Source organism: Pseudomonas sp. HS-18, from assembly GCF_020401845.1.
GTDB lineage: Bacteria > Pseudomonadota > Gammaproteobacteria > Pseudomonadales > Pseudomonadaceae > Pseudomonas > Pseudomonas nitroreducens.
Genome location: NZ_CP084413.1, coordinates 1,585,440 through 1,813,438, shown reverse-complemented (window position 1 = coordinate 1,813,438; position 227,999 = coordinate 1,585,440). Strand labels below are relative to the sequence as shown.

Genomic DNA, 227,999 nt, shown 5'->3' with positions numbered 1-227,999 from the left:
CGCCCTTCGCCGCACCGCGAACCCGTCCGCCGACATGCGGATCGGAACTGGAACTGCTGGCCGCCGCCGCGTTGCAATCGGCCATATCCTGCTGCATCTGCTGGCTGCTCTGCCCTTTGAGCGGAACCACTGTCTGGGCCTGGGCAGGCAGCGCGGCGCAAAACGCCAGCAGGCATCCCAAGGTAAGCGCACGCATCGCGGAACCTCCCTAGAAGTTCATCCCTCAAATGGCAGGATAGCCGCTACCCACGGGGCATCCGCGCAACTCCGACCAAGCGCTCGCGGCTTTGCTGGCGGGGGCCTAATCCGGCAAACTAGCCGGTCTGAGCAATCGCTCGTTTTATCTCTGCCAGCCATAGGGCCTGTATGCCTCGTTACCCGTTCCGCCGCTTCGGTTTCGGTGCCCTGCGCCGCCTGCTTTACCTCTGGGTGCGCTCGGAAACCATCAACCAGTCGTCCTTCAGCCTGAAGATCGACCGCAGCAAACCGGTCCTGTACGTCCTGCAGCAGCCCTCGGTGAGCGACCTCGCCGTGGTGGATACCGAATGCCGCAAGGCCGGCCTGCCGCGCCCGGTCATGCCGGTGGCAGTGGGTGAATCCATCGAACCCGCCGCCTTCTTCTACCTGACCCCCGAGCCCGACTGGCTGGGTCGCCAGGACAAACGCGGCGCCCCGCCAGCGTTGGTGCGCATGCTCGGCGCCATCGGCCAGAACGGCATCGACGATGCGCAGATCGTCCCGGTCAGCGTGTTCTGGGGCCAATCGCCGGACAGCGAAAAGAGCGCCTGGAAGCTGCTGTTCGCCGACAACTGGGCCGTCACCGGCCGACTGCGCAAGCTGGCGCGCATCCTCATCCTCGGCCGCAAGACCCGCGTGCAGTTCTCAGCCCCCATCCATCTGCGCGAACTGGTGGAGCAGAACAAGGGCCACGAACGCACCCTGCGCATGGTCCAGCGCATCCTGCGCGTGCACTTCCGCAACCAGAAGACCGCAGTGATCGGCCCTGACCTCTCCCACCGCCGAAACCTGGTCAAGGGCCTGTTGCGTGCGCCGCTGGTGCGCCAGGCGATCCAGGAAGAATGCGAAACCCAGAAGATCTCCCAGGAAAAGGCTGAAGCCGCCGCCCTGCGTTATGCCAACGAGATCGCCGCCGATGTCTCCTACCCGGTGATCCGCTTCCTCGAAGTGACCCTGACCTGGTTCTGGAACAAGCTCTACGAGGGCGTGAAGGTCAACCACATCGAGCGCGTCCAGGAAGTCGCCCAGGGTCACGAGATCGTCTACGTGCCCTGCCATCGCAGCCACATCGACTACCTGCTGCTGTCCTACCTGCTGTTCCGCAACGGCCTGACCCCGCCGCACATCGCCGCCGGCATCAACCTCAACATGCCGGTGGTGGGCTCTATCCTGCGTCGCGGCGGGGCCTTCTTCATGCGCCGCAGCTTCAAGGGCAACCAGCTGTACACCGCGGTGTTCAACGAATACCTGCACACTCTGTTCAGCCGTGGGTTCTCCACCGAGTACTTCGTCGAAGGCGGCCGCTCCCGCACCGGGCGCATGCTGCATCCACGCACCGGCATGCTGGCGATCACCCTGCGCAGCTTCCTCCGCGACTCGCGCCGTCCCATCGTCTTCGTCCCCGTGTACATCGGCTACGAGCGCGTGCTCGAAGGCCGCACCTACCTGGGTGAACTGCGTGGCGCGGCGAAGAAGAAGGAGTCGATCTTCGACATCTTCAAGGTGATCGGCGCGCTCAAGCAGCGCTTCGGCCAGGTGTGGGTGAACTTCGGCGAACCGATCCACCTCGACGACTTCCTCGACCAGCAGCAACCTGATTGGCGCGAGCAGGAACTGGGTCCGGAATACCGCCCAGCCTGGCTCTCGGAGACCACCAACCACCTGGCCCGCGACGTCGCCCGCCATCTTAACGATGCTGCCGCGATCAACCCGGTAAACCTGGTGGCACTGGCACTGCTATCCACTACCCGGCTGGCACTGGACGAAACCGCCCTGGCACGGGTGATCGACCTCTACCTCGACCTGCTGCACAAGGTGCCCTACTCGCCCAGCGCCACACTGCCCGAGGGCGACGGGCAGCAGTTGATCGAGTATGTGAAGAGCATGAACCTGCTCAGCGAGCAGAAGGACGCCCTCGGCCGCATCTGCTACCTCGATGAACAAAACGCGGTACTGATGACCTACTACCGCAACAACGTCCTGCACATCTTTGCCCTGCCGGCGCTGATCGCCAGCTTCTTCCAGAACAGCGGCCGAATCAGTCGGGAACAGCTCCTGCGCTACACCCGCGCGCTGTACCCGTACCTGCAGGCCGAGCTGTTCATCCGCTGGAGCCTGGACGAGCTGGACGCGGTGGTCGACCAGTGGCTGCAGGCCATGGTCGCCAGCGAACTGCTCAAACAGGAGAACGACACCTTCATCCGCCCAGCCCCCAGCTCACGCCAGTATGTGCTGCTGACCCTGCTGGCCCGCGCCATCACCCAGACCCTGCAGCGCTTCTACATGTCCATATCGCTGGTGCTCAACGCCGGACAGAAGCAGCTCACCGCCGAGGAACTGGAAAACCTCTGCACCGTGATGGCCCAGCGCCTGTCGGTCCTCCATGGCCTCAATGCCCCGGAGTTCTTCGACAAGAGCCTGTTCCGTCACTTCATCCAGACCCTGCTGGACGAAGGCGTGCTGCGCAGGGACGAGAACGGCAAGCTGAGCTACCACGAACTGCTCGGCGAACTGGCCGAGGGAGCCGCCAAGCGCGTGCTGCCAGCGGAGATTCGCCTATCCATCCGCCAGGTCGCCCTGGAGCGCCCGCCCCAGGAAGAAACCGCTCCCGCCGGGCAGCCGCCCGCCAGCCAGAGCTGAGCCCTGCTGCCCTCTGACGGCGGCTTGACGCCCCTGCACCACGACCGATAGATTTCTGACGATTATCGGTCGCGGTCAGGGACGCTCAACGTGTTCAACAGGATTCTGATCGTCTGCGTCGGCAATATCTGCCGAAGCCCAATCGCCGAACACCTGCTGCGCGAATCCCTGCAGGGCACCGATATCGCCGTGGCCTCCGCCGGGCTCAGCGCACTGGTCGGCCACCCCATCGACAACACCGCCCTCGCCATCCTCCGCCGCCACGGTCACCACCCCCAACCTCACCGAGCCCGCCAGCTCAACGCCGAGATGATCCATGAGGCCAATCTCATCCTGGTCATGGAGCAATCGCAGATCGACAGCGTGATTCGCCTGGCACCTGAGGCCCGCGGCAAAACCTTCCTATTGGGCAAATGGCAGACCGATCAGGAGATCCCGGACCCTTACCGCAAAGGCCCGGAAGCCTTCGAACGCGCGTACTCGCTGATCGAATCGGCGGTCGCCCCGTGGATCGGTCGCGTGCGAGCTCGCCGGTAATTTGGCGACTTATTCGCCATCCGAAAAAAGCGTCAGAAATCCTTACATTGCACTGTTGAAAAAGGCTACGCTCTAGCCCAGCAAGACCATATCCAGCTGTTTGGTCTCCCAGTTACGACAAGTAATTTTCCAGGGGCCTACATCGCTTTATGAAGATCCTGCACATCACCGAGTCCTTCGGCGGCGGCGTCACCTCGGCCATCAACTCCTACATCCTCAACTCCCAGCAGCATGAGCACTACCTGCTCGCCTCGGTGCGCAAGGGCGATACCACCGGTGAGGAAAGTCAGGGCCTGTTCAAGCACATGGAACTGGTGCCGCGCCGGCTTTCCAGCCTGGCGCGGGTGAAGCCCTACATCGATCGCATACAGCCGGACGTCATCCACCTGCACAGCACCTACGCCGGCGCGCTGATCCGCGCCTTGCCGTTCATCCCGGCGCAGAAGATCGTCTACACCCCGCACGGTTTCGCCTTCCTGCGTGGCGATCATCCCTTGATGCTGAAGGCCTACCGCGCCATCGAGTCGCTGCTGGCACGGCGCACCGCAGTGATCGCCGGCTGCGGCATGGATGAACAACGCATTGCCGGGGAACTGATCGAACCGGGGCATACCCTGGGGCTGGTCAATGTTTGCGACGAACTGCCGGAGGTGCCGACAGTTCGCAGCCTCACCAGCAAGCCTGTGGTCGGCATGGTCGGGCGTATCAGCCGGCAGAAGGGCCATGAATACTTCCGCGCCATGGCCGAAAGCTGCCGGGAAATCGCCCACTTCAAATGGATTGGCGGAGGCGATGCTCGCGCCATGGCGGAACTGGAGCACGCCGGTATCGAAGTGACGGGATGGCGCCCACGCGCTGAAGTCATCGCACACATGCAGGGGCTGGACCTCTACTTCCACACTGCCGCGTGGGACGGATTTCCGATTTCAGTGCTGGAAGCAGCGAAACTCGACCTGCCCATCGCACTGCGGCGCATCGGTCCCTTTGTCGCCGAAGGACTATCCACCGCGCGGGATCTAGCAGAGGCAAAAAGGCAAGTCCTGGCCTTTGCCCAGGGCGACCCGCTCGTGCAGGCCGACCTGATCCGCAACAGCCACAGCATCCAGAGCTTGCACTGCGGCGAACAGTTGCAGTCTTCGCTGGAGAACCTCTACGCTCGCTTCACCCCACCAAGCCCAGTCCAGCGACTGGCCGCCAACTGACTCTCAGTCCTGCCCCGAAGGGCAGGCTCCCTCCATCAGCCCCCCCCAAAAAAACTCCGCTTCCCCTCCGCACGCGCAAATCATCTTTCAACTCCCCCACATTCCCATGCGCTCAGATAACCGCACTGGATCAATCGGCGAACTGGTGAGAGCGGCATTGCGCCACCAGAATCGTCTGCCACTACCCCCCTTTTGAAGGGATTCCCTTTAACCCTCCTCAGATAATTCCCAAACCCACAAAACGGTAGGAAACCGCATTGAATCACCTGTCCCCGAAGCTTAATTTTCGCGCCCCATAGGTAGCGATCTATAAACGTAGCGGTGGTCAGCGTGTTCAACAATGTACTGGTTATCTGCGCAGGCAACATCTGCCGCAGCCCAACAGGTGAGCATTTGCTGCGGCGCAACCTGGGCGGCACGGGCATCAGGGTCAGCTCCGCCGGTCTGACTGCCGTCGTCGGCCACCCTCTCGAGCGCCACGCCCTCGACACCCTGCAGCGCCACGGCCATCAACCACAGGAGCATCAGGCTCGCCAACTGACACCGCAGATCCTGCTGGCATCCGATCTGGTGCTCGTCATGGAGCACCGGCACCTGCAGGACGTCATCCGGCTATCACCGGTATCCCGTGGCAAGACCTTCCTGCTCGGTAAATGGCAGAGCGAGCGCGAAATTCCGGACCCGTACCGCCGCGGAACGGCAGCGTTCGAGCATGCCTACGCCTTGATCGAGGAAGGCGTAGATGCCTGGTCCCGACGCCTTCAACCTCAACGCTGAATCCATCAAGAAGCCCCTTATGCAATACCCTCAAGCGCCGGCCATTCAGCCGGCCGTCAGTGACGATGACGAAATCGACCTGCTGGCTCTGTTCGGCACGTTGCTCGACCACAAATGGATGATCGCAGGCATCACCGCTGGCTTCCTGCTGGCCGGTGCCGCCTATGCCGTGCTGGCCACGCCAATCTACCGAGCCTCCGCCACCATCCAGGTAGAGCAGAAAACACCCGGCATTCCGGGCCTGACGGAAATGAGCGATATGCTCGGCGGTCCTCAGTCACCCGCCGTGACGGAGATCCAGTTGCTGACCTCGCGCAATGTCATCGGCAAGGCCGTGGACACGCTGCACCTGGATATCGACGTCCAGCCGTCGGAGTTCCCGGTAATCGGCAGCTTCATGCAACGCCATTATCAGCCGACGCAGCCCGGCGAAGTGGCAGCCCCCGTTCTGGGCATGAGCCGTTTTGCCTGGGGAGGTGAATCGCTGGAGATATTCCAGCTGGAAGTCCCCGACGCCCTGCTGGAAGACAAGCTCACGCTGATTGCCGGGGAGAACGGCAGATTCCAACTGTTCGACGATGACGACAACCTGCTCGCAGACGGTGTAGTCGGGCAAGCCTATGACCAGCAAGGCATCAAGCTTCAGGTCCAGGGCCTGCGCGCCAATCCCGGCACGCGCTTTCGCGTCATCAAACACCGGCGGCTGAGCACCATCCTGGACTATCAGGACGCCCTGAAGGTCTCGGAGACCGGCAAGGAGTCCGGCATCATCGACCTGTCGCTGGACGACGACGACTCCGCGCGCGCATTGGCTGTTCTCGATGAAATCAGCCAGCAGTACGTCCGCCAGAACGTTCAACGTGCGTCGGCGGAAGCCGCGTCCAGCCTCGAGTTCCTCCGTGGCCAACTGCCTGAAGTGCGGCGTGATCTGGAAACGGCCGAAAATGCCCTGAGCAGCTACCAGACCAAGGCCAAGTCCGCCGATATCAGCCTGGAAACCAAAGCCCTGCTCGACCAGAGCGTCGCCTTGGACACCAGCATCTCCGAGCTGAAATTGCAGCAGGCGGAAATGGACCGCAAGTTCACCCGCCAGCACCCGGCGTACCAGGCCCTGGCCAAGCAGATCGGCGAACTTACCGCCAAGCAGAATGGCCTGTCCAAGCGCGTCGAAGGCCTGCCGGAAACCCAGCAGGACCTGCTGCGCCTGACTCGCGATGTCGAGGTCAGCACCACCATCTACACGCAACTGCTGAACAAGAGCCAGGAGCTCGACGTAGTGCGCGCAGGCGCGGTGGGCAATGTGCGTGTCATCGATAGCGCCGATGTCGACACCACCAAGCCGGTGAAACCGAAAAAGGCATTGATCGTTGCAATCGCCACCCTGCTCGGCCTGTTTACCGCCATCGCCCTGGTGCTGCTGCGCAAAGCCCTGAACCGCGGCATCGAAACGGTAGATGCCATCGAACAACTGGGCCTGCCGGTCTACGCCTCCGTTCCGTTCAGCGTGTTGCACAAATCCGCGGAAGACGAACGCCGTGGCGGCAAGAAAGACAGCCGTGCTGCCGCCCCCCTGCTCGCGACAAGCCATCCGACTGACCTGGCTATCGAGTCCCTGCGCAGCCTGCGCACCAGCTTGCACTTCGCCATGCTGGAGTCCGGCGACAACCGCCTGATGATCTCCGGCCCAAGCCCGGATGTTGGCAAGTCCTTCGTCAGCTCGAACCTGGCTGCCGTGATCGCCCAGACCGGACAGCGTGTACTGCTGATCGATGTCGACATGCGCAAGGGCTATTTACACAAGACACTGGGCGTAAGCGAGAAGTCCGGCCTTTCGGACCTGCTCATTCGCCGCTGCAGCTTCGAACAGGCAGTGCAGCAGACCAACGTGGAAAACCTCTACTTCATCTCGCGCGGTGCGATTCCCCCGAATCCCTCCGAACTGCTGATGCATTCGAACTTCACCAACCTGTTGGAAACCGCGAGCAACGCCTTCGACCTCATCATCCTGGACACTCCTCCCCTGCTCGCCGTTACCGACGCCGCCATCGTTGGACACCAGGCAGGCACCAGCATGATCGTCACTCGCTTCGGCAAGAACGCCCCACGCGAGATCGAACTGACCATTCGCCGCTTCGCGCAGAATGGAATCCAGCTCAAAGGAGCCATTCTCAACGGCGTGATGCGCCGCGCAGCGGACTACTACGGGAATGGCGCTTATAGCAACTATCAGTACGAGTACCTATCGGACAAGTCCTGACTGCCCATGAGCCATACCCCCGCCAGGGGAGAGAGACATGCAATCTAAAGCGGAAAAACGTTGGTACCTGGTGCAGTGCAAACCCAAGCAGGACTTTCGTGCACTCGAACATCTGCAACACCAGGGGTATGAGTGCCTGCTGCCCACCCACCAGATTGAACGGCTGAGGAATGGCCAATGGGTCCGCCAGGAGGAAGCACTTTTTCCTGGCTACCTCTTTATCGAACTGGACACATCGCGGGACAACTGGATGCCGATTCGCTCAACGCGTGGCGTCAATCAGATCGTTCGGTTCGGCCCCAACCCACTCCCAGTTTCAAGCAATATTATCGACCGGCTTCGATACCAGGAAATACCTAGAAAGCAAGAATTACAGCCCGGTGATAAAGTTTTTATAAAATGGTCCGTCAGCAACGGTATTGAAGCTATTTTCCTCGCCAAAGATGGAACGGAAAGAGTCTTACTCCTTCTTAAACTTTTACAGCGAGAATTTCAGATTAGCGTCCCGCTTAATAAAGTGGATAGAACTACTTAACAAATAACTCCGCAGAATTTCAACTCAAAATCCAACCCAATAGAGAATGGTTAGGGTTGTATTAACATCTCGGCATTGCGTCTCTGGAGTTCAACGCAAATTCCTGGGGCGGTAGCGTGCCTATTAATATATCGAGCCGCCTCGAAGACATCTCCGTTTACTTCAGGCTCGGATCTAATAAAATTCGAAACTCATGTAATATTTTTTAATCAGCACTCCCCTTGAGAAGACAAGTCTAGCTTCGGCTCACGTTCTACTCTACCAAGCAAGATCAATGTATCTTAATACGTTACGCAGGAAATTTTATGACTATCAAGACACTGTGTATATTTGGTACTCGTCCTGAAGCTATCAAAATGGCTCCGCTCGCCCTAGCACTAGCTGCAAGTAAAAGCTTCGAAGCTAAAGTTTGTGTAACCGGGCAACACCGAGAAATGCTAGATCAGGTGCTGGGGCTATTCGACATCGTCCCTGATTTTGACCTTAACATAATGAAACCTGGTCAGGATCTGAGCGATATAACTAATGCCGTCCTGCAGGGGCTAAAGCAGGTTTTCGCTTCATACAAGCCAGATATCGTTCTGGTTCATGGCGATACCGCAACAACCTTTGCCGCCAGCTTGGCAGCTTACTACCACCAGATTCCAGTTGCTCACGTCGAGGCAGGTTTGCGCACCGGCAACCTCTACTCACCTTGGCCGGAGGAAGCTAACCGTAAGCTGACCGGGGCGCTTGCCCAATTCCACTTTGCTCCAACCGAAACCTCACGGAATAATCTCCTGCGTGAAGGGATACCTCCCGACTCCATCATAGTGACTGGCAATACTGTGATAGACGCTCTCTTGGACGTAGTGGCCCGCCTCGATAGAGATCCATCACTCCAGGCTCAAGCGAGAAAACCATTTAAGCACCTTAGCTTGAACCGCAAAATCATTCTTGTTACGGGCCATCGTCGCGAAAGTTTCGGTGGCGGTTTCGAGCGCATCTGCCAAGCCCTCATGGAAGTCGCTCAGCAACACCATGATGTTGACATCATATATCCCGTCCACCTTAATCCGAATGTGAGAGAGCCCGTAAATCGTCTTCTAATCGGAATTCCGAACATTCACCTAATTGAGCCACTAGACTATCTCCCATTTGTCTACTTAATGAGTCAAGCGCATATCATCTTGACCGACTCCGGAGGAATTCAAGAAGAAGCACCTTCTCTAGGAAAGCCTGTCTTGGTTATGCGAGACACAACCGAGCGCCCCGAAGCAGTATCCGCTGGAACAGTAAAACTCGTGGGAACGAAAACTAACACTATTGTTCGCTCATTGAACTCCTTGCTAACAGACCAAAATGAATATAAATCAATGAGTTATGCGCACAACCCATACGGAGACGGGAAAACAGCAAGAAGAATAATAGATGAACTAATAAAATGGAATTCAAACAATAAAAATGCACTACATTAAAAAAATAGCAATACTAATATCTGTTCGCGGACTATCATTAATAGGTTTTTTCCTTTTGGCATTTGCCATGGACGGAAATAGCTTTAAAGAATACACGCTATACTTTTCAACATGGCAAATAATTTCACAAATCACAGGACTCCAACTAGGGTCAACCTTATTCAGATACGGGGCAACCCCTAACTTCCACAAAGAAGCCTTTTATATATCAAAAATCCTAGCACAAGCAACACCAATAGTTTTTGTAATTTTCTTATTATCCGCAGTAGGAAACACCCCCCCGATAGTTACATGCATAGGAATGAGTTTAATTTATGCACTTTTCTCTTGCACAGTTGAATTTGCAAGAGCCAGCACTAGTGAAAACAAAATTTTTGCACTTCAAAGCATAATAGGGCTATCGTATCTAAGTATATTTATAATATCGCAAACACTAAACAACAAAATAAAATTCAACACAGTCATTATAGTAGAAGGCGCGGCTCACTTTATAGTAACAATACTAATATTTTGGAAAATTAAAAATAACCAACCTGAAACTCCCCGCACTTCAGAAAAGAATATATTTAAGAAACTTATACCATTATGGAAAACAACCTCACTCCCACTAATACCAAACAACATAATTTGGTACATATATTTTAATTCACCACAAATAATATCATATTTTATACAAAGCGAAATTTCGGAGCATAATAATCGCTCTATACTTTTTAGGCTAATAGTAGCCTCATCTACCCTATCCTCAATATTATCTATCGGCCTTCAAAAAGGTTTGGTAAATTTATATGAAGATAACATGACCGCATACGAGAAAAAAAAATATAGGGTATTAAAAATAGATCTCCCCCTAACCTTTATAACCCTACTGATATACACCCAATTGGTTAATAAAGTCTACTTATGGCTTAAAACCGAACCTACCGAACTATACATTTATGTCTCAAGTTATATAACAAGCATCTCAACACTAACAACAATCTTCCTAGCCATATACGTGACTTCAAACTTTATACTATCCGAAAAAAAAATGATCATAGCAACAAAATCCATGTTGCTTGGCCTTCCCGTGTATATTTTATTCTTATTAATTACATTAAAGCATCTGCCCGTGGAGTCATCAATTATATATGGACTCACAGCAAGTCTGTCAGTCACGCTATTCGCGAGATATTTTTATCTTCTAACCAGGCGGAATAAAATTGAAAAACGTCCTTAAAAAAATGCTCCCAAGGGCAATTTACAACTTCCTGCGAAATAGACCAAAACTCGTCTTATTAAACAGTCATTTATACCAAAAAATAAGTAAGATAAATAATACAAGCCTCCATGAGGATCCAGATGATCGCGGAGACACTTTAGGCATACTAAGAAAACAAGCTCACATTATAGACAAAGGCTTACAAACAAATAATCGTAAACCAGGGCACAGCGCTAGCCTCGCTATTGCCCTAGAGAAAAACTTAAACTCCACTAACAAGGTTCAATCATCAAGCGAAACCGCGATATGGGCGAAAGAAATACTTAACCTTCATACAAGACTTCAAAGTTCCGATCTGACCAGCGAAGAGTACAACAACTTTCCATATATATTTAACAATAAGATTCCATTCGAAAACCTCTTTTCGGCAATACAAGAAAGGCGAAGTATTCGTCATTTTAAAGACACAGTACCGGACATAAATACAATCAAAAAAGCATTGCTTGGTTGCATTTGGGCGCCATCAAGTTGCAACAGACAAACAATAGTAACTTACTTAGCAACAACCACCGCTTTAGCTAAGGAGTGCTCAACTTTAAACAAAGGCGCAACGTCAATATCGGGGAGTTATCTATTTATATCTGTCTGCTTTGACTCCAGATCTTACCATCTCCCACACGAATCACTTACAGGATACATCGATGCGAGCCTGGGGTTTCAGAACTCCCTACTTTTGTTTCACTCTTTAGGTCTAGGGGCATGCGTGCTGAATTGGTCTCATGCTAACAAAACGGAAGAAAGTTCTCTTCGGCGAGCGCTCAAAATACCAAGCCATTGTGAAATAGCATTCAATGTGATTGTTGGTCTTCCTGAACAAGGCGCACCAACGCCTGGAAAGAAATCTTTGGCCGAATATATAGTAGAGCGAAAATGAAATTTTTTATACTTAACCACTGCTCACATAATAAGGGCGATAATAGCGTTCTTTACTACCTAATAGGCTGTATAAAATCTGCCGACCCAACCTCCCAAATATCCATGTCTAGCAGCGATGGAAAAAAGCCATTCTGGTATGAAGAGGAAATGAGCACTACATATTGGCCCGGAGGAAAATTATTCCGCGCCGAAACAGATGGATTCATTAAATCAGCCATTAAAAAGGCAAACTCTCTGATGATGAGGCATATATTTTATAGGATATTTATACTACTCTACTCAAATAAATTCGATCATACAGGGAAGTTTTTTTCCAGAATCTTTGGGAAAGATTTTATATCTCAAATTGTAAATTGCGACAAAGTAATTTGCACAGGCGGGCATCATATATCAAACGTGCTGGAGAAGAACTGCATAAACTCTCAATTAATATCATTAGCGATTGCTCAGCTTTTTGGCAAGCATATCACTCTATGGTCACAATCAATTGGCCCATTTAATGGCGCCTCAACTCTTACATTGAAATCAATTTCAAGGATTTTTGATAATTGCGATGCGATTTTTGTACGTGATGAACTTAGTATTCGATGCGTAAAATCTATTTCAAAGTCAATCCCACAAATCGCACCCGATAGTGTATTTCTTGCTGCAAAAAAAACCTTAGATAGTCAAAACGGAAATGGGAAGAATATTATCTGTGCAATTTATACAGCCGGAATAACAAATGAAAAATATCTAGAAAAATATGTTACAGCATGGCGAAATATTTCGGAAAGACTTGTTGCCTCTGGGTATGGCGTGGTGTTTATTCCAATGCAATATAAAAACCTTAGTGGCGATGAACGTGAATTTCTCATGAAGATCGTAGAAGGCTTTCCAGAAGGAGTTAGCTACATCGACAACGATGTATCCCCGAAGGATACCATTAACATCTTCAATCAATCCGCAGCAATTATTGGTCATAAAACACACTCGGTTATATATGGTCTAGCGCTATCTAAACCTACAATTGCAATTGCTTATCATGAAAAAACCCGGCAATTCATGTTTGATTTTGGCTTAAAGGATTTTGTATTCGATGAAATTATCGGGCAGGAAACATCGATAGTCGAAGCGACTTTAGCATCAATAAAATCACCTCCAAGCAAAATTAATAGAGAACAAAGTATGAATGCAGCTCTGAGCCTTGATAAAAACATGAAAAATATTATCGCACATAGAAAAATAAGTTCTATCAACAAATGAAGATAACAATATTTAGGGGGCTCCCTTTATCCGCTGACTCTCGAACTACTCGATACGGTTCGATATTCGAAGATATTAGCTACTGCACTTGGGAAAAAAAAGAGAGAAGCGCAGAACCGCCAGGCTGCAAAGGGCTACACTGCTTCCCTCTCCCCAAAGATGGTGGATGGACTTTTGTAAAATACCCTCTATATCTGCTTTACCTTTTCATCTTCACCCTACGCAAGATAGACAAAGATGATTTATGTATTTGCATGGACTTAGATACTTATGTTCCGGTATTAGTGGCGAGCTTTATAAAAAGATGTAAGGTGGTTTTTGATGTAGTAGATCCAGCCTCTCAAGCTAGATTTAAAAAACTACCATTTGGGAGGATAATTGACAGATTTGAGTATTTTCTAGTCCGAAAAGCATTCCTTGCAATATTCCCAATTGAAAGCCGACTAACCTACTACAAGGATAGGCTCGGATTGAAAGAGGCAGTTGCCACACACCTAATTCTGGAAAACATCCCCAACTTCTCTTCTCCGCAAAAAACAAAAGTCAAAAGAATAGGCGCAGAGAAAACGACCTTAGGATATTTTGGAACTCTTGATAGTTCTAGAGGGCTAGAATTACTACTAAACTTTGCATCAGAAAACCCCGATAACATTGATCTTATAATCTCTGGAGATGGACCACTAGCGAGTTATATCAACGAAAAGTCTAGTCAATTATCTAATATTAAGTTTCTTGGGAAATTTTCATCTCATCAACTTCCAGAGCTTTACGCCAAAATTGATTACTCTTGGATGTACTATTGCCCGGAAATTTATTTACACAAATATGCGGCCCCAAACAAATTTTATGAACACCTATGTTTCTCCACCCCTGCAATTACAAACAGCATCATCCCTCAATCGGATTTTATAAATAAAAACAGAACAGGGATAGTGATAGATCGATTCATTGAAAAAAATTCAATAAAAAAAGAGTTTATCAATGAAATGAGAAATTTCAAACCAAGCCTTGAGTTAGAAAAAATATGGGATGAGAAATATAAAGAATATTATTCGGATCAAAGAAATATCTTCAATGAGACCTTATCAGAATTAGGATTTCACACTAAATAAACCATCATGTTTAATTTTCGAGTCGCTGTCCCTGTCCTATTCTCAACGGGGCTCTGCTTCATCATCAGCCGCGGAGCTATAGAAACCGTTGCGCCAAAATCGGTGGCATATTTTCTACAAGTATTAGCATGGGGAATATTTATTTCCTACTCATGCTGGAGATACTCCACGCCTATAAAGCCAAAACTAAAGAAAAATCTATTAATTTCATTCTCCCTAATATTGATATCAATCACCTCTTTCCTTTACACGACATTGATTGATGGCGACTGGGAGGAAGGGGCATATTTTTCAATAATAATTGCTTGGGTGTACTTCACAACTTTATGCGCAAGCTATAACTACAAAATATCATCGAGAAAATTCACCCACCGAATACACATTGCTCTATTAATACTTACAACGATCGCTACACTTCAACAAATTAATGTTATTTCAATATTCCCGGGGAGTTCTTGGCTTAATGAAGGAGTTCGCCCAGCCTCAATAACAGGAAGCTATCTTCATTATCCAATAATAGTAATTATGCTTTCCTTCATTTGCTTAGAAAATGCGAACAGGGAAAATTCAAAAAAACAACAATTACTTAGCATAGCCTATATAGTGATAGCTCTAGCATCTTATTCTAGATCTGCATTTTTAATGACAGTATTCGGATTGTCTTATTTCCTTTTTTTTTCACAAATCAAAAAAAGGAATTTTAAAAAAATACTCGCCCTGGTAGCCATAATTGCAATCCCTCTTATAACCATCCCCCTTTTAACTCCGGAGATATCAGAGAGACTGCAAAGTGCCTTCGATACAAAATCCAGCGGAAATGATCAGCGCACAGCAATTTGGTCTACAGCGATTCAAAAAATCGATTTAGATATACTCATAATCGGTGGAGGCAACTTCGGGAAAGTAACTAATGCAACCGCTAACATAACAGAAAAATCAAGTACTATCGTTGAGTCCTCTTTCTTACAACAAATATTCAACCTCGGCCTCCCTGGCGCGTTAATATTTTATTGTCTATTGCTATCATGTCATCAATCAATATCAAAAAGTCATCTATTCCTAAAATCAGCATCAGCGGCATTTATGCTTCAAAGCCTTGTCTACCAGAGTATCGAAGTCTTTCCTGCAATAGCACTTTTCACAGCCCTACCGCTCATATCGTCCTCTTTTAAATACCGTGAAAATGGCCCACCAACAGCCGTAGAGAGATATAATGAAATACAAAATAGCATGCATAGTTCCAACATATAATGGGCGCGTAGAGCTTGAGCGACTACTACGTTCTTTAAATATTCAAAAAGACATTTCTTTTGAAACAATAATTATCGATTCTAGCTCTACCGACGGAACATCTGAACTGGCAAAATCATTTAACTGTAAAGTTCTAAGCATCCCTAAGAAAGACTTCAATCACGGCGGAACGCGGCAATATGCGATTAATGAAAACCCCAACTACGATTTATATATATTACTAACTCAAGATGCCTACCTAGAGGATGAAAGCTCTCTCAAAAACATCACACTTCCATTCCAAGACAAGACAGTAGGAGCAGTATATGGCAGGCAGTTGCCACACGTAAACGCTAATAAGTTCGCAGCTCATGCAAGACTATTCAACTATGGTACAAAATCCCAACAAAAAGATATAAGTAATTCCATCATATACGGAATAAAAACACCATTTCTATCCAACTCATTCTCTGCATATCGCCGGGAAATGCTCGAAAGTACAGGCGGATTCCCAGAACACGTAATACTTTCAGAAGACATGTATGTTGGCGCAAAATCCATCTTATCCGACTGGAAGATATTTTATGCAAGCAATGCCGAATGCAGGCATTCTCACAACTACACAATCAGAGAGGAATTTCGACGATATTTTGACATCGGTGTCTTCCACGCTAGAGAGCCGTGGATAGTAGAAGCTTTCGGCGGAACTGGTGGGGAAGGGCTTCGCTTTGTGAAATCTGAAATAAAATATCTTGGCTTGTCAAATATACATCTATGGCCGTTGGCCGGACTACGAAATTTCCTAAAAATTCTGGCTTATAAACTTGGAAAAAGAGAATCACTTTTAAGCATCGGCATTAAATCTAAACTCAGCATGCACAAGGCCTACTGGAGAGAATAATTTACTTAATTAAGTCTGTGGAGTTTAAAATGAACAGAGTGGAAAGTGGAATTCTCCGCCCCCATCAAGCCACGATATCCGTCCTGCAGAAGTTGCTCGACCTCTGTGTCATCTGTGTCGGCATGGAGATTGTTCTCACGGCCAATACAGCACAATGGGATTACTCAGCCGTCATCGCCACGTTGTTTGCGCTCGTTATCTTCTATCTGCTGAGTGATTTCGGACAGCTCTACACCTCGTGGCGCGGCGAGCGCATCCGCGAGGAGCTGCGCAAGGTAGCGGGGATTTGGGCGGTCAGCTTTGCCGGCGTAGCTGTCGCAGATTATTTAATACCGGAAATTACCCTGCTCGACGGCTCTGGCCAGCTTCAATGGTTTTCCCTGGTAGCTGTCGGGCTTTGCAGTTATCGCATCTTGTTGCGCACAGCGCTGCATACGCTTCGCCGCCGCGGCTTCAATATCCGCTCTGTAGCCATTGTCGGGGCGGGCACCCTGGGCCAGCGCCTGGCAACCAATATAGCCAGCGCTCCCTGGATGGGACTGGAGCTCGTAGGGTTCTATGACGATATGCGCCATGAACCGGTCAGCTTGGGTAATGGCAAGGTAAGACTTCCCATCTCGGGCGATTTGAAGGATCTGGTCGAGCGTGCTCGCACTGGCGGCCTGGATCGCATCTATATCGCCCTGCCAATGCGCAGCGAGGCACGCATCAAATGGCTGGTGGAGCAATTGAGCGACACCACCGTTTCGGTCTGCATCGTTCCCGATGTATTCGTGTTTGATCTGCTCCACGCCAGTACCCAGAACATCGATGGCATCCCTACCATCAGCATCTTCGACAGCCCCATGGTGGGCGCCAGTGCGCTGGTAAAGCGTCTGGAAGACATCGTTCTTTCCTCTCTGATCCTCTGCCTGATCGCCCTGCCCATGCTGTTCATCTCCGTGGCTATAAAGTTAACCTCCCCCGGGCCTGTGTTCTTCCGCCAGAAGCGCTACGGCATCGACGGTCGGCCGATCGAGGTATGGAAGTTCCGCAGCATGCGCGTGATGGAGAACGGAGCAACTGTCACCCAGGCGACTCGCAATGACAGTCGCATCACGCCGCTGGGCGCGTTCCTGCGCCGTACATCGCTGGATGAGTTGCCGCAGTTCATCAACGTGTTCATGGGCGACATGTCGATCGTCGGCCCGCGTCCGCACGCCATCGCGCACAACGAGGAATACCGGGGCCAGATCAGCAGCTACATGCTGCGCCACAAGGTAAAGCCGGGCATCACCGGGTGGGCGCAAGTCAATGGCTGGCGTGGCGAGACCGATACCCTAGAGAAAATGCAGAAACGCGTCGAGTTCGACCTGGCCTACATCAATAACTGGTCCCTGTGGTGGGACCTGAAGATCGTCTTCCTGACTCTGTTCAAGGGCTTCGTGCACCAGAACGCGTACTGAGCGAACCACTCCTCCGTTAGCGAATTCCCTGTCGATAACTGTTCGTCTTTTCCTACATCCCCAAAGCCTCCCGATTGCTACCTTGCGCAGCCTCCTGGCCAGCCCCCTGTGCCATCAAGAACAGGCGCCCTGCGCCTTTTAATCACTACTCCTATGTAGCCTCCCCATGATCCGTCCGTTGTCGTTTGCGATCCTGTCCGCCCTCGCACTTCAGGGGTGCATGTTCTCCCCTGGCCAGAACCTGGATACAGGAAGGCTGATGCAGGAGGATTCGGCCGAGTCGAGCCGCGTCCAACTGGTGCAAATCACACCCAAGCTGCTCGCCGTCGAGGCCGCGACGCAGCAGCAGAGTTTAGTTCCCCAGGAACTGATCGGTTATCGTCCGGAGAGCTACCGTATTGGCCCCGGCGACTTGCTGTACATCACCGTGTGGGACCACCCGGAGCTGACGACTCCCGCCGGCCAACAGCAGCAACTGGACGCCAACGGTCGTCTGGTACGCCCCGACGGAACCCTGTTCTATCCCTACATCGGCCAGATCAAGGTCGGCGGCCGCACCATCGAGGCCGTACGCGGGACCATTACCAGCGCCCTGGCCGCCTACGTCGAGCAGCCACAGGTGGATATCGCCGTCATGCGTTACGGCAGCCAGCGCGTCGTGCTCAATGGCGCCTTCCTGAAGACGGGTCCGCAAGCCATCACCGCCACGCCCCTGTCGCTGATGGAGGCCATCGGCAGCGCCGAATTGGACACCACCAACGCGGATCTTTCCGGCCTCACGCTCAAGCGCGACAACCAGGTCTACCGCCTGGACCTGGATGCCCTGAACACTGCCCAGGATTCCGACCTGTACAGCCTGTACCTGAAGGATGGCGACCGCATCTACCTGCCCTACAACGATCGCAAGAAGGTCTACCTGATGGGCGAGGTCAACGCGCCGCGCGCGCTGACCTTCAAGACTCGCGAGATGAACCTGGCCGATGCGCTGGGCAGCGTAGGCGGCCTGAACCAGACCACCGCGAACGGCAAGGCGGTCTACGTCATACGTGGCGTGGAGAACCTGGAGACCGAGCGCGCCAAGGTCTTCCAGCTTGACGCCAACTCGCCCACAGCCTTCATCCTCGCCCAGCAGTTCCAGCTCAAGCCGCAGGACGTCGTCTATGTCGGCCCGGCCGGCGTGACCCGCTGGAACCGCCTCATCAGCCAATTGGTTCCGTCCGCCGGCATTCTCGGCACCAGCTCTTCCATCCAGCACAACCTGAACAACAACTGAGCCATCACCATGATCGCCATTCGCCTCGCGGGGCTGGCCGCGCTCAGCCTGTTGCTTTGCGCCTGCAACCCGCTGATGCGGGCGTCACTCGATACCCTGGGCAACAGTGTCAGATCCCCTGCGTCGCTGGAGCTGACCCGAGCCCAGGTCAACGCCCTGCCCTATTACCAGATCGAGGTCACCAGCGAATATGGCTCGGCAGTCATGGCGCTGGTGCGCGTTCAGGGCAACGTGCAGTACTGGCGAACGTCGTCGAATCAACTGTTGCTGTTGCAGGATGGGTTGGTCGTTCGCAGCCTTGGTTTCCCGAACGACCTCCTGGGCACACGGCTGCCAGCGGATTCGCCTTTCCGCAGCGGGCTGCAGCACATCGGCGAGGAGCAGGCCAGCCAACGCTGGGTCGACCTCAGCCCGGGCTACCAGATGGACATTCCACTCAGCGGCAGTCTTCGGCGGGGCGAGCTCGAAACCGTGCGCATCCTGGATCAGGATTACTCGCTGTTGCGCATCGATGAGCGCCTGAGCGCGCCCATCAAGGGTATGACCTCAACCAACAACTATTGGGTCGACCCCAGTGACGGCTTCGTCATGCAGAGCCGCCAGCACGTCACACCCAGCCTGACGGTCACCATCATCCAATTGCGGCCGTTGCGGGGGCAGCCATGAAGAAGGTCCGGCTTGCCTTGCTCGCAGCCAGCATCGCTGCGTGCGCAGTAACCCATGCCACTACCCGCATCGAAGTGCTCGGCGAACTTCCATCCCCAGGGCCACGTGAGATTCAGGAAGGCCTGCGCCTGGGCGAATTGCTGCAACACGAGCGGATCGATCCGCAAAGCTACTGGCTGGGTGCCTCCTGGCAGCGCCAGAGCCTGCAACAGCAGCAGCGCCGGCTGAAGGGCGGCATCCTGTTCGACCTGATCCAGGTGCAACGCCTCGCCTCGCTGCAGGAGAACACCAGCCTGGCGTCCACAGCCAAACGCCTCAGCGAGCGGGTGGCCGAGCTGCCCGTCACAGGCCGCCGGCTGTACCGGCTGGACCCGCTGGAAGTCGAATTGAATGCGGCGCACTCGCCGAGACTGCTGGGCGGCGACCGGCTGATTTTCCCCGCGCGGCCGAGTACCGTGCGTATCACCGGTGCGGTATCGATGGACTGCACGCTTCCGTTCGTGCCGCTGCAGCCAGCCTATCGCTATGCGCAGGACTGCCCGACCCTGGCCGACGCGGACCCGGATTATCTCTTCGTGATCCAGCCCGACGGCAAGGTCACGCCACTGGGTGTCGCCCTGTGGAACCGCGAGGATAACGCCGAGCCACCAGCCCCCGGCGCCGTATTGCTGGTGCCGCTGGACGCTTCGCAACTCAAGGACAACGCCCCTGATCTGAATCGCGAACTGGCCGACTTCCTCGCCACCCAACCCCTGCCAGCGGAGTCGCCGTGATGCGTCGCCACAGCCTTTACCTGCTGCTGGCCGGTGCCAGCCTGGCGGGTGCCGATCCGCGCTACACCCAGAACGATTTCGGCGGCGTAGGCCTGCTGCAGACCCCGACTGCGCGCATGGCGCCGGCAGGTGAGATCAGCGTCAACGCCAACCGCACCGATCCGTACTCGCGCTACAGCTTTTCGCTGCAACCCTTCGACTGGATGGAGGGGACCTTCCGCTATACCTCCATCAGCAACCGCAAGTACGGTCCTGATGATCTCAGCGGTGACCAGAGCTACAAGGACAAGGCCTTCGACGTCAAATTCCGATTGGTGCAGGAAGACCGCTGGACGCCGGAAATAGCCATGGGTGGCCGGGATATTGGCGGTACCGGGCTATTCTCCAGTGAATATCTGGTCGGCAACAAGCGCGTCGGCAACCTTGACTTCAGCCTGGGCGTTGCCTGGGGATACATCGGTAATCGAGGCGACTGGAGCAATCCGCTGGGCTGGGTCGATAACCGCTTCAACACTCGGCCGAGATCCGAAGGTACAGGCGAGTTCAGTTCCAACAGCTACTTCCGCGGCCGCCCCTCTCCGTTCGGCGGCATCAATTGGCAAACGCCGTGGCAGCCCCTGTCGATCAAGCTTGAGTACGACGGCAACGATTACCAGCATGAGCCACAGAACAACAACCAGAAGCAAAGCTCTCCCTTCAACATCGGCGTGGTGTACAAGGCCAGCGACGCGATAGATCTTCAGGCGGCCTTCGAGCGCGGCAATACCGCCATGTTCGGCATCACCGTGCACACCAACTTCGCTACGCGCCAGGCCCCCGCCAAGATTTCTGACCCTGCCCCCGAGCCACTGGCGGAGCCCAAAGGCCAGCCGCAAGGTACAACCGATTGGGCCGATGTCTCGCGCCGTCTCGACGAAAATGCCGGCTACAAGGTCGAACGTATCGCCCAGAAGGACCATGAGCTCGTGGTCTATGGCGAACAGACCCGCTACCTCTATCCGCCCGAAGCTGTCGGCCGCGCCTCGCGCATTCTCGACAACAGCGCGGATGACGATGTCCAGTGGTTCACCGTCATCGATACCCGTTACGGGCAACCCGTGGTCGAAACCAGTGTGCCGCGCAAGGTATTCCGCGATGTCGCAACGCAGGAACGCCCACTGGAAGACCTGCGCCGCACGACTGAACAGAACACGCCGCTGCCGCAACAGGAAGAAGTGGTCTATCAACAGCAGCCCGAGGCGTTCGGCTACAACATCGGCCTGGGCTACAACCAGAGCATCGGCGGGCCGGATAACTTCCTGCTTTACCAGTTCACCGCCGACCTCGACAGCGAATACCGCTTTACCCCGAGCCTGTGGGCGAACGGCCTGCTCAGCGCCAACCTGCTCAACAACTACGACAACTTCAAGTACGACGCCCCCAGCGGCCTGCCGCGGGTCCGTACGGACATCCGCCAGTACATGACCACCTCCGGCGTCGTGCTGCCGACTTTCCAGTTGAACAAGACCGCACGGCTCGACCAAGACCTCTACGGCATGGTCTACGGTGGTTACCTGGAGAGCATGTACGCCGGCATCGGCGGCGAGCTGCTGTATCGCCCCATGAACCAGGACTGGGCCGTAGGTGCCAATCTGGACCTGGTCCGCCAACGCGATTTTGATCAGCACTTCGGCTTGCGCGACTACCAGACTGCGACGGGCTTTGTCACGCTCTACTGGCAAACCGGCTTCGAAGACATCCTCGCCCAGGTCAGCGCTGGTCGTTACCTGGCTCGCGACTGGGGCAGCACGCTCGATCTCTCTCGGCAGTTCCGCAACGGCGTGCGTTTTGGCGCCTGGGTCACCCTCACCACGGCCAACAAGGAAGCCTACGGCGAAGGCAGTTTCGACAAGGGCATCTACGTATCGATTCCGTTCGACGAACTGATGAGCAGCTCCACCATGCGCCGGGCCAATCTTTCCTGGGACCCGCTGACTCGCGACGGTGGCGCCCGCCTCAACCACTACTACTCGCTCTACGACCTAACCGAAGGCCGCGACCCGGTGATGTTCCAGAACCTGTTCGGACGCATCGTGAAATAACTCGAAGCTCTCCCGGATCATGGCGCGGAAACCAAAGTCACCCACAATGGTCTGAGGCGCCCTGGATCCAAGGAGAGTTACCTTATGAAAATCCTACCCCTGCTACTGACGACCGGCCTGCTCGCCGCGTGCAGCTCCACTCCCTCCGGTGACAAGGCGTCGCTGGACGGCGAAGTTTTCTACCTGCAGCGCATTGCTCTACCGCCAACTGCCCAGGTCACCGTCAGTCTGCAGGACGTTTCTTTGGCCGACGCGCCCGTCACCGAGCTGGCCCGGCAGCAACTGGACTCCGGGCGGCAGGTGCCACTGGCGTTCCACCTCGACTACGAGCGCAACCAGGTCAAGCCGGGCCACAGCTACGCCGTCAGTGCGCGCATCGAGGACAACGGCCGCCTGCTGTTCATCACCACCGAGCGACACAGCGTCAAACTCGACGGTAGCGACCCGCAACCACTACGAGTCCGCGTTGACCCTGTGCGCTGATTCACCGCGCCGCCGGATTTTCCCCGGCGGCCTTCCTCCGTTAATCTCCCTCCTCCATTCTCCACCGCGGGGCCGCCCGGCCGCCGTGTTTCGCCCAAGGAAGTATCGATGCTGCGATTCCCCGTTCTGCTGGCCGGCGCCCTGCTGTCGTTCAATGCCTTCGCCCTGTCCCTTTCCGACCTCAGCCAAAGCGACGCCACCGGCGGCCTGAAGGATGCGCTGACCCAGGGTGCACAGGTGGCCGTGAAACAGCTCAGCCAACCCGGCGGCTTCAGCAACGACCCGGCCGTGCGCATCGAGCTGCCCGGCAAACTGGGCAAGGCCGCCAAGACCATGAAGCAGTTCGGCATGGGCGCCCAGGTTGACCAGCTCGAAGCGAGCATGAACAAGGCCGCTGAGGCCGCCATGCCGCAGGCCCAGGCGCTGCTGGTGGATGCGGTGAAGAAAATGAGCGTGACCGATGCCAAGGGCATTCTTCAGGGTGGCGAGCACTCGGCGACGGACTACCTGAACCGCAGCAGCCGCGAGCAACTGCGCGCCAAGTTCCTGCCGATCATCAAGCAGGCCACCGACCAGGTCGGCGTCGCCAAGCAGTACAACGCCTTCGCCAGCCAGGCCGCGGCCTTCGGCGTGGTGGACGCGAAGAGCGCGAACATCGAGAACTATGTGACCGAAGAAGCGCTGGATGGTCTGTTCAAGATGATTGCGCAGCAGGAAAAGAGCATCCGCCAGAACCCGGCTTCCGCCGCTACCGGCCTGGCGAAGAAGGTATTCGGGGTGCTTTGATCTCCCCCGAACGAGAAAGGAAAAAGCCCGGCATTCGCCGGGCTTTTTCATGGGCCAGAGCCTTGGGATCAGGCTTCCTTCTTCACCCTGAACCACGCCGCATAGAGCGCCGGCAGGAACAGCAGCGTCAGCGCCGTGGCGACGATCAGGCCGCCCATGATCGCCACCGCCATCGGCCCGAAGAACACGCTGCGCGACAGCGGGATCATTGCCAGTACGGCGGCCAGGGCGGTCAGCACGATGGGGCGGAACCGCCGTACCGTGGCTTCGATGATCGCGTGCCAGGTATCCATGCCATGGGCGCGATCCTGCTCGATCTGGTCCACGAGGATCACCGAGTTGCGCATGATCATCCCCGCCAGGGCGATGGTGCCGAGCATGGCGACGAAGCCGAAGGGCTTCTGGAACGCCAGCAGGAACAGGGTCACGCCGATCAGGCCCAGCGGCGCGGTGAGGAACACCATGATCATCCGCGAGAAGCTGCGCAGCTGGATCATCAGCAGGCTGAGGACCACCACGATGAATAGCGGTACGCCGGCGTTCACCGAGTTTTGGCCCTTGGCCGAATCTTCCACGGTACCGCCGACTTCCAGCAGGAAGCCGTCGGGCAGCTCGGCGCGGATCGGGTCCAGCGTCGGCGAGATCTGCTTCACCAGCGTTGCCGGCAGCGAGTCGTCGTAGATGTCGGCACGCACAGTCACAGTCGGTAGGCGGTTGCGCCGCCAGATGATGCCTTCCTCGAAGCCATATTCCAGGGTCGCGACCTGCGACAGTGCCACGCTGCGGCCGCTGCTGGTCTGCATCGACAGGCTGGGCAATTGCGAGAGGTCATGCCGGCCGCGCTCGTCGCCGCGCAGGAGGATCTCGATCAGCTCGTTGTCCTCGCGGTAGTAGCTGACGGTGGAGCCGGTCAGCGAGCTCTGCAGGAACTGCGAGATGTCCGAAGTACTCACGCCCAGGGCACGGGCGCGCTCCTGGTCGATGTCGAGGAAGATCGCCTTGCTCGGTTCTTCCCAGTCCAGGTGCACGTTCACCACATGGGGGTTCTCGCGCATCTTCTCGGCGACCTTGCGTGCCAACTCGCGGACTTCCGGGATGTGCTCGCCGGAGACGCGGAACTGCACCGGGTAGCCGACCGGCGGGCCGTTCTCCAGGCGGCTGATACGAGTACGCAGGGTCGGGAAGTCCTCGTTCATGTGCTTGATCAGCCACTGGCGGATTTCCTCGCGCGACTCCAGGCTCTTCGCCAGGACCACGAACTGCGCGAAGCTCGCCGCCGGCAGTTGCTGGTCCAGCGGCAGGTAGAAGCGCGGCGAGCCGGTGCCAACGTAAGCCACGTAATTGTCGATGCCCGGGTGCTCGGCGAGCATCTTCTCCAGGCGATTGACCTGCTCGGTGGTGGCGGTGAGCGAATCGCCCTCGGCCAGCTTGAGGTCCACCAGCAACTCCAGGCGCGCCGATGGCGGGAAGAACTGCTGCGGCACCAGGCGGAACAGCATGATCGAGCCGATGAAGGCCGCCACGGTCAGCAGGATCACCGTCTTGCGGTAGCGCACGCACCATTCCACCACGCGGCGGAAGCGCTGATAGAAGGCAGTGGAATACGGATCGTGGCCTTTGTCGGTGCCGCCGTGTTTTTCCGCGTGACGCTTGGCAAGGTCGGGCAGAAGTTTCTCGCCCAGGTAGGGCACGAAGACCACGGCGGCGATCCACGACACCAGCAACGCGATGGTCACCACCTGGAACAGCGAGCGAGTGTACTCGCCGGTGCCCGATTGCGCGGTGGCGATGGGCAGGAAACCGGCAGCGGTCACCAGCGTGCCGGTGAGCATCGGGAAGGCCGTACTGGTCCAGGCGTAACTCGCCGCCTTGAGCCGGTCGTAGCCCTGCTCCATCTTCACCGCCATCATTTCCACGGCGATGATCGCGTCGTCCACCAACAAGCCCAGCGCCAGCACCAGCGCGCCGAGGGAAATCTTGTGCAGGCCGATGCCGAAGTAGTACATGCAGGCGAAGGTCATCGCCAGCACCAGCGGGATCGACAGCGCCACTACCAGGCCAGTGCGCAGGCCGAGGGAGAAGAAGCTCACCAGCAGCACGATGATCAGCGCCTCGGCCAGCACACGGACGAACTCGCCGACGCCTTCGCGCACCGCTGCCGGCTGGTCGGACACCTTGCGCAGCTCCATGCCTGCCGGCAGCGTCTGCTGCAGGCGTTCGAATTCCGCGTCAAGCTTCTTGCCCAGCACCAGGATGTCGCCGCCGTCCTTCATGGCCACGGCGATACCAATGGCGTCCTCGCCCATGAAGCGCATGCGCGGCGCGGGCGGGTCGTTGAAACCGCGGTGCACCTCGGCCACATCGCCGATACGGAAGGTGCGATCACCGACACGGATCGGGAAGGAGCGGATGTCCTCCACCGAGTCGAAGCGACCGGACACGCGCAGTTGCACCCGGTCAGTGGCCGTCTCGAAGAAGCCGGTGGCAGTGACCGCGTTCTGTTCTTCCAGCGCCTTCTGCACCGCCGCCAACGGGAGGCCGAGGGTGGCGAGCTTGGTGTTGGACAGGTCGATCCAGATTTTCTCGTCCTGCAGGCCGACCAGTTCGACCTTGCCGACGTCCTTGATGCGCTGCAACTGCAGCTGCAGGCGGTCGGCGTAGTCCTTGAGCACCGCGTAGTCGAAGCCCTTGCCCGACAACGCGTAGATGTTGCCGAAGGTGGTGCCGAACTCGTCGTTGAAGAACGGCCCCTGGATGCCCTGCGGAAGGGTGTAGCGAATGTCGTTGACCTTCTTGCGGATCTGGTACCAGAGCTCGGGGATATCGCGGGAGTGGAAGTCCTCGCGGGCGACGAAGGTCACCTGGGATTCACCGGGCCGCGAGAAGGAAATGATGCGGTCGAAGTCGCCGGTCTCCATCAGCTTCTTCTCGATGCGCTCGGTGACCTGGCGCGAGACTTCCTCGGCGGTCGCGCCCGGCCAGTTGGTCTTCACCACCATGGCCTTGAAGGTGAATGGCGGGTCTTCGCTCTGCCCGAGCTTGGTGTAGGACAGCGCACCGACTATGCCCAGCAGCAGCATGAGGTACAGGACGATGGAGCGGTTCTGCAGCGCCCAGGCGGAAAGGTTGAATTGCATCGGGCGTTACTCCTTCGCCACCAGCTTGATCGATCGGTTCTCCCGGTCGACAGGCCGTACCTCCTGCCCTTCACGCAGCACCTGGACACCGGCTGCGACCACCCAGTCGCCATCCTTCAAGCCTTCGAGCACCGGCACGCGGTCTTCGGCGTAGGGACCGACGCGCACCGGGCGACGGTGCAAGGTGGAAGTCTTCGGATCGACCACCCAGACAAATGGCTGGCCTGCCTCCGAGGTCAGCGCGGCCAGTGGCACCGCCAGCGGCACGGCGCCCTCGGCATGGACGTAGACGCGGGCGCTCTGGCCCAGTTCGGCGGGCACTTTCGGATCGTCGAAGGCAACGCGCGCTGCAAAGGTGCGCGATTGCGGATCGGCCGCCGGCGACAGTTCACGAATCTTGCCGCTGAAGCGCTTGTCACGCTGCGACCAGAGCTCGACGCTCACCGCCTCACCAACGCGGAAGCGCTCGAAGGCATGTTCGGGGAAGCTGATCAGTACTTCGCGGTCGCCATCGGCGGCCAGGGTGAAGACGGTCTGCCCGGCGGCGACCACCTGCCCCACCTCTACACGGCGCGTGGCGATCACGCCGTCCTGGGGCGAGCGCAACACCGCGTAGCCAGCCTGGTTGCTGGCCACGTCGTATTCGGCGCGAATCTGCTTCACGCGCGCTTCGCCGGCGCGGTAGGTGTTCTCGATGTTGTCGAACTGCGACTGGCTGACCAGCTGGCGCTCCAGCAGGGTCTTGTAGCGGGTGTATTCGGAGCGGACGGTCTGCAGGTTGGCTTCGGCAGCCGCCACCTGGGCACGGGTGGCTTCGAGCTGCAGACGAACGTCTTCGGGATCGAGTTCCGCCAGCGGCTGGTCCTTCTTCACCCGTTCGCCGGTTTCCACCAGGCGCTTGCTGACTTTGCCACCGATGCGGAACGCCAACTCCGGCTCGTGGCGGGCATGGACTTCGCCGGGATAGGCTTCGGTGACGTCACGCGCCGGCAGCGGCTGCACCACGATGGCCGGACGCACGGCGGGCTTGGGAGGCTCGCCATTACCGCAGGCAGAAAGGGACAGAATGAAGGCAGCAGGCAGCGCGACAGACAGAGCATGGCGGAACATGATGTGTGACCCTTTCGCAAAACGCGGTTGGAATTCTTATACTCCCCGGTATAGTAAAAATACAGAACCCATCAGTCCAGTATTAGAAATGTAAAATCATGTCGCCATCGAACTCATCGAACGGACCGGGTCGCCCCAAGGATCCCGCCAAGCGCCAAGCCATTCTCGAGGCCGCCAAGGAGCTCTTCGTCCGCCATGGCTACGACGGCAGCAGCATGGAGGCCATCGCCGCCGAGGCCGGGGTGTCCAAGCTCACCGTGTACAGCCACTTCACGGACAAGGAGACGCTGTTCGTCGAAGCCGTGCAGGCCAAGTGTGCGGAGAACCTGCCAGAGCTGTTTGCTGAGCCATCGGCCGATGCGCCGCTGGAAAGCCTGCTGCTGAACCTGGCGCGCGGCTTCAATCAGTTGATCAACAGCCCGGAAGCCATTGCGCTGAGCCGGCTGATGATTGCCCAGGGCGGGCAGAACCCGCATCTGTCACAGCTGTTCTTCGACGCCGGCCCGCAACGCGTGCTGGACCAGATGGAGCGCCTGCTGGAGCAGGCTCGCCAGCAGGGAAAACTGGCGATGGACAGCCCGCGCCGGGCCGCCGAGCACTTCCTGATGCTGGTGCAGGGCTGCGTGCACTTCCGCCTGATGATCGGTTGCGTGGAGCCGCCGACCGAGGAGGAGTCCGAGGCTCACGCGCAGGAAGTGGTGGCGCTGTTCCTCAAGGCCTTCAGGCCCTGACTCGCGCCGGAGTGCCTAGAGAAGAAGCGAGCTTGCTCGCGAACAGGGCTTCCCCGCGAGTTCGGCGTTAGGCGGGTTTGCGAGCAAGCTCGCTCCTACAAAAGCAAAGCTGCGGCGAAATGTTCTGTAGGAGTTTCTCGAGACCTTGAGCAGGCCGTCAGCCCTTGAGGCTCTTCAGCGGATAGATGTCATAGCGGCTGGACTTGCCTTCCAGGCTGTAGCTGGGCTTCTGCCCCTCGATGATCGGCGCCTTGCGTGGGCGCTTGACCACCACCCGGTGGCTGGCCAGCTTCAGCGCCGCACCCAGCAGCACCGGCGCGTCCAGGTCATCTCCCACCAGTGGGCGGAACAGGCGCATTTCCTTCTTCACCAGCGCGCTCTTGTCGCGGTGCGGGAACATCGGGTCGAGGTAGATCACCTGCGGCGCCTCGCCTTCCCAGGCGGCCATGCGCTCGATGGCGTTGCCCTGCAGCAGGCGCATGCGCGCGACGATGGCGCCCACCTCGAAATCCCCGGCGGCACGGGCCAGGCCGTCTTCCAGCAGTGCGGCGATGATCGGTTGGCGTTCGGTCAGGTGCATCTCGCAGCCCAGGGTCGCCAGCACGAAGGCGTCCTTGCCCAGGCCGGCGGTGGCATCCAGCACATGGGGACGCACGCCCTGCTGGATACCCACGGCCTTGGCAATCATCTGCCCGGCGCCGCCGCCGAACTGGCGGCGGTGAGCCGTGGCGCCCTCGAGGAAGTCCACCCGCACCGGGCCGGGCGAGTCCGGCCCCAATTGCAGCAATTGCAGGCCGTCATCGCCCAGTTGCAGGGCGAAGTCCGCATCCCCCTCGCCCATCGGCAGCCCGAGCCGCTGCGCCCACTGCTCGGCGAACGCCTGCCAGGCAGGCGCCAGGGCCTGGACGACGATGCGCGGCGGAGTGAGGACTTCGGTCATGGCGGGGCGATCCTGGAAAAAACCGCGATTCTACCGCAGCGCGCAGCCAGCGGGCTCAACGGCAGATCTGCCAGCCGCCCAGGTCGAGGTGAAAATGGTCATGGTGGGCGCGGTTATAGTCCGGCCCCAGCACAGCGTCGAAGTTGCTGCAGGCGCCGTCGCGCACGGCACGCAGGAAGCGAACGGCATCGCCCTCCCCCGACCAGTCCCTGGCCACGACGATGCGCCGGCCGTCGGCGAGGCGGAAGGCAGCAATATCCAGCGCGTTGGCGCTCGCGTGCTGGCTGCGGCGGGCATCGGCACGCCCGTAGATGTTGCGGCAGGCAAAGCTGCCCAGGTGCTCCACGCCAACCACCGGCTGGCCGTAGACGGCCCTTGCAGCCGGTTGCAGCGAGTGCCGCTCGAACAGCGCGAAGCTCACCGCCAGCGGGCAACTGGCGAGGAAGCTGCTGCTCAGCTTTACCTCGGCGGCCTGCACGCGCCAGACGTTCTGCAACGGGCAACCGGCGACCGGCTCGCTGTCGGCCATCGGCTGCGCCTTGAGATCAGAACTCTGCAACGCCAGGCTGCACAGGTCGACGTCGTCACGCAGTCGCCAGAGCTTGTAGCGGGTCAACAGGTTGGGCTCATCGCGCACATCCAGCGGTGCCCAAGGATTCCAGCGAGCTGGCAGGCCCAGCCACTGCTGCGGCACCGATAACGCGAACCCCGCGCAGGCGAGGACGAAAGCGAGCAGCCACCAGCGCAAGCGTCAGCCCCGGAAGAGTCCGTTGATGCGGTCGAAGGGCATGGCGCCGTGCATCGGCTTGAGGTCGCCCTTGGCCAGCGCTTCGGCGCTACTGAAGAAGGCGCCGTAAGCCGCGCGTGCCAGGGTCGAACCGACGCTGACGCGCTTCACCCCCAACGCTGCCAGCTCCTCCAGGCCAACTTGCACGGCGGGCGAGCCCACCAGCACGTTGACCGGTCGCGGTGCCACGGCGCTGACCACGGCGGCGATTTCCTCGCGGGTCTTCAGGCCCGGCGCGTAGAGCACGTCGGCGCCGGCTTCGGCGAAGGCCACCAGGCGGCGGATGGTGTCATCCAGGTCGGCACGGCCATGCAGGAAGTTCTCCGCCCGCGCCGCCAGGGTGAACGTGAATGGCAGGGCTCGGGCCGCACGCACGGCGGCGGTAATGCGCTCGACCGCCAGTTCCAGCGGATAGATGGGTGTGTCCGGGCGGCCGCTGGCGTCTTCGATGGAGCCACCCACCAGCCCGCAGGCGGCAGCCAGGCGGATAGTCTCGGCGCAATCGTCAGGCGTATCGCCATAGCCATTCTCCAGATCGGCGGCAACCGGCAACGGCGTCGCCTCGATGATCTGCCGCGCATTGGCCAGGGCTTCGTCGCGACTGACCGCGCCTTCGGCGTCGCGGCGTCCCAGCGCGAAAGCCAGCCCGGCGCTGGTGGTCGCGAGGGCTTCGAACCCCAGGTGGGCAAGCATCTTCGCCGAGCCGGCATCCCAGGGGTTGGGCAGGACGAACAGGCCCTCGCGCTGGTGCAGCGCGCGGAAGGCTTCGCCGCGTTGTTGTTGATGGGTCATGGCTGTCTCCTGGCCGAACGGGAAGGAGCAGGTTAGCCCCCTCGCCCGCTCGCCGCCATGCACAGTTGGGGTGTCAGAGCAGGCCGAGCTGCTCCACGTCCGGCTTCGGCGCGAACAGCGCCGGCAAACCCGGAAGGCGCTCGCGCAGCAAGGCATGGAAGCGCTGCGCCTGTTCGGCGGCACGGTGGTTGTCCGGCGTGTGGAGGAAAACGTAGGGCGTCAGGCCCTGCTCGATCCACTCGGCTACCTTGCCGACCCAGGGCGCAAGGTGAACGAGATTGGCGTCCAGGTCCGGCCCACCGATGAAGCGCACCTGCGGGCTGTCGCTGAAGGCCGCCGGGCGCACCGGCACCTTGGGCTTCTTCGACTGTGCGTGCAGCACGGCAGGATCGTCAGACCGGCAGGCAAACAGCGCCCGCGAGTCCAGGCAGATACGTTCTACACCGCGATCCAGCAGCAGCCGGTTGAGCGCCCGCTCCTCCTCGCCCTTGGCAAAGAACGCCGGGTGCCGCACCTCGACGGCAAGGCGACGCTCGGCGAAGGCGTCGAGCCAGGCCGCCAGCTCGCCCAGCCGATCCGGTCCGAAACTGGCCGACACCTGCAGCCACAGCGGCGCGACGCGCTTACCCAGCGGCTTCAGCAGATCAAGGAAGTCCCGCGTGTTCTCCAACTGGCCGCGCAGGTCACCCTCGTGGCTGATATCGCGGGGCAGCTTGGCGCAGAAGCGGAACGTCTCCGGCATGGTCTGCGCCCAGCGCGCGAGGGTATCGGCGTTGGGGCGGGCATAGAAAGTGGTGTTGCCTTCCACGGCGTTGAACACCTGGGAGTAGAAGCCCAGGGTATCGGCGGGACGCAGGTCGGCGGGATAGAAGGTGCCGCGCCAGGCAGGCTCGTTCCAGGATGGACATCCGAGGAAATACGGCAGTGACATCGAATCAGGCGTAGAGGTCGAGACCGAGGACTTCCTGGCCTTCGTACTGGCCGGCCATGCTGGCGGTGCTGGTGTAGCTGGCCAGCGCCTGGGCAGCACGGGAGCTCAGCGGGCGCTGGTACTCGATGTCTCGCAGGGTCGCCGGCACGCCGTAGCTGCTGGCGCTGGAGGATTCGACGCGGCGGGTCTGCGGCTGCGAATCCAGCCCCTGGCTCGCCGAGGTCGGCGCGGGTTGGTCGCGGCGGGCTTCGACGTCACTCTGCACATCCCGATACGGCGTGACCGCAGTACCCGTCCGGGAACCGCGCTCAGGCGTCTGGGATATGGAAGTGAAACCGTCGATACGCATGTCAGAAACTCGGTGGGAATGCGCTCACTCTAGCGAGCGCTCCAGGCTGCGGTCAATTGGCACAGGTCAGGCTTTCTTGGGTGTCGCCACGTTGTCCCGCAGGTAGACGGGCTGCGCGTGCTCTGCGTCAACCGCCTCGCCCCGCGCCCAGGCGAATTCGGCCAGGGTCAGCAGGTCTTCGGCGTGCGGCAACAGGCTGGCATCGCGGGCGGCAACCTTCACCGCCAGGCGCTCCTCGAAGCCCCAGCCGGTTCCGGAGCCGAACCACGCGCCCTGGGCATCGCGCGGCAGCTCGACGCGCTCGGGCGGCAGCACCGCCTCGGCGCCGGCCAGACGCATCTCGCCCTGCTCCACCCGGTAGCAACCCCAGTACACCTCGTCCATGCGCGCATCGATGGCCGCGGCAACCTGGGCGGCGCCGTGCTCGCGGTGCGCACGCTGGGCCAATACCGCCAGGTCGGAGATCGGCAGCACCGGCTTCTGCAGGGCGAACGCCAGGCCCTGGACGACGCCGATGGCGATACGCACACCGGTGAAGGCGCCGGGGCCGCGGCCGAAGGCGATGGCGTCGACGGCGGACAGCGCGATGCCGGCCTCGCCGAGGATGTCCTGCACCATGGGCAACAGGCGCTGGGCGTGCAGGCGCGGGATCACCTCATGGCGCACGAACCGACGGCCGTCATGCAGCAGGGCGACGGAACAGGCTTCGGTCGAGGTATCCAGGGCCAGCAGCGTGGGCATGGTGCTTTCCATTAGTCGATAAAAAACGGGCGGGCATTATAAACGCCAAAGGCCCGCATGTGCGGGCCTTTGGCAGACGCGGGAGCGATCAGCTCAGAGCGGCGAGCACCTTGGTGGTGATCTGCTCTACCGAGCCGACACCCTCGACGCGGGTGTACTTCGGGGTGCCTTGGGCGGCGGCCAGCTTCTGGTAGAAATCGACCAGCGGCTTGGTCTGCGAGTGGTAGACCGACAGGCGGTGACGCACGGTGGCTTCCTTGTCGTCTTCGCGCTGGATCAGCTCTTCACCGGTCTCGTCGTCCTTGCCGGCAACCTTCGGCGGGTTGTGCTCGACGTGGTAGACGCGGCCGGAAGCGGCATGCACACGGCGGCCGGCGATGCGGCTGACGATTTCTTCGTCTTCAACGGCGATCTCGACGACGTTGTCGATGGTGACGCCCGCTTCCTTCATGGCCTCGGCCTGGGGAATGGTGCGAGGGAAGCCATCGAACAGGAAGCCGTTGGCGCAGTCGGGCTGGGCGATACGTTCCTTGACCAGGTTGATGATCAGGTCATCGGAGACCAGACCACCGGCGTCCATCACGCTCTTGGCCTGCAGGCCCAGTTCGGTGCCGGCCTTGACCGCTGCACGCAGCATGTCGCCGGTGGAGATCTGCGGAATGCCGAACTTCTCAGTGATGAAGCGAGCCTGGGTACCTTTGCCGGCACCGGGCGCCCCGAGCAGAATCACACGCATCGATATGCTCCTTAATACTTGTTAAGCGAAATCACGGATCCGCCTCTTGGGGCCAATCTCATCGTGCTGGAATGGCGCAGACATGCGCCGAAAGGTTGCTCACGATACACAGCGGTCCCCTGCCAGACAAGCCGGCCATGGGGACTGCGCGAGCCGGTCCCGGGCGCTTGATGGCACCCGGAACAGCCATCAAATTAATCTCATTTGCCGGCTCGGCAATCCACCTTTGGTGGGGGGTGATGTGCCCTCAACCGGTATTGCGCAGCCCCGCGGCGATCCCCGCGACCGTCACCAGCATGGCCTGCTCCAGACCGCCGCAGGCATCGCCGGCGCAGCGTCGCGAGCGGGCCAGCAGCTCGGCCTGGAGCAGGTGCAGCGGGTCCAGGTAGGTATTGCGCACACCAATGGATTCGCGCGTCTCGGCGGCGTGGGCGAGCAGTTGGGACTGCCCGGTCAGACCCAGCACCACGCGCACCGACTGCGACAATAGGTCGCGTAAATGCGCACCTAATGGTCGCAGTTCCGATTGCACCAGGCGCTCGTCGTAGAGTTCGGCAATTTCCCGGTCAGCCTTGGCCAGCACCATCTCCAGCATGTCGATGCGGGTGGTGAAGAACGGCCACTCCTTGCGCATACGGGACAACAGCGCGCCCTCGCCACGCTCGATGGCCTTGAACAGCGCGTCTTCCCAGCCCAGCCAGGCCGGCAGCATCAGGCGCGTCTGGGTCCAGGCGAAGATCCAGGGGATCGCCCGCAGGCTTTCCACCCCGCCCTCGCGGCGCTTGGCCGGGCGGCTGCCCAGCGGCAGGCGGCCCAGTTCCTGCTCCGGCGTGGCCTCGCGGAAGTAGTCGACGAACTGCGGGTTCTCCCGCACCACCGCGCGGTAGGCGAGCAGGCCGTCGGCGGCCAGGCGATCCATCTCCTCGCGCCAGGCCGGCTCGGGCACCGGCGGTGGCTGCAGGGTGGCTTCCAGCACCGCGGCCAGGTAAAGGTTGAGGTTCTGCTCGGCGATGTCCGGCAGGCCGAACTTGAAGCGGATCATCTCGCCCTGTTCGGTGGTGCGGAAACGCCCGGCCACGGAGCCCGGCGGCTGCGAAAGGATGGCCGCGTGGGCCGGACCGCCGCCACGACCGACCGTGCCACCACGGCCATGGAACAACAGCAGTTCGACGCCGTGGTTGCGGCAGATGTCCACCAGCGCCTCCTGCGCGCGGTACTGCGCCCAGGCGGCAGCCAGGGTGCCGGCGTCCTTGGCCGAGTCGGAATAGCCGATCATCACTTCCTGCGGCCCGGCCAGGCGGGTGCGGTAGCTGTCGAGGCTGAGCAGGCGGTCGATGCAGGGGCCGGCGTGGTCGAGGTCATCCAGCGTCTCGAACAGCGGCACCACGCGCATCGGCCGCTCCAGCCCGCACTCCTTGAGCAGCAATTGCACAGCAAGCACATCGGATGGATGACCGGCCATGGAGATGACGTAGGAGCCCAGCGACGCTGCCGGCGCCTGCGCCACCACGCGGCAGGTGGCGAGTACTTCGGCGGTCTCGGGGGAAGGTTGGTAGTTCGCCGGCAGCAGCGGGCGACGGCTGGCGAGCTCTTCCAGGAGGAATTCCTGGCGCACACCTTCGTCCCATTCGGCGTAGTTGCCCAAGCCCAGGTACTCGGTAATTTCGCTCATCGCCCTGGCGTGGCGCGTGGAATCCTGGCGCACGTCCAGCCGGGCCAGGAACAGGCCGAAGGTGGCGGCGCGGCGCAGGGTATCGAGCAAGGCGCCATCGGCGATCACGCCCATGTCGCAATCGTGCAGCGAGCGGTGACAGAGTTGCAGTGGTTCAAGCAGCTCGCGGTTGTCTTGCAGCACCTCGCTGCCGGGCTCTTCGCCGGTATGGATGGCCCGCTCGGCCCAGGCACGGGTGGCACGCAGGCGTTCGCGCAGCTGCTTGAGCAGCGCGCGGTAGGGCTCGGCAAGCTCGCCCACTTCGGCGCGCAGTTCTTCGCTGGCCTGCTGCATGGACAGATCGGCAGCCAGGCTGTCCACGTCGCGCAGGTAGAGATCGGCGGCCATCCAGCGCGCCAGCAGCAGGACCTCGCGGGTGATGGCGGCGGTGACATTGGGATTGCCGTCGCGGTCGCCGCCCATCCAGGAGGCGAAGCGAATCGGCGCGGACTCCAGCGGCAGCCGTTCGCCGAGGGTTTCCTGCAGGGTGCGATCGACGTGGCGCAGGAAGTCCGGCAGCGCGTGCCAGAGGGAATGCTCGATCACCGCGAAGCCCCATTTCGCCTCGTCCACCGGGGTCGGCCGGGTGCGGCGGATTTCGTCGGTGTGCCAGGCCTCGGCGATCAGCCGCTGGAGTTTTTCCTGCACCGCCTGGCGCTCTTCGGGCAACAGGTCGCTGTGGTCACCAGCGGCCAGTTGGCCAGCGATGGCGTCGTACTTCTGAATCAGCGTGCGGCGCGCCACTTCGGTGGGGTGCGCGGTGAGCACCAGCTCGATCTCCAGCTCCGCCACCTGCCGCGCCAGGCCTTCCGCCCCCAGGCCGGACTTTTTCAGACGGCCCAGCAGTTCGGCCAGGACGCGGTTCTCGAAAGGTTCCGGCTCCTTCGGCGTGCGGCGGCGAATGCGGTGGTACTGCTCGGCGATGTTGGCCAGGTTGAGAAACTGGTTGAAGGCGCGCGCCACCGGCAGCAGTTCGTCCTCGCCCAGGCCGTCGAGGGCGGCGGTGAGCTGCTTGGCGCCTTCGGCCGAGCCGCGCCGGGCGGACTTGGCGCCCGTGCGGATCAGCTCGATCTTGTCGAGGAAGCCCTGCCCGTACTGGGCGCGGATGGTCTGCCCGAGCAGTTCGCCAAGCAGGTGAACGTCCTCGCGCAGGCGCGCATCGATATCCGGCATCGCGGTCTCCTTGGAGTGAGAGCGCCCATTGGAAAGGGCCACGCTGAGAGTTTCACAGTGCCGCCAGGTGTGGCGGCTGACAAGCGCTCGACGAACGCCCGCAGTCATGCTCGGACAACGTCTAGGCTGAAAGTTATCCCCCATCGTCGGGAAAACCTGCGGCGGCCTCACGAGGACCGACCGCCACGTAACGACCCTAGAGGTGAACATGAAGATCCGCGAGCTGGTACGCCATTGGGAACAGAACGCCAGGGGGCGCATGACCCACCATCAGTACAGCATTCCGCTGGACGTCGAGACCGCCGCGCGTCTGGCCGCGCTGCACGACATGTACCCCAAGCGCAGCGTCGAGGAGTTGCTGGGAGAACTGGTCAACGCTGCGCTGGAGGAGCTGGAGGCGAGCCTCCCCTACGTGCAGGGGAACAAGGTGGTGGCCCACGACGAACAGGGCGACCCGATCTACGAAGACACAGGCCCGACGCCGCGCTTCCTGGCGCTGTCGCGCAAGTACCTGCATGAACTGACGGAGGCGGAGCACTCCTGAATCGGCATCTGCCGAGGCGCATGGTTTCAGGCTTCAGGAGCACTGCCCTGCTGCGGCTGCTTCGGTGCCTGGACGGCCCCTCACCCCAGCCCTCTCCCCCAGGGAGAGGGAGCAGATTGTGCCGGCTGACGCCATGGTTTCATCCTGCTCCATTCGGTCCCCTTTCCCTCCGGGAGAGGGTCAGGGTGAGGACCGCCCCCAGTGCAGAAGCATACTGGCGAAGCCGGCCCACCTGCCTTCCTGCACGGACCAATCAATGCCGGCCGTGGACGCCGGGCACGTGCAAATGCCCTGCCTCGGCGCACGCATCGGGAATCACCGAAGGCTCCGCCGGCTGCTCCAGCTCGCGCAGGATACCGCAATCCAGGCTGCTGCCCTCGCCCTGGCACTGCGCGCGCAGGTCGCGCAATTGCTGGCTGAGCGACTGCAGTTCGGCGATGCGCACCTCGACGTGGTGCAGGTGCTCGTCGATCAGCCGGTTGGCAGTACCGCAGTCGGACTCGGGGCGGTCGCGCAGGCCGAGGAGGATGCGGATCTCCTCCTGGGTCATGTCCAGCGAACGGCAATGGCGGATGAACGACAGCCGCTCGACGTGGCTGGCGTCGTACTGGCGGTAGTTGCCTTCGCTGCGCGACGGCGCGGGCAGCAGGCCTTCGCGCTCGTAATAGCGAATGGTTTCCACCGGGCAGCCGGTCAGTTTCGCCAGTTCACCGATCTTCATTTTCGACTCCTCGCCAGCAGGTGCTTGACTCTGTAGTTGCTACAGGGTGTGCAATCAGCAGCAACTCGTCAAACAGGAACGGACGACATGACTGCCAATCGCCAGGGCCCGATCATCCACGGCCCCGCCCCAATCCAGGATCAGCACCGCGAACAGGAAGCCGCCGGCTGCTGTGGCTGCGACAAAGGCGCGCTGCTGCGCGCGCCGGCCGCCGAACCTGCGCCGCATGATCACGGCCATGCCCACGATCACGATCACGATCACGATCATCAGCATGAGCACATCGACCCCGCGCAAGCGGCAAGCGCCGTGGCAGGGGCTGCGGCCGGCGAGCTGCGCTGGACCAGCCTGCGCATCGAGGCCATGGACTGTCCCACCGAGGAACGCCTGCTGCGCGACGCACTGGGCCGCGTGCCGACGGTGGAGGACCTCGACTTCAACCTGATGCAGCGCCTGCTGCGCGTGCAGCACCGTTTCGACAGCATCGAGCCGTTGCAGAAGCTGGTGGCGTCCCTGGGCATGCAGGCCGAGCCCGTGGCTGAAAACGCCCCCGCGCCCGCACAACCCACCCAGCAGAAACCCTGGTGGCCACTGGCGCTGGCCGGTGTCGCGGCGGCAGGTGCTGAGTTCTTCGAGTGGTTCGCCATCGGCCCGCAGTGGCTGGTGGCGGCGCTGGCCATTGCCGCCATCCTTGGCGCGGGCCTGCCGACCTACCGCAAGGGCTGGATCGCCCTGAAGAACCGCAATCTCAACATCAATGCCCTGATGAGCATCGCCGTGACCGGCGCCATGCTGATCGGCCAGTGGCCGGAAGCGGCCATGGTCGCCGTGCTGTTCGCCATCGCCGAACTGATCGAGGCCAAGTCGCTGGATCGCGCGCGCAACGCCATTCGCGGCCTGCTGCAGCTGGCGCCGGAACAGGCGACGGTACAGGTGGACGGGCAATGGCAGGAAGTCTCCGCCAAGTCCGTCGCTCTCGGCGCTCGGGTGCGGGTGCGCCCCGGCGAGCGCATCGCCCTGGACGGCGAGGTGCTCGACGGCCGCTCCAGCGTCAACCAGGCGCCCATCACCGGCGAGAGTCTGCCGGTGGAAAAACAGGCCGGCGACACCCTGTTCGCCGGCACCATCAACGGTGAAAGCGCGCTGGAATACCGTGTCACCCGCGTAGCCGACGACAGCACCCTGGCACGCATCATCCATGCGGTGGAAGAAGCCCAGGGCTCGCGTGCGCCGACCCAGCGCTTCGTCGACCAGTTCTCCCGCCTCTACACCCCGGCGGTGTTCCTCATCGCCATCGCCACTGCGCTGCTGCCGCCGCTGTTCTTCGGCGGCGCCTGGCTCGACTGGGTCTACCGCGCGTTGGTGCTGCTGGTGATCGCCTGCCCCTGCGCACTGGTCATCTCCACTCCGGTGACCATCGTCAGCGGCCTGTCGGCGGCGGCTCGCCTGGGTATCCTGATCAAGGGCGGCGTGTTCCTGGAAATGGGCCGTTCGTTGAGCTGGATCGCCCTCGACAAGACCGGCACCCTCACCGAAGGTCGCCCGCGCCAGACCGATTTCACCGCCCTGCGGGAGACCGACGCCGGCGACGTGCGCGCACTGGCCGCCAGCCTCGCTGCTCGCTCGGATCACCCGGTGTCGCACGCTGTGGCCCAGGCCGCCGAAGCGGACAACATCGCGCTGTACAGCGTCGGCGAGCTGACCGCCCTGCCCGGCCGCGGCGTGAAAGGCGAGATCGACGGTCGCACCTACCACCTGGGCAACCACCGCCTGGTGGAGGAGCTGGAGCTGTGCTCGAAGGAGCTGGAAGAGCGCCTCGACGCCCTCGAACAGCAAGGCAAGACGGTCATCGTGCTGCTCGATGCGCAAGGTCCGCTGGCGCTGTTCGCCGTGGCCGACGGCGTCAAGGAGACCAGCCGCGAAGCCGTCGCCCAGCTGCATGAACTGGGCGTGAGGACGCTGATGCTGACCGGCGATAACCCACACACCGCCGCCGCCATCGGCGCCCAGGTGGGCATCGACGAAGCACTGGGCAACCTGCTGCCCGAAGACAAATTGCGTGAGGTGAAGCAACGCCAGGAAGGTGGCAAGCGAGTGGGCATGGTCGGCGACGGCATCAACGACGCTCCCGCCCTGGCACGCGCCGACATCGGTTTCGCCATGGGCGCGGCGGGCACCGATACGGCCATCGAAACCGCCGGCGTCGCGCTGATGGATGACGACCTGCGCAAGCTGCCGTCCTTCATACGCCTGTCGCGCCAGACCCACCGCGTGCTGATCCAGAACATCACCCTCGCGCTGGGCATCAAAGCGGTGTTCCTTGCCCTCACCCTGGCCGGCGAAGGCACCCTGTGGATGGCGGTTTTCGCCGACATGGGCGCCAGCCTGCTGGTCGTGTTCAACGGCCTGCGATTACTGCGTCATCGCGGCTGATTCCAGTGGATCGTCGCCAATGCCCACCCATACGGCGGGCATTTTTTTTGAACCCCCTGACAAAACCCTTAGTCCCCTAATCAGATGCCCACGAAGCCGCAGACCCGCGCGGCAGGCATCCACCGGCACTCGAATCGCCGAGGGAACCCTTACCCAACGTCAGAGGATTCACCCAATGGAACTGAAATCTCAGAGCGCTCGAACCGTCCCGACCGCCTCGACCCGCGCTTCCCTGCGCCTCAGCCTGCTCGCCCTTGGCAGCGCCGCGCTGCTGGCTGGCTGCGCCGGCAACCCGCCCAGCGAACAGATGGCCGTCACCGAATCGGCGGTTAACGCCGCCGTCAGCTCAGGTGGACCCGAATTCGCCCCGGTCGAAACCAAGAATGCCCAGGACAAACTCGCCCAGGCGCGCATCGCCCTGAATGACAAGGAATACGACCAGGCCAAGCGCCTGGCGCAGCAGGCCGAATGGGACGCTCGCGTGGCCGAGCGCAAGTCGCAGGCCGTGAAGGCGCAGAACAACGTCAAGGACGCCCAGCAGGGCGTGATGGAGCTGCGTCAGGAAGGTCTGCAGCAGGCCCAGTGATCCCGCCCCTACGTCCGGTCATATAAGGAATTCCGACATGAACAAGCTCATCGTACTGCCCGCCGTCTCGACCCTCGCCCTGGCCCTCGCCGCGTGCTCCACACCGCCCAACGCCAACCTGGAGAAAGCCCGCAGCGACTTCCAGGCGCTGCAGGCCGAGCCCCAGGCCACCCAGCAGGCCGCGCTGGAAACCAAGGACGCCGGCGATTGGCTGGCCAAGACCGACAAAGCCTACCGCGACGGCGCCGACCAGAAGGACGTCGACCAGATGGCCTACCTGACCCAGCAGCGCATCGAGCTGGCCAACCAGACGGTGGCCCTGCGGGACGCCGAGGATCAGTTGAAGAACACCTCGGCCCAACGCGCCCAGGCCCGCCTGGATGCTCGTACCGCACAGCTGAACAAGCTCAAGGGCGAGTTGAACGCCAAGCAGACCTCGCGCGGAACCATGGTGTCCTTCGGCGATGTGTTGTTCGACCTCGACCGCGCCGAGCTGAAACCTGGCGCCATGGGCAATGTGCAGAACCTCGCCGGCTACCTGCAGCAGAATCCGGAACGCAAGGTCATCGTCGAGGGCTACACCGACAGCAGCGGCTCGTCCTCCTACAACCAGAGGCTCTCCGAGCGTCGCGCGGACGCCATTCGCCTGGCGCTGCTGAGCCAGGGTGTCACCCCCGATCGCGTCGTTTCTCGCGGTTACGGCAAGGAGTACCCGGTGTCGAGCAACGCCACTCCGGCCGGCCGTGCCATGAACCGTCGCGTCGAGGTGACCATTTCCAATGACGCCAACCCGGTGCAGCCGCGCTCGGCGGTAAGCGGCACTTATTGATCCTTCGGGAGACAGCGCTCTTGTAGGATGGCGTGGAGCGAAGCGATACCCTTCGAGCACTGCATCAACAGCATGCGAATCGCTCCGCTCCACCCGTCCTACGACCTGCGTTCCCTGTTGGAGCGGGCCAAGCCCGCGACCATGGGCATTTATTCAGGCCAGCAGGCGCCGGTAAAGCTCGGCCATCTCGGCCGAGAAAGGCACCAGCACCACTTCCTTCAGCGAACTTCCTTCACCGCGCGGACGACGCAGTTCGTCCACGGCGACCCGCGCCGCGGCTTCGGCGGGATAACCGTAGATACCGGTACTGATGGCGGGAAAGGCGATGCTGGCGAGGCCGTTGCCTTCGGCCAGTTGCAGGCTGTTGCAGTAGCACTGGGCAAGCACCTCGGGCTCGCCATGCTCACCGCCGCGCCAGACGGGCCCGACAGTGTGTATGACGTAGCGCGCCGGCAGGCGGAAGCCGGGAGTGATCTTCGCCTGGCCGGCCTTGCAGCCACCCAGCGGGCGGCAGGCGTGGACCAGATCCGGGCCCGCGGCCCGGTGGATTGCGCCGTCGACGCCACCTCCGCCCAGCAGCGAACTGTTGGCGGCGTTGACGATGACATCGACGTCGAGGCGGGTGATGTCGCCCTGCCAGATGCGGATCTCGGGATGGCTCATGACCTTCCTCCCTCAGTCCGCCGGGTCAGGGCCGACCGTCACTTGGTTTCTTGCGGAGTCTGCTCGCCCATGCAGCGCACGGCGCGCTTGCGGCCGTCGACCAGCACACCGGTCAGGCCCTTCTGGGTCATGTCGAACATCACCAGCACGCCGTCGATGCACTGCGCCTGCTGGTCGGCCGGATCGAGGGAAAGTTTGGTGTCTTGGCCGGGGATGCTCTTCAGCAGGGTGAACTGGGTCAGCTCCAGGGCGTCCTCGGGCTTGGCAAAGTGCAGGTAGCCGTAATACCAGAGCGTGCCGACCGAGACAAAGATGGTGGCGATGACAGTGAGGATGTAGGAGATCGGGTTGCGGTCGTTCATGGGGTGCCTTGTTGTTTCGGGTCCGCCTGCGATTCCTGTGGCTTCGCCGGAGAGGGAGAGTTCGGGACTTCGGCCAACCGGCGCAGGCCGGTGAAGTGCTGCGGATCGTCAAGGAAGCGCAGCATCACTTCGCGCCACACCGGCTCCCCGAAGGTTTCCACGTGATTGCCGCGTGTCAGCTGGAAGACCTTGGGCGGCGGCGCGGCCTTGTAGAGGGTCAGGCCGTTGTCCAGGGGCACAATGGTATCGTCGATGCTGTGGAAGAACAGCACGGGTGCGCCAGAAAGTCGCGGCATGGAGCGGATCGCGCTATCGCCGTCGGGCACCAGCCAGGACAGCGGCACCTGCAGCGGCCAGGTCAGCCAACTGGTGCTAAGGGTGTACTGCGCCACATCGCGGTAACTGGCCGGCACGCCATCGAGCACCACGGCATTCAACTTCTTCTGCCGCTCAGGGTGCATGCCCAGGTAATGCACCGCCATGGCGCCGCCCAGGCTCTGGCCCAGCAGGATCACCGGTTTGCCCTGCACCTCCGGTGCCTTGTCCAGCCAGGCGAAGGCGGCGTCGATGTCCTGGTAGATTGCCGGCAGGCTCGGCTCGCCCTCGGACTTGCCGTAACCGCGGTAATCCAGCATCAGCACCTGGTAGCCCTGCTCCGGCAGCCAGTACGCGCCGCCCAGGTGCCACGCCATGTTGCCGCCATTGCCGTGCAGGTGCAGCACGGTGCCCCTGACCGGCACGCCCGCTTTCGCCGGCAACCACCAGCCGGCGAGCCTAACGCCATCGGCAGTGGTGAACGTGACGTCGCGGAACTCCAGTTTGGCCCGCGCGGGCGTGATGGCGACGTCATCGCTGGGGTAGAACAGCAGCGAGCTGCAACCGCTGAGGGCTACCAGCACTGCCAGCGCGGCGGCCTTGAAGCATCGGATCATCGGCAAGTCATCCTTGGGAGCTTCCTTCAAATGGATCAGCAATGGCGCGCTATCAAAGCCCCTCTCCCCCGCCCTCTCCCTGAAGGGAGAGGGAGCTATCCGTGTCGGCTGACGCTATAGGGTGTCATCCTGCACCGAACGATCCCCTCTCCCTTCGGAGCGGGGTGCGTAGCCCGGGTTAGGGAGAGGGCGTGTCCAGCCGCACGCCATGCCGTCCAATCGTTAGAGGATATTGGCGTAGTCCGCCTCGATGCGGTCGAGGCTGAGGTGGTTGAGGAAGTTGGAGAAACACATCCACGCCGACAGTGCGTTGAGGTCGCGGAACTGCGGCGGCAGGTACTTGGGCGGCACCACCAGGCCTTCGTCCACCAGTTGGCGCAGGGTGCGCATGTCTTCCAGGGTGGCCTTGCCGCAGAACAGCAGCGGGATCTGCTCCAGCTTGCCCTTGCGCACGGCGAGCTGGATGTAGTTGTAGATCAGGATGAAGCCCTTGAGGTACGACAGGTCCTTGGTGAACGGCAGGCCCGACGGCGTCGAACCGCGGAACACCCGGCTGGCGTTCTGGTAGCTGCTTTCCGCGCTGTAGTTCTGCTCGCGGTAGAAGTTGAACACTTCCAGGAAGTCCGCCCCCTCCTCCGCCATGTGGATGGCGCGGGTGCGGTTGGTGAGCTTGCGCAGGCGGGTCGGGTAGGAGGCGAAGGCGATCACTTCCATCAGGATCGCCAGGCCTTCCTGGGTCACGGTGGACGACGGCGGGCCCTTGGCGAGGAAGGTGCAGATCGGCTGGTTGAGGCCATTGAGCGTGGTGCCGACGTGCACCAGGCCTTCGTGGACTTCCAGCGCGCGCACGTCGCGCTCGTTGAACATGGCGTCGGCACGCACCTTGATGTAATCGGCGCCGGCCGCCGCGTCAGCGACGATGCCGTCGGACTCGAAGACGCGGATGGTGTCTTCCTTGCCATCGAACACCTTGTTCAGGCGCTCCTGCAACATCCGCACCGCGTCACTGGCGGTAAGGGTCTTGGGTTCGTCCTTGAGGTCGCCTCGGTCGGCGATGTTGTTCAGGTAGTCCGAGAGCATCAAGCCGAGGTCGGCCAGGGTCGGGTCGCCGGCATGAAAAGCATCGGAGGCCGAGCCGTAGAGCTCCTGGGAAATCAGCCCGAAGTCCTGGGTGCCGCGTGCTTCGAGCATGCGGATGACCATGCGGTATTCCTTGCACATGCGCCGCATGATCTGCCCGACCGGATTGAACTGCCCCAGGTGGCGGGTAATGTCGCGCTCGATGTTCTGGAATTCCTGCTTCTTCGCGCTGCTGTCGAAGGACAGTGGGCGACTGTCGTAGTAGCTGCGGTCGACCTTGGGCGCATGCTTGCCGCGGCCCTTGAGGAAGTCGTCGCGGATGCTGTCATCCCACTTGATGGCATCGAGTACGCGGATCGGTGTCTGCGCCTCGACGATCCGGTCGGACAGGCTGCGGATGATCTGCTGGTACTCGTTGGGCGTGGACTTCTTGCGCCGTGGGGTCATTGCTTTTCTCCCGGGGTCACGCGCGAGAAGCGCAGCGCTTCGACGAACACGTCGGAATTGGCCGGATCATTCAGGTAGGCGATGACGTCGGCGAGCGGGCTGCTCACCAGCGCACCGGCACCCTGCTCGGTGTCGACCTTCTCGCCCTTGAGCGCGCCTTCCTTCATGTCCTGCAGGATATGCTCGACATCCAGGTTATAGATCACCAGTTCGTCCTTGTCGGTGATCTCGAAGCCGGCCAGGGCGAAATTGCCGCCCATGCTCTTCGGCAACCCGGCCGAGAGGTACCAGCGACTGCCGTGATGGGCGACGGTGAAGCCGAAGTCCTCGACACTGTCGGTGTTGTCCTTGCTGTCGACGTAGCTGAGCGCACGGTAGAGATTGGAGCCGGAGCGGGTGACCTCGAGGAACTGCTCCTCGCCGTACTCGTCCACACGCGACCACTGGCCCAGCAGGTGAGCCGGCGCGGGCTCGTTGGCCGGAATCGGGTCCTTGAACGTCACCAGACAGCCACTGAGCAGGCAGATGCTCAACAGCAGCAGTGCACGCCAGACTTTCATCACGCCCTCCTTAGGTCCGGATGCCTTTGCATGCGATGCGCCAAGGCGTCCAGAGTTCCGACACGAAAACCCCGCCGGATGGCGGGGTTGGAATGCAGCAGCCGGGGCTACAGGCCCATCACCAGATCGAGATAGCGGCTAAGGATGGCACGCATTTCCTCGGTCTGCAGGTGGTCGGCGCCGTCCAGCAGGCCCTGATACTCCATCTGCAGGATGATGGCCGTCAACACCCGGGCATCCTGCTCGGGCTGCTTTGAACCGAGCACTTCGAAGAAATGCACCACGCCCAGGGAAAGAATCCGCCGGTGGCGCTGCGCCAGATCGCTGAGGCTGGGGTTGAGCAGCGCCTCCTGGCGGAAGGCCTGTTCGGCCAGCAGGTGCTCGCGGCGTTCGTTGAGCTGGACCATGACGTACTGGATCGCCAGCTCGACGATATTCGCGGTCAGCTCGCGGCGCGCCTGTGGGTCGTCCTGGGCGAGGCCGGCGGCCATGGCCTGGAGGTCACCCTCGACGCTGCCCCAGAAGGTCGACAGGGCTTCGGCGCTACGCTCGACGAAGAGCGCGAAGGTATCGGTGATGAGGTCCTGGATGTCCTTGAAGTAGTAGGTGGTGGCGGACAGCGGCACGCCGGCCTCGGCGGCCACGGCACGGTGGCGTACGGCGCGGACGCCATCGCGCACGATGATCCGCAGGGCGGCGTCGAGGATCGCCTGGCGGCGCTGCTCGCTGCCCTGGCGGCTGGCCTTGCGGCCCTGGTATTTGACACTTTCGGCGATGGCGCTGGCGACTTGCGCGGCACTGTCTCGCGGGGACACTGGGGTCACGGGCATTACCTCCGACGGCGCGGCCTGATGGCGCATTGTTCGAGCTTTTCTGTGGGAAAACAATCGCCGCCATGCGGCTGCGACACCGGCGCACGAAGCAGGCCGCGAGGCAGAGCAGGCGGCAGGGAGTCAGGCCTGGGTGTATGACGTGCCACATAGCGCACGAGCCACGGGAGTGACATGCATTTCGTCGGACGATCCTACAAGAACCGCCCGACCTCGGAAACGCACGGAGGGCCCGTGTCGCCCGTCCGCCCGATCGACGCAAAAACGAAAAAGGCCGCCCAGTGGGCGGCCTTTTTTCGCTGACTCCTGTGCTTACGCCTGCGGGCGCATATGCGGGAACAGGATGACGTCGCGGATCGACGGCGAGTTGGTCAGCAGCATCACCAGGCGGTCGATACCGATGCCTTCGCCGGCGGTGGGCGGCATGCCGTATTCCAGCGCGTTGACGAAGTCGGCGTCGTAGTGCATCGCCTCGTCGTCACCGGCGTCCTTCTCCTTCACCTGCAGCATGAAGCGCTCGGCCTGGTCTTCGGCGTCGTTGAGCTCGGAGTAGGCGTTGGCGATCTCGCGGCCACCGATGAACAGCTCGAAGCGGTCGGTGACGCTCGGGTCGTTGTCGTTGCGGCGCGCCAGCGGGGAGACTTCGAACGGATACTGGGTGATGAAGTGCGGCTGCTCCAGCTTGTGCTCGACCAGCTCTTCGAAAATCATCACCTGCAGCTTGCCCAGGCCTTCGTGGCCGAGAACCTTGGCGCCGGCCTTCTTGGCGATGGCGCGGGCCTTCTCGAGGTCGTTCAGATCAGCCGCGGTGAGTTCCGGGTTGTACTTGAGGATGGCATCGAACACGGACAGGCGGGCGAACGGCTCGCCGAAGTGGAAGACCTTGTCGCCGTAGGGCACGTCGGTGCTGCCGAGCACGGCCTGGGCCAGCTCGCGGAACAGCTCCTCGGTCAGGTCCATGTTGTCTTCGTAGTCGGCGTAGGCCTGGTAGAACTCGAGCATGGTGAACTCGGGGTTGTGCCGGGTCGAAACGCCTTCGTTACGGAAGTTGCGGTTGATCTCGAAGACCTTCTCGAAGCCACCGACCACCAGGCGCTTGAGGTACAGCTCCGGGGCGATACGCAGGAACATGGCCATGTCCAGCGCGTTGTGGTGGGTTTCGAAGGGCTTGGCCGCCGCGCCGCCGGGGATGGTCTGCAGCATCGGGGTTTCCACTTCGAGGAAGCCGCGATCGGAAAGGAAGCGACGGATGTGGGCGATGACCTGCGAACGCACGCGGAAGGTGTGGCGGGTTTCTTCGTTGACGATCAGGTCGACGTAGCGCTGGCGGTAGCGCTGCTCGGTGTCGGTCAGGCCGTGGTGCTTGTCCGGCAGTGGGCGCAGGGACTTGGTCAGCAGGCGCACGCTGGTCATCTCGACGTACAGGTCGCCCTTGCCGGAACGGGCCAGGGTGCCTTCGGCGCCGATGATATCGCCCAGGTCCCAGGTCTTGATCTCGGCCAGGGTTTCTTCCGGCAGGGTCTTGCGGTTCACGTAGGCCTGCAGACGGCCGCTGCTGTCCTGCAGGACGATGAACGAACCACGGTTGAGCATGATGCGACCGGCGACCTTGACCGGGATGGCGGCTGCTTCCAGCTCTTCCTTGGTCTTGTCGGCGTACTGTTTCTGCAGGTCCGCGAAGTAGTCGGCGCGGCGGAAGTCGTTGGGGAAGGCAATGGCCTTGGCCTCACGCACGGCGGCAAGCTTTTCCTTGCGCTGGGCGATCAGCTTGTTTTCTTCCTGTTGCAGGTCGTGCTGGTCGAGTTGTTGGTCGCTCATGGTCGTCTATCTGCCTGGCGTCTTGATCAATATGGGGTTACTGGCAGGGCTCGCCGTATGGCGAGCCCTGCAGGGTGGTGCTGTTTACAGGCCTTGTTTCAGGCTGGCTTCCAGGTATTCGTTGAGGTCGCCGTCGAGCACCTTGTCGCAATCGCTGCGTTCCACGCCGGTACGCAGGTCCTTGATACGCGACTGGTCGAGCACGTAGGAACGGATCTGGTGGCCCCAGCCGATATCGGACTTGGTGTCTTCCAGCGCCTGCGAGGCGGCGGTGCGCTTCTGCATCTCCTGCTCGTACAACCGGGCCCGCAGCATCTTCATGGCGGTGTCCTTGTTGGCGTGCTGGGAGCGTTCGTTCTGGCACGCCACCACAGTGTTGGTCGGTACGTGGGTGATACGCACCGCGGAGTCGGTGGTGTTCACGTGCTGACCGCCCGCGCCGGAGGAGCGGTAGGTGTCGATGCGCAGGTCGGCCGGGTTGATCTCGATCTCGATGTTGTCGTCGATTTCCGGCGAGACGAACACTGCGGTGAACGAGGTGTGGCGACGGTTGCCGGAGTCGAACGGGCTCTTGCGCACCAGTCGGTGCACGCCGATCTCGGTGCGCAGCCAGCCGAAGGCGTACTCGCCCTTGATGTGCACAGTGGCGCCCTTGATGCCGGCGACTTCGCCCTCGGACAGCTCGACGATCTCGGCATCGAAGCCGTTCTTGTCGGCCCAGCGCAGGTACATGCGCAGCAGCATGTTGGCCCAGTCCTGGGCTTCGGTGCCGCCGGAGCCGGCCTGGATGTCCAGGTAGGCGTTGTTGGGGTCCATCTCGCCGCTGAACATGCGGCGGAACTCGAGCTTCTCGAGGATCTCGCGCAGGCGCTGGACTTCGGCCTCGACGTCGGCCACGGCGCCTTCGTCATCCTCTTCGACCGCCATGTCGAGCAGGTCGCGGGAGTCGGCCAGACCGCCGGTGAGCTCGTCGAGGGTCTCGACGATCTGCGCCAGCATGGCGCGCTCGCGGCCCAGGTTCTGGGCGTATTCGGGCTTGTTCCAGACCGCCGGGTCTTCCAGCTCGCGGTTGACTTCAATCAGACGATCATGTTTCAGATCGTAGTCAAAGATACCCCCGAATCGACTGGGTACGGTCGGTGAGGTCCTTGATGCTGTTGAGGATCGGTTGGATTTCCATGGCGGGCATCTCTCACGGGTAAAGGGCGTAGAAAAGCCGGCAAGTATACGTGATTTTTCGCCGCCTTTTCAGGCTTTGCGACAAAGCACGCCCACCGTTTTCGCGCCCTGCCCGCCCGTTCAGCCGGCGATGGCCACCTGGTTGCGCCCGCCGTGCTTGGCGTTGTAGAGCGCCTGGTCGGCCAGTTCGATGAGCTGGCGGCAGGCCTGCCCGGCCTGGGGGATCAGCGTCGCCACACCGATGCTGATGGTCAGCGACGAGCCCGGAGTGGGCAGTTCGTGGCGGATATTCAGATCCTGCACCAGGCGCCGCAGCTTCTCGGCGAGCAGGCGTGCGCCGCCGGGCGAGGTGTTGGGCAGGACCATGACGAACTCCTCGCCGCCGTAGCGCGCCGGCAGGTCCGAGGGGCGGCTGGCGCTGGCGCGGATCGCCCCGGCCACCTGGCGCAGCGCCTCGTCGCCCTGCACGTGGCCGAAGGTATCGTTGTAAGCCTTGAAGTGATCCACGTCGATCAACAGGATCGACAGCTGGGTCTGCTCGCGCAGGCCGCGGCGCCACTCCATTTCCAGGTATTCGTCGAAGTGCCGGCGGTTGGACAGCCCGGTCAGGCCGTCGGAGTTCATCAGCCGCTGCAACACCAGGTTGGTTTCCAGCAACTGCTGCTGGCTCTCGCGCAGGGCTCGGTAGGCCTCGTCGCGCTGCTGCAGGGCGAGGTAAGAACGCGAGTGGTAGCGCACGCGGGCGATCAGCTCAATGGCGTCGGGCAGCTTGACCAGGTAGTCGTTGGCGCCGGCGCTGAACGCCGCGCTCTTCACCGCCGGGTCTTCCTTGGTCGACAGCACGATGATCGGCAGGTCGCGGGTGGCCGGGTTGCCGCGGTACTCGCGTACCAGCGAGAGGCCATCGGCGCCGGGCATCACCAGGTCCTGGAGGATCACCGTGGGTTTGATCTGAATGGCCAGGGCAATGGCCTGGTGCGGATCGGAGCAGAAATGGAAGTCAATGCCAGGGTCGTCCGCCAGCGCGCGGCGCACGGCCTCGCCGATCATCGGCTGGTCATCGACCAGCAGCACCATCACAGCGGAATCGCCTGGGGTGTTCACGGGGTAGTCACTCGTCAAAGGGTTCATCTGATGGGGCTCCGTAGCCTGCACTCAGGCGCAGACTTCAGCGAGTCTTCGGGCGATGTCGCCCAGCGCGCGAATCTCCACGGCGGCGCCGATCGCCGCCGCAGCCTTGGGCATACCGTACACGGCGCTGCTGGCCTGGTCCTGGGCCAGCGTCAAAAAGCCGCGTTCGCGCATGCGTTTCAATCCCTCGGCGCCGTCCCGGCCCATGCCGGTGAGCAGCACGCCAACGGCGTCGCCAGGCCAGTACTCCACCACACTGTCGAAGAACACATCGATCGAGGGCCGATAGATGTGGCCACTGGGCTGGGCGGTGTAGGCCAGCTCGCCGCCCTTGACCAGGCGGATATGGTGATTGGTGCCGGCCAGCAGCACGCAGCCCGGCTGCGGCGGCTCGCCGTTGCGGGCCAGGCGCACCGGAATCGTCGATTGGGTCGAGAGCCACTCGGCCATGCCGGCGGCAAACACCTCGTCGACATGCTGAACGACCACAATGGCCGCCGGGAAATCCGCCGGCAGACGGGCGAACAGGTCGGCCAGCGCCGCCGGGCCGCCCGCCGAAGAGCCGATGGCGATCAGCTTGCGCGCCCCCGAACCCTTGCGCGCCGGCGCCGCGCTGGCGGTCGGGCGGCTGTCGAGCGGGGCGTTGAGCCAGGCCAGGTTCTGCAGTTTTCGCAGCAGCGGCCGAGCCGCCTCGGCAGGGTCTCCGGAGCCCATGGCCGGGGTGTTCACCGCGTCCACGGCGCCATTGCCCATGGCGTCGAACACGCGGCTCATGTTCTGCTCCAGGTCCACCGTGACGACGATGATCGCGCAAGGGCTCTGGGCCATGATCCGACGGGTCGCCTCGACGCCATCCATCACTGGCATCAGCAGGTCCATGAGGATCACGTCGGGCTTCTGCGCGGCGCACATCTCCAGCGCTTCGGCGCCGTTGGCGGCGACCCAGACGACGCGGTGCGCCGGCTCGAACGCGAGCGCGCGGCGCATCGCCTCCACCGCCAGGGGCATGTCGTTGACTATCCCTATCTTCATCCCTGCGCACTCCCGATCAGGTCGACCACCGCATCCAGCAGGGCCTCGTCGTGGAAGCTGGCCTTGGCCAGATAATAGTCGGCGCCGGCATCCAGGCCGCGTCGACGATCTTCTTCGCGGTCCTTGTAGGACACCACCATCACCGGCAGCGATTGCAGGCGGGTGTCGCGGCGGATCAGAGTCACCAGCTCGATACCGTCCATGCGCGGCATGTCGATGTCGGTGATGACCAGGTCGAAATGCTCCGAGCGCAGGGCGTTCCAGCCATCCATACCGTCCACCGCGACGGCGACGTCATACCCCCGCCCCAGCAACAGCTTACGCTCCAATTCACGCACGGTGAGCGAGTCGTCCACCACCAGCACGCGCTTGCGCGCCGGGCCGGCGAGGCGCCCGGTAGGGTCGATGCGTTCGAGCCGGCCGGTAGCCAGGAGCTTCTCCACCGAGCGCAGCATGTCCTCGACGTCGAGGATCAACACCGGCGTGCCGTCATCCAGCAGCGCACCGGCGGAAACGTCCTGCACCTTGCCCAGCCGCGCGTCCAGCGGCACCACCACCAGGGTGCGCTCGCCGATGAACTTCTCCACCGCCACGCCATAGGCACTTTCGCGGTCACGGATCACCACCACCGGAATCTCGTCCGGCGTCGCTTCGCCATCGGGGCGCTGCAACAGTTGGCTGGCGGACACCAGCCCGACATGCCGACCTTCATGCCAGAACTGCTGGCGGCCTTCGAGCTGGACGATCTCGTCCGGCGCCAACCGGCGCATGCGCTCGATGTGCGCCAGCGGGAAGGCATAGGCCTCGCCACCGATGGTGACGACCAGACTGCGCACCACGGACAGCGTCAGCGGCACTTCCAGGTGGAAGCGCGCGCCCTGCCCGCGCACCTGCTCCATGCGGATGCCGCCGCGCAGCTGGCGCACCATGTGCTGCACGGCGTCCAGGCCGACACCGCGGCCGGACACCTCGGTGACCTGCTCGCGCATGCTGAAGCCGGGCAGGAACAGGAAGCTCAGCAGCTCGTCCTCGGTGAGGCGCGCCACGGTTTCCTCGGTGGACAGCTGGCGGCGGACGATGGCGCTGCGCAGGCGGTCGAGGTCAACACCGCCGCCGTCATCCTGCAGCTCCAGGACCAGCATGCCGGCGTGATGGCGGGCCAGCAGCTGGATGACGCCCTGTTCCGGCTTGCCGGCGCGGGCGCGTACCTCGGCGGATTCGATACCGTGGTCGACGGCGTTGCGCAGCAGATGAGTGAGCGGCGCCTCGAGCTTTTCCAGCACATCGCGGTCGACCTGGGTCGTCGCGCCCTGCACGTCGAGGCGCACGGCCTTGCCCAACGAGCGGCCGAGATCGCGGACCATCCGCGCCTGCCCGGACAGCACGTCGGAGAAGGGACGCATGCGGCAGGACAATGCGGTGTCGTAGAGCGACTGCGCGCGCTGGCCGGCCTTGAAACTGAATTCGTCCAGCTCGGCGATCTGCTCGCTGAGCAGTTGCTGGCACTCGCCGACCAGGCGGCGCGCGTCGGCCAGATAAGCCTGCGCCTCGGCGTCGAGATTGGCCGTGCTGGCGGCGTCGCGGGCGCCATCCAGGACGCGGCTGGCACTGGCCTGGATGCGCTTGAGGCGCTGCAGGGAATCGAGCAGCGGCTTGAGGCGCTGGGACTCCACCAGCGACTTGCTGGAATAGTCGAGCAGTTGGTTGAGGCGCTCGGCGGTAACCCGCAGCACGCGTTCGCCGGCTTCATCGCTGTCGCTGGAGCGGCGACGGGGTGCCGGCTCGGCGGGCGCGGCAGGCGGCGTGGGCGATTCAGTAGCCGCCTCAATGGCGACGGGGGCCGGCTCGACCGGCATGGCAACGGGAGGCGCCGGCGGTGCCGGGGCCTTTCCGGAAAGCAGCGCCTGCAGGCGTTCGACCATGGCCGGCACGCCCTGCTGGGCCTGCTCCGCACGCTCGGGCTGGGCGTCGGCGATGTGCAGGAGGATATCGGTGCCGGCCAGCAGCGCGTCGATATGCCCGGAGGTCAGCCGCAGGCGGCCCTCCTGGGCGCCGACCAGGCAGTCCTCCATCACATGGGCGACCTGCACGCCGGCATCCAGCCCGACGATCCGCGCCGCGCCCTTGAGCGAGTGCGCCGCGCGCATGCAGGCTTCGAGCTGGTCGGCCTGGGTCGGGTTGCGCTCCAGCGCCATCAGGCCCTGCACCAGCACCTGCGTCTGAGCCTCCGCCTCCAGGCGGAACAGCTCCAGCATCGATGCGTCCTTCATCTGGTCCGGGGTCATGCGAGGCTCCGGGTGGCGGCATCGAGCAGGGCTTCCTGATCGAGCAGGCGGATGCTGCGGCTGCGCCACAGCATCACGCCGCGGGTAAAGCGATCGGTGGCCGCGTGGTTCTGGGACGAAGCTTCGACTATGGCGCCCTCGTCCAACTCATGGATGCCTTCCACCTCGTCCACCGGCGAGATGATCGGCCCGCCAGCGGCCGCCAGGATCAGCATGCGCGGCACGACGCGGGCGTCGTCACGAGTGGCCGTACGATTGTCGAGGCCGAGCAGCTCGCCCAGGGAAATGCACGCCACCAGGGTGCCGCGCACATTGGCCACGCCCAGCAGCGCTGGCGAGCGCTGGTGCGGCAGCGAGTGCACGACGCAGGACGGTGCCACCTCGGCCAGCGCGCGGGTTGGCAGGCCCAGCCATTCCTCGCCGAGTCGGAAGATCAGGTGCGGGCGGCCCTCTTCGATGGCCACTTCGGTGGGTTCGACAGGCGCCAGCTCCGCACCTTCGCTGCCCAGCGCGTAACGGTCCAGCAGGCTGATGGCGGCGGCGGCATGCACCGGGCAGTTGCGGCAATGGATGTGCTCGGCCAGCTTCGGGCAGCTCCGGTCGCCGCGCACGCCGATGCGGTTCCAGCAGTCGTCCACTGACGGCAGGTCGGATCCAAAGGTGGCGTAGCCGCGTTCAACCATTGCGCTTCACTCCTCGCGCGGCGCGCTCCTGCAGACGCCGGGCGCCGGCCGTGTCGCCCTGGGCCGCGAGCAGTGCGGCCAGGTGCTGCAGGCTTTCCTGATGATCGGGTTTCAGGTACAGGGCCTTGCGGTAGTAGGCCTGCGCCTCGTTACCCTGGCCCTGGGCATCGGCCAGCAGGCCGAGCCAGTAGAAGGCTTCGGCGTCCGGGCCATTCTCGGCCAGCCACGCCTCGCAACGCTGGCGCGCTTCGGCGGCCTGGCCGGCGTTGGCCAGCCGGGCGATCTCCACCAGCGCGTTACCGGCAGGCACAGTGACCGGCTGCTCGGGTTTGGCGGCCAGGCGCGGGCGCACCGGCGCGGGTTTGGGCGGAGCCGGACGTGGGATCGGCGCCGGCGCGGTCCAGTTCAGCGGCGCCACGCGGGGAGCCGGTTCGACGCTTTCCAGCGGGAAGGCGAAGGATTGCGGGACACCCAGCGGACGCAGCCCGATGCGCGACATCAGGCTGGCCTCGGCCGGGCCGATGAACAGCACGCCATCCGGCCGCGTCAGGCGACACAGCACTTCCACTACCTGCTCCTGGGTCGGCCGGTCGAAATAGATCAGCAGGTTGCGGCAGAACACATAGTCATAGGGCGCCTCGCCGGCCAGCAAGCCCTGCGCCAGCAGGTTACCGACGCGAAAGCGGACCTTGCGGCGCACCGCCTCGGCGAGTTGGTAATCGTTGCCATCGGCGCTGAAATGGCGGTCGCGGAATTCCAGGCTGGAACCGCGGAAGGAGTTGCGGCCATAACGCCCTTCTTCCGCCCGCTCCAGCACCGCGCGGCTGACATCCAACGCATCGACCTGGAAGGCGGACGGTGCCAGTCCTGCGTCCAGCAGTGCCATGACGATCGAGTACGGCTCCTCGCCAGTCGAGCACGGCAGGCTCAGCACACGCAGCGGGCGGCTGCCGGCCAGCTCCAGCACGCGCCGGGACGCGAGATCGGCGAGCGCGCCGAAAGATTCGGGATAACGGAAGAACCAGGTCTCCGGAACGATCACCGCCTCGATCAACGCCTGCACTTCCTCGGTGGAGCCCTGCAGAAGCATCCAGTAATGCTCGCCATTGCCACCGCTGACCTTGTTGCAGCGCTGGCGCACGGCGCGCTCGATCACGGCGTCGCCGACGGACTCGGCGTCCAGGCCGATTCGTTCCTTGAGCAACCGGGCGAAGCGCGGATCGGTGGTCATGCCGGCGCACTCCCGTCCAGCAGCAGGCGCGCGCGGGCTTCGTCGCTGAGCAACTGGTCGACGCTCACGCGCTGCAACAGGCCCTGCTCGTCTTCCAGAACGGGGCCAAGGTAGCGGGCGCTGCCGTTGTCCAGTTCATAGTCGCGGAAGCTCGCCGGGTCGCGGCGCAAGGTGTGGGTGGCCTGTTCGAGGATCAGCCCGAGCCGCTGTTCCTGCCCTTCCGCAACGGCGCGATAGCGCACCAGCACCAGACGCGTACTGGTGCGGCGTGGCGCGCTGTGGCCGAAGGCAAGCTGGCTCATGTCCAGCACCGGCAGCAGCTCGCCACGGTGCGGAAACAGCCCGGCAACCCAGGCTGGTGCTTCCGGCACACGCTTGAGCGCCGGCACCGGCAGCACTTCGATCACGTCATGGACATCCAGCGCATAGCGGTCCGCACCCAGGCGGAATTGCAGGTACAGCCTGCCCGCCGCGGCGGTGTCAGACCTTGAAGCGCGAGACGCCATTGCGCAGTCCGTTGGCCACGAGGTTCAGCTCATCGATGGCGAAGCTGGCCTGACGCAGGGATTCCACGGTCTGCCCGGTGGCCTCGCCCAGCTGCACCAGCGCCTGGTTGATCTGCTCGGCGCCGGTGGCCTGGGCCTGCATGCCTTCGTTGACCATCTGCACACGCGGTGCCAGGGCCTGCACCTGCTGGATGATCTGCGAGAGCTGCTCGCCGACCTGGCCGACTTCGGAAATGCCGCGACGCACCTCCTCGGAGAACTTGTCCATGCCCATTACGCCGGCAGAGACGGCGGACTGGATCTCGCGGACCATCTGCTCGATATCGTAAGTGGCCACGGCGGTCTGGTCGGCCAGCCGGCGCACTTCGGTAGCCACCACGGCGAAGCCGCGGCCGTACTCGCCGGCCTTCTCCGCCTCGATAGCGGCGTTGAGCGACAGCAGGTTGGTCTGGTCGGCCACCTTGACGATGGTGGTGACCACCTGGTTGATGTTGCCGGCGCGCTCGTTGAGGATCGCCAGCTTGGCGTTGACCAGTTCGGCGGCGCCCATCACGTGGTGCATGGTCTCTTCCATGCGCGCCAGGCCGAGCTGGCCGGAGCCGGCCAGGGTGGAAGTCTGCTCGGCAGCCGACGACACTTCGGTCATGGTGCGCACCAGGTCGCGCGAGGTGGCGGCGATTTCCCGCGAGGTAGCGCCGATCTCGGTGGTCGTGGCGGCGGTCTCGGTGGCGGTGGCCTGCTGCTGCTTGGAGGTGGCGGCGATCTCGGTGACCGAGGTGGTCACCTGGATGGCCGAGCGCTGCGCCTGCGAAACCAGGCCCTTGAGCTCCTCGGCCATGCCGTTGAAGCCGGTCTCTATCACCGCGAACTCGTCGTTGCGCTCCATCGCCAGGCGCGTGGTGAAGTCCCCGCTGCCCATCACCTGCAAACCTTTGACCACCTGGCTCACCGGTCCGGTGATGGCACGCATCAGCAACAGGCCGCACACCGCGGCGACGGCGATGGCCAGCAGCAGGGAGATCAGCATGATGGCCTTGGCGGTGGTCACCTCGGTGACGATGTTCGCGGAAGCGGCATCGGCGATCTCCTTGTTCAGCGAGATCAGTTGGTTGAGGGTCTTGCGGCCGTCTTCCCACATGGGCTCCAGGCGATCCAGCAGGAGCTTGCGCGCCGCTTCACGGTCAGTGCCGTAAAGCTGCAGTACCTGGCCCAGCAACGCGTCGTACTCGCTCGCCTGCTGCTTGAAGTGGGCGAGGATCTCATGGTCGCGCGGATCGTTGACGGTGCGTTCGTAGGAGGCAATGCGCTCGATCAGGGTGTCGTGATTGGCACGGAACTCCTGGCGACGAGCCTCGTCGAGGGCCTTGCCGTCGCTCAGGCCGACCAACACCTGGGTCAGCAGGATACTGTCAGTCCAGGCCGAGCGGACGGTTGTCAGGGCGTAAGTGCCAGGCATGGCGTCCTCACTGACCCGCTTGGTGCTGGCCTCGACGCGCAGCAGGCGGGTGTAGGAAATCACCACCATCAGCAGCATGATCGCGATGACGACGGCAAAGCTGGCCAGGATGCGTTGGCGTAAAGTCCAGTTCTTCACAGCGTTCCCCAGGAGATTTGTGGCGTACTGATGTAGGAAGGATTCGGGGAAACACGCCGCGAAAGTAAATTCCTACCAAATCATCAGCAAGATAGGACATATAGTATCCGCAGACACCGGAACCTTTTCTCTTTATTCCGAATTTTTAGCACGCTGGTTCTGCCACTCTCACTCTTCCTGTCCTTCGGCCAATCCAAGACTCATGCTCAGCCTTGCCCTGGCCGCCCACCTTGGCCTGTTCCTCTCAGCCTTCACCGCCGCCACCCTGCTGCCACTGCAATCCGAAGCCTTGCTCGTGGCTCTGCTGCTGGGCGGCCAGTACCCCGTGTGGTCGCTATTGCTGGCCGCGAGCCTGGGCAATGTGCTCGGCTCGCTGGTGAACTGGCTGCTGGGCCGGGGTCTGGAGCGCTGGCGCGGGCGCCGCTGGTTTCCGGTGAGCGATGCGGCGCTGGAGAAAGCCCAGCGCCATTACCGGCGCTTCGGCAACTGGTCGCTGCTGCTCAGCTGGGCGCCGGTGATCGGTGACCCGCTGACACTGGTCGCCGGTGTCATGCGCGAGCCCCTGTGGCGTTTCCTGCTTCTGGTCAGCGTCGCCAAGGTCGGGCGCTACGCCGTACTGGCCTGGCTCACGCTCGCCTGACTTGCCCTTGGTCAGAACGGCCAGGAATTTCCTCTGCGAGTCCTGTTTTGCCACTGCAGCGAAAAATTGGCGCCAAGTAATATCACCGCGCCATCACCGTGCATGGCAGAGCCTGCCGGCTCCACACAATGGATGAAGAAAAGGGAAATTCACGATGTTCAGAAGCATGAGTATTGGCCGCCGCGCGTCCCTGGGTTTCGCTGTCATGGGCCTGCTCCTGGTGTTTCTTGGGTTGTTCTCGCTGTACAAGCTGTCGACCCTGCGCGCCGCTTCCGAGGAAATCGACAGCAACTGGCTGCTGAGCATCAGCCAGATGAACCAGCTGTCGGGCGACATCGCCCGCATCCGCCTGGAATCCATGCGCCTGCTGGTCAACCACGACAGCACCGCGCGCCAGCACAGCCTGGAGCTGATCGCCGAAGCGCGGCAGGACAAGGACAAGGTGCTGGCCGACTACCGCCGGCTGATCCTCAGCAGCGAAGAGCAGCAGCGCACCGATGAACTTCGCCAGGCGCTGGACGGCTACCTGGGCTTTGTCGACCAGTTGCTGGAAAAGGTCCGCCAGAACGACGAGGAAGGCGCGCTGCACATCCTCAACGGCAACATCACCCAGCAGGGCGCCGAACTGAACAAGCGCCTCACCGCGCTGATCGACCTCAACCGCAACGGCGCCGCTGCTGCCGCCGACCGCGCCGTGGAGCAGTTCCAGAGCGGCCGAATGGTGGTCGGCGGCATTCTGCTGCTGAGTGTCGGCCTGACCCTGCTACTGGCCTGGCAACTCACCCGCAGTATCGTCGTACCGCTAAGCCAGGCGGTGCGCGTGGCCCAGACCATCGCCAGCGGCGACCTGAGCCAGCGCTTCGGCATCGAGGGCCGTGACGAGCCGGCACAGTTGCTCAAGGCCCTCGCGGAGATGCAGACCAGCCTGCGCGAGACCATCCGTGGCATCGGCAATTCGGCCAGCCAGCTGGCCTCGGCCGCCGAGGAAATGCACAGCGTCATGGACGACAGCAGCCGCGCGCTGCAGCAGCAGAGCGACCAGATCGAGATGGCCGCCACCGCGGTCAACCAGATGACCAGCGCCGTGGAGGAAGTCGCCAGCAACGCCGCCTCGACCTCCGCCGCCTCCCGCGAGGCCATCGACGCCGCGCGCAGCGGCAGCGAGCGGGTGGACGAAACCTCCAGCGCCATCGGCATCCTGGCTGGTGAAGTGGGCCAGGCTTCGCAGCAGGCCGAAGCCCTGGCAAACCAGGCGCAGGACATCGGCAAGGTGCTGGAAGTGATCCGCAGCGTCGCCGAGCAGACCAACCTGCTGGCGCTCAACGCCGCCATCGAAGCCGCCCGCGCCGGCGAGGCCGGGCGTGGTTTCGCGGTGGTCGCCGACGAGGTTCGCTCGCTGGCCCAGCGCACGCAGAGCTCGACCCGTGAGATCGAGGAGCTGGTGTCGGCCATCCAGAACGGCAGCGATCGCACCGTCACCGCGCTGCTCAGCAGTACCGCCCACGCCGAGCGCACCGTCAGCCGCACCGGCGAGGCAGGCGACTCGCTGCAGGTGATCCTGCAACGCATGTCGCTGATCAACGAACGCAACCTGGTGATCGCCAGCGCCACCGAGGAACAGGCCCAGGTCGCCCGCGAGGTGGACCGCAACCTGCTGACCATCCGCGACCTGGCGACCCAGACCTCGGCCGGTGCCACCCAGACCAGCGCGGCAAGCCAGGAACTGTCGCGGCTGGCCGTGGACCTGAACGGCATGGTGGCGCGCTTCGTGGTCTGACGGCCCATGGCCCTACTCCCGTTTCGCCGTCGAGCTGGCGAAACGGGACGAGATGACAGGGAATTTTTCCGGTAACTTCCTATCCAATGGCCATCATGGAACGCCACAGGGTGGATAGATGAAACTGTTGAAATTCTCGGCCGTGCTGGCCGCAGCCGCATTGTTGAGCGCCTGCGGGGGGAACGAGGCCAAGGTCTGCGGCTCGGACGACGTGAAGAACCAGCTGGTGAAGGTCTTCCTCTCCGGCGCGCTTTCCGCCCAGTCCGATGCGCTGAGCAAGGCCGAGCTGAAGGACGTGGCGATCATCGACAAGGACCCGGACAGCGGCGTACTGGAATGCGTCGGCACCCTGACCGTACCGGTGGTCGGCCAGGTCGCCTCGGGCACCCTGAAGTACCAGATCGCCCCGGCGGCCAAGTCCGAGCACGACTACCTGCTGCTGCTCGCCGATGGCCCGCTGGCCAATGCCTTCGCCAAGCGCATCGAGGGGATGATCCCGCAGCAGTGAGGTTATCCACAGGCAATGAAAAACCGGCCCAGATGGCCGGTTTTTCATTGGGCGGGCATTTTGTAGGAGCGATGGCCCCTGGGAACGCCATTGAAAATGGAGTCCGCTGCGCAGGACAACATCGGCTTGCGGCGTATCCTCCAGGGAACTTTCGGCTTAAAAACCTTCCAGATCGATCAGCTCGCCCTCGAAGCGCAGCCAGCCGCCCTCTTCATTCGCCTCGCCACCCTGGATCTCGCCGTAATAGGACAACCCGTTATCCAGCGTCACGCAGACGTGGGTCGGCTCTTCCGGGGCATCCAGCTGGCCCTTGAAACGCACCTCGATCACGCCTTCTTCGGGAGCGCTGAGGGTGATGGTGACGCGGGCGTTATCCACTGCTTCGGCTTCGCGGCCCCAGTGCTCGGCGCTGACGGTAACGGTGGCGATCTCTTGACTCATGCTCGAACTCCAATACGAATGGCCCGCTGCGCAGGCCAAGTCGGCATAGGGTAAGCGACACCGTGTCGCCGCGATACCTCCCCGCCATGAACAAGGCCCGCATCGCGCGGGCCTCGTTCACTTCAAGCGCCGGTCAATCGGCGTGGATGTCGTTGTCCTTGGTCTCGCGCAGGAACAGCAGCGAGCACACCAGGCTCATCGCCGTCACCAGCACCGGGTACCACAGGCCGTAGAAGATGTTGCCGGTATACACCACCAGGGCGAACGAGATGGTCGGCAGCAACCCGCCGAACCAGCCGTTACCGATGTGGTACGGCAGCGACAGCGAGGTGTAGCGGATGCGTGTCGGGAACAGCTCGACCATCAGCGCCGCCAGCGGGCCATAGCAGCAGGTGGCGATGAAGATCAGCGCGACGATGATGGCCACCACCATCGGCCGGTTCACCAGCGAGGAATCAGCCACGGTCGGGTAGCCGGCATCTTTCACCGCTGCGCCCAGCGCGGCGGCGTCGAAGCCCTCGATGCGCTTCTCGCCGACGGTCACCACCAACTCGCTACCAGCCGGCGCGGCCAGCGTGCTATAGGGCACGCCGCCTTTCACCAGCAGGGTCTTGGCCTTGTCGCAGGCGCTGTCGAACTTGGCCTTGCCCACCGGATCGAACTGGAAGGTGCAGGTGGCCGGGTCCGCCATCACGGTGACCGGCGCCTGGCGCGAGGCCGCGTCGATCTGCGGGTTGGCGTAGTGGGTCAGCGCTTTGAACAGCGGGAAGTACAGCACCGTGGCCAGCAGCAACCCGGTGATCAGCACCGGCTTGCGACCGACCTTGTCCGACAGCCAGCCCATGATCACGAACAGCGGCGCACCGATCACCAGCGCAACGATCAGCATCCCGTTGGATAGCGCCGGGTCGACCTTGAGCACCTGGGTGAGGAAGAACATCACGTAGAACTGCGCCGCGTAGAAGGTCACCGCCTGGCCGGCATTGATGCTGAACAGCGCGATCAGCACGATCTTCAGGTTGCTCCAGCGGGTGAACGATTCCTTGAGCGGCGACTTGCTCACCTTGCCCTCGGCCTTCATCTTCAGGAACGCCGGCGACTCGTGCATGGACAGGCGAATCCAGGTGGAGATGCCCAGCAGCACGATGGAAATCAGGAATGGCAGGCGCCAGCCCCAGGTTTCGAACTCCGGCCCGGTGAGCTGGCGGCAACCCCAGATCACCACCAGCGACAGCAGCAGCCCGCCGGTGGCGGTGCACTGGATCCAGCTGGTGTAGGCGCCGCGTTTGTGGTCCGGCGCGTGTTCGGCCACGTAGATCGCCGCGCCGCCGTACTCCCCGCCCAACGCCAAGCCCTGCAACAGGCGCAACACGATGAGGATGACCGGTGCCGCCACGCCGATGGTGGCGTAGGCCGGCAGCAGGCCGACGGCGAAGGTCGACAGGCCCATCAGCAGGATGGTGACAAGAAAGGTGTACTTGCGCCCGATCATGTCGCCCAGGCGGCCGAACACCAGCGCGCCGAAGGGACGGACGAGGAAGCCGGCGGCGAACGCCAGCAGGGCGAAGATGAAGGCAGTGGTATCGTTGACCCCGGCGAAGAAGTGCTTGGCAATGATCGCCGCCAGCGATCCGTAGAGGAAGAAGTCGTACCACTCGAACACCGTGCCGAGCGACGAGGCGAAGATCACCTTGCGCTCGTCGCGACGCGTGGTCGCGGGACGCTCATAGGAGCTGGGCTGTGCTACATCGGTCATTACGGGCTCTCCTGCCCCTTCTGGGGGCTCTTGTTTTTGTCAGCCTCGACTGCCGCGGCTTTCATACCGCGCGATACCGGTTGTCTTGCTACACGCCAAATAAAAAGCGGGCAGACGGGATCGCCGTCACGCCACCGGAGCTTCCTCCTGTGTGCGCCCACTGGAAGGGATGACCTCCGCGCCGCGCGCGGGTTCGCTCAAAATCATCTGCGCGGCCTTTTCCGCGATCACCAGCACCGGCGAACAGCTGTTGCCGGAGGTCAGGCTGGGCATGATCGAAGCGTCGGCGATGCGCAGGCCGGGAATGCCATGCACGCGCAACTGGCTGTCCACCACCGCCCCCCCGCCCTGCCCCATGCGGCAGGTACCGGCCGGGTGGAAGATGGTGGTGCCGATCTCGGCGGCGGCGCGGTGCAGGTCTTTCTCGGTCTGGTAATCCGGGCCGGGCTTGAACTCCACCGGGTTGAAACGCGCCAGCGCGGGTGCGGCGGCGATACGCCGGGTCAGGCGGATGGCATCGGCGGCTACGCGCAGGTCCTGTGGGTGGCTCAGGTAGTTGGGCTGGATCACCGGTTTGTCGCGCGGGTCGAGCGAACGCAGCGTGACCGAGCCACGGCTCAATGGGCGCAGGTCGCACACCGAAGCGGTGAACGCCGGGAAGCTGTGCAACGGCTCGCCGAAGCGCTCCAGCGACAGCGGCTGCACGTGGTATTCGAGGTTGGCCGAACGCTGGCCGGGGTCGGACTTGGCGAACGCGCCCAGTTGGCTCGGCGCCATGGACAGAGGCCCGCTGCGCTTGAACAGGTACTCCAGGCCCATGCCCATCTTGCCCCACAGCGTCGAGGCGATCTGGTTCAGCGAAGGTGCGCCGTTCATGCGGTAGATCAGGCGCAGCTGCAGGTGATCCTGCAGGTTGCCGCCGACGCCGGAGAGCTCATGGCGCACTCCGATTCCGTGCTTCTCCAGCAGATCGCGCGGACCGATGCCCGAGCGTTGCAGCAACACCGGCGTGTTGATCGCCCCGGCGCAGAGGATCACCTCGCGCCGGGCCCGCAGTTCACGCCGAGCCCCCTGCCAGTTCACTTCCAGGCCCACCGCGCGACCGTTTTCCAGCAGTACACGATGGGCTTCGACGTGGGTCAGCACGGTGAGATTGGCGCGGTTGGCAATGGGCCGCAGGAAAGCCTTCGACGCATTCCAGCGAACGCCGGAACGCTGGTTCACCTGGAAATAGCCGCAGCCTTCGTTGTCGCCGCCATTGAAGTCCTCCACCGAGCGCACGCCGGACTGCGCCGCCGCTTCGCGGAAGGCATCGAGGATCGCCCACGACAACCGCTGCTTCTCCACCCGCCATTCGCCGCCGGAGCCGTGCAAGTCGCTTGCGCCGGCGAAGTGGTCCTCCATCTTCATGAATAGCGGCAGCAGGTCGTTCCAACCCCAGCCAGGATTGCCCTCGGCCGCCCAGCCGTCGTAGTCCAGCGCCTGGCCGCGCATGTAGATCATGCCGTTGATCGAGGAGCAGCCGCCCAACGTGCGCCCGCGCGGGTACTTGATGGCGCGGCCGTTCAGGCCCGGCACCTTTTCGGTGTCGAAACACCAGTCGGTGCGCGGGTTGCCGATGCAATAGAGGTAACCGACGGGGATGTGGATCCAGGGATAGTTGTCCGGGCCGCCGGCTTCGAGCAGCAGCACGCGGTTGGCGGGGTCGGCGGACAGGCGGTTGGCCAGCAGGCAGCCGGCAGGGCCCGCGCCAACGATCAGGTAGTCATAAGCATCCAGTGCCTGCGGCATGGAAAGCACCTCGTCGTTTCTTGTTCTTTTGGGTATGACGACTGAGCCTAGTCGTTCGTTCGTGATAAAAGAACAGTCGTTTCGAGTCACCTGCTGTGCGTTTTCTAACAGTGCGCCTTCTGCCAACGAGAGCCGCCCATGTTCGACTGGAATGACCTGCGCTACTTCCTCGAGCTGCACCGCAGCGGCCGCCTGCTGACCACCGCCAAGCGCCTGGGCACCACCCACGCCACCGTGGCGCGGCATATCGAGAGCATCGAGCGTGACCTCGGCACCCAGCTGTTCGCCCAGCACACCGGCGGCTACCAGCTCACCCCGGCCGGCCAGGCGCTGCTCAAGCACGCCGAGGCCATGGAAAACACCGCCCTCCTCGCCCAGGAGGAAATGAGCCAGGCCATCTCGCCGCTGGGGCAGATCCGCATCGGCGTCACCGAAGGCCTGGGCACCATGTTCCTCGCCCCGCGCATGGGCGAACTGATGCAGAGGTATCCCGGGCTGGAGGTGGAACTGGTGTCGGTGCCACGCTTCGTCAGCATCACCAACCGCGAGGCGGACATCGCCATCACCCTGGAACGCCCCAGCGCCGACCTACTCATCAGCCGCCTGCTCACCCGCTACCGCCTGAGCCTGTTCGCCAGCCCCGCCTACCTGGAAAACGCCCCGCCCCTGCGCGACCGCGAGGACCTCAGCCAGCACCCGTGGATCGGCTACGTCGACGACCTGCTGTTCAGCCAGGAACTGCTGTTCCACCACAGCTTCTGCCGCCACCCGCAGGTGGTGTTCCGCAGCACCAGCGTGGTTGCCCAGCAACAAGCCGCCCAGGCGGGCATCGGCATCGCCATCCTCCCGCAGTACATGGGCCTGCACGACCCACGGCTGGTGCCGGTGCTGCCGGAGGAGTTCATCGAACGGGAATACTGGATGTGCACGCGGCGCGAGTTGCACCGGTCGGTGCGGCTGAGGCTGGTGTGGGATTTCCTGGTGGAGGTCTGCGGCCGCGAACAGGGCATTCTCGTCGAGGGGAAGAACGCAGCTCCCTAGCCACGCGGGCCGTTGCACATGCCGCACCGTCGCGCCAAGACTGCCGTGGCGCAGTGCGGCTATTCCGTAGGGGCAGGAGCGCCGCTCTTCACGCTTCCTCAACCACACCAGTCGCAATTCGGTGGACTGGCAGACGAAGACCATCGCATCAAGGGCATCAATGAAGGCCAGCGGTTCGTAAACGCCCGCGATTCCCCGTCCTGTCGTCCTGAGAAAGCCGTCCTACCCCCGAAGAGGACACTCTGTTCCTCAGCAAACCCTGATTCCAGAGCAGGCTCTGCCTGAAGCGTCTGATTTGGATGCCGCGCTATACAACACCATTGCTGAACACGGGCTGAACAAACATAACTTCCTTGTCCAGATAGCACATGCCAGTGCTGCCCATCCCTGACAGGAAGTACAGAGATGAATGCTCCAGCCTCGCAGGAAGTCCCGTCCTCGCCCCTCGACACGGGCCTTCAATGCCTGATTACGCTGTCGAGCTTCCACGGCATCGCCGCCAGCGCCGAGCAACTGCGCCACGAATTCGCCGAAGGCGCCCAAACCTTTGACCGCGACCGCCTATTACTCGCCGCCCGGAAACTTGGGCTGCTCGCCAAATCCGCACAGTCACAACCATTACGCCTGGCACAAACGCCACTGCCCGCCATTGCCGAAGCCGTCGACGGCAGCTTCTTCATCCTTGCCCGTGTCGATCAGGGCCAGGCGTTGATCCAAGTCCCCGGACAACGCCCCGAAGCGATACCGCTGGCCAATCTGAAGGAACGCTGGAACGGCCGGCTGATCCTGTTGCGGTCCCAGGCGTCCATTGGTGGTGAACTGGCACGTTTTGACTTCACCTGGTTCATTCCCGCCATCGTCCGCTACCGCAAATTGCTCAGCGAGGTATTGATTGCCTCCTTCTTCCTCCAGCTGTTTGCCCTGCTGACGCCATTGTTCTTTCAGGTAGTGATGGACAAGGTCCTGGTCCATCGGGGCCTGTCCACCCTCGATGTGCTATGTGTCGGGCTGCTGACCATCCTCATCTTCGAAAGCCTGCTCAGCGGCCTGCGCACCTACGTCTTTGCCCACACCGCCAGCCGCATCGATGTGGAGCTGGGCTCACGCCTGTACCGCCATCTGATCGCCCTGCCCATCGCCTATTTCCATGCACGACGGGTCGGCGACTCGGTAGCGCGGGTGCGCGAGCTGGAGAACATTCGCAGTTTCCTGACGGGTAATGCGATCACGCTGCTGCTGGATCTGCTGTTCTGCGTGGTGTTCATCGCGGTGATGCTGGTCTACAGCGGTTGGCTGACGCTGGTGGTGATCTTGTCATTGCCGGTCTACGTGCTGCTGTCGCTGCTTATCACCCCACCCTTGCGCGCTCGCCTGCAGGAGAGCTTCAACCGCGGCGCGGAGAACCAGGCCTTTCTGGTCGAATCCCTCAACGGCATCGACACCCTGAAATCCCTGGCAGTGGAGCCGCAGTCCACACGGCGTTGGGACAACCAACTGGCCGCTTACGTCGCCGCCAGTTTTCGCACACAGGTTCTCTCTACGCTGGCGAACGAGGGCGTCGGCCTTATCGGCAAGCTGGTGACCGTGATGACCCTTTGGCTCGGCGCGCGCCTGGTCATCGAGGGAGACTTGTCGGTCGGCCAGTTGATCGCCTTCAACATGCTTGCCGGCCGCGTGGCCCAGCCGATCATGCGCCTCGCTCAGCTATGGCCGAATTTCCAGCAGACCGGCGTTTCCATGCAGCGCCTGGGCGACATTCTCAATACCCGCAGCGAGGCCGGACTCGGCCAGCGCAGCTCGCTGCCGCCGTTGCGCGGTCGGATCGAGTTCGATAAGGTGTATTTCCGCTATCGCAGCGATGGCTCGGAAGTACTGCGCGGCATCAGCCTGGATATTCGCCCAGGCGAGGTAATCGGCATCGTCGGCCGCTCGGGCTCGGGCAAGAGCACTCTCACCCGTCTGTTGCAACGCCTTTACGTGCCCGATCGTGGGCGGGTACTGGTGGATGGCATGGACCTGGCGCTGGCCGAAATGTCTTCGCTGCGTCGGCAGATCGGCGTGGTGTTGCAGGAAAACCTGCTGTTCAACCGCAGCATCCGCGACAACATCGCCCTCACCGACCCAGGCGCGGCGCTGGAGCGGGTGATCGAGGTCGCCCACCTGGCCGGCGCCCACGAGTTCATCCTGGAACTGCCCGAAGGCTACGACACTATCGTCGGCGAACACGGCGCCTCACTTTCGGGCGGCCAGCGGCAACGCATCGCCATCGCCCGTGCGCTGCTGAATAACCCGCGCATCCTGATCTTCGACGAGGCCACCAGCGCGCTGGACTACGAGTCCGAGCGGATCATCCAGCAGAACATGCGCGCCATCTGCCAGGGCCGCAGCGTCATCATCATTGCCCACCGCCTGAGTGCGGTGCGTCGAGCCAACCGCATCGTGGTGCTGGAGCGCGGGCAGATCGTCGAGCAAGGCAGTCATGCCGAACTGTTGCTCCTTGAGCAGGGCCACTACGCGCGCCTGAACCAGTTGCAGCACGGTGACGACCAATGAGCGCCCATCGCGAGCTGCTGCAGCGCTATCGTCTGGCGTGGAACCACGCCTGGGGCCTGCGCCACAGCCTGGACACAACTCCGCGCTTGCCTCACGAAGCACAGTTTCTCCCCGCCGCCTTGGCCTTGCAGGAAACCCCCGTTCACCCGGCCCCTCGCTACCTGCAATGGCTGATCATGACGCTGGCGACACTGGCCGTTCTCTGGGCCGTCCTGGGCCAGGTGGATGTGGTCGCCACCGCCAACGGACGCATCGTCCCCAGTGGCCGCAGCAAGGTCATCCAGCCGCATGAAGTCGCCGTGGTGAAGGCCATTCACGTCACCGATGGCCAGGCCGTGAAGGCCGGCGATCTGCTGGTGGAGCTAGACCCGAGCCAGACCAGCGCCGATGTCGAGCGATTAGGCAGCGATCTGCTCGCCAGCCAGGTGGATGCAGTTCGCGCGCAGGCCATGCTCGATGCGATCACCAACCAACACCCCCCCACCAACGTCGCCGCCAAACTGCCACAAGCCAGCGTTGAGCAACAACAAGCCGCCAACCTCTGGCTGCAAGGTCAGTACCAGGAGTTGCGCAGCGGCCTGGCGCAGCAGGAAGCGGTGATTGCCCAGCGCAGCGCAGAAATCCAGGCCGCGAGACTGTCAGCCAGCAAACTGGAGCAGATGCTGCCCATCACCCGGCGCATTACTTCCGACTATGCGCGCCTGGCGGAGCAAGGGTTGGTGCCCAAGCACCACTACCTGAACAAGCAGCAGGAGCAGATGGAGCAGGAGCGTCAACTGACCGAGCAGCAAAGCCGCATACTCGAACTCACATCAGCGCGGCAAGCCGCGCAACAGCAACGGGAAACCACCCTGGCGCAAAACCGCCGCGCCATGCTCGACCTGTTGCACCAGTCCGAGCAGAAAGCCGCCGCCCTGCAACAGGAGCTGCACAAGGCCGAACGCCTGGACAGCCTCACCCGCCTCACCGCTCCGGTGGACGGCACCGTCCAGCAACTGGCGATCCATACCGCTGGTGGCGTGGTCACCGAAGCGCAACCGCTGATGGTGCTGGTGCCCCGCGACCAACCGATAGAAATCGAAGCCCAGCTGGAGAACAAGGACATTGGCTTTGTGCATCCGGGCCAGGACGTGGCCGTAAAGATCGAGGCCTTCAACTTCACCAAGTACGGCGTGCTCCACGGGAAAGTGCTGAGCCTCTCCGAGGACGCTATTGAGGACGAAAAGCGCGGGTTGCTCTATAGCCTGCACATCGAACTCAACCAGAACCATATCCGTGTGGGCAGCGAAGATTTGCCGCTGACACCGGGAATGGCAGTGCGTGCGGAAATTAAGACCGATCGACAACGGGTTATTGACTACTTCCTCAGTCCGTTGAAGCGATACATGGATGAGAGCTTGGAGGAAAGATGACATGCAAGTAAGCATCGTGAATTTAAAAGCGCACCCATGAAAACTCAGCACACCGACAAACACTTAACCAAACGGAAATGCAGACATGACCAATATGACACCCTATTCACAATCCGGGCAGGATGAAATCGACTTCATACTTAAAAAAGGCGAATCCGCTAGAAAATGGATACTACCCGCAAACAAAACTATAACTTGGTCAACACTTGCAAACCAAGACACAGGAGTACTCGGGTCAAATTTCGGATTCACAGACCCCGCTCAAAAATCACTAATCAGCTCAGTACTCCAAAGATATTCAGAAGTGACAAATGTCAACTTCCTCTATACCTCCCCTTCCTTCAGCCCCGTGGCCGACCTACTGATATATAACATGCGCACCGACGCTTATAATGGCGTAGCCGTCGTCAACCCAGGCGACCAATATGCAACTATCGGCTTACGTGTTGAACATCAAAACACCCCCCAAGGCTGGGCAGTTACAGCTCATGAGGTCGGACACATTTTAGGCCTGCAACACACACATGAAAAAATCAATAACGAATGGATCTACTCCTCCAACGCTTCAATGTACAACAAAATCGATACAGTCATGTCATACAATAGCGTAAGAAAATTTTACTATGAGTACCAAGCAGAACCAACCGATTTAGGTATTTATGACATCGCCGCAATTCAATATCTTTACGGAGCAAATACCTCATTCAACAGCGGCGACACGATCTACAAATACTCATATGTTCCATTCTATAGCACGATATGGGACGGCGGCGGTATAGACACAATCGATCTCAGTAACTTCACATCCGGATCAAATCTAAATCTAAACAATGGAACCCGCAGCGACATATTTTTCAGACCCACCAACGAGACATTTGCATCGCACGTTTTCATGGGTGCGCGCGCTTTAGGCATCGCCTATGGAGCCAACATAGAGAATGCTCGAGGCACGCAGGGAAATGACACCATACAAGGAAATGAATTAAACAACATAATATGGGGGGAGAATGGTGACGATGTAATCTACGGAAACGCGGGAAATGACATCCTATATGGCGGCGCGGGCAATGATATTCTGGATGGCGGCGCAGGTAATGACATTCTCGATGGGGGCACGGGTACCGATACGCTCAGAGGTGGAACGGGCGACGACCGATACATCATTGACAACGTAGGAGACGTTATCATAGAGAACCCCGGAGAGGGATATGACTCAATCGAAATATTCGGCGCCTCCATATCTCAATACGCCCTCCCCGACAACATAGAAGGCATAAACTGCACTCAAGCCAGCGGCAATATGGCGCTAACTGGGAATAATTTAGATAATATAATAATAGGGACAAATGGTGACAATTTAATTACAGGCGGAAGAGGAAATGACAAACTTCAAGGAAACGGGGGTAGCGACACCTATATATTCAACAAAGGAGATGGCTCCGACACAATCCTGGAGGCTCAAAGAAGCACAAACCCATTCGACATTGACATTCTAAAGTTTGGCCAAGGGATAAACTTTGACCAACTTTGGTTTAGCAAGGAAAATATCTCCGGCTCGTTAGTTGTAAAAATCATAGGAACAAGCGACAAAGTTTCCATTGATTTCTGGTACCCCAGCAGCAGTGGGACCCCTAATTGGTCAGAGTGCTATATAGAAAAGTTCCAGACCAGCAACGGCAAAACCTTAAATTACGACAAGGTCGACCAATTAGTTAATGCCATGGCGGCGTTTTCACCTCCTGCACTTGGTCAGACCACCCTCCCCCCCCAACTATCAGCAAGCACTTGCACCGGTTATAGCCGCTGCTTGGAGTTGACGTAGCTTCGGCGGTGCTCGCAAGAGCATCGCCATTTATATATCCATGGATCAAAAAATGCCAAAATTCAGCATAATACTTACCGTCTACAATGGAGAGCAATTTCTCAACATCAATACATGAAGAGATTTGCGAGCAGCGTGACGATCTTCTTCAGACCTGCCAACGTTTCTGGAGTGGAAAAACTGTGAAGATCAAAGTTTCATCTTTGGTGCCAACCTTGCGGCTCGCCTGTCATTTAATCTAACGCAACGACGCCGAGTCGAGCGCCTCACAGAAGTGCGGAAAGTGGCGCTCGACAAGTACGTCCGGCAGGATGAACTGTGGAAAGCTCTTCGATGAATTGTTTTTGTGTAGCACATGTAAGCACAAACCGGAGTCATCAACAGGAAGAGCGATGTGTGCACCCCTGTTGCGCGCCGCCGTTGCAAAAAGCCCATCCTCGTTGAAAGAAATTGGCTCGAACGGATGCTCGGCCCAGAGACGTTTCGTATAAAAATAGCTAAAACCGAATCCAAGATGGTTCTCGAGAAACGCCTGACTTCCTTCAGGAATTTCGTGAAGTGTAACCGGTCTACCGCTCCAACAGAAATGCAAACCGGCCTTGCACATCAGATCCCAATAGGCAAATTTTTTATACACTCTGCTATAGATGAAGAATGCGCTTAGCTTTACAAAGTCAGCCCCATGCAACCGCATCTGGCCAAGCATCGCTGCAAGATAATTTGGCGCATAGACTTCATCATCATCAAAGTGGGCGATAATATCGCCCCTGGCAATTTCATTGGCTAGATTGCGCTTCTCGCCGATTGTCTTTCGCGAAGGCAAATGTCGATAAACAACTCGAGAATCACTCAAGCTTTCCATAAAAGCACTTGGTTTATCACTGTCATCGATAACTACCCATTCCAGAGACTCTACACTTTGCGAGCAGAACGAACGATAAGCAAACGGTAGCAGCGACTCACGATTCCATGTGGGGGTTATGACGCTTATTGCGGGCTTAACCGCGACAGAATGCCGGCTAGGTGACATGCAAAAATCCCTCCTTTATTGATTTTTCATCCTATAGCGATACTCTCGAATAAGCATCTAACTGGAAACCTGTGTAGAGAACCAATTTCAAACCGTGAACCAACGCATGAACACACTATCAATTACAAACTCTTTACCCCCATTAAATCCCTCTGTCCCAACAACTAATAATCAAGAAGCTCAAAAGCCAGCACCGCCCTAACCTGGGACACTCAAATAAAATCTATCCCATACCTTTCAGGAATTCCTGACAGCAATTTCCGAATTACTTAAACGGAATTCCCCTGAAGATATCGGCATCCCATACTGGAGACATTTCATGCGCCAGCGCCAACCCAGACTGTCAGTACAAACCATTGTCGATGCGCTCAACAGCGGAGCCCCCGCTCGTGGTGAAGCTCTGGCGCGACAACTGCTTCGTAGCCAACCGCGCAACGCCGAGGCTCTTCATTTGTGCGGAGTCGCCTGTCTAAGCCAAGGCAAGGCAACACTGGCGCGAGAGTTGATCAAGCGCGCCCTAACCGTACGCAAGGATGCTACCTATTACTTGAATTTGGCTCTGGCCGAGCGAGCACTGAGCAATGACAACGCCGTGGAGGAGGCATTCCGGTGCTGCCTGCAACTACAACCACGGAATGCACAAGCGGCCAACAACCTGGCGAACCTCTGTAACAAGCAACGCCGCTACGCAGAAGCCGAACAATTTTACCGCCAGGCCATTGCCAGCAACCCCGGCTACCTCCTGGCCTACAAAAACTTTGGGAACCACCTGTGCGAATGCGGCCAAAGTGAGACGGCTATTCCCGTTCTTACTCAAGCACTCACGCTGGGCCCGGATAGAACCGACCTCCAACTGGAACTGGCCAGAGCGCTACGAAATCGAAAACGCTTCAGCGAGGCCGCTAAATGGTTTGCCGAGGCCAAGCAATGGGACGATTTGCAATTGGCTCTGCGCACACTGGGTAGCTGGCCCCAACTGGCAGCAGTTGACACTGAGCTTCTGCAGAAACTGCAAACATCACCACAGGATGCGTTCACCCCCTGGAGCCTGATCAACTTGCCCGGACTTTCCCCGGAACTACACCGTGATGCCGCTCGCCACTTTGCCGAGTCGCGCTGGTCACAGGAGCTGCTCGCCTCACCCTTGAGCAGCGAGCCCACAGAGGGCGAATGCCTACGCATCGGCTACCTGTCCAGCGACTTCTATGACCACGCGGCGATGCACCTGATGATGGGCGTGCTGGAGGCGCACGACTGCGCCAGGGTGGATATCCACCTATTCGACTACAGCCCCGAGCGCGACGATGACTTCACCCGCCGCATCGCCGCAACTGGCCTGCACCGCCACAACCTGCGCGAGCTGTCCGACGAGGCGGCGGCGAAGCTGATCGCCGAGCAGCGCCTGCACATCCTGGTGGACCTGAAGGGCTACACCACCGGCGCACGCCAGGGCATCACCGCATTGCGGCCGGCGCCGGTGATCATAAATTGGCTGGGCTATCCGGGCAGCCTGGGGCATCCACGCCTGGCGGATTACCTGATCGGTGATCCGACCGTGACGCCAGCCGAGCACGCTGCGCATTTCAGCGAGACGCTGGCGCTGATGCCCCATAGCTACCAACCCAATGACCGGGACCGCCCCTTGAACCCGCCGCCTGGTCGAACGGAGGTCGGGCTACCGGAACAAGGCGTGGTGTTCGCCAGTTTCAACCAGTTGCTCAAGCTCAATCCGGGCGAATTCGACCTGTGGTGCCGATTGCTGCGGGAGGTGCCTGGGGCCGTGCTCTGGCTGCTGGAGCCCGAGGTCGAGGAGGCCCGCGACAATCTTCGGCGCGAGGCACAGCAGCGTGGAGTGGCCGCCGAACGCCTGATCTTCGCACCGCGCCTGAAGCAGGATGAACATCTGGCCCGTCTGTCCCTCGCCGACCTGGCCCTGGACAGTTTCCCCTGCACCTCGCATACCACGGCCAGTGATGCGCTCTGGGTGGGGGTACCGCTGATCACTCGACTGGGCGAGACCTTTACCAGCCGCGTGGCGGGAAGCCTGCTCAAGGCGCATGGTTTTGACGAACTGGTAGCGAAGGATGCAGAGGACTGCTTCGAGCGGCTGAAAGCCCTGGCCCTCAACGACAGCGCACGCACTGAGCTGCGCCAGCGGCTGTCGGCAGCGCGGATGGACTCGCCGTTGTTCGACACGGCGCGTTTCACCCGTAATCTGGAAGCCTTGTACCAGGCAATCTGGCAGCACCACTGCACCGAGCCGGAAGAGCGCTCCGAGGTTGTGCTGGCGGTTTAGTTGCAGGACCGAGGGGGACGCCCAGTCCTTGCTCGCGAACCCACCCGGCGCCGGAGCCGGGGGAAGCCTGTTCGCGAGCAAGCTCGCTCCTACAAAAGCAGGAGCGGAAGGGTCACTCCGCGCGGGCGTGCTCGACCTTGTCGGAGGCGGACCAGAGGCGGTAACGGACTTCGACGTCTTTCGGCGCGTAGATCACGATGGGCAGTTTGCTGTTGTAGCGCAGCACGAAGCCTTCACCGATTACCGGGACGAAGTCCTTCTTGCTCTTGCCCTCGGGGCAGGCCATCAGGGTGCTGGCCGGGCCGCTGACCTTGTCCAGGCGGTAGTAGGAGTAACCCCAGCCTTCCAGGGTCTTCTCTTCCAGGGTGCCGCCCAGGCGCTGGCGGTTGCAGTCGACGCTCAGCGTCTTGCCGGCGAGGATCTCGACCTTGAAGTTCTCTTCATGGGCTTGCTTGGGCAGATGGATGACCTGTCGGACGAAGCCGTCCTCGGCCTTGGGATAGGGCGCGACGTCTTCCAGTTTGGCGGCGTTGGCCAGGGTGGCGGTAGCGCTGAGCAACAGCGCGGTGGGCAGGGTGAAACGAGCGAACGGCATGAAGCCTCCTTGCAGAATTGAGGAACGAACGCACCGCGAGGATGCGTTCGTCCGAGCCTCTCTGACCGTCAGATTGTACGAATGCTCCTACGGTCGTGCCCTGAGTTGTATCAAGCTACTTCACCACCGGCCTTCGCCTGCTGTTCCAGGTGCGCCTGGAGTTCCGGGGCGAGGTTGAGGTTGTAGGCCAATTCATCGAGGTAGGTGCGCTCGGCGTCCTGCTGGTCGTCCACCAGCATCACGCTGACCAGGTACATTTCCGCGGCCACGGCCGGATCGCCCTGGGCGGTTTGCGCGACGTCCGCGGCGTCCAGTGGTTTCTGCATTTCGGCGTCGATCCAGGCCTGCAATTGGGGCTCGCCGGCGTGGCGTTGCAGTTCTGCCTGGATCGCCGCCTGCTCGCGCTCATCGATACGGCCGTCCGCCTTGGCAGCCGCGAGCATGGCAGTGAGTATCGCGTGGCTATGGGCTTCGGCCTCGGGGCCATCGAGCTGGTCGACGGTGGTCAGCGATTGCTGCTGCGAGGGATTGGCATTCTGCTGGCGCTGCCAGTTCTGATAGGCCTGGTAGGCCATCATGCCCAGCGAGGCGAGCATGGCGTAGTTGACGCCGCCACCCGTGGAACGCCCCTGGGGAGCGCCGCCGGAACTGGCGCCGCCACCGAGCATGCTGCCCAGCACACCGCCCAGTCCGCCCAGCCCACCACCACCGGAGCCGCCCGCGCTACCACCGCCGAGAATCGAACCCAGTCCGCCGCCTCCGCCGCCGCCCAGCAGCCCGCCGAGCAGGCCACCCAGGCCACCGAGCGGGTCCGCGCCACCGGCGCCGCCCTGTTGCTGTTGCGCCGCCGAGCCCTGTCCGGCCCGCAGCAGTTGTTCCAGTAGATCGGTTGTGTTCATGACCAGTCCCTCGCCATCGCGCGGTGTGCGTTGGGCAACGATAGTCCCGCCACACCGACGCGCCAGCGCCGTCCGCCAGCCGGCCCGGAATGGTCGGGACGCCCGGCGACGGAGACTGATGCCCGGCACCATCGGGTGCCAGGCGAAGCGGCGCAGCCGCGCCCTTTATCCAGCGGATGCGAGGAAGGTCACGCCACTCAGGCGGGCACCGCGTCCAGCGCCTTCTGCGCCTGGGCTTCCAGCTCGACCTTGAGGCCGGCGTCGAGACTCAGCTGGCGCGCCAGTTCATCGAGGTAGGCGCGCTCCATGAAGTTGGTCTCGTCGACCATCAGCAGGCTGGCCAGGTACATCTCGGCAGCCATTTCCTCGCTGGTGGCGGCGCGAGCGACTTCGGCCGGGTCCAGCGGCTTGGCCAGTTCGCGCTCGAGCCAGCCTTGCAGCTCGACGTCGCCAGTGAGCTTGGCAATCTCGCCATCGATCAGTTGGCGTTCGCGATCATCGATATGTCCGTCGGCTTTCGCGGCGGCGACGATGGCCCGCAGGATCGCGTGGCTATGCTGCTCGACCTGTGCCGGCGGCAGGCGGTCAACGGTCTGCGGCTCGCCGCGCGGAGCGCTGGCCTGCTTCTGCTGCCAGTTGCCGTAGGCCTTGTAAGCGAGCACGCCCAGCGCCGCGAGTCCGCCATAGGCGACAACCTTGCCGCCCACCTTGCGCGCCTTCTTGCTACCCATCAGCAGGCCCAGCGCACCGGCTGCCAGGGCGCCGCCACCGGCGCCGGACAGCAGGCTGCCCAGGTCCAGGCCGCCCTTTCCGCCTTGCGCGCCCTGGCCGCCGCCCTGCTGGGTCAGGCCCTTGTTCTGCATCAGTTCCTGCCCGGATTTGAGCAGTTGGTCGAGCAGGCCACGTGTGTTCATGGCGATCTCCGCTAGCTATCGAGATGAAAAGTCAGGCCCCCGACTCTAGCTCGCAGTCTTGTCACAGCGCAGACGCAGAGTGCTTCCGGATATTGCGGGCCTTTGCCGGCGGGTCCGCAGGGCAAATAGGCCGCTTTCATTCGATTAAAAAGAATGTTCCTATAGATTTTCGATAATCAACAATGAAATGCGCCGAGACTGGCTAGACAAGGCTCTAGATCGAGGCTCCGCGCACCAGCGGCCAATCACCATGATGACGCTCCGCCAGATCCGCCACTTCATCGCCGTTGCCGAGACCGGCTCGATCTCCGCCGCTGCCCAGGCAGTGTTTATTTCCCAGTCCACCCTGACCCTGGCCATCCAGCAACTGGAAGAAGAGATCGGCGTACGCCTGTTCGACCGCCACGCCAAGGGCATGACCCTGACCCACCAGGGCCACCAGTTCCTGCGCCAGGCACACCTGATCCTGGCCACGGTGGAGAACGCCAAGCGCAGCCTGCAGCAGAGCACCGATCAGGTAGCCGGCAGCCTCACCATCGGGGTGACCAGCCTAGTGGCGGGCTATTACCTGGCGGACCTGATCAACCGCTTCCAGCGCGCCTTCCCCAACGTGAAGACCCGCGTGGTGGAGGACGAACGCCCGTACATCGAGCACCTGCTGGTGAGTGGCGAGATCGATGTTGGCGTGCTGATCCTCTCCAACCTGGAAGACCGCCACGCCCTGCAGACGGAGGTGCTTACTCACTCGCCACACCGCCTCTGGCTGCCGGCGCAGCATCCGCTGCTGGAGCGCGACAGCATCGCCCTCGCCGATGTGGCGGGCGAGCCATTGATCCAGCTGAACGCTGACGAGATGGGCCTGCATACCCAGCGCATCTGGTCGCGCGCCGGACTCGTGCCACAGGTGACGCTGCGCACCGCCTCGGTGGAAGCGGTGCGAAGCCTGGTGGCGGCGGGCCTGGGCCTGTCGATCCAGCCGGACATGACCTACCGCCCCTGGTCGCTGGAAGGCGACATCATCGAGGCGCGGCCGCTGGTGGACCTGTCCGAGCCGTTGGATGTCGGCCTGGCGTGGCGTCGCGGCACCGCGCGGCCGGCACTGGTGGACCCGTTCCTCACCGTCGCCCGAGAGCAGCCGAACGCCAAACGCCTTTCGATCTAGAGACTTACAGCGTTCGATTTAATCGAACGGCGCTTTCAGTAATTAGAATTTGTCGACCCCACGCCCGGACTCTAGTCTCTCGTCCCATACCAAAGGGCCAAGTTCCGGGCACCGCCCCTACGCCGGAGCACGCACATGGCCCCCGAAAACAAGACAGATAAAAGACGAGTTTCCAAGATGACCGGCGCAACCCTGCATACCGCCTTGCTGATCGACGGCCAACTGGTCGCCGGCGAAGGCATGGCCGAGCCGATCATCAACCCGACCTCGGGCGAGACCCTCATCAGCATCGCCGACGGCTCCATCGATCAGGTCGAACAGGCCATCGCCGCCGCGCACCGCGCCTTCCCCGCCTGGGCCCGCACTACACCCGCACAACGTTCCGCCGCGCTGCTGGCCATCGCCGATGCCATCGACAAGCGCGCGAACGATCTCGCCCAGCTGGAATCGCTGAACTGCGGCAAGCCACTGCACCTGGCGCGCCAGGACGACATCCCCGCCACCGCCGACGTGTTCCGCTTCTTCGCCGGCGCCGTGCGCTGCCAGCAGGGCCAGCTCGCCGGCGAATACGTGCCCGGCCACACCAGCATGGTGCGCCGCGATCCGGTGGGCGTGGTCGCCTCTATCGCGCCGTGGAACTACCCGCTGATGATGGCCGCGTGGAAGATCGCTCCTGCGCTGGCCGCCGGCAACACGCTGGTGTTCAAGCCGTCCGAACACACCCCGCTGAGCATCCTGGCGCTGGCGCCGGCGCTGGCGGAAATCCTCCCCGCCGGCGTGATCAATATCGTCTGCGGCGGCGGCGAAGGCGTCGGCAGCCATCTGGTCAGCCACCCGAAGGTGCGTATGGTCTCGCTCACCGGCGACATCGTCACCGGACAGAAGATTCTCCAGGCCGCCTCGCGCACCCTCAAACGCACGCACCTGGAACTTGGCGGCAAGGCGCCGGTGATCGTCTGCAACGACGCCGACCTCGACGCCGTGGTCCAGGGCGTACGCACCCATGGTTATTACAACGCTGGCCAGGACTGCACCGCCGCCTGCCGTATCTACGCACAGGCGGGCATCCATGACCGCCTCGTCGCCGAGCTGGGCGATGCCGTGGCAAGCATCCGCTTCGCCCGCAAGCGCGACGCCGACAACGAGATCAGCCCGCTGATCAGCGCCCGCCAGCGCGACCGCGTGGCCAGCTTCGTCGAGCGCGCCCTCGGCCAGCCGCACATCGAGCGCGTCACCGGCGCCGCCGTGCATTCGGGCCCCGGTTTCTACTACCAGCCGACCCTGCTGGCCGGCTGCAAGCAGCAGGACGAGATCGTCCAGCGCGAAGTGTTCGGCCCGGTGGTCACCGTGACCCGCTTCGACCAGCTGGAGCAGGCGGTGGACTGGGCGAATGACTCCGAATACGGCCTGGCCTCCTCGGTGTGGACGCAGAACCTGGACAAGGCCTTCCAGATCGCCAACCGCCTGCAGTACGGCTGCACCTGGATCAACACCCATTTCATGCTCGCCAGCGAGATGCCCCACGGCGGGCTCAAGCGCTCGGGCTACGGCAAGGACCTGTCCAGCGACTCGCTGCAGGACTACAGCGTGGTGCGCCACATCATGGCGCGCCACGGCCAGCAACTGGATTGAACCATCCGGCGGGGTCGCCCGCCGGCACATAAGAAACGCCCCGACGCCAAGCCGTCAGAGGGATGTTGCTCGATTGAACTGCCCCACCAATAGAGACAACAACGAGAGGGAGACACCCGATGCGCAAGACCGCACTGCTCAGTGCCATCACCACCGCCCTGCTGGCCAGCGCCGGCGTCCAGGCCGCCGAGGCCCTGAAGGAAGTCGGCAAAGGCGAAGGCCGCCTGGACATCATCGCCTGGCCCGGCTACATCGAGCGCGGCCAGTCCGACAAGAACTACGACTGGGTCACCCAGTTCGAGAAGGACACCGGCTGCCAGGTCAACGTGAAGACCGCCGCCACCTCCGACGAGATGGTCAGCCTGATGGCCAAGGGCGGCTATGACCTGGTCACCGCCTCAGGCGACGCCTCCCTGCGCCTGATCTACGGCAAGCGCGTGCAGCCGATCGATCCGTCGCTGATCCCCAACTGGAAGAACATCGACCCGCGCCTGAAGGACGCCGCCTGGTACGTGGTCAACGGCAAGACCTATGGCGCGCCGTACCAGTGGGGCCCGAACCTGCTGATGTACAACACCAAGGTCTTCCCCACCGCGCCGGACAGCTGGAAGGTCGTGTTCGACGCGCAGAACCTGCCCGACGGCAAGCCGAACAAGGGCCGTGTGCAGGCCTACGACGGCCCGATCTACGTCGCCGACGCCGCGCTGTACCTGAAGGCCACCCAGCCGGAACTGGGCATCACCGATCCGTACCAGCTCGACGAGAAGCAGTACGCCGCCGTGGTCGAACTGCTGCGCAAGCAGCATGACCTGATCCACCGTTACTGGCACGACACCACCGTGCAGATGAGCGACTTCAAGAACGAAGGCGTCGCCGCTTCCAGCGCCTGGCCCTACCAGGCCAACGCCCTGAAGGCCGAAGGTCAGCCAATCGCCACCGTGTTCCCGAAAGAAGGCGTCACCGGCTGGGCCGACACCACCATGCTGCACGCTGAAGCCCAGCACCCGAGCTGCGCCTACAAGTGGCTGAACTGGTCGCTGGAGCCCAAGGTGCAAGGTGACGTGGCCGCCTGGTTCGGTTCGGTGCCGGCCGTGCCGGAAGGCTGCAAGGCCAGCACCCTGCTGGGCGGCGAAGGCTGCGCCACCAACGGCTACAACCAGTTCGACAAGATCGCGTTCTGGAAGACCCCGGTGGCCGAGGGCGGCAAGTTCGTCCCGTACAGCCGCTGGACCCAGGACTACATCGGGATCATGGGCGGCCGTTGATTTCGGCTCCCCTCTCCCTCTGGGAGAGGGGTTGGGGGTGAGGGCCCGGCCGTGTGCCGTGGCTTCCCTCACCCCGGCCCTCTCCCAGAGGGAGAGGGAGTTCCCGCCCCACCCAATTCGCATCGATTCACCCGTATCTCAGATTTACGGGCAGGGCCCGGCCGCGCCGGATTCCTGCCCCTTGGAGCGTGCACCATGACCACCCCCGCTGTTCAATTCACCCAGGTCTCCCGCCAGTTCGGCGAGGTGAAAGCCGTTGACCGGGTGTCCATCGACATCAAGGACGGCGAGTTCTTCTCCATGCTCGGCCCGTCGGGTTCGGGCAAGACCACCTGCCTGCGCCTGATCGCCGGCTTCGAGCAACCCAGCGCAGGTTCCATCCGCATCCATGGCGAGGAGGCCGCGGGCCTGCCGCCCTACCAGCGCGACGTCAACACGGTGTTCCAGGACTACGCGCTGTTCCCGCACATGAGCGTGCTGGAGAACGTCGCCTACGGCCTGAAGGTGAAAGGCATCGGCAAGGCCGAACGCCTGAAGCGCGCCGAAGAAGCCCTCGGCATGGTCGCCCTGGGCGGCTACGGCGTGCGCAAGCCGGTGCAGCTCTCCGGCGGCCAGCGCCAGCGCGTTGCCCTGGCCCGAGCCCTGGTGAACCGCCCGCGCGTCCTGCTGCTGGACGAACCCCTCGGTGCCCTCGACCTCAAGCTGCGCGAGCAGATGCAGAGCGAGCTGAAGAAGCTGCAGCGCCAGTTGGGCATCACCTTCATCTTCGTCACCCACGACCAGAGCGAAGCGCTGTCCATGTCCGACCGCGTGGCCGTGTTCAACAAGGGCCGCATCGAGCAGGTCGACACCCCGCGTAACCTCTACATGAAGCCAGCGACTCCGTTCGTGGCCGAGTTCGTCGGCACCTCCAACGTGCTGCGCGGCGACATCGCCCAGAGCCTGACCGGCAACGCCCAGCCCTTCTCCATCCGCCCGGAGCACATCACCTTCGCCAACGGCGAGCGCGCCACCTCGGACATCGAGATCAGCGGCCTGCTGCACGACATCCAGTACCAGGGCGCCGCGACCCGCTACGAGATCCGTCTCGACAACGGCCAGAACCTCTGCCTCAGCCAGGCCAACAGCCAGTGGGCCGACATCGACCTCGCCCACCAGCCGGGCCAGCGCGTGACCGCTCGCTGGGCGCGCGAGGCGATGGTGGTGCTGAACGAGGGCGCGTGAGATGGAACTGACGATGAATGCAGCGCTGCCGGCGGCCAGCAATGGCCCGCTGCGCCGCCTGTCCAACCTGCTCTACCGCAAGCCGACGCTGTACCTCTCGCTGCTGCTGATCCCGCCGCTGCTGTGGTTCGGCGCGATCTACCTCGGCTCGCTGCTGACGCTGCTGTGGCAGGGTTTCTACACCTTCGACGACTTCACCATGACGGTGACGCCGGACCTGACCTGGGCCAACTTCGGCTCGCTGTTCAGTGGCTCCAACTTCGACATCATCCAGCGCACCGTGCTGATGGCCGTCGCGGTGTCCATCGCCAGCGGCGCGGTGGCCTTCCCCATCGCCTACTACATGGCGCGCTACACCACCGGCAAGACCAAGGCGTTCTTCTACATCGCCGTGATGATGCCGATGTGGGCCAGCTACATCGTCAAGGCCTACGCCTGGACCCTGCTGCTGGCCAAGGGCGGCGTCGCCATGTGGTTCGTCCAGCACCTGGGCCTGGAGCCCGTGCTGAACCTGCTGCTGGGCATTCCGGGGATCGGTGGCAACACCCTGTCCACCTCCAGCTTCGGGCGCTTCCTGGTGTTCGTGTACATCTGGCTGCCGTTCATGATCCTGCCAATCCAGGCCTCCCTGGAGCGCCTGCCGCCGTCGCTGCTGCAGGCCTCGGCGGACCTCGGCGCGCACCCGCGGCAGACCTTCTTCCAGGTGATCCTGCCGCTGTCGATCCCCGGCATCGCCGCCGGCTCGATCTTCACTTTCAGCCTGACCCTGGGCGACTTCATCGTGCCGCAACTGGTGGGCCCGCCCGGCTACTTCATCGGCAGCATGGTCTACGCCCAGCAGGGCGCGATCGGCAACATGCCGATGGCCGCCGCCTTCACCCTGGTGCCGATTGTGCTGATCGCCGTCTATCTCTCCATCGTCAAACGTCTGGGGGCCTTCGATGCACTCTGAGAAAGCTTCCTGGGGGCTCAAAGCAGCTGCCTGGGGCGGGCTGGTGTTCCTGCACTTCCCGATCCTGATCATCTTCCTGTACGCCTTCAACACCGAGGACGCGGCCTTCAGCTTCCCGCCCAAGGGCTTCACCCTGCACTGGTTCAGCGTCGCCTTCGCGCGCCAGGACGTGCTCGAAGCCATCGAGCTGTCGGTGAAGATCGCCAGCGTCGCCACGCTGATCGCCATGCTCCTGGGCACGCTTGCTGCCGCCGCGTTGTACCGCCGCGACTTCTTCGGCAAGGAAGGCATCTCGCTGATGCTGATCCTGCCGATCGCCCTGCCCGGCATCATCACCGGCATCGCGCTGCTGTCGGCGTTCAAGACCCTCGGCATCGAGCCGGGCTTCCTGACCATCGTCATCGGCCACGCGACCTTCTGCGTGGTGATCGTCTACAACAACGTCATCGCGCGTTTCCGCCGCACCTCGCACAGCCTCATCGAAGCCTCGATGGACCTGGGCGCCGACGGCTGGCAGACCTTCCGCTACGTGATCCTGCCCAACCTCGGCTCGGCGCTGCTGGCCGGCGGCATGCTGGCGTTCGCGCTGTCCTTCGACGAGATCATCGTCACCACCTTCACCGCCGGCCACGAACGCACCCTGCCGATCTGGCTGCTCAACCAGCTGGGCCGCCCGCGCGACGTGCCGGTGACCAACGTGGTGGCGATGCTGGTGATGATCGTGACCATGCTGCCGATCCTCGGCGCCTACTACCTGACCAAGGGTGGCGAGGGCGTGGCGGGGAGCGGCAAGTAAGCCAACAGAACCCCTCAGGCCCGCCGGCTCAAAACCGGCAGGCCCCTAAAAAGAAACACCCAACCGAATTTGCACCACGTTCCTGACCAAGAGGACTCAACCATGCAAACCCACCTGCTGATCAACGGCCAACTGGTCGCTGGCGAAGGCGAGAAGCTCGCCATCCTGAACCCCTCCCTGGGCACCACCCTGGTGGAAATCGCCGAGGCCACCCCGGCCCAGGTCGACGCCGCCGTGCTGGCCGCCGATGCCGCCTTCGACAACTGGTCGCAGACCGCGCCGAAAGACCGCGCGATGCTCCTGCTGCAACTGGCCGACGCCATCGACGCCAATGCCGAGGAACTGGCCCGCCTGGAGTCCAACAACTGCGGCAAGCCCTACGCCGCCGCGCTGAACGACGAACTGCCGGCGGTGGCCGACGTGTTCCGCTTCTTCGCTGGCGCCTGCCGCGTGATGCAAGGCTCCGCCGCGGGCGAATACCTGCCGGGCCACACCTCGATGATCCGTCGCGACCCGGTGGGCGTGGTCGCCTCCATCGCGCCGTGGAACTACCCGCTGATGATGGTCGCGTGGAAACTCGGCCCGGCCCTGGCCGCCGGCAACACCGTGGTGCTCAAGCCCTCCGAGCAGACCCCGCTGACCGCCCTGCGCCTGGCGCAGCTGATGGCCGGCATCTTCCCCGCTGGCGTGGTCAACCTGGTGTTCGGACGTGGCCCGAGCGTCGGCGAGCTGCTGACCACCCACCCGAAAGTGCGCATGGTGTCGCTGACCGGTTCGGTCGCCACCGGCAGCCGCATCATCGCCGGCACCGCCGACACCGTGAAGCGCATGCACATGGAACTGGGCGGCAAGGCCCCGGTGATCATCTTCGACGACGCCGACATCGACGCCGCCGTGGAAGGCATCCGCACCTTCGGCTTCTACAACGCCGGCCAGGACTGCACCGCCGCCTGCCGCATCTACGCGCAGAAAGGCATCTACGCCAAGTTCGTCGAGAAGCTCGGCGCAGCGGTTGCCAGCATCCAGTACGGCGAGCAGGACGACCCGAACACCGAGCTGGGCCCGGTCATCACCGAACAGCACCTGGAGCGCGTGATCGGCTTCGTCGAGCGCGCCCGCCAGGTGCCGCACATCGAAGTGGTCACCGGCGGCAAGCGTGCCGACCGCGCAGGCTTCTTCTTCGAGCCGACCGTGCTCGCCGGCGCCCGCCAGGACGACGAAGTGGTGCGCCGCGAAATCTTCGGCCCGGTGGTTTCGGTCACCGAGTTCGACGACGAAGCGCAGGCGCTGGCCTGGGCGAACGACTCCGACTACGGCCTGGCCTCCTCGGTGTGGACCAGCGACATCGGCCGCGCCCACCGCCTGTCCGCGCGCCTGCAGTACGGCTGCACCTGGGTCAACACGCACTTCATGCTGACCACCGAGATGCCCCATGGCGGCATGAAGCTGTCGGGCTACGGCAAGGACATGTCCATGTACGGTCTCGAGGATTACACCGCCATCCGCCACGTAATGATCAAGCACTAAAACGACCGGCTGCGCGTCGGCAGTACAGCGTTGGAAACGGGGACGGGCCCAGTCATTTACAGCTCGTAAACTCCTGGGCCCGTCCCCGTTTCCGCCTCGTCCTGCTCTAGCTCGCGCGGTCGTTGGTTCCTCGTTACACCGTAAAGATCAAAAGCTTCAAATCGGCGCCCCGCTCGACCGGGACCGCCGCGCGGCCACGCATGCCGCAAACCCTTCCGGTGTGGAAGGGCAAAACCATGACAGCCCTGCCCCGGGCCATCACCTTGCAAGGACTTCCCATGACCATCACCCGCCGCGACTTCCTCAACGGCGTTGCCCTCACCATCGGCGCGGGCCTCACCCCGCTGCAACTTCTCCAGGCCGCTCCGTCCGGCCGCTACTACCCGCCTGCCCTGACCGGCATGCGTGGCAGCCATCCCGGCGCGTTCGAGGTCGCGCACCAGATGGGCTGGGAGAAGAAGGTGTTCGACACCGATGGCCTGAAGATCGAGGAGCAGTACGACCTGGTGGTGGTCGGCGGCGGCATCAGCGGCCTGTCCGCGGCCTGGTTCTACCGGCAGAAGCACCCCAAGGCGCGCGTGCTGATCATCGAGAACCACGACGACTTCGGCGGCCACGCCAAGCGCAACGAATTCCAGGCCGGCGGCCGGATGATCCTCGGCTACGGCGGCAGCGAAGCCTTCCAGTCGCCCAAGCACCTGTACAGCGACACGGTCAACAACCTGCTCAAGCAGCTCAACGTCGACGTCGACCGCTTCGAAACCGCCTTCGACCGTGACTTCTACCCGAACCTGGGCCTGTCGCGCGGCGTGTTCTTCGACAAGGCCGGCTTCGGCGAGGCGAAGATGGTCAGCGGCGACCCGACGCCCATGGTGGCCGACGACATCGCCCCGGAAAAACTCAACGCCCGCAGCTGGCGCGCCTTCATCGGCGACTTCCCGCTGCCCGAGGCCGACCGCCAGGCGCTGATCGACCTGCACGAAGCACCCAAGGATTACCTCGCCGGCAAGACCCGCGAGGAGAAGGAAGCGCACCTGGCCAAGACCAGCTACCAGGACTTCCTGCGCAAGGACGTCGGCCTGAGCGAAGCCGCCACCCGCTACTTCCTCAGCCGCACCAACGACTTCTCCGCGCTGAGCATCGACGCCGTCTCCGCCGATTCGGCCTACTCCGTGGGCTTCCCCGGTTTCGGTGCGATGGACCTCTCGCCGATCAGCGAGGAAGCCAGGTCCGAGATGGAAGAGCCGTACATCTACCACTTCCCCGACGGCAACGCCTCGCTGGCGCGTCTGCTGGTGCGCGGCCTGATCCCGGGCGTGGCGCCGGGCAAGGACATGAACGACATCGTCCTGGCCACCTTCGACTATTCGAAACTGGACCAGCCGAACAACGCCGTGCGCCTGCGCCTGAACAGCACCGCGGTGAGCGTGAAGAACCGCGACGGCGGCGTGGACGTCGGCTACAGCCGCGCCGGCGCCCTGCACCGCGTGCGTGGCAAGCACTGCGTGCTGGCCTGCTACAACATGATCATCCCGTACCTACTGCGCGACCTCTCCGCCGAGCAGTCCCACGCCCTGGCGCAGAACGTGAAGTTCCCATTGGTGTACACCAAGGTGGTGATCCGCAACTGGCAGAGTTTCATGAAGCTGGGCGTGCACGAAATCTACGCCCCCAGCCAGCCGTACAGCCGCGTGAAGCTGGACTACCCGGTGGACATCGGCGGCTACAGCCACCCGCGCGACCCGAACCAGCCCATCGAGCTGCACATGGTCTACGTGCCCACCAGCCCCAACACCGGCATGGACGCGCGCACCCAGGCCCGCGTGGGCCGCGGCAAGCTCTACGGCATGAGCTTCGAATACATGGAAGGCATGATCCGCGACCAGTTGCAGGCCATGCTCGGCCCGGCCGGCTTCGACCACCAGAAGGATATCCAGGCGATCACCATCAACCGTTGGTCGCACGGCTATTCGTACTTCTCCAACAGCCTCTTCGATGATGAGCAAGAGAGCGAAAAACTGATGAACCTGGCCCGCACCAAGGTCGGCAACGTCACCATCGCCAACTCCGATGCCGCCTGGGACGCCTATGCCCATGCCGCCATCGACGAGGCCTGGCGCGCGGTGGGTGAACTGTCCTGATATCCCCGGCGCCACACCCTGCGTGGCGCCACATCCAACGGCCATCCGGCCGACAACCCGCGGGCACGCCCGCAACGGAGGCAAGCATGCGTCACCTCGTCAGAGCGTTTTACCTGCTGTCGCTGTTCACCTTTGCCGGTCTCGTACAGGCCGCAGAGTCGCCTAAACAGATCGTCGATGCCTACATGGCCGCGTGGAACGCCCACGACGCCGAGAAGGCCGCCGGCTATCTGGCCAAGGATGCGGAGTACTTCGACGTCACCGTCGGCACCCCGCAGAAGGGCCGCGATGCCGCGCGTGACAACGTGATCAAGGTGTTCGTGGGGGCCGTGCCGGACCTGAAATGGAAGATGAACGGCAAGCCGATCGTCGACAAGGACGGCATCGCCTTCCAGTGGACCTTCAGCGGCACCAACACCGGCGCCTGGGATGCCCAGACCCCGGCGACCAACAAGCCGCTGTCGTTCGACGGTGTGAGCTACGTGAAGGTCAAGGACGGCAAGATCGTCTACCAGGGCGATTACTACGACGCCCTCGGCCTGCACAAGCAGTTGGGCTGGTAACGGAAACGCAGGGCGCATAACCCGGAGCGGGTTATCCGCCGTCCAGCGTGGCGGCGGATAACGCTACGCGTTATTCGCCCTACGGGTCGATATCCAGCATTTGTGTTCTACAGCCGCGCCGGAAGGCGCGGCTGACATAACAAGAAGACAAGCCCTCGCCTACCCCTGCCATCATCCGCCACTGCAGTGTGCCCACCGATGCCAACCACTCTCGAAAGCCGGCCCACGAGCGCCGAAGACAGCTCCAGCACCCGCTCCACCATCGACCAGGTCAAGCAGCTTATCGCCGACCTCAATGTGCGCTGGACCGAGATCAGCAAGGTCTCCGAAGTCATCAAGCAGATCGCCAAGAACACCAACCTGGTGGCCCTCAACGCCGCCATCGAGGCCGCCCGCGCCGGGGAAAGCGGGCGTGGCTTCGCGGTGGTCGCCGATGAGGTGCGCCGCCTGGCGACCCAGTCGGCCAACGCCACCGCCGACATCGGCAACGTCGTCGCCTCGATCAAGAGCGAGAGTGCCAAGGCCCTGGCCGATGTCGAGCAGGCCGAGCATTCCAGCCTGCTCGACACCGCCCGCGTGGTGCTGGCCAGCGAAACCCAGCGCCTGGAAGCGCGCTTCGCCGTGATGGCCACCGCCCTCTACGGCCTGAAGCACTTCATCCTCGGCATGAAGAGCCGCAACCTCGGCCCCCAGCGCGAGCAGATCGACGCAGTGATGCACGAATATCTGACCCGCAATCCCGAACTGCTGGCCTTCGCCTGCGGGTGCGAGCCAAACGCCTTCGACGGCCGCGACCGCGAGTTCATCGACAGCCCCGGCCACGACGCCAGCGGCCGCCTCATGGCTTACTGGCACAGGGGCAGCGGCGTGGCCCAGCGCGAATGCCTGGTCGGCTACGACAAGGCCGACGGTAGCGGCGACTGGTACCAGATCCCCCGCGACAAGGGCCGCGACGTGTTTATGGAGCCCTACGAGTACAGCGTCGGCGGCAACACCGTGCTGATGACCTCGTTCATGTCGCCCATGTATTCCAACGGCCGCTTCCTCGGCATCCTCGGCGCCGATTACACGCTGCACCAGTTGCAGGAAAGCCTCGGCAAGCTGGCGCCGATGGGCAATGGTCGCTACGCCCTGCTCTCCAACGCGGGCGTCTACGTCACCCACGCCGACCCTAAGCGCCTGGGCGACAAGGCCAGCGAACTGCCGCAGGAGGCGCGCAACGCCATCGCCCAGGGCAAGGCCTGGGAACAGGTGAAAGGCCAGCGCGTGGAATTGCTGCAACCGATCCGCGTCGGCGACAGCGATGCGCCATGGGCGCTGCTGATGAGCTTCGAACTGGCCAAGGCCGGCGAGTAAGCACCGCACTGTTCGCCAGCAAGATCGCTCCTGCCAGGTCGGCTCCAGCGTTGTAGGCATCGGTAGGATCGAGCTTGCTCGCGAGCCTGGGCGTATGCCTAGGTCCTGTCCGGCAACTCGGTGATATGGATTTCCGTCACCAGCGCCGGCTTCGCCAGTGGCGTGCGCGACAGCAACGGACAGAAGCGCGAGAGCGCGCCGATCAGCTCCCACTGGGTATCCAGTGATTTCGACAGCACATCCACATCCGCGAGTACTCGCTGCCCCACGCGCTGCAGGTGCGGATCGGGGCTATGCCCAAGCTCCACCGACAACTGGGTGATCAGGGTGCTGAGGTTCGACATGTTGCGGGTGGCGAGGGCGAGGATGTTCGCCAGCAGGGCGATTTCCGATTGCGGGATGACAGCAGGCGTTGCAGAAGCGTCCATGCGTGCTCCAGTGATGCTCTGGTGGGTAGTGGCGCGATCCTTGCGCGAGCGCCCAAAGAGTAACATCAGATCGCCATCTTGCGACAGATATCACATTTCATTTCTTTTCCTGACCATTGAGTCACCTCTTTCCTTCAGCCGCGTATTCCGCTCGTAAAGCGCGACCTGATGCTCATTTCCCCGTCCCAGCCCAGGAAAAAGCTCGGCGCATTTGAGCCGAAAGGCCCCCGCTTCCTATGATCCGCGGCCATTTTCCAGCTTTGTATTTCTGCTCCTGCTGTATGGCGATCTGCCTGCGGCCTGAAGCCAGCAAGCCTCACCTCGCGTCACCCCTTGAAGATGTAGCCGATGGAACCGAACGCCAAGACTCCCTGCCCGCCAGATACATGGAACGACCCGAATGGCTCGCTTCCCGAAGCCCCCTCCGGCGAGGCAGCAATGGGGGTCTCGTATGCAATCGACGAGAGCGAAACATTTCCCAGCGAGCCGGCTCGATCGGTTCCCACGGAAGCCTTGAGCTCCTGGGATGGCCCCGGTACCACCTACACACTGCCGCCGCGCCCGGTGGCCGCACTACCTGCCCCGCTCCCCACAATCGCCCGGCCGGCTCCGCAGGTGCCGGTCGAGCCTCTGCCGACGGCCGAGCCGTACTTGCTGACGCCCGTCCCCCGACCGGCCGTCAACTGGCCGCTGATCGCCGGCGTCATCGTCGGGACGCTGGTCACCGCTCTGCTGCTGGCGCTGTGGCAACCCTGGGCTCTCGATGATGAACTCAATCTCCCGAGCGAACCCGCGCCGGACAAGCTCTCGCAGGTAGAGCCCGGTCAGCAGGGCGTGGTGGACCGATCAGCGTCCCCGGCAGATAGCCTCGATACCGTCACCCAGGAACCCATGGACGACGGCCCCTTGGTCATTCCGCCATCCGAGCCGGTGCCGGAGGAACAGGCTGCCCCGCTCTCCGATGCAGCCGTACCGGCCACGCCGGCTACTCCCATCGATCCGGTTCAAGCAGCAGCACCAGCCCCCACGCCGGCGCCCCATGAAGTATCGGCTCCGGTGATGAAACGGCCGTCAGCTCCCATGGCCGCAGCCGAGCAGAAACACAAGCCTCATCCGCAGCGCACCCAGGCCATGCCCGTCACCGGCAGCAAGGCCATGAGCCCGACGCCACCTGGCAGTACGCCTGCGCCCGTCGCAACAGGCACCCTGAGCGTCATCGTTCAGCCCTGGGGCGAAGTCTGGATCGACGGCAGGAAGCGCGGCATCAGCCCGCCCCTGTTCAAGCTGCAACTGCCACCGGGAAGTTACCGAATCGAACTGCGCAACCCCGACCTGCCGGCCTACAGACAGGATGTGCAGATTTCCGCAGGACAATCCGTGACGCTCCGACACAGCCTCCAATAAACGTCGGCCGGCCCCCTTTGACCTGTATGGATCCCTCCATGAAGACTCTGCGCACTCTCTCGACACCGCTGCTGATCGCCTGCCTGGTAACGGTTTCCGCTTGCAGCAGCCAGCGCGAGGCACCGCCCGCACCACCTGCGGATGATGCCCAGGTACTCGCCGAGCACACCTTCGACGAAGGCCTGCGCGCATACGAGGCCGGGAATTACTACCTGGCCGAACAGACGTTCCTCTCGCCAGCCATCTGGCGCGCCGATGCGCAGGTACAACTGAAGGCCCTCAAGTACCTGGCGTTCAGTTATTGCGTGACCGAACGACCGATCCAGTGCCGCTTCGCCTTCGACCGCGCCCTGCAGATCGATCCGACCTTCCACCCGGGAACTGCCGAAGCCAGCCATCCCCTCTGGGGATCGGTGTTCGTCCAGGCGGCGCGCCGTTGAACCTCTCTCCTGATCGCGAGACTTCCATGCCGCTTACTCACCGGCTACGCCGCTACCTCCTGTCGCTACCGCTGCTGTCGGTGCTACCGCTCGCCCAAGCCGAAACGCATGAAAGCCTGAACTCGGCTGTCGAGAGCCTCTGGAGCGTCGAACAGGTTTCCACCTCCGTGCTGGGCTCCCATTTCACCCCGCAGGAGTCGAAAGCCGGCACCGAATACCGCACCGACGTGAAGAACGCGCCGTCCTACCTGGAAATTGCCGGAGAGGCCGCCTCGGTGGTGATCGGCAGCAAGCGCTTCGACGCCATCGACACGCCCTGGGGCAATTTCCCACGGCTGGACATGCGCAACACCCGCCTATTGGACATCAAGCTGCCGAAACGCCATTACCAGGTACTGGCGGGCCCCGGCACCGGTCTGTTCGGAGCTGGCGACTGGCGACTCTACGGCTTTCTTCACGTTGTCGACGTCAGCACGCCCGCCCCCACTTACTATCCGCTTTATGCCGAGGCCTCGCTGGGGGAACACCTGCTGGGGCGCCTACCCGGTTCTGCCGTGCTGAACTATGCGCGTCTGGTTCCCGTCGACCGCGGCCAGACCGGAGAAGCCGAAGCCTACGAAGTCACACTGTATGCCCTGGCGCGCGCGAGACCCGAGCCCGTGCTCAGGAACGGCGTGCCGCTGGCCTATTCGCTGAAACACGAAGGGGACACCTGGGTCATCAACAGCGTAGACAGCACGCCAGTGACCACCGCGCTCGACGAAGAGAAGCGCTCCTTCACCACCCCGCTGCGCCCAGCGCTGTTCCAGTTCAAGGAAAGCGTCCGCAGATGATCGGCAGCCACCGGTCTGGTGGCTGCCGCAGAACGTCCAGGGAGTGAGCCCGTCCGGCCTCAGGCCTGCCCGAAGGCCTTGCGTTTGGGCGTACCTCGTTGCGCGGCGCGCAGGTATTGCGCCGGCCACGGCACCGGCTGCCCGCCCAGCTCATCGGCGGCGTGCAGCGGCCAGTACGGATCGCGCAGCAGCTCGCGGGCCAGCAGGATCAGGTCGGCCTGCCCGGTACGCAGGATGTGTTCCGCCTGCACCGGTTCGGTGATCATGCCGACGGTGCCGCTGGCGATACCGGCTTCCTTGCGCACCCGCTCAGCGAACTGCGTCTGATAGCCCGGCCCCACGGGAATCTCGGCGTTGGCCGCAGTGCCACCGGAAGACACATCGATCAGGTCCACCCCCAGGCCCTTCAGGCGCCGTGCCAGCTCAACGGTCTCGTCGGGGTTCCAGCCGTCCTCCACCCAATCGGTGGCGGACAGGCGGACGAACAGCGGCAACTCCTGCGGCCACACCGCACGCACCGCCTCGGTGATTTCGAGGAGGAAGCGGATGCGGTTCTCGAAGCAGGTGCCGTACTGGTCGCGCCGCTGGTTGGAAAGCGGCGAGAGGAACTGGTGCAGCAGATAGCCATGGGCGGCATGCACCTCGGCGATCTTGAAGCCGGCGGCAAGGGCCCGCTCGGCGCCGCGCACGAACTGATGCTTGATGGTCGACATCTGCTCTTCGCTCAGGGCGATGGGCGCGGTGTGCTGTGGGTCGAAGGCGATGGCCGAGGGCGCCACCGGTGTCCAGCCGCCTTCGCTGATCGGCACCGAGCCGTGCTTGCCCAGCCAGGGTGCCCAGGTACTCGCCTTGCGTCCGGCATGGGCCAGCTGCACGCCGGCCACCGCGCCCTGGGACTCGATGAAACGGGTGATACGCCGCAGCGGCTCGACCTGCTCATCATTCCAGATGCCCAGGTCCTCGGCGCTGATCCGCCCTTCCGGGGCGACCGCCGTGGCCTCGACTATCACCAGGCCGGCGCCGCCGACTGCGCGGCTGCCCAGGTGCACCAGGTGCCAGTCGTTGGCCAGGCCGTCCTGGGCGGAATACTGGCACATGGGGGATACGGCGATACGGTTGGACAGGGTCAGCTGGCGCAGGGTCAGGGGCTCGAACAACTGGCTCATGGTGGCACTCCCTCGGGTCTTCAGAACTTGTCACTTCAACTGTAGACCGGGATCGCCTAAGGATAGGTCCCGACGATAGGTGGCCGCCGCCGACCACTGACGGAGCCTGGCGGGTTCAATGCGCACGGCCTGCTATTGCACTGGCTGATGTATGAACGAAGCTTTTGCGCGAAATCTCGGCTCCGCCAGGGCCGATGGCGACGCGCTGAGCCGGCCTGCAGGCCGGATCGCGGGAGATGACTCGCTCCCACAGGGGAGCCACCGTCGTCAATGCAACTCGCTCGACTTGCCCATGGCCGCCACCGCTCCGGGTGCCAGGCTGTAGCGCTTGTTCTCGTCACGTTCGAGCAGGCCGGAGAGGTGCAGGCGGCGCAGCGTCTGGCTGACGCAGCTGAGGGAGATGGGCAGCCCTGGCTCCTCCAGGTAGGCGTGCAGCTCTACGGCAGTCGCCTTGCGGCAAGCCACCAGCGCATCGAGGATGTTCAGCCGCGGCAGGCTGCTGCGCAGGCCGGCATGTTCCAGCAGTTGCCGGGCCGGGCGCGGCAGGCGTGGGCGGATCACCGGACTGGCTTTGATCGCAACTCTCATGGGCGCACCTCGAAGGACAGGGTGGAAACGTGGATCACGCTGTCGTAGCGCTTGCCGTCGACGCTGGCACCGCCGTTGACCTGGGCCGAGACCTCCAGCACGTAGCGCGCCGGGAACGGCGTGGCCAGGGTCACGGTGCCGTCGGCTGCCGGCTTCAGGCTGCGGCTCCACTGCTCGGAGGTGTACACGTTGACCTGCGAGGCCGGCACCACGGTGCCCTTCCAGTGCAGGGCGAAGGTATTGCCGCCGGGCGTCGTGGGCACCAGCTCCAGATCATTCTGCGCCCGGGTCTCGGTGCGTCCCTCGCGGGCCTGATAAATGGTCAGGGTGCTGCCTTCGGCACGCTGGGCGGCGACGCGCAGGTCGCCCGGCGGCACGGCGCCGATATCGAAGGACTCGACCCCAGCCTTCATCGGCGCCGTCTTGCCCTCGCCGAGCACGACGTGAGCGTTCTGCAACTGGGTCACCGGCAGGTGCTCGCCGGGCTGCTGTTCGCTGAAATAGCTTTTCGCGCTCTGGCCTGCATTGCGTTCCAGCCACAGGTAGTCCGCGTTGGCCAATGGCGCACAGCTCAGCGTCACGGCCAGCAGCGTGAGCTGGCGAAGGTAGAAGGTCATGCGGTTCTCCTGTTGTCTGGCTGAAGTTCGCTTCCGTTGCGAATCGATCGCTTTCACATACAAGACGGATGAGCCGCAAAAAACACGCACAGAAAATGTGTAAAGAAATGGAAAAGACCGCGAAAACCGCACCGAAACATTTATTTGCAACTGCAGATGGCCGGTTTTTCGATCTCATCCGTCCTTACTCCTAGAACACCGCTGCGACTGGGTGTCTTCGCGCCTCGCCGGCCTTGTCCGGCGGGGGCCTTTTCCATTGCCTTTCCCTTGTGTGGCCGTGATTCCCCATGTCCAAGAAATCCCGCTCCAGACTCTGGTTCCTGGTCCACAGCTGGCTGGCCCTGCCCATCTGGTTCTTCGTGTTCCTGGTGTGCATCACCGGCACCCTGGCCACGGTGAGCCAGGAGATTGTCTGGCTGGCCGATCCGTCCGTGCGCGCCAATCCGCCGGATGATGACGCCCAACGCCTGGGCTACGATCAGGTACTCGCCGCCATGGCCCAGCAGCAACCGCAGGCCGCCGTGCGCATGATCAGCGCACCCAGCGAAACGCATTTTGCGCTGCGAGTCAGCGTCACCTATCCCGACAGCGCTACCGCCATGCTCTACGTGAACCCCTATACCGGGGTCATCCAGGGCAAGATGCCGCTGTTCGACTTCCGCCAGTTCACCCGTGCACTGCATGGCTGGTGGCTGGTGCCCTTCAACCACGGTTTCAGCTGGGGCTGGTACCTGGTATCGCTGCTCGGTTTGCCGATGCTCGCCTCGCTGGTCACCGGCCTGGTGGTGTACAAGCGCTTCTGGCGCGGCTTCCTCAAGCCGACCCTGCGCCTGCGCCAGGGCGCGCGCATCTTCTGGGGCGACATGCACCGGCTGATGGGTATCTGGTCGATCTGGTTCATCGCGGTGATTTCCATCACCGGCACCTGGTTCCTGATCCAGGCGGTGCTGTTCGACAACAGCATTTCCATCTCCAGCGAGGGCGTACCGACCATCATCCAGCGCGACAGCATCCCACTGAGCGCGGACGGCAAGGCGCCACCGCGCATCGGCCTGGACGCCGCCGTGCTGTCCGCGCAGCAACGGATTCCCGGCTTCGAGCCGACCTTCTTCCGCCTGCCCTCCAGCGCCTACGACCCGGTGACCATCTTCGGCAAGGCCTGGTACCCGCTGATGTCCGAAAGCGCCCAGGTGAACCCCTATGACGGCAGCATCGCCTCAACTCGCCTGCTGGGCGACCGCTCGGGCCTGGAGTTCGTCACCGAGTCCATGCGCCCGCTGCACACCGGCGATTTCGGTGGCGTGTGGGTCAAGCTGATCTGGTTCGTGTTCGGCCTGATCCTCAGCATGATGGTGCTCAGCGGCCTGATGATCTGGAGCAAGCGCACCCTGATCGCCACCGCCAAGGAACTGAAGAAGCAGAAAGCCCGCGAGCGCATCGCTGTCGCGGCCACCGCGGAGGCCAGCCAATGAGCGGCAACAGCAAGCTGCGCCGCCTATGGCTGCGTTGGCGTTTCCACCTCAGCGCCCTGTTGGTGCTGATTCCCCTGGGCTTCATGCCGCAGTACTTCCACGAGGCGAAACTGGACCGTGGCCTGCGCGGCCTGGGCGAGCGCGAGATCGGCAATCTGCAGGTCGGCCCCTGGACCGCGCGCATGGCCGAATGGGAAGTCGGCGAACCGGAAGACGAAGGCCGCGCCGGCTTCGTCAAGGCCTTTACCCTGGCCCTCTGCGACAGCTGCTCTGCACAGGTGAAGGCCGCCTACCTGCGTATCGGCGAACCGCGCAGCCTGCGGGCCGCCGGCGGGCTGTTCGCCGGTGCGCCGCACCAGCAGTTCGCGGAAGTCGCGATCCCGGCTCGGGTCACCCCGGCCGACAAGCTGTGGCTGACCGTGGAAGGCTGGGATGGCGCCGTGCACCAGGCGCAGATCCCTCTCGACCAGGCCTCGCCTTCGCTGGTGGCCTGGCTGGAAAAGACCCGGAGCAATCGATGAAAGCGATCATCAAGCACAGCGCCCTGCTGCTCGGCCTGGCCGCCAGCGCCAGCGCCCTGGCCCACGCGCCCTTCTGCGAATGCACGGCGCTGGATGCCGAGACCATCCGCTGCGTTGGCGGCTTCACCGACGGCAGCGACGCCCCGGGTGTGACCCTGGACGTGATGAGCGCCGCCGACAACCGGGTGCTGGCCCCCGGCAGGCTGGGCGCGGATTCCAGCTTGACCTTCAAGCGCCCCGACGAGGACTTCTACATCCTCTTCGATGTCGGGCCGGGCTATCAGGTGGAAGTCGAGCCGAGCGAGATCCGGGGGCTCTGAGCGCAATCAGCCGAGCCCCCGTCCGGGAAGCGAGGGTGCGCCAATAGCGGCGCACCGTCCCTCAGGCAGCGGAGGACTCGCCCTGCCCCGGCAGCACCAGCGCGGCCGGCACTGAGCGTTGACTCCTGGCGGCCAGCCAGTAGTAGGCCAAGGCCGGCAGCAGCAGGCCGATAAGCCAGGAGATATCCACGCCCCCCAGCGTCTCCACCAACGGGCCGGTGTAGAAACCGCTGTCGATGAAGGGCATCTGCACCAGCACACCGAAGCAGTAGACGCCGATGCCGGTCCAGTTCCAGCGGCCATAGCGGCCGTCGGGATCGGACAGCGCGGGGATGTCATAGCGCTCGCGGGTGATGCAGTAGTAGTCCACCAGGTTGATCGCGCTCCACGGCGTGAAGAACGCCAGCAGGAACAGCAGGAACGACTTGAACGCGGCCAGGAAAGAGTGCTGCCCGGCCAGCGCCAGGCCGGTGGACAGGCCGACGATCGCCAGCACGAACAGCAGACGCTGCAGGTGCGTGACCTTCAACTGGCCACGGAAGCCGCTGATGATGGTGGCGATGCACATGAAGCTGCCATAGGCGTTCAACGTCGCGATGGTCACCTTGCCGAAGGCCACGCTGAAGAACAGTGCGGACGCCATCATGCCACTCGCCCCCAGGCCGACCACGTAAGCCACCGGCTGCCCGGAGAACTCCTTGCCGGCCAGCGCCGCGGCAAACACGCCGAGGACCATGGACGTCTGCGAACCGAGCACCGAGCCCAGGCCCACCGCGAAGAAGGTCTTCGGCGACGAGGTTTCGCTCGGCAGGTAGCGCGAGTAGTCCGCCACGTAGGGCCCGAAGGCGATCTGCCAGGACGCCGCCAGGGAAACGGCGAGCAGGAAGGTGTTCCAGGCGAAGTGGCGGTTCTCCAGCAGCACGCCGATGTCGTTGACCGACAGCAGACGCACGAACAGGTAGGCGAAGGCGACGATACCCAGCACGCTGGCGGCCTTGCCCAGCCAGTGGATCACCCGGTAACCGCAGACTGTCACCGCGACGATGACCGCCGCGAACACCAGGATGCCGACGGTATCGCTGACATGGGCCAACTGGCCGATGGCCTGGCCCGCCAGCACCGTGCCGGTGGCGTTGAAGCCGACATACATCACGCAGACCAGCACCAGCGGGATCACTGCGCCGAACACGCCGAATTGCACGCGGCTGGAGATCATCTGCGGCAGACCGAGCTTGGGCCCCTGGGCGCCGTGCAGCGCCATCACCACGCCGCCGAATATCTGCCCGATGAGCAGGCCGATCAGCGACCAGAACACATCGCCGCCCAGCACCACCGCCAGCGCGCCGGTGACGATGGCGGTGATCTGCAGGTTGCAGCCGAACCACAGGGTGAACTGGCTGAACAGGCGGCCGTGCCGTTCAGCCTGGGGAATGTAATCGATGGAGCGGGTTTCGATCAGGGACTTACCAGCCATGAAGCGTTCTCCTCGCCGCCGGACGTTCGCCCAGCCGCGCTGTTGTTGTTATGCACAGCGTTTCCTGATTCGCCGGGGCGGCAGCGGAGGCCGCCCCGTACCTGCCGTCAATGGCGGGCGGCATCCAGCACGGCGCGGGAGATGATGATCTTCTGCACCTCGGAGGTTCCCTCGAAGATCCGCAGGATTCGCGCGTCGCGCACGAAGCGCTCCAGCGGCAGGTCGCGGATGTAGCCGTAACCGCCGTGCAGTTGCAGCGCGGCGTCGGTGATGAAGCCGCAGGCCTCGGCGGCGAACAATTTGGCGGTCGCCGACTCGAGGCTGAAGCGCTCGCCGCTGTCACGCCGCGCGGCGGCCTGCTGGGTAAGCAGGCGCGCGGCCTGGAACTGCGCGTGCATATCGGCGATGCGCCACTGGGTGCCCTGGTAAGCCGACAACGGCTTGGTGCCGATCTGCCGCTCATCCACCCACTTCAAGGCGTACTCCATGGCCGCGCGGGCGATGCCCAGCGACATGGCGGCGACTTCCACGCGGCCGCGATCCAGCACTTCCATGGCGGTGCGGAAGCCCTGGTTTTCCTCGCCCAGCAGCGCATCCGCCGGCAGCCAGCAGTCCAGCGCCAGCTCGTAGATGGTGCTGCCGCGCAGGCCCATGGTCTTTTCCGGGTTGGCGAAGGTGACGCCGGCGGTGCCCTTGGGAATCAGGAAGGCGCTGATGCCACGGGCGCCGGCCTCCGGGTCGGTCTTGGCGTAGAGCACGATGAAGTCGGCTTCGCGGGCATTGGTGATGTAGTGCTTGCTGCCGCGAATCCGCCAGCCGCCGGTCTCGCGCACGGCACGGGTGCGCATGTCCGCCGGGTTGGAGCCGGCTGCCGGTTCGGTCAGGCCGAAGGCGCCGAGCAGTTCACCGCTGGCACAGCGCGGCAGCCATTCCTGGCGTTGCTCCTCGGTGCCGCCGATGAGGATCGAATCGGTGGCGAGGAAGTGTGCGGTCAACGCTGACGCAGTGGAGGCGCAGGCCGCCGACACCGCCTCGACCACCCGGCTCATGGCCAGGCTGCCGATGCCGAAGCCGCCATAGGTTTCCGGCAGGTTGATGCCCATGAAGCCCAGCTCGCCGAGGGCCTGCAGGCTTTCGGCGCAGAAGGCCTCTTCTTCGTCATAGCGCTGGGCGTTGGCGGCCAGCACGTCGCGGCAGACCCGCTCGGCGGAGTCGACGATGGCCAGTTCGGTGGCGTCGATATCGAAGTTCATTGCACGGCTCCTGCTTTATTCGTGAGGCCGAACGCGGCGTTGGCTTCGCCCAATCGGGGAGCGCGCGTCGCGGCGTGGGGCTTGCGCCCGTTGAAGTAGACCGGTTGCGGCACCAGTGGCGGCTGGTCGTCGGCCGGCTGCACCAGCAGTTGGCGCACCTGCGCCTGTTCACTGCCGGTGGCCTCGGCGAGGTTCCACACCGGCGAGGCCGGCACGCCGGCATCCAGCAGCAGGTCGCAGGCCTGCTCGACACTGCGCTGGCCGGTCCAGGCCTCGATCTCGGCGCGCAGTGCCTGCTCGTTGCGGGTGCGCGAGGGGTCGTCGGCGAAACGCGGATCGTCGGCCAGTTCGCCGCGGCCGATGCTTTCGCAGAAACGCCGGAACAGCTTGTCGCTGGCCACCGCGATCACCACCAGGCCGTCGGCGGCGCGGTAGGTGTCGAACGGCGTCGACACCGGGTGGCGGTTACCCACCAGACCCGGCGCCCTGCCGTGGGCGAACAGGTTGGACAGGCCAGTCATCTGCAGGCTGACCAGCACGTCGAACATCGCCACGTCGATGTATTGCGCGCTGCTGCCCTGGTGCTCGCGGGCGAACAATGCGCTGCTGATCGCCCAGGCCGCATAGACGCCGGCGCACAGGTCGCCGAGTGCTTCGCCGCTGCGGGTCGGCCCGGTCTCGGGGAAACCGCTGACGCTCATCAGCCCGGACATCGCCTGGGCGACGATGTCGTAGGCCGGGCGGCGCGACAGTGGGCCGTTCTGGCCGAAACCGGAAATGCTCGCGTAGATCAGCTTCGGGTTGTGCTGCCTGAGGCTGTCGAAATCGATGCCCAGGCGCTGGGTGACGCCGGGGCGGAAGTTCTCCACCACCACATCGGCGTCCGCCACCAGGTCATAGAAACGTTGCAGGTCTTCCGGCGCCTTGAAGTCCAGCTCGACGCTGCGCTTGCCGCGGTTGATCAGGCCGAAATAGACACTTTCGCCGTCCTTGAACGGGCCGAGATGGCGGCTGTCGTCGCCGTGCCCCGGCACTTCGAACTTGATCACTTCGGCGCCGAGGTCGGCAAGCATCGCGGTGCAGTGCGGCCCGGCCAGCACGCGGCTCAGGTCCAGTACGCGCACGCCGTTGAGCGGCTGCGGTGTGGGCAGTTCAGTCACATTGCTCATGCTCGATTCCTCAGGCAGTGATCATCGGCAGGTTCAGGCCCTGTTCCCTGGCGCAATCGATCGCGATCTGATAACCCGCGTCGGCATGGCGCATCACGCCGGTGCCTGGGTCGTTGGTCAGCACGCGGGCGATGCGCTCGGCAGCTTCGTCGGTGCCGTCGCAGACGATCACCATCCCCGAGTGCTGGGAGAAGCCCATGCCCACCCCGCCGCCATGGTGCAACGAGACCCAGGTGGCGCCGCTGGCGGTGTTCAGCAGGGCGTTGAGCAGCGGCCAGTCGGACACGGCGTCGGAGCCGTCGCGCATGGCTTCGGTCTCGCGGTTGGGGCTTGCCACCGAACCTGAGTCGAGGTGGTCGCGGCCGATCACGATCGGTGCCTTCAGCTCGCCGCGGCGGACCATTTCGTTGAACGCCAGGCCGAGCTTGGCGCGCTGGCCCAGGCCGACCCAGCAGATGCGCGCCGGCAGGCCCTGGAAGCTGATGCGCTGCTTGGCCATGTCCAGCCAGTTGTGCAGGTGGGCGTCGTCCGGGATCAGTTCCTTGACCTTGGCGTCGGTCTTGTAGATGTCCTCGGCGTCGCCGGACAGCGCGGCCCAGCGGAACGGACCGACGCCACGGCAGAACAGCGGGCGGATGTAGGCCGGGACAAAGCCGGGGAAGTCGAAGGCGTTGGCGACGCCCTCTTCCTTGGCCATCTGGCGGATGTTGTTGCCGTAGTCGAAGGTCGGCACGCCCTGCTTCTGGAATTCCAGCATGGCGTTGACGTGCACGGCCATGGATTGCTTGGCGGCCTTGACCACGGCGGCCGGGTCGGTCTGCGCGCGGTCGCGGTACTGCTCCCAGGTCCAGCCGGCCGGCAGGTAGCCGTTGAGCGGGTCGTGGGCGGAGGTCTGGTCGGTCACCATGTCCGGGCGCACGCCGCGCTGGATCAGCTCCGGGAGGATTTCCGCGGCGTTGCCCAGCAGGGCGATGGAGATGGCCTTGCCTTCGGCGGTGTACTGGGCGATGCGCGCCAGGGCGTCGTCGAGGTCCTTGGCCTGCTCGTCGACGTAGCGGCTGGCGAGGCGGAAGTCGATGCGGCTCTGCTGGCATTCGATGTTCAGCGAGCAGGCGCCGGCCAGGGTCGCGGCCAGCGGCTGGGCGCCGCCCATGCCGCCGAGACCGGCGGTGAGCACCCACTTGCCTTTCAGGTTGCCGTCGTAATGCTGGCGGCCGGCTTCGACGAAGGTTTCGTAGGTGCCCTGGACGATGCCCTGGCTACCGATGTAGATCCACGAGCCGGCGGTCATCTGGCCGTACATGGCCAGGCCCTTGGCATCGAGCTCGTTGAAGTGCTCCCAGTTGGCCCAGTGCGGCACCAGGTTGGAGTTGGCGATCAGCACGCGCGGGGCGTTAGCGTGGGTCTTGAAGACGCCGACCGGCTTGCCGGACTGCACCAGCAGGGTCTCGTCTTCATTCAGTTCTTTCAGGGTGGCGACGATCTTGTCGTAGCACTCCCAATTGCGCGCGGCGCGACCGATGCCGCCGTACACCACCAGCTCCTTGGGGTTCTCGGCGACTTCCGGGTCGAGGTTGTTCATCAGCATGCGCAGCGGCGCTTCGGTCAGCCAGCTTTTGGCGTTCAGTTGGGTGCCGCGCGGGGCACGGATTTCGGTATCACGGTAACGGCCGGTGGAGCTCATCTGGACTTCCTCGATGCAGGGGTGGCGCCACGCTGGAAGGCGGTCCGGCGCGGCGGAAACGGGTGAATAGAGGGCAACGGGCATTGCCGTACTCATCTAGTGTCACCTGATATGTGTAAAACCTTATATCAACCTGTATATACAAGCTAATGCAAAGCGAGGGCCAAAATAGGCCGGCGCTACCCAGGGAGCACAGTCACGTGACGACAATGTCGTTTTATTTCAAATGGATAGAAATCTTATGCACAGGCAGGCTACGCCCCTCACCACGGCCAGCAGCGAGAGAAGGCGGCGAGAAAGGAAGGAGAAAAAGTAACAGCGCGGTGCACAGAGGTAACAAAACGGTGCACCACAGGAGACAGCAGGGCGGATTTTCCGCCCCCTCGGGATGACAGCTGACTACTGCCCGAAACGACCTTCGAGGCGATAGCGCGACCCCGGATAGACCAGTCGCGCAGCACCCACCTGCCCCTTCGCCGACCAGGTGCGGCGGCGAATCAGCAGGCAGGCGTCGCCACGCTTGATGCGCAGCAGCTTGCAGTCGGCCGCTTCGGCGTTGATCGCCTCGACCACATGTTCACCCTCGGTCAGCGGCGCCAGCTGGATCAGGTAGGCATAGGGGGTGATACGGGTGAAGTCCTGCTGCAGGTACTCCGGCGCTACCTCGGCATTGACGAAGCGCTCTTCCAGTTGCACCGGCACTTCGTTCTCGTAGTGCACGACAACGGAGTGAAAGATGCGCTGGACGTTTTCCAGCTCGAACGGCAGCGCCAGGGTCGCGCCCTCGGGCAGCGGTTCCAGAAGCACCACTTCACAGCGGTGCTGATGCCCGCGCGCGGCGATCTCCTCGGCGATGTTATGGATCTCGAAGAGCGCCGCGTGGCCCTTCTGTTCGGCAACGAAGGTCCCCACGCCCTGCAGGCGCACCAGCACGCCCTCGATGGTCAGCTCGCGCAATGCGCGATTGATGGTCATCCGGCTCACACCGAGCAGGGCGAACAGTTCGCTTTCCGACGGCAGCTTGGAGTTGGGTTTCCAGACGCCGTTGCGGATCTGCTGCAGGATGATTTCCTTCACCCGCGCATACAGGGGCGCCGGAGTTTCCAGCGCGAACGCGGCCAGGGAGGAATGATCTTGGGACACGGCAGCTCCTGAATCGGCGGAAGGCGGGCTAGCCGCCAGTTTACCCGCGGCTACGCCTGCCGCCTACGCGCCGTCACCGAAGCCGAACCACGGGCAATAGGTGTGCAGCTTTGACAGGGCGCATAACGCGCCAGCGTTATCCCCCACGATGGGGGCTGCGGATAACCTGTTCCAGGTTATTCGCCCTACAGTCGACGAAAATCCGTACTCATGATCAGCGCGGCGCAATATGCGCCACCATCAGCTGCACCGTCTCGTTGCCACGGAACTCGTTGACGTCGAGCTTGTAGGCCACTTCCGCCCAGCGCACGGTGGGATTGGGCCAGATTTCGCGGTCGATGTTGAAGGCGATGGCGTCCAGCTGCAGCGAACCGCACTCGGTCTTGAGCACCAGCTTCAGGTGTCGCTCGCCGACCACGCGCTGCTGGACGATCTGGAAGATGCCGTGGAACAGCGGCTCGGGGAAATGCTGGCCCCAGGGTCCGGCCTGGCGCAGCGCGCGGGCCAGCTCCAGGTGGAACTCCTCGGCGCCCAGCTGGCCGTCGGAGAGCAGGCGCCCGGTGAGGTCTTCTTCATCCAGCTGACGGCGCACTTCGGCGTCGAAGGCAGCGGCGAAGGCGCCGAAGTTTTCCTGCGGCAGCGACAGGCCGGCGGCCATGGCGTGGCCACCGAACTTGCTGATCAAGCCCGAATGGCGCGCAGCCACGGCGTCCAGCGCATCGCGGATATGGAAGCCCGGCACCGAACGCGCCGAGCCCTTGAGCGTGCCATCGCCAGCATCGGCGAAGGCGATGGTCGGACGGTGGTAACGCTCCTTCAGGCGCGAGGCGAGGATGCCGATCACTCCCTGGTGCCATTCCGGGTCGAACAGGCACAGGCCGAAGGGCATCTCTTCCACCGGCAGTTCCTTGAGCTGGGCCAGCGCCTCGCGCTGCATGCCCTGCTCGATGGCCTTGCGGTCCTGGTTGAGCTGGTCGAGCTGCACCGCCATGTCGCGGGCGACGCCTTCGTCTTCGCAGAGCAGCAACTCGATGCCCAGGGACATGTCGTCCAGGCGCCCGGCGGCGTTCAGCCGCGGGCCGAGGATGAAGCCCAGGTCGGTGGAGGTGATCCGCCGGCAATCGCGCCCGGCCACTTCCAGCAGCGCACGCAGCCCCGGACGTGCACGGCCAGCACGGATACGCGCGAGGCCCTGATGAACCAGGATGCGATTGTTGGCGTCCAGCGGTACCACGTCGGCGACGCTGCCCAGGGACACCAGGTCGAGCAATTCAGCCAGGTTCGGCTCGGCGATGCCGCGCGCAGCGAACCAGCCGCGTTCACGCAGGCGGGCACGCAGGGCGAGCATCACGTAGAAGATCACACCGACACCGGCCATGGCCTTGCTGGGGAAGTCGCAGCCGGGCTGGTTCGGGTTGACGATAGCGTCGGCGGCGGGCAACTCCGGCCCCGGCAGGTGGTGGTCGGTGACCAGCACGCGCAGGCCGGCAGCCTTGGCGGCGGCCACGCCCTCGATGCTGGAAATGCCGTTGTCCACGGTCACCAGCAGTTCCGGGCGCTTCTCCAGCGCCACGGCGACGATTTCCGGGGTCAGGCCATAGCCATATTCGAAGCGGTTGGGCACCAGGTAATCGACCCAGGCCGCACCAAGCATGCGCAACGCCAGCACACCGACGCTGCTGGCGGTGGCGCCATCGGCGTCGAAATCGCCGACGTAGAGAATCCGCTGGCCCTTTTCCAGCGCGTCGACCAGCAGTTCCACCGCCGCGTCCACACCCTTGAGCTGCTGGTACGGGATCAGCCGCGCCAGGCCCTTGTCCAGCTCCTCTGCACTCTGCACACCACGAGCGGCGTAGAGGCGGGTCAGCAGTGGCGGCAGGTCGCCCAGGTTGGGCAGGGTTGGCGGGAGGGGACGGGATTCGATGCGCATGAAGTCCAACTATTCCTTTGTGCTTGGTCTTGCGCCTTGTGAGCTAGAGCACGGCAAGGCGCGAACAGGCGTGGGCCACGGAGTTTGCTGCAGCAAATGAGCAGGCCCGCGCCTGTTCACAACGCAGCCGGGCCAACGCGCAGCTAGCGCAAATCAGCGCTCGCCCATCAGCCATTCGACTTGCAGCTCGTGCTGGCCGCGCTCGTCGGTGACGAAGATGGTCCCTTCGCTGATCATCACGGTCCAGTTGATCGAGCGCGGCAGGTCGCGGGAGATTTCTTCCAGCGCTTCCTGGGGCATGGCGACGACATTGAGGTTCTTCAGGTGGCGGACGCTGTCGAGCACCTTGGTGGTCCACACGCGCAGGTTGCCGTAGGCGACCAGGGTCAGCTTCTCGCAGCGGCGCGAGCACCAGGTCAGGCGATCGGCATCCGGCTGGCCGACTTCGATCCAGTGCAGCACGCGGTCGTCCAGGCTCTTTTCCCACAGCGAGGGCTCTTCCACGTCCGACAGGCCACGGCCGAAGGCCAGCTGCTCGTTGTACCAGATGACGTAGGCCAGCAGGCGCACCGCCAGGCGCTCCTCGGTTTCCGAGGGGTGGCGGGCGACGGTGAAGCGCAGGGTCTCGTAGACCCCACGGTCGAGGTCGGTCAGGCTGATATCGGCTTTGTAGGGCGTGGCGGACAGGGCCATGGGCGTTCCCGGCGAATTTTCGAAGGCGGCAAGTCTACCGCGAAAGCGCCGGCACCGTGGGTCAAGTGCGCGGACGTCGGTCGGCTCCAGGCTCCGGCGCGGCCAGTTCGATGCGGTTGCGGCCCTTGGCCTTGGCGGCGTAGAGCGCCTGGTCAGCCAGGGACAGCAGGCGCAGCAGGTCGTGGCCGGCCTCGCGGCTGGTAGCAATACCGATGCTTACGCTGAGCTGGCCCTCGGCCATGAACGGCAACTCGGCGAACTCCCGGCGCACCCGCTCCGCCACCTGGCACGCGCCCTCGGTATCGGCGCCCACCAGCAGGCAGGCGAACTCTTCCCCGCCGATGCGGGCGAACTGGTCGTGCTTGCGCATCCGCGAGGCGGTGATGCGACTGAATTCCACCAGCACGCGGTCGCCGGCGGGATGGCCGAAGGAGTCGTTGAGGCGCTTGAAGTTGTCCAGGTCGCAGAGCAGCAACGAAGCCTGTTCGCCCCGCTCGGCGCACAGGCGCAGCAGGCGTTCGCCGGTCTCCATGAAGGCGCGGCGATTGCCCACGCCGGTCAGCGGGTCGCTCAGGGCAGCACTGCGGAACTGCAGCTCGGCACGTTCCTTGACCATCGCCAGGGTGGCGAAGGCGATACCGATGGCGAACAGCATGGTCTCGAAGACCAGGAAGGTGAAGAAAGCAGAACCCTGGCCGTTGTTGGCCACGCTCTCGAACGGCATGCCGCGGTCGACCACCAGGCGTACCGAATAGACCAGGGTATGCAAGAGCAACAACGCCAGTGTCGGCTTGAGTTCGACTTCGAGCTTGCGCCGGTCGCGCCACAGCTCGCTGATCGCCGCGAGGCAGTACAGGATGGTGATCCCCGTACTGACCGCGATGCGCGCAGCCAGGGACTCGTAGAAGGGCGGGAGCAGGCACAGCAGCGCCCAGAATGTCGCGCCTGCGCCGATCAACGGCCAGTGCGGTTTGCGTCCGGTGAAGACGCGCATGGAAGTCCAGGTCATTGCCGAACAGAGGTGCAGGACCACATTACCGAGCAGGATCGGCAACCAGTCGATGCCCATGCCTCGCAACGTGGCCAGGAAGGTGCCAATGGCACCCAGCAGCAACGCGACGCTCATGTAGCCCAGCGAGTGATCGCGACGACCGCTGTGCCAGGCGAATGCCATCAGCACACCGACAAGAGTCAGTACGTAGAGGTCGACGACAACCAGCGTCGGCAGGTTCAACGTCATGCAGCCCCCTCGCCACCCGTCAGCTCGCATTCCCCGGAGAATGCCGTCAGACCATCGGGCTGTTGGAAGGAAGACGAACGCATCACGGCATACCTGCGCGAAACCGAGCGAGCTGAAGTAAGAAGCATCTGAATGTGGCTACTCTACGCGCGCTCAAGGCCGCCGCAAAGCGACGTTTCCAGACGCCTGCCCGGCGGCCTGTTCGAAGCGCCGTGCACGCGTTAGAGTCCGGCGATTCCTCTCTGATCGGACAGACCGATGAACAGCACCGCCAAACCCCTCGCCGGCCTCAAGGTCATCGAACTGGGCACCCTGATCGCCGGCCCCTTCGCCTCGCGCCTTTGCGCGGAGTTCGGCGCCGAGGTCATCAAGGTCGAATCACCGGACGGCGGCGACCCGCTGCGCAAATGGCGAAAGCTCTACGAAGGCACGTCGCTGTGGTGGTTCGTGCAGGCGCGCAACAAGCGTTCGCTGACGCTGAACCTCAAGCATGAAGCCGGCCGCGAGGTGCTGAAGAAGCTGCTGGCCGAGGCCGACATCCTGATCGAGAACTTCCGTCCCGGCGTGCTGGAGAAGCTCGGCCTGGGCTGGGAAGCGATCCACGCGCTGAACCCCAAGCTGGTGATGGTGCGCCTGTCCGGCTTCGGCCAGAGCGGCCCCTACAAGGACCAGCCGGGCTTCGGCGCGGTGGGCGAGTCCATGGGCGGGCTGCGCTATATCACCGGCTTCGAGGACCGCCCGCCGGTGCGCACCGGCATTTCCATCGGCGACTCCATCGCCGCGCTGTGGGGCGTGATCGGCGCGCTCATGGCACTGCGCCACCGCGAAGTGAACGGCGGCGCCGGCCAGGTGGTGGACGTGGCTCTCTACGAAGCGGTATTCGCCATGATGGAATCCATGGTTCCGGAGTTCGACGTGTTCGGTTTCATCCGCGAGCGCACCGGCAACATCATGCCTGGCATCACGCCCTCCTCCGTGCACACCACGGCCGACGGCAAGCACGTGCAGATCGCCGCGAATGGCGACGCCATCTTCCGCCGCTTCATGACGGCCATCGGCCGCCCCGACCTCGCCGAAGACCCCACGCTTGCCAGCAACGACGGCCGCGATGCCCGTCGCGATGAGCTCTACGGCATCATCGATCGCTGGGCGCGCTCCGCATCGCTGGAGACCGTGCTCAAGGTGCTGAACGAAGCGGAGGTGCCGGCCAGCCGCATCTTCTCCGCCGAGGACATGTTCAGCGACCCGCAATTCCTGGCGCGGGAGATGTTCCTCTCCGCCAAGCTGCCGGACGGCAAACCCTTCCGCATGCCCGGCATCGTGCCCAAGCTCTCCGATACCCCCGGCAGCGCCGAGTGGATCGGCCCGAAACTGGGCGAGCATACCGACGAAGTGCTTTCCGGACTGGGCTACGACGCAGCCGCCATCGCGGCGATGCGCAAGGATGGCGCGGTCTGACCACTTTGCTTGGGTAGGGCGCATAACGCGCCAGCGTCATCCGCCGTATTGAAGCCGGCGGATAACCTGTTCCAGGTTATTCGCCCTACGGCTCTTGGTGTAGCAGCGAACTCCTGCAATAAAGCCAGTCAGCCCGCTTCCTGCTCCGGCGCCTCGCTCTGGGCGATGAACTCCAGCATCTTCTCGCTGCCGTCCAGCAGGTCGGCGTGGATAGCCTCGCGGGCGGCGGCGCCGTTGCGTTCGCGCAGGGCGCGCAGGACGTCCCAGTGGTGCTCGATGGCCATGCGCTCGTTGAAGTCGGCGTAGGCCTGGGCGATCAGCGGGCCGGTGCGCATCCACAGGCTGTCGAGGAAGGCGCGCAGCAGCGGCATGCCGGCGATGTCGGCGAGGGCGAAGTGGAAGGCCTGGTTGAGCTTGAGCGCCAGCACCAGGTCATCCGCGTGGATCGCGTCGAGATTCTCGCGGATGTTGGCTTCCAGCTCGTCCAGCTGCTCATCGCTGGCGCGCGCGGCGGCGGTCTCGGCGGCGAGACCTTCGAGCGCCACGCGGATGCTGCGGATCTCCAGGTACTGCTCGAGGGTGAGCAGCGGCACGCGGATGTCCCGCGGCGTCTTCAGCACCAGCGCCTGTTCCTTGGCCAGCTGCAGGATGGCGTCACGCACCGGGGTAACGCTGGTGCCCAGCTGCTGGGCCAGGTCACGGATACGCAGGCGATCGTCCGGCTTGAAGCGGCCGGTGATCAGTGCCTCGCGCAGCAGCGCGTAGACGCCGCTGCCCAGGTAGGAATGATTGAGCCCTTCGATCGGGTAGTTCATCGCCGTCTCATCACGTGGTGCGGAATTCGGGCGCGAATGATGGTCGCTGATCGCGCCGAATGCCAGCCGGTTTCACACATGCTGCCCGCCGTTGACGTGGATTTCTGCACCATTCACGTAGGACGCGCCGCTGGTGCAGAGGAAATGGATGAGCGAAGCAACTTCCTCCGGCTTACCCAGGCGATGCATCGGAATATCGCGCTCGACGATCAGCTCGGTGCCCGAAGACAGGATGGCCGTGTCGATTTCCCCCGGCGCGATGGCGTTCACTCGCACGCCGTGCGGGCCGAAGTCATGGGCCATCTCGCGGGTCAATGCGGCCAGGGCAGCCTTCGAGCACGCATAAGCAGCGCCGGCGAACGGGTGCACACGTGAACCGGCGATGGAGGTGACATTGATCACCGAGCCCTTGGCTGCCTTCAGTTCGTCGAACAGGCCGCGCGCCAGCAGCGCGGTGGAGAACAGGTTGACGTTGAACACCTTCAGCCAGGTGGCGTAGTCGCTGCCCAGAACGCCCAGGCGTTCGCCCTCCGGGCCCTTGGGCGAGATGCCGGCGTTGTTCACCAGGGCGTGCAGCGAGCCGCCGAGCTTCTCGCGGATCATCGGCAGGCTGGCCTGCACGCTGTCGATGTCTTCCAGGTCCAGGTGGATATGGTTGATCAGGCCTTCGGCCCAGGGGCACTCGGCGCTCCAGTCCTGGCGCGAGGCGGTGAACACGCGCCAGCCGGCAGCGTTGAAGTGCTTCACCGTGGCATGGCCGATGCCGCGGCTGGCGCCAGTGAGAAGCAGGGTTCTGGTCTGGTTCATGGTGCAGGCATCCCCTTCGGATGAGTGCGCTCGAGTGGTCAGCGTCCTTGGAGCGCTGGCCCCAATAAAAACATGATGCATCATGTTTTGGAAGATGTTTTAATCGGTCCAGCTTGGTCCTGCAACGAGCTATCCGAACAACAACAAGAAACGGAGCAACTTCCCATGATCGACCGCACCTGTTCCGCCCGTTCCTCTCCCTGATGTCCGAGGGCAACGCCAGCCGGCCTTACAGCTTGGTCCGGCGCGCCGCCCCACTCTTGAAGCTGCCCTCTTATTCATGGGCCGGATTGGCCCGCTCAGGAGTCATCGCATGTTCAAGAAAGCCATAGCACTGATGATGTTGGCCGGCGGCGCCGCCCAGCTCCACGCCGAGACACTGACCGTGGTGTCGTTCGGTGGCGACAACAAGGTGGCCCAGGAAAAGGCCTTCTACAAACCCTTCGAGCAGCAGGCCAAGGTCACTGTGCAGGGCGCCGAGTACAACGGCGAGATGGCCAAGATCAAGGTCATGGCCGACACCGGCAAGACCAGTTGGGACGTGGTCGAGGTGGAATCCCCGGAACTGATGCGCGGTTGCAGCGAAGGCCTGTTCGAGCAGCTCGACTGGAGCAAGCTCGGCAAGCAGGCCGACTTCCTCGACGCCGCCGTGAGCGACTGCGGCGTGGGCATCTTCATCTGGTCCACGGTGCTCACCTACGATGCCAAGAAACTCGCCAGCGCACCCACCGGCTGGGCCGATTTCTGGGACGTGAAGAAATACCCGGGCAAGCGCGGCCTGCGCCGTGGCGCCAAGTTCACCCTGGAATTCGCCCTGGAAGCCGACGGCGTGAAACAGGCCGACCTGTACAAGGTACTGGCCACCAAGGAAGGCGTGGACCGTGCGTTCAAGAAGCTCGACGAGATCAAGCCGTACATCCAATGGTGGGAAGCCGGTGCGCAGCCGCTGCAATGGCTGGCCGCCGGCGACGTGGTGATGACGTCTGCCTACAACGGCCGCGTCGCCACCGCGCAGAAGGAAGGCCGCGACTTCGCCATCCAGTGGAACGGCAGCATCTACGACCTGGACCACTGGGCCATCGTCAAGGGCAGCCCGAAGAAGGAGCTGGCCGAGCAGTTCATCGCCCTGGCCAACAAGCCTGAGCACCAGAAGGTCTTCGCCGAGAACATTCCCTACGGCCCGACCAACAAGAACACCATCCCGCTGATCGACGCCGCCATCGCGCCGAAACTCCCCACCGCGCCGCAGAACCTGGAGAACGCGCGCGCCATGGACACCGAGTTCTGGATCGACCACGGCGAGGAACTGGAAACCCGCTTCAACGCCTGGGCTAGCAAGTAAGTGGATGGCGTCCGCCCGGCCCCGCGCCGGGCGGACGCTCCACCTCGCCCGGCCGCTGCAATACCGAACGACCGCTGAACCCTGCTGGAGATGTACCCGTGCCCCTCAATACCGCTCCCGTCCACGATCACCTGCTGGAAGCGGCCCCCGCCCAGGTGAGCGACGCCCAGGCCGCTGCCATCGCCGACGAATACTTCGGCCAGCGCGGCACGCTGCACCGCCTCGCCGGCGAACGCGACCTGAACTTCCACATCGCCCATGGCCATGGCGACGACCGCCTGCTGAAGCTCTCGCACCCGCTGGAGGACCCGCAGGTCGTGGACTTCCAGACTCGCGCCCTGCTGCGCGTGGAGGCCCTCGACCCGACCCTGGCAGTGCAGCGCGTCTATCCCTCGCTCAACGGCGACCACCAGATTTCCATCCGCGTCGACGGCCAGCCGATGATTGCCCGGCTGTTCTCCTTCGTCGACGGAGTTCCGCTGCACCGCGTCCCGCAACGCAGCCGCGCCCTGCGCGAGAACCTGGGCGACGACCTGGCGCGCCTGGGCCTGGCGCTGAAGGGTTTCGAACACCCGGCCACCGCCGACCACGAACTGCTCTGGGACCTCAAGCACGCCTCGCGCCTGCGCAACCTGCTGGTCTACATACAGGATCGAGAACAGCGCGCCCTGGTCGAGCGCTTTCTCGACAATTTCGAGCGCCACGCCCTGCCCCGCCAGACCACGCTGCGCGCCCAGGTCATCCACAACGACCTGAACCCGCACAACGTCATCGTCGATGCCGAGCATCCGGACCGGGTGCGCAACATCCTCGATTTCGGCGACATGGTCCACGCGCCGCTGATCAACGACCTCGGCGTCGCCGCCGCCTACCAGGTGGGCGAGCCGGACGCGCCGCTGGCCACCGCCTGCGAGATGATCGCCGCCTACCATCGCCGCTGCCCGCTGCTGGCCGAGGAGCAGGAAATCCTCGCCGACCTGATTGCCACGCGCCTGATCATGACCCTGAGCATCACCGCCTGGCGCGCCAGCCTGCACCCCGAGAACCGCGACTACATCCTGCGCAACACCCGCCACGCCTGGCAGGCCGTGCAAGGCCTGGCCCGCCTGAGCCGGGAACAGGCGCAGGAGCAGATCTTCGCCGCCTGCGCCACACAAGAGGAGCCCCGCCCATGACCATGCCCAACGGATTCAGTGCCGCCGATGCCGAGCGCCTGAGCGATGCGGAACGCCGCCTGATCGAGCGCCGCGCGCGCCTGCTCGGGCCGGCCTACCGCCTGTTCTACGAGCGCCCGCTGCACACCGTGCGCGGCGAGGGCGTGTGGCTCTACGACAACCAGGGCAACCGCTACCTCGACGCCTACAACAACGTCGCCTCCATCGGCCACTGCCATCCGCGCGTGGTGCGAGCCATCGCCGGCCAGGCGGCGGTGCTCAACACCCATACCCGCTACCTGCAGGAAGGCATCCTCGACTACGCCGAGGACCTGCTCGCCACTTTCCCCGAAGGCCTGGACCAGGTGATGTTCACCTGCACCGGCAGCGAGGCGAACGACCTCGCCCTGCGTATCGCTCGCCAGTACACCGGCGGCACCGGGGTGATCATCACCCGCTTCGCCTACCACGGCGTCACCGGGACCATTTCCGAGCTCTCGCCGTCCCTCGGCGCCGGCATCACCCTGCCCGCCCACGCCCGCACCGTGCGCGCGCCCGATGCTTACCGACTGGGCGCAGAGAACGTCGGCAAACTCTTCGCCGACGATGTGCGCGCCGCCATCGCCGACCTGCGCGCCCATGGCATCAAGCCCGCCGCGCTGCTGCTCGACGGCATCTTCGCCAGCGACGGCGTGCTGGCCGATCCGGCCGGATTCCTTGCCGAAGCCGTGAAAGTCGCCCAAGACGAAGGCCTGCTTTATATCGCCGACGAAGTGCAGAGCGGCTTCGCCCGCACCGGCGACGCCATGTGGGGCTTCCAGCGCCACGGCGTGCAGCCGGACCTGGTCACCCTTGGTAAACCCATGGGCAACGGCCAGCCCATCGCCGGCGTCGTGGTGCGCCCGGAAATCCTCGAACGCTTCGGCCGCGAGGTGCGCTACTTCAACACCTTCGGCGGCAACCCGGTGTCCTGCGCGGCGGCCCAGGCGGTACTCGACGTGATCCGCGACGAACAGCTTCAGGAGCGTTCGCAGCGCATCGGCGCCTTCATGCTCCAGGGCATACGCCAACTGGCCGAGCGCCACGAGCTGATCGGCGATGTGCGCGGCGCGGGGCTATTCCTCGGCGTCGAACTGGTCACTGACCGCACGGCGAAAACACCCGCCGCCAACCAGACGCGCCAAGTGGTCAATGGCATGCGCGAACGTGGCGTGCTGATCAGCGCGGCCGGTCCGCTGGAGAACATCCTGAAAATTCGTCCGCTGCTGGCCTTCGAGCAGGAGCATGCGGAACTGTTCCTCGACTGCCTGGACAAGGCGCTGACGGATGTCGCCATCTGACATCTGCGTCTCTCAGAAACGACAAGGGCCGCGATGAACACTCATCGCGACCCTTTTCATTCTGACGGGATCGATCCTCAGAAGCGCACGCCAACGTTGACCATCGCGGCCGAGCCTCCCAACACCACGAGCTCAGCGCCAACGGGCCCCAGGTGCGCGCCAACGGAAGGAATGATCGCCGGAGCCACGCCATAGCGGTTGAGCGGAATCTTGTCGCGGTACTCGCCACGATACCCCTGCAACGCGCCGCCGGTGACCTTGGCGTAGAACGGCGTACCTTCCCAGTCGAAGCGTTTGCCGGCGTAGACATAGTTGGAGCGCTGGCTGAAGGAGTTCTTGAAGGTCGCGCCGCCGAATACCACGCCATCGCCGCGATTACGCTCCAGGCCGATCAGCTCCTGGTGGTTGTTGTGATCCGGATCCGTGGTCCAGTGGGTCGTGTAGACGCTGGTCTGCAGGTACCAGAAGCCCTTGTCTTCATCCGCAATGGCGAAACCACAGCCAAGCAGGACGAGAGCGGCGATCAACAGGCGGCGCATGGGGGGTTCTCCGTTCAGATGGTGACGCGGCTGGCGCCATTGACCGTCATGATGCGAACACGGTCACCAACGCGGAACTGCTGGGAATCGACCGCCTGGACATAAGCGCGGGTGCCGCCGTCATCCTCGCGGACCACGATCTCGACGCCCTGAGTGCGGGTGATGCCCTCTTCCACCGCCGAGCCCGCCGCGCCACCCGCCACGCCACCGAGAATGCTGGTGATGGCCTTGCCGCGGCCGCCGCCAATGGAGCTGCCGGCGATGCCACCGACGGCTGCACCGGCCAGGGTACCGATGGGGGTCTTGGTACCTTCGATCTGTACCGGTCGCAGGGATTCGATGGTGCCCATGCGTACGTTCTGCACCGCACGGGCATCGGCACGGGAATAGGAAGAACCCGAGAGGTCGGAAGCGCAGCCGCTCAGCAGAGCGGCGCTGGTGAACAGGGCGGTCAACAGCAGAGTGGAACGGTTCATGGTGGTCACCTCGGAAGGGTCGGAAAGATTAGGGCAAAGCCTACGTGGCCTTGCCTGAACTCCCCCTGAACCCTTTCTGAACCATCACTGAACAAAGCTGAACGAAGTTGAATGAAATGTCTGTCACCCCTCCAGAGCGACCAACTGCCGGCGGCTGTGTTCGAACCAGCCCAGCAGATAGTCCGCCAGCAGCTGTGTGCGGCGCGGCAGGCGGCTTTGGTAAGCGTGAATGAGGAACACCGGCTGGGTGCGGGTCTGGTAATCGCGCAATAACCAGACCAGGCTGCCCTCCGCCAATTCCTGCTGAACCATGTAGGACGGCAGCCGGCTGATCCCCGCGCCGGCCAGAGCCGCCTTCTTCAGCAAGGTGTAGTGATTGCTTGCAAGCAAGCCTCTGACCGTGACGCGGAACAGTTCGTGGTGGCGTTGGTAAAGCCAGACGTCGCTGTCCTGATAATGAGTGTTCTGCAGGCAGGAATGCTGCGCCAGGTCCGCCGGCGCCTCGGGCACGCCGTGCTCCGCAAGATAGCCCGGCGTGGCGCAGGTCAACTCCTGCAAAGCGAAGAGCGGCCGCGCCACCAGGCGCTCATCCACCGCCAGACTGCCGGAGCGGATGGCCAGGTCGAAGCCGTCCGCCACCAGGTCGCGACGCTCGTTGGAGAGGTCCAGCTCCAGGCAAATGTCCGGGTACTGGCGGGAAAACTCCATCAGCCACGCATCGAAGAAAGTCTCTCCCAACGACACTGGCACGCTCAGCCGCACCTTGCCCTGTGCCTCTTCCTGCAACGCCAGTACCGCCTGCCGCGCCCGCGCGGCCTGGGCATTGAGCGCTTGAGCCTCGGGCAGCAGCGCAGCACCGGCGGCAGTCAGGGACAGGCGTCTGGTCGTGCGGTGCACCAGGGTCGCGCCCAGCGTCAGCTCCAGCGTCGCGATCCGCTTGGATAACTGCCCCTTGCTGCAGCCGAGTTTTTCCGCGGCACGGGTGAAGCTGCCGCATTCCAGCAGTACGGCGAAGGCGGAAAGGTCTTGCAGGTCGTTGGCGATTGTTTCCATATGAAAACCAAAGGTTGTCAATTAGCTTAATTATCAAAACAGAAGACCACTCTAGACTGAATTCACTTTCAGCCAAACCACCTCAGTGGAGAGTCTTCATGAAAATCATCCTGATCGGCGCCAGCGGCACCCTTGGCCAGGCCATCGCCAACGAACTGGCCCCGCGCCACGAGATCATCCGCGTCGGTCGCAGCAGCGGCGACTATCGTGTGGACATCACCGACAGCGCCTCGATCCGCAAGCTGTTCGAGCAGGTTGGCGGCTTCGATGCGCTGATCAGCGCCGCCGGCAAAGTGCACTTCGGCGCGCTGTCGGAAATGGGCGAGGCGGAAATGGCGGTCGGCCTCAAGGACAAGCTGATGGGGCAGGTGAACCTGGTGCTGATCGGCAGCCAGTACGCCAACGACGGCGCTTCCTTCACCCTCACCACCGGCATCCTCAGCGAACAGCCCATCGTGCTGGGCAGCTCGGCCAGCCTGGTCAACGGCGCGGTGGAAGGTTTCGTGCGCAGCGCCGCCCTGGAGCTGCCGCGCGGCCAGCGGATCAACGCGGTCAGCCCGAATGTGCTGGTGGAATCGATGGAGGGCTACGCGCCGTTCTTCCGCGGCTTCAAGCCGGTGCCTGCCGCGGATGCCGCGCTGGGCTTCGCCCGCAGCGTGGAAGGCAAGCAGACCGGGCAGGTATACAAGATCTGGTGAGGCTGGCGGGCTGATGCTTCTGCGTCGGTCGTTGGCCTTGGTTCGCGAGCAGGCCCGCTCCTACAGGAAAACCTTCGCCGGGAACTGTAGGAGCGAGCTCGCGAACTGCCTCTATTCTCTCTTCCCGGCATAGCAGACCGGGGAACTCCCCTCGCCCTGCTTCGCCAACTCGTCCTCAAGGAACTCCGCCAGCACCCGGGCGTTGTTGTGCTCCTCGTCCCTGGCTGCATAGAGCAGCGTCAGCGTGCCCTTGCGTGCGAGGTCCAGCAGCCCCATCCAGTGCTCCGGGTGAGCGTTCAGTTCGCCGTGGTAGGCCTTGCGGAATTCCTCGAACAGGCTCGGGTCGTGGTGGAAGCGCTGGCGCAGTTCGTTGGACGGCGAGGCCTCCTTGGCCCAGCACTCCATGTACAGGTCTTCCTTGCGAATTCCCCGTGGCCAGAGCCGGTCCACCAGCACCCTCAGGCCGTCCCCCTCGGTCACCGGTTCGTAAGCACGCTTGCAGCGGATCATCCGAAATTCTCCTCGCCGTTGGGCATTGCCCTTGAGGTGACCGGCTTCGCTGGGTAACGTGGGCGCACTTTCGAGGGAGCCCGTTCCATGCGATCCAGCCGTTTCATTCTGTTCAGCCTGCTACCCCTGTTCGCCGCCTGCCAGGTGTGGACGCCGAACAAGACCGATCTTAACGCCTCCACCCGCCTGCAGGGCGAACTGAGCCGTGTGGACGGCCAGCTGGTGTTCCGCAGCTGCACCGAGCAACGCCGCTTCAGCATCGAGGACACCGGCAACACCGGCCTGCCCCGCGACGCACTGGAAATGTTCAACGATGGCGCCACCTCGCTGTACGCCGACCTGCGCGGCAGCTTCAGCGGCAGCAGCGCCCAGGGCACCGACGGCAAGCTGGAAGTGGCCAAGGTCTATCGCCTGCAGAATGAGGGCTCGGGCTGCGACGACCCGAACTTCAAGCGCGCGGTGGTCCGCGCCCACGGCAACGAGCCGGGCTGGAGCGTGCTGGTCAATAGCCAGGGCATGCTGATCGAGCAGCCGGGCAAGGAATCGCTGGCGCTGCCGTACATCGCCGAGGGCGTGCCTGACGGCAGCACCAGCTATTCCAGCGAGGCCAATGGCGAGAAGGTCGAGTTGTGGGTGGCTCCAGCCCGCTGCCAGGACAGCATGAGCGGCGCCCTGAGCAACCTCTCCGCCGAACTGCGCCTCGACAACAAGGTCATGCGCGGCTGCGCCTATCCGGGCGGCTCCAGCGGCGATTGATCGCCGCCGGCGGGGCTCAGACCAGCAGCCCCGCCGCGACCAACCTTGCCTTGAGTGCGGCGAATTCCTCGGCGTACTCCCAATAGGCCAGCCGACCATCGCTGGCAGTGACCAGCACGTACTTCTCGCTGATCGACTGGATGCGCTTGACGCGCACCAGCTTCTCGACGAAGTCCGGGTCCGAAACCTGCTCGATCACCTCGCGGTTCTGCTCGTCATAGCCGTGCATGATGAACGCGGCACGTACCTTCAGGCTGATGAAGCTCATGCTGTTTGTCCTCGTCAAAGCGCAGCGTCGGCGGCATGCAGGGCGTGAAGCGCGGTGGTGTCGAACAGTGGCACCGAGGCGTCCGCCGGGCCGACCAGCAGGGAAATCTCCGTGCAGCCCAGGATCACCGCCTCGGCGCCCTGCGCCACCAGCGCGGCGATGATCCGCCGATACTCTTCCCTCGATTCGTCGCGAATCCGCCCCAGGCAGAGTTCCTCGTAGATGATCCGGTGCACCACCTGGCGATCGGCCTCGCTCGGCGTCAGCACCTTCAGCCCGAACCTGTCCACCAGGCGATCCTTGTAGAACGCCTGTTCCATGGTGAAGCGCGTGCCCAGCAGGCCGACCGTGGTCACGCCCGCCGCGCGTATCGCCTCGGCGGTCGGGTCGGCGATGTGCAGCAGCGGGATATCCACCGCCGCCTCGATGGCCGGCGCCACCTTGTGCATGGTGTTGGTACAGAGCACGAGGAAATCCGCCCCAGCCGCCTTCAGCGAGCGCGCGGCGTCAGCCAGCAGGCGGCCGGCAGCGTCCCAGTCGCCGACATGCTGCAGACGCTCGATCTCGTGGAAGTCCACGCTGTACAGCACGACCTTCGCCGAGTGCAGGCCGCCCAGGCGCTCCTTGATGCGTTCGTTGATCTGCCGGTAGTAGGGAATGGTCGATTCCCAGCTCATGCCGCCGATCAGGCCAATGGTCTTCATGCTTCGCTCCAGATGAATCAATCCAGTCCGATACAGGGCAGATCGCCGGGCAGCGCCGCGCCGTGCTCGGCGCACTGGCGCACGGCCTCTATCAGCGGATCGAGGTCGAAGCCCTGGGAAATCAGCCATAGCGGGTTGTAATAGGTCGTCGCGTAGCGCTCGCCGCTGTCACAGAGGATCGCCACCACCGAACCACTCTCGCGCCGAGCCACCATCTGATGCGCGACCAGCAGCGCGCCGATCAGGTTGGTGCCGCTGGAGGCGCCGACGTGCCGGCCCAGCCGCTGCGCCAGGTAGTGCATGGCGGCCAGCGACAGGTCATCCGGCACCTTGCAGCAGGCATCCAGCACGTTGGGCAGGAACGACGCTTCCACGCGCGGGCGGCCGATGCCTTCGATGCGCGAGCCGTAGCTCAGGGTGAGGCCGCGGTCGCCGGTGCGGTAGGAATCGAAGAACACCGAGCGTTCGGCGTCGGCGCAGAGCACACGGGTGTCATGCCGGCGGTAGCGGGCGAAGCGCCCCAGGGTCGCCAGGGTGCCGCCGGTGCCGGGGCTGGAGACCAGCCAGGCCGGCTCGGGGAAGCGCTCGTGGCGCATCTGCTGGAAGATCGACTCGGCGATGTTGTTGTTCGCCCGCCAGTCGGTGGCGCGCTCGGCGTAGGTGAACTGGTCCATGAAGTGGCCGCCGGTTTCCTTCGCCAGTCGCTCGGATTCGGCGTAGATCTGCGTCGGGTCGTCCACCAAGTGCGCCTGGCCGCCATAGAAGGCGATCTGCGCGATCTTCTCCTTCGAGGTGCTGGCGGGAACCACGGCAATGAACGGCACGCCGAGCAGCCGGGCGAAATACGCTTCGGAGATCGCCGTCGAACCACTGGATGCCTCGATCACCGGAGCGCCCGGCCGCAGCCAGCCATTGCACAACGCGTAGAGGAACAGCGAGCGGGCCAGGCGGTGCTTGAGGCTGCCGGTGGGGTGGCTGGACTCGTCCTTGAAATACAGGTCCACGCCCGGCAGGCCGGGCATGTCCAGGGGAATCAGGTGGGTATCGGCGCTGCGTTGGAAATCCGCTTCGATGATGCGGATCGCCTCGCGGGTCCAGTTGCGTTCCTGAGCGACCATCGTGTCGTTCTCCTGGCAGGGCAAGCGATTCAGTGAGTTCAGTCCAGCACACCGGCGGGCGACGTGGGCGGCGCGCTGCGCCACTGGCTGAGGGCGACACCGGCAAACACCAGGCCGGCGGCCAGCGCCTGCTGGCCGCTGAGCACCTCGCCCAGCAGCAGCGCGGCGAAGATCAGGGTGAACACCGGGATCAGGTTGATGAAGCCGGTCGCCTGGCTTGCCGGCAGGCGGCTGACACCGAAGTTGTACAGGCCATAGGCGCCGACGGTTACCACGCTGCCCAGGTAGACCAGCGCGAACCAGCCAGTCGGGCCGGGTGCCGCCGGCAGCCCGGAGGTTGCCAGCGCCAGCGGCAGGAAGAACACCGAGCCGATGAACGCCTGCATCGCGGTCAGGATGAAGGGCGAATAACGCGCCGACAGGTGCTTGAGCAGCAGGGTGTAGCCGGTGGCGCAAAGCATTGCCAGCAACTCGTAGAGGTTGCCCAGCAGCGGGTTGGGCGCATGGCTGTCCGGCTCGCTGGCCAGCGTCAGCCAGAGCGAGCCGAGCACCGCCAGGGCAAAACCCAGCCAGGTGTTGCGGGCGATCTTTTCCTGCAGCAGGAAGAAGGCGCCGACCGCCACCAGCAGGGGCAGCAGCGCGGTGATCATCCCGGCCTGTGCGGCACTGGTCTGTTGCAGCGCCAGGGACTCGAAGATGAAGTACAGGCAGGGCTCGCAAGCGGCCAGGGCGAGCAGCCACCTCCAGTCACCGGGTCGGTAGTCGATTCGCCCGCGCCAGCGCCAGGCGGCGAGGAAGATCAGGCTGCCCAGCGCCATCCGGGCGAAGATCACCCACATGGCGGGCATTTCCAGGAAGGCGAATTTCAGCGCGATGAAGGAACTGCCCCAGAGCGCCATGGCCAGCACCAGGCACGCGAGGGCGAACGGCCGGGATTGCTGCACGGGACGCTCCAGTCAAAAGGTCCCCGGAGTATAGGAGGCGCGCGCTTGCAGCCGACAGGTACAGAACGGAGGGGAAACTGTATGGGCCGACGTGCTCGCTTCTACAAGAGCCGGAAATTCACTCCCAAGGCTTGCCCTTGGTCCCCCGCTCCACCGGCACGCGCCGCTGCATCGCTGCCTTAGCCAACAGGTGCGCGCTCACCGGTGCGGTGATGAATAGGAACCCAGTGATCAGAATCTCGTGCAGGCTCACGCCCTCGCCGCGCGTACTGAAGTACAGCAGCGAGGCCAGCACCACGCCGCCCACACCCAGGGTCGAGGCCTTGGTCGGCGCGTGCAGGCGCGTGTAGAAGTCCGGCAGGCGGTACAGGCCGATGGCGCCGAGCAGGGCGAACAGGCTGCCGGCCAGCAGCAGGAAGCAGACCAGCGCCTCGATGATCACGTTCATTCGATGATGTCTCCGCGCAGGAGGAACTTGCACAGCGCCACGGTGCTGACGAAGCCCATCACCGCGATCAGCAGCGCCGCCTCGAAGTACAGGCCGCTGCCCTTCCAGATGCCGAACAGCACGATCAGCGCGATGGCCTCGATCGACAGCGTATCCAGCGCGAGGATGCGGTCCGCCACCGAAGGCCCGCGGATCAGGCGCGCCACGGTGAGCAGCACGGCGATGCCCAGCACAGCCAGGCAGATCGGGATCACGATGCCGAGCACGGGAACACCTCCTTCAGCGGCGCCTCGTAGCGCGCCTTGATGTCCGCCACCAGCGTCTGCGGATCGGGCACGTCGATGCCGTGGACCAGCAGCGTGCGGCGATCGGCGGACAGGTCGGCGGAACAGGTGCCGGGGGTCAGTGTGATGACGCTGGCGAGGATGCTGATGGCCAGATCGTCGGTCAGCTCCAGCGGGATTTCCACGAAACCCGGCCGTAGATTCGCCTTCGGCCCCAGCACCAGTTTCGCCACCTGCAGGTTCGCCACCACTATGTCGTAGAGCACCAGGCCGATGAAGCGCAGCAGTAGCCCCGGCCGCTGGATGCGCGGTGCGGACAGCAGCAGGTTGCGGCACAGCAGTGGGATCGTCAGGCCGAGGAAGGCGCCGAGCAGCCAGTGGCCAAGGGAGAAATCATTGACCAGCAGTAGCCAGCTCAGCAGCAGTACGCCACTGAGCAGCGGGTGCGGAAGCAGCCGACGGCTCATGCGCCACCTCCCAGCAGGATCGCCTGGCGATAGAGCCCGGCGTCCAGTAACTGCGCCGCCGTGGCCTGTGCATAAGTGAGCAGGGGCCGTGCGGCCACCACCATCAGCGGCGCGCTGGCCAGCAGGCCGAAGGTCGCCAACAGCTTCACCGGCTCGCGCTCGGCGCTGCCCAGCACGGTATTCCCGGTGCGCCAGAACAGCGTGCTGCCGGCGCGGCTCAAGGCAACGATGGTCACCAGCCCACTGAGCAGGACCACGCTCCACAGCGCGACGGCCTCGCTGCCGCCGGTTACCGAGCGCAGCAGCATCAACTTGCCGAGGAAGCCCGACAGCGGCGGCAAGCCGGCGACGGCAATGGCGCCGAAGAAGAACGCACCGCCCAGCAGATGCGGCTGCAGCAACGCCGGGCCTTGTACCAGCCGGCCCCCCTTCTCGCCACGCTGGCGCGCGATCAGGTCGGCCAGCAGGAACAGGCCACCGGCCACCCAGATGCTATGCAGCAAGTAATAAAGCGCGGCGGACAATGCTTCCGGCGTGCCCAGGGCGATGGCCGCCAGCAGCGTACCGGCCGATACCACGACCAGATACGACAGCATGGCTTGCAGCGTGGTCGCCGCGAGTGCCCCCAGCGCACCGGCGACGATGCCGGCCAGGGCCAGCGGCCACAGCCACGCCTGCGCGAGATTCGCCAACTCGCCGGCCTGCTCGCCGAAGATCAGCGTGTACACCCGCAGGATCGAGTAGATGCCCACCTTGGTCATGATCGAGAACAGCGCCGCCACCGGCGCGGTGGCTTCGGCGTAGGCCCTGGGCAGCCAGAAATACAGCGGCAGCAGCGCGGCCTTGAGCCCGAACACCACCAGCAGCAACAGCGCCGCCGCGCGCACCAGCGGCGCCTGCTCGGCGCTCAGCTGCGCCACGCGCTCGGCCATGTGCGCCATGTTCAGGGTGCCGGTGATGCCGTAGAGCGTGCCCACGGCGATGAGGAAGAACGCCGAGCCGACGAGGTTGAGCACCACATAGTGCACCCCCGCACGCACGCGCCCTGCCCCGCCACCATGCAGTAACAGCGCGTAGGAAGCGATCAGCAGGATCTCGAAGAACACGAAGAGGTTGAACAGGTCACCGGTGAGGAACGCACCGTTCAACCCCAGCAACTGGAACTGGAACAGCGGGTGGAAGCGCTTGCCGCGCTTGTCATCCCCGCGCAGCGCGTAGATCAGCGACAGGCTGGCGAGCAGCGCGGTGGCGGCAATCATCAGCGCACTGAGGCGGTCCAGCACCAGAATGATGCCGAACGGCGGCTGCCAGTTGCCCAGCGCGTAGAACTGCACCACGCCGCTGTCGGCCTGCTGCAGCAGCACGGCGGCAAGCGGCAGCAGCGTCAGCGTGGCGAGCAGCGACAGGCCGCGTTGCAGGCGCTCGCCGACCAGCAGCAGCGCACAGCCGGCGAACAGCGGCAGCAGGACGGGCAGGATCAGCCAGTGGTTCATCGGCCTTCCTCCCCGTCGCCGCCATCCACATGGTCGCCGCCGGTATCCGCCAGCCCGCGCAGGGCCAGCACAATGACGAAAGCCGTCATGGCGAAGCCAATGACGATGGCGGTCAGCACCAGCGCCTGGGGAATCGGATCGCCGGCGTTGGCGACCTTGCCGATCACCGCCGGGTCACCGGCAAGGCGGCCCATGGCGAAGAGGAACAGGTTCACTGCATAGGACAGCAGGGTCAGCCCCAACACGACAGGGAAGGTGCGCGCGCGCAGCAGCAGATAGACGCCGCTGGCGGTCAGCAACCCGAGGGCGATGGCGAACAGCGCTTCCATCAGTGCGCCTCCTTGGTCAGCGGCTCCGGCGGCGCGGTGACCGAACCCAGCCCGGAAAGAATCAGCAGCGTCGCGCCGACCACGGTGAAGTAAACCCCCAGGTCGAAGAGCATGGCGGTGGCCAGCTCGATCTCACCCACCAGCGGAATGTGGAAGTGGCCGAACGCCGAGGTGAGGAACGGGAAGCCGAAGAACCATGCGCCCAGCCCAGTCAGCCCGGCGATCAGCACGCCGAGGCCGGCGAGGCGTCCGTAGTCCAGCGGCAGGCGCGTGCTCACCCAGCGGCTACCACAGGCGATGTACTGGAGAATGAGCGCGACCGAAGTGATCAACCCGGCAATGAAGCCGCCGCCCGGCAGGTTGTGCCCGCGCAGGAAGATGAACACCGAAACCAGCAGCGCCAGCGGCAGAAGCAGGCGCGAGAGCGTGGCGAGGATCGGTGGGAAGCGGTCCTTGGCCCAGGCGTGGCCCTCGTCATCCTGCTCGCGGCGCAGCAGGCGCAGGCCGTCGAGCAGCGCGAAGATGCCAACCGCGGCGATCGCCAGCACGGTGATCTCTCCGAGGGTATCGAAGCCCCGGAAGTCCACGAGGATCACGTTCACCACGTTGTGTCCGCCGCCGCCGGAAACGCTGTTCTCCAGGTAGTAGCCGGCGATGCTGTCGTAGGGACGCGTGAGCACGGCATAGGCCAGCAGTGTGACCATCAGGCCAGCGCCGACGGCGATGATGAAATCGCGCAGGCGGCGCAGGCTGCTGGAACTCTTCGGCGTGCGTGCCGGCAGGTAGTACAGCGCCAACATCAGCAGGACCATGGTCACCACTTCCACCGACAGTTGGGTCAGCGCCAGGTCCGGCGCGGCGAAGCGGGCGAAGGCCAGCGCCACCAGCAGGCCGGCGATACTGAGAATGACCAGCGCGGTCAGGCGCTGGCGGTGGAACCAGACGGTGAGCGGCCCGGCGATGGCCAGCAGGACCAGGCCCAGGGCGGTGATGCCATCCAGCGGCGTCTGCGCACGGTTGCCTTCGATACCCGGCAGCGGCGCGAGGCCGGCAAAAACCACGACCACGGCGGCCAGCACCAGCAGCATCGAATAGCGCTGCAGCGAGCCGTTCTCCAGGTAGCCGGTGACCCGCGCGGCAAAGCGCACCACCCGCTGCACCTGTTGCTCGAACACCTGCTTGGCGTCCATCGCCGGCAGCCCGGCGTACCAGTCGAACAGCGGCTTGCGCAGCACATAGAGCAGCACGCCGCCGGCCGTGGCGACGAAGCTCATGGCCAGCGGCACATTGAAGCCGTGCCAGATCGCCAGGCTGTATTCGGGTAGCGCGCCGTTCAGGCTCGACGCGGCGGCGCCGGCCAGCAGCGGGCCGACGATGATGCCCGGCATGATCCCCACCAGCAGGCAGATCAGCACGAGGATTTCCACCGGCACCTTCATGTAGCGCGGCGGCTCGTGGGGGTGCGGGTTGGGCAGGTTGATCGGCTCGCCGTTGAAGAACACGTCGTGGATGAAACGCACCGAGTAGCTCACCGAGAACAGCGCGCCCAAGGTCGCCAGCGCCGGGATCAGCCAGTTGAAGCTGCCCATCATGTTCTGCGCCAGGGTCTCGCCGAAGAACATTTCCTTGCTGAGGAAGCCGTTGAGCAGCGGCACACCCGCCATCGAAGCCGACGCCACCATCGCCAGCACGGCGGTGTGCGGCATGTACTTCCACATGCCGTTGATGCGACGCATGTCGCGGCTGCCGGTCTCGTGGTCGATGATCCCGGCGGCCATGAAGAGCGAGGCCTTGAAGGTCGCGTGGTTGATGATGTGGAAGATCGCCGCGACGTTGGCCATGGGCGAATCCAGGCCGAACAACAGGGTGATCAGGCCCAGGTGACTGATGGTCGAGTAAGCCAGCAGGCCCTTGAGGTCGTTCTGGAACAGCGCGACGAACGCCCCCATCAGCAACGTCGCAAGGCCGGTGAGGCTGACCAGGTAGAACCACAGGTCATTGCCCGACAGCAGCGGGTACAGACGCGCCAACAGGAACACGCCGGCTTTCACCATGGTCGCCGAGTGCAGGTAGGCGGAGACCGGCGTCGGCGCGGCCATCGCGTGGGGCAGCCAGAAATGGAACGGGAACTGCGCCGACTTGGTGAACACCCCCAGCAGCACCAGGCACAGCGCCAGCGGGAACAGCGGGCTGGCCTGCAGCACCTCGCGCGCGCCGAGCACGCTGCTCAACTCGAAGCTGCCGACCACGTGGCCGATCAGCAGGATGCCGGCCAACAGCGCGAGGCCACCGCCACCGGTCACCGCCAGCGCCATCCGCGCGCCCTTGCGCGCATCCGAGCGATGCCCCCAGAAGCCGATCAGCAGGAACGACGACAGGCTGGTCAGTTCCCAGAACACCAGCATCAACAGCAGGTTTTCGCTGAGCACCACGCCAAGCATGGCGCCCATGAACAGCAGCAGGAAGGCGAAGAAACGCCCGGCAGGCTCCTTCTCCGACAGGTAATAGCGGGCGTAGAGGACCACCAGCAGGCCAATACCGAGGATCAACAGGGCGAACAGGAAGCCCAGGCCATCCAGACGCAGGCTGAGGTTCAAGCCCAGCTCCGGCAACCACTCCGAGCGATAGACCCGAGGATCAGCCCCCAGCACCCCGCGCTGGCTCAACAGCAGGGCCAACCCGGCGAGCGGCACCAGGCCGGTCGCGGCAGCACAGGCCGTTCGACCGAAACGCTCGGCCATCAGCGGCAGCAATACCCCGAAGAAAGGCAGCGCGATGATCAGCGCCAGAATCATGTCCTGCTCCTTCTCGCCAGCGGACGGCGTCCATACAAACGACCCCGCACCGCAGGGGCCGGCGTACGAAGGCCACGATTATCCATATCTATCGATTACGCGTCATGGATTGAATTATTACGAAAATTCAGCCTGGTCGCGCCGGCAGCGCCCCAGGTCGACATTCCAATCCCCAAAACGATAGCGCGCGACAGTCGGATCGACTGCCGCGCGCTGAATTTCGATGGCCGCGACAGGTGGGCGGCCGGTAACCGGTCAGTGAGAGACGCGGCTGGTACCGTTGACGGTCAGGATGCGCACACGCTCGCCCACGCGGAACACGGCGCCTTCGTCGACCTGCTGGACGTAGGCGCGGGTGCTGCCGTCGTCTTCGCGAACGGTGATTTCCACGCCCTGGGTACGGGTCAGGCCTTCCTCGGTAGCCGCACCGAGCAGGCCGCCGGCCACGGCGCCAATGATGGCAGTGACATAGCTGCCCTTACCGCCACCGATGGCGCTGCCACCGATGCCGCCGACTGCAGCGCCGGCAACCGAGCCGATCGGTGTCTTGGTGCCTTCGATCTTCACGGGGCGCAGGGCCTGGATGGTACCCATTCGAACATTCTGCACGGTACGTGCTTCTTCACGGGTATAGGTGTCGCCGGTCAAGCTGGACTGGCAACCACCGAGGGTCATGGCCAGGGCAGCGAAAGTCACGGCGATCAGGGCAGTTTTACGCATTGGGGAACCTCCGAGTAGGGCTACGACTATTAGACTCCGACGACAGCCCGCCTGTCACGCCAGGTCGTGAAACAGCTGATCTCGATTCAGCTTTCGTACAGTTTGTGCCATATCCGCCGAAATCGCCTGCCGTGGCTCAGTTTTTCCTGCAGGAGTATCGGTTAGGCTGGTGCCCGCAGAAGAAGCACCCGACCTGGATTCGCGCATGGACTACTTCATCATCGTCGCCACCACCGCCGCCGGCCTGTATTTCCACTGGTGGATCTACTGGCGCATCCGTCGCTGGATGGACCGCGACCTGGCACTTTCGCTGGCGGGCGATGATCCGCACAAACGCCACTACCTGCTCGAATGCCTGGCGGATGCCAAGCGCCAGAAAGTGAAACGTCGCGACCTCCCTGACTGGCTGCAGCGCGCCGCCGACGACTACCGCGCAGCCTGAGCCAGCGACCAGAAGCGTGCCAGCGCCTCGGCGCGGTTTTCCAGCTCCTGCGCCGCCCGTGCGCAGGCATCGGCCAGGGTGATGGGCCCCGGCGCCAGGCTGAACGCTGCCTCGATACCCGCCTCGCGCAATTCAGCCAACCCTTCGCCAACGCTACCCGCCAGCGCAATCACCGGCACGCCCGTGCGACGGGCGACATGCGCCACGCCCACTGGCGTCTTTCCATGCAGGCTCTGGCCATCCAGCCGCCCTTCCCCGGTAATGACCAACGACGCGCCGGCAAGCGCCGTGTCCAGTTCCGACAGCTCGGCGATCAGCTCGATGCCCGGGCGAAACCGCGCCTTGAGGAACGCCCGGCAGGCGAAGCCCAGACCGCCCGCGGCACCGACGCCGGGGAACAGGCTGTGATCCTGCCCGAGAGCCTGCGCCGCCACTTCGGCGAAGCGTTTCAGCGCGGCGTCCAGCTGCTGCACCTGCGCCGGGTTCGCGCCCTTCTGCGGTCCGAAGATGGCTGAGGCGCCATGCGGGCCGCAAAGGGGATTGTTCACATCAGCAGCGACTTCGACCTCGACCGCGCCCAGCCGCGGGTCGAGGTTCGACAGGTCGATACGCTGAAGTTGCGAGAGCTGCGCGCCGCCGGCGCCCAACTCCTTGCCCTGGTCATCGAGGAAACTCGCACCCAGCGCCTGCAGCAGACCCAGGCCGCCGTCATTGGTGGCACTGCCGCCCAGGCCGATGATGATTTTCTTCGCGCCGGCATTCAGCGCCGCGCGAATCAATTCGCCCGTGCCGCGGCTGGTGGTGCGGGTGGCATCGCGCAGGCTTTCGGGCACCCAGTGCAGGCCGCTGGCGGCAGCCATCTCGATCACCGCCGTGGCGTCTGCCAGGCAGCCCCAGTGGGCTTTCACCGGCTGCTCCAGCGGGCCGCAGACCTCCAGCTCGCGACGTTCGCCCGGCCGCGCGGCCAGCACCGCATCCACCGTGCCTTCGCCGCCGTCGGCCATGGGCCGCAGCAGGGTTTCGTCGTCGGGCCGGGCGCGCAGCCAGCCACGGGAGATGGCTTCGGCGACCTCAGGGGCGGAAAGGCTTTCCTTGAAGGAGTCGGGAGCGATGACGACTTTCATGGGACAGGTCCGTTGGGCGAGAGGACGGAGGGCATCCTACACCGCAGCACGGTTTTCCCGACGTGCGCAGGAGCGGACTTCGTCCGCGATTGTTCCGATTCATGCCTGAAAATTGAGATGACCTGTAGGAGCGACATTGCTCGCGAACAACCCCAACGGTGAGGCAATTCGCGAGCCAGCTCGCTCCTACGAAGGGCAGAAGCTCAGGGAGCGAGACGTTCGCGCACCCAGGCGCCGTTCTCGACGCGGAAGTTGAGGCGATCGTGCAGGCGGCTCGGACGGCCCTGCCAGAACTCGATGCGGCTCGGCAGCAGGCGGAAGCCACCCCAGAAGTCCGGGCAGCTCGGTGCGCTGTCGGCGAAGCGCTGCTCCGTCTCGGCCAGCAATTGCTCCAGTTCGCCGCGGCCATCGATCACCCGGCTCTGCGGCGAGGCCCAGGCGCCCAGGCGGCTGCCCAGCGGGCGCACGCGGTAATAGGCGGCGGACTCTTCGGCGGAGACTTTCTCCACCCGTCCTTCAATGCGCACCTGGCGTTCCAGCGCCGGCCAGAAGAAGGTCATGGCCGCGCGCGGATTCTCCAGGAGCTGCTGCCCCTTGGCGCTTTCATAGTTGCTGAAGAAGGTGAAACCACGCTCGTCCAGACCCTTGAGCAGGAGCACGCGGCAATGCGGCTGGCCGTCGGCGTCCGCAGTGGCGAGCATCATCGCGTTGGGTTCGACCGGCAGTTGCTCGGTCTTCACCGCGTCTTCGAACCACTGGTTGAACAGGCTGAACGGTTCGGCGGGCGCCTGGGCCTCGGTCAGTCCATCACGGGTGTATTCGCGGCGCATATCGGCCAGGGTCTGAGCCATCGGAAATCTCCTGCAGAAGAAGTCCTTAAGCTTATCCAGAGTTGCGCCTTCGCGCTTGATCCACGACAAGCGTCATTCCAGACGGAATGACGCTTTGCGTGCGGCGGTTCAGTTGGCCTGGGCGAGCGCCAGCAGGCTGGTGCGCTGGGTCACCAGTACTTCGACGCGGCGGTTCAGCGCGCGGCCTTCGGCGCTGGCGTTGTCGGCGCGCGGCAGGCTGGAGCCGACGCCCTTCAGGCGCAGGCGATCGGCGCCCAGGCCACTGAGGCGGAAGATCGAGGAGACTGCCTGGGCACGTTGCAGGCTGACCTTGTCGTTGGTCGCCTTGTCGCCCGAGCTGTCGCTGTGGCCGAGCACCAGTACGCCGCTCTCCGGATCGTTCTGCAGCATCTTCGCCACGTTGCCCAGCGGCGCCAGGGTGATCGGCAGCAGCAGTTCAGGGCGCTTGGGATTGAAGGAGCCTTCCACCGGCGCGATCAGCACCAGGGCGTTTTCGCGGCGCTCGACGGTGAACTTGCTGCCCGCTACCGCTTCACGCAGGGACTTCTCGTGCTGGTCCAGCCACTCCTTGCTGACCTTGGTGTCCTGCGGCTTGGCGGCCTTCTCGGCGCCAGGCTTGCTGTCGCTCACACCGAATGGCCACCACCAGTGGCCACCGGGCTGCTGGCTGCCGGCATCGGCGACCTGGGCTGCCTCGACCGGTTTCTTCTGCGGTGCGGGCGCGGCCGCGCTCGCTTCCTCGTCGCCACCGAAGGGCCACCACCAGTGAGCGGTGCCGGGCTTGGCAGCGGCCACGGCGCTATCCGGCGCCTTGGCCTGGTCCTGGGACTGGAACTGGCTGCAGGCGGAAAGGCCGACGCACAGCGCAAGGGTGGAGACTTTCAGCGAATTCGAGAACAGCAGGTTCATGGGAGCGATTCCACAAGTCGGAACATGAAGGGAGGCCAGGCGCCACCGGTAGGCGATGGCACCCTGACTTCAGCAATCGGCTTAAGAGTTGTACATAACTTACTCAGTTGGAACGAGATTTTAATCTCGAACTGACGAGCGGCGCATGTTTGCACGCAGGGAACGCCGTCACGCACGCAAGCGCGACGGCAAAAGCGGACGACCTTAAGAAGGTGCGGCGGGAGGAAGGTTCCTCCCGCTCGTCGCTACAGGCAGTCGCCGGCGAGGTGCGCCAGGCGCTGGGCGCGTGGGTCCATCAGCACGTAGGGGCCAAGGGTGTTGACGACGAACCCGAAGGCCAGCTCACGCTCCGGGTCGGCGAAGCCGATGGAGCCACCGGCCCCCGGATGGCCGAAGGCCTGCGGGCCAAGGCCGTAGGTGGCGTTGGCGACATTCGGCTGGTCAAGCATGCAACCAAGACCGAAGCGCGTACAGGTCAACAAAGTTCGATCCTCGCCGACGGCATGTTCGCGGGTGAGCTCGGCCAGCAGCGCTTCGTCCAGCAACTTGCCCTGCAGGAGGCCATCGTAGAAGCCCGCCAGCGAGCGCGCATTGCCATGGCCATTGGCCGCCGGCTGCGACATGCGCCGCCATTCCGGCTTGTTGGTGCTGGTGAGCACCGACGGCGGATTGGTGAAGGCGCGGGTGGAAAGTGCGGCGGCGTCGGTCATCATGGTCCGTAGCAACCGTTGCGCCGCGGCGTCGCCCAGGTTGCCCTTGCCGCGGGCGATGTGCGCTACACGGTGGAATTCGGCGTCACCCAGGCCGATGTGGAAATCCAGCCCCAATGGCTTGGCCGTGCGCTCGACGATGGCGGCACCCGGCTCGCGACCGTCGACACGGCGGATCACTTCGCCGATCAGCCAGCCGTAGGTGATGGGGGCATAGCCATGCTCGGCGCCGGGTGTCCACCAGGGCGTTTCGCCGGCGAGCGCGGCCGTCATGCTGTCCCAGTCGTATAGCGCCTCGGGCGCCAGCGGCTCGCGAATCGCCGGCAGGCCCGCGCGATGGCACAGGAGCTGGCGCACGGTGATGCCCTGCTTGCCGGCCTGCTCGAACTCCGGCCAATAGCGCGCCACCGGCGCATCAAGGTCGAGCCGCCCTTCTCCCACCAGTTGCAGCGCAGCGACGGCAGCGAAAGTCTTGGTGCAGGAGAACAGGTTGAGCAACGTATCGGCCTGCCAGTCCTGGCCCGGTTCCTTGCCCGCGCTGCCGGCCCAGAGATCGACCACGGTTTCGCCGCCGACCTGGATGCACAGCGCCGCACCGCGCTCCTGCGGGTCCTCGAACAGCGCGCTGAAAGCATCGGCAACGGGAGTGAAGCGCGGATCGCAGTGGCCGTTCAGGGTCATCTCAAACTCCGGAAATGAGCAGGGGCGGAGGCGCCATTCTTTCAGCGCGCTCCGCCCCTGGGAACCCTGCCGAAGGCAGGGTGCGGCTTCACGAATGACGAATCATTGCTCCGACGCCTGCTCCTCGTCATCGCTGTCGGCAGCCGGCACCGGCTTCGGTGCGGGATCCGGCGCCACCTTGGCGGCGGCGCGGGCCTGCTCGTCGATACCCTTGAGTGTCTGCTGGTTGGCCTTGCGCACGGCGTCGACGAAGCCGGTGAACGGCAGGTCGGTGATGCCGACCAGACCGATGTGGCCGTTCTCGCCATCGAGCAGGCGCCCGGTCACCGGCTGGTCGAGGTACTGGAACCAGTGCGCACCGACGATGTTCGGTTCCTTCGCCGCCTCGGCGAGGAAGCGCTGGTACGCCTCGCCACGCTGCTGCTCGTTGTATACCTCGGCGACACCGCCCCAGAACGGCCCGCGGTCACGGGAGCCGAAGTGGAACTCGGTGATCAGCACCGGCTTGTCCAGGCTGCGCACGTAGTTGGCGTCGAAGCCCTGCCGCGGTAGCGGTACGTAGAGGTTGAAGCTGAGGATGTCGCAGTACTGCGCGCAGGAGGCCAGCGCCTCCGGCGTGCTGACGGCGAAGCGCGGGCCGAGCAGCAGATGGTTCGGCGCATGCCATTGCAGCGAGTCCTTCAGGGTCTTGAAGTACTGGTCGGCATACAGGCGCAGGAAGGCGCTGTAGTCCTGGGCAATGGCCGGGTGCGCCTCGCTCGGAACCGGCGCCTGGTAGCCCGGCGCATCGAGGTCTTCCCAGGAACCCAGCTGCACACCCCAGGCCTCGGCAAGCTGTTCGTGATCCTCGTACTTGTCCTTGAGTTGCTTGATGAAGGCACGCTTGGCCGGGCTGTCGGTGGATAGCTTGAGCGTGCCGAAGGCCAGGGCGAAGTGCGCCTGGTCGTCGTCGCCACGGCCGGCCCAGGCCAGTTCATTATCGGCGTAGTAGCCCAGCAGCCACGCATCCTCGCGATGGTCGCGGGCGGCAATGGCGATGGCGCGCTCGGCGGCCATGGCAAAGCGCGGGTCGAAGGGGTCGGGCATGGCGCCCCACCAATCGTAGCCGGTGCTCACCGTGGCGTAATCGCCGCTGATGGACAGCGGCACGCTGTAGGGCATGCGCGGATCGTCGGCGAAGGCCGGATCGCTCCAGTCGCCCAGGGTATTGAAGCCCCAGGAACCCAGGCGCTGTACGGTGCGCTCGCGCCAGGCGGCTGCCGCGGCGTCGCCGGTCAGCCCACCATCGGCGCGGAAGCGGTTGGCGGCATAGAAATCGAACCAGCGCCCGTTGCCGAACGCACGGCCCTGCTGGGCGCCGACGCCGCTGCGGTCGTCGCGCTGGCCGTAGAAGGCGGCCAGCGGCTCGTCCTCCTTGGGCAGGCTGGCGAACATGTATTCGCGGCCTTCGACGTAGGTCTGGCTGCTGTCGGCATTCACCGCGTTGACGCCCATGGACCAGAACGAGTGCCCTTCGGGCGTCACCAGCCACCAGCGGCCATTGCGCTTTTCGGTGCGGAAGAAGCCAGTACCTTCAAAGGCCGGGCCATCCAGCAGTCCGCCAAAGGCATCGCGACCAGGCGCGGGCTTCCATTTGCTCAGCTGTTCGCCTTCGCCTTTCCAGGCGTTGGCCAGTTGCTCGGCACTCTTGACCTTTTCCGGCCAGTCGCTGCGGGTGGACTGGCCGAAGCCATCGACGATGCCGGTGTACGCCTTGTGGTATTCGTCGTTGCCGGCGCGGGTGCCGAAGCGGCCGACGAGAATGTCCTGGGCCGCCTTGGGCGAAGTCAGAAACAGCTTCACCGCACCGACCTGGCTGCGGTTCAGCTCGCCGGTGACCTTGCTCGCCAGCAGCAGGCGCTGGCCGTCCTGGGTGACAGGCATGGGCACGCCGGCGCGCATGCCGAAATCTTCCGGGGCGATGGCGTGCAGCGGGATCACCAGGGTCTGCGCCGGGCCCGGCGGCAGGGCGATGCTCGCGCGCAGGCCGGGGGCGCCGGCAACGCCTTCGATTTCCACCTCCAGGGTGATGGCCCAGTCCATGGCGTTCTGGATGCGCAGGCTCATGCTGTCCGACTGCGACCAGTCCCAGCTGCCGCTGGACGGTGCCAGGCGCAGGGTCGGCTGCGGCGCAGGGTTGAAGTTCACCCGGCGCAGGATCTCGCCCTCGGGCGTGGCCTCGGCAGTGGAACTGGGCAGGTCGGCGTTCTGTGTGGTGATCGAGACCACAGCCATCGGCTTGACGAAGTTGAACAGGGTTTCATTGCCGCCAGCCGACCAGACGGGGGCACTGGCGATGGCCAGGCTGAGCAGCAACGGCAGATGCCAACGCATCGAAGTCATGGATTCGAATCCTTGCAACACGCCCGCCGGACGGCGGGCGATCGTTTGACAGCCAGCGCGGGAACTCGCTCCCGCACACTCAAGCAATTTCGCGGCGGAACGGCGGCAATGCATTAAGAATGGCCTTGCCGTAGCGTTGCGTCACGACGCGACGGTCCAGCAGCGTGATGGTGCCGCGGTCCTGCTCGGTCCGCAGCAGCCGGCCGCAGGCCTGCACCAGACGCAGCGAGGCGTCGGGCACGGCGATCTCCATGAAGGGATTGCCGCCGCGCGCCTCGATCCATTCCGACAGCGCCGCTTCCACCGGATCGTCCGGCACGGCGAAGGGAATCTTGGCGATCACCACGTGCTCGCAATAGGCGCCGGGCAGGTCCACGCCCTCGGAGAAGCTGGCCAGGCCGAACAGCACGCTCGGCTCGCCATCGTCCACGCGGGAGCGGTGCTTGTTCAGGGTTTCCTGCTTGGACAGGTTGCCCTGGATCAGCACGCGCTTGCGCCAGTCGCGGTCCAGGCCGTCGAAGACTTCCTGCATCTGCTTGCGCGAGGAGAACAGGATCAGCGAACCACGCGAACCTTCGACTATCTCCGGCAACTCGCGAATGATCGCGCCGGTATGCGCGGCGGCATCGCGCGGGTCGGCCTTCAGGTCCGGCACGCGCAACACGCCAGCATCGGCGTGGTGGAACGGACTCGGCACCACGGCAGTGACCGCCGCGCGAGGCAGGCCGGCGCGCATGCGGTAGCGGTCGAAGGTACCCAGAGCGGTGAGGGTCGCGGAGGTCACCAGCACGCCGTAGGCCACATTCCACAGGTTGCGGCGCAGGGTCTCGGCGGCGAGGATCGGGCTGGCGTTGGCCTCGATGTCGTAGAAGGTGCCGCTCTCGGCGAGGGTCAGCCAGCGCGCCATGGGCGGGCTGTCTTCCGGGTCCTCGCTGGTGAAGGCGGTCCACAGTTCCCAGTTGCCCTGGGCGCGGGACAGCAGGCTGCCGAACAGCGGGTACCACTCTTCTGCCTGGTGGCTGGCGATGCCGACGCTGCCCTCCCCGTCCATGGCCTCCTTGAGCAGCTCGGTCAGGCGGGTGAAGAGGTCGGTGAGCTTGGAGAAGCCCTTCTTCAGTTCGATGCCCATCTCGCGGATGTGCTCGGGGATCACCCCGCCTTCGAAACGATGGCGCGGTCGCTCGCGGCCTTCCATGTCCTCGCCGGCACGGAAGTCACCGACCTCTTCGCAGGCGGTGAACATGAACTGCTGGTGCGTGCGCAGCTCTCGGGCCAGTTCCGGCACCTGCTCGATCAGGCGGCCAAGGTCGCCCGGCAGCGGGTTCTGCGCCAGCAGCTTGGTCAGGTTCTTCTCCACCTGGCCCAGCCAGTCGGCGGTGGCGCGCAGGCGGGTGAAGTGGGCGAAGTGGCCGATGGCCTTGTCCGGCAGATGGTGGCCTTCGTCGAACACGTAGAGGGTATCGCGCGGGTCCGGCAGGATCGCGCCGCCGCCCAGTGCCAGATCGGCCAGCACCAGGTCATGGTTGGTGACGATCACGTCGACCTTGGTCATGCCTTCGCGTGCCTTGTAGAAGGCGCACTGCTGGAAGTTCGGGCAATGGCGGTTGGTGCACTGGCTGTGGTCGGTGGTCACCTGCGCCCACTGCGCATCCTCGATGGCCTCGGGCCAGGAGTCGCGGTCGCCGTCCCAGCGGTTGCCGGCCAGGCGCTCGATCATCTGGTTGAACAGCTTGGTGGAGGTCTCGTCCACGTCGATGCGGAAGCCTTCCTCCTCGAACAGCTGGGCGGTGGCGCTCTGCGCCTGGCCTTCCTGCAGCAGGTGGTCGAGCTTGGACAGGCACATGTAGCGCCCGCGCCCCTTGGCCAGGGCGAAGCTGAACGACAGGCCGGAGTTGCGCAACAGGTCGGGCAGGTCCTTGTGGACGATCTGCTCCTGCAGGGCGACGGTGGCGGTGGCGACCACCAGGCGCTTGCCCGCGGCCTTGGCGCAGGCGATGGCGGCGAGGCTGTAGGCGACGGTCTTGCCGGTGCCGGTGCCGGCTTCCACGGCGACCACGGCGGCATCGCCCAGGCGATGGCCTTCCTCGTCGCTGGCGATGGTCCCCAGGACCTTGGCGACTTCGGCGATCATCAAGCGCTGGCCGTAGCGCGGCTTGAGTTCCTTGGCCTCGAGGAAGCGCGAGTAGGCGCCCTGGATCGTGGCCTTGAGTTCGGTGCTGAGCATGGACTTCCCGGGCTCCGGCAGCGCCCTGGTGGACACATCCGGATGCTGGATAAATTTTCAGTGGTTCGAATCGGCGGCTATGATAGCGCGCTCGACCACAACCGCCAGCGGAGATCGTCTGAATGACACCCTTTGCCTTCGTCTATGCCCTGCACCTCCTGGCCGCCCTGGTCTGGGTTGGCGGCATGTTCTTCGCCTGGATGGTGCTGCGTCCGGCCGCCGTCGCCGCGCTGGAGGCACCGGCCCGGCTGAAGCTGTGGCTGGAGGTCTTCCCGCGCTTCTTCCGCTGGGTGTGGGCGGCGGTGATCCTGCTGCCGGTGACCGGCGTGGGCATGCTGCACCTGAGCTTCAACGGCATGGCCGGCGCGCCGCGCTACGTGCAGGTAATGATGGGGTTGTATGTCGCGATGCTCGCGCTGTTCCTGCGCATCCAGGCGCTGCAGTTGCCGGAACTGCGCCGCGCGGTGGGCGCCGAGGACTGGCCAGCCGGTGGTGCCGCGCTGGGCAAGATCCGCAAGACCGTGGGCCTGAACCTGCTGATCGGCATGGCGCTGGTGGCCTTCGTCGCAGCACGCCCGCACTGGTAAACAAAAGGCCCGCCTGGCTAGCCGGGCGGGCCTTCAGTTGAAACGAGCCAGGGGTTCAGAAGCGTTTCACGTCCAGGCGGCCTTCGCTGCCCTTCGCCCCTTCCGCACCGCCCTGGCCTTCCGCGCCGGGCTTCTCGCCCGCCACCGAATAGAACCAGCAGCCCTTCTCGCCGCTGCGCGGCCCGGCCTTGCCGGGCTTGCCGCCCGCCCCGCCCGCACCGCCTTCCAGACGTACCTTGACCTTCTCGACGTCGAACTGCTCCGGCACTTCCAGGCGTACCACGCCGCCAGGTGCGCCGGTCTGGCCATCGGCGCCATCCTGCCCGTCGCCGGCGGATTTGCCGCTGCCCCACAGGCAGCCGGAAGTCTGCGCACTGCCGCCGTCCAGGCCGTCATAGCCCGGCGCGCCGACACCGCCGCGGACGTCGATCAGCAGGTTCTCCACCGCCACATCCTGCAGCCGCAGCAGCAGATTGCGGCCGCCGCTGGCGGGCTTCTCGAAGCTGCCGGAACTACCTTGCGCGGCAATCACGCTGCCGTCGGCGAGGTTGCCGTGCAGCACTTCGATCTGCAGCGCATCATTGCCAGGGAAAACGCCGATCCGCGCATTCTTCGCCAGGTCCAGCTCGCCGATCTTCAGCTCCTTGACCCGCGACGGGATCAGCAGCGCGCCCTCCGGGCCGACACTGATACGGTCCAGGCTCAGGCTGTCACCCTTCACCGGCAGACGCAGCACGGTGTTGGCTTCCACCGAGACGGTGCCGGCAGCCGAACAGGCCAACGGGGCGAACAGCGCCAGGCCCAGCAGCGACTTACGCATGGGTATCTCCTTCTACGTTTGCGGGTGCCGGTTGTGCCACTGCCGGCTGCGGCAGGGTCGCGAAATGAAAGACGCCGAACAGCAGGATCTGCAGGCGATCCATGCCCGGATGCGGGCGCCCCTGCAGACGCTTGCGCAGCGCCAGGACTTCGAAGATGTGGATCAGCAGGATCAGTGCGCCGGCCGCATTGAGCAGCAGGGCGAAGGGATGTGCGAAGGGTTGGATCAGGTTGGCCAGCACCGCCAGCCAGAACAACAGGGCAATCAGCTTGCCCAGCCCCAACAACGCTTTCATGAAATGCCCCCGGTTTTTTCTTTGCCGGGGAACATACGCCTCTGCTCCCGGCTATGCCAGTGGCAACCGGGAATGACAAAGGGGGCCACCAGGCCCCCTTTGCGGACTACATCACAGCGACTTACTGACGCGTGATCTTGATCTCCACGCGACGGTTCTCGGCGCGGCCTTCCTTGGTCTTGTTGTCCGCGACCGGCTGGCTCTCGCCATAACCGACCACCGACTTGATGCTGCTGGCAGGCACGCCGGCATCGACCAGGTAGTTGGACACGGCGTTGGCGCGGCGCTCGGACAGTTTCTGGTTGTAGGCGTCGGTACCGATGCTGTCGGTATGGCCGCCGATGTTCAGCTCGGTGCTCGCGGCTTCGCCTTTCAGGCGGGTAGCGATGGTGTCGAGCTTGTCCTTGTCCTGCGCATCGATCTTCGACGAGTCGAAGGCGAAGTGCAGGTCACGCACCACGATGGTCTCTTCCTTGGGCAGCGGAGCCGGAGCAGGCTCAGGAGCCGGCGCAGGCGGCGGGACCTCGGCCACTTGTTCGGCGGCGCCATGTACCCAGCAGTAGGACGCACCCAGCACGCCACCGATCAGGGCTCCCCAACCGGCCCAGGCGCTGCTTTCGATGGAACCCAGACCTGCGCCACCGACACCGCCAACCACGGCGCAAGTCGGCCAATCGGACTTCTGCAGCCCTGCGCAACCGGTGAGCAACGTGCTTACCAGCAGCAGGGGTAAAGCGGTCCTTGTGATGCTCATAAAGTTATGTCTCCTCTAATGATCGGGTCTTGACCGACAATTACCGAGTAAAGACGTGACTGACAGAATGCGCCAGCACTAGGCCATATGGGTGTCACACGCTAGTCTTCGTTCATTATTTTTTGCCTTTTGACGAGCCCGATGATTTCGACACGCACGCCGCAACAAGCCCTCGCCGCCCTGCTCGACCGCTACGCGCCACAGCGCTTGCTGCTGGTGGGCGCCAGCCAGATACCGGCCGTGGATGCCTTCCTCGCGGCGCATCCGGATTGCGAGCTGTTCCACGCCGATGCCGGCGCATTGCCAGCGGAGCTGGCCGCTCAGCGCTACGACCTGGCGCTGCTGGCCGACTGCCTGGAGCACTTGCCGCGCCGCGAGGCACAGCAACTGGTGGGCGGTATCCGCAACCTCAACAGCAGCCGCGTGGCCGTACTGGTCGACCTCGACGCCGCCCAGGCGCAGGATGCGGACTTCTATGCCCTGGCCATGCAGGCCAGCGAGCGCTTCCAGCGCGACGCCCAGGTGATCACGCTGTTCACCTACGATCTGCACGAATACAAACAGGTCCCGGACTGGCTCAACGCGAAGTTCTGGGCCAACCCGGAAAACTTCGGCAAGTACTGGTGGTGACCATGATCGAACCGACCTGCCCCTGCGGCAGCGGCCGTCCATTACCGGACTGCTGCGGGCGCTTCCATGCCGGCGTCGCGGCCCCCACCGCAGAGGCGCTGATGCGCTCGCGCTACAGCGCCTACGCGCTGGGCCTGGTGGATTACCTGCGCGACACGACGCTGCCGGCCCAGCAGCAGGGGCTGGACCTGGAGGCGATCCGTACCTGGAGCCTGGGCAGCACCTGGCTGGGTTTGGAAGTGGTCAGCCATGAAGTGCTCGGCGGCCAGCCGGAACACGCGCGGGTGACCTTCATCGCGCGCTGGCACGACGCCGGCGGCGAGCACAGCCATCGCGAATGCTCGGGATTCGTCCAGCGCGACGGCCGCTGGTACTTCCTCGACCCCACCGTGCCGATGAAACTGGGGCGCAATGACCCCTGCCCCTGCGGTGCCGGCGGCAAGCTGAAGAAATGCTGCGGCCCGTGGATCGAGTGAGGTGCCCGCTCGCCCCCCTTGGGGGCGTTCGGTGTCTGGGCTAGAATCCGCGCTTTTTTCCGGGACGGCGGTGATTCGCCGCACCGGCTACTCCTGCCGGACCTCGCCATGCTGCTGACCGTTCTCTACATCATCGCCATCACCGCCGAAGCCATGACCGGCGCTCTGTCCGCCGGCCGGCGCAGCATGGACCTGTTCGGCGTGGTGCTGGTGGCCTGCGTCACCGCCCTGGGCGGCGGCTCGGTGCGCGACATGCTGCTGGGCCATTACCCGCTGACCTGGGTGCGCCACCCGGAGTACCTGGCGCTCACCGCTGGCGCCGCACTGGTCACCGTGTTCATCGCCCCGCTGATGCGCCACCTGCGCTCGATGTTCCTCGCGCTCGACGCCGTGGGCCTGGTGGCCTTCACCCTGATCGGTTGCCAGGTCAGCCTGGAGATGGGCCACAGCCTGCTGATCGCTGCCGTGAGCGGCGTGATCACCGGGGTCTTCGGCGGCATCCTGCGGGATATCTTCTGCAACGACGTGCCGCTGATCTTCCGCCGCGAGCTGTACGCCAGCGTGTCCTTCGCCAGCGCCTGGTGCTACCTGATCTGCCTGCAGATCGACCTGCCCAAGGAGCAGGCCATGCTGATCACCCTGTTCGCCGGCTTCCTGTTCCGCATGCTGGCGATCCGTTTCCGCTGGGAAATGCCCAAGTTCGTCTACAAGGACGACCCGCACCAGGGCGACTGATCAGTCCTGCAGCTTGAGGTGGCTGGTATCCGGCGCAGGCCCTGCCGGCGCGGGCTTGGCCTGGCCCATGTCGCTGCCCACGGGGGCGACGCTGAACTGGCTGAGGTCCACGCGCGGCGCGGCGGCCTCGGGTTTCTCGTCCTGCAGGTCGGCGCCTACCGGGGCGAGGCCGAAATCCGGCGCCTCCACATCGGCGAAAGCGGCCATGTACTCGTCGCGCGGCGCTACTTTCAGGCGTCCCTGCGCTCCGGAGGCAGGTGCTGCCGGCTGTACTGCGGTGCCGACCGGCTCGGCCGGCGGCGGTGGAGCCAGCTCGATCTCCTCGATCTGCGCGTCCATGTCGACCACTTCGACGACAGCGCCGGCGCGTTCGATCACGCTGCGGTACTTTTCCGCCGCCTCGGCGTCGAGGTTGTTCTTGATCACCATGCGGCGGCCGGAGAACAGCAATTCGATGCGCTGGGCGTCGGCCTGGAACAGCCTGGCCAGGTTGGCTTTCACCGTATCGAGCTGTGCACCCGGAATAGTCTGTCCCGAGAACGCGATTTCATAACGGCTCATCTTCACTCTCCTGTGTTAACCCGCCGGTTACATTCGGCCAGTATGGTGCAGCTTCTTTTAACGTAACAACAACTTGCGGCCGAGCAGGTGCTTGGTACACTGGGGCGTCTTGAGGGGTAGACATGAATTATCAGGCGCAAATGATAAGAATTCTCAGCCTGTGCTGGCTGTTCAGCCTTGTTTCGGGCTGCGGCTGGATGACAGGTAATTTCGAGCAACCCGACGTGAAGCTGCAGAAAGTCGACGTCGTGAAAGCTCGTTTGCTGGAGCAGGAATTCGTCCTGCATTTCCGCATCGACAACCCAAACGATTTCAGCCTTCCGGTCCGTGGCCTGGCCTACAAGGTCAAGCTGAACGATATCGACCTGGCCGAAGGCGAGTCGAATAACTGGTTCACAGTGCCAGCCAACGGCCACGAAACCTTCGAAGTACCGGTGACCACCAACCTGTGGCGGCACATGAAGTACATCGTCAAGCTGCTGGAAGACCCGGACAAGCCCATCCGCTACCGCCTCGACGGCGAAGTGAAGACCGGCCTGCTGTTCGGACAGAGCGTGCACATCGCGCGCAATGGCGAGATAATTCCCGGCGATTTCATCCCCGAGTGAGCGTCACCATGAGCCAGGAACCCCACGTACACGGTCCGAACTGCAACCACGACCACGATCATGACCACCACCATGACCATGGCCACGTGCACGGCCCGCACTGCAACCACAGCCACGAGCCTGCGCGTAACCCGCTCAAGGACGTGGGCCGCAACGATCCGTGCCCCTGCGGCAGCGGCAGCAAGTACAAGAAGTGCCACGGCGCCTGACCCAGGTTTCCAGCACTGCCCCGAAGGCCCGCCGAGCGCGGGCCTTCTGCTGTCTGGCCCAACTATTCGTCGGCTGCTGAAAATCCCGCCCCGCGCGGCTTGCACAGCTATCCTCGGCTCACTAACGTAGCGCCTTTTCCGCGACCCTCTTTGTGCAGGAGCACATCCCCATGGCCCCGCGTGCCTTCCGCCGGCTTCCCAGCTTCGGCCTTGCCGCCACCGTCACTGCCGCTGTCAGCCTTACCGGCTGCCAGGGCTGGCTGAATGACCGCTATTCCGACAGCCTGCCGCCGAGCTACGGCGTGCAGCCGATCAAGGGCCTGGCCGACAACGTGTCGATCCGCCGCAACAGCCTGGGCATGCCGCTGATCGAGACCAGCACCTTCCACGACGCGCTGTTCACCCTCGGTTATGTGCACGCCAGCGACCGCATCAGCCAGATGGTCGGCCTGCGCCTGATGGCCCAGGGTCGCCTGTCGGAAATGGTCGGCCCCGGCGCCCTGGAAACCGACCGATTCATGCGCACGGTGAACCTGAAGAAGGCCGCGGACGCCCTCTACGCCGGCGCCTCACCGCGCCTCAAGCGTTTCTTCGAGACCTACGCGCGCGGCGTCAACGCCTACCTGTACCGCTACCGCGACAAGCTGCCGATGGACCTCGCCGAGTCCGGCTACCGCCCCGAGTACTGGAAGCCGGAAGATTCCGCACTGGTCTTCAGCCTGCTGAACTTCGGCCTGGCGGTGAACCTGCAGGAGGAAATCGCCTCCCTGGTACTGGCGCAGAAAGTCGGTGCCGACAAGCTGCCCTGGCTGACGCCGATCTATCCGGACGAAGCGCTGCCGTTCGAGGAAGCGGACAAACTCAAGGGCCTGCGCCTGGACGGCAGGATCGCCGGCCTCGACGCCCTGGATCGTGCGGCAGGCCAGGTCGCCGCCCTGCAGATGATGGGCGTCGCCGCCTCCAACAACTGGGCCATCGCCCCGCAGCGCACGCGCAGCGGCAAGAGCATCCTGGCCAACGACACCCACCTGCCGCTGTCCATGCCCTCGGTGTGGAACTACGTGCAGATCCGCTCGCCGAAATACAACGCCGCGGGCGTCTCCATCGCCGGCGTACCGGGCGTGGTCGCCGGTTTCAACGGCAAGCTGGCCTGGGGCATGACCATGGTCATGGGCGACAACCAGGACCTTTTCCTTGAGCAGGTGAAGCCCCAGGGCGGCAAGCTCTACTACCTCGCCGATGGCCAGTGGAAACCGGCCATCGAGCGCAATGAAACCTTCTTCATCAAGGGCCAGAGCCCGGTCCGCGAAGTCATCTACGAGACTCGCCACGGCCCGCTGCTCAACAGCGCGCTGGGCGAGCGCAAGCACGACCTGCAACCGCTGCCGCTGTCCAGCGGCTACGGCATCGCCTACCAGAGCATCCAGGGCGAGACCGACCGCACCCTCGACGCCTTCTTCGACCTGTCCCGCGCGAAGAACGTCGAGCAGGCCTTCGACGCCACCCGCGACGTGCGCGCCATGGCGCTGAACATCGTGTTCGCCGACGAGAAGCACATCGGCTGGCAGGTCACCGGGCGCTTCCCCAACCGCAAGGAAGGCCGCGGCCTGCTGCCTTCGCCCGGCTGGGACGGCCGCTATGACTGGGACGGCTACGCCGATCCGATCCTCCACCCGTCCGACCAGGACCCGCAGCAGGGCTGGCTGGGCACCGCCAACCACCGCAGCGTGCAGCCAGGCTACGGCGCGCAGCTGTCCAGTTCCTGGTACTACCCGGAGCGCTACGAGCGCATCGCCCAACTCGCCGGCGGCAGCAAGAGCCACGACTACCGCAGCATGATCGCCATGCAGTACGACCAGACCACGCCCTTTGCCGGCAAGCTGCAGGCCATGTTCGATGCACCGGGCATGGCGCAGCCGCTGAAGAAAGCCATCGACGCCCTGCCCGCCGACCAGCGCGCCCGCGCCCGCGAAGCGCTGGACCGGATCATGGCGTTCGACGGCAAGCTCTCGGCGACCTCCGGCGACGCCGCCCTGTACGAAGCCTTCCTGCAGGAGAGCAGCAAGCAGATCTTCCTCGATGAACTGGGCCCGGAGGACAGCCCGTCCTGGAAAGCCTTCGTCGAGACCGCCAACCTCTCCTACTCGGCCCAGGCCGACCACCTGCTGGGCCGTGACGACAGCCCGTTCTGGGATGACACCCGCACCCCGCAGAAGGAAGACAAACCGACCATCCTCGCCCGCAGCCTGGCCGCCGCCACCGCCTTCTGCGAACAGAAGCTGGGCAGCGACCGCCGTACCTGGCAGTGGGGCAAGCTGCACACCTACGAGTGGGTCAGCGACAGCACCAAGATGGCGCCCAACCTCAGTGCCGGCGAGCGCGCCAGCCTCGGCGCGATCAAGGGCTACCTGGACCGCGGCCCCTACCCGGCCGGCGGCGACCACAGCACGCTGAACGTCTCGGCCTACCACTGGGGCCAGGACTTCAACACCTGGCTGATCCCGGCCATGCGCATCGTCGTCGACTTCGGCCAGAGCGAACCGATGATCGGCCTTAACAGCAGTGGCCAGTCCGGCAACCCGGCCAGCCCGCACTACGCAGACGGCATCGACGCCTGGCTGAAGGGCAACTACATGAGCTTCCCCTTCCAGTCGCAGAACCTTGAGAAGGTCTACGGCGTGAAGCGCCTGACGCTGGTGCCGGAGAAGTGATGATCTGAAAAATTTTTCCGGGGCCGGGAACTTCGCTTCCGCCCCGGAATCAGAATTGTCGACTTACTCCATGATCATATTCAGGCACCCCTTGGGTGCCTTTCTTTTTTCCCGCCTCCTCTCCGCTGCATTTCTTACCTGCAAGACCTTCCCCGGCTGGTACTCCCCTGCATCCTTTCCCAGGAGTCGTCGCCATGTCCGAATCCCTCATCGTCATCACCGGCGGCCCCGGCGCCGGCAAGAGCACACTGCTCGATCACCTGCACCGCCATCACGGCCTGAACATCGTCGAGGAAGGCGGCCGCGCCATCATCCGCGAGCAACTGGTCCGTGGTGGCGATGCATTGCCGTGGGCAAACCGGGATGCCTTCTGCCGGGAAATGTTCGAGCACGCGCTGACGACTCGTGCGCAGGCGCTCGATGGCGGTGGTTTGTGGCTGTTCGATCGCGGCCTGCCGGATGTGCTGGGATATGCGAGGCTCTGCGGCATACCGGTTCCGGAAGAACTGCAAATCGCCGCACGGAAACTACGCTACGGGCCGACCGTATTCCTGGCGCCCGCGTGGGAAGCCATCTACCGCAACGATGCCGAACGCCGGCAGGACTTCGCCGAAGCGCAGCGAACGGCGGCGGTGATGGCTGAAGCATACGAAGAGCTGGGCTATCGAGTGCTGGAACTGCCCCTGTGCAGCCTGCAGAAACGTGCGGAATTCGTCCTGGCCCACTGCCCTAAAGGTTCTTCGTTCCAATAAAAAACCGGGCCAAGGCCCGGTTCTTCGTGCAGCACAGGGCCATCAGGCCTTGGGCAGGGTAACGCCGGTCTGGCCCTGGTACTTGCCGCCGCGATCGCGGTAGGAGACTTCGCAGGCTTCGTCCGACTGCAGGAACAGCATCTGCGCCACGCCTTCGTGGGCGTAAATCTTCGCCGGCAGGTTGGTGGTGTTGGAGAATTCCAGGGTCACGTGGCCTTCCCACTCCGGCTCCAGCGGGGTCACGTTGACGATGATGCCGCAGCGCGCGTAGGTGCTCTTGCCCAGGCAGATGGTCAGCACGTCGCGCGGGATGCGGAAGTACTCGACGGTGCGAGCCAGGGCGAAGGAGTTCGGCGGGATGATGCAGACGTCGCTGTTGATGTCCACGAAACTCTTCTCGTCGAAGTTCTTCGGGTCGACCACGGCCGAGTGGATGTTGGTGAACACCTTGAATTCGGCGGCGCAGCGCACGTCGTAGCCATAGCTGGAAACGCCGTAGGAAATCACCCGGCTGTCATCGGCACCGCGAATCTGGCGCTCGACGAACGGCTCGATCATGCCGTGCTCCTGAGCCATGCGGCGAATCCACTTGTCCGATTTGATGCTCATGGCGGGTGTCCTGTGCGGCGGTTGAAAAAGAAGGCGAATCTTACCGGCAGGCGCGCCAGCCGGCAAAGGGGCGCGCCCGGTGGCATTGTCGCGCCTTCAATCGTCGCTGATGGAAATATTCGGCATGGCCGGCGCGGCCTTCTCGCTCAGGGCGATGCGGGCGCCGACGCAGCGCGCGGTTTCCTGGTAGATCATCGCCAGCTGGCTTTCCGGGTCGGCAACCACGGTGGGCTTGCCGCCGTCGGCCTGCATGCGGATGGCCATGGACAACGGCAGCGAGGCCAGCAGGTCGACGCCGAACTGCGCCGCCAGCTTCTCGCCGCCGCCCTCGCCGAACAGGTGCTCGGCATGGCCGCAGTTGGAGCAGATGTGCACAGCCATGTTCTCCACCACGCCCAGCACCGGGATGTTGACCTTGCGGAACATCTCCACGCCCTTCTTGGCGTCCAGCAGGGCCAGGTCCTGCGGGGTGGTGACGATCACCGCACCGGCCACCGGGACCTTCTGCGCGAGGGTCAGCTGGATGTCGCCGGTGCCCGGCGGCATATCGATGACCAGGTAATCCAGGTCGTTCCAGGCGGTCTGGGTGATCAGTTGGATCAGCGCACCGGAGACCATCGGGCCGCGCCAGACCACCGGGGTGTTGTCGTCGGTAAGGAAGGCCATGGACATGACTTCCACCCCGTGGGCCTCCAGCGGGATGAACCACTTCTGGTCGCGGATCTTCGGCCGGGTACCCTCGGGGATGCCGAACATGATGCCCTGGCTCGGCCCATAGATGTCGGCGTCGAGGATGCCGACCTTGGCGCCTTCGCGGGCCAGCGCCAGCGCGAGATTGGCGGCGGTGGTGGACTTGCCCACGCCGCCCTTGCCGGAGGCCACGGCGATGATGTTCTTCACGTTGCTCATGCCCGGCACCTGGGCCTGGGCCTTGTGCGCGGCGATGTGGGTTTCCACCTTGACCTGCGCCGAGTCGACGCCGTCCAGCGCCTCCAGGGCCATCTGCACGGTCTGCGCCAGGCCATTCTTGAACAGGCCGGCGGCGTAACCCAGCTCAAGGGTCAGAGAGACACGCCCGCCCTGGATGTCCAGCTCGTGCAGGTAGCCTGCGTCCAGCAGGTTCTGGCCGGTGTGGGGGTCGTTGATCTGGCGGAGGACGGCCTCCACCGTGGCACGGGTAACGGCGCTCATGGGTACTCCCGATGAAAGACTGAGCAGAATAGGTGGGCATCTTACGCCTCTCGTCCGCCCCTTGCTCGGGATCATCGGGGGTAGTTCGGGCTCAGCCCTACGGCCAAGCGGCCCACGGATGAAAATTTCGCCCCAGACCTATATAGTTGCCGATTCCCTCGTTTTAACCGGAACGGCCGATCATCATGTCCGAAGCCCGCAAGATCCTCGTCACCAGCGCCCTGCCCTACGCCAATGGTTCGATCCACCTCGGTCACATGCTGGAGTACATCCAGACCGACATCTGGGTTCGCTTCCAGAAAATGCGTGGCAACCAGGCGGTGTACGTGTGCGCGGACGATGCCCACGGTTCGGCCATCATGCTGCGCGCCGAGCGCGAAGGCATTACCTCCGAGCAACTGATCGACGGCGTGCGCGCCGAGCACATGGGCGATTTCGCCGATTTCCTGGTGGAGTTCGACAACTACCACTCGACCCATTCGGAAGAGAACCGCGAGCTGTCCTCGGCCATCTACCTGAAGCTGCGTGACGCCGGCCACATCGCCACCCGCCCGGTGACCCAGTACTTCGACCCGGAAAAGCAGATGTTCCTGGCCGACCGCTTCATCAAGGGCACCTGCCCGAAGTGCGGCACCGCCGACCAGTACGGCGACAACTGCGAAGCCTGCGGCGCGACCTACTCGCCCACCGAGCTGAAGGACCCGAAATCGGCGATTTCCGGCGCCACCCCGGTACTCAAGGAATCGCTGCACTACTTCTTCAAGCTGCCTGACTTCCAGGCCATGCTGCAGCAGTGGACCCGCAGCGGCGCCCTGCAGGATTCGGTGGCCAACAAGCTCGCCGAGTGGCTGGATTCCGGCCTGCAGGAGTGGGATATCTCCCGCGACGCGCCGTATTTCGGCTTCGAGATTCCCGACGCGCCGGGCAAGTACTTCTACGTCTGGCTGGACGCACCGATCGGCTACATGGCCAGCTTCAAGAACCTCTGCGCGCGCCGTCCGGAGCTGGACTTCGACGCCTACTGGAAGCAGGGCTCGGACGCCGAGCTGTACCACTTCATCGGCAAGGACATCGTCAACTTCCACGCGCTGTTCTGGCCGGCCATGCTCGAAGGCGCCGGCTACCGCAAGCCGACCGCGCTGAACGTGCACGGCTACCTGACCGTCAACGGCCAGAAGATGTCCAAATCGCGCGGCACCTTCGTCAAGGCGCGCACCTACCTGGATCACCTGGACCCGGAATACCTGCGCTACTACTACGCCTCCAAGCTGGGCCGCGGCGTGGACGACCTCGACCTGAACCTCGAGGACTTCGTGCAGAAGGTCAACTCCGACCTGGTCGGCAAGGTGGTCAACATCGCCAGCCGTTGCGCCGGCTTCATCCACAAGGGCAACAACGGCCTGCTGGTGGACGCCAACCCCGCGCCGGAACTGGCCCAGGCCTTCAAGGACGCGGCGCCGAGCATCGCCGCCGCCTACGAAGCCCGTGACTTCGGCCGCGCCATGCGCGAAATCATGGCCCTGGCCGACCAGGCCAACGCCTGGATCGCCGACAAGGCGCCCTGGTCGCTGAACAAGCAGGAAGGCAAGCAGGACGAAGTCCAGGCCATCTGCGCCTTGGGCGTGAACCTGTTCCGCCAGCTGGTGATCTTCCTCAAGCCGGTACTGCCGAAGCTGGCCGTTGCCGCCGAAGCCTTCCTCAACGTCGCCCCGCTGAAATGGGCCGACCACGAGCAACTGCTGGCCAATCACCAGTTGAACCCGTTCAACCCGCTGATGACCCGTATCGAGCCTGCGAAAATCGAAGCCATGATCGAAGCCTCCAAGGAAGACCTCCTCGCCAGTGCCCCGAAACCCGCCGGCAATGGCGAGCTGACCAAGGACCCGCTCGCCGCGGAAATCAACTTCGACGCCTTCGCCGCCGTCGACCTGCGCATCGCGCTGATCGAGAAGTGCGAGTTCGTCGAGGGTGCCGACAAGCTGCTGCGCCTGTCCCTGGACATCGGCGACGAGAAGCGCAACGTGTTCTCCGGCATCAAGAGCGCCTACCCGGACCCGAGCAAGCTCGAAGGCCGCCTGACCCTGTACGTAGCCAACCTGGCCCCGCGCAAGATGAAGTTCGGCGTCTCCGAGGGCATGGTCCTGGCCGCCGGCCCCGGCGGTGAAGAGATCTACCTGCTCAGCCCGGACAGCGGCGCCAAGCCGGGCCAGCGCGTCAAGTAAGCATCGGACGGCAAGGAGGCCCTCGATGAAACTGCACCACTGCGCAGCGCTCTTCCTGAGCGCCGCCCTCGCCGGCTGCGGCGCTCCCTCGGAGCACGCCGCCGGTTCCGGCGCCGCTTTCCAGGGGGAAGCGGCGAAGGCCGGTTCCTTCCTCGCCTATGAACACCAGGTCGGCATCCGCCTGGCCAGCGAGCGTATCGACGCGCAGCTGGCCGCCTCCCGCGATGCCTGCACCCAGGACCACTTCGGCCCCTGCGAGCTGATTGCCATCGAGCAGAGCGGCGACAGCCAGATGCGCAACGCGCATCTCGTGGTTCGCATCGTCCCCGAAGGCGTGGAAAAGCTCGTCGCCCTCGCGGCCGAAGGCGGCCAACTGCAAAGCCGCCGCACCCAGGCCGAAGACCTCGCCCAGGCGGTGAGCAACAACCAGCAGCTGCGCGAGCGCCTGGAGCGTGAGTACCAGACCCTGCAAGGCTTCCAGGGCCGCAAGGACATGAGCGTCAGCGACCTGCTGGCCCTGGCCAAGGCCACCGCCGAAGTCGAGCAGCAGTTGCAGGCCGCCCGCCAGGACTCCGCCCAACAACAGCGACGCATCGCCACCAATCTGCTGACCCTGGACTTCTCCAGCGAATACCAGCCGACCGGTCGCTGGTCACGTATCGGCAGGGCCTTCGGCAACTCGCTGGACGAACTTACCGACGGCACCGTCAATGCCATCCAGGTCGCCGCCTTCGGCCTGCCGCTGCTGGTGGTACTGCTCATCGCCGGCCTGATCCTGCGCTGGTTGTGGCGAAAACTCGGTTCCAGGCGCGCCGCGAACAAAGCATGAAGAAATCCAACATCGTCTTCACCACCCTGCTCACCGGCGGGGTGCTCTACAGCGTGCTGCACCACAACCCGGTGTACCGCGACCTCTACGCCAACCGCGAGGACTGCCTGAAGGACTGGGGCAACACGCCCAACGCCTGCGAGCCGGAATCTGCCAGCAGCGGCGGCGGAAGTTACGTCGGCAGCAGCTCCGGGCGCTATCGCGGGCCGAGCTACGAGGACGGCTCACGACCGAAGACCGCGCAGACCTACCAGGTACAGTCGCGTCAGTTGGTCACCCGCGGTGGCTTCGGCCACTCCGGCGCCCGCTTCTCCGGGGGCGGCTGATGCGTCGTCTGGCGATGACGCCGCGCCCCGACTGGCGCGAGCGCTGCGAGGCGGTCGGCTTCACCTTCCACAGCATCGACGGCCTGTACTGGGACGAATCGGTGGCCTATGAATTCAGCCTCGAGCAGATCGAGACGCTGGAAGCCGCCAGCGAAGACCTGCACCAGCGCTACCTGGAATGTGTGGAATGGGTGATCCGTACCGGCCACTTCGAGCCCTTCCAGCTGCCGCCGGGTGCCCGCGAGGAAATCATCCGCTCCTGGCAGCGCCAGGACCCGAGTCTCTATGGCCGCTTCGACTTCGCCTGGAACGGCGAAGGCCAGCCGAAGATGCTCGAGTACAACGCCGACACGCCGACCGGCCTGCTGGAGGCCAGCGTGGTGCAGTGGCAATGGCTGAACGACGTGAACCCGGACGCCGACCAGTTCAACTCGCTGCACGAGAAGCTGATCGCGCGCTGGAAGGCCATCGCCCCCGACGGCACGCTGCACTTCACCGCCATCGATGGCCACGAGGAAGACACCGGCAATGTCCTCTACCTGCTCGACACCGCGCACCAGGCCGGCTTGCCGACACGCTACCTGCCGCTGGAATTCATCGGCCACCACGCCGGGCGCGGCACCTTCATCGACCAGTACGAGCAGGACATCCGTCACTGCTTCAAGCTCTATCCCTGGGAGTGGCTGCTGCAGGACAGTTTCGCCGGGCACCTGGAGCGCAGCGACATCCGCTTCCTGGAGCCCGCCTGGAAGCTGCTGATGTCGAGCAAGGCCATGCTGCCAATCCTCTGGAAGCTCAACCCCGGCCATCCGAACCTGCTACCGGCCAGCTACCGCCTGGACCTCCCCGGCGCCTACGTGCGCAAGCCCCTGTATTCGCGCGAGGGCGAGAACATCCGCATCGTCGCCGGCGATCTGCAGCTGGAAAGCGACGGCCCCCATGCCGACGCGCCCTGCATCTATCAAAGCTACGCACCGTTGGCCAGGCACGGCGACAACTACGCCGTGCTCGGCTGCTGGGTGATCGACGGCCAGGCCGCCGGCCTGGGCATCCGCGAGGACGCCAGTGCCATCACCCGCGACAGCAGCCGCTTCGTCCCCCACTATTTCGTCTGAAGGATTTGCCATGAACCTGCTGCAGACCCTGCCCAACTTTCTCGCGTATTTTGCCGCGGCCATCGGCCTGTTCGGCCTGTTCACCAGCCTCTACATCCGCCTGACGCCCTACGCGGAAATCCAGCTGATCCGCCAGGGCAACCTCAGTGCCGCCGTGGCGCTGGTCGGCACCTTGCTCGGCTTCGCCCTGCCGCTGGCAAGCGCCATCGCCCACAGCGTCAGCATCATCGACATGCTGATCTGGGGCGCGATCGCCATGCTGGTGCAGGTGCTGGTATTCCTCGGGCTGTCGCGCGTGGTGCCGGAGCTCAAGGGCGGCATTGCCGACAATACCCTGGCCCACGGCGTGTTCCTCGGCGGCGCCTCGCTGTGCGTGGGGCTGCTCAACGCCGCCTGCATGACCTACTGAGCGTCCTCGCAGTCCACATCGCCGCCGCCCAGGTGCTCGAAGCCTTCCAGGTAGAGGCAGGAGGCGTCTTCGGCGCAGTCCTGCAGCGAGGCGTTGCTCAGGTTTTCCCGTGACGTCGGGTCTTCCAGGTTCACGTCCGGGAAGATGTCCGCGACTTCCTCCGCGGTCATGATCTTGTCGAAGGTGACGTTCACCGACTGCAGGCGGCCGTACTCCCAGTCCAGGTCCACCGCCGTGACATGCGGGTTCAGTTGCCGCGCCAAGGCTTCGGGCAACTGCGGGCCGGCGTAGCTGAGGTCGGTGTCATGGCAGGCGTCGCCCCAGTTGCTCAGCTTCCTGCTGAAAGCGCAGCTGAACTGCGCGTCGGCGTGACCGGTGCGCTGTTCCAGCAGGCAGGCGAAATCGGCGACATTCATCCGCGGCCAACTGACCAGGTCAGACGTGGTAAAGGGGGCAGCCGAAGCCAGGCCACTGGAGAACAGCAGGCAGAGTGCGGTGAGGCGTCCGGACAGAGTTTTGCGCATCGCGACTTCCGTGAGGGGAACCGATCAGGTTCGGCAGCCGCTGATGTTCCTCCCGCCACCCCTGGCACCGCAACTGATTTCGGGGAGGTACAATTACCGACTTCGCACCTTGTATTCGACCTATGCACTCTCGTCGCCATCAACCCGCCGACCACCGGTCTCCGAGCATGATCCGCCTCCCCTCGCGCCTGGCTGCGAGTGCCCGGCCATGACCGAACTTGCCCTGATCCTGGTCAGCGCCATCCTGGTCAACAATTTCGTGCTGGTGCAATTCCTCGGCATCTGCCCGTTCATGGGCGTGTCGCGCAAGATCGAGGCGGCGTTTGCGCTGGCCCTGGCGACCACCTTCGTGCTCACCCTCGCCTCGGCCTTCAGCTACATCCTGCAGCGCTACGTGCTGCAACCGCTGGACCTGGAATTCCTGCGTACCATCGCCTTCATCCTGGTGATCGCCCTGGTGGTGCAGTTCACCGAGCTGCTGGTGAAGAGGACCAGCCCGCTGCTGGCCCGCGGGCTGGGCATCTTCCTGCCGCTGATCACCACCAACTGCATCGTGCTGGGCGTGGCCCTGCTGAATGCCCGCAAGCCCGAATTCGGCTTTCTGCAGTCCATCTTCCAGGGATTCGGCGCCGGGCTGGGCTTCACCCTGGTGCTGGTACTGTTCGCCGCCCTGCGCGAGCGCATCGCCATCGCCGACGTGCCCAAGCCGTTCAAGGGCGCGGCCATCGGCATGATCACCGCGGGCCTGATGTCCCTGGCGTTCATGGGCTTCAGCGGGCTGCTCAAGCCATGATCGCGGCGCTGCTGATCATCCTGCTCTGCCTTGCCGGCGCCGTGGCGTTGCGCCTGGCGTCGGCGCGGGTGAAGGTCGCTGACGAATCGATCGCCGTGCAGATCAATGACCTGCTGCCGCAAACCCAGTGCGGCCAGTGCGGTTATGCCGGCTGCAAGCCCTACGCCCAGGCCATCGCCGACGGCGATGCGATCAACAAGTGCCCGCCCGGCGGCGCCGCGACCATCGCCGCCCTGGCCGACCTGCTGGGCGTCGAACCGCTGCCGCTGGACGCCGCCGAAGAAACGCCGCTGCGCGTGGCCTACATCCGCGAAGCCGAATGCATCGGTTGCACCAAGTGCATCCGCGCCTGCCCGGTGGACGCCATCGTCGGCGCCGCCAAGCTGATGCACACGGTGATCGTCGACGAGTGCACCGGCTGCGACCTGTGCCTGGAACCCTGCCCGGTGGACTGCATCGAGATGCGCGACCTGCCGGTAGGCGTCGCCGACTGGAGGTGGCCGCTGCCGCAGGGCCGACTGATCCACAGCGACCGGGAGCAGGCGGCATGAACATGCAGGTCTGGAAGTTCCCGGGCGGCCTGAGATTGCCAGCCAACAAGCAGCAATCCACCGCCAAGCCGATCCAGCATCCGCCACTGCCACGCCGGCTGGTGTTGCCCCTGCAACAGCATATCGGCGAGCCCGCGCGCCCCTGCGTCGAGGCCGGCCAGCGCGTACTCAAGGGCCAACTGATCGCAGAGGCCGGCAGCACTATCAGCGCCGCGCTGCATGCGCCGACTTCCGGTGTCGTGGTCGAGGTGAGCGAGCAGCCTTACCCACACCCATCCGGCCTGACGGCGCCCGCCATCGTCATTGAAAGCGACGGCGCAGAGGAATGGTCCACGCGTGTGCCCCTGTCCGACTACAGCTCGCTCTCCGGCGTCGAAGTGCTGGAGCGCATCCGCCAGTCGGGCATCGCCGGCCTCGGCGGCGCCGGCTTCCCCACCGCCGCCAAGCTGGCCTCCCGCGCGCAGGACGACCTGCATACCCTGATCATCAACGGCGCTGAGTGCGAGCCGTACATCAGCGCCGACGACCTGCTGATGCGCGAACGCGCCGTCGAACTGGTGGAAGGCATCGAGGTGCTGATGCACGTCCTCCAGCCGCAACAGGTGCTGGTCGGCATCGAGGACGACAAGCCCCAGGCCATCGCCGCCGTGCAGGCCGCCATCGGTGAGCGGAACATCCGGCTGCAGGCGATCCCGACCCGCTACCCTTCGGGCGGCGAGCGCCAGCTGATCCAGGTTCTCACCGGCCGCGAAGTCCCTTCCGGCGGCCTGCCGGCGGACATCGGCATGCTCTGCGTGAACGTCGCCACCGCCGTTGCCGTGGCCGACGCCGTGCTGCGCGGGCAACCGCTGATCTCGCGCATCACCACCCTGGCCGGCGCCGCGCTGGCGCGCCCGTGCAACGTCGAAGCGCTGATCGGCACGCCGGTGGGCGAGTTGCTGGATTTCGCCGGCCTCGATCTCGACAAGCTTGACCGGCTGATCCTCGGCGGCCCGCTGATGGGCGACAGCCTGCCATCGCTCGACGCGCCGCTGCTCAAGACCGCCAACTGCCTGCTGGCCGCCACCCGCGAAGAGCTGCCACTGCCGGCGCCAGCCATGCCGTGCATCCGCTGTGGCGATTGTGCGCAGGTCTGCCCGGCCAGCCTGTTGCCGCAACAGCTGTATTTTTTCGCGGAGGATCACGAGCGACTCGTGGCGCACAATCTGTTCGACTGCATCGAGTGCGGCGCCTGTGCCTACGTGTGCCCGTCGAGCATTCCGCTGGTGCAGTACTATCGCGCATCCAAGGCCGAGATCCGCGAACTGGAACAGCGGCAGTTGAAGGCCGAGCAATCGCGCCTGCGCTTCGAACAACGCCAGGAGCGCCTGCGCAACGAAGAAGATCGGCGCGCCGCCGACCGCCTGGCCCGCCAGGAACGCGCCGCGCGTGTGCAGGAAGAACAGCCCGAAATCGCATCGCCGAGCGCGCCCGCCGCGCAATCGGTCATCGAACGGGTGAAGGCGGAGAAGTCCGTGGGCAATGCGCCCGACCAACTCAAGCGCCTGAAGATCGAAGCAAGCATGGCCCAGGTGGCGCTGAAGAAAGCCGAGAAGCAATTGGCCACCCACGACACCGACCAACTGCGCGCCCAGGTGGCCGAATTGCGCATCGCCGCCGAGCAGGCCAAGGCCGCACTGGCGGCAGCCGAATCGGAGGGCACCAACGCCGCGCCGGCGCCATTCGCTGCGCCTGCCTCCGATGAAGCCGCGATGAAGAAAGCGAAGATCGACGCCGCCATGGCCCGCGCCCAGTTGAAGAAGTCCGAGAAGGCCTTCGGCGAATCCCCCACGGACGAGCAGCGCGCCACCCTCGCCTCCTTGCGTGCGGACGTCGAGCGCATCGAACGCCAACTCAACGCATTGCAGGGGGCCGCTGTGCCGACCGATCCGCAAGCCGCCCAGCCCGTCGACGGCGTACTCGCCCTGCGCCAGGCCAAGCTGGCCTACATCAGCCAGCGCGATGCCTTGCGCGCCGCTGAACGCGAAGGTGCCACCGCCGAGGAACTGGACGCGATCCGCCTGACCCTCGCTGCTGCGGAAGCCGCCCTGCACGCCGCCGAAGACGCCAGCGGCAAGGCGCCGCCGGACCTCGTGCGTACCGACAAGCGCCCGGTGACAGCCGCCCTGCGCGCCGCCAAGACCGAACTGGCCTACGCCCGTGCCGACCTGAAGAAGCTCGAGCGCGAAGGCGCCGGCGACCACGCCCTGGCCTCGGCCCGCGAACGCCTGCAAGCGGCCGAACGTGCCGTCGCCGATGCCAATGGCGAGGCGCCTGCATGAAGCTTCCTCGCATCAGTTCTCCCCACGCCACCGGCAGCAACCGCACACAGAGGGTCATGCTGACGCTGCTGGCTGCCTGCGCGCCCGGCGCCCTGGTGCTGATCGGCCTGTACGGCGTGGGCACCCTCTTCAACCTGCTCTGGTGCAGCCTGCTCGCCCTCTCCACCGAGGCCGTGATGCTCAAGCTGCGTGATCGGCCGCTGGCATTCTTCCTCAAGGACGGCAGCGCGCTAGTCACCGCCGTGCTGCTCGCCCTCGCCTTGCCGCCCTACTCGCCATGGTGGCTGAGCGCGGTCGCCACGGTGTTCGCACTGGTCTTCGGCAAGCACCTCTACGGCGGCCTCGGGCAGAACCCGTTCAACCCGGCGATGGTCGGCTACGCGGCGGTGCTGGTGTCCTTCCCGCAGCTGATGAGCCAATGGCCGGCGCCGGACAGCGCGCTTGGCTTCGGCGAAGGGTTGCGGCAGATCTTCGGCTTCACCAGCCAGGTGCCGGACGCCTGGGTTGGCGCCACCGCGCTGGACGTGGTGCGCAACAACCACAGCCTGACCATGGAGGAACTGCTGGCGCAGTCTCCGGCCTTCGGCAGTGTCGGCGGGCGCGGCGTGGAGCTGGTGAACCTGGCCTTCCTCGCCGGCGGCCTGTTCCTGCTCTGGCGCAAGCTGTTCACCTGGCACGCGCCGGTGGGCATGCTCGGCGGGCTGTTCGTCATGAGCCTGCTGTTCTGGAACGGCTCCGGCTCCGACTCCCACGGCTCGCCGCTGCTGCACCTGTTCAGCGGCGCGACCATGCTCGGCGCTTTCTTCATCGTCACCGACCCGGTGTCCGGCGCCACCAGCAACCGTGGCCGACTGGTGTTCGGCATCGGCGTCGGCGTGCTCACCTACGTGATCCGCGCCTGGGGTGGCTACCCGGACGGTCTGGCCTTCGCCGTGCTGCTGATGAACCTCGCCGCGCCAACCATCGACGCCTTCACTCGCCCGCGCACCTACGGGCACAAGAAGCCCGAGCAGGGTTTCAAGGCAGGTGAGCAATGAACCGCGAACTGCTCAAGAGCGCCCTGGCACTGGGACTGGTCGCGCTGATCGCCACGGGCGTGGTGGCGACCGTTCACCAGCTCACCGCCCAGCGCATCGATACCGCCCAGCGCGAAGCGCGTGGCCGCACGCTGCTGGAGCTGCTGCCCAGGGGCAGCTATGACAACCATCCGCTGGAAACCGAAGTCAGCGCTTTCGATCCCAAGCTGCTGGGCCGCGACGAGCCGGCACCCGCTTACATCGCCCGGCTCCGGGGCCAGGCCACGGCGGTCGTACTCCAGCCCGTGGCACGGGATGGCTATGGCGGCTCGATCCAGTTGCTGGTCGGCGTGACTGCACAGGGCCGCCTGCTCGGCGTGCGGGTCGTGGCCCACCATGAAACGCCGGGCCAGGGCGACCGTATCGAACTGGGCAAGAGCGGCTGGCTGCACGGCTTCGACGGTCGATCGCTGACTGATCCGGGCGACAATGGCTGGAAAGTGAAGAAGGACGGCGGCCAGTTCGACCAGTTCGCCGGCGCCACCGTCACCCCGCGCGCGGTGGTCAAGGCCACGCACCTGGCGCTGCAGTACTTCGACGCGCACAAAGCAGAGCTGCTCGCCCCCGCCTCGGGAGAAAACCATGAATGACCCCGGCTACCGCGAAATCGCCCTGCAGGGGCTGTGGAAGAACAACCCCGGCCTGGTGCAACTGCTCGGCCTGTGCCCGTTGCTGGGCACCAGCAGCTCCATGGTCAACGCCCTCGGCCTGGGGCTGGCGACACTCTTCGTGCTGGTCTGCTCCAGCGTCAGCGTCTCGCTGATCCGCAGCGCGCTGAGCGAGACCGTGCGCCTGCCTGCCTTCCTGCTGATCATCGCCACCCTGAACACCTGCATCGAACTGCTGATGCAGGCCTGGCGCTTCGAGCTGTACCAGGTGCTGGGCATCTTCGTACCGCTGATCACCACCAACTGCGTGATCCTCGGCCGCGCGCAGACCTTCGCCTCGCAGAACAACCTGGCACGCTCGGCCTTCGACGCGCTGATGATGGGGCTGGGCTTCGCCCTGGTCCTGCTGATCATCGGCACCCTGCGCGAACTGCTCGGCCATGGCACCCTGCTGGCCGGCATGGAGCTGCTGTTCGGCCCGGCCGCCGCCGACTGGAAAGTACAGGTCCCCGGTTACCAGGGCCTGCTGCTGGCGGTGCTGCCGCCCGGCGCCTTCCTGGTGCTGGGCCTGCTGATCGCCCTCAAGAACCGTATTGATGAAAGCCTGGCGGACCGCGCCAAGGCGCAGGCGGGCAACGTACCCGCCACCGAGCGCCAGCGCGTCCGCGTGACCGGAGTGATCGAATGAATGCCGCCAAGCGCGCGGAGATTTTCCGCCGACTCAAGGAAGACAACCCCAACCCCGAAACCGAACTGGCCTACAGCTCGCCCTTCGAGCTGCTGATCGCGGTGCTGCTCTCCGCCCAGGCCACCGACGTGGGGGTGAACAAGGCCACCGCCAAGCTCTACCCGGTGGCCAATACCCCGGAAGCGATCTACGCCCTGGGCGTGGAGGGCCTGTCGGAGTACATCAAGACCATCGGCCTGTACAACAGCAAGGCGAAGAACACCATCGAGACCTGCCGCATCCTCATCGAGAAGCACGGCGGCCAGGTGCCGGAGAACCGTGAAGACCTGGAAGCCTTGCCCGGCGTGGGCCGCAAGACTGCCAACGTGGTCCTCAACACGGCTTTCCGACAGCCGGCGATGGCGGTGGACACCCATATCTTCCGCGTATCCAACCGCACCAACATCGCGCCAGGGCGCAATGTGCTGGAGGTGGAGCGCAAGCTGCTCAAGTTCGTGCCCAAGGAATACCTGCTGGATGCGCACCACTGGCTGATCCTGCATGGACGCTACGTCTGCAAGGCGCGCAAGCCGCAGTGTGGCAGTTGCCGGATCGAGGACCTGTGCGAGTACAAGCACAAGACGTCGGACGATTGAGCGTTATGGGAAAATTCCTTCAGGCTGATTGAAAAAATCTTTTTTACCGCCCACTCCTTTGTCGCTATAAGGGGCGCCAACACACCCCGTGTTGTGGAGTGCACCGAATGGCAAACGACAAAGAAGACCTCGAACTCGAGGACGATGTCAGCACAGACGACAGCGATGACGGCGCAGAAGCCACGGCAGAGGTCGCCAAGACCAACCTGACCAAGCGCCGCATCATCGATAACTACCTGGAAGAGCGTCGTCTGCAGCGCCAACTGTCCGACTACGATTTCGATCTGTAAGCCTCTCCTGAACGTAAAGCCCGAATGAAAAAGCCCCGCATCCTGGCGGGGCTTTTTGTTTTTCGTTCCTACAGGTTCACACCGACACTCCGGAGCGCTGCACCACCCGGTAACAAGGCTCGTACGCTGCGCCGCCCGGCAGTTTCATCCGGTGCTGCTCGACGAACGCCTGCAACAGCGCATCGAGCGGCTCCATGATGGCCGCGTCACCGTGGATCTCGTACGGGCCGAACTCCTCGATCATACGGATGCCGCGATCCTTCACGTTGCCCGCGACGATGCCGGAGAAGGCCCGGCGCAGGTTCGCCGCCAGCTCGTGGGGCGGCACGTCGGGCCCCAGGTCCAGGCCGGCCATGTTCTCGTGGGTCGGTTCGAACGGACGCTGGAAGCCCTCGTCGATCTTCAGCAGCCAGTTGAAGTGGTAGGCGTCGTTGCGCTCGCGACGGAACTGCTTGACCCGCTTGAGGCCCGCGCTCATTTCCCGCGCCACTTCCGCCGGGTCGTCGATGATGATGCGATAGCGCTTCTGCGCCGCCTCCCCCAGGGTCGCCCCGATGAAGGCATGCAGCTGCTCGATATAGGCCGCCGCGCTGCGCGGGCCGGTGAGCACCAGGGGGAACGGCATGTCCTGGTTCTCCGGGTGCATGAGAATGCCCAGCAGGTAGAGGAACTCCTCCGCCGTGCCGACACCGCCGGGGAACACGATGATGCCGTGGCCGACGCGAACGAAGGCCTCCAGGCGCTTCTCGATATCCGGCAGGATCACCAGTTCGTTGACGATGGGGTTCGGCGCCTCGGCGGCGATGATTCCCGGCTCGGTCAAGCCGATATAGCGGCCATCGGTGATGCGCTGCTTGGCGTGGCCGATGGTGGCGCCCTTCATCGGCCCCTTCATCACGCCGGGGCCGCAACCGGTGCAGACGTCGAGGCTGCGCAGGCCCAGCTCGTGGCCGACCTTCTTGGTGTACTTGTACTCGTTGGTACTGATCGAATGGCCGCCCCAGCAAACGACGATCTTCGGCTCCACGCCGGCATGCAGCGCACGGGCATTGCGCAGCAGGTGGAAGACGTAGTCGGTGATGCCGGCCGAGCTGTCCAGGCCGAAACGCCGGCTGTTCAGCGCATTCTGGGTGTAGACGATGTCGCGCAGGGCGCTGAAGAGCATCTCGCGGGTGCTGGCGATCATCTCGCCATCGACGAAGGCGTCGGCCGGCGCGTTGAACAGTTCCAGGCGCACGCCGCGATCCTGCTGGTGGATTTCCAGTTCGAAGTCGCGGTAGGCGTCGAGGATGTGCTTGGCGTTGTCGATCTGCGTGCCGGTGTTGAGGATGGCCAGGGCACACTGGCGGAAAAGCTTGTAGGTACTGCCCGAGCCCGCTTCGCTGAGCTGGTGCACTTCACGTTGGGAGAGGGTTTCGAGGCTGCCCTTGGGGCTGACCGAGGCATTGTTTACCGGTCTTGGGGACATGCTGTATTCCTTGACGATGGAAGCCGGGCGCCTGGGCGCGGGGTCTTCCGATAGATCGATGCGGCCGTCCATTCGGCCGTCATTGCCGGGTGCGTCGCGGCGGGGATTCTCCGGCCCGCAGCGCGCTCCTGCTGACTGTGACAAGCGAATGGCGGAAACTGCTTCCGCAATCGACGTGTCCGACGTCGATGCCCCTTGAGTATGTACCCTGCGCTGACTTTCTGATGACAGTCAGCAAAGAAAAACCCCGCCGGGGAGGCGGGGTTTGCAGCCATCGACGCAGGTCATCGCCTGTCACCCCGGGCTCAGCGCTCGCGCAGCGCCTCGCGGGCCTTGTTAAGCGGCTTGAGCAGATAGTCCAGGATCGTCTTGTTGCCAGTATGGATATCGACCGTGGCGATCATCCCCGGCACGATGCCGAAGCGTTTGCCGTCCTTGTTGGTCAGGTGGTCGACGTCCGTGCGGATGAACACCCGGTAGTAGAAGACCTCGCGTTTGACCTCGTCCTGAATGGTGTCCGGCGAAATGGTCGTAACCTTGCCGTGCAGGCCGCCGTAGATCGAGTAGTCATAGGCGGTGATCTTCACCGTGGCGTCCAGGCCGGGGCGGATGAAGGCGACGTCGCGCGGCGAAATGTGCGCCTCGACCAGAAGCTTTTCGTCCACCGGGACGATTTCCATCAGCTTGCCGTCCTGCGGAATGACGCCGCCGACCGTGGAGACCTCGATGTCCTTGACGATACCGCGTACCGGCGACGTGAAGGTGGTGCGATGCAAGGCGTCCGAGCGGCCGCGGGTGACCGAGCTCTGAGCCTCAATCTCGGCATTGGCCTTGGCCAGGTCTTCGCGGGCCTTGACCACATACTGCGTCTGCAGCTCGGTGGCCTTGCGCTGCAGTTCGTTGGCCTGGCGCTTGAGGCGCAGCACTTCCACGTCACTGGCAGCTCCGCGCGCCACCAGCGGCTGAGTCATGGCCAGCTCGCGGCGCACCAGTCCCAGCGCATCGTTGATGCCCGCGAGGTTCTTCGCCAGGCTGTCCTTGCGCGAGTGGTAGAGCGCAGTCTCGCTATTCACCAGGTCGGGGAACGTCTGTACGTCTTCGGGGAAGGCCAGCGGCGTCCCGTTGACCTCGGCAGACAGTCGCGCAGCCTCGGCCTTGGCAGCCCGCATGCGCGAGGCACTCTCCTCCACCGCCGACTCGCTGCGGGTACGGTCGAGCTGGGCGAGGACCTGACCGGCCTCGACCAGATCGCCCTCGTGAACATTGAGCGAGACCAGGATGCCGCCTTCCAGGGACTGGATGACCTGTTCGCGGGAAGACGGCACCACCTTGCCGCTGCCGGTGGAGACTTCATCCAGGGAGAACAGGCTGGCCCATACGGCAAAGGCACCGAGCATGGCCGCGATCAACCACACCACCAGGCTCGAGCGCGGCAGCGGCGGCTCGGCCGGGGCCCCGCGCTGGTGCGCGCGGGCTGTGGAAACAGTGGTCGGCGGGATGGCCGGCGGGACATCCGCCTTGGCCACCGGGAGCTTGAGGTCGGTCATTGGGTCAGCTCCTTGAGAACTTTGTCTTTGGGACCGTCCAGCACCACACGCCCGTTGTCGATGAGGATGATCCGGTCGACCCATTTCAGGACCGGCATGCGGTGGGTGGCAACCACCAGCGTGCGCGGCGCCATCCATGGCCCCATGGCGTCGATCACCTGACGTTCGGTCATCTCGTCGAAGTTGGCGGTCGGCTCGTCGAGCAGCACGACGGACGGATTGCGGATCAGCGTGCGCGCCAGCAGCAGGGTCTGGCGCTGGCCACCGGACAGGCCCTGGCCGCCCTCGAGGATCACCTCATCGAGGCCATCGGGCAGTGCCTGCACGAAGGACAGGGCGCCGGACAGGGAGAGCGCCTGGGTGATCATGGCGTCACTGGCCATCGGCGCGCCGAGCAGGATGTTTTCCCGGATGGTGCCGTAGAACAGCCGCGAGCTCTGCGGCAGCATCGCCATGTCGCGGCGCACGTCGGCGGTGTCGATCATCGCCAGGTCCAGGCCATCGAGCGAGACGCGGCCTTCCTGAGGGCTGTGCATGCCCGAGAGCAGGTTGAGCAGGGTCGACTTGCCGGAGCCGATGCGGCCGAGGATGGCGATCTTCTCACCGGCGCGGATCTGCAGCTGCGGCACCACCAGCGCGGGACGCTTGTCGTTGTCGCCGTAGCGGAAGCTCACGCCGTCGAGCTGGTAATTGCCATTGAGCGCCGCGCGGTGCACCCGGCGGGCCCGTTCGGGCTGATCCACCGGGCGGCTCATGAGCTCGTCCAGGCCCTTGCGGGCGACCTTCGCCGACTGCCAGCGGGAAAATACCGAGGCCATCTGCGCCAACGGCGAGATCATCCGTGAGGCGAGGATCGACGAGGCCACCAGGGCACCGGTGGTCATGTCGCCCTGCATCACCAGGTAGCTGCCCAGGGCCAGCACCAGGGCATAGACAATGCCCTGGACTTCCTGGGTCCAGCTCATCAGCAGGCTGGTGAGGAAGCGCTGGCGCATGCTGATGCCGGCGGACACGTCGTTGACGTTGTTCCACTGGTTCTGGAAGCGCGCTTCCGCGCGCAGCAGCTTGATGTCCTCGATACCCTGCACCGCCTCCACCAGCATGGCGTTGCGCAATGCGGACTCGCGCATGCCCTCGTTGGACAGGCGTTCCAGCGGCTTCTGGATCAGCAGGCCGGGGATGACCAGCAAGGGAATCGCGCCCAGGGCGACGAACATCAGGGGGCCGCCGACCATCCACAGCACCACCAGGAACAGCAGGAAGAAAGGCAGGTCGGCCAATGCCCCGACCGTGGTCGAGGTGAACAGCTCGCGCACCTGGTCGATCTCGCGCAACTGCGAGATGAACGTGCCGGTGGAACGCGAACGCGCCGAATTGCGCAGTCGCAGCGCGCGGCCGAAGACCACATCGGAGATGCGCAGGTCTGCACGTTTGCCGACGGTGTCGGAGATATGCGTGCGCGAGACGCGCAGGCAGAACTCGAAGACGATCGCCAGCATCACCCCGCCGAACAGCACCCACAGGGTCGCTTCGGAGTTGGCCGGGACCACCCGGTCGTAGACCTGCATGGAGAAGATCACACCGGCCAGGGCCAGGACGTTGGCCACCAGCGAAGCGAGCATGACATCGCCGTAGCGCTTCCAGTCGCGCAGGGCGATGTTCCAGAACCAGTTGCGCCGGTATGGACGGATGTACTGGTCGACGCGCGCATCGGGCACCGCCACCTGCGGACGCAGGATCGCCACGCGACGCACGCGCTGGCGGAACTCCTCTACACCGATACGGGTTTCCAGGCCCTTGTCGCCACTGAACAGCACGCCGAGGTTACCCTCGCCGTCGATGGTCTGTACGACGCAGACGCTGCCATCGTCGAACTCCGCAACCAACGGCAAACGCCAGGCGTCGAGCAGCTCGAGCGAGAGTTTGCCGAAGCGCAGGGCGAGTCCCAGGCTCTTGGCCATGTGCAGCAGCATCAGATCCGCGGAAGCGCCCTGCTCCCAGGCCAGAGCCACGCGCGCGCCCTCTTCGGAGGCACCGATGCCATAGTGGCGGGCGACGGCGAGCATGGCATCCAGCCAGCGCGCGGAGTGCGGGGTCAGGCTCATGGCAGCACCTCCATACCCTGGACGCTGGTGTAGTTCAGGCCATAGAACTCGCGGCTGAGGCCCTGGGCGTCGATCAGGCCGACCTGGCCCAGCCAGAGGTCATGACGCACCATTTCCTCGTCAGAGAGTGCCTGGTAGTACTCCTGCTCGGTATTGAGCAGGTCGAGGATCGAGCGGGTGCCGAGCTTGTACTGCTCGCGGTACAGCTCGCGCGACTCGTCGAGGTTACGCTTGCGGCTGCCGAGCACGCCCAGGCGCGCGCGGTTGCCGATGATCTGCTCGCGCATATGGCGCATCTGGTCGCTGGCCGACAGGCGCGCATCCTCGATGCGTTGTCGCGCAGCTTCCAGGGCGTTGGTGGCGGCGCGGACCTGGGCGCGCAGGCCACCGCCCTGGTACAGGGTGGAGGTGAAGTTGAGGCTGATGCTGTTGTCGCTGCCATGTCGCTCGTAGGTGCTGGGGTTGTCACCACTCAGAGCCTTGGTGCTGGCGGCTTCGATGCTCACGGTCGGCATGCGATCAGCCTTGGCCACCCGCAATTGCGCCTCGGCGGCCTGGCGCTCGGCCTCGGCGGCCAGGACGTCGGGCAGCAGGCTGGTATCCAGGCGTCGGGCGAGGTCGACGCGGGCTGACTGGTCGTCGGAGAGCGCGGTGATCTCACCGGAAACTGCCCCCCCGACAAGGGTACGCAGGCGTTCCTGAGCCTGGTGGTACTGCGAGCGGATCTGCAACTGGTTGGCACGCGCCGCGTCGACCCGGGCCAGCGCCTGGATCGGGTCGGAACGGCTGGTGACACCGGCACCGGCGCGGTCCTGGGTCATGGCATAGACACGCTCCATCGCGCTCACCTGCTCATCGGCGATGCGACCCAGCAGGCGATAACGATGCAGGTCGATGGTCGCTTCGGCGGTCTGCCGGGAGATCAGGTCGATCTGCTTGAGGACCAGGGCTTGCTGCCGGCGCGACTGTGCCTGGGCGCCGTCGACGCTGCCGGCGACCTTGCCGAAGTCGTAGAGCAGCTGTGAGACCGACAGCGAAGCGGTCTGGCTGGTGCCGTTCTGCGTGGTGTCGCCACGCCCCAGGCCCATTTTCACCTGGGGGTAATAGCCGGAACGGGCCATGGCAATCCCATCGCCTTGTTGCGCCAGGGTGGCGACGGCATCGGCGATGGAGGGGTGACGGTTGACCGCCATCTGCACGGCGTGATTGATGTCCAGCAGGCGGCGCGCGGCCGGCGCGTCGAGTTCAGGCGTGAGGCGCTGGCCGCCGGTCTGTTCGATCAGATGGCTGGGAGCCAGGCTGCGCTGCTCGGGGCTGCTGGCGCCGAACCAGCCGTCATCAAGGACGCCCGCGAGCGTTGCGGTGGAGAAGCTGGCCAGGCTGAGCCAGGCCAGGGGTCCGAATTTCCAGGCGTTCACCGAGGGCCTCCCGGAGTCAATTGAGGCGCGCCGGTACGGTCTTCCGTGCTCGTCGGAGGGGAACTCATCCTGGAGTGCCAGCGCGCGTTGGATACGCGACGTTCGTCTGCAGCGCCCTGGAGGGCGTGGAGAGAGGGGCCTGCCAGCGGCCGCCGGAGGGCTGTGCTGGGGGATACCCGCTGTAGAAGAAGGCCGCTCAGGACGGCCTGTTGCGAATCGTCCGGGTCATTATCTGGAGCCGGCTGCCGCACATGAATGAGACGTTTCCTAAACGACAAGCGCCCAACCGGCGGGAGGCGCTGAGCACCCCGCCGGTCAGGCAAGAGAGTCGCGGCCGGTAGCGGGATCCAGGGGCTCTGGCCGCGTAGCGCCCCTGGGCCGGGTCCTCGTCAGACCACGTTGATGCCGTGCTGGATCAGCAGGTCCGCATTGGTGTTGCTCCCCATGCTCGCGTTGTGCCAGATGTCGTAGTCGACGCCATTCACGGTCTTGCTGCCACTGACTTCCCAGCCGCCGGAACCGACGGTTTCGGCCAGATCCACGGTGGAAGTGCCGTCGCCCTTGATCATCAGGTTGGGTACCTCGACGCTGGTGGTATCGACCTGCTTAAGGACATCCGACAGTCGCAGCGAGAGGGTGTTGTTGCCGCTGCCCTCCTGGCTGCTGCCCAGGTCGAAGATCTCGAAGCCCTTGACCCGCGTGCCGTAGCTGGTGAGATCCAGCTGCAGGCCGGAGGCCTCGAACTTGAGGGTATCGATGCCCAGGCCACCGTCGACCCGGGTGAAGGTCGTCCCGACCAGACCGATGGTGTCGTTGCCGGCACCGCCCATGGCCACGTCATGCTGCACGCTGGTATCGGTGGTACCAGTGGTGTCGGTACCGATGCCGTGGATGATGTCGTTGCCCTGACCGCCGCTGATGATGTCCACCCCGTTGTTGATGGCGGACGCTCCCGGGCTGGTGGTGCCGGCCCAGATTTCGTCGTCGCCGACGGTGTAGCTGTGGGTCAGCAGCGCGATGGAGCCGCTGTAGATGTTGTAGCCGCCCGCGTTGGTCGCGCCGGTGTCGCTCTGCCAGACGCCATAGCCGTAGTCGGCGATGCCGTCGCCATTCCAGTCGCCCATGGCCAGGCCGGTACCGGCGTAGTCATTGGCGTTGGCGCCGGTGTACTTCACTGCCAGGCCGGCCGCGACCAGCGCATCCAGGTCGGTGTTGGCGTCGAAGCTGCCGTCGGCACGGCCGTAGACCAGGTACACCGCACCACGGTTGGTGACGCCATTGTCGTAGCCGGGCATGCCGATCAGGAAGTCGTCGATGCCGTCGCCGTTGACATCGCCGCCGGAGCTGACGGCATAGCCGAGCATGCCGTCTGCGGTGGTCTTCGAGCCGCCTATGGCGGTGCCATTGCTGCTGCTGGAGATGATGAAGCCGTCGGTGCCGTTCAGGTTGCCCAGATTGATGTCGCCCCAGGCTACCCCGCTCTCCTTGCCGTAGATCACATAGACGCGGCCCGGTGCGGTGGTGTCGGAAGCCGAGTCGCCCCAACCCGGCGAGCCGATCGCGAAGTCCTCGATGCCGTCACCGTTGATGTCACCGATGTTCTGGATCGAGGAGAATTCGGCATACCACTGGCCGGCGTTCTGCGCCGCTCCACCCTGGTCATAGGTCGCCCCGCCGAGCCACTCGCCGGCTTCCGACCCTACCAGGCGCACGCCCTGGTCCGGGGTCAGGTTGGCCAGGTTGTAGCTGTTGCCCAGGCCGTCGGCGCTCCCCCAGATCAGGTAGGCGGTGCCGCTGTTGGTGATGGTGCTGCCATTCAGGCCATTACCACGCGGTGCGGTCACGATGTAGTCGGCATATCCATCGCCGTTGACGTCACCGATGACCTTGATCACCGAGCCGAGGTCGGAATCGGCGTCGGGCGCGTAGGTGGTGCGCACGTTGGTCTGGTTCTCCACGCGCGAACCGAGGGTGGAAGAAGTCGCACCGGTGGCGTAGTACAGGCCACCCGGATCTGCGTCGCTGACGTAGTTGCGCAGCAGCAGGTTGCTCCAGGCGGAAGAGCCTGCTGCGCCTGCATGGCCATAGAGCACCACGTACATGCCGTTGCCACCGTTGCCATCGGCCGAGCCGATGATCAGGTCGGCGTAGCCATCGCCGTTGATGTCGCCACCGCTGATGTTGTTAGCCGGCCAGCCACCGGTGTTGTTGTTCTTGATCACGAAACCATTGGCGGTGGCACCGTTCTCCAGACTCAGCAGGTCGAGGGTGCTGAGGGTGTTGCCCTCCCGGCCGAAGATCACGTAGGCGCGATCGTTCAGTGTGCCGGTGATGGCGAAGTCGTCGTAGCCATCGCCGTTGATATCGCCAAGGTTGGTGACCAGTTGTCCCTGGATACCGACGTCGGCGCCGGTGCCGGTGACCCCGGTCTGCTTGATGCGGAAGCCCTGGTCCGGAGTCAGGTTGTCGATATTCTTCAACGACGGCAGGCCATTGGCGCTGCCGTAGAGCACATAGATGTCCGACTGGTAGGCCGCGGTGGAACCGTAGATGTCATGCGGTGCGGAGACCACGAAGTCTTCGTAGCCGTCGCCGTTGAAGTCTCCGATGGAAGACATCGACAGCCCCAGACCGTCGGCGGTCTGTGTACTGGAAGCCACCGATGGCGTCCCGGCCACGTCGATGACCAGCCTGGCATCGGCACTGTTGTCGAGCAGGCCGACCTGCGAGTGGTTACCCGCCTCGTCCACCAGCACTGCCTTCAGGTTGTAGCTGCCGTCGAACATCGATGGCAGCGTCACGTTGAAGGTGCCGCCGGTCCCGTTCACCGTCAGTGCCAGGTCCTGGGCGTAGATGACATCGCCCTCGCCATAAACACCATCGCCGTTCTTGTCGTCGAACAGCATCACGGTGATCTTGCCCGCCGCGGCTGCCGCGGCGTCCGCGGCGGAGAGACCGGCGACGGTGCCGGTGAAGCTCGGCGTCATCACGCTGGTCTTGTTGTCGCTGGTGCTGCTGCCGTTATCGCTGGCGGTATCCAGGTCGAGCACGAAACTGGTGAAGGTCGGCGCCAGGGTATCGATGCTCAGGTCGTGCTGAGCGCTCTGGCCGATATTGCCGGCGTCGTCCACCACCCGCACGATCACGGTGTAACTGCCGTCGGCGATCACGTCAGTGGTGTTGTCGAAGCGCCAGTCCGTTCCGGAGACCTCGGCACGCTGCCAGGTCTGGCCGCCGTCCAGGCTGATCTCCACGCCTTCGCCGTCACCGAGCGCAACGCCCAGCTTGCCGGAGAACACCAGGGTGTTGTCGTTGGTGATGAAGTCGTTGCCCTGGGCGCCATTGTCGTCGCTGATGGCATCGAGGGTGATGGTCTTGTCGGCGCCTGGGCCGTCGGTGTCGATCACTACGGTGTGGCTGGAGCTGTTGCCGACGTTGCCGGCATCGTCGACCACCCGCACCTGCACGTCGTACTCGGCGTCGCCCAGTACGTTGCCGGTGTTGTCGAAGCTCCAGTCGGTGCCGTTGACCTCGACCCGCTGCCAGGTCTGGCCACCGTCGAGGCTGATTTCCACCCCTTCGTCGTCCGCCAGGTTCTGGCTCAGGTGCCCGTGGAACAGCAGCGTGTTGTCGTTGGTGACGAAGTCGTTGCCGAGGTAGCCGTTGTCGTCGCTGATGTCATCGAAGCTGATGGTCAGGCTGGCGGACGGTCCCTGGGTATCGATCTGCACCGCCTGGCCGCCGGCCAGGCTGACGTTGCCTTCGCTACCGACCACGCGGGCCATGAACAGATAGTCGCCATCATCCATGACCGAGCCGCTGTTATCGAAGACGTAGGTGCCATTGCCCTGGTCGACGGCATCGTGCCAGGTCTGGCCGCCGTCAATCGAGATCTGCACCTTGTCGCCGGCGTTGAGCTGCCCGTCCACCGCGGCGCTGACCACCAGGGTGTTGTCGTTGGTGATGAAGTCGCCGCTGTTCAGGCCGTTGTCTTCGGAGATGCCGCTGACCGTCGCCAGGGCGTAATGAGCGCTGCCGCTGTCGCTGCTATTGCTGGCGGCGTCGGTGGCTACGGCGCTGACTTCACCGCTGCCCTGGGCAGCGGCACTGGTGGCGCTGTAGCTGCCCGCGGCGTTGGCGGTAACGGTCTGCTGCGAGCCATCCGGGAAGGTCACGGTGACCTGGCTGCCGGCCTCGGCGCTGCCGCTGACCACCAGGGTGCCGTCGGCATTGGCGTTGACCAGCACGCTGGGCGCCAGCGGCGCGGTGCTGTCGGCGTAGTCCGCGGAGGCGGACGCACCGGTGTTGCCGGCCGCGTCGGTCGCCGCGGCGCTGACTTCGCCCGTGCTCTGCGGGACGTGGGTGGTGACGCTGTAGCTGCCGTCAGGACCGGCAGTCGCCGTACCGGTGGTGCCACTGGGGAAGGTCACGGTGACGGTGCTGCCCACCTCGGCCGTACCCGTCACGGTCAGGCCACCATCGGCGTTGACCGCGATGTTCACGCTCGGCGCAGCCGGGGCGGTGGTGTCGGTGAAGTCGGCCGTCGCTGCCGGGCCGGCGTTGCCCGCCAGGTCGGTGGCGCTGGCGCTGACTTCGCCACTGGGCTGGCCAACCGGCGAGGTGACGCTGAAACGACCATCGGAACCGGCAATCGCCGATCCAGTGGTGCCATCCGGGTAGGTGACAGTGACGGTACTGCCAGCTTCGGCGCTGCCGCTGACGGTAACGCTGCCATCGGCATTGTTCACCAGCGCGTCAAGCACCGGCGCCTGCGGCAGGCTGGTGTCCGTGTACGTGGCAGTGGTGGCCGAGCCGTCATTGCCGGCGGCGTCGGTTGCCAGTGCACTGACTTCGCCCGAGGTCTGCGGTACGTGGGTGGTGACGCTGTAGCTGCCGTCGGTACCGGCGAGCGCCGTGCCGCGGGTGCCATCCGGGAAGGTGACGGTGACGGTGCTGCCCGCTTCGGCCGTGCCCGCTTCGGCCGTGCCCGCTACGGTCAGGCCGCCATCGGCGTTGGCAACGACATTCACGCTCGGCGCGTCCGGCGCGGTGGTGTCGGTGAAGGGGGCGATGGTCGATGGGCCAGCGTTGCCGGCGGCATCGCTGGCGCTGGCACTGACCTCACCGCTGGGCTGGCCGACTGGCGAGGTGAGGCTGAAGCGGCCATCGGGACCGGCGGTGACCGATCCGCTGGTGCCATCCGGGTAGGTGACGGTGACGCTGCTGCCCGCTTCGGCGCTGCCGCTGACGGTGACGCTGCCGTCGGCATTGTTCACCAGCGGATCGAGTACCGGCGCCAAGGGCGCGGTATTGTCGGTGTAGGGCTCGACCGTCGACGCACCGGCGTTGCCGGCGGCATCGGTGGCGGCCGCGCTGACCTCGCCGCTGGTCTGCGGTACATGGGTGGTGATGCTGTAGCTGCCATCGGAACCGGCGGTTGCGGTGCCGGTGCTGCCATCCGGGAAGGTCACGGTCACGGTGCTGCCCGCTTCCGCCGTGCCCGCGACGGTCAGGCCGCCATCGGCATTGGCGACGACATTCACGCTCGGCGCCAACGGTGCACCGGTGTCGGTGTAGTCCACCGTGGCCGCGTCGCCGGTATTGCCGGCGCCGTCAGTGGCGGTCGCGCTGACCTCGCCGCTGGTTTGCGGAGCCGTGGTGGTGACGCTATAGCTGCCATCGGAACCGGCGGTTGCGGTGCCGGTGCTGCCGTCCGGGAAGGTGACGGTGACGGTGCTGCCCGCCTCCGCCGTGCCCGCCACGGTCAGGCCGCCGTCGGCGTTGGCGCTGACATTCACGCTCGGTGCCAACGGTGCGCCGGTATCGGTGTAGTCCACCGTCGCAGCGTCGCCGGTATTGCCGGCGGCATCGGTGGCGGTCGCGCTGACTTCACCCGTGGTTTGCGGAACCGTGGTGGTGACGCTGTAGCTACCGTCACTGCCCGCGGTCGCCGTACCCGTGCTGCCGTCCGGGAAGGTGACGGTGACGGTGCTGCCCGCCTCTGCCGTGCCTGTCACGGTCAGGCCGCCATCGGCGTTGGCGCTGACGTTCACATTCGGCGACTGCGGCGCGCCGGTGTCGGTGTAGTCCACCGTGACGGCACCGCTGGTATTGCCGGCGCCATCAGTGGCGGTCGCGCTGACTTCACCGCTGGTCTGCGGCACTGTGGTGGTCACGCTGTAGGCACCGTCGCTGCCCGCGGTCGCGGTGCTGCTGCTGCCATCCGGGAAGGTCACGGTGACGGTGCTGCCGGCCTCCGCAATGCCGCTGACGGTCAGGCCGCCGTCGGCATTGGCGCTGACGTTTACGCTCGGTGCGTCCGGTGCGGTGGTGTCGGCGAACTCGCCGGTGGCCGACGGACCGGTATTGCCGGCGGCGTCGGTAGCGTTGGCAGTGACATCACCAGTGGGTTGTCCCGCCGGCGAGGTGATGCTGAAGGCGCCATCGTTGCCCGCGACCACGGAGCCGGTGGTGCCGTCCGGGAAGGTGACGGTCACGGTGCTGCCCGCTTCGGCGCTGCCGGTGAGGGTGACGCTGCCGTCGCCGTTGGTGACCAGTGGGTCCAGCTCCGGTGCCAGCGGCGCGGTGCCATCGGTGTACGACTCGACGGTCGCTGCGCCGGTATTGCCAGCGGCATCGGTGGCGCTGGCGCTGACGTCACCGCTGGTTTGCGGAACGAGGGTGGTGACGCTGTAGCTGCCATCGGTGCCCGCGGTCGCTGTGCCGGTGCTGCCATCCGGGAAGGTCACGGTGACGGTGCTACCCGCCTCTGCCGTGCCCGTCACGGTCAGGCCGCCATCGGCATTCGCCGTCACGTTCACGCTTGGCGCCAGCGGTGCGCCGGTGTCGGTGTAGGCCACAGTCGCCGCAGCGCCGGTGTTGCCGGCGGCATCGGTGGCGCTGGCACTGACGTCACCGCTGGTTTGCGCAGTCGTGGTGGTGACGCTGTAGCTGCCGTCGTTGCCGGCCGTGGCCGTCGCCGTGCTGCCATCGGGGAAGGTCACGCTCACGCTGCTGCCCGGTTCGGCGCTGCCGGCAACCGTCAGGCCGCCGTCGGCATTCGCCGTCACGTTCACACTCGGGGCCTGCGGGCCCTGGGTGTCGGTGTAGCTCTCGACGGTGGGCGCGCCGGCATTGCCTGCGGCATCAGTCGCGCTGGCGCTGACCTCGCCACTGGTCTGTGGCACATGGGTGGTGATTTCGTAGCGACCGTCGCTGCCGGCGGTCACCGAGGCAGTCGAGCCGTCCGGGAAGGTCACGGTCACGGTGCTGCCGGCTTCCGCGCTGCCGCTGACGGTCAATCCGCCATCGTCGTTGGCGCTGACGGTTACGCTCGGCGACTGCGGAGCGGTGCTGTCGATGTAGCCCACGGTGGTGTTGTCGCCCACGTTGCCTGCCGCATCACTGGCGCTGGCGGTCACCTCGCCGCTGGTCTGCGGCACGTTCGTGGTGATGCTGTAACTGCCATCGCTGCCCGCCGTGACGGTGTCGGTGGAACCATCGGGGAAGGTCACTGTGACGGTCGTGCCCGGCTCGGCACTGCCACTTACGGTCAGGCCGCCGTCGGCATTGCCGACGACATTCACGCTCGGCGCATCCGGCGCGGTGGTGTCGGTGTAGCTCTCGGTCGCCGAGTCGCCGGTATTGCCGGCCTCGTCGGTGGCATTGACGCTGATCTCACCGCTGGGCTGGTTGTCCGGCGAGGTGATCGACCAGGAGCCGTCTTCACCCGCGACCACGGAGCCGGTACTGCCATCGGGATAGGTCACGGTGACGGTGCTGCCCGGTTCGGCGCTGCCGCCCACGGTAATGCTGCCGTCGTCGTTGGTCGCGACAGGATCGAGGACAGGCGCTTGCGGCGCGGTGCTGTCGGTATAGGTCCGGGTGGCGGCATCGCCGGTGTTGCCGGCCGTATCAGTGGCGGTCGCGCTGACCTCGCCGCTGGTCTGCGGCACGTGGGTGGTGATGCTGTAGCTGCCATCGCTTCCCGCCGTGACGGTATCGGTAGAACCATCCGGGAAGGTCACGGTGACGGTACTGCCCGCTTCCGCGCTGCCACTGACGGTCAGGCCGCCGTCGGCATTGGCGCTGACGGTGACGCTCGGCGCGTCGGGCGCGGTGGTATCGGCAAATTCGCCGGTGGCGGACGGACCGGTGTTGCCGGCTTGGTCCGTGGCCGTAGCGGTCACATCACCGCTGGGCTGGCCAGCCGGGGACGTGAGGGTGAAGCGACCATCCTCGCCTGCCACCACGCTGCCGGTGGTTCCATCCGGGTAAGTGACGGTCACCGTGCTGCCCGGCTCTGCCGAACCGCCAAGGGTGATGCTGCCGTCGTCGTTGGTGACGATGGGGTCGAGAACCGGCGCTTGCGGCGCGGTGCTGTCGGTGTAGCTCTGGGTGGTGGCGTCACCGGTGTTGCCAGCGGCGTCTGTCGCCGCTGCAGTTACCTCACCGCTGGTCTGCGGGACATGGGTGGTAATCTCGTAGCTGCCATCGCTACCCGCAGTCGCCGTGGAACTGGAGCCATCCGGGAAGGTGACGGTAACGGTCGTGCCCGGCTCGGCACTGCCGCTCACGGTCAGGCCGCCATCGGCATTGGCCACGACATTCACGCTCGGTGCCTCCGGAGCGGTGGTGTCGCTGTAGTTCTCGGTCACCGAAGCGCCGGTGTTCCCGGCTTCGTCGGTGGCATTGACGCTGACTTCGCCGGTGGGCTGGCTCTCCGGCGAGGTGATGGTGAAGTTACCGTCTTCACCGACGACCACGCTGCCGGTACTGCCATCGGGATAGGTCACGGTCACGGTGCTGCCCGGCTCGGCCGAACCGCCAAGGGTGATGCTGCCGTCGTCATTGGTGACGATAGGATCGAGGACCGGCGCTTGCGGCGCGGTGCTGTCGGTGTAGCTCTGGGTGGTGGCGTCACCGGTGTTGCCAGCGGCGTCTGTCGCCGTTGCCGCTACCTCACCGCTGGTCTGCGGGACATGGGTGGTGATCTCGTAGCTGCCATCGCTGCCAGCAGTGGCGCTGCCGGTCGAGCCATCCGGGAAGGTGACGGTAACGGTCGCGCCCGGCTCGGCACTGCCGCTCACGGTCAGACCGCCATCGGCATTGGCCACGACATTCACACTCGGAGCATCCGGCGCCGTGGTATCCGCGTAGCTCTCGGTCACCGAAGCACCGGTATTACCCGCTTCATCCGTGGCATTGACGCTGACTTCCCCGGTGGGCTGGTTTTCCGGCGAAGTGATCGACCAGGATCCATCCTCACCAACAACCACGGAGCCCGTGCTGCCATCCGGATAACTGACAGTCACGGTGCTGCCTGGCTCGGCGCTGCCGCCCACAGTGATGCTGCCGTCGTGGTTGGTGACGATGGGGTCGAGAACCGGCGCTTGCGGCGCGGTGCTGTCGGTGTAGCTCTGGGTGGTGGAGTCACCGGTGTTGCCAGCGGCGTCTGTCGCCGCTGCAGTTACCTCACCGCTGGTCTGCGGGACATGGGTGGTGATCTCGTAGCTGCCATCGCTGCCAGCAGTGGCGCTGTCGGTGGAGCCATCCGGGAAGGTGACGGTAACGGTCGTGCCCGGCTCGGCACTGCCGCTCACGGTCAGGCCGCCATCGGCATTGGCCACGACATTCACGCTCGGTGCCTCCGGAGCGGTGGTGTCGCTGTAGTTCTCGGTCACCGAGGCGCCGGTATTACCCGCTTCGTCAGTGGCGTTGACGCTGATTTCACCGGTGGGTTGGTTCTCCGGCGAAGTGATGGTGAAGCGGCCGTCTTCACCGACGAGCACGCTGCCGGTGCTGCCATCCGGGTAAGTGACAGTCACGGTGCTGCCCGGCTCTGCCGAACCGCCAAGGGTGATGCTGCCGTCGTCGTTGGTGACGATGGGATCGAGGACCGGCGCTTGCGGCGCGGTGCTGTCGGTGTAGGTGAAGGTGGTCGAATCGCCGGTATTGCCTGCCGCGTCAGTCGCAGTCGCACTGACGTCGCCGCTGGTCTGCGGCACCGTCGTGGTGATGCTGTAGCTGCCATCGGAGCCAGCAGTCGCCGTACCGCTGGTGCCGTCCGGGAAGGTCACGGTTACCGTACTGCCCGCCTCCGCCGTGCCGGTCACGGTCAGTCCACCGTCCGCATTGGCGGTGATGTTGACGCTCGGTGCTTGCGGCGCGGTGGTATCGGTGAAGTTTTCACTGGCCGACGGACCGGTGTTGCCGGCTTCGTCGGTGGCGTTGACGCTGACCTCACCGGTGGGTTGGTTCTCCGGCGAAGTGAGCGACCAGGAACCATCCTCCCCCGCTACCACGGAGCCGGTGTTGCCGTCCGGATAGGTGACGGTGACAGTACTGCCTGGTTCGGCACTGCCGCCAACGGTGATACTGCCATCGGCGTTGGTGACGATGGGATCGAGTACCGGTGCTTGCGGTGCCGTGTTATCGGTGTAGGTGAAGGTAGTCGCGTCGCCGACATTGCCGGCGGCGTCGGTGGCGGTGGCGCTGACTTCACCGCTGGTCTGCGGCACATGGGTCGTGACACTGTATTCGCCATTATCGCCAGCGGGGACGATTGCAGTACTGCCATCCGGGAAGGTCACGGTGACGGTGCTGCCCGCTTCCGCGCTACCGCTGACGGTCAGGCCGCCGTCGGCATTGGCGCTGACGGTGACGCTCGGCGCGTCGGGCGCGGTGGTATCGGCGAATTCGCCGGTGGCGGACGGACCGGTGTTGCCGGCTTGGTCCGTGGCCGTGGCGGTCACATCACCGCTGGGCTGGCCAGCCGGGGACGTGAGGGTGAAGCGACCATCCTCGCCTGCCACCACGCTGCCGGTGGTTCCATCCGGGTAAGTGACGGTCACCGTGCTGCCCGGCTCTGCCGACCCGCCAAGGGTGATGCTGCCGTCGTCGTTGGTGACGATGGGGTCGAGAACCGGCGCTTGCGGCGCGGTGCTGTCGGTGTAGCTCTGGGTGGTGGCGTCACCGGTGTTGCCAGCGGCGTCTGTCGCCGCTGCAGTTACCTCACCGCTGGTCTGCGGGACATGGGTGGTGATCTCGTAGCTGCCATCGCTACCCGCAGTCGCCGTGGAACTGGAGCCATCCGGGAAGGTGACGGTAACGGTCGTGCCAGGCTCGGCACTGCCGCTCACGGTCAGACCGCCATCGGCATTGGCCACGACATTCACGCTCGGTGCCTCCGGAGCGGTGGTGTCGCTGTAGCTCTCGGTCACCGAGGCACCGGTATTACCCGCTTCGTCAGTGGCGTTGACGCTGATCTCACCGGTGGGCTGGTTCTCCGGCGAGGTGATGCTGAAGCTGCCGTCTTCACCCACGACAACGGAACCGGTGCTGCCATCAGGATAGGTGACGGTCACGGTGCTGCCCGGCTCGGCCGAACCGCCAAGGGTGATGCTGCCGTCGTCATTGGTGACGATGGGATCGAGGACCGGCACTTCCGGGGCAGTGCTGTCCGTGTAGCTCTGGGTGGTGGCGTCACCGGTGTTGCCTGCGGCGTCTGTCGCCGTTGCCGCTACCTCACCGCTGGTCTGCGGGACATGGGTGGTGATCTCGTAGCTGCCATCGCTGCCAGCAGTGGCGCTGCCGGTCGAGCCATCCGGGAAGGTGACGGTAACGGTCGTGCCCGGCTCGGCACTACCGCTCACGGTCAGGCCGCCATCGGTATTGGCCACGACATTCACACTCGGGGCATCCGGTGCCGTGGTATCGGCGTAGCTCTCGGTCACCGAAGCACCGGTATTACCGGCTTCATCCGTGGCATTGACGCTGACTTCCCCGGTGGGCTGGTTTTCCGGCGAAGTGATCGACCAGGAACCATCCTCACCGACAACCACGGAGCCCGTGCTGCCATCCGGATAAGTGACAGTCACGGTGCTGCCTGGCTCGGCGCTGCCGCCCACGGTGATGCTGCCGTCGTCGTTGGTGACGATGGGGTCGAGAATCGGCGCTTGCGGCGCGGTGCTGTCGGTGTAGCTCTGGGTGGTGGCGTCACCGGTGTTGCCAGCCGCGTCGGTCGCGTTAGCGCTGACGTCACCGCTGGTCTGCGGAACCGTGGTGGTGACCCTGTAGCTGCCATCGCTGCCAGAAGTGGCGCTGCCGGTCGAGCCATCCGGGAAGGTGACGGTAACGGTCGTGCCCGGCTCAGCACTGCCGTTCACGGTCAGACCGCCATCGGCATTGGCTACGACATTCACGCTCGGTGCCTCCGGAGCGGTGGTGTCGCTGTAGCTCTCGGTCACCGAAGCGCCGGTGTTCCCGGCTTCGTCGGTGGCATTGACGCTGACTTCCCCGGTGGGCTGGTTTTCCGGCGAAGTGATCGACCAGGAACCATCCTCACCGACAACCACGGAGCCCGTGCTGCCATCCGGATAAGTGACAGTCACGGTGCTGCCCGGCTCGGCCGAACCGCCAAGGGTGATGCTGCCGTCGTCGTTGGTGACGATGGGATCGAGGACCGGCGCTTGCGGCGCGGTGCTGTCGATATAGCTGAAGGTGGTCGAATCGCCGGTATTGCCAGCCGAGTCAGTCGCAGTCGCACTGACATTGCCGCTGGTCTGCGGGACATGGGTGGTGATCTCGTAGCTGCCATCGCTGCCAGCAGTGGCGCTGCCGGTGGAGCCGTCCGGGAAGGTGACGGTCACGGTCGTGCCCGGCTCGGCACTGCCGCTCACGGTCAGGCCGCCATCGGCATTGGCCGTGACGTTGACACTCGGCGCCTCCGGGGCGGTGGTGTCGCTGTAGTTCTCGGTCACCGAGGCGCCGGTGTTGCCGGCTTCGTCGGTGGCGTTGACGCTGACTTCACCGGTGGGTTGGTTCTCCGGCGAGGTGATCGACCAGGAACCATCCTCCCCCGCTACCACGGAGCCGGTGTTGCCGTCCGGATAGGTGACAGTCACGGTGCTGCCCGGCTCTGCCGAACCGCCAAGGGTGATGCTGCCGTCGTCGTTGGTGACGATAGGATCGAGTACCGGCGCTTGCGGCGCGGTGCTGTCGGTGTAGGTGTAGGTGGTCGAATCGCCGGTATTGCCAGCCGCGTCAGTCGCAGTCGCACTGACATCGCCGCTGGTCTGCGGCTCCGTCGTGGTGATGCTGTAGCTGCCATCGGAGCCGGCAGTCGCCGTACCAGTACTGCCATCCGGGTAGGTCACGGTAACGGTCGTGCCCGGCTCGGCACTGCCGCTCACGGTCAGGCCGCCATCGGCATTGGCCACGACATTCACGCTCGGTGCCTCCGGAGCCGTGGTGTCGCTGTAGTTCTCGGTCACCGAGGCGCCAGTGTTGCCGGCTTCGTCGGTGGCGTTGACGCTGACCTCACCGGTGGGTTGGTTCTCCGGCGAGGTGATGCTGAAGCTGCCGTCTTCACCCACGACAACGGAACCGGTGCTGCCATCGGGATAGGTGACGGTGACGGTGCTGCCAGGCTCGGCGGTGCCGCCGACAGTCAGGCTGCCGTCTTCGTTGGTAACGATCGGGCCCAGCACCGGTGCGTCGGGCGCAGTGCTGTCGGTGAAGGTATCGGTGGCCGCGGGGCCGGTATTGCCGTCCAGGTCGGTGGCCGCCGCGCTGACGTCACCATTGGGTTGCGGACGAGCGGAAGTCACCGAGAAGGCCCCAGCCGCGTCAGCGACCGTGGTGCCCGTGGAGCCGTCCGGGAAAGTCACCGTGACGGTGCAGCCAGGCTCGGCAGTGCCGCAAACGGTGACAGAGCCATCGTCCAGCGTAACCAGCGGATCGAGCAGCGGCGCGTCCGGCGGGGTGCTATCGACGTATGCCAGGCTGCCGGGCTCACCGGTATTGCCATAGACGTCGGTGGCGGTGGCACTGACTTCGCCACTGGCCTGCGGCACATGGGTGGTGATGCTGTACTGGCCGTTGCCGTCCGCCATGACATTGCCCACCGAGCCATCCGGGAAGGTAACGGTGACGATGCTGCCGACCTCGGCACTGCCACTGATGGTGAGGCCGCCGTCGGCATTTTCCGTGACGCCGATACTCGGTGCCGCGGGCGGCGTGACATCGACGTAAGGCAACTGGGTGCCCGGGCTGGTGTTGCCGGCCTCATCGGTAGCGCTGGCGGTCAGGCTGCCCGAGGGCTGGTCGGGCGGCGATGTCAGGCTGTAGCCGCCATCCTCGCCGACGACGACGCTGCCGGTGCTGCCATCGGGATAGGTGACGGTCACGGTGCTGCCGGGCTCGGCGCTGCCGCTCACGGTCACACTGCCGTCGGCATTGGTGATCACTTCAGTGCTGGGGGCGCTCGGCGCCGTGGTGTCGGTGTAGTTGACGTGGGCGTCGCTGCTGTTGCCCTTGCCATCCTCGACGTGGATATCCACGCCACCACTGGTCTGCGGCGAGGAAGTGGAAGCCTGGTAGTGTCCGTCGGCATCGGCTACCACGGTGGTGCTGGAGCCATCCGGGAAGGTTACGGTTACGCTCGCACCGGGACTGGTGGAGCCACTGACAACCAGACCACCCGCCTCGCCTGCCTGCAGGTCTGCAGTGGGAGCCTTGAGCCCGCTGCCACCGTGATGGCCACCACCGCCGCCACCACTGGACGCAGCAACGCCGCCGGCTACCAGCGCCAGACCGCCCAATATCCAAGGCAGTGCACCCTGGTCGCCGCCCTCGGTCACCAGCAGCGACTCGACCGAGTCGACCTCGCTGTAGCTGGCGAAGGCGGAGCCCTCTTGATTGACCTCGGCGACCCAGTAGTGGCCGTCACCGCTGTCGAGCAGCAGATCGCTGTTCGGCTGACCGGGAGCCCCGAAGAACCCGTGGATGACGATGGTTTCGCCATCCAGGGTCTTGATCACCAGGGCGTTACCCTCGCGGGTCATGCTGACGACCTGCTCCTTGCTCAAGGCCAGCTTCACGACCGAAGGCGCGCGGAGAGTCAGGTCAGCCTGATTGACCTGAGTGGTCGCGTGGGTAGCCTTGTCGATTACAACGATTGTTTTAGCCATGATGGGCCTCGGAACTCGGCAGTCGTGGGAATGCCAGCGGTGGCTCCGCGGCCATTCCCGGTCACAAGGGCGCCCGCAAGCCGACAGGCTTGCAGGCCTTCTTCAACCACGGGGCTCGGTGACGCATCGCAGCGACCGGCAAGCGAAAGCCGGCGGGGGAAGGAAAGCGATTGATTATTGGAATTGGACGTCGAGGAACCGAAGGTGCTGCCGGACGGCCTGCAGGGCGGCGTCACGGAGCAACCCGTGGATACTGGTCGAAGTATCCGTAGCAGCGATCTTCGCTGACATCAGATGATTCCTAATCCCTAGGCACCCGGCGTAGCCTCCGCAAAGGTGCTGGGCGATACATGCGTCGGGCATTGCACCCGACCATCGAGGACATTCAGGAGGATGACCTGCGAACTTTAAGTCGCCCCGTGCCGGCACTAGCGCCCTTCCTCGCCAACGGCTCGACTCCCACTGCCAGAAAAGAAAAACCCCGCACTGGGCGGGGTTTCTGACGGGCGCAGGTCAGTCCTTGCGCTGCGGCGACAGCAGCTCGATCTTGTAGCCGTCCGGGTCTTCGACGAAGGCCAGGATGCTGGAGCCATGCTTCATCGGACCCGGCTCGCGGGTGATCTTGCCGCCGCGCGAGCGGATGTCCTCGCAGGCCTTGTAGACATCAGCCACTTCCAGGGCGATGTGGCCATAGCCGGTGCCCAGCTCATACTTGTCCACGCCCCAGTTATAGGTCAGCTCGATGACGCTGTTGTCGTCCTCGTTACCGTAGCCGACGAAGGCCAGGGTGAACTGGCCGTCCGGGTAATCCTTGCGGCGCAGCAGGGTCATGCCCAGGACTTCGGTATAGAAGGCGATGGATTTATCCATGTCGCCGACGCGCAGCATGGTATGCAGCAGTCTCATCGGTTCTTTCCTCATCAGGTGCCCGGAGTGCGGGCTCATAAACACAAACCCCGGCTCGTGGCCGGGGTCTGCTTGTCACGGGAGACGCCAGCTTATCAGAACAGCTTGCGGCCCTTGTTCGCGGCAATACGCATGCGCAGCGCGTTGAGCTTGATGAAGCCGGCAGCATCGGCCTGGTTGTAGGCGCCGCCATCTTCCTCGAAGGTCGCGATGTTGGCATCGAACAGCGAGTCGTCGGACTTGCGGCCAACCACGATGACGTTGCCCTTGTACAGCTTCAGGCGCACGACGCCGTTCACATGTTCCTGGGAGGCATCGATCATCTGCTGGAGCATCTCGCGCTCCGGGCTCCACCAGTAGCCGGTGTAGATCAGCTTGGCGTAGCGCGGCATCAGCTCGTCCTTCAGGTGAGCGACTTCGCGGTCCAGGGTGATCGACTCGATGGCACGGTGCGCCTTGAGCATGATGGTGCCGCCGGGGGTCTCGTAGCAGCCGCGGGACTTCATGCCGACGTAGCGGTTCTCGACGATGTCGAGACGGCCGATGCCGTTGGCGCCGCCGATGCGGTTCAGCTCGGTGAGTACCTGCGCCGGGCTCATGTCCTTGCCGTCGATGGCAACGATGTCGCCCTTGCGGTAGGTCAGCTCGATGTAGGTAGCGGTGTCGGGGGCCTTCTCCGGGGAGACGGTCCACTTCCACATGTCCTCTTCGTGCTCGGTCCAGGTGTCTTCCAGCACGCCGCCTTCATAGGAGATGTGCAGCAGGTTGGCATCCATGGAGTAAGGCGATTTCTTCTTGCCGTGGCGCTCGATCGGGATGTTGTGGGTTTCGGCGTAGTCCATCAGCTTCTCGCGGGACAGCAGGTCCCACTCGCGCCAGGGAGCGATGACCTTGACGCCCGGCTTCAGCGCGTAGGCGCCCAGCTCGAAGCGAACCTGGTCGTTGCCCTTGCCGGTGGCGCCATGGGAGATGGCGTCAGCGCCGGTGGCGTTGGCGATCTCGATCAGGCGCTTGGCGATCAGCGGACGAGCGATGGACGTACCCAACAGGTACTCGCCTTCGTAGACGGTGTTGGCACGGAACATCGGGTAGACGAAGTCGCGGACGAACTCTTCTCGCAGGTCCTCGATGAAGATCTCTTTCACGCCCATCTGCTTGGCCTTGGCGCGGGCCGGCTCGACCTCCTCGCCCTGACCCAGGTCAGCGGTAAAGGTCACTACTTCGCAGTTATAGGTATCCTGCAGCCACTTCAGAATCACGGAGGTGTCCAGGCCACCGGAATACGCCAGGACTACCTTCTTCACGTCCGCCATGCCACTCAACTCCACGGGGGTTGTCACGAAAGGGGCCGATTCTACTGCCCGCCCAGGATAATTTACAGAGGGGCGACAGCTTTTGACGACAAAGCGACAAATACTATCGTCGGTGCGACCCGCCGCCGCAGGTTCAACCCTTGGGTGCGGCGGGGGACGTGGCGGCGTTCGCGGCCGGCGTCGAGGGCGCGCCTTGGGTCGGGGCGCTGGCAGCCGGCGCGGGCGTGGAGGGAGCGGATGCGGCAGGCGCCACGGGCGCCTCGGCGGGTGCGCCCGGAGCGTCTTCGGTTACCGCTTCGCGGGACAGATTGACCGTCACCCGGCGGTTCTTCGCGCGGTTGGCAGCGGAATTGTTCTTAACCAATGGATAGCGCTCGCCGTAGAAACGCACGGTGATCTGCGACTCGGCTACGCCGTTGGCCTTGAGGTAGTCCATCACCGCGATGGCGCGACGGCGCGATGCCTCGCGATTGGCCAGGCGGTTGCCGCTGTTGTCGGAATGCCCGTCCAGTTCGATGCGATTCACCGTCGGGTCAGCCTTCATATACTGCAGGATGATGTCCAGCTTGGCGCGCCCCAGCGGGTCGACCTCGGTGCCACCATCCGGGAAGCCCACCTGGCTCTGGCGCACCTGGTCGAAATTGACCGGGAGCATCTTCGTCGAACATTCCTGGAACTGCGCATAGCCATCGGCGAAACGCGCGGGCAGCAAGCGCACCAGCAGATTCTCACCCGTACGGGTGCGATGACGGACTTCCGGGGTACGCCCTTCGAGCAATCCGCCGAGCAGGCGTCCGGCCTGTTGCTGGGTGCTGTTGAAGGGCACCTCACCCGAACCCACGCTCACCGAGCCCAGGTTCAGGTCGCCCTGCCCCGGCCGCCACGGCGGCGCGGCGGCCAGCAGCGTTGCCGAGCCCGTGCCGAGCCAGCCCTGCTGGGACTTGAGGCGGAAGGTCGGTTGCTCCCCAGCGCGCCAGACGAATTCGCCCACGCCGAAGCCCCCCACGCTCTGCGACAATCGGCACTCGAACTGATCGCCCGCCACCGTCCACTGGGCGCTTTCCAGGCGCGGCTGGAACGTCAGCCCCCAGGCCGGCAGGCTGGCGCAAAGTGTGAGCAGGAGAAGGGAGGGCTGGCGCACGGTGGCATCCACACAGGCAAATGGGCGTCCCAGATTCTATCGGTCAGCCTCGGCAAAACTTGATAGCGAGTGCCGGCGGCGGCCTTTTCCGGTAGCATTTCACCCTCTTCCCGCTGCAACCGCACCCCTGGAATCCGCATGTCCGACCGCCTGACACTCCTGCGCCCCGACGACTGGCACATCCACCTGCGCGACGGCGCCGCACTCGCGCAAACCGTCGGCGATGCCGCCCGCACCTTCGGCCGCGCCATCATCATGCCGAACCTGGTCCCGCCGGTACGCAACGCCGCCGAAGCCGACGCCTACCGCCAGCGCATTCTGGCCGCCCGCCCGGCCGGCAGCCGCTTCGAGCCGCTGATGGTGCTCTACCTCACCGACCGCACCAGCGCCGAGGAAGTCCGCGCCGCCAAGGCCTCGGGCTTCGTACACGCCGCCAAGCTCTATCCGGCCGGCGCCACCACCAACTCCGATTCCGGTGTGACCAGCGTCGACAACATCTTCCATGTCCTCGAAGCCATGGCCGAAGTCGGCCTGCCGCTGCTGGTACACGGTGAAGTAACCCGCGCGGACGTCGACGTATTCGACCGCGAGAAACGCTTCATCGACGAACACCTGACCCGCGTGGTCGAGCGCTTCCCGACTCTCAAGGTAGTCTTCGAGCACATCACCACCGGCGATGCCGCCGCCTTCGTCAAGGCCGCCCCGGCCAACGTCGGCGCCACCATCACCGCGCACCACCTGCTGTACAACCGCAACCACATGCTGGTTGGCGGCATCCGCCCGCACTTCTACTGCCTGCCGATCCTCAAGCGCAACACCCACCAGGAAGCCCTGCTGGATGCGGCCACCAGTGGCAGCCCGAAGTTCTTCCTCGGCACCGACTCGGCACCCCACGCGCGCCACGCCAAGGAAGCCGCCTGTGGTTGCGCCGGCTGCTACACCGCCTACGCCGCCATCGAGCTGTACGCGGAAGCCTTCGAGCAACGCAATGCGCTGGACAAGCTGGAGGGCTTCGCCAGCCTGCACGGCCCGGACTTCTACGGCCTGCCGCGCAACAGCGACCGCATCACCCTGGTGCGTGAAGAATGGGAAGCGCCGGCGGCCCTGCCGTTCGGCGACTTCGATGTAGTCCCGCTGCGTGCCGGCGAGAAACTGCGCTGGCGCCTGCTGGAGACCGTGGCATGAGTGACGAGAACGAAATCTTCGAAGAAGAACTCGACGGTTCTTTCCCGCCCGGCCCGCGCCACCCGATGGCACGTCGCTTCCGCGGCTACCTGCCGGTCGTGGTGGACGTCGAGACCGGCGGCTTCAATGCCGCCACCGACGCCCTGCTGGAAATCGCCGCCGTCACCATCGGCATGGACGAAAGCGGCTACCTGTTCCCCGAGCACACCTACTTCTTCCGTGTGGAGCCCTTCGAAGGCGCCAACATCGAGCAGGCCGCGCTGGAGTTCACCGGCATCAAGCTGGACCACCCGCTGCGCATGGCCGTGCCGGAAGAACAGGCTCTGACCGAGATCTTCCGTGGCATCCGCAAGTCGCTGAAGTCCAACGGCTGCAAGCGGGCGATCCTGGTCGGCCACAACAGCAGCTTCGACCTGGGCTTCCTCAATGCAGCGGTGAACCGCAGCGGCGTGAAGCGCAACCCATTCCATCCCTTCTCCAGCTTCGATACTGCGACCCTCGCAGGTCTCGCCTACGGCCAGACCGTCCTGGCGAAAGCCTGCCAGACCGCCGGCATCGAGTTCGACAACCGCGAAGCGCACTCGGCGCGCTACGACACCGAGAAGACCGCCGAGCTGTTCTGCGGCATCGTCAACCGCTGGAAGGAGTTCGGTGGCTGGATGGAAGACGATCACTGATCGGCTTCAACGCTCCATGAAAAAGCCCCGCACTGGCGGGGCTTTTTCATGGAGCCGGCATCAACACCCCGCCTTACCTGCAGGAGCGAGCTTGCCCTCGCGAACCCCAGCGCCTTCGGATGCCTGACAGGCGGGATTGGCGCCATAGCTGCCCCTGTTCGCGAGCAAGCTCGCTCCTGCAAAAAACATATCGCTCCCGGTGCCTATGCGCGCAGCCCGCAATCCACGCGGGTTAGATGCTAAGTCATTGAACCCAATGACCATTTGTCAGACATCCCGGATGCGTACTCGAGAACTTTTGACAATCATTCTCATTATTATTAGTATCGCTTCCAACAACCCCACAGCGACTGTAGTGCAACCATGTACGTCTGCCTCTGCCAAGGTGTCACCGATACTCAGATCCGCGATGCGATCTACGATGGTGCTTGCAACTATCGCGAGGTGCGCGAGTGCACCGGCGTCGGCACCCAATGCGGAAAGTGCGCGTGCCTGGCCAAACAGGTCGTTCGCGATACGCTCGGCGAACTGCAAAGCGCCCAGAGCATGAACTACAACCTGGCCTACGCGGCGAGCTGAAAAAATACCGCTGATCCGTTCAGCAGGAATTCCGAAGAAACCGGGCACTGGCCCGGTTTTTTTATGCCTGAAATTCAGGGATTTAGCGCCGGGATGCGGAATGAAAACATTCGCATTCATATTCCTTTTTATAACAAATTCAAGCACTTATGTTTGACATATGGTTATAAGGGGGCGAGAATTTCAATCTCTCCCACTCCACACGGCAGGACCCCGGCATGAAAGGCGACAAGAAAGTCATCCAGCATCTGAACAAGATCCTCGGCAACGAGCTGATCGCCATCAACCAGTACTTCCTGCACTCGCGCATGTGGAACGACTGGGGCCTGAAGCGCCTCGGCGCGCACGAGTACCACGAGTCCATCGATGAGATGAAGCACGCCGACAAGCTCATCGAACGCATCCTGTTCCTCGAAGGCCTGCCCAACCTGCAGGACCTGGGCAAGCTGCTGATCGGCGAGAACACCCAGGAAATGCTGCAGTGCGACCTGAACCTGGAGCTCAAGGCCACCAAGGACCTGCGCGACGCCATCGTGCATTGCGAAAGCGTGCATGACTACGTCAGCCGCGACCTGCTCAAGGACATCCTCGAGTCCGAGGAAGAGCACATCGACTACCTGGAAACCCAGCTCGGCCTGATCCAGAAAGTCGGTCTGGAAAACTACCTGCAGTCGCACATGCACGAAGACGACTGATCAGGAACAAGGCACCGGCGCGGTTGTGGACGCCGGTGCCCTTCCCTTCTAGCCGTTCGCCTTCGGCGGACGCCGCACCAGCCCGGCCTTGAATACCAGGCCAGCGCACAGTCCGATCACCACCAGCAGCGACAGGCGCAGCCCCACGTGCTCGGCGAGGAAGCCGATCAACGGCGGGCCCAGCAACAAGCCGCCATAGCCGAACGACGCCACTGCGGCCACGCCGCGCGAAGGCTCGACGCCCGGCCGGTTGCCTGCCGCGCCGATCAGGATCGGCACCACCACCGACAACCCCGCGCCCACGAGGGCGAAACCGGCAATCGCGCCGGAAATCCACGGGCTGAACAGCGCCAGCAGCATCCCCGCGATGGCCAGTAGCGCCAGGTTGCGTACCAGCGCCTCGTCGGCGAAGCGCACGCGCAGGCGGTCACCGAACAGACGCCCCAGCACCATGGTCGCGGAGAACGCCGCGAAGCCCAGTGCCGCCACTCGCTCCGACGCTCCCATGACCTGGTGCAGCAACAGGGCGCCCCAGTCGGCGACCGCGCCTTCGGAAACGAACGCGCACAGCGTCAGCACCCCAAGACCTATCAGTGCCGGTGGCGGCAGGCGCCAGCCACGTTGGGCTGGCGCCTCCTCCTCCGTGGGCTCCGGGCGCCCTTCGAACAGATGACGGGCGAAGAACGGCAGGATCGCCACCGCGATGACTGCCAGCAGGGTGAAGTGCCAGACAGGCGCCATGCCGGCAAAGATCGCCGCGCCGATGGCGCCGGTGAGTCCGCCCAGGCTGTACATGCCATGCAGGCTGGAGATGCACGGCCGGCCGAGGCGCCGCTCCACTTCCACCGCCTGGGTGTTCATGGCCACGTCCATGGTGGCGAAGGTCAGGCCAACCAGCAGCAGCCCCGCTGCCAGGTACCAGACGTTAGGCGCCAGCCCGAGCAATGGGAAGCAAGCCATCAGCGCCAACCCGGAAACCACCGTGATCGCCCGGCTGCCATAACGCCGTACCAATGCCCCGGCGAAAACGAATGCCAGCAGCGCGCCCACTCCGGCGCCCAGCAACGCCTGGCCCAGTTGCTGCTCGTCCACGCCGGTCATGTTCTTCAGCGCCGGCACCCGGCCCATCAGGCTGCCATGCACCATGCCGCCCATGGCGAAGCAATAGCCACACGCCCAGCGTGCGGCGTTGGCCCGTGATTGTTCACTCATCCTTTATCTCTTCCCAAAAACAAAGCCCCGCCAAGGCGGGGCTTTGTGCGACAGCACGAAAGACTCAGGCGTTGGCCTTGCCTACGGCGTCCTTGATCAGCGGTTGCAGCTCACCCTTTTCGAACATCTCGGCCAGGATGTCGCTGCCACCGACCAGCTCGCCACCGACCCACAGTTGCGGGAAGGTCGGCCAGTTGGCGTACTTGGGCAGGTTGGCGCGGATTTCCGGATTCTGCAGGATGTCGACGTAGGCGAACTTCTCGCCACAAGCCATCAGGACCTGGGCGGCGCGGGACGAGAAACCGCACTGCGGAGCATTCGGCGAACCCTTCATGTACAGCAGGACAGGGTTGTTGGCGATCTGCTCTTTGATGGTATCGATGATATCCATGAACTTCCTCGGCTGAACTATCAGATACTGATCCGGCAGCCGCCTCCTCGGATGGCGATGGCCGGCACGGTACCGCGCATTGTACTGCAAAGCCGAGCGCTACGCTCGGCTTTGCAGATGCCTTGCGACAGCCTGTCAGGCCGCCTCGACCTCCACTGGCACACCGTTCAGCGCGGTGTTTCCGGAGAGCGCATCCAGATGTCGCTCGTCGGTGAGGTCATTGGCACTGGCGCCGCCCTGCTCGCGAGCAATCGACAGCTGCACGCCCGGCCGTGCGTGCCCCCAGCCGTGGGGCAGGCTGACGACCCCGGCCATGACTTCGTCGCTGGCCGCCACCTCGATCTCGATACTGCCGACCCGCGAGCGCACACGTACCTTCTGCCCGTCCACCAGCCCGCGCGAGGCGAGGTCCTGCGGGTGCATGAGCAGTTGGTGCCGCGGCTTGCCCTTCACCAGGCGGTGATAGTTGTGCATCCAGGAGTTGTTGCTGCGCACATGGCGGCGACCGATCAGCAGCAGCTGGTCAATGGCCGGCGACTGGGTATCGGCGAAGCGACGCAGGTCATTGAGGAAGATTTCCGGCGCCGCCTCGATGCTGCGGCTGGCCGTCTTCAGCCGCGGCGCCAGGTTCGGCTGCAACGGCCCCAGGTCCAGCCCATGGGGGTGTTCGCGCAGCCGCGCCAGGTTGAGCTTGTGCTCGCTGGCATCGCCATAAGGGCCGAAGCGCAGGCCCATCTCGATCATCTGTTCCGGCGCCATAGTCGGTTTCAGCTCGGTGCCGCTGCGTGCCGCATAAGCCTTGGCCAGACCGACGAAGATTTCCCAGTCGTGCAATGCGCCCTCGGGTTTCGGCAGGATCGCCTCGTTGAAGCGGGTGACATTGCGCACCGCGAAGACATTGAAGGTGGTGTCGTAATGATCGTGCTCCAGTGGCGCGGTGGGCGGCAGGATCAGGTCGGCGTAGCGCGTGGTTTCGTTGATATAGAGGTCCACGCTGAGCATGAACTCCAGGCCGTCCAGCGCCTGTTCCAGGCGTCGGCCATTGGGCGTGGACAGCACCGGGTTGCCCGCCACTGTCACCAGCGCACGCACCTGCCCTTCGCCTTCGGTGAGCATCTCTTCGGCCAGCGCTGCCACCGGCAATTCGCCGCCATATTCCGGCAGGCCGGACACACGGCTCTGCCAGCGGTTGAACGCGCCACCCGCCGTGGTCGCCACCAGGTCCACCGCCGGCGTGGTGCACAGGGTGCCGCCGACGCGGTCGAGGTTGCCGGTGACCAGGTTGATCAATTGCACCAACCACTGACAGAGGCTTCCGAAAACCTGGGTGGAAACGCCCATACGCCCGTAGCAGACGGCCTTGTCGGCGGCGGCGAAATCCCGCGCCAACTGGCGGATGGCGTCGGCCGGCACGCCGCAGCGAACGGCCATGGATTCGACCTTGAAGGGCGCCAGCGCCTCACGCACCGCGCCCAGGCCGTTGACCGGCAACGAGGATTCGCGGGTCAGACCTTCGCTGAGCAGCGTGTCGAGGATGCCCAGCAACAGCGCGGCATCTTCGCCGGGGCGCACGAACAGGTGCTGGTCCGCAATCGCCGCCGTCTCGGTGCGACGCGGGTCGACCACCACCAGCTTGCCGCCGCGCGCCTTCACGGCCTTCAGACGTTTCTCCACGTCCGGCACGGTCATGATGCTGCCGTTGGACGCCAGCGGGTTGCCGCCCAGGATCAGCATGAAGTCGGTGTGGTCGATGTCCGGAATCGGGATCAGCAGGCCATGGCCGAACATCTGCTGGCTGACCAGATGATGCGGCAGTTGGTCCACCGAGGTCGCCGAGTAGCGGTTGCGGGTCTTCAACTGGCCGAGGAAATAGTTGCTGTGGGTCATCAACCCGTAGTTGTGCACGCTCGGATTGCCCTGGTACACCGCCACGGCGTTGCTACCGTGGCGCTCGCGGATTTCCGCCAGGCGCGTGGCCACCAGCTCGAAGGCCTCGTCCCAGCCGATCGGCTGCCACTCGTTGCCGACACGGCGCACCGGCTGGCGCAGGCGGTCCGGGTCGTTCTGGATATCCTGCAGCGCCACCGCCTTGGGGCAGATGTGGCCACGGCTGAAGCTGTCCTGGGCGTCACCCTTGATGGACAGAATGCGCTCGTCCTCGGTCTCGATGGTCAGGCCGCAGATGGCCTCGCACAGATGGCACGCACGGTGGTGGAGGGTCTTGCTCATGGCTCGCCTCGTTATTGTTGTCGCCGGCGCTCATGGAGCCGGTCGCGGGGTCGCAAGCACTATGAATCCAGTCCCGGCGAAGCACCACCAGCTTCCGTCGGGTGAATTGCGCGGCATCAGGAACGACCATGGTCAAGCCCCGCCCGACGGGCCTTCCGGGTGAAACTTGCGTAGATCCGTCATTTCCTTATAGGATCGCGCCTTCCCCCATTTTCCGCTCCATGCGGTCCCGCCGCAGGTTCAGCCCGTTTTTTCTCACGAAAGCCGGTCGGTACCTCGGCCTGATTCTGAGAATAAGTAGTAGGTACGAACCATGAGCGCACGTCACTTCCTCTCGATGCTGGATTACACGACCGACGAACTGCTCGGTCTGATCCGCCGTGCCACCGAGCTGAAGGACCTGCGCGACCGAGGTGTGCTCTACGAACCGCTGAAGAACCGCGTGCTGGGCATGATCTTCGAGAAGGCCTCGACCCGGACGCGAATCTCCTTCGAAGCCGGGATGATCCAGCTCGGCGGCCAGGCCATCTTCCTCTCCCCGCGCGATACCCAGCTGGGCCGTGGCGAGCCGATCGCCGACGCCGCGCGGGTGATGTCGCGGATGGTCGATGCCGTGATGATCCGCACCTTCGCCCACAGCAACCTGATCGAGTTCGCCGAGAACTCCCGCGTGCCGGTGATCAACGGCCTGTCGGACGACCTGCATCCGTGCCAGTTGCTGGCCGACATGCAGACCTTCCATGAGCACCGCGGCAGCATCGCCGGCAAGACCGTGGCCTGGATCGGCGACGGCAACAACATGTGCAACAGCTACATCGAGGCGGCGATCCGCTTCGACTTCCAACTGAATGTGGCCTGCCCGGAAGGCTACGAGCCCAACGCTGCTCTGATGGAGCAGGCCGGCGAGCGCGTGAAGATCTTCCGTGACCCGCGCGAAGCGGTCGCCGGCGCACATCTGGTGAGCACCGACGTCTGGGCTTCCATGGGCCAGGAGGACGAAGCAACCGCGCGCCTGCGCCTGTTCCAGCCATATCAGGTAACACGTGCGCTGCTCGATGGCGCGGCGGCGGATGTACTATTCATGCACTGCCTGCCGGCCCACCGTGGCGAAGAGATCAGCGAAGACCTGCTGGACGACGCGCGCTCCGTGGCCTGGGACCAGGCGGAAAACCGTCTCCACGCCCAGAAAGCCCTGCTCGAACTGCTGGTCGAGCACGCGCATTACGCCTGAGCCCTCCTGTTTCGAGCCCGATGACCAAACCGCTGCTGCTCACCCTCGACGACCTTTCCTGTGGCTATGAACAGCAGCGTGTGGTGCAAGGCGTCAGACTGCACCTGAACGCCGGCGACATCGGCTGCCTGCTCGGCCCCTCGGGCTGCGGCAAGACCACCACCCTGCGCGCCATCGCCGGTTTCGAGCCGGTGCAGGGCGGGCGTATCGAACTGGGCGGCGAAGTGATTTCCCGCCCCGGCTTCACCCTGTCGCCGGAGAAGCGCCGGATCGGCATGGTATTCCAGGACTACGCGCTGTTCCCGCACCTGTCGGTGGCGGATAACGTCGCCTTCGGCATCCGCAAGCACCCCGAGCGCGAGCGCATCGTCGGTGAGCTGCTGGAGCTGGTGAAGCTCGACGGCCTCGGCCAGCGTTTCCCCCATGAGCTTTCCGGCGGCCAACAACAGCGCGTGGCCCTGGCCCGTGCACTGGCCCCGCAGCCGCAACTGCTGCTGCTCGACGAACCCTTCTCCAATCTCGACGTGGAGCTGCGCCGCCAGCTCAGCCATGAGGTGCGCGACATCCTCAAGGCGCGTGGCACCAGTGCGATTCTGGTCACCCACGACCAGGAAGAAGCCTTCGCCGTCAGCGATCATGTCGGTGTGTTCCGCAACGGCCTGCTGGAGCAGTGGGATACGCCATTCAATCTCTACCACGAGCCGCAGACGCCCTTCGTCGCCAGCTTCGTCGGCCAGGGCTATTTCATTCGTGGACAGATGCGCGGGACCGATGCGGTGCAGACCGAGCTGGGCCTGCTGCGCGGCAACCGCGCCTACTGCCTGCCCGACGGCTGCGCGGTGGATGTATTGCTGCGCCCGGATGACCTGGTGCCGGCCGCCGATGGCGCGCTGAAGGCGCGCATCGTCGGCAAGTCGTTCCTCGGTGCGGCTACCCTGTATCGCCTGCAATTGCCCACCGGCACCCAGCTGGAATCGCTGTTCCCCAGCCATGCCGACCACCAGCCGGGCGATGAAGTGGGCATCGGCGTCGCCGCCGAGCATCTGGTGCTGTTCCCGGCGCAGGGCAGCGTGGCGCTCTAGGCGAGCGCCTTCTCCAGTTCAGGCAACAACTCGAACAGGTCGCCCTGCAAGCCATAGTCGGCGATCTCGAAGATCGGCGCGTCCGGATCGAGATTGATCGCCGCGATGACCTTGGCGTCCTTCATGCCCGCCACGTGCTGCACGGCCCCTGAGATCCCCACGGCGAGATAAAGCTCCGGCGCGACGATGCGCCCGGACTGGCCAATCTGCAATTCCGCCGGGGCAAAGCCGGCATCTACCGCTGCCAGTGACGCACCCACGGCGCCGTGCAGCCGGTCCGCCAGCGGATAGAGCGCGGCGAAGCCTTCTTCGGTTTGCAGCCCACGCCCGCCGGCGACTATGACCTTCGCCGACTCCAGCGCAGGGCGCTCGAAGTCCGGGTGTTCCTCGCCCTGCCACTGCGACAGACCGAGATCGCCCGCACCGCCGATACGCTCCAGTTCGGCATTGCCGCCGGCCAGTGCCAGCGGATCGAAAGCGGTTGGGCGAATGCCCAGCACGATCGATGGCCCCTCGCAGCGCACCGTGGCGATGGCATTGCCGGCGTAGATCGGGCGCTGGAAGGTCTGTTCGTCGATGACGGCGATGACGTCGGAGACCGCGTCCACATCCAGCAAGGCTGCGATGCGCGGCAGGCAATCGCGGCCCACGGCGGTGGCCGGCGCGAGGATGTGGCGGTAACGCGGAGCCAGTTGCACCACCAGTGCCGAGAGGTTTTCCGCCAGCAGGTGGTCGTAGGCGGGATCGTCTGCCAGCAGGACGCGATCAACGCCCTCGACACCACAAGCCTGCGTCGCCAGTTCCTCGAGGCCACTGCCCGCAAGCAGCAGATGAACTTCGCCGCCGATCTGCCGGGCGGCGGCCAGAGCGTTCAGGGTAGCGGGCGCCAGGACGGCGGAGTCGTCGGTAACGTGATAGTCAGCGATGAGCAGAAGGGCCATGGGCCTGCCTCCAGGTCGGTGAGCCGCGCCGAACGGGCGCGGTTTCCAGTGAAGGCCAGCCTACGCCGGGGAGCGCAAAGCCCCCCGGTCACAGATCAAACAACCAGCAGACGACCGCTGGCGACCAGACGTGCGTAGCCGGCGATGCTGACGCGCTCGCCTTCCAGGCGGCACCACAGCTCGCCGCCGCGTGCGGAGGCCTGGAAGGCGCGCATCTGCAGCTTGTTCAGGCGACGCGACCAGTAGGGGATCAGCACGCAGTGGGCGGCGCCGGTCACCGGGTCCTCGTTGAGGCCGATGGCCGGGGCGAAGAAGCGCGAAACGAAGTCATAGTCGTCGCTGCGCGCGGTGACGATCACACCCAGGTACGGCAGGCGCGCGAGAGCAGCGAAATCGGGCTGGCAGTCGCGCACCGCCTGTTCCGACTCCAGCAGCACCAGCAGGTGGTTGGCGGTGTTCAGTGCGTCCACCACGTCGACGCCCAGCGCATTCTGCAACTCCACCGTAGAGCCGGATTCGCTCGGCGGCTGCGCCGGGAAGTTCAGTGCCAGCCGGCCTTCCTCACGAGTCACACGCAGCGGACCGGACAGGGAGTTCAGCTCCAGCACTTCGCCCGGCTCGTCGAACACTTCGAACAGCACGTGGGCGCTGGCCAGGGTGGCATGGCCGCACAGCGGCACCTCGGCGGTCGGGGTGAACCAGCGGATGCGCCAGCCGGCCGGCTCCCTCACCAGGAAGGCGGTCTCAGACAGGTTGTGCTCGGCGGCGATCTGCTGCATCAGTTCGTCGCTCAACCAGGCATCGAGGCGGTACACCATGGCCGGGTTGCCGGCGAACGGGCGATCAGTGAAAGCGTCTACCTGGTGAAAATCGAGCAGCATGGCAGTCTCCTGAAAAGTGATGTCCGAGCATGACAGAAGCCGATGAACGACGAACCGTACAGAAGCGAGCAGACAGTCGTTCGCTCAACCGCGACCGATGGGGGCGAAGGCCGCCGATGTCAGCCCGGCCAGCGTCTCGGCGCTCAACTCCACTTCCAGCCCACGGCGGCCGGCGCTGACGTGGATGGTGGGGAACCCCCGGGCGGATTCGTCGATGAAGGTGCGCAAGCGTTTCTTCTGCCCCAGAGGGCTGATGCCGCCGACCAGGTAGCCGGTGGCGCGTTGCGCGGCGTTCGGGTCGGCCATGTCGGCCTTCTTCACGCCCGCCGCATGGGCCAGCGCCTTGAGATCCAACGTGCCCACCACGGGCACCACCGCCACCAGCAACTCGCCCTTCTCGCTGGCCGCCAGCAGGGTCTTGAACACCCGCGCAGGGTCGAGGTTGAGTTTCTCGGCAGCCTCCAGGCCATAGGATGGCGCCTTCGGGTCGTGCTCATAGCTCAGCACGTGGTGTTCGGCGCGGTTCTTCTTCAGCAGGTCGATGGCGGGGGTCATGATCGGCGGGCTTCTCGCAAGCGGCTTTCCAGCGCATAACAGTAAGCCAAGGCGTGCTGCACTGCACGGTGTTCGCTTCACCGGCGCGGACGAATCCCGTATGGTCTGCGCCATTCACCTTCCGGCCCGCGTGGCCGGGACTGCCGAACGGAATCCGCACAAGGCCGCCGCCATGACGAACCTTACGAACAAGAAATACGTCGTCGCCCTCGACCAGGGCACCACCAGCTCGCGCGCCATCATCTTCGACCATGACGCCAACGTGGTCAGCGTGGCCCAGCGCGAGTTCGCGCAGATCTACCCGCAGCCGGGCTGGGTCGAGCACGACCCGATGGAAATCTGGGCGACCCAGAGCTCGACCCTGGTCGAGGCGCTCGCCCAGGCCAACATCAGCGTTGCAGAGGTGGCGGCCATCGGCATCACCAACCAGCGCGAAACCACCCTGGTGTGGGACAAGGCCAGCGGCCGGCCGATCCACAATGCCATCGTCTGGCAATGCCGGCGCAGCGCGGCCATCTGCGAGCAGCTCAAGCGCGATGGCCTGGAACAGCACATCCGCGATACCACGGGGCTGGTCATCGACCCCTACTTCTCCGGCACCAAGCTCAAGTGGATCCTCGACAACGTCGAAGGCGCCCGGGAACGTGCGCAGCGCGGCGAGCTGCTGTTCGGCACGATCGACAGCTGGCTGATCTGGAAGCTCACTGAAGGCGAGGTGCACGTCACCGACTACACCAATGCCTCGCGCACCCTGATGTTCGATATCCACACGCTTGACTGGGACGAGCGCCTGCTCGCCGCGCTGGATGTGCCGCGCGCCATGCTGCCGCAGGTACGCGCATCTTCCGAAGTCTACGGCCACGCCAAGGTCGGCGGCCTCGGGGTGCACCGCACGCCCATCGCCGGGATCGCCGGCGACCAGCAGGCCGCACTGTTCGGCCAGATGTGCGTGGAACCGGGTCAGGCGAAGAACACCTACGGCACGGGCTGCTTCCTGCTGATGAACACCGGCGACAAGGCGGTGAAGTCCACCCACGGCCTGCTCACCACCATCGCCTGCGGCCCGCGTGGCGAAGTCGCCTATGCGCTGGAGGGCGCAGTGTTCAACGGCGGCTCTACCGTGCAGTGGCTGCGCGACGAACTGAAGGTGATCAACGATGCCCACGACTCCGAGTACTTCGCCACCAAGGTGAAGGACAGCAACGGCGTCTACCTGGTCCCCGCCTTCACCGGCCTCGGCGCGCCCTACTGGGACCCGTATGCCCGCGGCGCCCTGTTCGGCCTGACCCGCGGAGTGAAGGCCGATCACCTGATCCGCGCCACCCTGGAATCCATCGCCTACCAGACCCGCGACGTGCTCGACGCCATGCAGCAGGACGCCAGCGAACCGCTGCGCGCGCTGCGCGTGGACGGTGGCGCGGTAGCCAACAACTTCCTCATGCAGTTCCAGGCCGACATCCTCGGCACTCCGGTGGAGCGCCCACAGATGCGCGAGACCACCGCCCTCGGCGCCGCCGTGCTGGCGGGCCTGGCCTGTGGCTTCTGGGGCGACCTCGCAGAGCTGAAGAACAAGGCAGTGATCGAGCGAGTATTCCAGCCGGCCTGCGACGAAGCCGAGCGCGCGCGGCTATACAAGGGCTGGCAAAAAGCCGTCGAACGCACCCGTGGCTGGGCAGCGGAAGACTGATTGCTCTGCTGTAGGACCGAGGGGGACGCCCAGTCCTTGTTCGCGAACCGCTTGATTTCCACAGAACCCGGCGGGGTCCGTGAGCAATGACGATGGCGTCCCCCTCGCTCCTACAAGTCCATGACAGCGTCGGCTCAGTGCGGCATCCTTGCCCTCCCGGCCCGTCCGCACGAGCGAACCGCATGAACCTGCCACCCCGCCAGCAGAACATCCTCGATCTGGTCCGCGAACGCGGCTACCTGAGCATCGAAGAGCTCGCCCAGCAGTTCGCCGTCACACCGCAGACCATCCGCCGCGACATCAACCAACTGGCCGAGCAGAACCTGCTGCGCCGCTACCACGGCGGCGCGGCCTGGGACTCGAGCATCGAGAACACCGCCTACAACACCCGCGCCGACCAGATGCGCGACGAGAAGCAGCGCATCGCCGATGCCATCGCCGCGCACATCCCGGACAACGCCTCGCTGTTCATCAACATCGGCACCACCACCGAAGCCATCGCCCGCGCCCTGCTCGGCCACCGGAACCTGAAGGTCATCAGCAACAACCTGCACGTCGCCAGCATCCTCGCCGGCAAGGACGATTTCGAAGTACTGATCGCCGGCGGCACGGTGCGCAGCGACGGCGGTGTGGTCGGGCAGGCGGCAGTGGATTTCATCGAGCAATTTCGCGTCGACTTCGCCGTGGTGGGCATCAGCGGCATCGACGAAGACGGCAGCCTGCTGGACTTCGACTACCAGGAAGTGCGCGTCTCCCGCGCCATCATCGATAACGCGCGGCAGGTATTCCTCGCCGCCGACTCCAGCAAGTTCGGCCGCAACGCCATGGTGCGCCTGGGCCCGATCTCCCTGGTCAACCGGGTCTTCACCGACAGCCCGCCACCCGCCGCCGTAGCGCGCCTGATGAGCCAGCACAAGGTTCAGCTCGAGCTGGTCTGAGACTTCCCAGTCATTTCACTTTCGAACATCCAGACGAATGCCTGCGCGAATTCGCGCCAAAGGCTGGTCATTTTTCGTTCACTGAACTAGGATATTTTCGAAAACGAACATAAAAGATTCACTTTCAACACCAGGCGGCCCCATGAATTCCACCCGCTCGCGCCACGCGCCCCTTGCCGAAGTCTATGACCTGGCCGTCGTCGGCGGCGGCATCAATGGCGCGGGGATCGCGGCGGACGCCGCCGGGCGCGGGATGTCGGTGTTCCTTTGCGAACAGCATGACCTCGCCGCCCACACCTCCTCCGCCAGCAGCAAGCTGATCCACGGCGGCCTGCGCTACCTGGAACACCACGAATTCCGCCTGGTCCGCGAAGCCCTCGCCGAGCGCGAGGTACTGCTGGCCAAGGCTCCGCACATCGTCCATCCGCTGCGCTTCGTGCTACCGCACCGCCCGCACCTGCGCCCGGCCTGGATGATCCGTGCCGGCCTGTTCCTCTACGACCACCTGGGCAAGCGCGAGAAGCTGCCGGCATCCCGTGGCGTACGCTTCGGCATCGACAGTCCGCTCAAGGCCGAGATCACCCGCGGATTCGAATATTCCGACTGCTCGGTGGACGACGCCCGCCTGGTGGTACTCAACGCCATGGCCGCACGCGAGAACGGCGCGCATATCCACCCGCACACCCGCTGCGTCAGCGCGCGGCGCAGCAAGGGTTTGTGGCACCTGCACCTGGAACGCCGCGACGGCAGCCTCTACTCGATCCGCGCCCGCGCGCTGGTCAACGCCGCCGGCCCCTGGGTCGACCGCTTCCTGCGCGAGGAACTGCGCCAGAAACCGCCCTACGGCATCCGTCTGATCCAAGGCAGCCACCTGATCGTGCCGCGCCTTTACGACGGCGAGCACGCATACATCCTGCAGAACGAGGATCGGCGCATCGTCTTCGCGATCCCCTACCTGCGCCAGTTCACCCTGATCGGCACCACCGACCGCGAATACCAGGGCGACCCGGCGCAGATCAGCATCAGCGAAGCCGAGACCGACTACCTGCTCAATGTGGTCAACGCGCATTTCAAGCGCCAGTTGAGCCGACAGGACATCCTGCGCAGCTTCTCCGGCGTGCGCCCGTTGTGCGACGACGAGTCCGACGATCCGTCCGCGGTCACCCGCGACTACACCCTGGCGCTGGACAACACCCCTGGCGAAGCGCCGCTGCTGTCGGTCTTCGGCGGCAAGCTGACTACTTACCGCAAGCTCGCCGAGGCCGCACTGGAGCAGTTGGCGCCGCACTTCGCCGGCGTGATGAAAGCGAGCTGGACCGCCAGTTCCCCGCTGCCCGGCGGCGAAGCCATGACCACCGTGGAAGACCTGGCCATCCAGCTCATGGAGCGCCTGCGCCAGCTCGACCCGGCCCTCGCCCGGCGCTGGGCCAGCACCTACGGCAGCCGCATCTGGAAGCTGCTCGACGGCGCGCACAACCTCAGCGAACTGGGCGAACACCTGGGCGCCGGGCTCTATGCGCGGGAAGTGGAATACCTGGTCCGCGAGGAATGGGCCCGCGACGCCGACGACATCCTCTGGCGCCGCACCAAGCTCGGGCTGTTTCTCAATGCTCAACAGCAACACCAACTGCAGCGCTATCTGACACCCGAAAGCCCTGCTCTGCCGAGTGCGTCTATTGCATAAGGCGACGCCAACGATCACCCGTTAACTACAACGTTTTCGGACGCAACTGATATTTCCCCCACCTGAATCGCCGTAGCCTCCTGCCTTTTCCAGGGATAGCCCCAACAATCAGGAGGTTACATGTTGACCCGACACCGTCTCGCTATCGTTATTGCTTCAATCATGGCCGACCAGGCGTGCGCCGAGAGCCTTTCCGTCATCGGCAATCCGTTGCAGTTGGCAGATACCTATACCAATTCGATCGACCTGGTTGGCGAGGCTCACACCACCGAGCCGCTGCTCACCGCCTGGATATCTGCCACCGGCACCTTTCAGGGCGGTCTGAACAATCACGCCACAGTGACGGTGAGCGGCCCGACCGCCGGGACCATCAGTGGCAATGGCGCGCTCTACCTCCAGTCACGAAACAGCTCACCAGCCAGCATCCAGGGCGACTTCGTCCAGGCGGGATCGCTACAAGCCAGCAACATCGCCGATGCCACCGTCTATGTGGGGAAGGCCAACATCAGCGGCAAGTTCAGCAACCAGGGTACGATCAGCCAGAGCAACACGTTGGGCGCCCTCTCCCCCACCCTCGACAACTACAACCTGCTGATCGATCAGTCGACACTGGGAGGCGGCTTCGAAAACAGCGGAGTCATCCACTCCCAAGGGGATGATTTCCAGAACCTGGTCATCGAGAACAGCAAGCTCTACTCCTTCAGCAACAGCGGCACCATCAGCGCCGATGGCGCGCGCAGCGTCGCAATGCTGTTCGGCCAAGGCAACAAGCTCCTCAACACGTCAGACGATGTCCTCTACAACAGGGGCACCATCAGCGCCAAGGGCCAAGGCTCGATTGCCCTGAAAGTGGAATCAGGATTGGGGGTCGAGAACGCCGGCCTGATTCAGGCGGACGGTACTGCTGTCGATCTTTCCCAGACCAGCATCTACTACACACAGGAGGATGGTCTGACCGCGGGAGGGCAGATCGCCCTGTTAGGCAACTTCTCGCCGGACTCAACAGCCAGCAGCGGCACTCTTGCGAGTTTCGATGGCGGTGCAGTGAAAGGCGATATCCTTAACATGTGGGTCACCGAGGTGGATGGCAACGTGGCCATGGACTCCGCGCTGATCCAGACCCGCTACCTCGAACTGGGCGGCGGCCGCCTGACACTGCTACGGCCCCACACCGTGCTGGAAGGCAACCTGGAGCTGATCGGCAGCGAAATGGAGCTGACGCTGAGCCGCGCCACCGAGCAGAACCGGCCGATTCTGAAGGTTACCGGCGAGGCGGAGGTGGATCCGGGCAGCAGAATTCTGCTCACACCCAAACCCAACGACTTCAGCACCCAGGGCGACCAGCGATATCAATTGATCAGCGCCAGCCGCTGGTACCAGTTGGGCCAGGAATCGGTAGAGGTTCCCATCTCCGCCAGTGAGCTGTCAGTCGCCAGTACTTCCGCGCTACTGACGGTCAATAGCCATGAGTTCGAAGGCAACACCCTGGTCGCCAACCTGCGAGCCATCACCGGCGAAGAGGCCGGCCAGATAGTCGCCGAGGAGGGCGCCAGCGTGGATGCGCAGACTGCCATTGGCGAGCTCTCCGGTCAGATAGACAAACTTCTGCCCACCGACCCAATCTTCGAGCAGATTGCAAACGCGGACGCCGGGCAGATCGCCAAGTTTGCCGAGTCACTCTATCCCGAGGTGAATGGAGGGGCCAATGCAGCGGCCATCTCCCAGCAGCGGCAAATGGAAAACGCCGTCCGCCAGCGTGGTATGGCATTGCGTCAACTCCCCGACAACCTTGATAAGGGTGGAGTCTGGGTTCAGGGGCTTGACGGCCACGGCAGCCAGGGCAGGCGCCAGGACATCACTGGCTTCGATATGAACGCGAGCGGCATTGCCGCAGGGGCGGACGCCGTCCTGGCCCCTGGCCTGATTGCCGGACTGGCATATGGCTACATGGACGGGAACGTCAAGAGCCACAACGGCAACAAGACCGACATCGACGGCAACGCACTAACACTCTATGGCAGCTACCAGCAGGGCGGGTACTTCGTCGACGCCAACCTCTCCTATGGCTGGAGCGAAAACCACAGCAAGCGTTACATCGCCGATACCCGCGCCAAGGGTAATTATCACGGAAAACTGGCCGGAATGAGCCTTCTGGCCGGGTATGATTTTGCCTTGGCCCACGGGCTAGTTCTTGAGCCGCGAGTGGGAGCGCGCTACAGCAATGTCCGACTGGACAACTACGACGAGAGTGGCTCCAGCGCGGCGCTTCACGTCAATAGCCAACGCTACGAGCGCGGCGAACTCGGCGCCGGCTTGCGAGTAGCTGGCGCGCTGCCTGCTGGGAAAGGCCAATTGGTACCGGAGGCGTCGCTCATGGCCTGGCACGACCTGATTGGTGACCGCACGTCCACCACCAGTAGCTTCCTGATCGGCGGAGGCGACTTCGAAACCACAGGTGTACGCCTGTCTCGCGATAGCTATGAAGCTGCCCTGGGGCTCGACTATCGCCTGGGTGCGGTGAGCCTGGGAGGCGGCTATCGCTACGAAGGCAGCAAAGACTTCAACGGCCGTAACCTGGAGGCGCGCCTGCGATATGACTTCTGAGGTCCGTTGACTTCCCAGCCACAGAACGAGATATCCACACTGCCCCATGAGGCATACTACGCGACGCCACCGCCCCGGTGGCGTCGCCGCATAGAGAAAGACGTGGACCTGATCCTCAAGGCAGCCCTCGGCGCCGGCGTGGTGCTGATCCTCGCCGCGCTGTCGAAGACGCGCAATTACTACATCGCCGGCCTGGTGCCGCTGTTCCCCACCTTCGCCCTGATCGCCCACTACATCGTCGGCAAGAGCCGTTCGCTGGACGACCTGAAGACCACCATCCTGTTCGGCATGTGGTCGATCATTCCCTACTTCGTCTACCTGGCCGCGCTCTACCTGATGGTGGATCGCATGCGCCTGGAGCTGTCGCTGGCGATGGCCGCGCTGGCCTGGCTGGTAGCAGCTTCGCTGCTGGTGTTCGTCTGGGTGCGCCTGCACTGAGTCAGGCGCGCGCCGCCAGCTGCGCTTCCAATTCGCTGATTCGTGCCTGCAGGCGATCACGCTCGGCGCGTTCGGCACGGATGTCCTCGAACACGCTGATCAGGTGATCGGGCACCCCGTCCTGTGCGCGACGCTGCAGCGAGGTGCGCACGCGCACCCAGACATAGTCTCCGTCGCGGCGGCGCAAGCGTTTCTCGACCACGTAGCGATCGAAATGACCGGCCAGCAATTGACGCAGGAGCTCCAGATTGGTCGCCAGGTCATCGGGGTGGGTAATATCCTGGAAGGTGATGGCGTACAGCTCCTCGGGGCGATAACCGAGCAACTCGCAAAGGCTGCCATTCACCCGCTGCCAGCTGCCGTCCAGCCCAATGTAGGCCAGTGCGCCCCAGGTCAGCTCGAAGATCGCCCGGAAACGCTCCTCGCTGTTGCGCAGTCGTTCCTCGGTGGCCATGCGCTCGGTGTTGTCCATGCTGATGCCGACCATCTTCAGTGGTCGGCCGACGGCATCGTTGACCACCGTGGCGCGCGAGGCGATCCAGCGCAGGCTGCCGTCGGGCTGGAGAATGCGGAAATCGCACTCGCAGCCCTTGCCCTCGGCAGCAGCACGCTCATACATCGCCTGCATGGTGGCCACGTCCTCCGCCGGGAGGTGGCTCCAGAACGTCTGGTTGGAGCTGACATGCCAGCCGTAGACCGCTTCGACGTTCGGCGAATAGGTCACTTCGTCGCTGATCAGGTTCCATTCCCAGGTGACGATCCGCGCGCCCTCCTGGGCCAGCTTCATCCGCGTCTCGCTCTCCATGATCTCGGCGGTGTAGCGACGGCGCAGGTCGGTCATCGGCAGCTCGATCGGCTCGGCATCCTGCACGCTGCGCAAGGCCTCCTCGCCGTAGCGCAGCCAGAGCCAATTGACCTTGAGAAAGTCTGCCAGCCGACGCAGGTTGTCGTAGTCGATCTCGCCGCCCTTGGTCCACTTGTGCACCGCCGTGCGCGAAATACCCAGGGCCGAACCCACTGCCTGCAACGTCAGCTTGTGGTGTTCGAGCAGTTCCTTGAGACGGAAGGCGAAGCTGTTTTCCATCATGGGTAGCGCGGTTTCCTGGAGGTAATCGAGGACCGCAGTATACACAGCTGTAAACCGGTGGATGACAGCACTGGACGTGCAGGAACGAGCTTGCTCGCGAACACACCCCGCCGCGCAGTGGGTTCGCGAGCAAGCTCGCTCCTGGATCAAGGCCAGGAAGCTACAGGTCGATCACCAACCGCTCCCCGCGAGCGCGGGAGACGCAGAGCATCAGGGTCTGTTGCGACGCCTTTTCCTCGTCCGACAGGTACTGGTCGAAATGCTCCACCTCGCCTTCGAGGATGCGCGTCTCGCAGGTTCCGCAGACACCCTCGCGGCACAGGCAGTCCACCTGGGCGGCCTTGACGTTCTCGATGGCCTGGATGATGGTCATGCCCTCCTCCACCCGCAGTTCACGGCCGGAGCGGCCCAGTACCAGGGTGAAGGCGCCACCGCTGGCGGGAGCGGCCGCAAACTGTTCGAAGTGCACGCGCGCGTCAGCGATTCCAGCCTTCCTCGCGCCATCGATGACGGCATCGATCAGTGGCTTGGGCCCGCAGACATAGACGTGGTCGTTCGCCGCCAGGGAGGCGAACAAAGCGGCCAGATCGAGTCGGCGATCCTCGCTGTCCACATAGAAACGCACATTTCCGGCATGCGGACCGTCTGCCAGTTCGCCCTGGAAGGCGCCATGCTCCTGGCTGCGGAAGGCGTAATGCAACTCGTACGGGACAGCGCCGCCTTCCAGTTCATGCAACTGGGAAAGGAATGGCGTGATGCCGATACCACCCGCGATCAATACGTGACGCCCGGCCTTGGGATCGAGGGCGAAAAGGTTGTTCGGGGTGGAGATCGTCAACTGGGTGCCGACTTCGACCTGCTGGTGCATGAAGGCCGACCCGCCCTTGGATTGCTCTTCCCGTCGAACGCCGATCTGGTAGTGACTGAGGTCGCGCGGATCGCTCATCAGCGAATAGGCGTTGCTCAGGCCGTCGGCCATCTTCACGATCACGTGGCTGCCGCCGCTGAAGGCCGGCATTGGCTGGCCGTCGGCTCGCGCCAGGGTGAAGCGCTTGATCTGCGGGGTTGCCTGCTCCACGGCAGTCACGCGCACGCTGAACATCTCGTAGGTATTGGCCATGGTTCACCTCAACTGACCGGGTGGCCGCGCCACCCGCCTCTCTTCCGGCTCCCCGAGCGGTGGTGGAAGAGAGCTGTTTTCTTGGGAATGCCGCCCCGCTGCCTGCGGGGCGGGTGCCCTGCGCCGACTTCGTCGATGCAAGGCCTCACGCAAGTGCCGCCCACAGGCGGCGCGCCGGATCAGTCCAGGTGCGACACGGCGATCAGGTTGTGGAAGTGGGCGATGCCGTGCTCGCTGATACCCGTGCGCTGCTTATCCACCATGATCCGGCCCTGGCCGCGGTAGCCGCGGGACTTCAGGCCCTTCTGCACGCTTTCCACCAGACGCAGGTCTTCCGGCCGGAACACTTCGCGGTACCAGTCGATGAGCTTCTGCTGCTCCTCGGTGATGTCCTTGTTGAGGAAGTAGATGTCGTAGTGCTGCAGTGTGGTTTCGGCGTCGACCGGGAACTCGTAGATCACGGTCATGAAGTTGGCGCCCGGCGGCACGTTGAACATGGTGCACGGCCAGGCCCAGAAGCCGGAGAAGGACGGATCGCTCACCGACTCGTCGACCTTGAAGGACTGCTCCGAGGACTTGGCGACGCCGTACTGCAGGGTCCAGTTGCCGTGCAGGGTGTGGACGTACTGGCCGACGTCCACCGAGTCGGCAAAGCTCGGGTGGGCCGGGCCGCAGTGGTAGCACTCCATGTAGTTGTCGACGATGGATTTCCAGTTCGCCGGGGTCTGGCTGACGAAGCGCGCGGCCAAGTGCAGATCGTCGATCACGGCGCAGGCAGCGCGCATCTTGGCTTGCAGGCCGGGCAGTTGGTCTTCCACGCTGCCGGCGTTCGGGTCCATATTGATGAAAATGAAGCCGGCGTATTCCTCGACGCTCAGTTGCACCAGGCTGTAGTCGCCCTTGTCGAAGGCCTCGACCTGGTCGCAGTTGCGAACGTGGGTCAGCTCGCCGTCGAGCTTGAAAGTCCAGGCGTGGTAGGGGCACGCGATGACGTTCTTGGCAATGCCGCCAGTGCCTTCGAGCAGTTGGTGACCACGGTGCGGGCAGACGTTGTAGAAGGCGCGCAGCACGTCGTCGCGGCCGCGCACGACGATGATGCTCTCGCCGATCACCTCGCGGACGATATAGGCATTCTTCTCGGCCACTTCGCTGCGATGGCCCAGGCAGATCCAGCTGTGGGCGAAGATCTTTTCCTTCTCATGCTCGAATACGGCATCGCTGGTGTAGAAGTTCGCCGGAATGGTGTAGGCGCGCTCGTGGTCGCTGCAAAAATCGGCGGGCAGGCGTTCGAAGTCGGTCATCGGATATCTCCAGGCTTTCATCGACTCGCGCAGGGCGCGGTCCATTTGTTTTTGGTTTACTGCAACCCGTTGGTTAACAGCGCAGGCAAAAAAAAGCCTGCGGGTGGCGTCGCCCGGGCTGGCGACGCCACGCAGGAAATCACTGGGCCAGGGCCACTTCCCGTACGGGTTCGGCGAAAATCGGGGGCTCGACTACGGCCTCGCCTGCCAGCGCCATCGCCGCGGCCTCCTCCTCGATGCGGTAGGCCGGCATCGAGCCATAGTCCGCCAGCATCCACTTGAAGAAGCCATAGACCTTGACCAGCAGGATCAGGGTGAACGGAATCGCGGTGAGCACCACGGCGGTCTTCATCGTCGACAGCGAGGCCTTGGCGAACAGCATGGCCAGCGGCACCAGGGTCAGGGTGACGGCCCAGAACAGGCGGTGGGTCGGCGTCGGATCATCGCCTTCCTGCAGGTTGCGGGTGCTTGTGGCGGCCACGGCGTAAGCCGCGGCATCCATGTGCGAGGCGCAGAACACGGCCATGATGAACAGGTACACGGCGAGGAACAGCTTGCCCCACGGCAGCGCCAGCAGCAGCGCCTCTACGGCGCTTTCTCCCCCCTGCTCGGTGAGGATCTTCGGCACATCGACGGCACCGGTGATGAACTGGTGCATGCTGTAACTTTCCAGCGCACCGAAGAAGAACCAGCAACCGAAGCTGCCGCCCAGCAGCAGGGCGAATACCACTTCGCGCATCTGCCGGCCGCGCGATACGCGGGTCACGAACATGGCCACGCCAGGGGCGTAGGACACCCACCAGAGCCAGTAGAACACCGTCCAGTTGCGAGTGAAGGCGCCATCGCCGGCCGGGTCGGTGAACAGGCTCATGTGCACGTAGTTCTGGATCATCAGGCCGATGCCGTTGGCGGTGTTATTGATGGTGAACTGGGTCGGACCGACCAGCAGCACCACCGCGGCAAACACCAGCGCGCCGTAGCAGACGATCTTGCTCAGTTTCTGCAGGCCGCCATCGATGCCGATGTAGGAGCTCAGGGAGAACAGCACGGCGATCACACCGATCACCAGTACCTGTACGGTGAAGGTATCCGGCGTGCCCACCAGCCCGGACAGGCCACGGGTCAGGGTCGAGGCGGTCAGCGCCAGGGACACGGTGAGTGCGCCCATCATGGTCAGCAGGAAGATCAGGTCCACCAGGCGCCCCACCGGACCGGTGGCCTTGAAGCCGGTGACGGCCTCGACGATGGAAGCCAGGTTCAGGCCGCTCTTCTTGCGCACGTGGAAGTGGTAGGCCATGGCCAGGGATGCCAGGGCGTAGATCGACCAGGCGCTGATGCCCCAGTGGAAGAAGGAGTAGCCGACGCTGTACTCCAGCGCCTCACGGGATTGCGGAACGATGTTCAGGCCGGGGGTCTGGTAGTAGTAGGCCCACTCCATCACGCCCCAGTAGAGCGTGGAGGAACCCATGCCAGCGCAGATGAACATGAATACCCAGGTGGCCGTGGAATATTCCGGTTTGCCGCTACCGAAGCGGATGTGGCCGTACTTGCTGCAGGCGATGTAGAGCACGGCCAGGGAGCTGCCGAAGATCAGCAGCTGCACGGCGGTGCCGAAGGTGCGGGTAGCAACCTCGAACAGCTGATTCGCGGCTTGCTCGGCCTGGGCCGGAAACGCAGCGAGCCCGATCACGGTCAGGAGCACCGCGACCAGGCTCATGGATATCAGGAATACATCGACCTTCTGGGTCTTGCGGGGCATCAAGGGGGACATCAGGCGTCTCCTGGGACGTTTTTTGTTGTTGTTGCGCATCCGCCGCAGGCTGCGGATGAAGCATCGTCGGACCAGTTGACTCAAACGCGAATAAACCACTGGTTAACAACGATCTAATGGTTAACAGTCTGCGATGAATCGCCGCAGGGTGCAAGAGCTACCCATCGACTCATGCTGCCCTGCCACGACGCCCGTAACCGCTCAGCTACGGGCTTTTCATGGGCAATCCCCGCAGATGTAGGATTTATCTGCTAACGATCTCAGCAATTGCCGCACCCACCGTCTGGGTCGACAACTGCCCGCCCATGTCTCGTGTCACCGATCCATGGGCGATGACCTGTTCGATGGCCGCGAGAATATCGTCGTGGGCCGCGCGGTAGCGCGCATCGCCCTGGCCCACGAAGTCCAGCATCAGCGCCCCGGACCAGATCATGGCGATGGGGTTGGCGATGTTCTGGCCGAAGATGTCCGGCGCCGAACCGTGCACGGGCTCGAACAGCGAGGGGAATCTGCGCTCGGGGTTGAGGTTGGCCGAGGGTGCGATGCCGATGGTGCCGGCACAGGCCGGGCCGAGGTCGGAGAGGATGTCGCCGAACAGGTTGGAGGCCACTACCACGTCGAAGCGCTCGGGCTGCAGGACAAAACGGGCGCAGAGGATATCGATGTGCTGCTTGTCCCAGGCGATCTCCGGATAGCCGGCGGCCATCGCCGCGGTGCGCTCGTCCCAATAGGGCATGCTCACCGCCATGCCGTTGGACTTGGTGGCCGAGGTCAGGCGCTTGCGTTCGCGGGTCTGCGCCAGGTCGAAGGCGTATTTCAGGATGCGGTCGACGCCGCGACGGGTGAACACCGATTCCTGCAGCACGAACTCGTTCTCGGTGCCTTCGAACATGCGCCCGCCCAGGGACGAATACTCACCCTCGGTGTTCTCGCGGATCACCACGAAGTCGATGTCGCCGGGCTTCTTCCCGGCCAGCGGGCAAGGCACGCCGGGGAACAGGCGCACCGGACGGATGTTCACGTACTGGTCGAAGTCGCGGCGGAACTTCAGCAGCGAGCCCCACAGGGAGATATGGTCCGGTACCTTGTCCGGCCAGCCGACGGCGCCGAAGAACAGCGCGTCGAAATCCTTCAGCTGTTCGAACCAGTCGTCCGGCATCATCTTGCCGTGCTCCAGGTAGTAGTCGCAGCTGGCCCAGTCGAAGTGCTCGAACTCCAGCATCAGTCCGTGCTTGCGCGCAGCGGCCTGGACTACGCGCAGACCTTCGGGAAGGACTTCCTGGCCGATGCCGTCTCCGGGAATGGCGGCGATTCTGTATGTCTTGCTCATGGGGCACCCTCGCTGGTGTGAAGTTGGAAGCAGTGCCAGCCATGCTATAAGTGGCAAAAACAAACATAATCCTTGCCACCGTAGATTCTTGAAACACGAACTGTGAACAATCTGCCGAACCTGGAAGATCTCCGTGTCTTCGTCCACGTGGCACGCCGCTCCAGCTTTGCCGGCGCCGCCAGCGAGCTGGGCATGTCCGCCGCCTTCGTCAGCAAGCGTATCCGCCTGCTGGAGGAGGGCCTCGGCGTGCGCCTGCTGCACCGCACCACGCGGCGGGTCTCGGTGAGCGAAGATGGTGAGCGCATCTATCAATGGGCGCTGCGCATCCTCGATGCCGTGCAGCGCATGGGCGATGACGTCAGCGCCCTGCACCGCGAGCCCAGCGGCCAGCTGCGCATCGCCAGCAGCCTGGGGCTGGGCCGGCGCTTCGTCGCTCCCGCGCTTTCGGAACTCGCCGCGCGCCACCCGCAACTGGATATCCGCCTGGATGTGCAGGATCGCCTGGTGGACCTGATCGACGAAGGTTTCGACCTGGACGTGCGGGTCGGCAACGAGATCGATCCGAACCTCATCGCCCGCCCGCTGGCGCGCAACCGCAGGGTACTCTGTGCGGCGCCGGATTATCTGGAGCGCCGCGGCACCCCGCGCACCCTTGCCGAGCTGGCCGGGCACGATTGCCTGGTGATCAAGGAGCGCGACCATCCCTTCGGCGTCTGGCACCTGCAGGGACCGGAAGGCGAGGAAAGCGTGAAGGTCACCGGGCCGCTGTCGTCCAACCACGGCGAGGTGGTGCACCAGTGGTGCATCGACGGGCGCGGCATCCTGCTGCGCTCCTGGTGGGACGTGCACGACAGCCTGGAGGATGGCCGACTGGTGCAGGTGCTGCCCGAATACCAACAGCCGGCGGACATCTGGGCCGTCTACGCCGCCCCACTGGCCAGCTCGGCCAAGGTGCGGGTGGCGGTGGAGTTCCTGCGGCAGTATTTCGCCGAGCGCTACAGCTTGCCCGCCCCCTGAAACTCACAGCGAGCGTGGGAGCGGTTTCCGGCCGCGATGTGCAACCGGCCGGCTCAGCGTGGTCGGAAATCGATCACGGACTACGTCCGCTCCTGCGAAAGCCTCAGAGTTGGGCGACGTGTCCGCCACCCTGGTGCTCGCGCAGGTACGGCAGCACTGCGCCGAGCAAGGGTTCCTTGAAGTCTTCCTGGAAACGGTGCGCCATCCCCGGAATCAACTTCAGCACCGAGCCGCGAATGTGCGCGGCCACATGCACGCCGTGCATCACCGGCAGCAGCGGATCGGCCGTACCGTGGACCACCAGGGTCGGCACGTTCAGTCGGTTGAGCAGTTCCACGCGGCTGGGCTCGGCGAGGATTGCCAGCATCTGCCGCTGCACGCCTTCGGGGTTGAAGGCGCGGTCGTAGGAGCGCGCCGCCTGCTGCAGCAACTGCTGGCGGTCGTCGTGAACCTGCGGACTGCCGAGGGCAGCCAGCAGGTCGGCCTGCTGTTCGATGGCCTGTTCGCGGCTGGCGGCCTCGCGCCGGGCGAGCAGGCGCAGCAGCGACTCGCTGGGCGCCGGCAGGCCTTCGGCGCCGGAGCTGGTCATCACCAGGGTCAGGCTGATCACGCGATCCGGCGCGAGGTCGGCGACATGCTGCGCGATCATCCCGCCCATGCTCGCGCCCAGCACATGGGCGCGTTCGACGTGCAGGGCGTCCAGCAGGTGCAGTGCGTCGCCGGCCATGTCGGTCAGGCTGTAGGGCGCGCTCACGGGCAGGCCAAGGCGATAGCGAATCACTTCGTAGGTCAGGTTGCCGCTGGGCGTAGGAACACGCCAGGAAGACAGGCCAACATCGCGGTTGTCGTAGCGGATCACCCGGAAGCCCTGCTGGCAGAGCGCCTCGACCACCTCATCCGGCCAATGGATCAGCTGGCCACCCAGGCCCATGACCAGCAGCAGCGTCGGGTCCTGCGGACGCCCGATGCTCTGGTAGGCCAGGCGCACGTCGCCCAGGTCGACCAGTTCGGTCGGCACCCGCGCATCGCAACGATCGGCGGCAATAGCAAGGGAGGGCAAGCCGCAGAAAAGAACGACTGCCAGTAGAAAAGCACGCATGAATGAAAATCCGGAACGCAAAACCCCAGTTAATAGCGATTCTGATGAATTTCCGTCGCTCGCTCTGCCACAGGTCCGTGACAGTTTGATGAAAGGCGCTGAGCGGTCGCCGACGGCCCTTCCCATGATGCGGGTCAAGAGCGGCCGCCCCCAACAGTCGCGAAGATAGAAGCCCCCGCTCGGAAGCTCTGCCATGGCCTACCCCATCCTGCTGGTGCTGCACCTGTTCGCCGCGATCCTGTTCGTCGGCACTGTGTTCTTCGAAGTGCTCATCCTAGAGAGCATCCACCGCCATGTGCCGGCGCGGGCGATGAAAATGGTCGAGGGCGCGCTCGGCCGTCGCCTGCGCCGGGTGATGCCCTGGGTCATCCTGACCCTGTTCGGCAGCGGCCTGGGCATGCTGCACCTGCGTTACGCGCCGCTGCTGGCCGAGCCGCTGGCATCGCCCTTCGCCACCCTGCTCAGCCTCAAGCTGCTGCTGGCCCTCAGTGTCCTGGGCCACTTCATCTTCGCCATGTATTCATTGCGTGTCGGGCGCATGACCGGCCAGCGTTCCCGGCGCATCCACTACAGCGTGTTCGCCCACGTCGTGCTGATCGTCCTGCTGGCCAAGGGCATGTTCTATCTGAGCTGGTGACCTCAGCCCGATGAGTCGGGCCCGGCTCCCCCTGCTGGTGAATCGCCAGCAGCCGGCTTATCATGAGGGCAGTTCAATTTATCCGCCTTTTCATCAAGATTTCCTCATACTGAGGCGAGGCCGCGCCATGCTTGAACTCCGTCACCTGAAAACCCTGCATGCCCTGCGCGAAGCCGACAGCCTCGTGGAGGCCGCCGAGCGCCTGCACCTCACGCAATCCGCCCTGTCCCACCAGTTCAAGGAACTGGAGGAACGCCTGGGCCTGTCGCTGTTCATCCGCAAGACCAAACCAGTGCGCTTCACCAGTGCCGGACTGCGCCTGCTGCAACTGGCCGACGCCGTGCTGCCGCAGCTGCGCGGCGCCGAACGCGACCTGGCGCGCCTGGCGGGCGGCACCGCCGGCCGCCTGCACATGGCCATCGAGTGCCACAGCTGCTTCCAGTGGCTGATGCCGACCATCGACCAGTTCCGCGACGCCTGGCCGGAAGTGGAGCTGGACCTCGCCTCCGGCTTCTCCTTCGCCCCGCTGCCGGCATTGGCCCGTGGCGACCTGGACCTGGTGGTGACCTCCGACCCGGTGGACATCGCCGGCATCACCTACGTGCCGCTGTTCACCTACGAAGCGCTGCTGGCGGTGGACAACCACCACGCGCTGGCCGGCAAGTCCTTCATCGTTCCGGAAGACCTGGCCAACCTGACGCTGATCACCTACCCCATCGAGCGCGATCGCCTGGACATCTTCACCCGCTTCCTCGAACCGGCCGACGTCGAGCCAGCGCAGGTCCGCACCTCCGAGCTGACGGTGATGATGATGCAACTGGTGGCCTCCGGCCGTGGCGTCTGCAGCCTGCCCAACTGGGCGCTGCACGAGTACAGCTCGCGGGGCTACGTGACCGCCAAGCGCTTGGGGGAAAAAGGCCTGTATTGCACCCTGTTCGCCGCCATCCGCGCCGACATGCTGGACGCACCCTTCATGCGCGATTTCCTGCTGACCGCGAAGGACACTTCCTTCGCTACCCTCGAAGGCGTCAGCGCCGCCAAGGGCTGAGCACGGCCGAAACGCGCGCATAAAAAAGGCCCTCCTTGCGGAGGGCCTTGGGGACATGAATCAAGGAGCGGCTTGTAATAGCTTTAGTTGCCGACGCCACGCGATGGGGTGCGCGGCGTTGGGGTGATCATTGATCAATCGAGGAGGCGAGAAAATATTCCGACACGAGAAAAGGAATACTCCCACCTCACTTGAGACCAACTCCTCAAATCGCGCATCACCTTTCCAGCGCGCGCGATTTCCATCCAGCGCTCACGACGGCTTCGCTTCCGCCGCCCTGGCATGCTCCTCCGCCCACTGTACATCCCGCTCCCAAACCCGCTTGAAGGCCGGGCGCGAGGTCACCAGTTCCACGTAACGCTCGAACACCGGCAGCTTGGGCACGACGCCGAAGCCAATGGTCCAGCGCAGGGCCGCGCCCCACAGCACATCGGCAGCGGTCATGCGGTTGCCCAGCAGGTAAGGGCCGGTTTCCAGCTGTTCGGCGAGGGCGCGCATCACGCTGTCGTAGTCGCCATAAGGGCTCATGGCCTGCGGTGCGGCATCGCGCTTGAGGGCGCGGTCGACGATGGCCGGCTCGAAGCTGGAGCCGTAGAACACCAGCCAGCGCAGGTAGGGGCCGCGCAGCGGATCGTCGAGGGCAGGAGCGAGGTTCGCGCGGGGGAAGAGGTCGGCGAGGTAGATGAAGATGGCACCCTGCTCGGTGACCAGTGACTCGCCGATGCGGATCGCCGGCACCTTGCCCAGCGGATTGATCGCCAGGTACGCCGGTTTGCGCTGCTCGCCGGCCTTCATGTTGATCAGTTCGAGGTCGTACTCGGCGCCCAGCTCCTCCAGCAGCACCAGGGTGCCGCTGGAGCGTGTCTGGGGCGAATGGTAGAGAGTGAGGCGGGGCATGGCGGGATCTCCTCGGTCATCACGGCTCGGAGTCCCCAGCATAGCCCCGCGCGGGCCTCACGCCTCCTCGAAATGCATCTCCGGCGGTTGCTGGCGGAAGCCGCCGGTGATCACCGCGAGGTAGATCACGCCGAGCACCAGCCAGGTGGCGCCGAGCCAGATCGCCAGGTGATCGAGGCTGACCATCAGCCACAGGTCAGCGAGCAGGCCGATCAGCGGGAACAGCAGGAACAGCACCAGCTCGCGCAGGCCGCGGCGTTCGGCATTCAGGTAGTAATGGAAGATCACCGAGAGGTTCACCAGGCTGAAGGCCAGGAAGGCGCCGAAGTTGATGAACGAGGTGGACGTGGTGACGTCCATGTGCAGCGCCAGCAGGGCCACCACGCCGCACAGCACGATGCTGTTCACCGGGGTTTCGAAGCGCTTGCTGATGCGCCCGAAGAACGGCCGCGGCAGCACGCCGTCGCGGCCCATGGCGAACAGCAGGCGCGAGGCGCTGGCCTGGGCCGACAGGCCGGAGGTGAACTGGCCGACGATCAGGCCGATCAGGAAGAAGCTGACGAACAGGTCGCCACCGATGTTGCGGGCAATTTCATAGGCGGCGGAATCGGCGTTCTGGAACTCCACCGACGGGTGCGCCAGCTGTACGAAATAACTGGCGGCGATGAAGATGCCGCCGCCGATCAGGGTGATCAGCAGGATGGCGCGCGGAATGGTCTTGCGCGGTTCGTGGGTTTCTTCGGTCAGGGTACTGACCGCGTCAAAGCCCAGGAACGAATAACAGGCGATGGCAGCGCCACCCATGATCAGCGGCAGTTGGGTGCCTTCCTTGAGGAAGGGCTCCAGGGTCCACAGCGGACGGCTGCCGTCCCCGGTGATGTAGTGGATGGCCAGGCCAACGAAAGCGATCAGCACGAGGAACTGCACCAGCATCAACACGCCGTTGATGTTCTTCGCCAGGCGCAGGCCGACCACGTTGATCGCGGTGGTTACGCCGATGAAGGCCAGTACCCACAAGGCTTGCGGCACGGCCGGGAAGGCGGAATGCAGATAGGCCGCGCCGATCAGCCAGATGGCCATGGGCAGGAACAGGTAGTCCAGCAACACAGCCCATCCGGCCAGGAAGCCCAGTTTCGGGCTGATCGACTTGCGCACGTAGGTGTATGCCGAGCCGGCAACCGGGAAGGCGGCGGCCATGCGCCCGTAGCTGAGCGCGGTGAAGAGCATGGCGACAGAAGCGACGAGGTAGGCCGAAGGCACTACGCCGCGGGTGACGTCGGCAAGGATGCCGAAGGTGCCAAGGACGATGATCGGGGTCATGTAGGCGATGCCGAACAGCACCACCGAACCCAGCGACAGGGTTCGTTTGAGTCGAGCCATTACTGCTTACTCCGCGTTGTGTTTGTTATGGCAGTACTTAAGTTGCCGACCTGCACTCACCCGCAGGCCTCGCGGGTGCTCGCGGCGCCCGTCGTTCTTGATGATTCGCTTGATCGGCGCAGCCCTGCGCCCCGGCACCCCGACAGCGGTGCCGGAAGAAAAACTCAGGCGGGAATGATCAGCTCGCGCAGACCGCCGTCGTGCTCGCGCAGCTCGCCGGGCAGCACGAAGCGCCGCTCGGCCAGGTAGCTGTAGTCGCGGCGCGACTGCGCCAGGCGTTCGAAGTCCAGCTCGACGATCTGCCGGCACTCTTCGCGGCCGGCCTCGACTATCAGCTGGCCGTACGGGTCGACCACGGCGCTGCCACCGGCGAAAACCAGGCCGTCATCACCTTCGCCGACGCGGTTGACCATCACGGCGTAGGCCTGGTTTTCCATGGCGCGGCCCATGATCGCGGTGCGGTGGGTCGGGCCGTACGGGTCCATGTTGCCGTTGGTCACGATGATCAGCTCAGCGCCCAGTTGGCCCAGCGCGCGGGCGGATTCGGGGAATTCGATGTCGAAGCAGATCACGATGCCGACGCGGATGCCGTTCCACAGGCAGGTGGCGTAGCGGTCGCCGGGGGTGAAGATGCCGCGGTCCGACGCCCACAGGTGCGTCTTGCGGTACTTCATGGCGATGCCTTCGGGGGTGATCAGCAACGTGGTGTTGTAGAAGCGGCCATCGTCAGCGGCTTCGGCGAAGCCCACGGCGACGGAGATGTTCTTCTCCTGCGCGGCGCGTTGCACGGCCTGCACGCTGGGGCCGTCCACCGGCTCGGCGATGGCGGCGATGTTCTGCGCGGTGGGGAAGCCGGTCAGCTGGGTCTCGGGGAACACCACCAGTCGGGTGTCGTCGGCGCAGGCGTGGATGGCCTCCAGGGTGCGGGCCAGGTTCCAGGCCACATCGCCATCACGACCGGCGAGTTGGACGAGTTCTACTTTCATGGGGCTTCCTCGGATTCTTGTCTTTGCGGTGACCGGACGCTGTCAGTCAAAATGCGCACCGCGCCGGTTCAAGGCATCCACCGAGTATGCCGGGCGTGCCATCACCGGGTAATTACGCCCGCGTGGTAACCCATCGGGGGTAGAGTCATGAGCCTTTCCCTTCAGGATATCGCCTGGCACCGCTCGGTCGGGCAGCTGATCGAAGCGCTGGACAAGCCGAACTTCTGGACCTCGCTGGTGCGCCTGCTGGGCCAGTATGTGCCCTTCGACAGCTGGGTCGTGCTGCTTTTCAGCAATGGCAGGCCCCAGGTGTTCGCCGAATGCCCCGGCGAAGATGGCGGCCCCGATCCGCTGTTCCAGGACTACCTCAAGGGCCTCTACCTGCTCGACCCCTTCTACATCGCCAGCCGCGAGGCGCCCGGAAGCGCGCTGCTGCGCCTGGACGACGTGGCGCCGGAGATGTTCGAGCAGACCGATTACTACCAGCGCTACTTCAGCCTCAACGTGGTGGCCGATGAAGTGCAGATCAACGTGCAACTCGACGGCGAGCGCACCCTCTGCTGTTCGGTGGGCAGCAAGGGCCGCTTCACTCCGGAACAGATCGCCCTGCTAGCCCTGGTACACCCCTGGGTCGCCGGCCTGATGCGCCAACGCATGGCCTTCGAACGCGAAGTCCAGGAAGCGCCCCCGCCGCCACGCTGGCAGAACCGCCTGGAATCCACCGCCCAGCAGATGGAAACACCGCTCACCGCGCGCGAGCTGGAAGTGGGCCGGTTGATGCTCAGCGGCTGCTCCAGCAAGGAGATCGCCCGCAAGCTGGCGATCTCCGCCGAGACGGTGAAGGTCCACCGCAAGCACATGTACGCCAAGCTGGGGATCAAGTCGCAGTCCGAGCTGTTCTCGCTGTTCCTGCAGGCGCAGGGCTAGAGCCCCGAAGTAGCAACCGCCTCTGCAGGAGTCTGCAGCCGTCGAGCGGTCGGTGAGCATTCAAGACCACACGGGGCCATGCTGGAAGACAGGAGGAATCCCCATGACCCTCAGCGTCTTCGACATGTTCAAACCCGGTGTCGGGCCGTCCAGTTCGCACACCGTTGGGCCGATGCGCGCCACCCGCGAGTTCGTCGACCGCCTGCGCAACGACGGCCTGCTGGCCCGAACCACGGCCATCGAGGTGCATCTCTTCGGCTCCCTCAGCGCCACCGGCAAGGGCCACGCCACCGACCGCGCCTGCCTGATCGGCCTGCTCGGCATCGACCCGGCGGAAGCCGACCCCGCTGCCCTCGCCCCTCAGGTGGACGACATCCTGCTGCGTCATCGCTTGCGTCTTGGCGGCCTGCACGAAATCGACTTCGATCCAGCGCGGCAACTGGTCTTCCACGACGACAGCCTGCCCGCCCATCCCAATGGTCTGCACCTGCGCGCCCTGGACGAAAACGGCGAACTGCTGGCCGAACGCATCTGCTACTCGGTCGGCGGCGGCTTCGTGGTGGATGCGGCGGACTTCAATACCGACCGCGCACTGCCGGACAACCCGATGCCCTACCCCTTCCACAGCGCCGAGGAACTGCTGCGCCTGTGCCATGAGCACGGTTTCCGACGCATCAGCGACCTGATGTGGGCCAATGAACGCGCGCTACGCAGCGACGAGGAAATCCGCGCCGGCCTTGCGCATATCTGGGAGGAAATGCAGAGCTGTGTGAACCGTGGTCTGGAAACCGAAGGCACACTGCCCGGCGGCCTCAAGGTGCGCCGCCGCGCGCCCATGCTCTATCGCCGGCTGAACGAAGCGGACAGCGGCAATCTGATCGCCACCACCCTGGGTGCCCTGGACTGGGTGGACCTTTGGGCGCTGGCGGTGAACGAGGAGAATGCCGCCGGCGGGCGCGTCGTGACAGCCCCCACCAATGGCGCGGCCGGCATAGTCCCGGCGGTGCTGCACTACTACGCGCGCTACGACCCCGACGCCAACGCCGAAGGCATCGAGCGCTACCTGCTCACCGCCGCCGCCATCGGCATCCTGTGCAAACTCAACGCTTCGATTTCCGGCGCTGAAGTCGGTTGCCAGGGCGAAGTGGGTTCAGCCTGCGCCATGGCCGCTGGCGGTCTCGCGGAAGTCCTCGGCGGCAGCCTGGAGCAGGTGGAAAACGCCGCCGAGATCGGCCTGGAGCACAACCTCGGGTTGACCTGCGATCCGGTCGCCGGGCTGGTCCAGGTGCCCTGCATCGAGCGCAATGCCATGGCCTCGCTCAAAGCCATCAACGCCGCCCAACTCGCCCTGCGAGGCGACGGCCAGCACCTGGTCAGCCTCGACAAGGCCATCGACACATTGCGCGATACCGGGCGCGACATGATGGACAAGTACAAGGAAACCTCGAAGGGCGGGCTGGCGGTGAATGTGATCGCCTGTTAGTTCGGCGGATGCGCTTCACGAGCGGGCTCGCTCCTGCCGGCCTGACGCCGGCGCGCGCAAGAGCGAGCTTGCTCGCGAACAGCCCAGGGGCAAACGCCATCGTTCTTGCACCGCCCGAAACAAGCTTTCTCAGCGCCGGAGAAAATCGTTAGCTAGCTTTCTTTTTTCCCCGCTTCGGGCTACCGTCGGTGCCCGCCAGAACTAGAAAGACCTCCGAAAGCCCGTGTCATTGACCTTTGCCCAGGCACGTTCGCGCGATGCCTGCCATGCTCTGTGGCGGCCCTTTCGGCCAACCTGACCGTGATCAAAGCCTGACGACTGGAGATTCCATGAACCTGTCGCTCCTAAGCCGCTATGCCTTTTTTGCCGCCTGCGTCCTGTTCACCGTGCTCAGCCTGCCCTTCCTCGGGCATGACTGGGTCTGGCCCTTCACCCTGACCACCCTCGCCCTGAGCGTGCTCGGAGTCTTCGACCTGCTGCAGGAACGCCACGCGGTGCGCCGCAACTACCCGATCCTGGGCAACATCCGCTACCTGGTGGAAGCCATCCGCCCGGAAATCCGCCAGTACCTGCTCGAAGGCGACCAGGAGGCCCTGCCCTTCTCCCGCGCCCAGCGCGCCCTGGTGTACTCGCGGGCGAAGAACGAGACCGCCGACAAACCCTTCGGCACCCTGATCGACGTCTACCAATCCGGCTTCGAGTTCATCGCCCATTCCATCCGCCCGGCGCCGGTGGCCGCCCCCTGTACCTTCCGCGTCACCGTCGGTGGCCCGGCGTGCAAGCAGCCCTACTCCATCTCGGTGTTCAACATCTCGGCGATGAGCTTCGGTTCGCTCAGCGCCAACGCCATCCGCGCGCTGAACAAGGGCGCCAAGCTCGGCGGCTTCATCCATGACACCGGCGAGGGCAGCATCAGCCCCTACCACCGCGAATACGGCGGCGACCTGACCTGGGAACTGGGCAGCGGCTACTTCGGCTGCCGCAACGACGACGGCACCTTCAGCCCCGAGCGCTTCGCCCAGCAGGCGGTCGACCCGCAGGTGAAGATGATCGAGATCAAGCTCAGCCAGGGCGCCAAGCCTGGCCACGGCGGCATCCTGCCCAAGCACAAGGTCACCGAGGAAATCGCCGCCACCCGCGGCGTGCCCATGGGCAAGGATTGCATCTCGCCGTCCTCGCACAGCGCCTTCAGCACGCCCAAGGGGCTGCTCGATTTCATCGTCCAGCTGCGCGAACTCTCCGGCGGCAAGCCGGTAGGCTTCAAGCTGTGCATCGGCCACCCGTGGGAATTCATGGGCATCGCCAAGGCCATGCATGAGACCGGCATCCTCCCCGACTTCATCGTCGTCGACGGCAAGGAAGGCGGCACCGGCGCTGCGCCCCTGGAGTTCACCGACCACATGGGCCTGCCGATGCGCGAGGGCCTGCTGTTCGTACACAACACGCTGGTCGGCCTGGACCTGCGCGACAAGATTCGCATCGGCGCCAGCGGCAAGATCGTCAGCGCCTTCGACATCGCCAGCGTGCTGGCCATGGGCGCCGACTGGGCCAACTCGGCGCGCGGCTTCATGTTCGCCATTGGCTGCATCCAGAGCCAGAGCTGCCACACCAACAAGTGCCCCACCGGCGTCGCCACCCAGGACCCGTTGCGCCAGCGCGCCCTGGTGGTGCCGGACAAGGCCGAGCGCGTCTACAGCTTCCACCGCAACACGCTCAAGGGCCTGGCCGAGATGATCGCCGCCGCCGGCATCCGCCACCCCTCGGAGCTGGAAGCGCGGCATCTGGTACGCCGCGTCTCGGCCACCGAAATTCGCCTGTTCTCGCACCTGCATTACTTCCTGAAGCCGGGTGAACTGCTCTCCGGCAACATCGAGGGCGAGTTCTACGAGCGCATCTGGCGCATGGCGCGTAGCGACAGTTTCGACGCCATGCCTGGCTGATCCTGGCGGATAGTCGTGCAGCCGGCGGATCGACGGCTGCACGAATCTTCCAGACATCGCCTCATCGCGCGCTATGCTGGCCGACCGGGCAAGCGGTACGGAGGCGGCCCATGCACAAAGACAACTGGATCGACCTGCTGCAGGATGCCGACACCGGCATCCAGAGCCTGCGCGCGCACTTCAAGGGCCACGCCTACGACCCGCACTGGCACGACAGTTACCTGATCGGCTTCACCGAATCGGGCGTGCAGCAGTTCCGCAGCCGCAACCAGCGCTACGTCAGCACTACCGGCAAGGTGTTCTTCCTCGAGCCCGGCGATATCCATGACGGCGACGCGCCCACCGAGGGCGGCTTTACCTATCGCACCCTGTACCTCGACGCCCCCTGGCTTGAGCGCGAGATCGCCACGCTGTTCGAGGAGGCACCGGGCAATTGCCAATTGGCGGTGCCCGAGTTGCTGATCGACGACCCGCAGCTTGCCCGGCACATCGACAACGCCTTCCAGGCCGTGCATGGCCATGACCTGAAGATCGTCCGCCAGAGCGCCATCGACGATCTGCTCGATGGCATGACCCGTCACCTGCACTGGCGCCAGCGCGGCACCAGGCAGGCGCATCTGCCGCTGGTGGCACAGCGCGCGCGGGACTTCCTGCACGCCAACCTGACCGCCGACATCGGCCTCGACGACCTGGCCCAGGCCAGCGGCTGCGACCGCTTCCGCCTGACCCGCGCGTTCAAGCAGGCCTTCGGCCTGCCGCCCCATGCCTACCTGATACAACTGCGCCTGGCACGAGCCCGACAGTTGCTCGGCCGCGGCCTGGCCCCGGCGGACATCGCCGCCGACCTCGGCTTCGCCGACCAGAGCCACCTCGGCCGCTGGTTCCGCCGCGCCTATGGTGTGACGCCCGCGTACTACCGCAAGCGCTGCTCAAAGCTTCCAGACTGAGCCCGCCCCGCTGGCGATGATGAACTCCCACCGATTCACTGGAGTTCCCGCCATGCACCTCGCCCAGTTCAGCCAGTGGCTGCCCTTCCTGCTCTTCGCTTTCGTCGCCTCCATCACGCCCGGTCCCACCAACCTACTGGTGTTCAGCAACAGCGCGCGCTTCGGCTGGAGTGCGGCGTTACCGATCATGCTTGGCGGCTGCGGCGCCGCAGCGGCGCTGGTGCTGGCGGTGGGCAGCGGGCTGGGCGAAGTACTGGCCAGCCTGCCACGGGTGCAACAGGCGATGAGCGCAGTCGGCGTGCTCTGGCTGAGCTGGCTGGCCTGGCAGATCCTCCGCAGCCCGCCGGCAGACCTGAAGCGCGATACCGACGCCGCGCGCCTGGGAGCGGTAGGCGCTGCCGCGCTGCAGCTGGTCAACCCCAAGACCTGGATGATGGCGCTGGCGGTGATCAGCGTATACGCCGGCTACGGCGCCGATCGATTGGACCGCGTGCAACTGCTGTCGCTGCTGTTCTTCCTCGTGTCGATTCCCTGCATGGCGGTCTGGGCCGGCCTGGGTATCGGCAGCCAGCGCCTGCTCTCGCCCCGGCAGATGCAGCGGCTCAACCAGTTGATGGCAATCCTGCTGCTGGTCTCGGCCTGGGCCGGGGTATTGCTGTAACAACCTAGAGAATGCCGTCGCGCCGCAGGTACTCGCGCAGGTGCTCGATGAATGCGTGGATCTTGCGCGTCGCCCGGCGGTTGCTCGGGTAGACCGCGAGAATCTGCGCGCCGAAGGTGTCGGGTTCGAAGAAGTAGTCATCCAGCACCGTCACCAGCCGCCCGCTGCGCAGATATTCCAGCACGCTCCAGCGCGGGCACGGCAACAGGCCGTGTCCGGCAAGGCAAGCGGTCAGCAAGGTGGCCTGGTTGTCGCTGCTCAACCGGCCATTGCGCGGCGTGGAAAAGCGCATGCCGTCCACGTCGAACCACCAGCGGTCGTCCAGCGCCGGGTGGCGGTAGACCAGGCAATCGTGGTCAATGATTTCGCTCGGATGGCTGGGTGCACCGCGCCGCTCAAGGTAAGCGGGGCTGGCGCACATCGCCAGGCGGCTTTCGGCCAGCGGCTGGGCTATCAGCCCTGGCAGGTCGCTGTTGCCCATGCGCAGGGCGAGGTCGTAGCGGCCGTCGAGCAGATCGACATAACTATCGCAGAGGTCCACCTGCAAGCGCACGTCCGGGTGCAGGTCGAGGAATTCGGCACAGGCCCGGTCGAGGAACACCGGGCCGACGATCAGCGGCCCGGTGATGCGCAGCACGCCCCGCAGGCTGTGCTGCAACTGGGCGATCTCCTCGGTGGTTTCGCGCATCCGCGCCAGCACCTCGCGAGCACCATCCAGGTAGAGCTGGCCAGCCTCGGTGAGTGACATGCTGCGCGTGGTGCGCTCGAACAGCCGCGCGCCGACATCGATTTCCAGCTGGCCGACCGCCTTGGTCACCGCCGATGGGGTCTTACCCAGTTGCTCGGCGGCACGGCTGAAACTGCCGGTCTCGGCACTGGCGACGAACATTGCCAAGCTGCTGAATCTGTCCATCGTCATTCGTGCCAATCCTTCACAAGTGTTATGCCCGTTAGCGACTTCCGCGGCACACGCCACGCCATTAGCCTGCACTGCAGACCAACAATAATCCATCGAAAAGCAGAGGAAAGTCATGCACGGCATGCTCAAGGGAGCGCTGGCGCTCGCCATCGCACTCGGTACTTTTGAAGCACAGGCACAGAACGCGGACCTGATCCTGTACAACGCCAAGGTCTTCACCGCCGAACCTGGCCAGCCGCTGCAGCAAGCCATCGCAGTCGCCGGCGGCAAGGTACTGCAGGTGGGCTCCAACGAGGACATCCGCAAGCTCGCCGGCAGTGGCAGCAAGCAGGTCGACCTGGGCGGCAAAGTGTTGATGCCCGGATTCATCGACAGCCACTCGCACTCCATCTTCGGCGGCCTGGAGCTGATCTCCGCCAGCCTGCAGGATGAGCAGATGGACCTCGATGCCTTCGAGAAACGCCTCAAGCAGGACCGCGACAGCGGCAAGGCCAAGGTGCACGACACCGTGGTGATGAACGGCATGAACTCCACCTACTGGTCCCAGGCCGACGGCCTGGCCAAGCGCTTCAACCAGGGCGAGTGGAAGGACACCCCGGTGGTGCTGATCGGCAGCGACCACCACACCGCCTGGGCCAACGCCGCCATGCTCAAGCGCGCCGGGCTGGATGCCAAGCGCGTGCGCGGCCTGAGCCCGCTGGAGCAGCAGAACGTCGCCCACGACAAGGACTTCAACCCCAGCGGCTTCCTGGTCGACTCCGGTTTCGACCTGGTGGCCGCCGCCATGCCGGTGCCCGACGCCGCCACCATGGACCGCGCCGGCATGGCCGCGGTGAAGTACAACAACAGCCTGGGCATCACGGCCTGGATGGACCCGGCCGCCAACGGCACGCCCGGCGAGGCGCTGTTCGCCATCAAGCCCACCGAGAAGACCGTCGGCGTGCTGCCGGTCTATCGCGACCTGGCCCGCGACGGCCAGCTCACCGCCCACGTTGCCGCACTGCAGGTGGTGAACCCGAGAAGTACGCCGGCCGATCTGGACGTGATCGAGAAGGTCCGCCAGCAGTTCCAGGGCATCCCCAACCTGACGCTGCCGGGCATCAAGGTCTTCGCCGATGGCGTGATCGAGTTCCCGGCGCAGTCCGCCGCGCTGCTGGAGGACTACAAGAACAGCCACAAGCCGGGCGAACTGCTGATCGATCCGAAGCACTTCGGCGAACTGGTCAGCGCTGCCGACGCACGCGGCTGGCTGGTGCACATCCACGCCATCGGCGACCGCGCGGTGCGCGAATCGCTGAACGGATTCGCCCAGGCGCGCAAGGACCGGCAGAGCGGCGTGACCCACTCGATCACCCACCTGCAACTGGTCAACCCCAAGGACTTCCCGCGCTTCAAGGAGCTCGGCGTCATTGCCTCGATGCAGCTCGACTGGGCCGCCGCCGAGCCCTACACCGTGGAGCTGGTGAAGCCCTACATCGCCGATGAGACCTACCGCTACATGTATCCGGCCAAGTCCCTTCTGGACAATGGCGCCACCATCGCCGGCGCCAGCGACTGGCCGGTCTCCACGCCGGACCC

General features: G+C 64.2%; 197 protein-coding genes and 1 pseudogene (2 of these 198 cut by a window edge). 98 read left to right on the top strand and 100 right to left on the bottom strand.

Annotated elements, in window-relative coordinates:
* Nucleotides 1-196 carry the start of a YMGG-like glycine zipper-containing protein gene (locus LDJ84_RS08390; protein WP_024766717.1) on the bottom strand. The gene continues 248 nt to the left of window position 1, outside the view, so 196 of the gene's 444 nt are visible here — the first part of the coding sequence; its start codon is at nt 194-196; its stop codon lies off the left edge, out of view.
* A gap of 170 nt (nt 197-366) precedes the next feature.
* Between LDJ84_RS08390 and plsB the strand changes: the two genes are divergently transcribed.
* The 20 genes from plsB (at nt 367) to LDJ84_RS08290 (ending at nt 23,774) form a co-directional block, all read left to right on the top strand.
* Nucleotides 367-2,877 (top strand): glycerol-3-phosphate 1-O-acyltransferase PlsB, encoded by a 2,511-nt coding sequence (gene plsB / locus LDJ84_RS08385; RefSeq protein ID WP_226046186.1) that lies wholly within the window; start codon nt 367-369, stop codon nt 2,875-2,877.
* Between the two features lie 90 nt (nt 2,878-2,967).
* Nucleotides 2,968-3,414 carry a low molecular weight protein-tyrosine-phosphatase gene (locus LDJ84_RS08380; protein ID WP_084358869.1) on the top strand — a complete coding sequence of 149 codons (447 nt, stop codon included), beginning with the start codon at nt 2,968-2,970 and terminating at the stop codon, nt 3,412-3,414.
* A 149-nt stretch (nt 3,415-3,563) separates the two neighbouring features.
* A complete protein-coding gene (locus tag LDJ84_RS08375) occupies nt 3,564-4,616 on the top strand; it encodes a glycosyltransferase family 4 protein (protein ID WP_024766720.1) in 1,053 nt (350 codons plus the stop codon).
* A gap of 330 nt (nt 4,617-4,946) precedes the next feature.
* Nucleotides 4,947-5,393, top strand: coding sequence for a low molecular weight protein-tyrosine-phosphatase (locus LDJ84_RS08370; RefSeq protein WP_024766721.1), 447 nt, complete (start codon nt 4,947-4,949; stop codon nt 5,391-5,393).
* A 19-nt stretch (nt 5,394-5,412) separates the two neighbouring features.
* Nucleotides 5,413-7,650, top strand: coding sequence for a polysaccharide biosynthesis tyrosine autokinase (locus LDJ84_RS08365; RefSeq protein WP_226046565.1), 2,238 nt, complete (start codon nt 5,413-5,415; stop codon nt 7,648-7,650).
* A gap of 37 nt (nt 7,651-7,687) precedes the next feature.
* The gene (gene rfaH / locus LDJ84_RS08360; RefSeq protein WP_024766723.1) at nt 7,688-8,185 is read left to right on the top strand and encodes a transcription/translation regulatory transformer protein RfaH; all 498 of its coding nucleotides are present in this window, start codon (nt 7,688-7,690) and stop codon (nt 8,183-8,185) included.
* Between the two features lie 305 nt (nt 8,186-8,490).
* Nucleotides 8,491-9,642 (top strand): non-hydrolyzing UDP-N-acetylglucosamine 2-epimerase, encoded by a 1,152-nt coding sequence (wecB, locus tag LDJ84_RS08355; RefSeq protein ID WP_037007648.1) that lies wholly within the window; start codon nt 8,491-8,493, stop codon nt 9,640-9,642.
* Entirely contained in the window at nt 9,629-10,861 is a 1,233-nt protein-coding gene (locus LDJ84_RS08350; RefSeq protein WP_164488239.1) for a hypothetical protein, read from the top strand. Before wecB ends, LDJ84_RS08350 begins: the two co-directional genes overlap by 14 nt.
* Nucleotides 10,845-11,777: a nitroreductase family protein gene (locus tag LDJ84_RS08345; RefSeq protein ID WP_128082584.1), complete on the top strand. Its 933-nt coding sequence runs from the start codon at nt 10,845-10,847 to the stop codon at nt 11,775-11,777. The genes LDJ84_RS08350 and LDJ84_RS08345 overlap by 17 nt, the downstream gene beginning before the upstream one ends.
* A 104-nt stretch (nt 11,778-11,881) precedes the next feature.
* Nucleotides 11,882-13,024, top strand: a complete 1,143-nt coding sequence (locus LDJ84_RS08340; protein ID WP_157837674.1) for a polysaccharide pyruvyl transferase family protein — start codon at nt 11,882-11,884, stop codon at nt 13,022-13,024.
* The gene (locus LDJ84_RS08335; RefSeq protein ID WP_226046185.1) at nt 13,021-14,136 is read left to right on the top strand and encodes a glycosyltransferase; all 1,116 of its coding nucleotides are present in this window, start codon (nt 13,021-13,023) and stop codon (nt 14,134-14,136) included. Before LDJ84_RS08340 ends, LDJ84_RS08335 begins: the two co-directional genes overlap by 4 nt.
* 6 nt (nt 14,137-14,142) lie before the next feature.
* Nucleotides 14,143-15,387, top strand: a complete 1,245-nt coding sequence (locus tag LDJ84_RS08330) for an O-antigen ligase family protein (RefSeq protein WP_081754082.1) — start codon at nt 14,143-14,145, stop codon at nt 15,385-15,387.
* Complete coding sequence (locus tag LDJ84_RS08325) at nt 15,347-16,267, top strand: glycosyltransferase (protein ID WP_128082585.1); 921 nt, start codon at nt 15,347-15,349, stop codon at nt 16,265-16,267. The genes LDJ84_RS08330 and LDJ84_RS08325 overlap by 41 nt, the downstream gene beginning before the upstream one ends.
* A 29-nt stretch (nt 16,268-16,296) precedes the next feature.
* Nucleotides 16,297-17,712 (top strand): undecaprenyl-phosphate glucose phosphotransferase, encoded by a 1,416-nt coding sequence (locus tag LDJ84_RS08320; protein WP_024766724.1) that lies wholly within the window; start codon nt 16,297-16,299, stop codon nt 17,710-17,712.
* A gap of 166 nt (nt 17,713-17,878) precedes the next feature.
* Nucleotides 17,879-18,985: a polysaccharide biosynthesis/export family protein gene (locus LDJ84_RS08315; RefSeq protein WP_037007649.1), complete on the top strand. Its 1,107-nt coding sequence runs from the start codon at nt 17,879-17,881 to the stop codon at nt 18,983-18,985.
* A 9-nt stretch (nt 18,986-18,994) separates the two neighbouring features.
* Nucleotides 18,995-19,651 carry a YjbF family lipoprotein gene (locus tag LDJ84_RS08310; protein WP_226046184.1) on the top strand — a complete coding sequence of 219 codons (657 nt, stop codon included), beginning with the start codon at nt 18,995-18,997 and terminating at the stop codon, nt 19,649-19,651.
* Nucleotides 19,648-20,424 (top strand): capsule biosynthesis GfcC family protein, encoded by a 777-nt coding sequence (locus tag LDJ84_RS08305; protein WP_226046183.1) that lies wholly within the window; start codon nt 19,648-19,650, stop codon nt 20,422-20,424. The genes LDJ84_RS08310 and LDJ84_RS08305 overlap by 4 nt, the downstream gene beginning before the upstream one ends.
* On the top strand, nt 20,424-22,505 hold the full coding sequence (locus LDJ84_RS08300) for a YjbH domain-containing protein (RefSeq protein WP_226046182.1): 2,082 nt from the start codon (nt 20,424-20,426) through the stop codon (nt 22,503-22,505). Before LDJ84_RS08305 ends, LDJ84_RS08300 begins: the two co-directional genes overlap by 1 nt.
* 84 nt (nt 22,506-22,589) lie before the next feature.
* Nucleotides 22,590-22,988 carry a YbaY family lipoprotein gene (locus tag LDJ84_RS08295; RefSeq protein ID WP_226046181.1) on the top strand — a complete coding sequence of 133 codons (399 nt, stop codon included), beginning with the start codon at nt 22,590-22,592 and terminating at the stop codon, nt 22,986-22,988.
* 108 nt (nt 22,989-23,096) lie between these two features.
* Nucleotides 23,097-23,774, top strand: coding sequence for a DUF4197 domain-containing protein (locus tag LDJ84_RS08290; RefSeq protein WP_024765652.1), 678 nt, complete (start codon nt 23,097-23,099; stop codon nt 23,772-23,774).
* 68 nt (nt 23,775-23,842) lie between these two features.
* On the opposite strand, the gene LDJ84_RS08285 is transcribed toward LDJ84_RS08290, so the two are convergent.
* Both LDJ84_RS08285 and LDJ84_RS08280 read right to left on the bottom strand, forming a co-directional pair.
* Nucleotides 23,843-26,911 (bottom strand): efflux RND transporter permease subunit, encoded by a 3,069-nt coding sequence (locus LDJ84_RS08285; RefSeq protein WP_084358853.1) that lies wholly within the window; start codon nt 26,909-26,911, stop codon nt 23,843-23,845.
* 6 nt (nt 26,912-26,917) lie between these two features.
* The gene (locus LDJ84_RS08280) at nt 26,918-28,021 is read right to left on the bottom strand and encodes an efflux RND transporter periplasmic adaptor subunit (RefSeq protein ID WP_038803394.1); all 1,104 of its coding nucleotides are present in this window, start codon (nt 28,019-28,021) and stop codon (nt 26,918-26,920) included.
* A gap of 98 nt (nt 28,022-28,119) precedes the next feature.
* Here LDJ84_RS08280 and LDJ84_RS08275 point away from each other — a divergent pair, with 98 nt between their 5' ends.
* Nucleotides 28,120-28,752, top strand: coding sequence for a TetR/AcrR family transcriptional regulator (locus LDJ84_RS08275; RefSeq protein ID WP_037009583.1), 633 nt, complete (start codon nt 28,120-28,122; stop codon nt 28,750-28,752).
* Nucleotides 28,753-28,909: 157 nt separating this feature from the next.
* Here the strand turns inward: LDJ84_RS08275 and LDJ84_RS08270 are convergent, their stop codons facing one another.
* From LDJ84_RS08270 to ppc, 8 genes are all read right to left on the bottom strand, one after another.
* Entirely contained in the window at nt 28,910-29,692 is a 783-nt protein-coding gene (locus tag LDJ84_RS08270) for a class I SAM-dependent methyltransferase (RefSeq protein ID WP_226046180.1), read from the bottom strand.
* A 55-nt stretch (nt 29,693-29,747) separates the two neighbouring features.
* The gene (locus LDJ84_RS08265) at nt 29,748-30,440 is read right to left on the bottom strand and encodes an extensin family protein (protein WP_024765657.1); all 693 of its coding nucleotides are present in this window, start codon (nt 30,438-30,440) and stop codon (nt 29,748-29,750) included.
* A 3-nt stretch (nt 30,441-30,443) separates the two neighbouring features.
* Nucleotides 30,444-31,271 (bottom strand): isocitrate lyase/PEP mutase family protein, encoded by an 828-nt coding sequence (locus tag LDJ84_RS08260; protein WP_024765658.1) that lies wholly within the window; start codon nt 31,269-31,271, stop codon nt 30,444-30,446.
* 73 nt (nt 31,272-31,344) lie between these two features.
* Complete coding sequence (locus tag LDJ84_RS08255; protein WP_170860015.1) at nt 31,345-32,202, bottom strand: DUF72 domain-containing protein; 858 nt, start codon at nt 32,200-32,202, stop codon at nt 31,345-31,347.
* 4 nt (nt 32,203-32,206) lie between these two features.
* On the bottom strand, nt 32,207-32,551 hold the full coding sequence (locus tag LDJ84_RS08250; RefSeq protein WP_024765660.1) for a hypothetical protein: 345 nt from the start codon (nt 32,549-32,551) through the stop codon (nt 32,207-32,209).
* 66 nt (nt 32,552-32,617) lie between these two features.
* Nucleotides 32,618-33,292: a tRNA (adenosine(37)-N6)-threonylcarbamoyltransferase complex dimerization subunit type 1 TsaB gene (tsaB, locus tag LDJ84_RS08245; protein WP_024765661.1), complete on the bottom strand. Its 675-nt coding sequence runs from the start codon at nt 33,290-33,292 to the stop codon at nt 32,618-32,620.
* 88 nt (nt 33,293-33,380) lie between these two features.
* Nucleotides 33,381-34,028 (bottom strand): adenylate kinase, encoded by a 648-nt coding sequence (gene adk / locus LDJ84_RS08240; RefSeq protein WP_024765662.1) that lies wholly within the window; start codon nt 34,026-34,028, stop codon nt 33,381-33,383.
* Nucleotides 34,029-34,275: 247 nt separating this feature from the next.
* Nucleotides 34,276-36,912 (bottom strand): phosphoenolpyruvate carboxylase, encoded by a 2,637-nt coding sequence (ppc, locus tag LDJ84_RS08235; protein ID WP_226046179.1) that lies wholly within the window; start codon nt 36,910-36,912, stop codon nt 34,276-34,278.
* Between the two features lie 208 nt (nt 36,913-37,120).
* On the opposite strand from ppc, the gene LDJ84_RS08230 reads away from it, so the two are divergent.
* Entirely contained in the window at nt 37,121-37,456 is a 336-nt protein-coding gene (locus LDJ84_RS08230; protein WP_037009585.1) for a hypothetical protein, read from the top strand.
* Nucleotides 37,457-37,709: 253 nt separating this feature from the next.
* Here the strand turns inward: LDJ84_RS08230 and cadR are convergent, their stop codons facing one another.
* Nucleotides 37,710-38,177: a Cd(II)/Pb(II)-responsive transcriptional regulator gene (cadR, locus tag LDJ84_RS08225; RefSeq protein WP_084358848.1), complete on the bottom strand. Its 468-nt coding sequence runs from the start codon at nt 38,175-38,177 to the stop codon at nt 37,710-37,712.
* Between the two features lie 87 nt (nt 38,178-38,264).
* On the opposite strand from cadR, the gene LDJ84_RS08220 reads away from it, so the two are divergent.
* From LDJ84_RS08220 to LDJ84_RS08210, 3 genes are all read left to right on the top strand, one after another.
* Complete coding sequence (locus LDJ84_RS08220) at nt 38,265-40,610, top strand: heavy metal translocating P-type ATPase (RefSeq protein ID WP_226046178.1); 2,346 nt, start codon at nt 38,265-38,267, stop codon at nt 40,608-40,610.
* Nucleotides 40,611-40,785: 175 nt separating this feature from the next.
* The gene (locus LDJ84_RS08215) at nt 40,786-41,196 is read left to right on the top strand and encodes a DUF4398 domain-containing protein (RefSeq protein WP_024765665.1); all 411 of its coding nucleotides are present in this window, start codon (nt 40,786-40,788) and stop codon (nt 41,194-41,196) included.
* 37 nt (nt 41,197-41,233) lie between these two features.
* Nucleotides 41,234-42,025 carry an OmpA family protein gene (locus LDJ84_RS08210; protein ID WP_037017351.1) on the top strand — a complete coding sequence of 264 codons (792 nt, stop codon included), beginning with the start codon at nt 41,234-41,236 and terminating at the stop codon, nt 42,023-42,025.
* A 153-nt stretch (nt 42,026-42,178) separates the two neighbouring features.
* Here LDJ84_RS08210 and LDJ84_RS08205 read toward each other — a convergent pair whose 3' ends face one another.
* From LDJ84_RS08205 to LDJ84_RS08135, 15 genes are all read right to left on the bottom strand, one after another.
* Complete coding sequence (locus LDJ84_RS08205) at nt 42,179-42,688, bottom strand: O-acetyl-ADP-ribose deacetylase (protein ID WP_065086135.1); 510 nt, start codon at nt 42,686-42,688, stop codon at nt 42,179-42,181.
* Between the two features lie 38 nt (nt 42,689-42,726).
* Nucleotides 42,727-43,050, bottom strand: a complete 324-nt coding sequence (locus LDJ84_RS08200) for a hypothetical protein (RefSeq protein ID WP_024765667.1) — start codon at nt 43,048-43,050, stop codon at nt 42,727-42,729.
* A complete protein-coding gene (locus tag LDJ84_RS08195; protein WP_193453002.1) occupies nt 43,047-43,982 on the bottom strand; it encodes an alpha/beta hydrolase in 936 nt (311 codons plus the stop codon). Before LDJ84_RS08195 ends, LDJ84_RS08200 begins: the two co-directional genes overlap by 4 nt.
* A gap of 222 nt (nt 43,983-44,204) precedes the next feature.
* On the bottom strand, nt 44,205-45,509 hold the full coding sequence (locus LDJ84_RS08190) for a flavohemoglobin expression-modulating QEGLA motif protein (protein WP_054908275.1): 1,305 nt from the start codon (nt 45,507-45,509) through the stop codon (nt 44,205-44,207).
* The gene (locus LDJ84_RS08185) at nt 45,506-46,069 is read right to left on the bottom strand and encodes a hypothetical protein (RefSeq protein ID WP_065086133.1); all 564 of its coding nucleotides are present in this window, start codon (nt 46,067-46,069) and stop codon (nt 45,506-45,508) included. The genes LDJ84_RS08190 and LDJ84_RS08185 overlap by 4 nt, the downstream gene beginning before the upstream one ends.
* Nucleotides 46,070-46,176: 107 nt before the next feature.
* Nucleotides 46,177-46,893, bottom strand: a complete 717-nt coding sequence (locus LDJ84_RS08180) for a TetR/AcrR family transcriptional regulator (RefSeq protein ID WP_024765671.1) — start codon at nt 46,891-46,893, stop codon at nt 46,177-46,179.
* A 318-nt stretch (nt 46,894-47,211) separates the two neighbouring features.
* Nucleotides 47,212-48,717: a lysine--tRNA ligase gene (lysS, locus tag LDJ84_RS08175; protein ID WP_024765672.1), complete on the bottom strand. Its 1,506-nt coding sequence runs from the start codon at nt 48,715-48,717 to the stop codon at nt 47,212-47,214.
* Between the two features lie 84 nt (nt 48,718-48,801).
* Nucleotides 48,802-49,897 (bottom strand): peptide chain release factor 2 gene (gene prfB / locus LDJ84_RS08170; protein ID WP_099051256.1). Its coding sequence is split into 2 segments (ribosomal slippage): nt 48,802-49,824 and nt 49,826-49,897, totalling 1,095 coding nucleotides; the frame shifts between segments, so codons are not numbered across the junction.
* Between the two features lie 119 nt (nt 49,898-50,016).
* Entirely contained in the window at nt 50,017-51,027 is a 1,011-nt protein-coding gene (locus tag LDJ84_RS08165; protein ID WP_024765674.1) for a response regulator, read from the bottom strand.
* Between the two features lie 24 nt (nt 51,028-51,051).
* Nucleotides 51,052-52,059, bottom strand: coding sequence for a chemotaxis response regulator protein-glutamate methylesterase (locus LDJ84_RS08160; protein WP_024765675.1), 1,008 nt, complete (start codon nt 52,057-52,059; stop codon nt 51,052-51,054).
* Nucleotides 52,056-54,344, bottom strand: a complete 2,289-nt coding sequence (locus tag LDJ84_RS08155) for a hybrid sensor histidine kinase/response regulator (protein ID WP_226046177.1) — start codon at nt 54,342-54,344, stop codon at nt 52,056-52,058. The genes LDJ84_RS08160 and LDJ84_RS08155 overlap by 4 nt, the downstream gene beginning before the upstream one ends.
* Nucleotides 54,341-55,027: a chemotaxis protein CheW gene (locus LDJ84_RS08150; RefSeq protein ID WP_226046176.1), complete on the bottom strand. Its 687-nt coding sequence runs from the start codon at nt 55,025-55,027 to the stop codon at nt 54,341-54,343. The genes LDJ84_RS08155 and LDJ84_RS08150 overlap by 4 nt, the downstream gene beginning before the upstream one ends.
* A complete protein-coding gene (locus tag LDJ84_RS08145; protein WP_226046175.1) occupies nt 55,020-56,258 on the bottom strand; it encodes a CheR family methyltransferase in 1,239 nt (412 codons plus the stop codon). Before LDJ84_RS08145 ends, LDJ84_RS08150 begins: the two co-directional genes overlap by 8 nt.
* The gene (locus LDJ84_RS08140) at nt 56,255-56,764 is read right to left on the bottom strand and encodes a chemotaxis protein CheW (RefSeq protein WP_024765678.1); all 510 of its coding nucleotides are present in this window, start codon (nt 56,762-56,764) and stop codon (nt 56,255-56,257) included. Before LDJ84_RS08140 ends, LDJ84_RS08145 begins: the two co-directional genes overlap by 4 nt.
* The gene (locus LDJ84_RS08135) at nt 56,739-58,358 is read right to left on the bottom strand and encodes a methyl-accepting chemotaxis protein (protein WP_065086128.1); all 1,620 of its coding nucleotides are present in this window, start codon (nt 58,356-58,358) and stop codon (nt 56,739-56,741) included. Before LDJ84_RS08135 ends, LDJ84_RS08140 begins: the two co-directional genes overlap by 26 nt.
* Nucleotides 58,359-58,560: 202 nt before the next feature.
* Between LDJ84_RS08135 and LDJ84_RS08130 the strand changes: the two genes are divergently transcribed.
* The 3 genes from LDJ84_RS08130 (at nt 58,561) to LDJ84_RS08120 (ending at nt 61,283) form a co-directional block, all read left to right on the top strand.
* Nucleotides 58,561-58,998 carry a YqaA family protein gene (locus LDJ84_RS08130; RefSeq protein WP_065086127.1) on the top strand — a complete coding sequence of 146 codons (438 nt, stop codon included), beginning with the start codon at nt 58,561-58,563 and terminating at the stop codon, nt 58,996-58,998.
* A gap of 154 nt (nt 58,999-59,152) precedes the next feature.
* Nucleotides 59,153-60,775, top strand: coding sequence for a methyl-accepting chemotaxis protein (locus LDJ84_RS08125; protein ID WP_065086126.1), 1,623 nt, complete (start codon nt 59,153-59,155; stop codon nt 60,773-60,775).
* Between the two features lie 118 nt (nt 60,776-60,893).
* Complete coding sequence (locus LDJ84_RS08120) at nt 60,894-61,283, top strand: hypothetical protein (protein WP_024765682.1); 390 nt, start codon at nt 60,894-60,896, stop codon at nt 61,281-61,283.
* Nucleotides 61,284-61,439: 156 nt separating this feature from the next.
* On the opposite strand, the gene LDJ84_RS08115 is transcribed toward LDJ84_RS08120, so the two are convergent.
* From LDJ84_RS08115 to LDJ84_RS08105, 3 genes are all read right to left on the bottom strand, one after another.
* On the bottom strand, nt 61,440-61,724 hold the full coding sequence (locus LDJ84_RS08115; RefSeq protein WP_024765683.1) for a hypothetical protein: 285 nt from the start codon (nt 61,722-61,724) through the stop codon (nt 61,440-61,442).
* Nucleotides 61,725-61,857: 133 nt separating this feature from the next.
* Nucleotides 61,858-63,480 carry an MFS transporter gene (locus tag LDJ84_RS08110; protein WP_065086125.1) on the bottom strand — a complete coding sequence of 541 codons (1,623 nt, stop codon included), beginning with the start codon at nt 63,478-63,480 and terminating at the stop codon, nt 61,858-61,860.
* Between the two features lie 126 nt (nt 63,481-63,606).
* Nucleotides 63,607-65,271 (bottom strand): GMC family oxidoreductase, encoded by a 1,665-nt coding sequence (locus LDJ84_RS08105; RefSeq protein ID WP_024765684.1) that lies wholly within the window; start codon nt 65,269-65,271, stop codon nt 63,607-63,609.
* A 138-nt stretch (nt 65,272-65,409) separates the two neighbouring features.
* Here LDJ84_RS08105 and LDJ84_RS08100 point away from each other — a divergent pair, with 138 nt between their 5' ends.
* From LDJ84_RS08100 to LDJ84_RS08085, 4 genes are all read left to right on the top strand, one after another.
* Nucleotides 65,410-66,312 carry a LysR family transcriptional regulator gene (locus LDJ84_RS08100; protein ID WP_024765685.1) on the top strand — a complete coding sequence of 301 codons (903 nt, stop codon included), beginning with the start codon at nt 65,410-65,412 and terminating at the stop codon, nt 66,310-66,312.
* A 405-nt stretch (nt 66,313-66,717) separates the two neighbouring features.
* Nucleotides 66,718-68,865, top strand: a complete 2,148-nt coding sequence (locus LDJ84_RS08095) for a type I secretion system permease/ATPase (protein WP_226046174.1) — start codon at nt 66,718-66,720, stop codon at nt 68,863-68,865.
* Nucleotides 68,862-70,277 carry an HlyD family type I secretion periplasmic adaptor subunit gene (locus LDJ84_RS08090; protein ID WP_024765687.1) on the top strand — a complete coding sequence of 472 codons (1,416 nt, stop codon included), beginning with the start codon at nt 68,862-68,864 and terminating at the stop codon, nt 70,275-70,277. Before LDJ84_RS08095 ends, LDJ84_RS08090 begins: the two co-directional genes overlap by 4 nt.
* A gap of 85 nt (nt 70,278-70,362) precedes the next feature.
* Nucleotides 70,363-72,099 (top strand): M12 family metallo-peptidase, encoded by a 1,737-nt coding sequence (locus LDJ84_RS08085; RefSeq protein ID WP_226046173.1) that lies wholly within the window; start codon nt 70,363-70,365, stop codon nt 72,097-72,099.
* A gap of 238 nt (nt 72,100-72,337) precedes the next feature.
* Here the strand turns inward: LDJ84_RS08085 and LDJ84_RS08080 are convergent, their stop codons facing one another.
* Entirely contained in the window at nt 72,338-73,129 is a 792-nt protein-coding gene (locus LDJ84_RS08080) for a glycosyltransferase family 2 protein (protein ID WP_024765690.1), read from the bottom strand.
* Nucleotides 73,130-73,448: 319 nt separating this feature from the next.
* On the opposite strand from LDJ84_RS08080, the gene LDJ84_RS08075 reads away from it, so the two are divergent.
* Nucleotides 73,449-75,425 (top strand): tetratricopeptide repeat protein, encoded by a 1,977-nt coding sequence (locus LDJ84_RS08075; RefSeq protein ID WP_226046172.1) that lies wholly within the window; start codon nt 73,449-73,451, stop codon nt 75,423-75,425.
* Nucleotides 75,426-75,537: 112 nt separating this feature from the next.
* On the opposite strand, the gene eco is transcribed toward LDJ84_RS08075, so the two are convergent.
* From eco to LDJ84_RS08060, 3 genes are all read right to left on the bottom strand, one after another.
* Nucleotides 75,538-76,020, bottom strand: coding sequence for a serine protease inhibitor ecotin (gene eco / locus LDJ84_RS08070; RefSeq protein WP_024765692.1), 483 nt, complete (start codon nt 76,018-76,020; stop codon nt 75,538-75,540).
* A 110-nt stretch (nt 76,021-76,130) separates the two neighbouring features.
* A complete protein-coding gene (locus LDJ84_RS08065) occupies nt 76,131-76,919 on the bottom strand; it encodes a tellurite resistance TerB family protein (protein ID WP_024765693.1) in 789 nt (262 codons plus the stop codon).
* 197 nt (nt 76,920-77,116) lie between these two features.
* Complete coding sequence (locus tag LDJ84_RS08060; RefSeq protein ID WP_065084717.1) at nt 77,117-77,833, bottom strand: tellurite resistance TerB family protein; 717 nt, start codon at nt 77,831-77,833, stop codon at nt 77,117-77,119.
* 250 nt (nt 77,834-78,083) lie between these two features.
* Here LDJ84_RS08060 and LDJ84_RS08055 point away from each other — a divergent pair, with 250 nt between their 5' ends.
* From LDJ84_RS08055 to LDJ84_RS30870, 11 genes and pseudogenes are all read left to right on the top strand, one after another.
* Nucleotides 78,084-78,995: a LysR family transcriptional regulator gene (locus LDJ84_RS08055; protein WP_024765694.1), complete on the top strand. Its 912-nt coding sequence runs from the start codon at nt 78,084-78,086 to the stop codon at nt 78,993-78,995.
* A gap of 177 nt (nt 78,996-79,172) precedes the next feature.
* Complete coding sequence (locus tag LDJ84_RS08050; protein ID WP_024765695.1) at nt 79,173-80,627, top strand: gamma-aminobutyraldehyde dehydrogenase; 1,455 nt, start codon at nt 79,173-79,175, stop codon at nt 80,625-80,627.
* Nucleotides 80,628-80,746: 119 nt separating this feature from the next.
* A complete protein-coding gene (gene ydcS, locus LDJ84_RS08045) occupies nt 80,747-81,892 on the top strand; it encodes a putative ABC transporter substrate-binding protein YdcS (protein WP_024765696.1) in 1,146 nt (381 codons plus the stop codon).
* A 195-nt stretch (nt 81,893-82,087) separates the two neighbouring features.
* Nucleotides 82,088-83,116: an ABC transporter ATP-binding protein gene (locus LDJ84_RS08040; RefSeq protein ID WP_038803388.1), complete on the top strand. Its 1,029-nt coding sequence runs from the start codon at nt 82,088-82,090 to the stop codon at nt 83,114-83,116.
* A 1-nt stretch (nt 83,117) separates the two neighbouring features.
* Nucleotides 83,118-84,068, top strand: a complete 951-nt coding sequence (locus LDJ84_RS08035) for an ABC transporter permease (RefSeq protein WP_038803387.1) — start codon at nt 83,118-83,120, stop codon at nt 84,066-84,068.
* On the top strand, nt 84,058-84,864 hold the full coding sequence (locus LDJ84_RS08030; RefSeq protein ID WP_024766933.1) for an ABC transporter permease: 807 nt from the start codon (nt 84,058-84,060) through the stop codon (nt 84,862-84,864). The genes LDJ84_RS08035 and LDJ84_RS08030 overlap by 11 nt, the downstream gene beginning before the upstream one ends.
* A 102-nt stretch (nt 84,865-84,966) precedes the next feature.
* Nucleotides 84,967-86,391, top strand: a complete 1,425-nt coding sequence (locus tag LDJ84_RS08025) for a gamma-aminobutyraldehyde dehydrogenase (RefSeq protein ID WP_226046171.1) — start codon at nt 84,967-84,969, stop codon at nt 86,389-86,391.
* Between the two features lie 278 nt (nt 86,392-86,669).
* Nucleotides 86,670-88,532, top strand: coding sequence for an FAD-dependent oxidoreductase (locus LDJ84_RS08020; RefSeq protein ID WP_226046170.1), 1,863 nt, complete (start codon nt 86,670-86,672; stop codon nt 88,530-88,532).
* 86 nt (nt 88,533-88,618) lie between these two features.
* Nucleotides 88,619-89,095 (top strand): ester cyclase, encoded by a 477-nt coding sequence (locus LDJ84_RS08015; protein ID WP_045209913.1) that lies wholly within the window; start codon nt 88,619-88,621, stop codon nt 89,093-89,095.
* Nucleotides 89,096-89,293: 198 nt separating this feature from the next.
* Nucleotides 89,294-89,587 (top strand): annotated as a pseudogene (locus LDJ84_RS30875) (methyl-accepting chemotaxis protein); the annotation flags it as partial.
* A gap of 132 nt (nt 89,588-89,719) precedes the next feature.
* Nucleotides 89,720-90,451, top strand: coding sequence for a cache domain-containing protein (locus LDJ84_RS30870; protein ID WP_376784727.1), 732 nt, complete (start codon nt 89,720-89,722; stop codon nt 90,449-90,451).
* 98 nt (nt 90,452-90,549) lie between these two features.
* Here LDJ84_RS30870 and LDJ84_RS08005 read toward each other — a convergent pair whose 3' ends face one another.
* Nucleotides 90,550-90,879: a hypothetical protein gene (locus LDJ84_RS08005; RefSeq protein WP_024766938.1), complete on the bottom strand. Its 330-nt coding sequence runs from the start codon at nt 90,877-90,879 to the stop codon at nt 90,550-90,552.
* A 651-nt stretch (nt 90,880-91,530) separates the two neighbouring features.
* Between LDJ84_RS08005 and LDJ84_RS08000 the strand changes: the two genes are divergently transcribed.
* From LDJ84_RS08000 to LDJ84_RS07990, 3 genes are read left to right on the top strand one after another with little or no spacing between them, the layout of a single operon-like run.
* Nucleotides 91,531-92,283, top strand: coding sequence for a hypothetical protein (locus LDJ84_RS08000; RefSeq protein ID WP_143514278.1), 753 nt, complete (start codon nt 91,531-91,533; stop codon nt 92,281-92,283).
* Between the two features lie 38 nt (nt 92,284-92,321).
* Nucleotides 92,322-92,723, top strand: coding sequence for a TssQ family T6SS-associated lipoprotein (locus tag LDJ84_RS07995; protein ID WP_226046169.1), 402 nt, complete (start codon nt 92,322-92,324; stop codon nt 92,721-92,723).
* A 26-nt stretch (nt 92,724-92,749) separates the two neighbouring features.
* Nucleotides 92,750-93,556, top strand: a complete 807-nt coding sequence (locus LDJ84_RS07990) for a hypothetical protein (protein ID WP_065084922.1) — start codon at nt 92,750-92,752, stop codon at nt 93,554-93,556.
* A 59-nt stretch (nt 93,557-93,615) separates the two neighbouring features.
* Here the strand turns inward: LDJ84_RS07990 and LDJ84_RS07985 are convergent, their stop codons facing one another.
* The 3 genes from LDJ84_RS07985 to LDJ84_RS07975 all read right to left on the bottom strand — a co-directional run bounded on the left by LDJ84_RS07985 (nt 93,616) and on the right by LDJ84_RS07975 (nt 95,927).
* Nucleotides 93,616-94,722, bottom strand: a complete 1,107-nt coding sequence (locus LDJ84_RS07985) for an NADH:flavin oxidoreductase/NADH oxidase (protein ID WP_024766941.1) — start codon at nt 94,720-94,722, stop codon at nt 93,616-93,618.
* 267 nt (nt 94,723-94,989) lie between these two features.
* Nucleotides 94,990-95,310, bottom strand: a complete 321-nt coding sequence (locus LDJ84_RS07980) for a transcriptional repressor (RefSeq protein WP_024766942.1) — start codon at nt 95,308-95,310, stop codon at nt 94,990-94,992.
* On the bottom strand, nt 95,307-95,927 hold the full coding sequence (locus tag LDJ84_RS07975) for a hypothetical protein (protein WP_226046168.1): 621 nt from the start codon (nt 95,925-95,927) through the stop codon (nt 95,307-95,309). Before LDJ84_RS07975 ends, LDJ84_RS07980 begins: the two co-directional genes overlap by 4 nt.
* 287 nt (nt 95,928-96,214) lie before the next feature.
* On the opposite strand from LDJ84_RS07975, the gene LDJ84_RS07970 reads away from it, so the two are divergent.
* From LDJ84_RS07970 to LDJ84_RS07960, 3 genes are read left to right on the top strand one after another with little or no spacing between them, the layout of a single operon-like run.
* Complete coding sequence (locus LDJ84_RS07970) at nt 96,215-97,399, top strand: PepSY-associated TM helix domain-containing protein (protein ID WP_024766944.1); 1,185 nt, start codon at nt 96,215-96,217, stop codon at nt 97,397-97,399.
* Entirely contained in the window at nt 97,396-97,920 is a 525-nt protein-coding gene (locus LDJ84_RS07965) for a hypothetical protein (protein WP_024766945.1), read from the top strand. The genes LDJ84_RS07970 and LDJ84_RS07965 overlap by 4 nt, the downstream gene beginning before the upstream one ends.
* On the top strand, nt 97,917-98,240 hold the full coding sequence (locus LDJ84_RS07960) for a hypothetical protein (RefSeq protein WP_226046167.1): 324 nt from the start codon (nt 97,917-97,919) through the stop codon (nt 98,238-98,240). Before LDJ84_RS07965 ends, LDJ84_RS07960 begins: the two co-directional genes overlap by 4 nt.
* Nucleotides 98,241-98,301: 61 nt before the next feature.
* On the opposite strand, the gene LDJ84_RS07955 is transcribed toward LDJ84_RS07960, so the two are convergent.
* From LDJ84_RS07955 to LDJ84_RS07920, 8 genes are all read right to left on the bottom strand, one after another.
* Nucleotides 98,302-99,714 (bottom strand): purine-cytosine permease family protein, encoded by a 1,413-nt coding sequence (locus LDJ84_RS07955; protein ID WP_170860037.1) that lies wholly within the window; start codon nt 99,712-99,714, stop codon nt 98,302-98,304.
* Nucleotides 99,715-99,821: 107 nt separating this feature from the next.
* Nucleotides 99,822-100,967: an acyl-CoA dehydrogenase family protein gene (locus tag LDJ84_RS07950; RefSeq protein WP_065084916.1), complete on the bottom strand. Its 1,146-nt coding sequence runs from the start codon at nt 100,965-100,967 to the stop codon at nt 99,822-99,824.
* On the bottom strand, nt 100,964-102,136 hold the full coding sequence (locus LDJ84_RS07945; RefSeq protein ID WP_169887267.1) for a CaiB/BaiF CoA transferase family protein: 1,173 nt from the start codon (nt 102,134-102,136) through the stop codon (nt 100,964-100,966). Before LDJ84_RS07945 ends, LDJ84_RS07950 begins: the two co-directional genes overlap by 4 nt.
* Before the next feature lie 10 nt (nt 102,137-102,146).
* Complete coding sequence (hutU, locus tag LDJ84_RS07940; protein WP_226046564.1) at nt 102,147-103,820, bottom strand: urocanate hydratase; 1,674 nt, start codon at nt 103,818-103,820, stop codon at nt 102,147-102,149.
* 399 nt (nt 103,821-104,219) lie between these two features.
* A complete protein-coding gene (gene hutC / locus LDJ84_RS07935) occupies nt 104,220-104,963 on the bottom strand; it encodes a histidine utilization repressor (protein ID WP_065327956.1) in 744 nt (247 codons plus the stop codon).
* 214 nt (nt 104,964-105,177) lie between these two features.
* Complete coding sequence (gene recJ / locus LDJ84_RS07930; protein ID WP_226046166.1) at nt 105,178-106,893, bottom strand: single-stranded-DNA-specific exonuclease RecJ; 1,716 nt, start codon at nt 106,891-106,893, stop codon at nt 105,178-105,180.
* A gap of 153 nt (nt 106,894-107,046) precedes the next feature.
* On the bottom strand, nt 107,047-107,586 hold the full coding sequence (locus LDJ84_RS07925; protein ID WP_045209899.1) for a YaeQ family protein: 540 nt from the start codon (nt 107,584-107,586) through the stop codon (nt 107,047-107,049).
* A 61-nt stretch (nt 107,587-107,647) separates the two neighbouring features.
* Entirely contained in the window at nt 107,648-108,826 is a 1,179-nt protein-coding gene (locus LDJ84_RS07920) for a sensor domain-containing diguanylate cyclase (protein ID WP_065327959.1), read from the bottom strand.
* A 258-nt stretch (nt 108,827-109,084) separates the two neighbouring features.
* Between LDJ84_RS07920 and LDJ84_RS07915 the strand changes: the two genes are divergently transcribed.
* Complete coding sequence (locus LDJ84_RS07915; protein WP_024765197.1) at nt 109,085-110,284, top strand: CaiB/BaiF CoA transferase family protein; 1,200 nt, start codon at nt 109,085-109,087, stop codon at nt 110,282-110,284.
* A gap of 128 nt (nt 110,285-110,412) precedes the next feature.
* On the opposite strand, the gene LDJ84_RS07910 is transcribed toward LDJ84_RS07915, so the two are convergent.
* Nucleotides 110,413-111,099, bottom strand: coding sequence for a GntR family transcriptional regulator (locus LDJ84_RS07910; protein WP_024765198.1), 687 nt, complete (start codon nt 111,097-111,099; stop codon nt 110,413-110,415).
* A gap of 72 nt (nt 111,100-111,171) precedes the next feature.
* Nucleotides 111,172-111,906 carry an SDR family NAD(P)-dependent oxidoreductase gene (locus tag LDJ84_RS07905; RefSeq protein WP_024765199.1) on the bottom strand — a complete coding sequence of 245 codons (735 nt, stop codon included), beginning with the start codon at nt 111,904-111,906 and terminating at the stop codon, nt 111,172-111,174.
* Between the two features lie 313 nt (nt 111,907-112,219).
* Here LDJ84_RS07905 and LDJ84_RS07900 point away from each other — a divergent pair, with 313 nt between their 5' ends.
* The 3 genes from LDJ84_RS07900 to LDJ84_RS07890 all read left to right on the top strand — a co-directional run bounded on the left by LDJ84_RS07900 (nt 112,220) and on the right by LDJ84_RS07890 (nt 115,742).
* Nucleotides 112,220-113,248, top strand: a complete 1,029-nt coding sequence (locus LDJ84_RS07900; RefSeq protein ID WP_045209894.1) for an ABC transporter substrate-binding protein — start codon at nt 112,220-112,222, stop codon at nt 113,246-113,248.
* A gap of 98 nt (nt 113,249-113,346) precedes the next feature.
* Nucleotides 113,347-114,423 carry a phosphotransferase gene (locus LDJ84_RS07895; protein ID WP_084359738.1) on the top strand — a complete coding sequence of 359 codons (1,077 nt, stop codon included), beginning with the start codon at nt 113,347-113,349 and terminating at the stop codon, nt 114,421-114,423.
* Nucleotides 114,420-115,742, top strand: coding sequence for an aspartate aminotransferase family protein (locus LDJ84_RS07890; protein WP_226046165.1), 1,323 nt, complete (start codon nt 114,420-114,422; stop codon nt 115,740-115,742). Before LDJ84_RS07895 ends, LDJ84_RS07890 begins: the two co-directional genes overlap by 4 nt.
* A gap of 77 nt (nt 115,743-115,819) precedes the next feature.
* Here the strand turns inward: LDJ84_RS07890 and LDJ84_RS07885 are convergent, their stop codons facing one another.
* The 3 genes from LDJ84_RS07885 to LDJ84_RS07875 all read right to left on the bottom strand — a co-directional run bounded on the left by LDJ84_RS07885 (nt 115,820) and on the right by LDJ84_RS07875 (nt 117,810).
* Nucleotides 115,820-116,281, bottom strand: coding sequence for a hypothetical protein (locus LDJ84_RS07885; protein ID WP_024765203.1), 462 nt, complete (start codon nt 116,279-116,281; stop codon nt 115,820-115,822).
* Nucleotides 116,282-116,295: 14 nt separating this feature from the next.
* Nucleotides 116,296-116,757, bottom strand: a complete 462-nt coding sequence (locus tag LDJ84_RS07880; protein WP_024765204.1) for a glycine zipper 2TM domain-containing protein — start codon at nt 116,755-116,757, stop codon at nt 116,296-116,298.
* 123 nt (nt 116,758-116,880) lie between these two features.
* Nucleotides 116,881-117,810 (bottom strand): LysR family transcriptional regulator, encoded by a 930-nt coding sequence (locus LDJ84_RS07875; RefSeq protein ID WP_037011930.1) that lies wholly within the window; start codon nt 117,808-117,810, stop codon nt 116,881-116,883.
* Nucleotides 117,811-117,908: 98 nt separating this feature from the next.
* Here LDJ84_RS07875 and LDJ84_RS07870 point away from each other — a divergent pair, with 98 nt between their 5' ends.
* Complete coding sequence (locus LDJ84_RS07870) at nt 117,909-118,508, top strand: short chain dehydrogenase (protein WP_169887261.1); 600 nt, start codon at nt 117,909-117,911, stop codon at nt 118,506-118,508.
* A 111-nt stretch (nt 118,509-118,619) separates the two neighbouring features.
* Here the strand turns inward: LDJ84_RS07870 and LDJ84_RS07865 are convergent, their stop codons facing one another.
* Nucleotides 118,620-119,018: a DUF488 domain-containing protein gene (locus tag LDJ84_RS07865; protein WP_226046164.1), complete on the bottom strand. Its 399-nt coding sequence runs from the start codon at nt 119,016-119,018 to the stop codon at nt 118,620-118,622.
* Nucleotides 119,019-119,105: 87 nt separating this feature from the next.
* Here LDJ84_RS07865 and LDJ84_RS07860 point away from each other — a divergent pair, with 87 nt between their 5' ends.
* Nucleotides 119,106-119,774 (top strand): COG3650 family protein, encoded by a 669-nt coding sequence (locus LDJ84_RS07860; RefSeq protein WP_024765207.1) that lies wholly within the window; start codon nt 119,106-119,108, stop codon nt 119,772-119,774.
* A 16-nt stretch (nt 119,775-119,790) separates the two neighbouring features.
* Here the strand turns inward: LDJ84_RS07860 and LDJ84_RS07855 are convergent, their stop codons facing one another.
* From LDJ84_RS07855 to LDJ84_RS07805, 11 genes are all read right to left on the bottom strand, one after another.
* Nucleotides 119,791-120,042, bottom strand: coding sequence for a hypothetical protein (locus LDJ84_RS07855; RefSeq protein ID WP_226046163.1), 252 nt, complete (start codon nt 120,040-120,042; stop codon nt 119,791-119,793).
* A gap of 14 nt (nt 120,043-120,056) precedes the next feature.
* Nucleotides 120,057-120,746 carry an aspartate/glutamate racemase family protein gene (locus tag LDJ84_RS07850; protein WP_226046162.1) on the bottom strand — a complete coding sequence of 230 codons (690 nt, stop codon included), beginning with the start codon at nt 120,744-120,746 and terminating at the stop codon, nt 120,057-120,059.
* A gap of 17 nt (nt 120,747-120,763) precedes the next feature.
* On the bottom strand, nt 120,764-121,864 hold the full coding sequence (locus LDJ84_RS07845) for a PLP-dependent cysteine synthase family protein (RefSeq protein WP_226046161.1): 1,101 nt from the start codon (nt 121,862-121,864) through the stop codon (nt 120,764-120,766).
* 38 nt (nt 121,865-121,902) lie between these two features.
* Complete coding sequence (locus LDJ84_RS07840; protein ID WP_205345903.1) at nt 121,903-122,763, bottom strand: DMT family transporter; 861 nt, start codon at nt 122,761-122,763, stop codon at nt 121,903-121,905.
* 163 nt (nt 122,764-122,926) lie between these two features.
* Nucleotides 122,927-123,256 (bottom strand): Na+/H+ antiporter subunit G, encoded by a 330-nt coding sequence (locus LDJ84_RS07835; protein WP_024765211.1) that lies wholly within the window; start codon nt 123,254-123,256, stop codon nt 122,927-122,929.
* Nucleotides 123,253-123,522: a K+/H+ antiporter subunit F gene (locus LDJ84_RS07830; RefSeq protein ID WP_037011922.1), complete on the bottom strand. Its 270-nt coding sequence runs from the start codon at nt 123,520-123,522 to the stop codon at nt 123,253-123,255. The genes LDJ84_RS07835 and LDJ84_RS07830 overlap by 4 nt, the downstream gene beginning before the upstream one ends.
* Entirely contained in the window at nt 123,507-124,007 is a 501-nt protein-coding gene (locus tag LDJ84_RS07825; protein WP_037011924.1) for a Na+/H+ antiporter subunit E, read from the bottom strand. Before LDJ84_RS07825 ends, LDJ84_RS07830 begins: the two co-directional genes overlap by 16 nt.
* Nucleotides 124,004-125,500 (bottom strand): monovalent cation/H+ antiporter subunit D, encoded by a 1,497-nt coding sequence (locus tag LDJ84_RS07820; RefSeq protein ID WP_226046160.1) that lies wholly within the window; start codon nt 125,498-125,500, stop codon nt 124,004-124,006. Before LDJ84_RS07820 ends, LDJ84_RS07825 begins: the two co-directional genes overlap by 4 nt.
* Entirely contained in the window at nt 125,497-125,829 is a 333-nt protein-coding gene (locus LDJ84_RS07815) for a Na+/H+ antiporter subunit C (RefSeq protein ID WP_024765215.1), read from the bottom strand. The genes LDJ84_RS07820 and LDJ84_RS07815 overlap by 4 nt, the downstream gene beginning before the upstream one ends.
* The gene (locus LDJ84_RS07810; protein ID WP_226046159.1) at nt 125,829-128,624 is read right to left on the bottom strand and encodes a monovalent cation/H+ antiporter subunit A; all 2,796 of its coding nucleotides are present in this window, start codon (nt 128,622-128,624) and stop codon (nt 125,829-125,831) included. The genes LDJ84_RS07815 and LDJ84_RS07810 overlap by 1 nt, the downstream gene beginning before the upstream one ends.
* A 255-nt stretch (nt 128,625-128,879) precedes the next feature.
* Complete coding sequence (locus LDJ84_RS07805; protein ID WP_024765217.1) at nt 128,880-129,344, bottom strand: glycine zipper 2TM domain-containing protein; 465 nt, start codon at nt 129,342-129,344, stop codon at nt 128,880-128,882.
* A gap of 205 nt (nt 129,345-129,549) precedes the next feature.
* On the opposite strand from LDJ84_RS07805, the gene LDJ84_RS07800 reads away from it, so the two are divergent.
* Complete coding sequence (locus LDJ84_RS07800) at nt 129,550-129,786, top strand: hypothetical protein (protein WP_037011935.1); 237 nt, start codon at nt 129,550-129,552, stop codon at nt 129,784-129,786.
* Here the strand turns inward: LDJ84_RS07800 and LDJ84_RS07795 are convergent.
* The 6 genes from LDJ84_RS07795 to dinG form a co-directional block, all read right to left on the bottom strand.
* Nucleotides 129,771-130,910 (bottom strand): glycerate kinase, encoded by a 1,140-nt coding sequence (locus LDJ84_RS07795; protein ID WP_024765219.1) that lies wholly within the window; start codon nt 130,908-130,910, stop codon nt 129,771-129,773. The genes LDJ84_RS07800 and LDJ84_RS07795 overlap by 16 nt on opposite strands.
* Before the next feature lie 203 nt (nt 130,911-131,113).
* On the bottom strand, nt 131,114-131,761 hold the full coding sequence (gene pdxH / locus LDJ84_RS07790; RefSeq protein ID WP_024765220.1) for a pyridoxamine 5'-phosphate oxidase: 648 nt from the start codon (nt 131,759-131,761) through the stop codon (nt 131,114-131,116).
* Nucleotides 131,762-131,869: 108 nt separating this feature from the next.
* The gene (locus LDJ84_RS07785; protein WP_226046158.1) at nt 131,870-132,670 is read right to left on the bottom strand and encodes an OmpA family protein; all 801 of its coding nucleotides are present in this window, start codon (nt 132,668-132,670) and stop codon (nt 131,870-131,872) included.
* Nucleotides 132,671-132,915: 245 nt separating this feature from the next.
* Nucleotides 132,916-134,061, bottom strand: a complete 1,146-nt coding sequence (locus LDJ84_RS07780; protein ID WP_226046157.1) for a serine hydrolase domain-containing protein — start codon at nt 134,059-134,061, stop codon at nt 132,916-132,918.
* 102 nt (nt 134,062-134,163) lie between these two features.
* Nucleotides 134,164-136,443, bottom strand: coding sequence for a beta-galactosidase (locus LDJ84_RS07775; protein WP_226046156.1), 2,280 nt, complete (start codon nt 136,441-136,443; stop codon nt 134,164-134,166).
* A 79-nt stretch (nt 136,444-136,522) separates the two neighbouring features.
* On the bottom strand, nt 136,523-138,667 hold the full coding sequence (gene dinG / locus LDJ84_RS07770; RefSeq protein WP_024765223.1) for an ATP-dependent DNA helicase DinG: 2,145 nt from the start codon (nt 138,665-138,667) through the stop codon (nt 136,523-136,525).
* A gap of 122 nt (nt 138,668-138,789) precedes the next feature.
* Between dinG and LDJ84_RS07765 the strand changes: the two genes are divergently transcribed.
* Nucleotides 138,790-139,254: a CopD family protein gene (locus tag LDJ84_RS07765; protein WP_024765224.1), complete on the top strand. Its 465-nt coding sequence runs from the start codon at nt 138,790-138,792 to the stop codon at nt 139,252-139,254.
* Between the two features lie 55 nt (nt 139,255-139,309).
* Here the strand turns inward: LDJ84_RS07765 and LDJ84_RS07760 are convergent, their stop codons facing one another.
* From LDJ84_RS07760 to LDJ84_RS07750, 3 genes are all read right to left on the bottom strand, one after another.
* Nucleotides 139,310-140,074, bottom strand: a complete 765-nt coding sequence (locus tag LDJ84_RS07760; RefSeq protein ID WP_065085043.1) for a hypothetical protein — start codon at nt 140,072-140,074, stop codon at nt 139,310-139,312.
* Nucleotides 140,067-140,369: a DUF1145 domain-containing protein gene (locus tag LDJ84_RS07755; RefSeq protein WP_226046155.1), complete on the bottom strand. Its 303-nt coding sequence runs from the start codon at nt 140,367-140,369 to the stop codon at nt 140,067-140,069. Before LDJ84_RS07755 ends, LDJ84_RS07760 begins: the two co-directional genes overlap by 8 nt.
* A 121-nt stretch (nt 140,370-140,490) precedes the next feature.
* Nucleotides 140,491-141,123, bottom strand: coding sequence for an OmpA family protein (locus LDJ84_RS07750; RefSeq protein WP_024765226.1), 633 nt, complete (start codon nt 141,121-141,123; stop codon nt 140,491-140,493).
* 141 nt (nt 141,124-141,264) lie between these two features.
* Between LDJ84_RS07750 and LDJ84_RS07745 the strand changes: the two genes are divergently transcribed.
* The 3 genes from LDJ84_RS07745 (at nt 141,265) to LDJ84_RS07735 (ending at nt 142,964) form a co-directional block, all read left to right on the top strand.
* Nucleotides 141,265-141,753 (top strand): DUF6231 family protein, encoded by a 489-nt coding sequence (locus LDJ84_RS07745; protein WP_037007296.1) that lies wholly within the window; start codon nt 141,265-141,267, stop codon nt 141,751-141,753.
* 2 nt (nt 141,754-141,755) lie between these two features.
* Entirely contained in the window at nt 141,756-142,229 is a 474-nt protein-coding gene (locus LDJ84_RS07740) for a YchJ family protein (protein WP_024765228.1), read from the top strand.
* Nucleotides 142,230-142,337: 108 nt separating this feature from the next.
* Nucleotides 142,338-142,964 carry a trimeric intracellular cation channel family protein gene (locus LDJ84_RS07735; protein ID WP_024765229.1) on the top strand — a complete coding sequence of 209 codons (627 nt, stop codon included), beginning with the start codon at nt 142,338-142,340 and terminating at the stop codon, nt 142,962-142,964.
* Here the strand turns inward: LDJ84_RS07735 and LDJ84_RS07730 are convergent, their stop codons facing one another.
* A complete protein-coding gene (locus LDJ84_RS07730; protein WP_054908834.1) occupies nt 142,965-143,525 on the bottom strand; it encodes a hypothetical protein in 561 nt (186 codons plus the stop codon).
* 122 nt (nt 143,526-143,647) lie between these two features.
* Here LDJ84_RS07730 and LDJ84_RS07725 point away from each other — a divergent pair, with 122 nt between their 5' ends.
* The 4 genes from LDJ84_RS07725 to LDJ84_RS07710 all read left to right on the top strand — a co-directional run bounded on the left by LDJ84_RS07725 (nt 143,648) and on the right by LDJ84_RS07710 (nt 147,805).
* Nucleotides 143,648-144,133, top strand: coding sequence for an LEA type 2 family protein (locus LDJ84_RS07725; protein ID WP_024765231.1), 486 nt, complete (start codon nt 143,648-143,650; stop codon nt 144,131-144,133).
* 8 nt (nt 144,134-144,141) lie between these two features.
* Nucleotides 144,142-144,342 (top strand): SEC-C metal-binding domain-containing protein, encoded by a 201-nt coding sequence (locus tag LDJ84_RS07720; RefSeq protein WP_024765232.1) that lies wholly within the window; start codon nt 144,142-144,144, stop codon nt 144,340-144,342.
* 170 nt (nt 144,343-144,512) lie between these two features.
* Nucleotides 144,513-147,053, top strand: a complete 2,541-nt coding sequence (locus LDJ84_RS07715; protein ID WP_226046154.1) for a penicillin acylase family protein — start codon at nt 144,513-144,515, stop codon at nt 147,051-147,053.
* A gap of 194 nt (nt 147,054-147,247) precedes the next feature.
* Entirely contained in the window at nt 147,248-147,805 is a 558-nt protein-coding gene (locus LDJ84_RS07710) for an AAA family ATPase (RefSeq protein ID WP_226046153.1), read from the top strand.
* Between the two features lie 42 nt (nt 147,806-147,847).
* On the opposite strand, the gene dcd is transcribed toward LDJ84_RS07710, so the two are convergent.
* Together dcd and apbC are read right to left on the bottom strand one after the other, a co-directional pair.
* Nucleotides 147,848-148,414 carry a dCTP deaminase gene (dcd, locus tag LDJ84_RS07705; RefSeq protein WP_017521037.1) on the bottom strand — a complete coding sequence of 189 codons (567 nt, stop codon included), beginning with the start codon at nt 148,412-148,414 and terminating at the stop codon, nt 147,848-147,850.
* 96 nt (nt 148,415-148,510) lie between these two features.
* Nucleotides 148,511-149,605 (bottom strand): iron-sulfur cluster carrier protein ApbC, encoded by a 1,095-nt coding sequence (gene apbC / locus LDJ84_RS07700; RefSeq protein ID WP_065084975.1) that lies wholly within the window; start codon nt 149,603-149,605, stop codon nt 148,511-148,513.
* A gap of 185 nt (nt 149,606-149,790) precedes the next feature.
* Here apbC and metG point away from each other — a divergent pair, with 185 nt between their 5' ends.
* The 5 genes from metG to LDJ84_RS07675 are packed head-to-tail and all read left to right on the top strand — an operon-like array spanning nt 149,791 to nt 154,506.
* The gene (gene metG / locus LDJ84_RS07695) at nt 149,791-151,827 is read left to right on the top strand and encodes a methionine--tRNA ligase (protein ID WP_170860059.1); all 2,037 of its coding nucleotides are present in this window, start codon (nt 149,791-149,793) and stop codon (nt 151,825-151,827) included.
* 25 nt (nt 151,828-151,852) lie between these two features.
* A complete protein-coding gene (locus LDJ84_RS07690; RefSeq protein WP_226046152.1) occupies nt 151,853-152,656 on the top strand; it encodes a DUF4349 domain-containing protein in 804 nt (267 codons plus the stop codon).
* Nucleotides 152,653-152,982, top strand: coding sequence for a hypothetical protein (locus tag LDJ84_RS07685; RefSeq protein WP_037016073.1), 330 nt, complete (start codon nt 152,653-152,655; stop codon nt 152,980-152,982). Before LDJ84_RS07690 ends, LDJ84_RS07685 begins: the two co-directional genes overlap by 4 nt.
* Nucleotides 152,982-154,097 (top strand): glutathionylspermidine synthase family protein, encoded by a 1,116-nt coding sequence (locus LDJ84_RS07680; RefSeq protein WP_226046151.1) that lies wholly within the window; start codon nt 152,982-152,984, stop codon nt 154,095-154,097. Before LDJ84_RS07685 ends, LDJ84_RS07680 begins: the two co-directional genes overlap by 1 nt.
* Nucleotides 154,098-154,107: 10 nt before the next feature.
* Nucleotides 154,108-154,506, top strand: a complete 399-nt coding sequence (locus tag LDJ84_RS07675; protein WP_024765238.1) for a DUF350 domain-containing protein — start codon at nt 154,108-154,110, stop codon at nt 154,504-154,506.
* Here LDJ84_RS07675 and LDJ84_RS07670 read toward each other — a convergent pair.
* Nucleotides 154,500-155,030: a hypothetical protein gene (locus LDJ84_RS07670; protein ID WP_226046150.1), complete on the bottom strand. Its 531-nt coding sequence runs from the start codon at nt 155,028-155,030 to the stop codon at nt 154,500-154,502. The two genes, LDJ84_RS07675 and LDJ84_RS07670, sit on opposite strands and share 7 nt — an antisense overlap.
* A gap of 208 nt (nt 155,031-155,238) precedes the next feature.
* Between LDJ84_RS07670 and rsxA the strand changes: the two genes are divergently transcribed.
* The 8 genes from rsxA (at nt 155,239) to LDJ84_RS07630 (ending at nt 161,992) form a co-directional block, all read left to right on the top strand.
* The gene (gene rsxA, locus LDJ84_RS07665; RefSeq protein ID WP_065084969.1) at nt 155,239-155,823 is read left to right on the top strand and encodes an electron transport complex subunit RsxA; all 585 of its coding nucleotides are present in this window, start codon (nt 155,239-155,241) and stop codon (nt 155,821-155,823) included.
* Entirely contained in the window at nt 155,820-156,374 is a 555-nt protein-coding gene (rsxB, locus tag LDJ84_RS07660) for an electron transport complex subunit RsxB (RefSeq protein ID WP_024765241.1), read from the top strand. Before rsxA ends, rsxB begins: the two co-directional genes overlap by 4 nt.
* Nucleotides 156,371-158,695, top strand: a complete 2,325-nt coding sequence (gene rsxC / locus LDJ84_RS07655) for an electron transport complex subunit RsxC (protein WP_226046149.1) — start codon at nt 156,371-156,373, stop codon at nt 158,693-158,695. Before rsxB ends, rsxC begins: the two co-directional genes overlap by 4 nt.
* On the top strand, nt 158,692-159,732 hold the full coding sequence (locus LDJ84_RS07650) for an RnfABCDGE type electron transport complex subunit D (protein ID WP_226046148.1): 1,041 nt from the start codon (nt 158,692-158,694) through the stop codon (nt 159,730-159,732). The genes rsxC and LDJ84_RS07650 overlap by 4 nt, the downstream gene beginning before the upstream one ends.
* On the top strand, nt 159,729-160,361 hold the full coding sequence (gene rsxG / locus LDJ84_RS07645; RefSeq protein ID WP_065084966.1) for an electron transport complex subunit RsxG: 633 nt from the start codon (nt 159,729-159,731) through the stop codon (nt 160,359-160,361). The genes LDJ84_RS07650 and rsxG overlap by 4 nt, the downstream gene beginning before the upstream one ends.
* Complete coding sequence (locus LDJ84_RS07640; protein WP_226046147.1) at nt 160,354-161,067, top strand: electron transport complex subunit E; 714 nt, start codon at nt 160,354-160,356, stop codon at nt 161,065-161,067. The genes rsxG and LDJ84_RS07640 overlap by 8 nt, the downstream gene beginning before the upstream one ends.
* Nucleotides 161,064-161,702 carry an endonuclease III gene (nth, locus tag LDJ84_RS07635; protein ID WP_037016056.1) on the top strand — a complete coding sequence of 213 codons (639 nt, stop codon included), beginning with the start codon at nt 161,064-161,066 and terminating at the stop codon, nt 161,700-161,702. The genes LDJ84_RS07640 and nth overlap by 4 nt, the downstream gene beginning before the upstream one ends.
* A 107-nt stretch (nt 161,703-161,809) precedes the next feature.
* Entirely contained in the window at nt 161,810-161,992 is a 183-nt protein-coding gene (locus LDJ84_RS07630; RefSeq protein WP_017521020.1) for a PA3496 family putative envelope integrity protein, read from the top strand.
* 76 nt (nt 161,993-162,068) lie between these two features.
* Here the strand turns inward: LDJ84_RS07630 and ppnN are convergent, their stop codons facing one another.
* The 8 genes from ppnN to LDJ84_RS07590 all read right to left on the bottom strand — a co-directional run bounded on the left by ppnN (nt 162,069) and on the right by LDJ84_RS07590 (nt 186,862).
* A complete protein-coding gene (ppnN, locus tag LDJ84_RS07625; RefSeq protein WP_024765246.1) occupies nt 162,069-163,460 on the bottom strand; it encodes a nucleotide 5'-monophosphate nucleosidase PpnN in 1,392 nt (463 codons plus the stop codon).
* A gap of 305 nt (nt 163,461-163,765) precedes the next feature.
* Entirely contained in the window at nt 163,766-165,007 is a 1,242-nt protein-coding gene (locus LDJ84_RS07620; RefSeq protein ID WP_024765247.1) for an HlyD family type I secretion periplasmic adaptor subunit, read from the bottom strand.
* Complete coding sequence (locus LDJ84_RS07615) at nt 165,004-167,112, bottom strand: type I secretion system permease/ATPase (RefSeq protein ID WP_226046146.1); 2,109 nt, start codon at nt 167,110-167,112, stop codon at nt 165,004-165,006. Before LDJ84_RS07615 ends, LDJ84_RS07620 begins: the two co-directional genes overlap by 4 nt.
* Entirely contained in the window at nt 167,109-168,530 is a 1,422-nt protein-coding gene (locus LDJ84_RS07610; protein WP_024765249.1) for a TolC family outer membrane protein, read from the bottom strand. Before LDJ84_RS07610 ends, LDJ84_RS07615 begins: the two co-directional genes overlap by 4 nt.
* Before the next feature lie 389 nt (nt 168,531-168,919).
* Nucleotides 168,920-183,502, bottom strand: coding sequence for an Ig-like domain-containing protein (locus LDJ84_RS07605; RefSeq protein ID WP_226046145.1), 14,583 nt, complete (start codon nt 183,500-183,502; stop codon nt 168,920-168,922).
* A gap of 513 nt (nt 183,503-184,015) precedes the next feature.
* Nucleotides 184,016-184,408: a lactoylglutathione lyase gene (gene gloA, locus LDJ84_RS07600; protein WP_024765405.1), complete on the bottom strand. Its 393-nt coding sequence runs from the start codon at nt 184,406-184,408 to the stop codon at nt 184,016-184,018.
* Nucleotides 184,409-184,503: 95 nt separating this feature from the next.
* Complete coding sequence (locus tag LDJ84_RS07595; RefSeq protein WP_024765404.1) at nt 184,504-185,721, bottom strand: argininosuccinate synthase; 1,218 nt, start codon at nt 185,719-185,721, stop codon at nt 184,504-184,506.
* Between the two features lie 133 nt (nt 185,722-185,854).
* Nucleotides 185,855-186,862 (bottom strand): flagellar protein MotY, encoded by a 1,008-nt coding sequence (locus tag LDJ84_RS07590; protein ID WP_226046144.1) that lies wholly within the window; start codon nt 186,860-186,862, stop codon nt 185,855-185,857.
* A gap of 138 nt (nt 186,863-187,000) precedes the next feature.
* Between LDJ84_RS07590 and pyrC the strand changes: the two genes are divergently transcribed.
* The 4 genes from pyrC (at nt 187,001) to bfrB (ending at nt 189,998) form a co-directional block, all read left to right on the top strand.
* Nucleotides 187,001-188,047, top strand: a complete 1,047-nt coding sequence (pyrC, locus tag LDJ84_RS07585) for a dihydroorotase (protein WP_038803777.1) — start codon at nt 187,001-187,003, stop codon at nt 188,045-188,047.
* Nucleotides 188,044-188,724, top strand: coding sequence for a ribonuclease T (gene rnt / locus LDJ84_RS07580; protein WP_024765402.1), 681 nt, complete (start codon nt 188,044-188,046; stop codon nt 188,722-188,724). The genes pyrC and rnt overlap by 4 nt, the downstream gene beginning before the upstream one ends.
* Nucleotides 188,725-189,087: 363 nt before the next feature.
* Nucleotides 189,088-189,303, top strand: a complete 216-nt coding sequence (locus LDJ84_RS07575; protein WP_024765401.1) for a bacterioferritin-associated ferredoxin — start codon at nt 189,088-189,090, stop codon at nt 189,301-189,303.
* 218 nt (nt 189,304-189,521) lie between these two features.
* Nucleotides 189,522-189,998, top strand: coding sequence for a bacterioferritin BfrB (bfrB, locus tag LDJ84_RS07570; RefSeq protein ID WP_024765400.1), 477 nt, complete (start codon nt 189,522-189,524; stop codon nt 189,996-189,998).
* Nucleotides 189,999-190,046: 48 nt separating this feature from the next.
* Here the strand turns inward: bfrB and LDJ84_RS07565 are convergent, their stop codons facing one another.
* The 3 genes from LDJ84_RS07565 to LDJ84_RS07555 all read right to left on the bottom strand — a co-directional run bounded on the left by LDJ84_RS07565 (nt 190,047) and on the right by LDJ84_RS07555 (nt 193,830).
* Nucleotides 190,047-191,210 carry an MFS transporter gene (locus tag LDJ84_RS07565; protein ID WP_024765399.1) on the bottom strand — a complete coding sequence of 388 codons (1,164 nt, stop codon included), beginning with the start codon at nt 191,208-191,210 and terminating at the stop codon, nt 190,047-190,049.
* Between the two features lie 64 nt (nt 191,211-191,274).
* Nucleotides 191,275-191,601: a Grx4 family monothiol glutaredoxin gene (gene grxD / locus LDJ84_RS07560; RefSeq protein WP_024765398.1), complete on the bottom strand. Its 327-nt coding sequence runs from the start codon at nt 191,599-191,601 to the stop codon at nt 191,275-191,277.
* Nucleotides 191,602-191,736: 135 nt separating this feature from the next.
* The gene (locus LDJ84_RS07555; protein ID WP_084359624.1) at nt 191,737-193,830 is read right to left on the bottom strand and encodes a molybdopterin oxidoreductase family protein; all 2,094 of its coding nucleotides are present in this window, start codon (nt 193,828-193,830) and stop codon (nt 191,737-191,739) included.
* Nucleotides 193,831-194,143: 313 nt separating this feature from the next.
* Here LDJ84_RS07555 and argF point away from each other — a divergent pair, with 313 nt between their 5' ends.
* Both argF and LDJ84_RS07545 read left to right on the top strand, forming a co-directional pair.
* Nucleotides 194,144-195,061, top strand: coding sequence for an ornithine carbamoyltransferase (gene argF / locus LDJ84_RS07550; RefSeq protein ID WP_024765396.1), 918 nt, complete (start codon nt 194,144-194,146; stop codon nt 195,059-195,061).
* Between the two features lie 20 nt (nt 195,062-195,081).
* Nucleotides 195,082-196,143 (top strand): ABC transporter ATP-binding protein, encoded by a 1,062-nt coding sequence (locus LDJ84_RS07545; protein WP_037011314.1) that lies wholly within the window; start codon nt 195,082-195,084, stop codon nt 196,141-196,143.
* On the opposite strand, the gene LDJ84_RS07540 is transcribed toward LDJ84_RS07545, so the two are convergent.
* From LDJ84_RS07540 to ybaK, 3 genes are all read right to left on the bottom strand, one after another.
* On the bottom strand, nt 196,140-197,084 hold the full coding sequence (locus LDJ84_RS07540; RefSeq protein WP_226046143.1) for an electron transfer flavoprotein subunit alpha/FixB family protein: 945 nt from the start codon (nt 197,082-197,084) through the stop codon (nt 196,140-196,142). The genes LDJ84_RS07545 and LDJ84_RS07540 overlap by 4 nt on opposite strands.
* Before the next feature lie 95 nt (nt 197,085-197,179).
* The gene (locus LDJ84_RS07535; RefSeq protein ID WP_169887973.1) at nt 197,180-197,965 is read right to left on the bottom strand and encodes a PhzF family phenazine biosynthesis protein; all 786 of its coding nucleotides are present in this window, start codon (nt 197,963-197,965) and stop codon (nt 197,180-197,182) included.
* Nucleotides 197,966-198,049: 84 nt separating this feature from the next.
* A complete protein-coding gene (ybaK, locus tag LDJ84_RS07530; RefSeq protein WP_024765392.1) occupies nt 198,050-198,520 on the bottom strand; it encodes a Cys-tRNA(Pro) deacylase in 471 nt (156 codons plus the stop codon).
* 172 nt (nt 198,521-198,692) lie between these two features.
* Between ybaK and glpK the strand changes: the two genes are divergently transcribed.
* The 5 genes from glpK to LDJ84_RS07505 all read left to right on the top strand — a co-directional run bounded on the left by glpK (nt 198,693) and on the right by LDJ84_RS07505 (nt 205,871).
* Entirely contained in the window at nt 198,693-200,207 is a 1,515-nt protein-coding gene (glpK, locus tag LDJ84_RS07525) for a glycerol kinase GlpK (RefSeq protein ID WP_226046142.1), read from the top strand.
* A 182-nt stretch (nt 200,208-200,389) separates the two neighbouring features.
* Nucleotides 200,390-201,145 (top strand): DeoR/GlpR family transcriptional regulator, encoded by a 756-nt coding sequence (locus tag LDJ84_RS07520; protein WP_196913484.1) that lies wholly within the window; start codon nt 200,390-200,392, stop codon nt 201,143-201,145.
* 142 nt (nt 201,146-201,287) lie between these two features.
* A complete protein-coding gene (gene glpD, locus LDJ84_RS07515; RefSeq protein ID WP_024765389.1) occupies nt 201,288-202,829 on the top strand; it encodes a glycerol-3-phosphate dehydrogenase in 1,542 nt (513 codons plus the stop codon).
* 120 nt (nt 202,830-202,949) lie between these two features.
* The gene (locus tag LDJ84_RS07510) at nt 202,950-205,433 is read left to right on the top strand and encodes an autotransporter outer membrane beta-barrel domain-containing protein (protein WP_226046141.1); all 2,484 of its coding nucleotides are present in this window, start codon (nt 202,950-202,952) and stop codon (nt 205,431-205,433) included.
* A 111-nt stretch (nt 205,434-205,544) separates the two neighbouring features.
* On the top strand, nt 205,545-205,871 hold the full coding sequence (locus LDJ84_RS07505; protein WP_169942803.1) for a GlpM family protein: 327 nt from the start codon (nt 205,545-205,547) through the stop codon (nt 205,869-205,871).
* Nucleotide 205,872: 1 nt separating this feature from the next.
* Here the strand turns inward: LDJ84_RS07505 and LDJ84_RS07500 are convergent, their stop codons facing one another.
* The 5 genes from LDJ84_RS07500 to LDJ84_RS07480 form a co-directional block, all read right to left on the bottom strand.
* Nucleotides 205,873-206,958, bottom strand: a complete 1,086-nt coding sequence (locus LDJ84_RS07500) for a helix-turn-helix domain-containing protein (protein WP_024765386.1) — start codon at nt 206,956-206,958, stop codon at nt 205,873-205,875.
* A 160-nt stretch (nt 206,959-207,118) separates the two neighbouring features.
* Nucleotides 207,119-208,078 carry a PDR/VanB family oxidoreductase gene (locus LDJ84_RS07495; protein ID WP_065083698.1) on the bottom strand — a complete coding sequence of 320 codons (960 nt, stop codon included), beginning with the start codon at nt 208,076-208,078 and terminating at the stop codon, nt 207,119-207,121.
* Between the two features lie 179 nt (nt 208,079-208,257).
* On the bottom strand, nt 208,258-209,379 hold the full coding sequence (locus LDJ84_RS07490; protein ID WP_226046140.1) for an aromatic ring-hydroxylating oxygenase subunit alpha: 1,122 nt from the start codon (nt 209,377-209,379) through the stop codon (nt 208,258-208,260).
* Nucleotides 209,380-209,518: 139 nt separating this feature from the next.
* The gene (locus LDJ84_RS07485) at nt 209,519-211,150 is read right to left on the bottom strand and encodes a BCCT family transporter (RefSeq protein WP_318784716.1); all 1,632 of its coding nucleotides are present in this window, start codon (nt 211,148-211,150) and stop codon (nt 209,519-209,521) included.
* Between the two features lie 244 nt (nt 211,151-211,394).
* Nucleotides 211,395-212,480 carry a tartrate dehydrogenase gene (locus LDJ84_RS07480; protein ID WP_065083697.1) on the bottom strand — a complete coding sequence of 362 codons (1,086 nt, stop codon included), beginning with the start codon at nt 212,478-212,480 and terminating at the stop codon, nt 211,395-211,397.
* Between the two features lie 102 nt (nt 212,481-212,582).
* Here LDJ84_RS07480 and LDJ84_RS07475 point away from each other — a divergent pair, with 102 nt between their 5' ends.
* Nucleotides 212,583-213,497, top strand: a complete 915-nt coding sequence (locus LDJ84_RS07475; RefSeq protein WP_065083696.1) for a LysR substrate-binding domain-containing protein — start codon at nt 212,583-212,585, stop codon at nt 213,495-213,497.
* A 103-nt stretch (nt 213,498-213,600) separates the two neighbouring features.
* On the opposite strand, the gene LDJ84_RS07470 is transcribed toward LDJ84_RS07475, so the two are convergent.
* The gene (locus LDJ84_RS07470; RefSeq protein WP_024765380.1) at nt 213,601-214,596 is read right to left on the bottom strand and encodes an alpha/beta fold hydrolase; all 996 of its coding nucleotides are present in this window, start codon (nt 214,594-214,596) and stop codon (nt 213,601-213,603) included.
* Between the two features lie 193 nt (nt 214,597-214,789).
* Here LDJ84_RS07470 and LDJ84_RS07465 point away from each other — a divergent pair, with 193 nt between their 5' ends.
* Together LDJ84_RS07465 and metR are read left to right on the top strand one after the other, a co-directional pair.
* Nucleotides 214,790-215,233 (top strand): CopD family copper resistance protein, encoded by a 444-nt coding sequence (locus LDJ84_RS07465; protein WP_024765379.1) that lies wholly within the window; start codon nt 214,790-214,792, stop codon nt 215,231-215,233.
* A 127-nt stretch (nt 215,234-215,360) separates the two neighbouring features.
* Nucleotides 215,361-216,281 (top strand): transcriptional regulator MetR, encoded by a 921-nt coding sequence (gene metR, locus LDJ84_RS07460; RefSeq protein WP_024765378.1) that lies wholly within the window; start codon nt 215,361-215,363, stop codon nt 216,279-216,281.
* 252 nt (nt 216,282-216,533) lie between these two features.
* Here metR and LDJ84_RS07455 read toward each other — a convergent pair whose 3' ends face one another.
* The 3 genes from LDJ84_RS07455 to LDJ84_RS07445 form a co-directional block, all read right to left on the bottom strand.
* On the bottom strand, nt 216,534-217,178 hold the full coding sequence (locus LDJ84_RS07455) for a glutathione S-transferase family protein (protein ID WP_024765377.1): 645 nt from the start codon (nt 217,176-217,178) through the stop codon (nt 216,534-216,536).
* 57 nt (nt 217,179-217,235) lie between these two features.
* Nucleotides 217,236-218,558, bottom strand: a complete 1,323-nt coding sequence (locus LDJ84_RS07450) for an APC family permease (protein ID WP_045209819.1) — start codon at nt 218,556-218,558, stop codon at nt 217,236-217,238.
* 164 nt (nt 218,559-218,722) lie between these two features.
* Nucleotides 218,723-219,544 carry a carbon-nitrogen hydrolase family protein gene (locus LDJ84_RS07445; RefSeq protein WP_226046139.1) on the bottom strand — a complete coding sequence of 274 codons (822 nt, stop codon included), beginning with the start codon at nt 219,542-219,544 and terminating at the stop codon, nt 218,723-218,725.
* A 147-nt stretch (nt 219,545-219,691) separates the two neighbouring features.
* On the opposite strand from LDJ84_RS07445, the gene LDJ84_RS07440 reads away from it, so the two are divergent.
* The 5 genes from LDJ84_RS07440 (at nt 219,692) to LDJ84_RS07420 (ending at nt 225,502) form a co-directional block, all read left to right on the top strand.
* Nucleotides 219,692-220,471 (top strand): helix-turn-helix transcriptional regulator, encoded by a 780-nt coding sequence (locus LDJ84_RS07440; RefSeq protein ID WP_084359633.1) that lies wholly within the window; start codon nt 219,692-219,694, stop codon nt 220,469-220,471.
* 103 nt (nt 220,472-220,574) lie between these two features.
* Nucleotides 220,575-221,954, top strand: coding sequence for an L-serine ammonia-lyase (locus LDJ84_RS07435; protein ID WP_226046138.1), 1,380 nt, complete (start codon nt 220,575-220,577; stop codon nt 221,952-221,954).
* A 329-nt stretch (nt 221,955-222,283) separates the two neighbouring features.
* Complete coding sequence (locus LDJ84_RS07430; RefSeq protein ID WP_226046137.1) at nt 222,284-223,894, top strand: FMN-binding glutamate synthase family protein; 1,611 nt, start codon at nt 222,284-222,286, stop codon at nt 223,892-223,894.
* A 110-nt stretch (nt 223,895-224,004) separates the two neighbouring features.
* Nucleotides 224,005-224,841: an AraC family transcriptional regulator gene (locus tag LDJ84_RS07425; protein ID WP_037011285.1), complete on the top strand. Its 837-nt coding sequence runs from the start codon at nt 224,005-224,007 to the stop codon at nt 224,839-224,841.
* 52 nt (nt 224,842-224,893) lie between these two features.
* Entirely contained in the window at nt 224,894-225,502 is a 609-nt protein-coding gene (locus LDJ84_RS07420) for a LysE family translocator (RefSeq protein ID WP_193452772.1), read from the top strand.
* Nucleotides 225,503-225,506: 4 nt separating this feature from the next.
* Here LDJ84_RS07420 and LDJ84_RS07415 read toward each other — a convergent pair whose 3' ends face one another.
* The gene (locus LDJ84_RS07415; RefSeq protein ID WP_038803779.1) at nt 225,507-226,415 is read right to left on the bottom strand and encodes a LysR substrate-binding domain-containing protein; all 909 of its coding nucleotides are present in this window, start codon (nt 226,413-226,415) and stop codon (nt 225,507-225,509) included.
* A gap of 118 nt (nt 226,416-226,533) precedes the next feature.
* On the opposite strand from LDJ84_RS07415, the gene LDJ84_RS07410 reads away from it, so the two are divergent.
* Nucleotides 226,534-227,999 carry the 5' portion of an amidohydrolase gene (locus LDJ84_RS07410; RefSeq protein ID WP_024765370.1) on the top strand. Its footprint extends 292 nt past the window's final position, so 1,466 of the gene's 1,758 nt are visible here — the first part of the coding sequence; it begins with the start codon at nt 226,534-226,536; its stop codon lies off the right edge, out of view.

What these genes read in the sequence shown, in the direction of transcription:
- apbC (WP_065084975.1), bottom strand. Translation starts at nt 149,605, where the DNA reads ATGAGCGCCGTTACCCGTGCCACGGTGGAGGCCGTCCTCCGCCAGATC.
- LDJ84_RS08270 (WP_226046180.1), bottom strand. Translation starts at nt 29,692, where the DNA reads ATGACCGAAGTCCTCACTCCGCCGCGCATCGTCGTCCAGGCCCTGGCG.
- pyrC (WP_038803777.1), top strand. Translation starts at nt 187,001, where the DNA reads ATGTCCGACCGCCTGACACTCCTGCGCCCCGACGACTGGCACATCCAC.
- rsxC (WP_226046149.1), top strand. Translation starts at nt 156,371, where the DNA reads ATGAACATGCAGGTCTGGAAGTTCCCGGGCGGCCTGAGATTGCCAGCC.
- metR (WP_024765378.1), top strand. Translation starts at nt 215,361, where the DNA reads ATGCTTGAACTCCGTCACCTGAAAACCCTGCATGCCCTGCGCGAAGCC.
- LDJ84_RS08335 (WP_226046185.1), top strand. Translation starts at nt 13,021, where the DNA reads ATGAAGATAACAATATTTAGGGGGCTCCCTTTATCCGCTGACTCTCGA.
- LDJ84_RS07540 (WP_226046143.1), bottom strand. Translation starts at nt 197,084, where the DNA reads ATGGCCCTTCTGCTCATCGCTGACTATCACGTTACCGACGACTCCGCC.
- wecB (WP_037007648.1), top strand. Translation starts at nt 8,491, where the DNA reads ATGACTATCAAGACACTGTGTATATTTGGTACTCGTCCTGAAGCTATC.
- LDJ84_RS07915 (WP_024765197.1), top strand. Translation starts at nt 109,085, where the DNA reads ATGAACAGCACCGCCAAACCCCTCGCCGGCCTCAAGGTCATCGAACTG.
- LDJ84_RS07575 (WP_024765401.1), top strand. Translation starts at nt 189,088, where the DNA reads ATGTACGTCTGCCTCTGCCAAGGTGTCACCGATACTCAGATCCGCGAT.
- LDJ84_RS07720 (WP_024765232.1), top strand. Translation starts at nt 144,142, where the DNA reads ATGAGCCAGGAACCCCACGTACACGGTCCGAACTGCAACCACGACCAC.
- LDJ84_RS07675 (WP_024765238.1), top strand. Translation starts at nt 154,108, where the DNA reads ATGAACCTGCTGCAGACCCTGCCCAACTTTCTCGCGTATTTTGCCGCG.
- LDJ84_RS07445 (WP_226046139.1), bottom strand. Translation starts at nt 219,544, where the DNA reads ATGAAAGTAGAACTCGTCCAACTCGCCGGTCGTGATGGCGATGTGGCC.
- metG (WP_170860059.1), top strand. Translation starts at nt 149,791, where the DNA reads ATGTCCGAAGCCCGCAAGATCCTCGTCACCAGCGCCCTGCCCTACGCC.
- LDJ84_RS07455 (WP_024765377.1), bottom strand. Translation starts at nt 217,178, where the DNA reads ATGCCCCGCCTCACTCTCTACCATTCGCCCCAGACACGCTCCAGCGGC.
- LDJ84_RS08310 (WP_226046184.1), top strand. Translation starts at nt 18,995, where the DNA reads ATGATCGCCATTCGCCTCGCGGGGCTGGCCGCGCTCAGCCTGTTGCTT.
- rfaH (WP_024766723.1), top strand. Translation starts at nt 7,688, where the DNA reads ATGCAATCTAAAGCGGAAAAACGTTGGTACCTGGTGCAGTGCAAACCC.
- LDJ84_RS07945 (WP_169887267.1), bottom strand. Translation starts at nt 102,136, where the DNA reads ATGAGCAATGTGACTGAACTGCCCACACCGCAGCCGCTCAACGGCGTG.
- LDJ84_RS08025 (WP_226046171.1), top strand. Translation starts at nt 84,967, where the DNA reads ATGCAAACCCACCTGCTGATCAACGGCCAACTGGTCGCTGGCGAAGGC.
- LDJ84_RS08300 (WP_226046182.1), top strand. Translation starts at nt 20,424, where the DNA reads ATGCGTCGCCACAGCCTTTACCTGCTGCTGGCCGGTGCCAGCCTGGCG.
- LDJ84_RS07860 (WP_024765207.1), top strand. Translation starts at nt 119,106, where the DNA reads ATGCGATCCAGCCGTTTCATTCTGTTCAGCCTGCTACCCCTGTTCGCC.
- recJ (WP_226046166.1), bottom strand. Translation starts at nt 106,893, where the DNA reads ATGCGCATCGAATCCCGTCCCCTCCCGCCAACCCTGCCCAACCTGGGC.
- LDJ84_RS07865 (WP_226046164.1), bottom strand. Translation starts at nt 119,018, where the DNA reads ATGATCCGCTGCAAGCGTGCTTACGAACCGGTGACCGAGGGGGACGGC.
- LDJ84_RS07615 (WP_226046146.1), bottom strand. Translation starts at nt 167,112, where the DNA reads ATGAGCCTGACCCCGCACTCCGCGCGCTGGCTGGATGCCATGCTCGCC.
- LDJ84_RS07920 (WP_065327959.1), bottom strand. Translation starts at nt 108,826, where the DNA reads ATGACGTTGAACCTGCCGACGCTGGTTGTCGTCGACCTCTACGTACTG.
- LDJ84_RS08165 (WP_024765674.1), bottom strand. Translation starts at nt 51,027, where the DNA reads ATGAACCCTTTGACGAGTGACTACCCCGTGAACACCCCAGGCGATTCC.
- LDJ84_RS08280 (WP_038803394.1), bottom strand. Translation starts at nt 28,021, where the DNA reads ATGTTCCGCCATGCTCTGTCTGTCGCGCTGCCTGCTGCCTTCATTCTG.
- LDJ84_RS07470 (WP_024765380.1), bottom strand. Translation starts at nt 214,596, where the DNA reads ATGCGTGCTTTTCTACTGGCAGTCGTTCTTTTCTGCGGCTTGCCCTCC.
- ydcS (WP_024765696.1), top strand. Translation starts at nt 80,747, where the DNA reads ATGCGCAAGACCGCACTGCTCAGTGCCATCACCACCGCCCTGCTGGCC.
- LDJ84_RS07905 (WP_024765199.1), bottom strand. Translation starts at nt 111,906, where the DNA reads ATGAACCAGACCAGAACCCTGCTTCTCACTGGCGCCAGCCGCGGCATC.
- LDJ84_RS08105 (WP_024765684.1), bottom strand. Translation starts at nt 65,271, where the DNA reads ATGCCGCAGGCACTGGATGCTTATGACTACCTGATCGTTGGCGCGGGC.
- LDJ84_RS07825 (WP_037011924.1), bottom strand. Translation starts at nt 124,007, where the DNA reads ATGAGCCGTCGGCTGCTTCCGCACCCGCTGCTCAGTGGCGTACTGCTG.
- LDJ84_RS07620 (WP_024765247.1), bottom strand. Translation starts at nt 165,007, where the DNA reads ATGACCGACCTCAAGCTCCCGGTGGCCAAGGCGGATGTCCCGCCGGCC.
- LDJ84_RS07680 (WP_226046151.1), top strand. Translation starts at nt 152,982, where the DNA reads ATGCGTCGTCTGGCGATGACGCCGCGCCCCGACTGGCGCGAGCGCTGC.
- LDJ84_RS07995 (WP_226046169.1), top strand. Translation starts at nt 92,322, where the DNA reads ATGAAGACTCTGCGCACTCTCTCGACACCGCTGCTGATCGCCTGCCTG.
- LDJ84_RS07750 (WP_024765226.1), bottom strand. Translation starts at nt 141,123, where the DNA reads ATGAGCATCACAAGGACCGCTTTACCCCTGCTGCTGGTAAGCACGTTG.
- LDJ84_RS07985 (WP_024766941.1), bottom strand. Translation starts at nt 94,722, where the DNA reads ATGAGCCAGTTGTTCGAGCCCCTGACCCTGCGCCAGCTGACCCTGTCC.
- LDJ84_RS08315 (WP_037007649.1), top strand. Translation starts at nt 17,879, where the DNA reads ATGATCCGTCCGTTGTCGTTTGCGATCCTGTCCGCCCTCGCACTTCAG.
- LDJ84_RS07510 (WP_226046141.1), top strand. Translation starts at nt 202,950, where the DNA reads ATGTTGACCCGACACCGTCTCGCTATCGTTATTGCTTCAATCATGGCC.
- LDJ84_RS07605 (WP_226046145.1), bottom strand. Translation starts at nt 183,502, where the DNA reads ATGGCTAAAACAATCGTTGTAATCGACAAGGCTACCCACGCGACCACT.
- LDJ84_RS07415 (WP_038803779.1), bottom strand. Translation starts at nt 226,415, where the DNA reads ATGGACAGATTCAGCAGCTTGGCAATGTTCGTCGCCAGTGCCGAGACC.
- LDJ84_RS07800 (WP_037011935.1), top strand. Translation starts at nt 129,550, where the DNA reads ATGGACTACTTCATCATCGTCGCCACCACCGCCGCCGGCCTGTATTTC.
- LDJ84_RS07810 (WP_226046159.1), bottom strand. Translation starts at nt 128,624, where the DNA reads ATGATTCTGGCGCTGATCATCGCGCTGCCTTTCTTCGGGGTATTGCTG.
- LDJ84_RS07785 (WP_226046158.1), bottom strand. Translation starts at nt 132,670, where the DNA reads ATGAACCTGCTGTTCTCGAATTCGCTGAAAGTCTCCACCCTTGCGCTG.
- LDJ84_RS08100 (WP_024765685.1), top strand. Translation starts at nt 65,410, where the DNA reads ATGTTCGACTGGAATGACCTGCGCTACTTCCTCGAGCTGCACCGCAGC.
- LDJ84_RS08090 (WP_024765687.1), top strand. Translation starts at nt 68,862, where the DNA reads ATGAGCGCCCATCGCGAGCTGCTGCAGCGCTATCGTCTGGCGTGGAAC.
- LDJ84_RS07710 (WP_226046153.1), top strand. Translation starts at nt 147,248, where the DNA reads ATGTCCGAATCCCTCATCGTCATCACCGGCGGCCCCGGCGCCGGCAAG.
- LDJ84_RS07650 (WP_226046148.1), top strand. Translation starts at nt 158,692, where the DNA reads ATGAAGCTTCCTCGCATCAGTTCTCCCCACGCCACCGGCAGCAACCGC.
- LDJ84_RS08330 (WP_081754082.1), top strand. Translation starts at nt 14,143, where the DNA reads ATGTTTAATTTTCGAGTCGCTGTCCCTGTCCTATTCTCAACGGGGCTC.
- ppnN (WP_024765246.1), bottom strand. Translation starts at nt 163,460, where the DNA reads ATGTCCCCAAGACCGGTAAACAATGCCTCGGTCAGCCCCAAGGGCAGC.
- LDJ84_RS07765 (WP_024765224.1), top strand. Translation starts at nt 138,790, where the DNA reads ATGACACCCTTTGCCTTCGTCTATGCCCTGCACCTCCTGGCCGCCCTG.
- rsxB (WP_024765241.1), top strand. Translation starts at nt 155,820, where the DNA reads ATGATCGCGGCGCTGCTGATCATCCTGCTCTGCCTTGCCGGCGCCGTG.
- hutU (WP_226046564.1), bottom strand. Translation starts at nt 103,820, where the DNA reads ATGAGCTCCACCGGCCGTTACCGTGATACCGAAATCCGTGCCCCGCGC.
- LDJ84_RS07775 (WP_226046156.1), bottom strand. Translation starts at nt 136,443, where the DNA reads ATGACTTCGATGCGTTGGCATCTGCCGTTGCTGCTCAGCCTGGCCATC.
- LDJ84_RS07835 (WP_024765211.1), bottom strand. Translation starts at nt 123,256, where the DNA reads ATGAACGTGATCATCGAGGCGCTGGTCTGCTTCCTGCTGCTGGCCGGC.
- LDJ84_RS07740 (WP_024765228.1), top strand. Translation starts at nt 141,756, where the DNA reads ATGATCGAACCGACCTGCCCCTGCGGCAGCGGCCGTCCATTACCGGAC.
- LDJ84_RS08085 (WP_226046173.1), top strand. Translation starts at nt 70,363, where the DNA reads ATGACCAATATGACACCCTATTCACAATCCGGGCAGGATGAAATCGAC.
- LDJ84_RS08040 (WP_038803388.1), top strand. Translation starts at nt 82,088, where the DNA reads ATGACCACCCCCGCTGTTCAATTCACCCAGGTCTCCCGCCAGTTCGGC.
- LDJ84_RS08210 (WP_037017351.1), top strand. Translation starts at nt 41,234, where the DNA reads ATGAACAAGCTCATCGTACTGCCCGCCGTCTCGACCCTCGCCCTGGCC.
- LDJ84_RS08005 (WP_024766938.1), bottom strand. Translation starts at nt 90,879, where the DNA reads ATGGACGCTTCTGCAACGCCTGCTGTCATCCCGCAATCGGAAATCGCC.
- LDJ84_RS08320 (WP_024766724.1), top strand. Translation starts at nt 16,297, where the DNA reads ATGAACAGAGTGGAAAGTGGAATTCTCCGCCCCCATCAAGCCACGATA.
- LDJ84_RS08160 (WP_024765675.1), bottom strand. Translation starts at nt 52,059, where the DNA reads ATGAAGATAGGGATAGTCAACGACATGCCCCTGGCGGTGGAGGCGATG.
- LDJ84_RS07840 (WP_205345903.1), bottom strand. Translation starts at nt 122,763, where the DNA reads ATGGCGCTCTGGGGCAGTTCCTTCATCGCGCTGAAATTCGCCTTCCTG.
- LDJ84_RS08140 (WP_024765678.1), bottom strand. Translation starts at nt 56,764, where the DNA reads ATGGCGTCTCGCGCTTCAAGGTCTGACACCGCCGCGGCGGGCAGGCTG.
- LDJ84_RS07855 (WP_226046163.1), bottom strand. Translation starts at nt 120,042, where the DNA reads ATGAGCTTCATCAGCCTGAAGGTACGTGCCGCGTTCATCATGCACGGC.
- LDJ84_RS08145 (WP_226046175.1), bottom strand. Translation starts at nt 56,258, where the DNA reads ATGACCACCGATCCGCGCTTCGCCCGGTTGCTCAAGGAACGAATCGGC.
- LDJ84_RS08290 (WP_024765652.1), top strand. Translation starts at nt 23,097, where the DNA reads ATGCTGCGATTCCCCGTTCTGCTGGCCGGCGCCCTGCTGTCGTTCAAT.
- LDJ84_RS08285 (WP_084358853.1), bottom strand. Translation starts at nt 26,911, where the DNA reads ATGCAATTCAACCTTTCCGCCTGGGCGCTGCAGAACCGCTCCATCGTC.
- LDJ84_RS07565 (WP_024765399.1), bottom strand. Translation starts at nt 191,210, where the DNA reads ATGAGTGAACAATCACGGGCCAACGCCGCACGCTGGGCGTGTGGCTAT.
- LDJ84_RS07430 (WP_226046137.1), top strand. Translation starts at nt 222,284, where the DNA reads ATGAACCTGTCGCTCCTAAGCCGCTATGCCTTTTTTGCCGCCTGCGTC.
- LDJ84_RS07745 (WP_037007296.1), top strand. Translation starts at nt 141,265, where the DNA reads ATGATTTCGACACGCACGCCGCAACAAGCCCTCGCCGCCCTGCTCGAC.
- LDJ84_RS08060 (WP_065084717.1), bottom strand. Translation starts at nt 77,833, where the DNA reads ATGAACACACGTGGCCTGCTCGACCAACTGCTCAAATCCGGGCAGGAA.
- LDJ84_RS07630 (WP_017521020.1), top strand. Translation starts at nt 161,810, where the DNA reads ATGGCAAACGACAAAGAAGACCTCGAACTCGAGGACGATGTCAGCACA.
- LDJ84_RS07480 (WP_065083697.1), bottom strand. Translation starts at nt 212,480, where the DNA reads ATGAGCAAGACATACAGAATCGCCGCCATTCCCGGAGACGGCATCGGC.
- nth (WP_037016056.1), top strand. Translation starts at nt 161,064, where the DNA reads ATGAATGCCGCCAAGCGCGCGGAGATTTTCCGCCGACTCAAGGAAGAC.
- LDJ84_RS08185 (WP_065086133.1), bottom strand. Translation starts at nt 46,069, where the DNA reads ATGAAAGTCTGGCGTGCACTGCTGCTGTTGAGCATCTGCCTGCTCAGT.
- LDJ84_RS08255 (WP_170860015.1), bottom strand. Translation starts at nt 32,202, where the DNA reads ATGTCACTGCCGTATTTCCTCGGATGTCCATCCTGGAACGAGCCTGCC.
- eco (WP_024765692.1), bottom strand. Translation starts at nt 76,020, where the DNA reads ATGCCGTTCGCTCGTTTCACCCTGCCCACCGCGCTGTTGCTCAGCGCT.
- LDJ84_RS07595 (WP_024765404.1), bottom strand. Translation starts at nt 185,721, where the DNA reads ATGGCGGACGTGAAGAAGGTAGTCCTGGCGTATTCCGGTGGCCTGGAC.
- ppc (WP_226046179.1), bottom strand. Translation starts at nt 36,912, where the DNA reads ATGCCGGATATCGATGCGCGCCTGCGCGAGGACGTTCACCTGCTTGGC.
- LDJ84_RS08195 (WP_193453002.1), bottom strand. Translation starts at nt 43,982, where the DNA reads ATGATCCGATGCTTCAAGGCCGCCGCGCTGGCAGTGCTGGTAGCCCTC.
- argF (WP_024765396.1), top strand. Translation starts at nt 194,144, where the DNA reads ATGAGCGCACGTCACTTCCTCTCGATGCTGGATTACACGACCGACGAA.
- LDJ84_RS07780 (WP_226046157.1), bottom strand. Translation starts at nt 134,061, where the DNA reads ATGACCCTGAACGGCCACTGCGATCCGCGCTTCACTCCCGTTGCCGAT.
- cadR (WP_084358848.1), bottom strand. Translation starts at nt 38,177, where the DNA reads ATGAAGATCGGTGAACTGGCGAAACTGACCGGCTGCCCGGTGGAAACC.
- LDJ84_RS08260 (WP_024765658.1), bottom strand. Translation starts at nt 31,271, where the DNA reads ATGACCCATCAACAACAACGCGGCGAAGCCTTCCGCGCGCTGCACCAG.
- bfrB (WP_024765400.1), top strand. Translation starts at nt 189,522, where the DNA reads ATGAAAGGCGACAAGAAAGTCATCCAGCATCTGAACAAGATCCTCGGC.
- LDJ84_RS07910 (WP_024765198.1), bottom strand. Translation starts at nt 111,099, where the DNA reads ATGAACTACCCGATCGAAGGGCTCAATCATTCCTACCTGGGCAGCGGC.
- dcd (WP_017521037.1), bottom strand. Translation starts at nt 148,414, where the DNA reads ATGAGCATCAAATCGGACAAGTGGATTCGCCGCATGGCTCAGGAGCAC.
- LDJ84_RS08205 (WP_065086135.1), bottom strand. Translation starts at nt 42,688, where the DNA reads ATGAGCCATCCCGAGATCCGCATCTGGCAGGGCGACATCACCCGCCTC.
- LDJ84_RS07795 (WP_024765219.1), bottom strand. Translation starts at nt 130,910, where the DNA reads ATGAAAGTCGTCATCGCTCCCGACTCCTTCAAGGAAAGCCTTTCCGCC.
- LDJ84_RS07715 (WP_226046154.1), top strand. Translation starts at nt 144,513, where the DNA reads ATGGCCCCGCGTGCCTTCCGCCGGCTTCCCAGCTTCGGCCTTGCCGCC.
- LDJ84_RS07500 (WP_024765386.1), bottom strand. Translation starts at nt 206,958, where the DNA reads ATGATGGAAAACAGCTTCGCCTTCCGTCTCAAGGAACTGCTCGAACAC.
- LDJ84_RS07900 (WP_045209894.1), top strand. Translation starts at nt 112,220, where the DNA reads ATGTTCAAGAAAGCCATAGCACTGATGATGTTGGCCGGCGGCGCCGCC.
- LDJ84_RS07950 (WP_065084916.1), bottom strand. Translation starts at nt 100,967, where the DNA reads ATGAACTTCGATATCGACGCCACCGAACTGGCCATCGTCGACTCCGCC.
- glpK (WP_226046142.1), top strand. Translation starts at nt 198,693, where the DNA reads ATGACGAACCTTACGAACAAGAAATACGTCGTCGCCCTCGACCAGGGC.
- LDJ84_RS07925 (WP_045209899.1), bottom strand. Translation starts at nt 107,586, where the DNA reads ATGGCCCTGTCCGCCACGCCCTACAAAGCCGATATCAGCCTGACCGAC.
- LDJ84_RS07685 (WP_037016073.1), top strand. Translation starts at nt 152,653, where the DNA reads ATGAAGAAATCCAACATCGTCTTCACCACCCTGCTCACCGGCGGGGTG.
- LDJ84_RS07435 (WP_226046138.1), top strand. Translation starts at nt 220,575, where the DNA reads ATGACCCTCAGCGTCTTCGACATGTTCAAACCCGGTGTCGGGCCGTCC.
- LDJ84_RS07970 (WP_024766944.1), top strand. Translation starts at nt 96,215, where the DNA reads ATGTCCAAGAAATCCCGCTCCAGACTCTGGTTCCTGGTCCACAGCTGG.
- LDJ84_RS08080 (WP_024765690.1), bottom strand. Translation starts at nt 73,129, where the DNA reads ATGTCACCTAGCCGGCATTCTGTCGCGGTTAAGCCCGCAATAAGCGTC.
- LDJ84_RS07960 (WP_226046167.1), top strand. Translation starts at nt 97,917, where the DNA reads ATGAAAGCGATCATCAAGCACAGCGCCCTGCTGCTCGGCCTGGCCGCC.
- LDJ84_RS07725 (WP_024765231.1), top strand. Translation starts at nt 143,648, where the DNA reads ATGAATTATCAGGCGCAAATGATAAGAATTCTCAGCCTGTGCTGGCTG.
- LDJ84_RS08350 (WP_164488239.1), top strand. Translation starts at nt 9,629, where the DNA reads ATGCACTACATTAAAAAAATAGCAATACTAATATCTGTTCGCGGACTA.
- LDJ84_RS07975 (WP_226046168.1), bottom strand. Translation starts at nt 95,927, where the DNA reads ATGACCTTCTACCTTCGCCAGCTCACGCTGCTGGCCGTGACGCTGAGC.
- gloA (WP_024765405.1), bottom strand. Translation starts at nt 184,408, where the DNA reads ATGAGACTGCTGCATACCATGCTGCGCGTCGGCGACATGGATAAATCC.
- LDJ84_RS07990 (WP_065084922.1), top strand. Translation starts at nt 92,750, where the DNA reads ATGCCGCTTACTCACCGGCTACGCCGCTACCTCCTGTCGCTACCGCTG.
- LDJ84_RS08095 (WP_226046174.1), top strand. Translation starts at nt 66,718, where the DNA reads ATGAATGCTCCAGCCTCGCAGGAAGTCCCGTCCTCGCCCCTCGACACG.
- LDJ84_RS07755 (WP_226046155.1), bottom strand. Translation starts at nt 140,369, where the DNA reads ATGAAAGCGTTGTTGGGGCTGGGCAAGCTGATTGCCCTGTTGTTCTGG.
- LDJ84_RS07535 (WP_169887973.1), bottom strand. Translation starts at nt 197,965, where the DNA reads ATGCTGCTCGATTTTCACCAGGTAGACGCTTTCACTGATCGCCCGTTC.
- LDJ84_RS08215 (WP_024765665.1), top strand. Translation starts at nt 40,786, where the DNA reads ATGGAACTGAAATCTCAGAGCGCTCGAACCGTCCCGACCGCCTCGACC.
- pdxH (WP_024765220.1), bottom strand. Translation starts at nt 131,761, where the DNA reads ATGGCTCAGACCCTGGCCGATATGCGCCGCGAATACACCCGTGATGGA.
- grxD (WP_024765398.1), bottom strand. Translation starts at nt 191,601, where the DNA reads ATGGATATCATCGATACCATCAAAGAGCAGATCGCCAACAACCCTGTC.
- LDJ84_RS30870 (WP_376784727.1), top strand. Translation starts at nt 89,720, where the DNA reads ATGGCCACCGCCCTCTACGGCCTGAAGCACTTCATCCTCGGCATGAAG.
- LDJ84_RS08120 (WP_024765682.1), top strand. Translation starts at nt 60,894, where the DNA reads ATGAAACTGTTGAAATTCTCGGCCGTGCTGGCCGCAGCCGCATTGTTG.
- LDJ84_RS07805 (WP_024765217.1), bottom strand. Translation starts at nt 129,344, where the DNA reads ATGCGTAAAACTGCCCTGATCGCCGTGACTTTCGCTGCCCTGGCCATG.
- LDJ84_RS07870 (WP_169887261.1), top strand. Translation starts at nt 117,909, where the DNA reads ATGAAAATCATCCTGATCGGCGCCAGCGGCACCCTTGGCCAGGCCATC.
- LDJ84_RS08150 (WP_226046176.1), bottom strand. Translation starts at nt 55,027, where the DNA reads ATGGTTGAACGCGGCTACGCCACCTTTGGATCCGACCTGCCGTCAGTG.
- LDJ84_RS07450 (WP_045209819.1), bottom strand. Translation starts at nt 218,558, where the DNA reads ATGGCTCGACTCAAACGAACCCTGTCGCTGGGTTCGGTGGTGCTGTTC.
- LDJ84_RS08050 (WP_024765695.1), top strand. Translation starts at nt 79,173, where the DNA reads ATGACCGGCGCAACCCTGCATACCGCCTTGCTGATCGACGGCCAACTG.
- LDJ84_RS07760 (WP_065085043.1), bottom strand. Translation starts at nt 140,074, where the DNA reads ATGCGTAAGTCGCTGCTGGGCCTGGCGCTGTTCGCCCCGTTGGCCTGT.
- LDJ84_RS07850 (WP_226046162.1), bottom strand. Translation starts at nt 120,746, where the DNA reads ATGAAGACCATTGGCCTGATCGGCGGCATGAGCTGGGAATCGACCATT.
- LDJ84_RS07420 (WP_193452772.1), top strand. Translation starts at nt 224,894, where the DNA reads ATGCACCTCGCCCAGTTCAGCCAGTGGCTGCCCTTCCTGCTCTTCGCT.
- LDJ84_RS08365 (WP_226046565.1), top strand. Translation starts at nt 5,413, where the DNA reads ATGCAATACCCTCAAGCGCCGGCCATTCAGCCGGCCGTCAGTGACGAT.
- LDJ84_RS07890 (WP_226046165.1), top strand. Translation starts at nt 114,420, where the DNA reads ATGACCATGCCCAACGGATTCAGTGCCGCCGATGCCGAGCGCCTGAGC.
- LDJ84_RS08110 (WP_065086125.1), bottom strand. Translation starts at nt 63,480, where the DNA reads ATGACCGATGTAGCACAGCCCAGCTCCTATGAGCGTCCCGCGACCACG.
- LDJ84_RS08250 (WP_024765660.1), bottom strand. Translation starts at nt 32,551, where the DNA reads ATGCGTATCGACGGTTTCACTTCCATATCCCAGACGCCTGAGCGCGGT.
- LDJ84_RS08020 (WP_226046170.1), top strand. Translation starts at nt 86,670, where the DNA reads ATGACCATCACCCGCCGCGACTTCCTCAACGGCGTTGCCCTCACCATC.
- LDJ84_RS07490 (WP_226046140.1), bottom strand. Translation starts at nt 209,379, where the DNA reads ATGACCGACTTCGAACGCCTGCCCGCCGATTTTTGCAGCGACCACGAG.
- LDJ84_RS07815 (WP_024765215.1), bottom strand. Translation starts at nt 125,829, where the DNA reads ATGGAAGCGCTGTTCGCCATCGCCCTCGGGTTGCTGACCGCCAGCGGC.
- LDJ84_RS07965 (WP_024766945.1), top strand. Translation starts at nt 97,396, where the DNA reads ATGAGCGGCAACAGCAAGCTGCGCCGCCTATGGCTGCGTTGGCGTTTC.
- LDJ84_RS08375 (WP_024766720.1), top strand. Translation starts at nt 3,564, where the DNA reads ATGAAGATCCTGCACATCACCGAGTCCTTCGGCGGCGGCGTCACCTCG.
- LDJ84_RS07845 (WP_226046161.1), bottom strand. Translation starts at nt 121,864, where the DNA reads ATGGTCGCTCAGGAACGCAACTGGACCCGCGAGGCGATCCGCATCATC.
- LDJ84_RS08055 (WP_024765694.1), top strand. Translation starts at nt 78,084, where the DNA reads ATGATGACGCTCCGCCAGATCCGCCACTTCATCGCCGTTGCCGAGACC.
- LDJ84_RS07690 (WP_226046152.1), top strand. Translation starts at nt 151,853, where the DNA reads ATGAAACTGCACCACTGCGCAGCGCTCTTCCTGAGCGCCGCCCTCGCC.
- LDJ84_RS07425 (WP_037011285.1), top strand. Translation starts at nt 224,005, where the DNA reads ATGCACAAAGACAACTGGATCGACCTGCTGCAGGATGCCGACACCGGC.
- LDJ84_RS08200 (WP_024765667.1), bottom strand. Translation starts at nt 43,050, where the DNA reads ATGAACGACCGCAACCCGATCTCCTACATCCTCACTGTCATCGCCACC.
- LDJ84_RS08305 (WP_226046183.1), top strand. Translation starts at nt 19,648, where the DNA reads ATGAAGAAGGTCCGGCTTGCCTTGCTCGCAGCCAGCATCGCTGCGTGC.
- LDJ84_RS08125 (WP_065086126.1), top strand. Translation starts at nt 59,153, where the DNA reads ATGTTCAGAAGCATGAGTATTGGCCGCCGCGCGTCCCTGGGTTTCGCT.
- LDJ84_RS07465 (WP_024765379.1), top strand. Translation starts at nt 214,790, where the DNA reads ATGGCCTACCCCATCCTGCTGGTGCTGCACCTGTTCGCCGCGATCCTG.
- LDJ84_RS08230 (WP_037009585.1), top strand. Translation starts at nt 37,121, where the DNA reads ATGAAGATCCGCGAGCTGGTACGCCATTGGGAACAGAACGCCAGGGGG.
- LDJ84_RS08295 (WP_226046181.1), top strand. Translation starts at nt 22,590, where the DNA reads ATGAAAATCCTACCCCTGCTACTGACGACCGGCCTGCTCGCCGCGTGC.
- LDJ84_RS07955 (WP_170860037.1), bottom strand. Translation starts at nt 99,714, where the DNA reads ATGGCTGGTAAGTCCCTGATCGAAACCCGCTCCATCGATTACATTCCC.
- rnt (WP_024765402.1), top strand. Translation starts at nt 188,044, where the DNA reads ATGAGTGACGAGAACGAAATCTTCGAAGAAGAACTCGACGGTTCTTTC.
- LDJ84_RS08075 (WP_226046172.1), top strand. Translation starts at nt 73,449, where the DNA reads ATGCGCCAGCGCCAACCCAGACTGTCAGTACAAACCATTGTCGATGCG.
- adk (WP_024765662.1), bottom strand. Translation starts at nt 34,028, where the DNA reads ATGCGTGTGATTCTGCTCGGGGCGCCCGGTGCCGGCAAAGGTACCCAG.
- glpD (WP_024765389.1), top strand. Translation starts at nt 201,288, where the DNA reads ATGAATTCCACCCGCTCGCGCCACGCGCCCCTTGCCGAAGTCTATGAC.
- LDJ84_RS08275 (WP_037009583.1), top strand. Translation starts at nt 28,120, where the DNA reads ATGTCGCCATCGAACTCATCGAACGGACCGGGTCGCCCCAAGGATCCC.
- lysS (WP_024765672.1), bottom strand. Translation starts at nt 48,717, where the DNA reads ATGAGCGACCAACAACTCGACCAGCACGACCTGCAACAGGAAGAAAAC.
- rsxA (WP_065084969.1), top strand. Translation starts at nt 155,239, where the DNA reads ATGACCGAACTTGCCCTGATCCTGGTCAGCGCCATCCTGGTCAACAAT.
- LDJ84_RS07495 (WP_065083698.1), bottom strand. Translation starts at nt 208,078, where the DNA reads ATGGCCAATACCTACGAGATGTTCAGCGTGCGCGTGACTGCCGTGGAG.
- LDJ84_RS07555 (WP_084359624.1), bottom strand. Translation starts at nt 193,830, where the DNA reads ATGAGCAAGACCCTCCACCACCGTGCGTGCCATCTGTGCGAGGCCATC.
- LDJ84_RS08065 (WP_024765693.1), bottom strand. Translation starts at nt 76,919, where the DNA reads ATGAACACAACCGATCTACTGGAACAACTGCTGCGGGCCGGACAGGGC.
- LDJ84_RS08030 (WP_024766933.1), top strand. Translation starts at nt 84,058, where the DNA reads ATGCACTCTGAGAAAGCTTCCTGGGGGCTCAAAGCAGCTGCCTGGGGC.
- LDJ84_RS08220 (WP_226046178.1), top strand. Translation starts at nt 38,265, where the DNA reads ATGACTGCCAATCGCCAGGGCCCGATCATCCACGGCCCCGCCCCAATC.
- LDJ84_RS07820 (WP_226046160.1), bottom strand. Translation starts at nt 125,500, where the DNA reads ATGAACCACTGGCTGATCCTGCCCGTCCTGCTGCCGCTGTTCGCCGGC.
- LDJ84_RS07520 (WP_196913484.1), top strand. Translation starts at nt 200,390, where the DNA reads ATGAACCTGCCACCCCGCCAGCAGAACATCCTCGATCTGGTCCGCGAA.
- LDJ84_RS07440 (WP_084359633.1), top strand. Translation starts at nt 219,692, where the DNA reads ATGAGCCTTTCCCTTCAGGATATCGCCTGGCACCGCTCGGTCGGGCAG.
- LDJ84_RS07735 (WP_024765229.1), top strand. Translation starts at nt 142,338, where the DNA reads ATGCTGCTGACCGTTCTCTACATCATCGCCATCACCGCCGAAGCCATG.
- LDJ84_RS08155 (WP_226046177.1), bottom strand. Translation starts at nt 54,344, where the DNA reads ATGACCCCGGACCAGATGAAGGACGCATCGATGCTGGAGCTGTTCCGC.
- LDJ84_RS08015 (WP_045209913.1), top strand. Translation starts at nt 88,619, where the DNA reads ATGCGTCACCTCGTCAGAGCGTTTTACCTGCTGTCGCTGTTCACCTTT.
- plsB (WP_226046186.1), top strand. Translation starts at nt 367, where the DNA reads ATGCCTCGTTACCCGTTCCGCCGCTTCGGTTTCGGTGCCCTGCGCCGC.
- LDJ84_RS08340 (WP_157837674.1), top strand. Translation starts at nt 11,882, where the DNA reads ATGTCTAGCAGCGATGGAAAAAAGCCATTCTGGTATGAAGAGGAAATG.
- LDJ84_RS07885 (WP_024765203.1), bottom strand. Translation starts at nt 116,281, where the DNA reads ATGCGCCGCCTGTTGATCGCCGCTCTCGTCCTGCTTGGCTGTGGTTTC.
- LDJ84_RS07980 (WP_024766942.1), bottom strand. Translation starts at nt 95,310, where the DNA reads ATGAGAGTTGCGATCAAAGCCAGTCCGGTGATCCGCCCACGCCTGCCG.
- LDJ84_RS07730 (WP_054908834.1), bottom strand. Translation starts at nt 143,525, where the DNA reads ATGAGCCGTTATGAAATCGCGTTCTCGGGACAGACTATTCCGGGTGCA.
- LDJ84_RS07545 (WP_037011314.1), top strand. Translation starts at nt 195,082, where the DNA reads ATGACCAAACCGCTGCTGCTCACCCTCGACGACCTTTCCTGTGGCTAT.
- ybaK (WP_024765392.1), bottom strand. Translation starts at nt 198,520, where the DNA reads ATGACCCCCGCCATCGACCTGCTGAAGAAGAACCGCGCCGAACACCAC.
- LDJ84_RS08130 (WP_065086127.1), top strand. Translation starts at nt 58,561, where the DNA reads ATGCTCAGCCTTGCCCTGGCCGCCCACCTTGGCCTGTTCCTCTCAGCC.
- rsxG (WP_065084966.1), top strand. Translation starts at nt 159,729, where the DNA reads ATGAACCGCGAACTGCTCAAGAGCGCCCTGGCACTGGGACTGGTCGCG.
- dinG (WP_024765223.1), bottom strand. Translation starts at nt 138,667, where the DNA reads ATGCTCAGCACCGAACTCAAGGCCACGATCCAGGGCGCCTACTCGCGC.
- tsaB (WP_024765661.1), bottom strand. Translation starts at nt 33,292, where the DNA reads ATGCCCACGCTGCTGGCCCTGGATACCTCGACCGAAGCCTGTTCCGTC.
- LDJ84_RS07880 (WP_024765204.1), bottom strand. Translation starts at nt 116,757, where the DNA reads ATGAACCGTTCCACTCTGCTGTTGACCGCCCTGTTCACCAGCGCCGCT.
- LDJ84_RS07670 (WP_226046150.1), bottom strand. Translation starts at nt 155,030, where the DNA reads ATGCGCAAAACTCTGTCCGGACGCCTCACCGCACTCTGCCTGCTGTTC.
- LDJ84_RS08035 (WP_038803387.1), top strand. Translation starts at nt 83,118, where the DNA reads ATGGAACTGACGATGAATGCAGCGCTGCCGGCGGCCAGCAATGGCCCG.
- LDJ84_RS08115 (WP_024765683.1), bottom strand. Translation starts at nt 61,724, where the DNA reads ATGAGTCAAGAGATCGCCACCGTTACCGTCAGCGCCGAGCACTGGGGC.
- LDJ84_RS07485 (WP_318784716.1), bottom strand. Translation starts at nt 211,150, where the DNA reads ATGTCCCCCTTGATGCCCCGCAAGACCCAGAAGGTCGATGTATTCCTG.
- LDJ84_RS08190 (WP_054908275.1), bottom strand. Translation starts at nt 45,509, where the DNA reads ATGACCCCACGGCGCAAGAAGTCCACGCCCAACGAGTACCAGCAGATC.
- LDJ84_RS07875 (WP_037011930.1), bottom strand. Translation starts at nt 117,810, where the DNA reads ATGGAAACAATCGCCAACGACCTGCAAGACCTTTCCGCCTTCGCCGTA.
- LDJ84_RS07640 (WP_226046147.1), top strand. Translation starts at nt 160,354, where the DNA reads ATGAATGACCCCGGCTACCGCGAAATCGCCCTGCAGGGGCTGTGGAAG.